Source organism: Thalassobaculum sp., from assembly GCF_040219215.1.
Taxonomy (GTDB): Bacteria; Pseudomonadota; Alphaproteobacteria; order Thalassobaculales; family Thalassobaculaceae; genus Thalassobaculum_A.
Map to the genome: position 1 here is coordinate 1 of NZ_JAVJSX010000012.1, position 217882 is coordinate 217882.

General features: G+C 66.4%; 198 protein-coding genes and 1 other RNA gene. 122 read left to right on the plus strand and 77 right to left on the minus strand.

Annotated features, from left to right (window positions below; translation table 11 throughout):
- The first annotated feature begins 225 nt into the window (after positions 1-225).
- Together RIC54_RS11000 and RIC54_RS11005 are read left to right on the plus strand one after the other, a co-directional pair.
- Entirely contained in the window at positions 226-1116 is an 891-nt protein-coding gene (locus RIC54_RS11000) for a LysR family transcriptional regulator (RefSeq protein WP_350096929.1), read from the plus strand.
- A gap of 428 nt (positions 1117-1544) precedes the next feature.
- Positions 1545-2204 (plus strand): cation efflux transmembrane domain-containing protein, encoded by a 660-nt coding sequence (locus tag RIC54_RS11005; RefSeq protein ID WP_350096931.1) that lies wholly within the window; start codon positions 1545-1547, stop codon positions 2202-2204.
- Positions 2205-2230: 26 nt separating this feature from the next.
- Here RIC54_RS11005 and RIC54_RS11010 read toward each other — a convergent pair whose 3' ends face one another.
- Positions 2231-2602 carry a hypothetical protein gene (locus tag RIC54_RS11010; protein ID WP_350151023.1) on the minus strand — a complete coding sequence of 124 codons (372 nt, stop codon included), beginning with the start codon at positions 2600-2602 and terminating at the stop codon, positions 2231-2233.
- Positions 2603-2906: 304 nt separating this feature from the next.
- On the opposite strand from RIC54_RS11010, the gene RIC54_RS11015 reads away from it, so the two are divergent.
- On the plus strand, positions 2907-3764 hold the full coding sequence (locus RIC54_RS11015; protein WP_350096935.1) for an FkbM family methyltransferase: 858 nt from the start codon (positions 2907-2909) through the stop codon (positions 3762-3764).
- Between the two features lie 31 nt (positions 3765-3795).
- Here the strand turns inward: RIC54_RS11015 and RIC54_RS11020 are convergent, their stop codons facing one another.
- A complete protein-coding gene (locus RIC54_RS11020) occupies positions 3796-4218 on the minus strand; it encodes a BLUF domain-containing protein (protein WP_350096937.1) in 423 nt (140 codons plus the stop codon).
- Positions 4219-4520: 302 nt separating this feature from the next.
- On the opposite strand from RIC54_RS11020, the gene RIC54_RS11025 reads away from it, so the two are divergent.
- Both RIC54_RS11025 and RIC54_RS11030 read left to right on the plus strand, forming a co-directional pair.
- Entirely contained in the window at positions 4521-4745 is a 225-nt protein-coding gene (locus RIC54_RS11025; RefSeq protein WP_350096939.1) for a hypothetical protein, read from the plus strand.
- 10 nt (positions 4746-4755) lie between these two features.
- Complete coding sequence (locus RIC54_RS11030; RefSeq protein ID WP_350096941.1) at positions 4756-5457, plus strand: hypothetical protein; 702 nt, start codon at positions 4756-4758, stop codon at positions 5455-5457.
- A gap of 25 nt (positions 5458-5482) precedes the next feature.
- On the opposite strand, the gene RIC54_RS11035 is transcribed toward RIC54_RS11030, so the two are convergent.
- Entirely contained in the window at positions 5483-6616 is a 1134-nt protein-coding gene (locus RIC54_RS11035) for a zinc-binding dehydrogenase (RefSeq protein ID WP_350096943.1), read from the minus strand.
- A gap of 228 nt (positions 6617-6844) precedes the next feature.
- On the opposite strand from RIC54_RS11035, the gene RIC54_RS11040 reads away from it, so the two are divergent.
- From RIC54_RS11040 to RIC54_RS11050, 3 genes are all read left to right on the plus strand, one after another.
- The gene (locus RIC54_RS11040; protein ID WP_350096945.1) at positions 6845-8839 is read left to right on the plus strand and encodes a carbamoyltransferase C-terminal domain-containing protein; all 1995 of its coding nucleotides are present in this window, start codon (positions 6845-6847) and stop codon (positions 8837-8839) included.
- 191 nt (positions 8840-9030) lie between these two features.
- Positions 9031-9639, plus strand: a complete 609-nt coding sequence (locus tag RIC54_RS11045) for a class I SAM-dependent methyltransferase (protein WP_350096947.1) — start codon at positions 9031-9033, stop codon at positions 9637-9639.
- Positions 9640-9795: 156 nt separating this feature from the next.
- On the plus strand, positions 9796-10215 hold the full coding sequence (locus RIC54_RS11050; RefSeq protein ID WP_350096949.1) for a hypothetical protein: 420 nt from the start codon (positions 9796-9798) through the stop codon (positions 10213-10215).
- A gap of 32 nt (positions 10216-10247) precedes the next feature.
- On the opposite strand, the gene RIC54_RS11055 is transcribed toward RIC54_RS11050, so the two are convergent.
- Entirely contained in the window at positions 10248-11075 is an 828-nt protein-coding gene (locus tag RIC54_RS11055) for a metallophosphoesterase family protein (RefSeq protein ID WP_350096951.1), read from the minus strand.
- A 3-nt stretch (positions 11076-11078) separates the two neighbouring features.
- Positions 11079-11825 carry an SDR family NAD(P)-dependent oxidoreductase gene (locus RIC54_RS11060; RefSeq protein ID WP_350096953.1) on the minus strand — a complete coding sequence of 249 codons (747 nt, stop codon included), beginning with the start codon at positions 11823-11825 and terminating at the stop codon, positions 11079-11081.
- A gap of 164 nt (positions 11826-11989) precedes the next feature.
- Here RIC54_RS11060 and RIC54_RS11065 point away from each other — a divergent pair, with 164 nt between their 5' ends.
- Positions 11990-12514, plus strand: a complete 525-nt coding sequence (locus RIC54_RS11065) for a PAS domain-containing protein (protein ID WP_350096955.1) — start codon at positions 11990-11992, stop codon at positions 12512-12514.
- Between the two features lie 7 nt (positions 12515-12521).
- Here RIC54_RS11065 and msrP read toward each other — a convergent pair whose 3' ends face one another.
- The 5 genes from msrP to RIC54_RS11090 all read right to left on the minus strand — a co-directional run bounded on the left by msrP (position 12522) and on the right by RIC54_RS11090 (position 19329).
- Positions 12522-13520, minus strand: a complete 999-nt coding sequence (gene msrP / locus RIC54_RS11070; protein WP_350096957.1) for a protein-methionine-sulfoxide reductase catalytic subunit MsrP — start codon at positions 13518-13520, stop codon at positions 12522-12524.
- A gap of 164 nt (positions 13521-13684) precedes the next feature.
- Entirely contained in the window at positions 13685-15721 is a 2037-nt protein-coding gene (locus tag RIC54_RS11075) for an elongation factor G (RefSeq protein ID WP_350096959.1), read from the minus strand.
- Positions 15722-15918: 197 nt separating this feature from the next.
- Complete coding sequence (locus RIC54_RS11080; RefSeq protein WP_350096961.1) at positions 15919-17229, minus strand: MFS transporter; 1311 nt, start codon at positions 17227-17229, stop codon at positions 15919-15921.
- 106 nt (positions 17230-17335) lie between these two features.
- Positions 17336-18538, minus strand: a complete 1203-nt coding sequence (locus RIC54_RS11085; protein WP_350096963.1) for a pyridoxal phosphate-dependent aminotransferase — start codon at positions 18536-18538, stop codon at positions 17336-17338.
- 206 nt (positions 18539-18744) lie between these two features.
- Entirely contained in the window at positions 18745-19329 is a 585-nt protein-coding gene (locus RIC54_RS11090; protein WP_350096965.1) for a hypothetical protein, read from the minus strand.
- 217 nt (positions 19330-19546) lie between these two features.
- On the opposite strand from RIC54_RS11090, the gene RIC54_RS11095 reads away from it, so the two are divergent.
- Entirely contained in the window at positions 19547-21922 is a 2376-nt protein-coding gene (locus RIC54_RS11095; protein ID WP_350096967.1) for a methyl-accepting chemotaxis protein, read from the plus strand.
- Between the two features lie 211 nt (positions 21923-22133).
- Positions 22134-24452 (plus strand): methyl-accepting chemotaxis protein, encoded by a 2319-nt coding sequence (locus tag RIC54_RS11100; RefSeq protein WP_350096969.1) that lies wholly within the window; start codon positions 22134-22136, stop codon positions 24450-24452.
- A gap of 43 nt (positions 24453-24495) precedes the next feature.
- Here the strand turns inward: RIC54_RS11100 and RIC54_RS11105 are convergent, their stop codons facing one another.
- The gene (locus tag RIC54_RS11105) at positions 24496-25098 is read right to left on the minus strand and encodes a GNAT family N-acetyltransferase (RefSeq protein WP_350096971.1); all 603 of its coding nucleotides are present in this window, start codon (positions 25096-25098) and stop codon (positions 24496-24498) included.
- Positions 25099-25252: 154 nt separating this feature from the next.
- On the opposite strand from RIC54_RS11105, the gene RIC54_RS11110 reads away from it, so the two are divergent.
- The 3 genes from RIC54_RS11110 (at position 25253) to uvrB (ending at position 28658) form a co-directional block, all read left to right on the plus strand.
- Complete coding sequence (locus RIC54_RS11110) at positions 25253-25900, plus strand: RraA family protein (protein ID WP_350096973.1); 648 nt, start codon at positions 25253-25255, stop codon at positions 25898-25900.
- 19 nt (positions 25901-25919) lie between these two features.
- Positions 25920-26387, plus strand: coding sequence for a PilZ domain-containing protein (locus RIC54_RS11115; RefSeq protein ID WP_350096975.1), 468 nt, complete (start codon positions 25920-25922; stop codon positions 26385-26387).
- A 63-nt stretch (positions 26388-26450) separates the two neighbouring features.
- On the plus strand, positions 26451-28658 hold the full coding sequence (uvrB, locus tag RIC54_RS11120; protein WP_350096977.1) for an excinuclease ABC subunit UvrB: 2208 nt from the start codon (positions 26451-26453) through the stop codon (positions 28656-28658).
- Positions 28659-28693: 35 nt separating this feature from the next.
- Here uvrB and RIC54_RS11125 read toward each other — a convergent pair whose 3' ends face one another.
- A complete protein-coding gene (locus RIC54_RS11125; RefSeq protein WP_350096979.1) occupies positions 28694-30733 on the minus strand; it encodes a monovalent cation:proton antiporter-2 (CPA2) family protein in 2040 nt (679 codons plus the stop codon).
- 241 nt (positions 30734-30974) lie between these two features.
- On the opposite strand from RIC54_RS11125, the gene RIC54_RS11130 reads away from it, so the two are divergent.
- The 3 genes from RIC54_RS11130 (at position 30975) to uvrC (ending at position 35141) form a co-directional block, all read left to right on the plus strand.
- Positions 30975-31958 (plus strand): calcium/sodium antiporter, encoded by a 984-nt coding sequence (locus RIC54_RS11130; protein ID WP_350096981.1) that lies wholly within the window; start codon positions 30975-30977, stop codon positions 31956-31958.
- A 52-nt stretch (positions 31959-32010) separates the two neighbouring features.
- On the plus strand, positions 32011-32790 hold the full coding sequence (locus tag RIC54_RS11135; protein WP_350096983.1) for an SDR family oxidoreductase: 780 nt from the start codon (positions 32011-32013) through the stop codon (positions 32788-32790).
- A 401-nt stretch (positions 32791-33191) separates the two neighbouring features.
- Entirely contained in the window at positions 33192-35141 is a 1950-nt protein-coding gene (gene uvrC / locus RIC54_RS11140; protein WP_350096985.1) for an excinuclease ABC subunit UvrC, read from the plus strand.
- 19 nt (positions 35142-35160) lie between these two features.
- Here the strand turns inward: uvrC and pgsA are convergent, their stop codons facing one another.
- Both pgsA and RIC54_RS11150 read right to left on the minus strand, forming a co-directional pair.
- The gene (gene pgsA, locus RIC54_RS11145) at positions 35161-35769 is read right to left on the minus strand and encodes a CDP-diacylglycerol--glycerol-3-phosphate 3-phosphatidyltransferase (RefSeq protein WP_350096987.1); all 609 of its coding nucleotides are present in this window, start codon (positions 35767-35769) and stop codon (positions 35161-35163) included.
- A gap of 155 nt (positions 35770-35924) precedes the next feature.
- Entirely contained in the window at positions 35925-36470 is a 546-nt protein-coding gene (locus RIC54_RS11150) for a DUF2062 domain-containing protein (protein ID WP_350096989.1), read from the minus strand.
- Positions 36471-36581: 111 nt separating this feature from the next.
- Between RIC54_RS11150 and mobB the strand changes: the two genes are divergently transcribed.
- From mobB to ligA, 7 genes are all read left to right on the plus strand, one after another.
- Complete coding sequence (gene mobB, locus RIC54_RS11155) at positions 36582-37094, plus strand: molybdopterin-guanine dinucleotide biosynthesis protein B (protein WP_350096991.1); 513 nt, start codon at positions 36582-36584, stop codon at positions 37092-37094.
- A gap of 4 nt (positions 37095-37098) precedes the next feature.
- On the plus strand, positions 37099-38367 hold the full coding sequence (locus tag RIC54_RS11160) for a molybdopterin molybdotransferase MoeA (RefSeq protein WP_350096993.1): 1269 nt from the start codon (positions 37099-37101) through the stop codon (positions 38365-38367).
- Positions 38364-38615: a molybdopterin converting factor subunit 1 gene (gene moaD, locus RIC54_RS11165; RefSeq protein ID WP_350096995.1), complete on the plus strand. Its 252-nt coding sequence runs from the start codon at positions 38364-38366 to the stop codon at positions 38613-38615. Before RIC54_RS11160 ends, moaD begins: the two co-directional genes overlap by 4 nt.
- A gap of 9 nt (positions 38616-38624) precedes the next feature.
- Positions 38625-39077, plus strand: coding sequence for a molybdenum cofactor biosynthesis protein MoaE (locus RIC54_RS11170; RefSeq protein ID WP_350096997.1), 453 nt, complete (start codon positions 38625-38627; stop codon positions 39075-39077).
- A 112-nt stretch (positions 39078-39189) separates the two neighbouring features.
- Positions 39190-40002 carry an outer membrane protein assembly factor BamD gene (locus RIC54_RS11175; RefSeq protein ID WP_502989706.1) on the plus strand — a complete coding sequence of 271 codons (813 nt, stop codon included), beginning with the start codon at positions 39190-39192 and terminating at the stop codon, positions 40000-40002.
- 3 nt (positions 40003-40005) lie between these two features.
- Positions 40006-41712 carry a DNA repair protein RecN gene (gene recN / locus RIC54_RS11180; protein ID WP_350097001.1) on the plus strand — a complete coding sequence of 569 codons (1707 nt, stop codon included), beginning with the start codon at positions 40006-40008 and terminating at the stop codon, positions 41710-41712.
- Positions 41712-43802 (plus strand): NAD-dependent DNA ligase LigA, encoded by a 2091-nt coding sequence (ligA, locus tag RIC54_RS11185; RefSeq protein WP_350097003.1) that lies wholly within the window; start codon positions 41712-41714, stop codon positions 43800-43802. Before recN ends, ligA begins: the two co-directional genes overlap by 1 nt.
- A gap of 37 nt (positions 43803-43839) precedes the next feature.
- Here ligA and RIC54_RS11190 read toward each other — a convergent pair whose 3' ends face one another.
- A complete protein-coding gene (locus tag RIC54_RS11190) occupies positions 43840-44976 on the minus strand; it encodes a class I SAM-dependent methyltransferase (protein ID WP_350097005.1) in 1137 nt (378 codons plus the stop codon).
- A gap of 372 nt (positions 44977-45348) precedes the next feature.
- On the opposite strand from RIC54_RS11190, the gene RIC54_RS11195 reads away from it, so the two are divergent.
- Together RIC54_RS11195 and RIC54_RS11200 are read left to right on the plus strand one after the other, a co-directional pair.
- Complete coding sequence (locus tag RIC54_RS11195; RefSeq protein WP_350097007.1) at positions 45349-45687, plus strand: hypothetical protein; 339 nt, start codon at positions 45349-45351, stop codon at positions 45685-45687.
- 278 nt (positions 45688-45965) lie between these two features.
- The gene (locus RIC54_RS11200) at positions 45966-46373 is read left to right on the plus strand and encodes a DUF1127 domain-containing protein (RefSeq protein ID WP_350097009.1); all 408 of its coding nucleotides are present in this window, start codon (positions 45966-45968) and stop codon (positions 46371-46373) included.
- A gap of 79 nt (positions 46374-46452) precedes the next feature.
- Here the strand turns inward: RIC54_RS11200 and RIC54_RS11205 are convergent, their stop codons facing one another.
- From RIC54_RS11205 to RIC54_RS11215, 3 genes are read right to left on the minus strand one after another with little or no spacing between them, the layout of a single operon-like run.
- Positions 46453-47331 carry a 50S ribosomal protein L11 methyltransferase gene (locus RIC54_RS11205; protein WP_350097011.1) on the minus strand — a complete coding sequence of 293 codons (879 nt, stop codon included), beginning with the start codon at positions 47329-47331 and terminating at the stop codon, positions 46453-46455.
- Positions 47332-47357: 26 nt separating this feature from the next.
- Entirely contained in the window at positions 47358-49754 is a 2397-nt protein-coding gene (locus tag RIC54_RS11210; RefSeq protein ID WP_350097013.1) for an ATP-dependent helicase, read from the minus strand.
- A gap of 53 nt (positions 49755-49807) precedes the next feature.
- Positions 49808-51583 carry a chloride channel protein gene (locus tag RIC54_RS11215; protein ID WP_350097015.1) on the minus strand — a complete coding sequence of 592 codons (1776 nt, stop codon included), beginning with the start codon at positions 51581-51583 and terminating at the stop codon, positions 49808-49810.
- Positions 51584-51695: 112 nt separating this feature from the next.
- Between RIC54_RS11215 and RIC54_RS11220 the strand changes: the two genes are divergently transcribed.
- Entirely contained in the window at positions 51696-52196 is a 501-nt protein-coding gene (locus RIC54_RS11220) for a GNAT family N-acetyltransferase (RefSeq protein ID WP_350097017.1), read from the plus strand.
- Here RIC54_RS11220 and RIC54_RS11225 read toward each other — a convergent pair.
- Both RIC54_RS11225 and RIC54_RS11230 read right to left on the minus strand, forming a co-directional pair.
- Positions 52173-53255 (minus strand): GGDEF domain-containing protein, encoded by a 1083-nt coding sequence (locus tag RIC54_RS11225; RefSeq protein ID WP_350151025.1) that lies wholly within the window; start codon positions 53253-53255, stop codon positions 52173-52175. The two genes, RIC54_RS11220 and RIC54_RS11225, sit on opposite strands and share 24 nt — an antisense overlap.
- Before the next feature lie 86 nt (positions 53256-53341).
- Entirely contained in the window at positions 53342-53824 is a 483-nt protein-coding gene (locus RIC54_RS11230) for a thioesterase family protein (protein WP_350097341.1), read from the minus strand.
- A 63-nt stretch (positions 53825-53887) separates the two neighbouring features.
- Here RIC54_RS11230 and RIC54_RS11235 point away from each other — a divergent pair, with 63 nt between their 5' ends.
- The 4 genes from RIC54_RS11235 (at position 53888) to RIC54_RS11250 (ending at position 58339) form a co-directional block, all read left to right on the plus strand.
- A complete protein-coding gene (locus RIC54_RS11235) occupies positions 53888-54808 on the plus strand; it encodes a hypothetical protein (RefSeq protein WP_350097021.1) in 921 nt (306 codons plus the stop codon).
- Between the two features lie 102 nt (positions 54809-54910).
- Positions 54911-56659, plus strand: coding sequence for a tetratricopeptide repeat protein (locus tag RIC54_RS11240; RefSeq protein ID WP_350097023.1), 1749 nt, complete (start codon positions 54911-54913; stop codon positions 56657-56659).
- A 112-nt stretch (positions 56660-56771) separates the two neighbouring features.
- Positions 56772-57698 carry an MlaA family lipoprotein gene (locus RIC54_RS11245; protein ID WP_350097025.1) on the plus strand — a complete coding sequence of 309 codons (927 nt, stop codon included), beginning with the start codon at positions 56772-56774 and terminating at the stop codon, positions 57696-57698.
- Between the two features lie 29 nt (positions 57699-57727).
- Entirely contained in the window at positions 57728-58339 is a 612-nt protein-coding gene (locus RIC54_RS11250; protein WP_350097027.1) for an MlaC/ttg2D family ABC transporter substrate-binding protein, read from the plus strand.
- Positions 58340-58471: 132 nt separating this feature from the next.
- Here RIC54_RS11250 and ettA read toward each other — a convergent pair whose 3' ends face one another.
- Positions 58472-60154 (minus strand): energy-dependent translational throttle protein EttA, encoded by a 1683-nt coding sequence (gene ettA / locus RIC54_RS11255; protein ID WP_350097029.1) that lies wholly within the window; start codon positions 60152-60154, stop codon positions 58472-58474.
- A 187-nt stretch (positions 60155-60341) separates the two neighbouring features.
- Between ettA and RIC54_RS11260 the strand changes: the two genes are divergently transcribed.
- From RIC54_RS11260 to RIC54_RS11275, 4 genes are all read left to right on the plus strand, one after another.
- Positions 60342-62489 carry a DUF294 nucleotidyltransferase-like domain-containing protein gene (locus tag RIC54_RS11260; protein ID WP_350097031.1) on the plus strand — a complete coding sequence of 716 codons (2148 nt, stop codon included), beginning with the start codon at positions 60342-60344 and terminating at the stop codon, positions 62487-62489.
- Positions 62490-62862: 373 nt separating this feature from the next.
- Entirely contained in the window at positions 62863-63129 is a 267-nt protein-coding gene (locus tag RIC54_RS11265; protein ID WP_350097033.1) for a DUF4212 domain-containing protein, read from the plus strand.
- Between the two features lie 14 nt (positions 63130-63143).
- On the plus strand, positions 63144-64973 hold the full coding sequence (locus RIC54_RS11270) for a sodium:solute symporter family protein (RefSeq protein ID WP_350097035.1): 1830 nt from the start codon (positions 63144-63146) through the stop codon (positions 64971-64973).
- Between the two features lie 98 nt (positions 64974-65071).
- Entirely contained in the window at positions 65072-65428 is a 357-nt protein-coding gene (locus tag RIC54_RS11275; RefSeq protein ID WP_350097037.1) for a YggT family protein, read from the plus strand.
- On the opposite strand, the gene RIC54_RS11280 is transcribed toward RIC54_RS11275, so the two are convergent.
- The 5 genes from RIC54_RS11280 to RIC54_RS11300 form a co-directional block, all read right to left on the minus strand.
- Positions 65402-66181 (minus strand): hypothetical protein, encoded by a 780-nt coding sequence (locus tag RIC54_RS11280; protein WP_350097039.1) that lies wholly within the window; start codon positions 66179-66181, stop codon positions 65402-65404. The genes RIC54_RS11275 and RIC54_RS11280 overlap by 27 nt on opposite strands.
- Positions 66182-66280: 99 nt before the next feature.
- The gene (locus RIC54_RS11285) at positions 66281-67174 is read right to left on the minus strand and encodes an HpcH/HpaI aldolase/citrate lyase family protein (protein ID WP_350097041.1); all 894 of its coding nucleotides are present in this window, start codon (positions 67172-67174) and stop codon (positions 66281-66283) included.
- Entirely contained in the window at positions 67174-68382 is a 1209-nt protein-coding gene (locus tag RIC54_RS11290) for a CaiB/BaiF CoA transferase family protein (protein WP_350097043.1), read from the minus strand. The genes RIC54_RS11285 and RIC54_RS11290 overlap by 1 nt, the downstream gene beginning before the upstream one ends.
- Positions 68382-69320 carry a hydroxyacid dehydrogenase gene (locus RIC54_RS11295; RefSeq protein WP_350097045.1) on the minus strand — a complete coding sequence of 313 codons (939 nt, stop codon included), beginning with the start codon at positions 69318-69320 and terminating at the stop codon, positions 68382-68384. Before RIC54_RS11295 ends, RIC54_RS11290 begins: the two co-directional genes overlap by 1 nt.
- A 99-nt stretch (positions 69321-69419) precedes the next feature.
- The gene (locus tag RIC54_RS11300) at positions 69420-69821 is read right to left on the minus strand and encodes a hypothetical protein (RefSeq protein WP_350097047.1); all 402 of its coding nucleotides are present in this window, start codon (positions 69819-69821) and stop codon (positions 69420-69422) included.
- On the opposite strand from RIC54_RS11300, the gene RIC54_RS11305 reads away from it, so the two are divergent.
- Both RIC54_RS11305 and rpoH read left to right on the plus strand, forming a co-directional pair.
- Positions 69820-70857, plus strand: a complete 1038-nt coding sequence (locus tag RIC54_RS11305; RefSeq protein ID WP_502989707.1) for an RluA family pseudouridine synthase — start codon at positions 69820-69822, stop codon at positions 70855-70857. The two genes, RIC54_RS11300 and RIC54_RS11305, sit on opposite strands and share 2 nt — an antisense overlap.
- Before the next feature lie 93 nt (positions 70858-70950).
- Complete coding sequence (rpoH, locus tag RIC54_RS11310; protein WP_350097051.1) at positions 70951-71847, plus strand: RNA polymerase sigma factor RpoH; 897 nt, start codon at positions 70951-70953, stop codon at positions 71845-71847.
- Between the two features lie 29 nt (positions 71848-71876).
- On the opposite strand, the gene RIC54_RS11315 is transcribed toward rpoH, so the two are convergent.
- Both RIC54_RS11315 and RIC54_RS11320 read right to left on the minus strand, forming a co-directional pair.
- Positions 71877-72365, minus strand: coding sequence for a hypothetical protein (locus tag RIC54_RS11315; protein WP_350097053.1), 489 nt, complete (start codon positions 72363-72365; stop codon positions 71877-71879).
- A gap of 52 nt (positions 72366-72417) precedes the next feature.
- Positions 72418-74421, minus strand: a complete 2004-nt coding sequence (locus RIC54_RS11320) for a protein kinase family protein (RefSeq protein WP_350097055.1) — start codon at positions 74419-74421, stop codon at positions 72418-72420.
- A 199-nt stretch (positions 74422-74620) separates the two neighbouring features.
- Between RIC54_RS11320 and RIC54_RS11325 the strand changes: the two genes are divergently transcribed.
- Positions 74621-74914 (plus strand): hypothetical protein, encoded by a 294-nt coding sequence (locus tag RIC54_RS11325; RefSeq protein WP_350097057.1) that lies wholly within the window; start codon positions 74621-74623, stop codon positions 74912-74914.
- Between the two features lie 21 nt (positions 74915-74935).
- Here RIC54_RS11325 and RIC54_RS11330 read toward each other — a convergent pair whose 3' ends face one another.
- Positions 74936-76234: an adenylosuccinate synthase gene (locus RIC54_RS11330; protein WP_350151027.1), complete on the minus strand. Its 1299-nt coding sequence runs from the start codon at positions 76232-76234 to the stop codon at positions 74936-74938.
- Positions 76231-77406, minus strand: coding sequence for an ATP phosphoribosyltransferase regulatory subunit (locus RIC54_RS11335; protein WP_350097061.1), 1176 nt, complete (start codon positions 77404-77406; stop codon positions 76231-76233). Before RIC54_RS11335 ends, RIC54_RS11330 begins: the two co-directional genes overlap by 4 nt.
- Positions 77407-77582: 176 nt before the next feature.
- Between RIC54_RS11335 and RIC54_RS11340 the strand changes: the two genes are divergently transcribed.
- The 7 genes from RIC54_RS11340 (at position 77583) to RIC54_RS11370 (ending at position 86417) form a co-directional block, all read left to right on the plus strand.
- Positions 77583-78956: a flavin monoamine oxidase family protein gene (locus tag RIC54_RS11340; protein ID WP_350097063.1), complete on the plus strand. Its 1374-nt coding sequence runs from the start codon at positions 77583-77585 to the stop codon at positions 78954-78956.
- Positions 78957-79070: 114 nt separating this feature from the next.
- Positions 79071-79811: a hypothetical protein gene (locus tag RIC54_RS11345; RefSeq protein ID WP_350097065.1), complete on the plus strand. Its 741-nt coding sequence runs from the start codon at positions 79071-79073 to the stop codon at positions 79809-79811.
- 126 nt (positions 79812-79937) lie between these two features.
- On the plus strand, positions 79938-81227 hold the full coding sequence (locus tag RIC54_RS11350) for a sarcosine oxidase subunit beta family protein (RefSeq protein WP_350097067.1): 1290 nt from the start codon (positions 79938-79940) through the stop codon (positions 81225-81227).
- A 12-nt stretch (positions 81228-81239) separates the two neighbouring features.
- The gene (locus tag RIC54_RS11355) at positions 81240-81545 is read left to right on the plus strand and encodes a sarcosine oxidase subunit delta (protein ID WP_350097069.1); all 306 of its coding nucleotides are present in this window, start codon (positions 81240-81242) and stop codon (positions 81543-81545) included.
- 1 nt (position 81546) lies between these two features.
- Complete coding sequence (locus RIC54_RS11360) at positions 81547-84558, plus strand: sarcosine oxidase subunit alpha family protein (protein ID WP_350097071.1); 3012 nt, start codon at positions 81547-81549, stop codon at positions 84556-84558.
- Positions 84551-85159, plus strand: a complete 609-nt coding sequence (locus RIC54_RS11365) for a sarcosine oxidase subunit gamma (protein ID WP_350097073.1) — start codon at positions 84551-84553, stop codon at positions 85157-85159. Before RIC54_RS11360 ends, RIC54_RS11365 begins: the two co-directional genes overlap by 8 nt.
- A 13-nt stretch (positions 85160-85172) precedes the next feature.
- The gene (locus tag RIC54_RS11370; protein WP_350097075.1) at positions 85173-86417 is read left to right on the plus strand and encodes a hypothetical protein; all 1245 of its coding nucleotides are present in this window, start codon (positions 85173-85175) and stop codon (positions 86415-86417) included.
- Positions 86418-86433: 16 nt separating this feature from the next.
- Here the strand turns inward: RIC54_RS11370 and RIC54_RS11375 are convergent, their stop codons facing one another.
- From RIC54_RS11375 to RIC54_RS11390, 4 genes are all read right to left on the minus strand, one after another.
- The gene (locus RIC54_RS11375) at positions 86434-87630 is read right to left on the minus strand and encodes an NAD(P)-dependent oxidoreductase (RefSeq protein WP_350097077.1); all 1197 of its coding nucleotides are present in this window, start codon (positions 87628-87630) and stop codon (positions 86434-86436) included.
- A complete protein-coding gene (locus RIC54_RS11380) occupies positions 87627-88796 on the minus strand; it encodes an iron-containing alcohol dehydrogenase (RefSeq protein WP_350097079.1) in 1170 nt (389 codons plus the stop codon). The genes RIC54_RS11375 and RIC54_RS11380 overlap by 4 nt, the downstream gene beginning before the upstream one ends.
- A 116-nt stretch (positions 88797-88912) precedes the next feature.
- Positions 88913-89653, minus strand: coding sequence for a DUF3750 domain-containing protein (locus RIC54_RS11385; RefSeq protein ID WP_350097081.1), 741 nt, complete (start codon positions 89651-89653; stop codon positions 88913-88915).
- Between the two features lie 102 nt (positions 89654-89755).
- Entirely contained in the window at positions 89756-91162 is a 1407-nt protein-coding gene (locus RIC54_RS11390; protein ID WP_350151029.1) for an FAD-binding oxidoreductase, read from the minus strand.
- 210 nt (positions 91163-91372) lie between these two features.
- Here RIC54_RS11390 and RIC54_RS11395 point away from each other — a divergent pair, with 210 nt between their 5' ends.
- Positions 91373-92185, plus strand: coding sequence for a hypothetical protein (locus RIC54_RS11395; protein ID WP_350097085.1), 813 nt, complete (start codon positions 91373-91375; stop codon positions 92183-92185).
- A 31-nt stretch (positions 92186-92216) separates the two neighbouring features.
- On the opposite strand, the gene RIC54_RS11400 is transcribed toward RIC54_RS11395, so the two are convergent.
- Positions 92217-94694: a glycosyltransferase gene (locus tag RIC54_RS11400; protein WP_350097087.1), complete on the minus strand. Its 2478-nt coding sequence runs from the start codon at positions 94692-94694 to the stop codon at positions 92217-92219.
- A 237-nt stretch (positions 94695-94931) separates the two neighbouring features.
- Between RIC54_RS11400 and RIC54_RS11405 the strand changes: the two genes are divergently transcribed.
- The 6 genes from RIC54_RS11405 to RIC54_RS11430 all read left to right on the plus strand — a co-directional run bounded on the left by RIC54_RS11405 (position 94932) and on the right by RIC54_RS11430 (position 101057).
- On the plus strand, positions 94932-95198 hold the full coding sequence (locus RIC54_RS11405) for a hypothetical protein (RefSeq protein WP_350151031.1): 267 nt from the start codon (positions 94932-94934) through the stop codon (positions 95196-95198).
- A 266-nt stretch (positions 95199-95464) separates the two neighbouring features.
- On the plus strand, positions 95465-96199 hold the full coding sequence (locus RIC54_RS11410; protein WP_350097091.1) for a TerB family tellurite resistance protein: 735 nt from the start codon (positions 95465-95467) through the stop codon (positions 96197-96199).
- 4 nt (positions 96200-96203) lie between these two features.
- Positions 96204-98063, plus strand: a complete 1860-nt coding sequence (locus tag RIC54_RS11415) for an ATP-binding cassette domain-containing protein (RefSeq protein ID WP_350151033.1) — start codon at positions 96204-96206, stop codon at positions 98061-98063.
- A complete protein-coding gene (locus RIC54_RS11420) occupies positions 98060-98938 on the plus strand; it encodes a DMT family transporter (protein WP_350097095.1) in 879 nt (292 codons plus the stop codon). The genes RIC54_RS11415 and RIC54_RS11420 overlap by 4 nt, the downstream gene beginning before the upstream one ends.
- Positions 98935-99651 carry an N-acetylmuramoyl-L-alanine amidase gene (locus tag RIC54_RS11425; RefSeq protein WP_350097097.1) on the plus strand — a complete coding sequence of 239 codons (717 nt, stop codon included), beginning with the start codon at positions 98935-98937 and terminating at the stop codon, positions 99649-99651. Before RIC54_RS11420 ends, RIC54_RS11425 begins: the two co-directional genes overlap by 4 nt.
- A gap of 152 nt (positions 99652-99803) precedes the next feature.
- On the plus strand, positions 99804-101057 hold the full coding sequence (locus RIC54_RS11430; RefSeq protein WP_350097099.1) for a type III PLP-dependent enzyme: 1254 nt from the start codon (positions 99804-99806) through the stop codon (positions 101055-101057).
- A 44-nt stretch (positions 101058-101101) separates the two neighbouring features.
- Here RIC54_RS11430 and RIC54_RS11435 read toward each other — a convergent pair whose 3' ends face one another.
- The gene (locus tag RIC54_RS11435; protein ID WP_350097101.1) at positions 101102-101755 is read right to left on the minus strand and encodes a glutathione S-transferase family protein; all 654 of its coding nucleotides are present in this window, start codon (positions 101753-101755) and stop codon (positions 101102-101104) included.
- A gap of 87 nt (positions 101756-101842) precedes the next feature.
- On the opposite strand from RIC54_RS11435, the gene rnpB reads away from it, so the two are divergent.
- An RNA gene (gene rnpB, locus RIC54_RS11440) (RNase P RNA component class A) lies at positions 101843-102294 on the plus strand.
- Between the two features lie 72 nt (positions 102295-102366).
- Positions 102367-104505, plus strand: coding sequence for a PBP1A family penicillin-binding protein (locus RIC54_RS11445; RefSeq protein WP_350097103.1), 2139 nt, complete (start codon positions 102367-102369; stop codon positions 104503-104505).
- 19 nt (positions 104506-104524) lie between these two features.
- Here RIC54_RS11445 and RIC54_RS11450 read toward each other — a convergent pair whose 3' ends face one another.
- The gene (locus RIC54_RS11450) at positions 104525-104734 is read right to left on the minus strand and encodes a hypothetical protein (RefSeq protein ID WP_350097105.1); all 210 of its coding nucleotides are present in this window, start codon (positions 104732-104734) and stop codon (positions 104525-104527) included.
- 412 nt (positions 104735-105146) lie between these two features.
- On the opposite strand from RIC54_RS11450, the gene mraZ reads away from it, so the two are divergent.
- From mraZ to lpxC, 17 genes are all read left to right on the plus strand, one after another.
- Positions 105147-105617 (plus strand): division/cell wall cluster transcriptional repressor MraZ, encoded by a 471-nt coding sequence (mraZ, locus tag RIC54_RS11455; protein ID WP_350097107.1) that lies wholly within the window; start codon positions 105147-105149, stop codon positions 105615-105617.
- Positions 105614-106591 (plus strand): 16S rRNA (cytosine(1402)-N(4))-methyltransferase RsmH, encoded by a 978-nt coding sequence (gene rsmH / locus RIC54_RS11460; protein ID WP_350097109.1) that lies wholly within the window; start codon positions 105614-105616, stop codon positions 106589-106591. Before mraZ ends, rsmH begins: the two co-directional genes overlap by 4 nt.
- Positions 106591-106992 (plus strand): cell division protein FtsL, encoded by a 402-nt coding sequence (ftsL, locus tag RIC54_RS11465; protein ID WP_350097111.1) that lies wholly within the window; start codon positions 106591-106593, stop codon positions 106990-106992. The genes rsmH and ftsL overlap by 1 nt, the downstream gene beginning before the upstream one ends.
- Complete coding sequence (locus tag RIC54_RS11470) at positions 106989-108686, plus strand: peptidoglycan D,D-transpeptidase FtsI family protein (RefSeq protein ID WP_350097113.1); 1698 nt, start codon at positions 106989-106991, stop codon at positions 108684-108686. The genes ftsL and RIC54_RS11470 overlap by 4 nt, the downstream gene beginning before the upstream one ends.
- A 19-nt stretch (positions 108687-108705) precedes the next feature.
- A complete protein-coding gene (locus RIC54_RS11475) occupies positions 108706-110145 on the plus strand; it encodes a UDP-N-acetylmuramoyl-L-alanyl-D-glutamate--2,6-diaminopimelate ligase (protein WP_350097115.1) in 1440 nt (479 codons plus the stop codon).
- Positions 110142-111569, plus strand: coding sequence for a UDP-N-acetylmuramoyl-tripeptide--D-alanyl-D-alanine ligase (locus RIC54_RS11480; protein WP_350097117.1), 1428 nt, complete (start codon positions 110142-110144; stop codon positions 111567-111569). The genes RIC54_RS11475 and RIC54_RS11480 overlap by 4 nt, the downstream gene beginning before the upstream one ends.
- Positions 111570-111573: 4 nt before the next feature.
- Complete coding sequence (mraY, locus tag RIC54_RS11485; protein ID WP_350097119.1) at positions 111574-112662, plus strand: phospho-N-acetylmuramoyl-pentapeptide-transferase; 1089 nt, start codon at positions 111574-111576, stop codon at positions 112660-112662.
- Positions 112663-112666: 4 nt separating this feature from the next.
- A complete protein-coding gene (gene murD, locus RIC54_RS11490) occupies positions 112667-114085 on the plus strand; it encodes a UDP-N-acetylmuramoyl-L-alanine--D-glutamate ligase (RefSeq protein ID WP_350097121.1) in 1419 nt (472 codons plus the stop codon).
- Positions 114082-115206: an FtsW/RodA/SpoVE family cell cycle protein gene (locus RIC54_RS11495; RefSeq protein WP_350097123.1), complete on the plus strand. Its 1125-nt coding sequence runs from the start codon at positions 114082-114084 to the stop codon at positions 115204-115206. The genes murD and RIC54_RS11495 overlap by 4 nt, the downstream gene beginning before the upstream one ends.
- Complete coding sequence (murG, locus tag RIC54_RS11500) at positions 115203-116366, plus strand: undecaprenyldiphospho-muramoylpentapeptide beta-N-acetylglucosaminyltransferase (protein WP_350097125.1); 1164 nt, start codon at positions 115203-115205, stop codon at positions 116364-116366. The genes RIC54_RS11495 and murG overlap by 4 nt, the downstream gene beginning before the upstream one ends.
- Positions 116363-117790: a UDP-N-acetylmuramate--L-alanine ligase gene (gene murC, locus RIC54_RS11505; RefSeq protein ID WP_350097127.1), complete on the plus strand. Its 1428-nt coding sequence runs from the start codon at positions 116363-116365 to the stop codon at positions 117788-117790. Before murG ends, murC begins: the two co-directional genes overlap by 4 nt.
- Before the next feature lie 32 nt (positions 117791-117822).
- On the plus strand, positions 117823-118743 hold the full coding sequence (gene murB / locus RIC54_RS11510; protein WP_350097129.1) for a UDP-N-acetylmuramate dehydrogenase: 921 nt from the start codon (positions 117823-117825) through the stop codon (positions 118741-118743).
- Positions 118740-119660, plus strand: coding sequence for a D-alanine--D-alanine ligase (locus RIC54_RS11515; protein ID WP_350097131.1), 921 nt, complete (start codon positions 118740-118742; stop codon positions 119658-119660). The genes murB and RIC54_RS11515 overlap by 4 nt, the downstream gene beginning before the upstream one ends.
- On the plus strand, positions 119648-120514 hold the full coding sequence (locus RIC54_RS11520) for a cell division protein FtsQ/DivIB (RefSeq protein ID WP_350097133.1): 867 nt from the start codon (positions 119648-119650) through the stop codon (positions 120512-120514). Before RIC54_RS11515 ends, RIC54_RS11520 begins: the two co-directional genes overlap by 13 nt.
- Before the next feature lie 26 nt (positions 120515-120540).
- On the plus strand, positions 120541-121833 hold the full coding sequence (ftsA, locus tag RIC54_RS11525; protein ID WP_350097135.1) for a cell division protein FtsA: 1293 nt from the start codon (positions 120541-120543) through the stop codon (positions 121831-121833).
- A 196-nt stretch (positions 121834-122029) separates the two neighbouring features.
- The gene (gene ftsZ / locus RIC54_RS11530; RefSeq protein ID WP_350097137.1) at positions 122030-123661 is read left to right on the plus strand and encodes a cell division protein FtsZ; all 1632 of its coding nucleotides are present in this window, start codon (positions 122030-122032) and stop codon (positions 123659-123661) included.
- Between the two features lie 168 nt (positions 123662-123829).
- The gene (gene lpxC / locus RIC54_RS11535; protein WP_350097139.1) at positions 123830-124777 is read left to right on the plus strand and encodes a UDP-3-O-acyl-N-acetylglucosamine deacetylase; all 948 of its coding nucleotides are present in this window, start codon (positions 123830-123832) and stop codon (positions 124775-124777) included.
- Here lpxC and RIC54_RS11540 read toward each other — a convergent pair.
- Entirely contained in the window at positions 124747-125433 is a 687-nt protein-coding gene (locus RIC54_RS11540; protein ID WP_350097141.1) for an FMN-dependent NADH-azoreductase, read from the minus strand. The two genes, lpxC and RIC54_RS11540, sit on opposite strands and share 31 nt — an antisense overlap.
- 198 nt (positions 125434-125631) lie before the next feature.
- On the opposite strand from RIC54_RS11540, the gene RIC54_RS11545 reads away from it, so the two are divergent.
- Positions 125632-126552 carry a LysR substrate-binding domain-containing protein gene (locus RIC54_RS11545; protein ID WP_350097143.1) on the plus strand — a complete coding sequence of 307 codons (921 nt, stop codon included), beginning with the start codon at positions 125632-125634 and terminating at the stop codon, positions 126550-126552.
- On the opposite strand, the gene RIC54_RS11550 is transcribed toward RIC54_RS11545, so the two are convergent.
- On the minus strand, positions 126509-126943 hold the full coding sequence (locus tag RIC54_RS11550) for a MerR family transcriptional regulator (protein ID WP_350097145.1): 435 nt from the start codon (positions 126941-126943) through the stop codon (positions 126509-126511). The two genes, RIC54_RS11545 and RIC54_RS11550, sit on opposite strands and share 44 nt — an antisense overlap.
- Positions 126944-127014: 71 nt before the next feature.
- Between RIC54_RS11550 and merF the strand changes: the two genes are divergently transcribed.
- The 3 genes from merF to merB are packed head-to-tail and all read left to right on the plus strand — an operon-like array spanning position 127015 to position 129348.
- Complete coding sequence (merF, locus tag RIC54_RS11555) at positions 127015-127230, plus strand: mercury resistance system transport protein MerF (RefSeq protein ID WP_350097147.1); 216 nt, start codon at positions 127015-127017, stop codon at positions 127228-127230.
- A 14-nt stretch (positions 127231-127244) separates the two neighbouring features.
- Positions 127245-128672, plus strand: coding sequence for a mercury(II) reductase (gene merA, locus RIC54_RS11560; protein WP_350097149.1), 1428 nt, complete (start codon positions 127245-127247; stop codon positions 128670-128672).
- A 19-nt stretch (positions 128673-128691) separates the two neighbouring features.
- Positions 128692-129348: an organomercurial lyase gene (gene merB / locus RIC54_RS11565; protein WP_350151036.1), complete on the plus strand. Its 657-nt coding sequence runs from the start codon at positions 128692-128694 to the stop codon at positions 129346-129348.
- 75 nt (positions 129349-129423) lie between these two features.
- On the opposite strand, the gene RIC54_RS11570 is transcribed toward merB, so the two are convergent.
- Positions 129424-130326: a branched-chain amino acid aminotransferase gene (locus tag RIC54_RS11570; protein WP_350097153.1), complete on the minus strand. Its 903-nt coding sequence runs from the start codon at positions 130324-130326 to the stop codon at positions 129424-129426.
- A 129-nt stretch (positions 130327-130455) separates the two neighbouring features.
- On the opposite strand from RIC54_RS11570, the gene RIC54_RS11575 reads away from it, so the two are divergent.
- From RIC54_RS11575 to RIC54_RS11590, 4 genes are all read left to right on the plus strand, one after another.
- On the plus strand, positions 130456-130989 hold the full coding sequence (locus RIC54_RS11575; RefSeq protein WP_350097155.1) for a MarR family winged helix-turn-helix transcriptional regulator: 534 nt from the start codon (positions 130456-130458) through the stop codon (positions 130987-130989).
- 62 nt (positions 130990-131051) lie between these two features.
- Positions 131052-131756 carry a response regulator gene (locus RIC54_RS11580; protein ID WP_350097157.1) on the plus strand — a complete coding sequence of 235 codons (705 nt, stop codon included), beginning with the start codon at positions 131052-131054 and terminating at the stop codon, positions 131754-131756.
- 14 nt (positions 131757-131770) lie between these two features.
- The gene (locus RIC54_RS11585) at positions 131771-133198 is read left to right on the plus strand and encodes an ATP-binding protein (RefSeq protein ID WP_350097159.1); all 1428 of its coding nucleotides are present in this window, start codon (positions 131771-131773) and stop codon (positions 133196-133198) included.
- A gap of 97 nt (positions 133199-133295) precedes the next feature.
- On the plus strand, positions 133296-134828 hold the full coding sequence (locus tag RIC54_RS11590; RefSeq protein WP_350097161.1) for an ATP-binding protein: 1533 nt from the start codon (positions 133296-133298) through the stop codon (positions 134826-134828).
- Positions 134829-134849: 21 nt separating this feature from the next.
- Here the strand turns inward: RIC54_RS11590 and RIC54_RS11595 are convergent, their stop codons facing one another.
- The 9 genes from RIC54_RS11595 to RIC54_RS11635 form a co-directional block, all read right to left on the minus strand.
- Positions 134850-135203: a tRNA-binding protein gene (locus RIC54_RS11595; RefSeq protein WP_350097163.1), complete on the minus strand. Its 354-nt coding sequence runs from the start codon at positions 135201-135203 to the stop codon at positions 134850-134852.
- A gap of 170 nt (positions 135204-135373) precedes the next feature.
- Complete coding sequence (locus tag RIC54_RS11600) at positions 135374-135805, minus strand: phasin family protein (RefSeq protein ID WP_350097165.1); 432 nt, start codon at positions 135803-135805, stop codon at positions 135374-135376.
- A gap of 163 nt (positions 135806-135968) precedes the next feature.
- On the minus strand, positions 135969-136811 hold the full coding sequence (locus RIC54_RS11605; RefSeq protein ID WP_350097167.1) for a hypothetical protein: 843 nt from the start codon (positions 136809-136811) through the stop codon (positions 135969-135971).
- 89 nt (positions 136812-136900) lie between these two features.
- Complete coding sequence (locus tag RIC54_RS11610) at positions 136901-138052, minus strand: M24 family metallopeptidase (protein WP_350097169.1); 1152 nt, start codon at positions 138050-138052, stop codon at positions 136901-136903.
- A 2-nt stretch (positions 138053-138054) separates the two neighbouring features.
- Positions 138055-138819: a peptidoglycan editing factor PgeF gene (pgeF, locus tag RIC54_RS11615; protein ID WP_350097171.1), complete on the minus strand. Its 765-nt coding sequence runs from the start codon at positions 138817-138819 to the stop codon at positions 138055-138057.
- Positions 138820-138844: 25 nt separating this feature from the next.
- A complete protein-coding gene (locus tag RIC54_RS11620; RefSeq protein WP_350097173.1) occupies positions 138845-139927 on the minus strand; it encodes a class I SAM-dependent methyltransferase in 1083 nt (360 codons plus the stop codon).
- Positions 139924-140742, minus strand: coding sequence for a prolipoprotein diacylglyceryl transferase (lgt, locus tag RIC54_RS11625; RefSeq protein WP_350097175.1), 819 nt, complete (start codon positions 140740-140742; stop codon positions 139924-139926). Before lgt ends, RIC54_RS11620 begins: the two co-directional genes overlap by 4 nt.
- A 74-nt stretch (positions 140743-140816) precedes the next feature.
- Positions 140817-141809 carry an ADP-glyceromanno-heptose 6-epimerase gene (gene rfaD / locus RIC54_RS11630; RefSeq protein WP_350097177.1) on the minus strand — a complete coding sequence of 331 codons (993 nt, stop codon included), beginning with the start codon at positions 141807-141809 and terminating at the stop codon, positions 140817-140819.
- A gap of 45 nt (positions 141810-141854) precedes the next feature.
- Positions 141855-142439, minus strand: a complete 585-nt coding sequence (locus RIC54_RS11635) for an HD domain-containing protein (RefSeq protein ID WP_350097179.1) — start codon at positions 142437-142439, stop codon at positions 141855-141857.
- 142 nt (positions 142440-142581) lie between these two features.
- On the opposite strand from RIC54_RS11635, the gene RIC54_RS11640 reads away from it, so the two are divergent.
- The 8 genes from RIC54_RS11640 (at position 142582) to ychF (ending at position 148960) form a co-directional block, all read left to right on the plus strand.
- Positions 142582-142959: an accessory factor UbiK family protein gene (locus RIC54_RS11640; RefSeq protein ID WP_350097181.1), complete on the plus strand. Its 378-nt coding sequence runs from the start codon at positions 142582-142584 to the stop codon at positions 142957-142959.
- 318 nt (positions 142960-143277) lie between these two features.
- On the plus strand, positions 143278-143781 hold the full coding sequence (locus RIC54_RS11645) for a type III secretion system chaperone family protein (RefSeq protein ID WP_007673237.1): 504 nt from the start codon (positions 143278-143280) through the stop codon (positions 143779-143781).
- A 4-nt stretch (positions 143782-143785) separates the two neighbouring features.
- The gene (gene proC, locus RIC54_RS11650; RefSeq protein ID WP_350097183.1) at positions 143786-144607 is read left to right on the plus strand and encodes a pyrroline-5-carboxylate reductase; all 822 of its coding nucleotides are present in this window, start codon (positions 143786-143788) and stop codon (positions 144605-144607) included.
- A 54-nt stretch (positions 144608-144661) separates the two neighbouring features.
- Entirely contained in the window at positions 144662-145285 is a 624-nt protein-coding gene (locus RIC54_RS11655; RefSeq protein ID WP_350097185.1) for a hypothetical protein, read from the plus strand.
- Between the two features lie 120 nt (positions 145286-145405).
- The gene (locus tag RIC54_RS11660) at positions 145406-146353 is read left to right on the plus strand and encodes a ribose-phosphate pyrophosphokinase (protein WP_350151038.1); all 948 of its coding nucleotides are present in this window, start codon (positions 145406-145408) and stop codon (positions 146351-146353) included.
- Positions 146354-146469: 116 nt separating this feature from the next.
- On the plus strand, positions 146470-147105 hold the full coding sequence (locus RIC54_RS11665; RefSeq protein ID WP_350097188.1) for a 50S ribosomal protein L25/general stress protein Ctc: 636 nt from the start codon (positions 146470-146472) through the stop codon (positions 147103-147105).
- A 99-nt stretch (positions 147106-147204) separates the two neighbouring features.
- Positions 147205-147852 carry an aminoacyl-tRNA hydrolase gene (gene pth, locus RIC54_RS11670; protein ID WP_350097190.1) on the plus strand — a complete coding sequence of 216 codons (648 nt, stop codon included), beginning with the start codon at positions 147205-147207 and terminating at the stop codon, positions 147850-147852.
- A gap of 4 nt (positions 147853-147856) precedes the next feature.
- Positions 147857-148960, plus strand: coding sequence for a redox-regulated ATPase YchF (gene ychF, locus RIC54_RS11675; RefSeq protein ID WP_350097192.1), 1104 nt, complete (start codon positions 147857-147859; stop codon positions 148958-148960).
- Positions 148961-148975: 15 nt separating this feature from the next.
- Here ychF and RIC54_RS11680 read toward each other — a convergent pair whose 3' ends face one another.
- Complete coding sequence (locus RIC54_RS11680) at positions 148976-149848, minus strand: transglutaminase family protein (protein ID WP_350097194.1); 873 nt, start codon at positions 149846-149848, stop codon at positions 148976-148978.
- Positions 149849-149993: 145 nt separating this feature from the next.
- Between RIC54_RS11680 and RIC54_RS11685 the strand changes: the two genes are divergently transcribed.
- From RIC54_RS11685 to RIC54_RS11720, 8 genes are all read left to right on the plus strand, one after another.
- Complete coding sequence (locus RIC54_RS11685; protein ID WP_350097196.1) at positions 149994-150566, plus strand: helix-turn-helix domain-containing protein; 573 nt, start codon at positions 149994-149996, stop codon at positions 150564-150566.
- A 5-nt stretch (positions 150567-150571) separates the two neighbouring features.
- Positions 150572-151108, plus strand: coding sequence for a GNAT family N-acetyltransferase (locus RIC54_RS11690; protein WP_350097198.1), 537 nt, complete (start codon positions 150572-150574; stop codon positions 151106-151108).
- Positions 151109-151110: 2 nt separating this feature from the next.
- Entirely contained in the window at positions 151111-151566 is a 456-nt protein-coding gene (locus tag RIC54_RS11695; protein WP_350097200.1) for a DMT family transporter, read from the plus strand.
- 111 nt (positions 151567-151677) lie between these two features.
- On the plus strand, positions 151678-152346 hold the full coding sequence (locus RIC54_RS11700; protein WP_350097202.1) for a dienelactone hydrolase family protein: 669 nt from the start codon (positions 151678-151680) through the stop codon (positions 152344-152346).
- A gap of 122 nt (positions 152347-152468) precedes the next feature.
- Positions 152469-153443 carry a Bug family tripartite tricarboxylate transporter substrate binding protein gene (locus RIC54_RS11705; RefSeq protein WP_350097204.1) on the plus strand — a complete coding sequence of 325 codons (975 nt, stop codon included), beginning with the start codon at positions 152469-152471 and terminating at the stop codon, positions 153441-153443.
- 44 nt (positions 153444-153487) lie between these two features.
- Positions 153488-153964 carry a tripartite tricarboxylate transporter TctB family protein gene (locus RIC54_RS11710; RefSeq protein ID WP_350097206.1) on the plus strand — a complete coding sequence of 159 codons (477 nt, stop codon included), beginning with the start codon at positions 153488-153490 and terminating at the stop codon, positions 153962-153964.
- 10 nt (positions 153965-153974) lie between these two features.
- A complete protein-coding gene (locus RIC54_RS11715) occupies positions 153975-155480 on the plus strand; it encodes a tripartite tricarboxylate transporter permease (RefSeq protein WP_350097208.1) in 1506 nt (501 codons plus the stop codon).
- A gap of 39 nt (positions 155481-155519) precedes the next feature.
- On the plus strand, positions 155520-156887 hold the full coding sequence (locus tag RIC54_RS11720; RefSeq protein WP_350097210.1) for a serine hydrolase domain-containing protein: 1368 nt from the start codon (positions 155520-155522) through the stop codon (positions 156885-156887).
- 13 nt (positions 156888-156900) lie between these two features.
- On the opposite strand, the gene RIC54_RS11725 is transcribed toward RIC54_RS11720, so the two are convergent.
- Complete coding sequence (locus tag RIC54_RS11725) at positions 156901-157026, minus strand: hypothetical protein (RefSeq protein ID WP_350097212.1); 126 nt, start codon at positions 157024-157026, stop codon at positions 156901-156903.
- A 182-nt stretch (positions 157027-157208) separates the two neighbouring features.
- Here RIC54_RS11725 and RIC54_RS11730 point away from each other — a divergent pair, with 182 nt between their 5' ends.
- Together RIC54_RS11730 and RIC54_RS11735 are read left to right on the plus strand one after the other, a co-directional pair.
- Complete coding sequence (locus RIC54_RS11730) at positions 157209-158096, plus strand: CmcJ/NvfI family oxidoreductase (protein ID WP_350097214.1); 888 nt, start codon at positions 157209-157211, stop codon at positions 158094-158096.
- Between the two features lie 207 nt (positions 158097-158303).
- Positions 158304-160382 (plus strand): PAS domain-containing sensor histidine kinase, encoded by a 2079-nt coding sequence (locus RIC54_RS11735; RefSeq protein WP_350097216.1) that lies wholly within the window; start codon positions 158304-158306, stop codon positions 160380-160382.
- 112 nt (positions 160383-160494) lie between these two features.
- On the opposite strand, the gene RIC54_RS11740 is transcribed toward RIC54_RS11735, so the two are convergent.
- Positions 160495-161253: a hypothetical protein gene (locus RIC54_RS11740; protein ID WP_007673298.1), complete on the minus strand. Its 759-nt coding sequence runs from the start codon at positions 161251-161253 to the stop codon at positions 160495-160497.
- A gap of 154 nt (positions 161254-161407) precedes the next feature.
- On the opposite strand from RIC54_RS11740, the gene RIC54_RS11745 reads away from it, so the two are divergent.
- The 3 genes from RIC54_RS11745 to RIC54_RS11755 all read left to right on the plus strand — a co-directional run bounded on the left by RIC54_RS11745 (position 161408) and on the right by RIC54_RS11755 (position 163894).
- On the plus strand, positions 161408-162289 hold the full coding sequence (locus RIC54_RS11745; RefSeq protein WP_350097219.1) for a DMT family transporter: 882 nt from the start codon (positions 161408-161410) through the stop codon (positions 162287-162289).
- A 1-nt stretch (position 162290) separates the two neighbouring features.
- Positions 162291-162941 carry a helix-turn-helix domain-containing protein gene (locus RIC54_RS11750; RefSeq protein ID WP_350097221.1) on the plus strand — a complete coding sequence of 217 codons (651 nt, stop codon included), beginning with the start codon at positions 162291-162293 and terminating at the stop codon, positions 162939-162941.
- Positions 162942-163054: 113 nt separating this feature from the next.
- Complete coding sequence (locus RIC54_RS11755; RefSeq protein ID WP_350097223.1) at positions 163055-163894, plus strand: hypothetical protein; 840 nt, start codon at positions 163055-163057, stop codon at positions 163892-163894.
- Between the two features lie 8 nt (positions 163895-163902).
- Here RIC54_RS11755 and RIC54_RS11760 read toward each other — a convergent pair whose 3' ends face one another.
- On the minus strand, positions 163903-165333 hold the full coding sequence (locus RIC54_RS11760; RefSeq protein ID WP_350097225.1) for an ABC transporter substrate-binding protein: 1431 nt from the start codon (positions 165331-165333) through the stop codon (positions 163903-163905).
- 24 nt (positions 165334-165357) lie between these two features.
- Positions 165358-166527 (minus strand): iron-containing alcohol dehydrogenase, encoded by a 1170-nt coding sequence (locus tag RIC54_RS11765; RefSeq protein ID WP_350097227.1) that lies wholly within the window; start codon positions 166525-166527, stop codon positions 165358-165360.
- Positions 166528-166734: 207 nt separating this feature from the next.
- Here RIC54_RS11765 and RIC54_RS11770 point away from each other — a divergent pair, with 207 nt between their 5' ends.
- A complete protein-coding gene (locus RIC54_RS11770; protein WP_350097229.1) occupies positions 166735-168567 on the plus strand; it encodes a monovalent cation:proton antiporter-2 (CPA2) family protein in 1833 nt (610 codons plus the stop codon).
- 100 nt (positions 168568-168667) lie between these two features.
- A complete protein-coding gene (locus RIC54_RS11775) occupies positions 168668-170191 on the plus strand; it encodes a putative bifunctional diguanylate cyclase/phosphodiesterase (protein WP_350097231.1) in 1524 nt (507 codons plus the stop codon).
- Between the two features lie 20 nt (positions 170192-170211).
- On the opposite strand, the gene RIC54_RS11780 is transcribed toward RIC54_RS11775, so the two are convergent.
- Positions 170212-171372: an alpha-D-ribose 1-methylphosphonate 5-triphosphate diphosphatase gene (locus RIC54_RS11780; protein WP_350097233.1), complete on the minus strand. Its 1161-nt coding sequence runs from the start codon at positions 171370-171372 to the stop codon at positions 170212-170214.
- Between the two features lie 120 nt (positions 171373-171492).
- Between RIC54_RS11780 and RIC54_RS11785 the strand changes: the two genes are divergently transcribed.
- Positions 171493-172233, plus strand: a complete 741-nt coding sequence (locus tag RIC54_RS11785; RefSeq protein WP_350097235.1) for a DUF1045 domain-containing protein — start codon at positions 171493-171495, stop codon at positions 172231-172233.
- Positions 172234-172258: 25 nt separating this feature from the next.
- Here RIC54_RS11785 and RIC54_RS11790 read toward each other — a convergent pair whose 3' ends face one another.
- Complete coding sequence (locus RIC54_RS11790; RefSeq protein WP_350097237.1) at positions 172259-173293, minus strand: GlxA family transcriptional regulator; 1035 nt, start codon at positions 173291-173293, stop codon at positions 172259-172261.
- A 170-nt stretch (positions 173294-173463) separates the two neighbouring features.
- Positions 173464-174687 (minus strand): imidazolonepropionase, encoded by a 1224-nt coding sequence (gene hutI, locus RIC54_RS11795; protein ID WP_350097239.1) that lies wholly within the window; start codon positions 174685-174687, stop codon positions 173464-173466.
- Between the two features lie 83 nt (positions 174688-174770).
- On the opposite strand from hutI, the gene RIC54_RS11800 reads away from it, so the two are divergent.
- From RIC54_RS11800 to RIC54_RS11825, 6 genes are all read left to right on the plus strand, one after another.
- Entirely contained in the window at positions 174771-176093 is a 1323-nt protein-coding gene (locus tag RIC54_RS11800) for a formimidoylglutamate deiminase (protein WP_350097241.1), read from the plus strand.
- A gap of 104 nt (positions 176094-176197) precedes the next feature.
- The gene (locus RIC54_RS11805; protein ID WP_350097243.1) at positions 176198-176560 is read left to right on the plus strand and encodes an ArsR/SmtB family transcription factor; all 363 of its coding nucleotides are present in this window, start codon (positions 176198-176200) and stop codon (positions 176558-176560) included.
- Positions 176561-176579: 19 nt separating this feature from the next.
- A complete protein-coding gene (locus tag RIC54_RS11810) occupies positions 176580-176918 on the plus strand; it encodes a rhodanese-like domain-containing protein (protein ID WP_350097245.1) in 339 nt (112 codons plus the stop codon).
- Between the two features lie 108 nt (positions 176919-177026).
- Positions 177027-177950, plus strand: coding sequence for a sulfite exporter TauE/SafE family protein (locus RIC54_RS11815; protein ID WP_350151041.1), 924 nt, complete (start codon positions 177027-177029; stop codon positions 177948-177950).
- A complete protein-coding gene (locus RIC54_RS11820; protein WP_350097249.1) occupies positions 177947-178711 on the plus strand; it encodes a TIGR02186 family protein in 765 nt (254 codons plus the stop codon). The genes RIC54_RS11815 and RIC54_RS11820 overlap by 4 nt, the downstream gene beginning before the upstream one ends.
- Before the next feature lie 28 nt (positions 178712-178739).
- On the plus strand, positions 178740-179237 hold the full coding sequence (locus tag RIC54_RS11825) for a universal stress protein (RefSeq protein WP_350097251.1): 498 nt from the start codon (positions 178740-178742) through the stop codon (positions 179235-179237).
- A 32-nt stretch (positions 179238-179269) separates the two neighbouring features.
- Here the strand turns inward: RIC54_RS11825 and RIC54_RS11830 are convergent, their stop codons facing one another.
- The 3 genes from RIC54_RS11830 to RIC54_RS11840 form a co-directional block, all read right to left on the minus strand.
- Positions 179270-180067 (minus strand): hypothetical protein, encoded by a 798-nt coding sequence (locus tag RIC54_RS11830; protein WP_350097253.1) that lies wholly within the window; start codon positions 180065-180067, stop codon positions 179270-179272.
- A 121-nt stretch (positions 180068-180188) separates the two neighbouring features.
- Positions 180189-181280: a TauD/TfdA family dioxygenase gene (locus RIC54_RS11835; protein ID WP_350097255.1), complete on the minus strand. Its 1092-nt coding sequence runs from the start codon at positions 181278-181280 to the stop codon at positions 180189-180191.
- Between the two features lie 157 nt (positions 181281-181437).
- A complete protein-coding gene (locus RIC54_RS11840) occupies positions 181438-181776 on the minus strand; it encodes a P-II family nitrogen regulator (protein WP_350097257.1) in 339 nt (112 codons plus the stop codon).
- 203 nt (positions 181777-181979) lie between these two features.
- On the opposite strand from RIC54_RS11840, the gene RIC54_RS11845 reads away from it, so the two are divergent.
- From RIC54_RS11845 to RIC54_RS11855, 3 genes are read left to right on the plus strand one after another with little or no spacing between them, the layout of a single operon-like run.
- Positions 181980-184871, plus strand: a complete 2892-nt coding sequence (locus tag RIC54_RS11845; RefSeq protein WP_350097259.1) for a molybdopterin oxidoreductase family protein — start codon at positions 181980-181982, stop codon at positions 184869-184871.
- Positions 184868-185683, plus strand: a complete 816-nt coding sequence (locus RIC54_RS11850; RefSeq protein WP_350097261.1) for a 4Fe-4S dicluster domain-containing protein — start codon at positions 184868-184870, stop codon at positions 185681-185683. The genes RIC54_RS11845 and RIC54_RS11850 overlap by 4 nt, the downstream gene beginning before the upstream one ends.
- Positions 185684-185697: 14 nt before the next feature.
- Positions 185698-186645 carry a dimethyl sulfoxide reductase anchor subunit family protein gene (locus RIC54_RS11855; protein ID WP_350097263.1) on the plus strand — a complete coding sequence of 316 codons (948 nt, stop codon included), beginning with the start codon at positions 185698-185700 and terminating at the stop codon, positions 186643-186645.
- Here RIC54_RS11855 and RIC54_RS11860 read toward each other — a convergent pair.
- The 3 genes from RIC54_RS11860 to RIC54_RS11870 form a co-directional block, all read right to left on the minus strand.
- Positions 186624-187190, minus strand: coding sequence for an NADPH-dependent FMN reductase (locus RIC54_RS11860; RefSeq protein ID WP_350151044.1), 567 nt, complete (start codon positions 187188-187190; stop codon positions 186624-186626). The two genes, RIC54_RS11855 and RIC54_RS11860, sit on opposite strands and share 22 nt — an antisense overlap.
- Before the next feature lie 245 nt (positions 187191-187435).
- On the minus strand, positions 187436-187882 hold the full coding sequence (locus tag RIC54_RS11865) for a GNAT family N-acetyltransferase (RefSeq protein WP_350097267.1): 447 nt from the start codon (positions 187880-187882) through the stop codon (positions 187436-187438).
- 23 nt (positions 187883-187905) lie between these two features.
- Positions 187906-189168, minus strand: a complete 1263-nt coding sequence (locus RIC54_RS11870) for an MFS transporter (protein ID WP_350097268.1) — start codon at positions 189166-189168, stop codon at positions 187906-187908.
- A 62-nt stretch (positions 189169-189230) separates the two neighbouring features.
- Here RIC54_RS11870 and RIC54_RS11875 point away from each other — a divergent pair, with 62 nt between their 5' ends.
- Both RIC54_RS11875 and RIC54_RS11880 read left to right on the plus strand, forming a co-directional pair.
- On the plus strand, positions 189231-190310 hold the full coding sequence (locus RIC54_RS11875) for an EamA family transporter (RefSeq protein WP_350097270.1): 1080 nt from the start codon (positions 189231-189233) through the stop codon (positions 190308-190310).
- A 41-nt stretch (positions 190311-190351) separates the two neighbouring features.
- Positions 190352-190549: a DUF2842 domain-containing protein gene (locus RIC54_RS11880; RefSeq protein ID WP_350097272.1), complete on the plus strand. Its 198-nt coding sequence runs from the start codon at positions 190352-190354 to the stop codon at positions 190547-190549.
- A 3-nt stretch (positions 190550-190552) separates the two neighbouring features.
- Here RIC54_RS11880 and RIC54_RS11885 read toward each other — a convergent pair whose 3' ends face one another.
- From RIC54_RS11885 to RIC54_RS11900, 4 genes are read right to left on the minus strand one after another with little or no spacing between them, the layout of a single operon-like run.
- Positions 190553-191170 carry a DNA-3-methyladenine glycosylase I gene (locus tag RIC54_RS11885; protein WP_350097274.1) on the minus strand — a complete coding sequence of 206 codons (618 nt, stop codon included), beginning with the start codon at positions 191168-191170 and terminating at the stop codon, positions 190553-190555.
- A complete protein-coding gene (locus RIC54_RS11890) occupies positions 191167-191472 on the minus strand; it encodes a YciI family protein (protein ID WP_350097276.1) in 306 nt (101 codons plus the stop codon). The genes RIC54_RS11885 and RIC54_RS11890 overlap by 4 nt, the downstream gene beginning before the upstream one ends.
- Positions 191473-191519: 47 nt before the next feature.
- Positions 191520-192095: a TetR/AcrR family transcriptional regulator gene (locus RIC54_RS11895; protein ID WP_350097278.1), complete on the minus strand. Its 576-nt coding sequence runs from the start codon at positions 192093-192095 to the stop codon at positions 191520-191522.
- Positions 192096-192124: 29 nt separating this feature from the next.
- Positions 192125-193216: an alkene reductase gene (locus RIC54_RS11900; protein ID WP_350097280.1), complete on the minus strand. Its 1092-nt coding sequence runs from the start codon at positions 193214-193216 to the stop codon at positions 192125-192127.
- Between the two features lie 277 nt (positions 193217-193493).
- On the opposite strand from RIC54_RS11900, the gene RIC54_RS11905 reads away from it, so the two are divergent.
- Together RIC54_RS11905 and RIC54_RS11910 are read left to right on the plus strand one after the other, a co-directional pair.
- Positions 193494-194702: an APC family permease gene (locus RIC54_RS11905; protein WP_350097282.1), complete on the plus strand. Its 1209-nt coding sequence runs from the start codon at positions 193494-193496 to the stop codon at positions 194700-194702.
- Between the two features lie 164 nt (positions 194703-194866).
- Positions 194867-195280, plus strand: coding sequence for a GFA family protein (locus RIC54_RS11910; protein WP_350097284.1), 414 nt, complete (start codon positions 194867-194869; stop codon positions 195278-195280).
- Positions 195281-195300: 20 nt separating this feature from the next.
- Here RIC54_RS11910 and pseB read toward each other — a convergent pair whose 3' ends face one another.
- A complete protein-coding gene (gene pseB, locus RIC54_RS11915) occupies positions 195301-196323 on the minus strand; it encodes a UDP-N-acetylglucosamine 4,6-dehydratase (inverting) (protein ID WP_350097286.1) in 1023 nt (340 codons plus the stop codon).
- Positions 196324-196522: 199 nt separating this feature from the next.
- Between pseB and RIC54_RS11920 the strand changes: the two genes are divergently transcribed.
- Both RIC54_RS11920 and RIC54_RS11925 read left to right on the plus strand, forming a co-directional pair.
- Positions 196523-198178: a YbaY family lipoprotein gene (locus tag RIC54_RS11920; RefSeq protein ID WP_350097288.1), complete on the plus strand. Its 1656-nt coding sequence runs from the start codon at positions 196523-196525 to the stop codon at positions 198176-198178.
- Positions 198179-198282: 104 nt separating this feature from the next.
- Positions 198283-199071, plus strand: coding sequence for a 2-keto-4-pentenoate hydratase (locus tag RIC54_RS11925; RefSeq protein ID WP_350097290.1), 789 nt, complete (start codon positions 198283-198285; stop codon positions 199069-199071).
- 17 nt (positions 199072-199088) lie between these two features.
- Here RIC54_RS11925 and pseC read toward each other — a convergent pair whose 3' ends face one another.
- The 4 genes from pseC to RIC54_RS11945 all read right to left on the minus strand — a co-directional run bounded on the left by pseC (position 199089) and on the right by RIC54_RS11945 (position 204151).
- The gene (gene pseC / locus RIC54_RS11930; RefSeq protein ID WP_350097292.1) at positions 199089-200315 is read right to left on the minus strand and encodes a UDP-4-amino-4,6-dideoxy-N-acetyl-beta-L-altrosamine transaminase; all 1227 of its coding nucleotides are present in this window, start codon (positions 200313-200315) and stop codon (positions 199089-199091) included.
- A gap of 4 nt (positions 200316-200319) precedes the next feature.
- Positions 200320-201672, minus strand: coding sequence for an HlyD family type I secretion periplasmic adaptor subunit (locus RIC54_RS11935; RefSeq protein WP_350097294.1), 1353 nt, complete (start codon positions 201670-201672; stop codon positions 200320-200322).
- A 16-nt stretch (positions 201673-201688) separates the two neighbouring features.
- A complete protein-coding gene (locus RIC54_RS11940) occupies positions 201689-203767 on the minus strand; it encodes a type I secretion system permease/ATPase (protein ID WP_350097296.1) in 2079 nt (692 codons plus the stop codon).
- Between the two features lie 90 nt (positions 203768-203857).
- Positions 203858-204151: a hypothetical protein gene (locus RIC54_RS11945; RefSeq protein ID WP_350097298.1), complete on the minus strand. Its 294-nt coding sequence runs from the start codon at positions 204149-204151 to the stop codon at positions 203858-203860.
- A 179-nt stretch (positions 204152-204330) separates the two neighbouring features.
- On the opposite strand from RIC54_RS11945, the gene RIC54_RS11950 reads away from it, so the two are divergent.
- Positions 204331-205137 carry an ABC transporter permease gene (locus RIC54_RS11950; protein ID WP_350097300.1) on the plus strand — a complete coding sequence of 269 codons (807 nt, stop codon included), beginning with the start codon at positions 204331-204333 and terminating at the stop codon, positions 205135-205137.
- Positions 205138-205222: 85 nt separating this feature from the next.
- The gene (locus RIC54_RS11955) at positions 205223-208780 is read left to right on the plus strand and encodes a glycosyltransferase (RefSeq protein WP_350097302.1); all 3558 of its coding nucleotides are present in this window, start codon (positions 205223-205225) and stop codon (positions 208778-208780) included.
- A 6-nt stretch (positions 208781-208786) separates the two neighbouring features.
- Here RIC54_RS11955 and RIC54_RS11960 read toward each other — a convergent pair whose 3' ends face one another.
- On the minus strand, positions 208787-212383 hold the full coding sequence (locus RIC54_RS11960) for an ABC transporter ATP-binding protein (protein ID WP_350097304.1): 3597 nt from the start codon (positions 212381-212383) through the stop codon (positions 208787-208789).
- A 134-nt stretch (positions 212384-212517) separates the two neighbouring features.
- Between RIC54_RS11960 and RIC54_RS11965 the strand changes: the two genes are divergently transcribed.
- Complete coding sequence (locus RIC54_RS11965) at positions 212518-213447, plus strand: LysR family transcriptional regulator (RefSeq protein WP_350097306.1); 930 nt, start codon at positions 212518-212520, stop codon at positions 213445-213447.
- A gap of 97 nt (positions 213448-213544) precedes the next feature.
- Positions 213545-214027 carry a GFA family protein gene (locus RIC54_RS11970; protein WP_350097308.1) on the plus strand — a complete coding sequence of 161 codons (483 nt, stop codon included), beginning with the start codon at positions 213545-213547 and terminating at the stop codon, positions 214025-214027.
- A 4-nt stretch (positions 214028-214031) separates the two neighbouring features.
- On the opposite strand, the gene RIC54_RS11975 is transcribed toward RIC54_RS11970, so the two are convergent.
- The 4 genes from RIC54_RS11975 to RIC54_RS11990 form a co-directional block, all read right to left on the minus strand.
- Entirely contained in the window at positions 214032-215282 is a 1251-nt protein-coding gene (locus RIC54_RS11975; protein ID WP_350097310.1) for an MFS transporter, read from the minus strand.
- A complete protein-coding gene (locus tag RIC54_RS11980; RefSeq protein WP_350097312.1) occupies positions 215279-216568 on the minus strand; it encodes an adenylate/guanylate cyclase domain-containing protein in 1290 nt (429 codons plus the stop codon). Before RIC54_RS11980 ends, RIC54_RS11975 begins: the two co-directional genes overlap by 4 nt.
- A complete protein-coding gene (locus RIC54_RS11985) occupies positions 216568-217641 on the minus strand; it encodes a Rieske 2Fe-2S domain-containing protein (protein ID WP_350097314.1) in 1074 nt (357 codons plus the stop codon). Before RIC54_RS11985 ends, RIC54_RS11980 begins: the two co-directional genes overlap by 1 nt.
- Positions 217642-217698: 57 nt before the next feature.
- A partial coding sequence (locus tag RIC54_RS11990) for a FliG C-terminal domain-containing protein (RefSeq protein WP_350097316.1) occupies positions 217699-217882 on the minus strand: 184 nt, incomplete at its 5' end.

Sequence of the window (217882 nt, forward strand, 5' to 3'; positions counted from 1 at the left end):
GTGAAACTGCCGGCCTCCGCGACCGCATGAAATACCCGCAGCTTGTCCCAGTCCATGACCCGCCCTCCGATCCTCGCGCGCCGAAGCGCTGCGACCGATTATCTCTACACGAGAGAGGCCGCCGAGTGAGCCGGTTGCGTGGACGCAAGGGTTAACCCGGCGGCCTCTCTCGTGTAGAGATAATCGGTCGCAGCGCTTCGGCGCGCGAGGATCGGCGGGCGGGTCATGGACTGGGACAAGCTGCGGGTATTTCATGCGGTCGCGGAGGCCGGCAGTTTCACGCACGCGGGCGATACGCTGAATCTGAGCCAGTCGGCCGTCAGCCGTCAGATCAGCCATCTGGAGGAGAGCCTGCGGGTGCCGCTGTTCCACCGGCATGCCCGCGGCCTGATCCTGACCGAACAGGGCGAGATCCTGTTCCAGACCGCGCGCGATGTGTTCGCCAAGCTCGCCACCACCGAGGCCATCCTGGCCGAGGGCAAGGATCGCCCGAAGGGACCGTTGCGCCTGACCACCACCGTGGCGCTCGGTTCGAACTGGCTGGCACCGCGGGTCGGGGCGTTCCTGGAGCTGTACCCGGAAATCAGCCTGACCCTGATCCTGAACGATTCCGAGCTCGACCTGTCGATGCGCCAGGCCGACGTGGCGCTGCGCCTGACCCCACCGCGCCAGCCCGACCTGATCCAGCGCCACCTGAAGACCATCAAGTTCCACCTGTACGCCGCGCCGTCCTACCTGAAGGCGGCGGGCGTGCCGCGCACCCCGGCCGATCTGGCGGCGCATCGGCTGATCATCTACGGCGAGACCGCGCATCCACCGTTCCCGAACGTCAACTGGCTGCTGGACGTCGCCTCCGGGCCGCGCGGCCGGCCGGCGTCGGTCCTGCGGGTCAACAACTACTTCGGCATGTACCGGGCGGTGCAGACCGGCATCGGCATCGCCGCCCTGCCCGACTACATGGCGCGCGAGGACGTGAACCTGATCCGCGTCGTTCCGGACCTTGAAGGCCCGCAGGTGCCTGCCTACTTCGTGTATCCGGAAGAACTTCGACACTCCAAGCGGATCACCGTGCTGCGCGACTTCCTGATTCAGGAGGTCGCTAAATCGCAGTTCTAGGCGGCTTGCAGGCTGCCCTTGCGATTCAGCATCGAGAGCTATGCGTCAGACGCATATCGGGGCTGCCGATTTGGGAATGGTCGTTAAGGCTTACGCAACCTATTTCTCATATTGTGTGGATGTTGCGTTGCAACATCTCCTCTGAGCCCCCCGCTCAGAGCAGGGCCCTCCGGGGTCCTACGTCTCCCAGACGTGAAGCCTCCCTGTTCAACTTGCCCGGAAGCCCAGTGCTTCCGGGCCATTTTTTTGTCCAGGGCGGGGTTTGCGGACACTTCTGGTCCACGATACGCTTCGGTGGACTGCAGGGTGGCCGGTCCGGCCCATCGCTGACCCAAACACCACCGTGTCTCGCCCCATAAGCCTCCTCGGCGGATGCCCGGGTTCCCTGCTGGATCGACCTTGCAGTCCGCTGCGAAAAGGAGTCCGATATGAGCGCCTCCTGCTGCGCGAGCATGCCTGCCAATCCAACGTCCGATCCGAAGCACCGGCGGATCCTCTGGATCGTGCTCGGCATCAACGCGGCCGGATTCATCGGCGAGATCGTCGCCGGACTCACTGCCGGATCGGCCGCGCTGCAGGCCGATGCCCTCGACTTCCTGGCCGACGCCGGCAACTACGCGGTCAGTCTTCTGGTGTTCGGCATGGCCCTGCGCTGGCGGGCCTGGGCCGCCCTCGCAAAAGGCGTGTCGATGGGCGTGTTCGGCCTTTGGGTCGTCGGCAGCACGCTCTGGTACGCATGGCAAGGCGCCGTGCCGGAAGCGGGGATCATGGGCGGGGTCGGCGCCGCTGCCCTGCTGCTGAACGTCGGGTGCCTGCTGTTGCTGACCGGTTTCAGGTCGGGTGATGCGAACATGCGGTCCGTCTGGATCTGCAGTCGCAACGACGTCATCGGCAACGTCGCGGTCATGGCGGCCGCGTTCGGCGTGTTCGGCACCGGCACGGGTTGGCCGGACATCATCGTCGCGGCGGTCATGGCCGTTCTGGCGCTGTGGGGCGCCGGTCAGGTCATCCGCCAGGCGGCCAGCGAACTCCGACACGTCTCGGACCCGCACCGGGGCCCGGTCCAGGTCGCGGTGGCAGACTCGTAGAGCCAGCGTAGCGACGCCAGCAGGTCTCAGGGTGACGGCTGTGGCCGAACCGCCCAGGGCTTGGTCACCAGCACGCCCCCGATATCGTAGTACGAGACCGTCTGCCAGGCCGGGTCGAGTGCCGCCACCAGAGCGGTAATCGGCGTGTCCGGATCGGCCACCGTGGTCAGCGCGGTTGCCAGCGACAGGCCGCTCCCGGGCGCAGTCTTGCCGGGAAAGGGCGTGAACAGGCTGACCGGCCGAAGGTAGACGGACAGGTCGTCGGCGACCTCCCCGTGCTCATGCGCGCTGGGCCCCGCATACTCGAAGATCCCGACTTCCGGATCCGCCCGAGACGCTGCCCGCGTCACTGCGATCTGGGCGCGGTACGGCTCGGCGACCATAGGGTTGAAACCCACCTTGGTGAGCGGGGGGTAGGTGGCGAACCCGGCTCCGAGCAGGCCGGCGGTAACGTTGAGTCCGTCGCTGCCCGGCAGGGGATCAAGTCGGTCGACCAGAACCGCGCCCTGCCCGGTGGCGGCGCAGATCGAGAGCTTCAGATCCCGATCGAACGAGGGATCTACCTTACTGTCGGATTGACGGACACCAAGGTAAGCTCATGCAGGCTACCCTGGGTGCTCGTTCGACGTCGACGAGCCCGACGCACTCCACCGTTGCGAACTGCCGCGACCACCCGTCAACCGTGTTCGGCCGAAGCAAGTCATGATCGAGACCATCGAACTGCCGTGGCGCTTGGGGACCATCGAGGTGCCGGTGCCGGATCGCTACATCCGGCCGGCAATCGAGATCACCGGGGAGTACAGCGGCCAAGAGTTCGACCTGTACCAGGCGCTGCTGCAGCCGGGGGATCTGGCGGTCGACGTCGGGGCGAACATCGGGGTGTTCTCGATCGCCATGGGCCAGGCGGTAGGTGAGACGGGACGGGTGCTGGCGTTCGAGCCGCAGCCACTGATCTTCGGCATCCTGACGCGCAACCTGGCCCGGCACGGCCTGGACCGAGTGGAGGCGCACCGGGCCATCGTGTCGGAGGTCGAGGGTGCCGGACAGTTTGCCGACGTTCGCACCCTGCCCGAGGGCCGCAAGGTGAACTTCGGCACGATCGGGGTAACCTCTCGAATCATGCCGGAGTACGGCGGCATGGCACCGACCCCGGTGCTGACCCTCGACGGGTTCGAACTGGCGCGTTGCGACCTGATCAAGATCGACGTCGAGGGTGCCGAGGAAGCGGTGCTGCGTGGGGCCGCGGCGACCATCGCCCGCTGCCGGCCGATCCTGAGCCTGGAATGCGACCGCCCGAATGCCGCCAGCCCGTGGGTCGACGGGTTCCTGGCTGCGGGCTACTCCTTGTGGCGGTTCCGCGGCACCAACCTGCGCGCGCCCAACCCGAAGGGCGTGCCGATCGACGGCGTCGCCAACTACACCTCGATCATGGCCCTGGCTGTGCCGCCGGAACGCAACGACGTACTTCGCCGCATCGACCATCAACGGCTGCAGCCGATCGACAGCCGGGAGACCCTCGAACGGCTGTCCCGCAACATCGTGGTGATGAACGGAAGCTAGCGCGGATCAACGAGCGCAGGCGGGCCGCCACCTATCGGTTCGTGTTCAGAAAGTTGAGCAGCAACCGTCGGACGAACCGATCGTCGGCGAGTTTGTCGGTAGCTTCCTGCTGGCTCTTCAGAAGATTGATGCAACCCCTGATTTTCTCGGGGTGCGGTTCATGGGCGTAGGCCATCCACCAGCCCGGGAAATCGCGCACGTCATCGTCGAACTCAACCAACGTGATGACGTGCTGATAGCGCTGGTCCCGCTGGATGGACGCGTAGACATCCGACACCGCCTGCTGCGGACCTTCCAGCGCCTGGATGAAATTTCCGGCGCCATAGATCAGCATCCCGGTGATTCCCAGGCGCTCGTTGCGCTCCCTTGCCTGAACCAGCAACTCTTCCAGGGCTTCAGCATCAAGAAGCTGCCTGGCGGTACTGACATACAACAAGTGGAATACTGAGTTCATTCTGCAACGCGCCTAAGATTTTCCAACCTAGATTAACGCAATGAACCGTTGTGCGCAGCATCGATTGTGTTGAATCAATCAGTTGCTGCCCGCACTTCCTCGCAAACCCACGCAAACACCAGCGTCAGATGCCGCCTGCGCGTCGATCGGAACAATCGTAGCAACCCGATTATGCGCAGATCGGTGAAAACCGATGCTGCCGTGCAACGGTCGGCAAAGAACCGTCATCGGCCATGTACCGCGACGTGAAACCCGATGACCGCCCTGCTAATGTGCATGGGTCCGATTCTAGGAGACGGGCTATGAAAATTGTCTGGATGCTGGTGACGCTGATTGGCAATCAGGTTGTCGAGAGCGGAATCACGTTCCCTACGGCGAAGCTATGTTTCGAGCAGGCCGCCGCCCTGCAGGTCGAAGCCTACAAGGCTGTCGATCTGGCCTTCATTCTGAACCATCAACAGAACCTGTCAGCCGAGCCGGCCCGGCCGATGTTTTCCTGCATCGTCACCGAATCCCTCGGCGAGTAGCCGCGGAATCGTGCGGATCCACCACCTTCCGCCATCGCTGGCCGTTGCGCTGGCGCTCGCATTCACGTCGCCGGCCGAAGCCCGCGAGGAACGGGTCGTCGCGATCGGCAGCCACGAGCTGAAGGTGGCGCTGGCCGATGGCGACTGCTTCTTCGACGCCGAACAACCCGGCGACCGCCACCTGATCGATCAGGTGGCGGCCGGGCTCGGCGGCAAGGTCGTATTGCTGGTTGCGTTCGCCGACTGCGGCACGCTTGAAGGCTGGCGAACCGGTACGCCGTCCACTGTGTCGCGCTTCGGCTATGTGATGATCGCCGATGCCCACCTGGAGCCGGTGTTCGCGTTCGACCAGGCGGCCCTGGCCGACGCCATCACCAAGGCGTTGGACGACCTCAAGACCCAGGACTACCGGGCCGACATCAACCGGCTGGCCGCCGACATCGACCGGATCTGGCCAACCCTGCCGGCCGGCGGCCAACAGGAACTCGGGATCGTGCACCGCGATCGGTTCGGACCGGTCCTGGCGACCGTGCTCAGCGTCGCCGGACCGTCCGGCCCGCCGGTCCCTCGCCTGCAGCTGCGCCAGTCCGTCCTGGTCGCCGGAAAGGTACTGGGCGTTGCCGCCACCCGCGACTACACGAACGCCGAGACCGTGTTCGACGTCTACGGCGACCTCTCAGCGGTGGTCGAGGCGACATCGGCGCGCAACTGACCCGCTGACGGTCGTACCGTCGATGTTACCCATTCGGCACCAGGATCTGGCGCACCACCTCCCCGTCGGCCAGCCGGTCGAAGCCATGGTTGATCGCGTCGAAGCCGATGTGGTCGCCGACCAGACGGTCGATCGGCAGTCGGCCCTGGCGGAAGGCCTCGATGAAACGCGGGATGTCGCGAACCGGCACGCACGACCCCATGTAGCTGCCCTTCACGGTGATCTCGCGAGTCACCAGGTCCGCGGCGTGCACCGCCAGCGTGGCCCCGGCCGGCGCCAGCCCGGCGGTCACCAGGGTCCCGCCGGTGCGCAGGATGCCGTAGCCGGTCTCCAATGCCTTGACCGAACCGGCGAGTTCGATCGCGACATCCACGCCGCCGCCGGTCAGGTCGCGAATCTGGTCGAGATGATCGGGTTCGCGGGCGTCGATCGCGTGGTCGGCACCGAGCTGGCGGGCGAGGCCGAGCTTGGCCGGATTGACGTCGACCGCGATCAGGATCGACGGCCCGGCGAGCTTCGCGCCCAGCAGGCCCGACAGACCAACCCCGCCGAGCCCGATCACTGCAACCTTCTGCCCCGGCCGGATTCCGGCGGTGTTCAGCGCGGCGCCGACCCCGGTCATCACCGCGCAGCCGAAGACCGCCGCCATGGCCAGCGGGACGTCGCCGTCGACCCGAACAACCGAGCCTCGGTCGACCACCGCGTACTCGGCGAAGCACGACACCCCGGACTGGTGGCTGATCGGCTCGCCCTTCGCGTCGCGCAACCGCTTGCCGCCGCCCATCAATTCGCCCTTGGCCCGGGCTGCACCGTGGGCGATGCAGATCTGCGGACGCCCCTCCAGGCAACGCTCGCATCGCCCGCAGCTGGCGGAGAACTGGAACACCACGGGGTCGCCCGCCTTGATGTCGCGCACCCCGACGCCGACTTCGACAACCGTGCCGGCGCCTTCGTGCCCGAGCGCAACCGGTATTGGCCGTGGACGCGAGCCGTCGATCACCGACAGGTCGGAATGGCACAACCCGGCCCCGGCGATCTGCACCAGCACTTCGCCGGCCTGCGGGCCTTCGAGTTCGACTTCCTCCACGGAGATCGGACGGGTCGTGGCATAGGGCCGGTCGGGAGCAATCGTCCTCAAAACGGCGGCGCGCATCTTCATTGGAATCCTCCTGTTTCGACCGGAGTCTAGCCTGATGCAGATGCAGTCCGACAGCGCGCGCACCGCGAATGCTGTGTCGCCCAAACCGATCGACGTCGCGGCGTCTGGCCTGTGTCAAGCCGCAGCGGTCCCTCCCGGCCCGCTCAAGATCATCGATAGTGCTTGTGCCGACAGCCCACGGGCGTGTAGGCGACAGGCGCATGTCGACATTCACGAAAGGTGCGCCGCGTGCTGATTCTGGGGGTTCACATGGGGCACGACGCCGGGGTCGTCGTCGTCGATGCTGGTCGGATCGCATCGTTTGTGGAACGCGAGCGCCACACCCGGGTCAAGCATGCAGCGATCTCGACGATCGACGATATCGAACTCGCTCTGGCCGACGCCGGGGCGACCATCGACGACGTCGACTACGTGTCGATCACCGGTACGCAGAACTGGCCGTTCGTGTTCTATGACAGCGATGAGTTTCGGTTTGATCTTGCACCCGATCTTGCCGGGCCGGTCGGTGTGTCTCCTGCCCTACGGAATGGCGTGGTTCAATTCGAACGCTACCTGAACTCGAGCAGGTCGCAGTTCTCCGAGATGATCGTCGATCGGTTTCAGCGAGACGGCGACTACAAGAATTTCTCTGCCCGCCCGGTCGACCCCGCCGCATCGGGTTTTGACTTTCATGGCACTCGCGAGTTTCCGATCTATCCCTCGTTCTGGGACGACCGGCATTCCCTGCGTGCCCTCAGAAGCATGGATGCAACGTCCGTCCGGGGCATGATCACGCCATGGCTTCGAACCGGAGCCTTTCACGTTCCGGTCCAGGTCCGGCTCCGCCACCGGATCGTGCCCGGCATCCAGATTTCCCATCACACGGCGCACGCTGCCAGCGGCTTCTATCAATCGGACTTCAACACGGCTGCTATCCTCACGACCGACGGCGGCATGACCAAGAACCGTTTCGGACACAGCGGCGGACTGTTCTGCGTCGGCGCAGGCAACAAGTTGTTTCCACTGCTGCCGAACTTCCTGACCTCCGGCAACATGTACATGCGCGTCGGCCGGTACCTGCGCCTCGACGACGGTCCGGGGGCCCCCGGCAAGCTCATGGGCCTGGCGCCTTATGGCCGCCCGCGCTTCTTCGACCCCGACCTGGTCGGCAATGCCTACGATCGGCTCGAGTTGATGTTGCCGGCCGGTGACCAAGCGGGCGGTACGGTATTCATGAACAGCGCGCAGACCCTGGTGGCCCGAGCGCTCCGCGTCGCCGGCGCCATCGGATACGATGCTGTCGAACCAGATCCAGGCGAAAAACTGACGCGGTTCAACAAGGATCTCGCTGCGTCGACCCAGAAACTGTTCGAAGAGCAGAGCCTCTTTGCGACGCTGACCTTGTTCGAGTTGTGCGGCAAGCTGAGCATGGGCACGCTGAACCTCGTCCTGTCCGGTGGCTGCGCGCTGAACTGCCCGGCAAACAGCCGGATCTGGCGCGAAGGTCCTTTCGACAACGTGTTCGTTCCGCCGTCTTGCGACGATTCCGGCCTGGCCATCGGCTCGGCACTCTATCTCAGCCATCATGTTCTCGATCTTCCCCGCCAACCACAGGGTTCCCGATCGTCCACCTCGGCGTATCTCGGGCGACGGCACGGCCCCGAGAGCTTCGAACACGCGCTGCGCGAGGCGGCCTCCGACATCGTGGTGACACCGGTCGGTGACGCCGCGGCGGATGCCGGGCTCGCGCTGTCCAACGACGCGGTAGTCGCCTGGTTCGAGGGTCGCAGCGAGATCGGGCCGCGTGCGCTCGGCCACCGGTCGATCCTGGCCGATCCAAGGAACCTGGCGAACTGGGAGCGCGTGAACCGGATCAAGAAGCGCGAGGCTTGGCGGCCATTCGCACCCGCGGTCCTCGAAGAGGAAGCTGCCAATTGGTTCGACGGCGCGCCGCTGCCGTCGCCATTCATGCTGTTCACCGCCCGCGTCCGATCGCGTGCGCTACCCGCTGTCACCCACGTCGACGGCAGCGCGCGGATTCAAACCGTCGACCCCGACGGCGGCGGATTTCGCCGTGTCCTTGAAACGTTCAACCAGCAGACCGGCATTCCCGCGGTAATGAACACCTCGTTCAACGGCCCCGGCGAACCGATCGTGGAAACCCCAGAAGACGCCGTGCGGTTCTTTCGCTCTTCTGACCTTGATCGACTGTATTTCGACGGGTTTCGCGTCGAGCATCGATAGAACCGCTAGACGGCAAGGCGATCTCCCAATGTCGCACTACGCGTCAGCACATCCACCAGCAAACCATTGACTGAAAATAATAAAAATCATAAACTCTAAGTAATTACACACCAATTACAGAACCACGACAGATGCCTCCAACCAATCCCCCGGAGTACGAGAGAACCCTCCAACAATACCGTGATTATCCGATGCCGGTCCGATCGATTGAGGATGATCGAAAGAAGCTGTTTCACCGGGTCGGCGATAATCCATCCGCAATCTGCACACTGATATTTGGCGGTCGCGACATTTTTTCTGGCGAATGCAGGATACTAGTTGCAGGCGGAGGCACAGGTGACTCAACATTATTCTTTGCGAAGTACCTGAGGGACATAGGCGGAAACGGTCGCGTTGTGCATTTGGATCAAAGCGCCGCAGCCAACGAGATCATTGCAACTCGATTGAGTCGTTTCGATCTCAATAACGTTGATATTCAAGAACGCTCACTACTTGACCTAGATCCTCAAGAGGATGGGCTTTTCGACTACATTAACTGCAATGGCGTTCTGCACCATTTACCCAGTCCTGTCGAAGGTCTCCACCGATTGTCATCTGTCACACGGCCCGATGGCGGCTTGGGCATATGGACGTATGCCAAGTATGGCCGAACAGGGATGTACCATGTACAGCGCATGATCTTGGATCTCGTGGGTAGCCGTCCGGTCGACGCTGATGCTATTGCTTTGACAAGAGATATTTTCTCGGAACTCCCATCCAGCTCTCTTGGTCGCTATGATGGCTCAGGTGTTCTATCTTGATTAAATGGCGCAGTAAGTAAGGATGTATATGGAGAGCAACTCGCAGATCGCTTTCTAAATTCAAGCGATCACCCGCTTTCGGCTCGAGAATTTTTTGAATTTATTGAAGGAACTGATTTAAACTTCGTCAGCTTGCAAAATCCACTCGAAGCGCTGTTGTACGAATCCCTCAACTTCGTAAAATCACCGCTAACGAGATCGACGCTCTCGACCCTACGCTTCCGCGATCGAGCGGAGTTTGCTGAGCGTTGGCATTGCCATATCAATATGCATCGCGCCTACCTGTCCAAAAGTGCGGTGCTCCCGATATTGTCTGGTAGTCGCGTTCTGCGTTGGACGCACGCCATGCCCCCGCATGAATTCGGTTCAAACGGCAAAGCCGCACTCAACGTTCACGGCTCCAAGATGCGGTTGCGCTTCAATGATGACACCGTCGCCTTGTTCACGGCATTGGATGGAAGAACATCAAACAGCCAAATCATCGACAAGCTGAACCTCAACAAAGAACTTATACAGCTTGAAGAGCAAAATGTACGAAATCTTATGACTCTTGAACTCGTTAAAGGCGAAATTTGATATTTCTTAAAACTCTGAACGAATATTATTTCTCAAACGACTAACCGCAAATACTCCGCCGCCCCCCGGGTGCGGTCCCACTGTCGAGGATAGCCGAGCGATACCTCCTCGAACCGGGTGCCGTCCACTACATCGGTCCGTCGGGTGTGCAAATGGCCCGAGACGACCGCGTGCGCCCGATAGCGCCGATGCCAGTCCTCGGTGGCTGTCGTCCCGCACCAGGGGGTGAACCTGGGAACCCGCGGAATCCGGATCAGGTCGCGGCGAAGCGGCCAATGGTTCACCAGGACCGTATGGGCATCCTCGGGCAGTTCGCGCGCCAGTCGATGACGGGTCTCGTCCAGCCGAGCCCGGCACCAGTCCGGACGGGTGCTGAACGGATCCGGAGCCAGATGGATCTCGTCGGCACAGACGTTGTGCGCTTCGTCCGCCCAGGTCACGACATCTGACAGCGCCACGTCCTGGGGCCGGAAGCTGTAGTCGTAGAGCAGGAACAGCGGCACGATCACCAGACGCCTCACGCCGTCCGGCAGCGCACCGGGCCAGTCCGGAAACGGATCCTCGGGGGTGATGACGCCGTGCGACCGGGCGATCTCGACCAGCCGCTCGTAACGCTCCACGCCGCGCGCGGCATCCGGCCCATCCCGACCGACGGTCCACAGGTCGTGGTTCCCCGGCACCCAGACGACCCGGCCAAAGCGTTGTGCGAGCAGCCCGAGGGCCCAGTGGTTCACCTCCAGCCGCTCTGCCACATCGCCGGCGACAATCAGCCAGTCGTCGGGATGCTCCGGCAGTTCCTGCAGAGCCTCACGGTTGTGTGCGGACGCCAGGTGCAGGTCGGAAATGGCAAGCAGCCGCATCCGCTAGAACGCGCTTGCGCCGCTTTCCGCCGGCATGATCGCACCGGTGATCCGACGCGACTCATCGGAAGCGAGGTACAACGCCATGTAGGCGATGTCGTCAGGCTCAAGCACGCCCATCAGCGACTTCTTCACCAGCGGATCGTCCGGCTTGAGCATAGCCTTGACCCGATCGGTCGCCACCACGCCCGGGCCAATCGCGTTCACCCGGATCTTGGCAACGTGCCACTGCATGGCCAGCGTCCGGGTCAGGGTCAGCACCCCGCCCTTGGCGGCCGAGTAGGCGTCGGCCCCGGCGGTCCCCGTCAGCGCGCGGATCGAAGTGGTGTTGATGATCGAACCGCCGCCGCCACGCTGCATGTGCGGGATCGCGAACCGGCAGCCCAGGAACGTACCGAACAGGTCGACCGACATGGTCCGCCAGAACTCGTCCAGCGGCATCTCGGTGACCTTGCCATCCTTCGGGGTCGCGCCACCGGCATTGTTGTACAGCACGTCGAGCCGGCCGTGGCGCTTGGCAGCACCGTCGATCAGCGACTGGACATCGGTCTCGGACGATACGTCGGTGACCACGAACTCGGCTCGTCCACCCGCCGCGACGATCTCGGCGGCAGCGGCCTCGCCAGCCTCGCGTTTGAGGTCGGCCAGGACCACCGTAGCGCCCTCGCGCGCGAACAGACTGGCCGACGCCCGGCCAATGCCCGACGCCGCGCCGGTGATGACTGCAACCTTGCCTTCGAGCCGTGCCATTCGCTGCCTCCATTGACGGACAGCCGAGACTTTAGCGAACGGAACCGGCCGGTGCACCACTCCCGGTAGGGGAAGTTACGGATTGTTAACCACAGCCGGCATAGTGTTTCTGACCTCGATCGTTCCCACGCCAAGGGAGTGCCCTGCAGTCCGGAGCTTGTTTCGTGCCACTTCCCGATCCGTCAGAGCCTTCGATCAATCAGGAGCTGAGCGCCTCGGCTGAAGAGATTCTTGCCCTAACGCTGCATCCGAAAATCCGGGCGCTGGTCGAGTACTGGCAGACGATTCACCCCGATACGGGATTGCCCGGCCGCTACCATTTCGAGCCACTCGATGTCCCCGCGCTACTGCCGAACATCTGGCTGGTCGACGTCGAACGTAAGCCCAAGCTCCGCCTGCGTTACCGTTTGGTCGGAACCAGCGTGGCCCGCGCCTTCGAGCGAGACTCCACCGGTCGCTACCTCGACGAAGTGCACTCAGAGTTCCTCGACAGCCACATCTGGCTCTACATGAAGGGCGTCGTGCAGGACGGTACCCCCGGATGGCGCTCGGGCACACCGCGCTTCTGGCATCTGCGGGAGTTCCTGAGCCTTGAGCGGATCTACCTGCCGCTGGCGAGCGACGGACGCGAGGTCGACATGATCCTCGCGCTCACCGTTTTCGTCGACCGGTTCGGCAACGAGTTCTGAGCCGCCGTCACATGAACAGCCGTTCGTTGTTCATGCCCTTGTAGATATCCGCCACATACTCCGTGTAGCCATTGTAGAGCAGTGTCGGAATGCGGTCGGACTGGCCCAGCGGCTGTTCCGTCGCCTGCGACCAGCGGGGATGTGCGACGCCCGGGTTCACGTTCGCCCAGAAGCCGTACTCGCTGGCCTGGATCGCTTCCCAGAACGACACCGGGCGCTGATCGGAGAAGGTGAAGCGCACGATCGACTTCACCGACTTGAACCCGTACTTCCATGGGGTGACCAGACGGATCGGCGAGCCGTTCTGCGGAGGCATCGGCTTGCCGTAGATTCCGGTCGCCATGAACGCCAGCTCGTTGGTCGCTTCGGCCATCGTCAGGCCCTCGACATAGGGCCACGGATACCAGTGCTGCTTCTGCCCAGAAGCGATCTCCGGATTCTGGAAGGTCTGCATGGTCACGTACTTCGCCGAGCCGAGCGGCTTGGCGTATTCGACCAGCCGCCTCATCGGGAAGCCAGCCCACGGCACCGTCATCGACCACGCCTCGACGCAGCGGTGCCGGTAGACCCGCTCCTCCAGCGGTCCCATGGCCGCCAGCAGGTCGTCGATCGCCACGCTCTTCGGCGCCTCGACCATGCCGTCGAAGGTCACGGTCCATGGCCGGATCGGCAGGACCTGCGAGGCCCGCCAGATGTTCTTATGGCTGCCAAATTCGTAGAAGTTGTTGTAGGTGGTCGCGAGTTCCTCGGTCGTCATCGGCCGCTCGCCGCGGTAGCGCATGTTGGTCTTCGGCGGATAAAGGCCTGTCGACGGATCCGCCACCGGTGCGGCGGCCTGCTGATCGGCCTCGGCCTCCTCCATGCACCCGGCCAGGCCGACACCCGCGCCGGCCAGGATCGGACCGGCCGCCAAACCCTTCAGCAGCCGACGGCGATCAAGCCAGGCGCTCTCGGGCGTGCTCCGGCCCTCGGGAATCTCCCATCCTCGGCGGCGCTTGATCAGCATGGCGGATCTCCTCGACTCTCCAATGTCCCTATCGAGCTAGGCGGTTCCGCGCCAATCACCAAATCAACTCGCGGTGAGGAAGCGTTACCTCCGGCAGATCCGTCGCCGGCCGGAGGTCCGCTATCGCTCGTCCTGCGGTAGTCGTCCTTGAGCATCCGCTCCGCTCAACGCGCCGTCACCTCGTCGCGCCGCTGGACGACCTGATCGGCCAGCCGCCCGGTCAGTTCGGACAGATGATCGAACCGCCATTCGAACGTGGCGAGCCCCTGGCTTTGGGCCCGCAGCTCCAGGATCAGGTCGTGGATCTCGGCTTCCGGCAGGTAAGCCGTGACCGCATCCCAGCCCGGCCAGCCGTCCTTGGCGTCGAAGCCAAGGATCTGGCCGCGGCGGCTCGACAGGATTCCGTGCACCCGGCTGGTCGCATCGGACGGCACCGAGATGGTCACCTGATGAATCGGCTCGAGCAGGACCGGGTCGCATTTCGGCAAGGCTTCGGACAACGCCATGCGTGCCGCGATCTTGAACGCCATGTCCGAGCTGTCTACCGAATGAAAGCCGCCGTCCGTCAGGGTTACCCGGATGTCGACCACCGGGAAGCCGAGCGGGCCTTTTTTGACGTAGTCCCGCGAACCTTCCTCCACCGCGGGGATGTACTGTTTCGGCACGGACCCGCCGACGATCGTGTCGGCAAACTCGAACCCACGCCCGCGTGGCAACGCGTCGACCTTGATCTTGATGTCGGCGTACTGGCCGTGCCCGCCCGATTGCTTCTTGTGCCGGGCATGCTGCTCGGTCGAGCGCCGGATGGTCTCCCGGTACGCCACCGCTGGACGATCGGTCTCGACAGCGAGCTTGAAGCGGTTGCGCAACCGCTCCGCGACCACCTTGAGATGGGTGTCGCCCTGCCCCCACAGCACCAGCTCGTTCAGTTCCGCATCCTGCTTGATCAGCAGTGACGGATCCTCTTCGGCCAGCTTGGCCAGCGCACCCGATACCTTGACCTCGTCGTTGCGATCGGGCACCCGCACCGCCACGGCGTACACCGGTTGCGGCGGCATCGGCCAGGTGATGCCGTGCTCCGGCACGCCACCGGTCGGCGTCAGGACGTCGCCAGTCTGAATCGGCTCCATCCGGCCAAACGCCACGACTTCGCCCTGCGACGCCGACGGCACCTTGTCCAGCTTGGCGCCTAGGATTCGATAGATGCCCGATACGCGCACCCCGTTCAGCACGTCACCGTCCTTGACGGTGCCGCGCCACATCCGAACGTACGACAGCTTGCCCATGTGCGCCGCGTGAACGGTGCGCAACACCTGGGCCAACGGCTCGCCCTCGACGGCGATGCCGCGCCGGGCGACCGTGGCGGTGTGACTCGGGCCCTCGTGCCGGATCAGCTTCAGCAACCGCTGCACACCGTGGTCACGCTCGCCCGCCCCCAGGACGACCGGGACCAGCAGGTCGGCCTGCATGGTTTCGGTCAGGTGCGCATAGACCTGCTTCTTGTCAGGGTCGATCTCTTCCAGAAGCTGCTCGAGCAGTTCGTCGTCGAAATCCGCCAAGGTTTCCAGCAACTGGTTGCGAGCCTCGATTTCCCGCTCGGCAACGGTCGCCGGCAGTTCGATCAGCGCCGACGGCTCGCCGTTGCGGTACTTGTACGCCCGCTCGCTGACCAGATCGACGTAGCCGGTAACCGCTTCGTCCTCGCGGATCGGAACCTGACGCAGAACGAGAGGTCGCGCGGAATAGCCCTGCAGGGCGGCCAGCACGTCACGGATCCGCTCGTTGTCGGTGTCCATCTTGTTGATCATCACGACATGCGGGATGTCCTGATCGTCCAGGAACTTCAGGATCGGGCCCGCTGCCGCCGCCCGACTGGCTTCCGGATCGACCACTACGATCGCCAGATCCGCCACCATGCAGGCGTAGCGCGCCTCCGGAGCGAATTCGATGTTGCCCGGCGTGTCGATGAAGGTCCAGGAGTCTCCGAGATACTGGCCATGCCCGATGTTCAGTTCGGTGCCGGCGTTGCGCGCACGCGCTTCTGGCGCCGTGTCGCCGACCGTCGTGCCGTCCTTGATCGAGCCTTTGCGCGGGATTGCCCCACAAGCGGCAAGCAGCGCTTCGAACAGGCTCGTCTTTCCGGACTGGTACGGTCCAACGATCACGGCGCATCGCGTGGCGCCGTTGGTATCCCCTGCCATGTGCTTCTCCCTCGGTACGCCCGGGTGATGCCACCCGTGTCGAGGTTCGAGCGGGGGCGTCCCGGGTCACGTGGTCCCGTGGTCGCCCCTGGTCCGAGGGCCTTTGTCGGAACGCCGGGACGACCGGCGTCGAGGCAGTCATCTTCGACCCGACCCGTCAGTGCGTGCAAGACGAATCGGGGCCGCTCCGCATTTGATTACCCGACATCCTGCATTCGCGACGCCTCGGGCATCATCCAGGATGCCCCCGCCGCGACGAACGCCAACGCCCCCAGCAGCACGATGGTCGCGGGTACGCCCACCACCTCGGCGACCAGTCCCAGCCCCGCCGCGGCCAGGGCGAGCAGGCCGACCAAGGTATTGGCAAACGCCACGTACAACGGCCGTTCGTCCTCCGGGGCCGCATTGACCAGGTAGGTCTTGCGGCCAAGCCGGACCCCGGCGACGGCAATCCCAAGCGAAAGAAACACTGCCCCGTACCCCCACGCCAGCACGGGACCTGCCGCGACCACCGGCAAGGTAATGGCCAAAGCCGCCGACGCCGCGCCGATCGCTCCGGCAGCGATCATCGCCCGGCGCGCCGAGTCATCGGCAAGAGCCCCCCAGAACGGACTGGCCACGACCCCAGCGAGACCGACCATGAGCACATAGTAGCCGAGATCCCCGATGCCACCGCCGACCAGGCCGTGGGCATGCAGGGCGTAGAACGGCACCGCCACCTCGACTCCCAGCAGCAGCGCTCGCGCCGTCAGAAACCGGCGGAAGCCGGGCCTGTCCTGCAGCAAGCGAAGTCCGCGGCGCCATTCCTCAAGAGGGCTGCGGCCGTCACCCCTCTCCCCCGCCGGCTCGGGAATTCCCGCAAACAGCAGGGCCGCGGTCGCCCAGAGCAGCGCTGCCGAGCCGACCAGGGTGAGAAGCGAGCCGACCGCCACGTCGTCGCCGAGCCCCGCACGCATCCCGGCACCCGCCAGCAGCGTGAGGGCGCCGCCGATCGCCGCCCGGTTCGCCAGCAAGCGTCCCCGGATGCCCTCCGCCACGGTCTTGCCCATCACATCCTGAAAGGCAATCGAGCCGCAGCCGCTCGCAATGCTGAAAATCAGCAGCAACCCCACCACGCTCCATCCCGCTGCGGCGGGAGAAAGCCATGCGGCCGGAATCATCGCCAGCAACGCGGCGGTCTGCACCAGGCCGGCGGCAACCCATGCCCATTTCCGATACGCCAGCCGCCGTATGGCACCCGACATCAGCAGTTGCGGGGCCAGCGACCCTGCCTGTTTGACCGGAACCAGCAATCCGGCCAGTCCGGTCGGCGCACCAAGCGCGCCGAGCAGCCACGGCAGGACCAGTTCCGGGCTTGCCACCTGCTCGGCAAGCTTCGTGCAGGCACCGTTACCGACGTTCAGCAGATACGCACGCGCCGACGGTGTGTCGGAGGACGCAATGTCGGCGCCACCGGCCAGCCATCGAACCAGTCTGGCGCCGGATCCGGTGGTCGGGTGCGCCGTCATCCCGTCAAGCTTCCATAAAAAGAAAGGGTGCCGACAAACCGGCACCCCTTCACGTCTGCTACTGCGTCAGGCCCGGCCTTGACCGAACCCTCCGGAACCAGGTCTGTCAGCGCAGCGAACCGCAGAAGCGCTGGATCCGGGTGCAGGCCTCTTCCAGCAACTCGGTGGAGGTTGCGTAGGAGATCCGGAAGTGCGGCGACAGGCCGAACGCCTCGCCCTGCACCGCGGCGACACCCTCCGCCTCCAGCAGGGCCGTCACGAAGTCGGAATCGTTGCCTATGACCTTGCCGTTCGGAGTCTTCTTGCCGATCACGCCCTTGCAGGACGGATAGACATAGAACGCGCCTTCCGGCGTCGGGCAGTTCAGGCCGTTGGCCTGGTTCAGCATCGAGACCACCAGATCGCGGCGCTGCTTGAACACTTCGTTGTGCTCGGCGATGAAGTCGTGCGAGCCGTTCAGGGCCGCCACCGACGCCGCCTGGCTGACCGACGACGGGTTCGAGGTCGATTGCGACTGGATGTCGGTCATTGCCTTGATCAGGTTGGCCGGTCCGCCGGCAAAGCCGATCCGCCAGCCGGTCATGCAGTACGCCTTCGACACGCCGTTCACGGTCAAGGTCCGGTCGTACAATGCCGGCTCGACCTCGGCCGGCGTGCAGAACTTGAAGTCGTCGTAGACCAGCTGCTCGTACATGTCGTCGGTCAGCACCCAGACATGCGGGTGCCGCAGCAATACGTCGGTCAGCTTCTTCATGTCCTCGCGGGTGTAGCCGGCCCCGGTCGGGTTCGACGGCGAGTTCATCACCAGCCACTTGGTCTTCGGCGTGATCGCCTTCTCCAGGTCGGCCGGTTGCAGCTTGAAGCCGGTCTCCTGCGGGCAGTCCACGAACACCGGCGTACCCTCCGCAAGGATCGCCATGTCCGGATAGCTGACCCAGTACGGCGCCGGGATGATGACTTCGTCGCCCGGGTTCAGCGATGCCATGAATGCGTTGTACAGGACCTGCTTGCCACCGGTGCCGACGATGATCTGGTTCGGCTTGTAGTCGAGGTTGTTGTCACGCTTGAACTTGGCGCAGATCGCCTCCTTCAGCGCCTGCGTGCCGCCGACGGCGGTATACTTCGTGTCACCCCGGTCGATCGCGGATTTCGCGGCGTCCTTGATGTGCTGGGGAGTGTCGAAGTCCGGCTCGCCGGCGCCCAGGCCGATCACGTCCTGGCCGGCGGCCTGGAGTTCCCGGGCTTTGGTGCTGACGGCAATGGTGGGCGACGGCTTCACGCGGCTGAGCCGTTCGGCAAGTATGCCCATGATCTTTCCTCGTGGACTGGCGGATTGCGGACGAAGGGCAACCTACGCCCGGCCCAAAGACCGTGCAAGTTCGCGAATGCCAATGTTTCGGCATTCCGAAAGAGAAACGGGGCTGGCCCTCCCCAGGAAGCCAGCCCCGCTCGATCGCAGCTGTAGACAGTCGCCTGAGGATCCTCTCCCCAAACTCCAGCAGTCGACCCGCGCGATCAGAGTTTCTCGACGTTCATCCCAATGGTGATGGCGCCGATCGGCTTGCCGGTGGCCGGATCAACGATCGTGGCGCTGACCTGCGACTGGAACGCCTTGCTCGACTCGTCGAACTCCACCTCGTCGATGAACATGGCATCGGGTCCGACGGGATAGGTCTTCTGCCACTTGCCTTCGTCACCCTGCATGTAGTCCGAGGTAACATCGCTCTGGCCGACGTTCAGACCCTTGGCGTCCATCACGAACAGTTCGGAGTACACGCCGTTCGCCGCCGCCTTCTTGCCTGCGAGGAACTTGGACAGTGCATTGCCCAGAAGCTCGTTGACCAGCGGACCGCCGCCGCCCTTGGCTTCGGCACGCCATTGCTTGTCGAGCTTGTCGATATCGGCGTCGCTCAACGACGCGGTCTTGGTGTTCTGCGCCTTGATGGCATCGACAACGACCGGATCGCTCAACCACGGCTTGACCTGCTCGTTGAACATCTTGGTGATCTGCGGTGCATAGTCGTTGGCGCTCGCGCCGAACGAAGTGAACCCCATAACCACTGCCGCCATCGCCGTTATCTTGACCACGCGTCCAATCATCTGATCTTCCTCCTTACTGGTGATTCTTAATGCGGATCGTTGTTGACCAACCGACCGTCAAGCAGAGGATTCCATTGAAATGCTTAAAAATTCATTATCAATTATTCCAGTTAGCGATATCCTCTGTATACAATCTTAAGTTTCTTAAAGTGTTTGTTAACTTATCCGCGCTTCTATTCGACCAACAAACGGAACGACGTTACGGAGGAACCGCGCAATGCGGATCGGGTCGAAGATCAGTGCCGGTTTTGCTGCGATGGTGGTGTTGACCGGGGTTCTCGGGCTCGCCGGATGGCTTGGCCTGGACCGCTATGCAGGGTCGGTGGACGGTGCCGACCGGATGGCGGCCATCGCGGAGCGCGTCGGTTCGGCGAACAGCGATGCCGTGACGTTCCGCGCCACCCGCGATGAAAGTGCCGTCGTCCGTGCCGGTTCGAGCCTTCACGAAGCCCGGCAGGCCGCTGAGGAAATCGGCGTGGTGAAGCTGTCGGACGCGATCGGACGGTTCGAGGGCGCGTTCTCCGAACTGGTTCGGCTGGCCAACGAGGCTGAGGGCCTTACCGCCGACATGGAGTTCAACGCCCTGAACCTGGAGCAATTCGCCAGTTCGATCCGTGAAGCGGAGCAGTCCCGCTATGGTGCCGTTGCCCAGGCCCGTGCCGAAGCGGCTACCTTGCAGAACGACCGGCTGGCCGGTGCCCAGGCCGCCGAGGCGCTGATCCGAGCCATGCTGACGGCGCGCCGCGAGGAAGCGCTGTTCCGGATGACCAATGAGAAGGAGCAGGCCGACGAGACCCGGACGGCCATCAAGGGCATGTTCCTGGCCGCCCTGAAACTGAAGAAGGCCGCCGGTGCCGGCGAGGACGGAGCCTTGGCCGGCAAGGTCGCGACCGGCGCAAGTGGCTACCGGCAGGCATTCGAGGCACTGACCGAGGCCGCCCCGAAAACCGCCGAGGCGGACAAGGCAGCCGCCGAACTGGATTCGGTTTCCGAGGATATCCGCCAGGCGGCAACCGAGGTGTCGCGCCTCCAGATCGACAGCTACAACAAGGCACGCGCCAGGGCCGATGCCGCCGCCGATTCCCTCGAGAAGGCGGCCGCCACCAGCGCCCTCGCGCTTCAGATGGTGGCAGACGTCCGCGCGTTGTCGCTGGCCGAAATCAAGGTTGTGCAGAGTCGCGGCGAAGCAGACGCACGCGCGCAGGTAAACGCAGCACTGGATGCGCTCGCTTCGGACGTCGACCAACTGGCGGCCATCGCGACCGGCGAAGAGACCCGTGACACCCTCAACCTCGCCAAGGATGAAATCACCTCCTACCGCAAATCATTCGATGCCATGATCGGAGCGATCGAGTTGGAAGCCGAGGCCGCCGCCACCGTTGCCGACGCCGCCCAGGAGGTTGGAACGGTCGTCGGCCATGGCGTGGCGACCTTCGCCGCCAGCCGCGACGCCGACGGCCGGCTCGCACGGATCGTGATCGGGACCGGCGCCGCGGCAGCCGCCCTTCTGGCCATCCTGATCGCCTTCGCGCTGGTGCGCAGCATCGTCCGGCCGATCCGCTCGATGACGGATGTCATGGAACGTCTGGCCGCCGACGACCTGGACGTCGAAGTTCCGGGGATCGACCGTTCGGATGAGATCGCCGAGATGGCCAGAACGGTTCAGGTGTTCAAGGACAACGCCCAGCGCATGCGGCGACTCGAGACCGAGAAAGAGGAAGCCGACCGTCACGCCGCCGAGGAAAAGCGCCGCGTGATGGAGGAACTGGCCGCCAGCTTCGAACAGTCCGTCGGCTCGGTCGTCCAAGGCTTGACCGGCTTCATCACTGACGTTCGCGGCCGGGCCGAGAGCATGTCGGAAGCATCGGAACTGGCTCGCCAGCAGGCGATCGGTGTCGCCAGTTCATCGGAGGAGGCAAGCACCAACGTGCAGGCGGTCTCCGCCGCCGCCGAGGAACTGGCCGCGTCGGTCAACGAGATCGGCTCCCAGGTCGGCCGCGCGGCCCAGATGGCCAAGCGGGCCAGCGAGGAAGCGCAACGCGGCGACACCCGCGTCCAGGCTCTGGCGGAAACCGCAACCCGCATCGGCGACGTGATCACGCTGATCCAGGACATTGCCGAGCAGACCAACCTGCTGGCGCTGAACGCCACCATCGAGGCTGCCCGTGCCGGCGATGCCGGCAAGGGCTTCGCAGTCGTCGCATCCGAGGTCAAATCCCTGGCCGGCCAGACCGCCAAGGCGACCGACGAGATCCGATCGCAGATCGAGGACATCCAATCGAGCAGCCGGGATGCGGTCACCGCGATCCAGGCGATCAGCGAGGCGGTCAACGAACTCGACTCCATGAACGGCGCGGTCGCCGCGGCCGTCGAGGAACAAAGCGCGACGACCAATGAGATCGCACGGAACACCCAGGAAGCCGCAGCCGGCAGCTCGCAGGTCTCCGGCGCCATCGTCGAGGTCTCCAGCGCATCGGAGCGGACCGGCGAAAGCGCGTCGGCCGTGCTCGCCATGTGCGGTGAGTTGTCGAGCGTCGCCTCGACCCTGGACAAGGAGGTTCATGACTTCCTCGCCCGGATCCGGGCGTCATGAAGCCAGGGCCAGCACCCCAATGCGATTAGTCTAAAAATAGCGCAAAATATCCTAGAAGTAGAAAAATAACTTCCCTACTCGCGTCAATTAACCAGCGATTAACCCGATCCCGGGTTCAATGCAGCCAAGCAACGGTATTTGGCGACATTGTCTGGGGGTCGGAACTATGCGGATCGGGTCTCGTATCGGAATCGGGTTCTCGGTAATTGTGGTGCTGACCGGCGTTCTCGGCGCCGCGGGCTGGGTGGGCCTGCAGCGCTACGCCCTCTCCGTCGACAACGCCGACCGCATGGCAGCGATCTCAGAGGCCGCCCGATCGACCGGCGGCGATATCGACGCCTATCAGGCGAACCAGGATCCGACCCGAATCGGGATCGTGCGCAACAAGCTTCAGTCCGCCCGTGAGACGGCCGACGCCGAGGGCCTGACGGCCGTCGCCGAGGGCATCGAGCAGGTCGAATCGGCATTCGCCGGCCTTGTCGATCTGACCGAGACCGCGGCCACTGCCCGACGCGACCTGCTTGCACGCGTCGCCGAGCTGGAATCCGTCGCCGACGCCGTTCGGGCCCACGAGGAGGAGCATTACCGCGCATTGATCACCAAGCGTGATGAGGCGGCAGCAGAGCAGAACCGCCGGATCGGCGCAGCCAACCTCGCCGAAGCGTTGGGCCATGCGACTCTTGAGTCCCAGTTCGCCACCTACCGATTGCGCAACGGGGACGAAGAGGCCAAGGCGGCCGTGACCAAGGCGATCGCCGCGATGGCGAAGGCCGCCGGCGGCCTGCACGAGTTGATCAACACCGGCCCCGAGGCCCCGATCATCGTGAAGCTGGTCGAGATCGTGGACGAATATCAGAAGGCGTTCGACGCCTGGGTCGCGTCGGGCCAGTCGGATCCCGAGGCATCGAAGGCGCTCGACAAGGTCTCCCGGCGGATCGGCCAGACCGCCTTCTTCACGACCCGCGGGCAACACGATCACCGCAAGACAACCCAGGCGACCATTGCAGCCGCATCATCCGCCCTGGCCAGTTCAGTAGGGTCGATGACCGCCGCAACCAAGGCGCTGGCGGATATCCGGCAGCTCCGGCAATCGGTCAATGCAGTGTTCGAGACCAGCGGAGCGCCGGGCGCCATGACGGACGCCCAAGGCGGCATCGACCAGATCCGCGCCGACTTCTCGACACTCGGAGCGATGGCGACCGAACCGTCGACACACGAAGCCCTGACCAATCTGACCGGGTTGCTCGAGGCCTACCGGACCGCCCTCGAAGCCGCCAACACCACCCTGGCCGACCGGCTGGCGGCATCGGAAGCCATCAAGACGGCGACGGCGGAGGTCCTGGCCTCCATTCGAACCGCGGTCGATCAGGTCTCGGCGGCCCGCAGCCGTGAAGGACAACTTGCCGAGACGGTCATACAGGCCGCGACCGGCGGTGCGGTCGTGCTGGCCCTGCTGATCGCGGTCGTCCTCGGACGCGGCCTCACCCGGCCGATCCAGGCCATGGCCGGCTCGATGCGTCGGCTCGCCGACAACGACCTGGACGTCGACATTCCGGGGCAGGCACGCAAGGACGAGATCGCCGAGATCGCCAAGGCGGTACAGGTCTTCAAGGAGAACGCCCAGCGCATGCGGCGAATGGAGAGCGAGCAGAACGAAGCCGCGCGCCGCGCGGAAGCGGAGAAGCGGCGATCGATGGACGATCTGGCTGCAAACTTCGAGCAGTCGGTCGGGGCGGTCGTTCAAAGCCTGGTCGGGTATGTCGCTGAGGTTCGAAACCGGGCCGAGGGCATGTCCAACGCGACCGACGAGGCGCGCTCCCAGGCGACCCTGGTTGCCGGCTCGTCGGAGCAGTCGAGTTCCAATGTCCAGGCGGTCTCGGCAGCGGCCGAGGAGTTGGCAGCGACCGTCAGCGAGATTGCCCAGCAAGTCGACCGGGCAGCCCAGATGTCGCGTCAGGCCTCCGAGGAGGCCGCGCGCGGCGACGGACGAGTGCAGGCGCTGGCAGCGACGGCGCAGCAGATCGGCGATGTCATCACGCTGATCCAGGATATCGCCGAGCAGACCAACCTGCTGGCGCTCAACGCCACGATCGAGGCAGCGCGCGCCGGCGATGCCGGCAAGGGCTTCGCGGTCGTCGCATCGGAAGTGAAGAGCCTGGCCAGCCAGACTGCCAAGGCCACCGAAGAGATCCGGTCCCAGATCGAGGAGATCCAGTCCGCCAGCCGCGACGCGGTCACCACCATCAAGGCGATCGCCGACGTGGTCCGGTCCCTGGAACAGATGAACACCGCGGTCGCCTCGGCGGTCGAGGAGCAGGGCGCCACCACCCAGGAGATCGCCCGCAACACCCAGCAGGCCGCCTCGGGTGCGGCTCAGGTCTCCGGCGGGATTGCCGGGGTCTCGGCCGCCTCCGAGCGCACCGGCGAAGGAGCCGCCGAGGTCCTGCAGATGTGCGGGGAACTGGCCACCTCCACGGATACGCTGGAGCGCGAAGTCGGCGAGTTCGTCCGGCGAATCCGAACCGGGTGATGTCCGGGAGGCCGCTGGGTTCCCGGCGTCAAGCCCCTCCGCCTCAGCCCGCCTCGATGACCGGGAAATGCGGTGCCGCGTCCCGGGAGAACGCGCCGGTCAGCCGCGGGTCGTCGGCGATCTCTATCTGCCTTCGAAACGGCACGAAGCCGGAGCGGACATAGAACGCCAGCGCGTCCTGATGGTCGAGCGTACAGGTGTGCACCCAGAACCGCCGGATCGGCCGCGCCCATGCGCGCTCGATCGCACGGTTCATAAGCCACCGGCCCGCGCCGGAGCCCACGGCGTCCTTGGTCAGCCCGAAGAACGCCAGTTCGCATTCCCCGGACGTCCGATAGTCAAGCTCGACCAGCCCCTGGGTGACGCCGTCATTCGCGAACGCGTAGACCTCCACATCCGGTGAATGGATGATCGCGGTCAGCGTGTCGGCCGGCATCGACGCCCGCGAGAACCACAGCCAGTCCTCGCCGATCCGCCGGTACAGGTCCCGGTACCAATCGACATCCGGGTGATCGACCTTTCGCAAGGTCCAGCCGTCGCCAGCCCGCTCCGCCCGTGGTGCGGGGCGCGAGGTCATCTGCAGGGACGTCACGATGGCGGCAAGCTTGTCAGCCGGAAGATCGCTGTAGCCGTCGGGAAGCAGCATTCTGAATTCCTTGAGATGTCGTCGTCGTAAACCTCAGCGTATAGTCGCACGGGCATCCTGGCGAAAGCTCAACGTCCGGCCGGCACGACCGCCGCGCTGGACGCCCCACCCCCGAGCCGGGCTATGCTTCGTGGAGAAGATGGAGGAGACGATCTTGGACGTTGACGCCCTGCGCCGCGGGTTCGCGGACATTGCCACCAGCACGATTGCCAACGCGCTCGACGACCTCGGCCTGCACGGGGTTATCGTCGGCCTGCGCGCCGTCGTGCCGGGCACCAAGGCGATCGGTCCCGCCGTCACCGTCCGCGAACGCACCGGCGTGCGCGGCAGCTTCCCGGTCGAGGACTTCAAGGTCGGACACATGATCGAGGCCGCTCCGGCCGGTTCAGTCATCGTGGTCGACAACGGCGGCCACCCGGTGTCCACCTGGGGCGGCATGGCCAGCCGGGCGGCGCAGGTGAAGGGCATCGCCGGGCTGCTCGTGGAAGGCGGCGTCCGCGACTGGGAGGAACAGCAGCAGTTCCGGTTCCCGCTGTTCGCCCGCCACGTGGTCCCGACCCCGGGCAAGACCCGCATCAGGGTCGAGGCTATTGGCGAGCCGATCACCATCGAGGGAGTGCTGATTCGCCCCGACGACCTGATCGTCGCGGACGGATCCGGGATCTGCGTCCTGCCGGTCGAGCATGCCGAGCGCATCCTTCAGCTCTCGGCCCAGTTCGCCGCCGACGACCGGCAGGCCGAGGACGAGATCGCCAAGGGCCTGAGCTTCCGCGAGGCGCTCTCAAAGTTCGCCAAGATCTGACATCGGGCAGGAGGCTTGCATGCATGACCGCACCGAGGCCACGCAGTCACTGTCGGACCGCCTGTCCGTCGTGCAGGAGCATCTGCGCGCGGTGCTGACGCGAACCTCGGACCAGTCGATCGTCGAGGAACTGGGCAACGCCGCCCATGAGATCGGCCTGCTCCGCCTCGCGCTGGACAGCCCGACCCCGGAGTCGCGACGCCACCACCTGCGTGTGCCGGAATCGATCGGAACGGCCTTGATGGTTGATGGCCGGGAAGTCGATGCCGTCATCGTCGACATCTCGGTCGGCGGGGTCGGCATGGTGACCGACGAGCGATTGCCCGCCGGAACCCTGCTGCGTGTCGCGGTCCCGCCGGTCGGCTGGATAGAGGCCGAAGTGGTCGCCACCGACGACGATCGGCTGCATGTCCGGTTCCGCACCGATGGCGCCTCGACCGACCAGCAGCGTGCCCTGCTCGATCTGGTCCTGCGGCACTACGACTAGCGAGTCGGGGATTCGCCGAAAGAGGGCTTCCAAGCCAGCTTCGTTCGCACTATGTTCCCGGTCATGAGCACCCAGACCGCCGAGCGCGAACGGCCGGCCCCGCTCCCCGGCGCGGTCGCCCCAGACCTCAAATCGAACGCGGCCCGCCAGGATGCCAGTGTTCCATTCCAGGTAGTGTCGGACTTCGCACCGGCTGGCGACCAGCCGCGCGCCATCGCCGACCTGATCGCCGGCGTGCAGGCGCAGGAACTGGATCAGGTCCTTCTGGGCGTCACCGGATCCGGCAAGACCTTCACGATCGCCCATGTGATCCAGGAAGTGAGGCGCCCGACCCTGATCCTGGCGCCGAACAAGACGCTGGCCGCCCAGCTTTACGGCGAGATGAAGAGTTTTTTCCCGCATAACGCAGTCGAGTACTTCGTCTCGTATTATGACTACTACCAGCCCGAAGCCTATGTTCCGCGCACCGATACCTTCGTGGAGAAGGAATCCTCGGTAAACGAGCAGATCGACCGGATGCGGCACTCCGCAACCCGCGCATTGCTGGAGCGGCACGACGTGATCATCGTGGCGTCGGTGTCCTGCATTTACGGCATCGGCGCGGTCGAGACCTACGGCAACATGATCGTGACGTTGAAGGTCGGCGACACGATCGACCGGACCAACGTCATGCGCCGGCTGGTCGAACTGCAGTACAAGCGCAACGACGCCAGCTTCCACCGCGGCACCTTCCGGGTGCGCGGCGACAGCCTGGAGATCTTCCCCGCCCACCTGGAGGATCGCGCCTGGCGGCTGTCGCTGTTCGGCGACGAGTTGGAAGCGATTCAGGAGTTCGATCCGCTGACCGGCGAGAAGACCGCTGCGCTCGAGCAGATCCGGGTGTTCGCGAACTCCCACTACGTCACTCCCAAGCCGACCCTGCAGCAGGCCAACCGCCTGATCAAGGTCGAGTTGAAGGAGCGCCTCGACGAGCTGAACCGGGCCGGCAAGCTGCTGGAGGCCCAACGCCTGGAGCAGCGCACGACCTTCGATCTGGAGATGATGGAGGCGACCGGCTCCTGCGCCGGCATTGAGAACTATTCGCGCTACCTGTCCGGCCGAAACCCCGGCGAGCCGCCGCCGACCTTGTTCGAGTACCTGCCGGAGGACGCCCTGCTGATCGTCGACGAGAGCCACGTCACGGTCCCGCAGATCGGCGGCATGTTCAAAGGCGACTATGCCCGCAAGTACACGCTATCGGAGTACGGGTTCCGGCTGCCGTCCTGCCTGGACAACCGCCCGCTCAAGTTTGAGGAGTGGGAGGACATGCGGCCGCAGACGGTGTTCGTCTCGGCGACCCCCGGACCTTGGGAGTTGGAGCGCACCGGCGGGGTGTTCGTCGAGCAATTGGTGCGCCCGACCGGCTTGATCGACCCGGTCTGCGAGATCCGACCGACCAAGAATCAGGTCGACGACGTGATCGCCGAATGCCACGACGCCGCGGCGAAAGGGCATCGCGTCCTGATCACCGTGCTGACCAAAAAGATGGCCGAGGCGCTCACCGAGTACATGAACGAGGCTGGCATCAAGGTCCGCTACATCCATTCCGACGTGGACACCCTGGAGCGCATCGAGATCATCCGCGATTTGCGCCTCGGGATCTTCGACGTGCTGATCGGCATCAATCTGCTGCGCGAGGGTCTGGACATCCCGGAATGCGCCCTTGTCTGCATCCTCGACGCCGACAAGGAAGGCTACCTGCGCTCCAAGACCTCGCTGGTGCAGACCATCGGCCGGGCGGCCCGCAACATCGACGGCCGAGTGCTGCTGTACGCCGACCGCATGACCGCCAGCCTGGAGTATGCGATCGGCGAGACCGAGCGCCGCCGTCAGAAGCAGATCGAGTACAACGCCGCCAACGGGATCACGCCGGAAAGCGTGAAGAAGAACATCGGCGACATCCTGTCCAGCGTCTACGAACGCGGCGACCACGTGACCGTCGACACCGGCACCGAGGAAGGCGAACTGGTCGACAAGCCGATCCGCCAGATCATCGAGGAACTGGAGGCGCGCATGAAGGCCGCCGCCGCCGATCTGGAGTTCGAGGACGCGGCCCGCCTGCGCGACGAGATCAAGCGCCTGGAAGCCGCCGAGTTGGGAGTCACCACCGACGGCAAGCCGTTGCCGCGCGGCGGCGTGGTTCGGCTGAAAGTTCCGATCCAGCCACCCAGCGGCCGTCCGCCGGAGAAGGGCCGCAGCAGCAGCGGCCGCAAGCGGCGACAGGGGCGGTAACACCGCCGGTCTCAACCTTGGGCGTCTGCCTCGGCCTATTCCGCCTGTCGCACAACAGCCGGCGGCTCAGCGTCATCCGGTTCGATGGGAGCCGCTGCTTCGATCGCCGGGCTGACCGCAGCGGCAGCCTCGGGCCGGTTGTCGCGGGGTGTTTCGTCAGCTTGTGGCGGCGGGCTATCTCCCGCAGACCGTGCGGAACTCGGTTCAGCCGGCGCCGGGCTTTCTTCCTCTCGCTCGGGGCGTTCTGCCGCGGCCTCCTCCTCCTCCGCCATGGCCGCAGCGGCCAGCACCCGGTCGGTTGGCGCCGACTTCTCCGTATCGCTTCCCGGTCGAATGCCGATCGGCTCGGCAATACCGTCGACGAAGCGGAGTTGGCGGATCAACTCCTCGATATCCTGCCAGTCCGTGCCGGATCGGCGCAGCACCTCGCCGCCAAGCTGCAGGCTGGCTTCCAGCGTTTCCAGCACAGTGCCTTCCGCGCCCAGTTCCTCCAGCCGCCGGGCGTGCACCGCGTCACGGGCCCGGGCGTAGATCGGCAGTTCCGGAAACCGCGCATGCAGGTAGGTCACGGTGCGGTCTACCGCCAGCCCAGACGTCGTCAGGGTCACCACCACCGCGCGGGCGCGCTCACCTCCCAGCCGCCGCAGCACTTCCTGACGGCTGGCGTCGCCGTAGAACACAGGCTGCCCGGCGCGCCGTCCATCGCGAACCCGCTGGGCGTCGGTGTCCAGAGCGACATACGGAACCAGCTTGGCATCCAACAGGCGCGCCACCGTGCGTCCGACACGGCCGAAGCCGGCGATGATCACGTGATCCTCCCACTCGGTGGAGCCACCGTCATCGCCGGCTCCCATCGACTGGTTCTGGCGATGCTCGAGCAGATCTCCGACCCGACCGGCTAGCCACACGACCACCGGGGTGGTTGCCATGCTGATCGCGACGACCAGGAACAGCTGGTCGCTCAACCCATCGGGCATCAGGGAATGGGTGTCGGCAAGGCCCAGGATCACAAAGGCGAACTCGCCGCCCTGTGCCAACAAAGCCCCGGTCCGGATCGCCGCCGCGAACGGCATCCGGATCGCCAGCCCTATGCCAACGACGATGAGCAGCTTCAGGCCCACGAAGCCGACCAGGAAGATCAGCACCCCGCCGAACTCGCGGATCGCCAGGCCCAGGTCGATGGTCATGCCGACGGTCATGAAGAACAGGCCGAGCAGGATGCCGCGAAACGGCTCGATATCGGCTTCCACCTGATGCCGGAACTCGCTCTCCGACAACAGCAGCCCGGCCAGGAACGCGCCCAGCGCCATCGACAGGCCGACCATCTGGGTCGCCCAACCGATTCCGAGAACCACCAGCAGGGTCATGGCGGTGAACACTTCCGGCGCGTTGGCCGTGGCGATCACATGATACAGCGGCCGCAGCAGTTGCCGCCCGGCGACCACGATGACCGCAAGCGCAACTGCGGCCTTCAGCAGTGTCAACGCGAGGGCGATGGCGATCGACTCGGTGTCACCGCCCCGTGCGACCAGAGGCACCACCACCAGGATCGGGACCACGGCGAGGTCCTGGAACAGCAGAACCGCGAACGCCGCCCGGCCTTGACGGGTCGCCAGTTCCCCGCGCTCTGCCATCAGCTGAAGCACGAAGGCGGTTGACGACAACGCCAGCGCAGCGCCGACCACGGCGCTGGTCGCGGCGTCGTAACCCAGCGCGATCCCGGCAATGCCGACCGCGAGCCCGGTGGCCATCACCTGCCCCGCACCGAGGCCGAACACCAGGCGACGCATGACCTTCAGTCGTTCGAGCGACAGCTCCAGCCCGATCGCGAACAGCAGGAAGACCACGCCGATGTCGGCAAGCTCCCGCGTCGCCTCGACATCGTCGACCATGCCTAGAGCGTGAGGGCCGATCACCGCACCGGCAGCCAGATAGCCGAGCACGAGGCTGAACTTCAGCCGGCGCAGCAGCGGCGCCACCAGGACTGCCGCTGCAAGGAAAACCAAGGCATCGCCGACGGTGCCGGCGTGCCCGTCACCAGACGGCCCGCCGAACGCACTCAGCAGGCTCTCCACCGATATCCTCCAGCCGTCACGGGACCCTCAAACCGTACTCCGACGGCCGGCGTCCGGCCAGACATCAGACGAATTCCATTATATGCGCATTGAAATATGGCGGAGAATCACCACACCTTGTGGAATGCTGACGTTGCGTTACGTCGCCCCCTCGACCTTGACCCGCGATGCTCATCGACAACCGACGAGACATAAAGAATTGTGCATGGCCTAGGGGCGCAGAGCGCGTGCTGCGCTCATGATGTCCGCAGCCTGGATATTCGCGGGTCTCGTCCTACTCCTGCTCGGTGCAGAAGTAATGATTCGCGGGGCAGTCGCAATGGCGCGCCGGGCCCGCATCAGTCCCCACGTCATCGGCCTGACCGTGATTGCCTTCGGCACCTCGGCCCCGGAGCTGTTTGTCAGCCTCAAGGCGGCGCTGCATGGCTCGCCGGGGATCGCGATCGGCAATGTCGTCGGGTCCAACATCGCCAACATCCTGCTGATGATCGGAACCGTGGGTGTGGTGACGCCCTTCGTGTGCCGCGGCGCACCACTGCGCCGCGACGGCTTGGTGCTGGTGCTTGCCACCGTGCTGTTCGTCGCCGCCGGCATTCACGGCGTGATCGAGCGCTGGCATGCCGTCCTGATGCTGGCCATGCTGGTCGGCTACCTGCTGTACTGCTACCGCGAGGAACGCCGGGCCGGGCCCGAGAGCCTGCACGCCAAGGAAGTGGCCGAGTTCGACCAGTTGCCGACCAGCATGTGGCGCAGCGTCGCCTACACTCTGGGTGGGTTGATCGCGGTCATCGCCGGCGCCCGGCTGCTGGTCGACGGCGCGATCATGGTGGCCCGCATCGCCGGCATCTCCGAGACCGTGATCGGCATCACCGTGGTTGCTGTCGGTACCTCGCTGCCCGAGTTGGCGACCACCGTTGTCGCGGCGATGCGTCGGCACTCCGATGTGGCCTTGGGCAACATCATCGGCTCGAACATCTTCAACACGCTGGGCATCCTGGGCGTGGTCGCGCTGGTCTCCCCGCTGCCGATACCGCCGGAGATCATGTCGGCCGACCTGTGGATCATGGCGGCGGTGACGGTCGCGTTCGTTGCGCTGGCGATTCGTCTCCCGGCGTTCAACCGGCCATGGGCGATCGTGTTCTTCATGACCTACGTGCTGTTCATCACCAACCAGTTTCTGCCGGCCGGCGCCTGGGCCGCCGCGTTCGACATTGCAGCCAATTGATCATCGCCGTCTTGCGGCTTGACGCCGCTCTCAAGCTGTCCAGGCTGTGGCCATGATCCAGCGAGTCCCCAACCCGATTCCACGTACCGCCTTCGTCACCGGCGCCGGACGGCGCGTTGGCCGGGCGATTGCCCTCCGGCTGGCGCAAGGCGGCTGGAACATTGCCATCCATTACGGGCTGTCGCGGGACGAGGCTGAGGCCACCGCGGAAGAAATCCGGCGGCTGGGCGTGAAGGCCACCACCCTCGCAGCCGACCTGTCGCAAGAGGACCAGGTACAGCCGCTGCTGGCAGCGGCAACCGACGTCCTTGGTCCGATCGGCCTGCTGGTCAACAACGCGTCGGTGTTCGAGCCTGACCGGCTGTCGACCGTGACCCGCGCCGGCTGGGACAGCCACATGGCGTCCAACCTGCGCGCACCCGTGATCCTGATGCAGAACTTCGCAGCCCTGCTTCCCGACGACTGCGACGGCGCGATCGTGAACATCCTGGACCAGCGGGTCTGGAATCCGACCGAGGACTTCCTGTCGTACACGGTGACGAAAGCCGCCCTGTGGAGCCTCACGCAGACCCTGGCCCTCGACCTGGCACCACGGATCCGGGTCTGCGGGGTCGGGCCGGGACCGACGCTCGCGAATGCCAGACAAGCAACAAGCGAGTTCGACGCCCAGGCCGCTTCGGTTCCGCTGCGTCACGCGGCCGAACCCACGGAGATTGCAGACACCGTGGCATTCCTGGCCGACGCACGTTCGATCACCGGCCAGATGATCGCCGTGGACGGCGGGCAGCATCTGTGGTGGGCGCCGCCTTCGGACAGCACGCCTCGAGACTGACTTTGGGCCGGTGACGGCTCCGCCGGCATCCGTATCATCAGTGTTTGATTCTGAGCGATGATCCGGTCGTTTCGGGGTCTATTGACCTCAAACCTGCGCTAGAGCGGTGGAGTTGTTCACATGGCGTCGAGCCCTCCGCCGCTGTAACACTACTGTCAAGGAAATACCTGATTGTAAAAGGATCTTAATATTCGATCTCGCTTGAGTTGTTTGTTTTCAATTGGTTAGAGAGACTGATTAAAAAATGTGCAATGATGTGAATCACCACGGAGTCCTAGGCCTCGGGGTTTGGCCCCACGGGTTTTCCACATGGTTTTCCACTGATGCCGTGGATTACCGGGAACCGCCGCAGACATGCCCCAACGCTTGACGCGGACCCGGAGCATGCCCATCACGGTGCCATGAGCGACAGTGGCTTCATCGATCCGCCGACCGGAACCGAACGCGCCCGGCGACGGCGTCGCACGGAACCGGATATCGAGCGCGGGGTCTCTGTAATCCGGGAGCATCTCCGCACGATGCCGGCGGCGCCGGGTGTCTACCGGATGCTCGATGAAGACGGCGATGTTCTGTATGTCGGCAAGGCCCGCAGCCTGAAGAAGCGGGTGGTCAATTACACGCACCCGGCGAAGCTTCCGAACCGGATCTTCCGGATGATCAGCGAAACCACCCGCATGGAGGTGGTGACGACCCATACCGAGGTCGAGGCGCTGCTGCTCGAGAGCAACCTGATCAAGCGCCTCAAGCCGCGCTACAACGTGCTCCTGCGCGACGACAAGTCGTTCCCGCACATCCTGATGACCGGCGACCACGTCTACCCGCAGATCGTCAAGCACCGCGGCGCGCGTTCCCGCAAGGGCGACTATTTCGGGCCGTTCGCTTCCGCCGGCGCGGTCAACCGGACGATTGCCGCCCTGCAGCGGGCATTCCTGCTGCGCAACTGCACCGATTCGGTGTTTTCGGCCCGCACCCGCCCCTGCCTGCAGTACCAGATCAAACGGTGCAGCGCGCCATGCGTCGGTTTCGTCGAGCAGGCCGAGTACGCCGAACTGGTCGACGAGGCGCGGCGCTTCCTGACCGGACGCAGCCACGACGTCCAGCAGCAGTTGGCCGTCAAGATGCAGGAGGCGGCGGAGGCGCTGGAATTCGAGACCGCCGCGATCTACCGCAACCGCATCCGGGCGCTGACGGCGATCCAGGCCCACCAGGACATCAACGTCGACGGCATCGAGGAGGCCGACGTGATCGCCCTGCACAGCGAGGGCGGGCATACCTGCATCCAGGTATTCTTCTTCCGGGCCGGCAGCAATTTCGGCAACCGGGCGTACTTTCCAAGCCATGACAAGGAAACCGAGGATGGCGACGTCCTGTCGGCGTTCCTTGGCCAGTTCTACGACGACAAGCCTCCGCCACGGCTGATCCTGGTGTCCCACCCGGTGCCCGAGGCGAGCCTGATGGCCGAGGCATTGTCGACCCGTGCCGGACGAAAGGTCGAGTTGCTGGCTCCGCAGCGCGGCTCGAAGCGGAAGCTCATGGAGCACGCCACGTTGAACGCCCGGGAAGCCCTTGGCAGGCGGATGGCGGAGAGCGCCTCGCAACGGCGGTTGCTGGAAGGTGTCGCACAGGTGTTCGGCCTGGAGGCCACACCCGATCGGGTCGAGGTCTACGACAACTCCCACACCGGCGGCACCAACTCGGTGGGCGGGATGATCGTTGCCGGCCCCGAAGGCTTCATCAAGTCCGCGTACCGCAAGTTCAACATCCGCAATGTCGACGACGGGGCACAGGACGTCCGGGTGGACCAGCTGGAGGCCGGCGACGACTACGCGATGATGCGACAGGTCCTGATCCGCCGGTTCGCCCGGGCGTTGAAGGAGGATCCGGAACGGAAGTCCGGAACCTGGCCGGATCTGGTGCTGATCGACGGCGGGGCGGCGCACCTGGCCATCGCGCATGAGGTCTTCGCCGAGTTGGGGATCGACGACCTGCCGGTTGCGTCAATCGCCAAGGGTCCGGACCGTGACGCCGGTCGCGAGCGCTTCTTCATGGCGGACCGCGAGCCGTTCATGCTGGAGCGGCGCGATCCGGTTCTCTATTTCCTGCAGCGCCTGCGCGACGAGGCCCACCGGTTCGCCATCGAGACCCACCGGGCACGCCGGACCAAGGCGCTGGGTGGCAACCCGCTGGACGAGATCTCCGGCATCGGAGCGCGCCGAAAGAAGGCCCTGCTTCACCATTTCGGCTCCGCCCGAGGTGTCGCCCGGGCTGGACTCGCCGATCTCAACGCGGTGGATGGCATCAGCACCGCCGTGGCCAAGCGGGTCTATGACTTCTTCCACGAAGACGGCTGATCCGCGGATCCGGCCAACGCTACGGCGAGATCTGTTCCGGCTTGGGTGTCGGTTGCGGCGAGTGGCCCGCTTCCACGCTGGCCAGGTGCTTCAGCCCCGAGCGCAGGTAGTCCCATCCGGTCAGTAGAGTAAATCCCGCCGCCAGCCACAACCCGACCTCACCGACCAACTGGGCCTGTGTCCACGCTGGGGCATCGGTACCGATGATCAGAAAGCCGATGGCCAGCATCTGGATCGCGGTTTTCCATTTGGCTAGCCCGCTGACCGGCATACCGACACGAATCTCGGCCAGAAACTCCCGCAGGCCCGAGACCAGGATCTCGCGCAGCAGAATCACCAGCCCCGCCAGTACCGTCCAGCCCTCGATATAGCCCAGCGCACTGAGGATCAGCAGGCAGGCCCCGACCAGCAACTTGTCCGCGATCGGGTCGAGCAGCCGGCCGAACGCCGACTGTACGTCCAGCGTTCGCGCCAGATAGCCGTCGAAATAGTCCGTGATGCTGGCGAGGGCGTACAACGCCAGGGCCGCCCAGCGGAAGGTCTCCCCGCCGATCCACAAGCAGGCGATCAGCGGCGGCAGGACGACGATCCGGGACAGCGTGAGCAGATTAGGCAGGTGGACGAGCATGACGCTCGGGTCTCCGTGGTGCCGAAAGCGAGCGCTTTGGTAAACGGTCCCAGTGTACATAGCCCTCGAGCCGACACCAGTCGAGGCAGAGTTGCACAACATTCGATGGCAGCGCCACTGGGCTACCCGACAGGGTTCGGCCGGAACAGAATGCCTCAGCCGTTCTCGGTCGCTACTTCGCGGCCGAGCCGCCGGCGCTCGCGAGCCGCCGCGACCATACGTGACTTGCGCAGCGCGACCCGGCGTTCCAGGAAGCGTTCGATCTGACGGCCAATCCAATAGCCCACCGGCCAACCCACCAGCATGAACGGGATGCTGCCGATGAAGATCGCGAACGCGCCTGAACCGAGCGTGCCGATAACCTGATGCACCTGGTCTTCCGACTGGAACTCCATCACTGCCGAGCAGGCGATGGCGCGGCAACCGATGAAATAATAGAGCGTGTATGTCGGCACCATGGTCAGCGGATTGACCACCAGCGAACCCACCACCGCCACCACCATGTCGAACAGATACCGTCCGGCGATTCGGTTGATCGGAATGATGATCAGCAGGCAGAGGACCATCTGGAGGCCGACGGTCGGGGAGAAGCCAACCACCATTCCGAGGGCCATCGACCGGGCGATCACGCCGTCGGTCAGCGCCATCTTCTTGGCCTGGCGCATAATTTTGGTAACGATCCGCTTGAACAAGGCTTTCAATCAACGCTCCGGGGTTTCGGGCACGCGCGCGAGCGTATATTTGCGCTAAGAACGGGACAACCGTAACCATGAACCCTTAAATATGGGGTAAAGATCCGGCGAGGAAATGCCATGCGCGTGTTCGGGCTGGCCGGGTGGTCCGGCAGCGGCAAGACGACGTTGCTGTGCCGGCTGATTCCGGAACTGATCGGGCGTGGCCGACGCGTGTCTACAATCAAGCACGCCCATCATGCGTTCGACGTCGACCAGCCCGGCAAGGACAGTTTTGAGCATCGCGCTGCCGGTGCCACCGAGGTGATGATCGGCTCGGCGATGCGGTTTGCCCTGATGCATGAGCTGCGGGACGCGCCCGAGCCGACGCTTGCCGAGTTGCTGGGACGGATGGCGCCAGTCGACCTCGTCCTGATCGAAGGCTTCAAGCGCGACAGCCACGCCAAGCTGGAGGTCTACCGGGCATCGGTGGGCAAGCCGCCGCTATGGCCGACCGACGCCGCGATCGTCGCGGTGGCGAGCGACACTCCCCAACCGGAGTGCTCCCGTCCGGTCCTGGGCCTGGACGATATTGCAGGCATTGCAGACCTGGTCGATACCCGTGCCGTCGACGCCACAGCCCTGCTAGTCTGACCCCATGGTTCAACTGACCGACGATTGCTTCGCCTTCGAAGGCGGCCTGATACCGGTGGAAGCCGCGCTTGAACGCGTGCGCGCCCGGCTGGCGCCGGTGACAGGTATCGAAGCGCAGCCGCTGGATGCAGCGCTTGGACGGATCTTGGCCGCCGACGTGATTTCCGGTCTGGACGTTCCGCCGCACGACAATTCCGCGGTCGACGGCTGGGCGGTCTATCACGACGACCTCAACCGCGATGGAGAGACCCGGTTGCCGATCGGCGGCCGGGTAGCCGCCGGCCGGCACCTGGACCGGGCGCAGCGTCGCGGCGAAACCATCCGGATCTTCACCGGCGCACCGATGCCGTCCGGCGACGACACCCGGCCCGACACGGTCTTCATGCAGGAAGACTGCCGGGTCGACGGGGACAGCGTGGTGTTTCCGCCCGGCATCCGGCGCGGCGCCAACCGGCGGTTCGCGGGCGAGGATGTAAAGGCCGGCGCCACCATCCTGCGTAGCGGTCGGCGGCTCGGCCCGCCGGAGATCGGACTTGCCGCCTCGATCGGCCATACCACGCTTCCGGTCCGCACGGCCTTGCGCGTCGCGGTGTTCTCCACCGGCGACGAGGTCCGTGAGCCGGGTACCGACCGTTCAGCCGGCGCAATCTATGATTCCAACCGCTACACCCTGAAAGCCTTGCTGCGCGGACTCGGCTGTTCGGTCACCGATCTTGGGATCCTGGCGGATCATGGCGAGACCATTCGAACCGCGCTGGCCGCGGCCGCCGACAGCCACGATGCAATCATCACGTCCGGCGGCGTGTCGACCGGTGAGGAAGACCATGTACGGGCGGCGGTCGAAGCCGAGGGCCAGCTGGATGCCTGGCGGCTGGCCATCAAGCCCGGTCGGCCGGTGGCGTTGGGTGTCGTCAGGGGCACCGCGTTCCTTGGGCTGCCGGGAAACCCGGTGGCCGTCGTCGTCACGTTCCTGCATCTGGCCCGGCCGATCCTGCTGGCTCTCGCCGGAGCCGACGTGCCGACCCCGCCCCGGTATCCGGTCCGGGCGGGGTTCGCCTACAAGAAGAAGGCGGGGCGGCGCGAGTACGTTCGCGTCCGGATTGACCCGGTTGCCGGCAGCCTGCCAATCGCCCGGCGCGCGGGCAGTGAGGGTGCGGGGGTCCTGTCCTCGCTGGTGGCCGCCGACGGCTTGATCGAACTGGCCGATGACGCGCTGGGACTTTCCGAAGGCGACACCGCCGCCTATCTGCCGTTCAGCGAGGTGATGCGATGAAGGTTCTGTATTTTGCCTGGGTACGGCAGCGCATCGGGATCGGGCATGAGACCGTGACCCCGCCGCCCGAGGTGTCGACGATCAGCACGCTGGTTGACTGGCTGCGGACCCGCGGACCGGGTTACGCCGAGGCGTTTGCCGACACCCGCGCAATCCGCTGTTCGGTGAATCAGGAGTATGTCGAGCCGGATCATCCGGTGGCGCCGGGAGACGAAGTGGCGTTCTTCCCGCCGGTCACCGGGGGTTGAGAGGCCAGCATGTCCGTCCGGGTGCAGGAAGAGGATTTCGACATCGGTGCCGAACTGGTCCAGATGACCGCCGGCGATCACGCAATTGGTGGCCTGGGGGTCTTCGTCGGTCTGGTCCGGGATATTGCCGGGGACGCCGCGGTCGCCGGCATGACCCTGGAGCATTACCCGGGAATGACCGAGCGGCAGCTTGAGGCGATCGAGACCGAGGCGTGCACACGCTGGCCGTTGCAGGCCACCCGGATCGTTCACCGAGTCGGTCGGCTTGAACCTGGCGACAACATCGTTCTGGTCGCCTGCGCGTCGGCCCACCGCCAGGCGGCGCTGGATGCCACCGCCTTTCTGATCGACTGGCTCAAGACCAAGGCACCGTTCTGGAAACTCGAGGAGACCCAGGACGGAGAGCAGTGGGTCGACGCTCGCGAGAGCGATGATGCTGCCGCAGCCCGCTGGGGGCGCTAGCCCGATCGACACGGAAGCCCGGGGGCTCCCGCACCGCCCCTTCCCTCCGGCCGCCGCTCGCCGTATGTTCCGGTCGATTGTGCGCCCCGACAGGACCGCCACCTGGATGCTGATGACGCCGCTTCTCCGCTCCGCGCTGCCCGCCGTGCTTCTGCTCGCCGCGTTGGGGGCCTGCAGTACCGATGACGAGACTCCCTATGTCGACCGCCCGGTCGAGCAGATCTACAACGAGGCCTACGAGGCCGCGCTGAAGGGCGAGTTCAAGAAGGCAGCCCCGCTGTTCGACGAGGTCGAACGCCAGCACCCCTATTCGGTTTGGGCGACGCAGGCCCAGTTGATGGCCGCCTACTCGCTCTACCAAGCAAACAATTACACCGAATCGGTCAACGCCCTCGACCGCTTCATCCAGCTCAATCCCTCCAATCCGAACGTCGACTACGCCTATTACCTGAAGGGTCTGTGCTACTACGAACAGATCGTCGACGTCGGCCGGGACCAGAAGCTGACCAAGGAAGCGCTGGAAAGCTTCGACGAAGTGATCAAGCGCTTCCCGACCTCGAAGTTCGCCCGCGATGCCCGCCTGAAGATCGACCTCACCCGCAACCACCTGGCGGGCAAAGAGATGGCGATTGGCCGCTGGTATCTGGAGCGCGGCCAGTATCTGGCCGCGATCAACCGGTTCCAGAAAGTCGTCGAACAGTTCGACACCACCGACCAGGTGCCGGAAGCCCTGCTTCGCCTGACCGAGGCCTACACGGCGCTCGGCCTGACCGGCGAGGCCAAGCGGACCGCGGCGGTCCTCGGCTACAACTACCCGGGAACCGAGTGGTACCAGGACGCGTACGCGCTGGCGACCAACGGGGAGCCCCGCTCCGAAGCCGAGAGCGACAAGGGTTGGCTCGGCTGGGGCATCGGTCCGTTCTGATCCATGCTCGCCGCGCTCGCGATTCGGGACGTGGTGCTGATCGACCGGCTGGATCTGGCGTTTGCGCCAGGCCTGTCAGTGCTGACCGGTGAGACCGGGGCGGGCAAATCGATCCTGCTGGACGCGCTTGGGCTGGCGCTGGGCGCCCGCGCCGACTCCGGTCTGGTCCGCCACGGTCGCGAACAAGCCAGTGTCACCGCCGCGTTCGATCCACCGCCCGGCCATCCCGTCGACGCCATCCTGGCCGAGGCCGAGTTGGAGCCGCGCGACGGCGCGCTGATCCTGCGCCGCGTGGTGACGGCCGATGGGCGGTCGCGCGCCTATGTGAACGACCAGCCGACCAGTGTCGCCCTGCTGCGACGGCTCGGCGACGCTCTGGTCGAGGTCCAGGGCCAGTTCGACCAGCGCGGACTGATGGACCCGGGCACGCATCGCGAAACCCTGGATGCCCTTGCCGGATTGTCGGCCGATGTCCTGGCGGTACACGCCGCCTGGGAGACTTGGCGCGTTGCCGCGGACCGCCATGCCAAGGCACGGGCCGCGATGGAGAAGGCGCGCGCCGACGAGGACTGGTTGCGCCATGCGGTCGACGAGTTCGATCGCATGCGTCCGACCGAGGGCGAGGAATCGCGACTGACCGAGACCCGCACGGTGCTGGCCAACGCCGAAGCCGTGCTGTCGGCCATGAACGCCGCGGCCGATGCCCTGACCGGCGACGGCACCTCGGACAGCGGCGCCGACAGCGCGGTCGCGCAGGCGCAGCGGGCCCTGGACCGGGTGGTCGACAAGGCCGGCGGCCGCCTGACCGCCGCCGTCGCGGCCCTCGACCGCGCCGCGGCGGAGATCCAGGAGGCGGTGATCGAGATCCAGTCGGCCGCCGAGGACATCGAAGGTGATTCCGGACGTTTGACCGAGGTCGACGACCGCCTGCACGAGCTGCGCGATCTGGCCCGCAAGCACGGGATCGAGCCCGACCAGCTGCCGCTGCTGCATCGTGAACTGGTCGACCGTTTGGCCGCGTTGGATGGTCAAGGTGGCGGGCTGGGCGGGCTGGCCGAGGCCGAACGCCGGGCACGCGCCGACTACATCGCCAAAGCGGAGGCATTGTCGGCGAAGCGCGGAAAGGCTGCCGGCAAACTGGATGCCGCGATCGCCAAGGAACTGCCACCGCTGAAACTGGAGAAGGCGCGGTTCGAGACCGCCGTCGAGCGCCTGGACGAGCCCCGCTGGGGGCCCGGCGGCCTGGACACGGTGGTGTTCCGGGTCACGACCAACCCCGGCACCCCGCCGGGACCGCTGTCGAAGATCGCGTCCGGCGGCGAGCTGTCGCGGTTCCTGCTGGCGCTCAAAGTGGTTCTGGCGGAATCGAGCCCGGTGCCGACCGTGGTGTTCGACGAGGTCGACTCCGGTGTCGGCGGCGCGGTCGCCGCGGCCGTCGGCGACCGATTGGCCCGGCTCGCCGAACGCCTTCAGATCCTGGTGGTCACGCACTCCCCCCAGGTCGCGGCGCAGGGCGCGCACCATTGGCACGTCGAGAAGCGCGCTTCCGGCAACGCCGTCACCACCAACGTCGAGGCCCTGGACGCCGGCGCCCGGCGCGAGGAGATCGCGCGGATGTTGTCGGGCGCCGCGATCACCACCGAAGCGCGCGCCGCCGCAGACAGCCTGCTCTTGCAGTCGATTGGATCACGAGCCGCCGGAGCCGGATGATGACGGGCGAGGCCGATACTGCCGGCAAGCCGGTTGATGCATTGACCGATGCCGAGGCGAAGGCTGAATTGCAGCGCCTCTCGGACGCGATTTCCACAGCCGATCGGCAGTATCACGTCGAGGATGCCCCGGTCCTGACCGACGCCGAGTACGATACACTGCGGCGGCGCAACCAGGCGATTGAGGAGCGCTTTCCGGATCTGAAGCTTGCGGACAGCCCGAGCGAGCGGGTGGCGCCGGGTCCGTCGGAGGGATTCTCGAAGGTCCGGCACGCCCGGCCCATGCTGTCGCTGGCCAATGCCTTCGATGACGAGGATGTCCATGAGTTCGCCCGCCGGGTGCGGCGGTTCCTGAGTCTGGCCGAGGAGGACGAACTGGCGCTGGTCGCCGAACCGAAGATCGACGGGCTCTCGGCATCGCTACGCTACGTCGACGGCCGGCTTGAAGTCGGAGCGACCCGCGGCGACGGCACCGAGGGCGAGAACATCACCCGCAACCTGGAGACCCTGGGCGACGTTCCGACGGCGCTGCCCGCCGGAGTTCCCGGGATCCTGGAAGTGCGCGGCGAGGTCTATATGACCAAGGACGACTTCGTCGCCCTGAACGAGCGCCAGGCCAACGCCGGCGGCAAGATCTTCGCGAATCCACGGAACGCGGCTGCCGGTTCGCTGCGCCAGCTTGATCCGACGATTACCGCCGCGCGCCCGCTGCGGTTCTTCGCGTACTCCTGGGGCGAGATCAGCGAGAACATCGCCGATACCCACTGGGAATTCCTGGAGAAGCTTGAAGCATGGGGCTTCACCACCAACCCGCTGTCCAAACGCTGCGAGTCGGTAGCGGCCGCGCTGGACGTCTACGCCGACATCGGCGAGCGGCGAACGACCCTGCCCTATGACATCGACGGGGTAGTCTACAAGGTCGACCGGCTGGACTGGCAGCAGCGGCTGGGGATGGTCAGCCGCGCACCGCGCTGGGCGATTGCCCACAAGTTCAAGGCGGAGCAAGCCGAGACCGTCCTGAAGGCGATTGAGATCCAGGTCGGCCGCACCGGCGCCCTGACCCCGGTGGCGCGCCTGGAGCCGGTCAAGGTGGCGGGTGTCACCGTCTCGAACGCCACCCTGCACAACGAGGGCGAGATCCGCCGCAAGGACGTCCGGGTCGGTGACACGGTGGTGATCCAACGCGCCGGCGACGTCATCCCGCAGGTTGTCCGGGTGATCCTGGAAAAGCGGCCGCCCGACAGCGTCGAGTACGACTTCCCCCGGACCTGCCCGGAATGCGGCTCCGATGCCGAGCAGCCCGAAGGCGAGGCGATCCGGCGGTGCACCGGCGGACTGATCTGCCCGGCCCAGGCAGTCGAGCGGCTGAAACATTTCGTCAGCCGGGACGCCTTCGATATCGAGGGTCTGGGCTCAAAGCAGATCGACGCGTTTTACACAGACGGCCTGATCAAGCGGCCGGGCGATATCTTCCGGCTGAAAGCGCACCGGGACGCGCTGATCGGCGAGAAAGGCACGAAGACTATCTCCACCGACAATCTGCTGACGGCGATCGAGAACCGGCGATCGATCGGGCTCGATCGGTTCATCTACGCGCTCGGCATCCGACAGGTCGGCCAGGCGACCGCCCGGCTGCTGGCAATCAACTACGGCACGCTGGAAGCGCTGCGAACCGCCATGGCGGCAACGCACGACCCCGAGAGCGAGGCGCACGCGGATCTGCTGAACATCGACCAGATCGGCTCGTCGGTCGCCAAGGATCTCACCGATTTCTTCGCCGAAGAGCATAACGCCGAGGTGCTGGACGATCTCGCCGCTGAACTGACGATCGAGGCGTTCGCCGCGCCGGCCGCGACGGATTCCCCGGTTGCCGGCAAGACCGTGGTGTTCACCGGCACCCTGACCCGGATCGGCCGCAACGAGGCCAAGGCCAAGGCAGAGAGCCTGGGTGCGAAGGTTGCCGGATCGGTGTCGAAGAAGACCGACTACGTTGTCGTCGGCGCTGACGCCGGCTCGAAGGCAGCCAAGGCCGAAGCGCTCGGCGTGCCGACGCTGAGCGAGGACGAATGGTTCGCGCTGATCGGTGAGTAATCGGCCGGCGCCGGGATCCCGTGCCGCCCAGCCACACTCAACGGTGCAGGCGGAACGCGAGCTGCTTGGTGAACGGACCGATGGCGATGGCCGTCGCCTGCCATCCAGCATCCCGCCGGAACTCGTCGAAAGCCCGCATTTCGTGGTTCTCGAATCCCGGATAGCCGAAATACTCATCGAACACCACGACGCTTCCGTCGACCAGGCGATCCCCCAGGCCCGAGAAGATGTCGACGGTACTCGAGTATAGATCGCAGTCGACGTGCAGGAAGGCGACGGGTCCAGCGTGCTGCCGGCGAAACGTTGGAATGGTCTCGGTGAACCATCCGACATGGACCTGCACGTTCTCCGGCAGATCCGGGATCATCCCTCCGGTCGAGTAACTGCCGGCAGCCTCGTGCTCCCAGGCTTCCGGCAACCCCTGAAAGCTGTCGAAGGCGTGGAGCGCGCCGTCGAGCAGCCGCGCGATCCGGCTCGCTGAGGCTCCCTCGGCGACGCCGAACTCCAGATACAGGCCGATCTGCCCGAGCCGCGTTCCCTGCATCAACGATACGCAGTGGGCGAAGAGATCGCGTCGGGTTTGAAATGCCCGGATCTCCGGGTTGATCCATTGCGCCACACAGTCCACCGAAGCCTGACGGAAGGCCGGTGTACGCTCGGCGGCAAGCGCCCGGCGATCGTCCAGTCCCGACGATTGGCCATCGACGATCAGGGCAATCATCGCGCGGTAATAGGGCGTCCAGAGCAGATCCGGACGGGATGCAGCCAAGCGGGCGGCGTGCCTTTCGAAAACCCCTCGACCGGCGCCGTGGGCCTTGTGCAGCAGGACACTTGCCCGTGGGTCGTCCTTGACGAACCAGGGCGTCAACCAGTGGAGTGCCTGCAAGCCAGATCGGCCATCGCCGTGTGGCTCCGGAGCCGCTGCCAGCTGCTGGTAGGCCTCGCACCGGTCTGGAGCGGCCAAGACGGTTCGCCTTGCTGCGGCGGCGACGCCGGCGCCACCGCGCGCCACGTGGCAACGGGTCAGGATCTCCAGCAACTCGGACGACAGACCATGTTTGGCGATCCAGTCGTCACCCGTGGCGATCGCGTGATCATGGCGCCCCTGATCGGCGAGCATCTTGACCAGCAGAAGGACGACGCGACGGTCGGACGGCGCAGCGGCCAGCGCCATCCACAACACTTCCTCCACCAGAGACAAGTGCCCGTTGGCAAACAAGAATCGCGCAAGACCCAGCATTCGGGGGAGCGGTGGCGTCATGGTCGGATGGATCCCGTTCTCACATTGTTCGGCCGGACTATACCGCTGCCGCCGCACGGATCGTCGCTCGTTCGCTGATCGGCTTGGCTGGGACGCCCCCCGGAGTGTCACAGGAGCGGTCGCGCGCGTTCGCGACCTCGGCACAAGCCATGCAAAAACGTCATGACACGGTCTGCTATTTTAGGGCTTTTCCTGCCTCCCCAAGCTTCCTATGTGCTTTCCACAGTATTCGGCGCGGCGGACATCTGCCCCCAGGGCTCGATGCTTCGGTGTGAGGAGCACGCAATGATCATCACGAACACCAGCGGCTGGCTCGATCGCTACATTGCCGCTCGGCAGGCGTCTCTGGAGTCCGTCACCGATCTTGATCGTGCCGGGCAGGGCGTTGTCGATCGCGATGTTCGGTTTGGAACCTTGACCAGCGTGCTGCGTTCCTTCTTCGCCGTTCATCGTCCGAGGCGCCGTGCGCTGGTGGATGTGGACGACCGGGTGTTCGCCGATCTCGGCTTGGCCCGCCAACAGATTGTAGCGCTTGCGGCGCGCGCGACCGAGGCACGCTGGACGGCATACGATCCGTCGTTGCCACGGGTTGCGAACGCCAACACGAGGTTCCGGGCCGCCTGAAACGGCGGTGCGGTTCAGCCGGTTCAACGCCAGCAGAACCGGTTTCATTCCCTAGACTCCCTGACTACGGGTGCGCCCCTCTCCGGAGGGGCGCATCTTTTATGACCAAGCATCCCGTCTCGAACATGCGCTTTCGACTTATCCATGCATCGAACGCAATGCTGCACTGCAAAACCACTGCTGTCCGCGGCGAGTCCTCCGTCCCAAGTATGGACGCGACAACAGCGGACCCGAGACGACTTCGCCCACGGTCCGAGACCTTTCTCGGAGATGAGACCATGACCACCAAGCACTTTGCCGCCATCGCGGCTGACACCTTCTCGATTGATCCGATGGCGCTGGCACTGGCCGCCCGTCGCAATCGGGACGCCTACGTTGCCGATGTGCTGTCGCGCGGCGTTCGGGCGCTGACCGCCCGCGTCGGCGGTTGGCTGCGCCGGCGCCGGACGTTCGCAGAACTGGAACAGCTCGACAGCCGGCTGATGGCCGACATCGGCCTCGACCGCGCCGCGTTTGCGGCAGGCATCATCCGTCGGATGAACGACGACCGGACCCAGGCCATCGTCGGCCAGGCTTTTGGGTCGGTGGCCGCCCCGACGGTTCGCCACGCCGCCGACGCCCATCTGGCATCGCCCGTCACCCCGGCCGCTGCCAACACCACGACCGACTCGCGCCGGGCCGCCTGACCTCCCCCCTCCCCCCAGGCTAATTCGGCGCGTGCAACGGCCGGCGATCTTCGGATCGCCGGCCGATTTATTTCCGGGATCAGTTCTTGGCGAACACCAGCGCGCTCCAGCCGTCGCGCCGGTAGCGCGAGAGCAGCCTTAGTCCCTGAACGCGGTGAGCGGCCAGCACTCTGGTTTCCTGGTCGTACATGAGCCCCGACAGGATCGCCCGCCCGCCGGGAGCGAGGCCATTTGCCAAGTCGGGCGCCATGGCGCAGAGCGGACCGGCCAGGATGTTGGCAAGCACGAGGTCAAAGGGCGCGGTCCGGCGCACCAGAGTTGCCCTCCAACCGCGGGAAACCGCGGTGCGTATGCGTGTTGCCGTTCCGTTCAATCGGGCGTTCTCGGCAGCGGTCGTCACCGATGGCGGATCCAGGTCGACGGCCACGACCCGGGACGACGGCACCAGCTTGGCGGTAGCCATCGCCAGGATTCCCGAACCGCAACCGAGATCGAGGACACGTCGGGGCCGGCGGCGGCGAACCAGATCCTGCAGCGCCCGCAGGCACAGTGCCGTCGTCGCGTGGCTGCCCGACCCGAACGCGCGCGCGGCGTCGACGATCAATTCAATCGAACCCGCCGGCTTCGCCTCGGTCACATGGCTGCTGCGAACCCAGACCCGGCCCTCGCGGATCGGCGGGAACGACTGTCGGTTCAGGGTCAGCCAGTCGACGTCCGGCAGCGGTTCGATCACCGTGTCCGGCGGCGGGGTTCCGACCGTTGCCGCCGCAAGCGCCAGCGCCGCGACGATGGCCGGGCGCGCCGGCTCGTCTTCGCTCAACCCTTCGATCGACCAGTTCCCCCCCGGCGACTCTTCCAGCGCGGTGAGAGCGACGACGTACGGCTCGAGCGCAGCGCTCAGCGCGTCGGCAGCGCGGGCCGGCGCCGTCATCGCGATCCGCCAAAGCGGCGTGGACATGCTTGCAGTCTCCGTCGTTCTCGGGATCAGGGAGTCGACACGAAGGTCTCGACCACGTTCTTAAGGCCGGCGTGATCGAACACGATCTCCAGCTTGTCGCCATCGACCGTCTGGACGGTTCCCATCCCGAACTTCTGATGGAATACCCGGTCGCCAACCGCAAAGCGCGACGGCTTGGATCGGTCGACGGTATAGCCCTGCCCGTCGATCATCGGCGCGCGTGTCCGGATCGTCCCGCCGCCGCGCCGCATGTATCCGGGTCCCCGCCCGGCCACGCCGCCGGCGGCGTCCCAACGGCTGGACCGGGCGGCGCCAGAACGGTCGGGTTCGTCGTTCCGATCGCCGAAGCTCAGGCCATCGCGCCGACCGCCATAGCCGGCGCTGCCGTACCCGCCGCCGTAGGCACCGGTCGAGCCATACAGCCCGGCCTCGGAGATCGTCTCGACGTGCTCGGCGGGCAGTTCGGAGACGAACCGTGATGGAATAGCGCTCTGCCACAGGCCGTGAACCCGCCGGTTGGCGGCAAACACGATCTCCACCGACTTGCGCGCCCGGGTCAGGCCGACATAGGCGAGGCGCCGCTCCTCCTCCAGGCCCGCCGCCCCGCTCTCGTCGAGGGCCCGCTGGTTCGGAAACAACCCCTCCTCCCAGCCTGGCAGGAACACCACGTCGAACTCCAGGCCCTTGGCAGCGTGCAGGGTCATCAGGCTGATCTTCGCCTCGTCCGGATCGTCGGCGTTCTCCATCACCAGGCTGATGTGCTCCAGGAAGCCTGCGAGGGTTTCGTACTCCTCAAGCGCCGTCACCAGCTCCTTGAGGTTCTCCAGCCGGCCGGGCGCGTCCGGCGAGCGGTCTTTCTGGAGGGACTCCGTATAGCCCGATTCATCCAGGACGACCCGAACCAGATCCGCCAGCCCTTCGAGCGAAGCCGCTTCACGCCATCGACCGAACGCCTCCATCAGCGTGCGCAGGTTCCGTCGCGCCGCCGACGGTAACTCGTCGGTCTGGACCAGCGCGTCCACCGCGCGGGTCAGCGACAGGCCCTGGGCCCTCGCATAGCCGTGAACCGCCCGCATCGTAGTATCGCCGATACCCCGGCGCGGCACGTTGACGATGCGCTCGAACGCCATGTCGTCATCCGGCTGATGGATGACCCGCAGATAGGCAACGGCGTCGCGGATTTCCTTGCGCTCGTAGAAACGCGCGCCGCCGACCACCCGGTACGGCACGCCCAGCGTGATCAGCCGTTCCTCGAACTCTCGGGTCTGGAAGCCGGCCCGAACCAGCACCGCCATGTTCGACAGGTCTACGCCCTTGCGCTGGAAATCCTCGATCCGCTCGCCGACAACCCGCGCTTCTTCCTCGCCGTCCCACACCCCGCGGACCACGACCTTGTCGCCGTGGTCGCCTTCGGTCCACAGCGTCTTGCCGAGTCGTCCCTCGTTGTTGGCGATCACCTGCGATGCCGCGGCCAGAATCCGCGAGGTGGAGCGGTAGTTCTGCTCGAGGCGCACGACCGTGGCGCCGGGAAAGTCGCTCTCAAATTTCAGGATGTTGCCGATCTCGGCGCCGCGCCAGCCGTAGATCGACTGGTCGTCGTCGCCGACGCAGCAGATGTTCTTGTGCGATTGGGCCAGCAGCCGCAGCCAGAGATACTGCGAAACGTTGGTGTCCTGGTACTCGTCGACCAGCAGGTAGCGGAACCGTTCCTGATAGTCCTTCAGGATCTCGGGGCGACTCTGGAACAGGGTCAGGTTGTGCATCAGCAGGTCGCCGAAATCCGCGGCGTTCTGGGTGACCAGCCGTTCCTGGTACTGGCGGTAGACTTCCTGCAGGCGCCCGCCGGCCAGGTCTCCGACCTCGGCAACGCCGATCTTGTCCGGTCCGAGACCGCGGTCCTTCCAGCGCTGGATGACCCCCATCACCACCCGGGCCGGCCAACGCTTGTCGTCGATGTTCTCGGCCTGCAGAACCTGCTTCAGCAGCCGCACCTGATCGTCGGCGTCGAGGATGGTGAAGTTCGACCGCAGTCCAACGACTTCGGCGTGCCGCCGCAGGATCCGGGCGGCCAGCGCATGGAACGTGCCGAGCCATACCTGCTCGGCGGCCGGTCCGACGATCCTCGCCACGCGCTCCTTCATCTCGCGGGACGCGCGGTTGGTGAAGGTCACGGCCAGCACGTTCCACGGCCGTGCCTTGCCCAGCGCCAGCAGATGGGCGAGCCGGGTGGTCAGCACCCGGGTCTTGCCGGTTCCGGCGCCGGCAAGCACCAGAACGGGTCCGTCCAGCGCTTCGACGGCGGCGCGTTGGGCCGGGTTCAGGCCGGACAGGTAGCTGTCCGGACGCGGTGCACGCACCGGGGGCGACAGCGGCAGCGCCGACGGTTCGCGAGGGTCGGGTCGGGTCGAGAAAAGATCGGTCATGATGCTTCGGATATAGCACGCACGACGCACCGCCCCAGGATCAAAATCGCCCGTCAGAGCGTCTCGCCGTGCTCCTCGGCGCGCAGGTTGACCAGCGCGGTGTTGTAGGCCCGCATGACGTCACGCTCGTGCAGGCACCCGAGCAGCCGGGTGCCGTCCTGATCGTCGACCACGCCCAGCAACCCTTCGTCGACCTCGCCGAATCGCCGAATCGCCTTCTGCAGGTCGTCGGAGCGGGCCAGCACCGGCGGCGATCTGCGGGCCAGATTCTCCGCGCACAGCTCCTGGTCGTGACTCTTGTCGAACGCCGCGTCGCCCAACTCCTCCAGCGTGATGGTGCCGATCAACCGGTCATCGCCATCCACCACGAACAATTCGTTGAGCGGAGCCTGGCGCAGCCGGTCGCGCAGCGTGCCGAGCATGGCTTCAGGCGGAACGGTCACATGATCCTGACGCATCAGGTCATGCACCTTCAGGCTCCGCAGTGCCGCCATGTCGTGGCCGCCCTGCAGGTCGAAACCCCGGCGCTTCAACTGGTCGGCAAAGAACGACGGGCCGTGCCAGACCCGGGTGATCAGCGAGGCGATCACCACCGCCACCATCACCCCGATGGTGAGGCGGTAGTCATTGGTCAACTCGAAGATGATCAGGATGGTCGAGATCGGCGCCCCCAGCACGGCGCCGGCCACCGCGCCCATGCCGATCATCGTGTAGGCGCCGTGCCCCGACGACAGGTGCGGGAACGGGTGACTGGCAACCAGCCCGAACGACCCGCCGACCATTGCCCCGACGAACAGGGATGGCGAGAACACCCCGCCTCCGAATCCTGCCCCAAGGCAAAGAGCGGTCATCAGAATCTTGAGGACTGCCAGGGTCGCCAGAAGCTGGAACCCATATTGTTCTTTCAGCGCGTTGTCGGTCGCCTCATACCCGACGCCGAGGATCTCCGGGTACCACAGCGCGACGATCCCGACGATCAAGCCGGCGAACGCCGGGTGCAGCCAGCGCGGCCCGGGCAGCGTCTCCGACGTCCGCTCCACCATGGCAGTCAGCCGCATGAGGGCGATGGCCGCCGCCGCACACGCAACTCCCAGCAAGGCGAAAGCCGGGAACTGCAGGAACGACACGATCTCGTAGTTTGCCAGCCGAAACGCGGGGAAGTCCCCGAACCACATGCGCGAGACGATGGTACCGCAGACCGACGCGATGACGATCGGTGCGAACGCCGACAGCGCGTAGTGGCCAATCACCACCTCCAGCGCGAAAAACACGCCGGCGATCGGCGCGTTGAACGAGGCTGCCACTGCACTCGCCACCCCGCAGCCGAGCAGGGTGCGGGACTGGGAACGTGTCAGGTGCAACGGGCGTCCGATAAAGCTTGCCAGAGCGGCACCAAGGTGAACGGCGGGTCCTTCGCGTCCCACCGACGCGCCGGAGCCGATCGACAGGGTGCTGATCACCGCAGCCCCGATCCCCTGACGGAACGACATCCGGCCAGCGCGCAGCGCGCTCGCCTCGATCACGTTGGCAACGCCCTGCGGGCGCCGGCCGGGCATCAGCCAATAGGTGATCAGGCCGACCAGCAGACCGCCGGCCGCAGGCGCCAGCATGATCCGCCACCAATCCGACTCGCGGGCGCCGCTGGCCACCAGTTCGTGGTGAAAGCCCAGGAACAGCCATTGAACCGCGTCGATCGCCTCGCGGAATCCCACCGCACCGGCGGCGGCCGCGAAACCGACCACCAGCGCGGCAACGCTGGTCAGAAGCTGGTCGTTGCGAACCAACCGCTTCAGGCCCACAAGGGGCCGCGCGACTAATGTCTTGAACATGGCCGACCGAGGTCGTTGTCTGGCGAGTTAAGCCATTGCAGCTTAACGACGCTTTGAGTCAGTTGAAAGCAACCTTGCCGATCGTGCCGGCGGATCACTACCGTGGGGACCCATGACCATCCAATTGCGGCCGGCCGTTGCCGGCGATGTCGAAACGCTTCTGGAACTGATCCGACGGCTGGCCGCCGTGCAGGATGCCGACGGGTATGTCCAATCGACCCCGCAGGATCTCCTGCGTGACGGCTTCGGCACGACGCCACGGTTTCACGTGGTGCTGGCCGAGGCGATCGCCCGGCCCGATGCCGCGCCGACGCCGGTCGGGTTCGCGTTGTACTACTTCACCTATTCGACCTGGGCGGGCCGACCGAACCTGTATGTGGAAGACCTGTACGTCGACCCCGACCAGCAGGGCGGTGGTGTCGGCAAGCGCCTGATGGCCGCGCTGGCGCGGGCAGCGCTCGATGCCGGCTGTGGGCGCCTGGAGTTGTCGGTGAAGACCGATAACCGGGCGCGAGCCTTCTACGAGCGACTCGGCCTTACCCGGAAGGGCACGTGGTTGCCCTACGCGGTCGAGGGCGACGGCCTGCAATCACTGGGCCGGTCCGCGGACTGAACGGACGCCGCCTGCGTCCCGACCGCTCGGTTCCCCGACGACGGAAACGCGGTTGCGCCCTGCCTGCTTGGCGTCGTAGAGCCCGGAATCGGCGCGCTCGATAAACTGGCCCAGGGACTCGCCGGGCTGGTAGGCGGTCACTCCGAGCGACAGGGTGACCGTGCCCAGGTCGTCGCCGCTGCGGCGGCGCACGACGTGCTTCTCGCCGATGCGCTCCCGGATCCGCTCGGCGATCCGGGTCGCTTCGTCGAGACAGCAATCCGGCAAAATCACCACGAACTCCTCACCGCCGAAACGGGCTGCCAGGTCGTTTGGGCGAATGGCCTCGATCAGTACCCGTCCGACAAGCCGCAGCACCTGGTCGTCGACCATGTGTCCATAGGTGTCGTTGAAGGTCTTGAAGTGGTCGATGTCCGCCATCAGCAGGCACAATGTGGTGCCATGCTCCATGGCCTTGGCCGCCGCCGAGCGCAGCTCGCGCTCGAACTGCATCCGGTTCGCAAGACCGGTCAAACCATCCGTCGACGCCTCGCGCCGGGTCGCGACGAGCGACTTGCGCAGGCGTGCGATCTCCTCGGCCGACTTCTCCAACCGCCCGTGCAAACGGGTGTTCCGCGCTTCCATGACACGCGTCTCGTGCACCAGGCTGCCGACGAGACGATGCATCTCGCTGTCCACGGACTCCGTGCGGGTGAGAGCGTCGGAGATGTCGGAAAGGGCGCGGCCATAGGTTCGGGTCCCGTCGCCGGCGTCGGCGACCGTCGTCGACAACTGGCCGGCGACCGCATGCAGGCCATCGGCCACGGTCTCGATCTCTTCCGACTGGTACAGCGGCATGATGAAACGCGCGTGCAGGTCGGCGTTCCGGATGCTGTCGAACTCCTGGCCGTTGTCCCTCAGGATGTCGATCGTTCTGCAAAGGTGCCGGTCGCTGCGGTTCGCGTATGCAAACCAGACGGCAAAGTTCTCCGGCGTCGGAGGGATTCCCAGCACCGACATATGGCCCAGCGCCTCGTCGGCAATCTGGCCAACCTCGTTGACTTCCGGGTCGGTCACCATTGCGGGTCTCCCTCGACGCGCTGCCCGACATACTACCGTCTTCGAGCATCACTTAAAGCGCCGTCAGCGGCGAGGCCCGAGATTGGCTAGCGGCGGCGAATACGGATCGACCGCCCGGTGCCATCGGTCGGTGCTTGCCGCTGATGCGCTTCGCCCAGCGTCCGGACCTTCGCCATGGCGGCTGTCGGAAACGGCGCCGAGCGGCGTTGGGTCAAGTCGACATGCAGGCACATCAGCTCGTTGGTCGCGGCAAGAAACCCCTGTTCGGCATGAAACATCCGATGCAGCAGGTGGAAGCGCTTGGCGTCGAAATCGACGATTCGCGATCGAAAGACCAGAGGGGCCGCCTCCAGAACTTCCCGGTCGTAGGTCACGTGGGCTTCAACGACAAACATCGACGCGTTCGCCTCGCGCCGATAGGCTTCACCAACCCCGAAATGGGCGCATACCGCCTCGGTCGCCTGATCGAACGCGACCACGTAATAGCCGACGTTCATATGCCCGTTGTAGTCGATCCAGTCTGATCGAACGATTGCCCGTCCCGAGTCGAACCATCCATCGTCATTCATGTCAGCCACGCAGCAACCTCCTGTCTTGACCGTCATCGATCCGTCCGATCCGGCGTCCCGGTCATGATGGGCATCCTGTCCTGGTTGGGCAAACGCGCGACCGGATGCCTGGCAGCCGGCGTGTTCCTGGCGCTGGCGATCCCGGACCTCTCGGCATTGGTGCGACCGTTGCTGGTGCCGGCGATCACGGCGATGCTGACGGTGTCGCTGCTGCGTTTGGACCCGGCAGCCATTCGTCGAGCTGCCGGGGCACCGCTTCATGTCTTGCCGGCGGTTGGCTTCGTGCTGCTGATTTCACCGGTAATCGGCTATCTGGCTGCCACCGCTCTGGAACTCGACGACGGCATCGCCACGGCCTTGGTGGTCTGGACAGCGTCGCCGCCCTTGATCTCGGTCCCGGCCATTGCGGCGCTGGTGGGATTGGACGGTGCGCTCGCCCTCACGGTTACGACGGCCGCCGGCCTCCTGGTGCCGCTGACCCTGCCGCCGATCGTGTTCGCCCTGATCGGCTTGGAACTGGACATCAGTCCGATGGCTCTGGCGCTGCGGCTGGCGGCCCTGCTGGTCGGCGCCGGGCTGGCGGCGGCGGCCATCCGACGCGTGGCCGGGATGGCCAGGCTGGATCGGCATGCCGATGCGATCGACGGGGTATTCGTACTGATCATGCTGTTATTCGCCGTTGCGGTACTGGACGGCGTCACCCAAGCCGCGTTTGCCGACCCGTGGCGCATCGCCGGCCTGCTGGTCCTGGTGTTCGCGGCCGCCTTGGGAATGCAGGCTCTCGGCTGGCTGGTGTTTCGGCCGACCGGCCCGCGAACTGCGGGAACGCTCGCGCTGGTAGCCGGAAACCGCAACATGGCGCTGGTTCTGGGCGCGGCGCCGGCGGCGTTCGAGCCGGACACGTTCTTGTTTCTGGCGTTACTGCAGTTTCCGATCTATCTGCTGCCTGTACTGCTCCGGCCGGTATACCGGCGCGCGCGCTGACAGGGTTGGAGTAGCTCGGCAAATCGACGATAATTCCGATGCTTGGCGCGGCTCGGCCGAGATGAGCCGTCGGCGCATACGATCCAGGATGGGACCGGGTCCGTGAAGGCGATCCAAAGTGCTCGACGGCGTGGCCGGCTCGGAACCTGGCGGCGTCGGATCACGATCCTGGTGCTTGCCACGGTCGCCACCGTGGCCAGCTACGTCTTCACCGCTGACAAGCCGCAGAACTATCAGAACCTGTTCGCGGCGGTTGTCGGCTTTGTCGGACTGTGCGCGCTGGTTCTCGACTGGTGGGTCAGCCGGAGCATCAAGCGCAGCGGCGGGGTCCAGGCCATGCGGTCGGGCGGCGTGCTGTCGACCGGCACCGCTGCAATGGCCGGCCGTTTGTGGGCGCAGGGCGAAGGGTTTCGGATCTGCGGCCTGCCGGACGATGCCCGCAAGACCTTCTCCGAAGCGGCATCTCTGGCACGCGAGGCCAAACAGGATGCCCTGGAAGCCACCGTCAAGCTCAGCCAGGGCGAACTCGCCGGCGAAAGGGCGGAGTTCGACGACGCCGCGCGGTATTTCGATGAGGCCTCGGCCAAATTCGAGGCCGCCAAGGACAACCGGGGGGTCGCCCGAACCATTACCGCAAAAGGCTTTCTGGCCCTGTCCCGACGTGCCTACGACGCGGCGCGCCAGAACTTCGAGGAAGCGCGCTCACTGTTTGCCCAGGAAAACGATCGATTCGGACAAGGCAACGCGTATCTCGGTCTCGGCGAGGCCGGAATCCGATTGAACAAGATGGATGAAGCCGCAGGCAACCTCGATCAGGCGCGGTTCATGCTCACCCAGGTCGGCGACCGTATCGGCGAAGCCCATGCCCTGTACTGCCGAGGCGAATTGTTTCGATTGGAGCGCAACGCCGCCGAGGCCCAGAACCACTTCGAACGGGCCCTCACTCTCTACCGACGAACCGGTGACTACGTCGGTGAGGGTCTGGTCCGTCTGGTGATCTCCGACGGATATCGCAAGATGCAGCGTCCGACCGAGGCGCGCGAGACCGCCCTGGAAGCCGCCCAGCGGTTCAAGCAGGCCGGGCGACGGGTCGGGTCCAGCGGATTGATCGCCGGTCGAGGCGATGTCCGGCGGTGCCGGGTCCGGTTTGATTGGGGACGCACCAATGGCAACACCGCCCGCAATCTGTTCGTCGAATCCGGAGACAAGGACAACGAATCGCGGCTGATGATCGGGCTCGGCGAGATGGAGCGCCTTGTCGGGAACGTCGAGGAGGCGCGAAACCTGTTCGAGCGTGTTCTGTCGCAATCCAAGAGTTCGGAAGACCTGTTGATCATCGCCGATGCCCAGAAGGGGCGTGGGCACGTGGACATTGCCCGGGGCCAGAAGCGCTCCGCCCGCGAGGTCCTGAAGGAAGCCTACGGCCACTACCAGACCATCGGCGGCGCCCGCGATGCCGCTCAGGCCCTGATGGACCTCGCACAGGTCAGCGTGCTCATGGAGAACCCCGACCGGGCCAGGGTGGACTACGCTCAGGTGCGCACAATGTACCAGAGCCTACGGGACGCCCATGGCGAGGCGTCATCCCTGCGCGCAGCGGGCGACCTCGAATCCTCGATCGGCAAGCTGCCCGAAGCCCAGTTCGCCTATGCCGAGGCACGCATCCTGTTTCAGAGCGTTGGTGATCGCCTGTCGGAGGCCGACTCCGCCTTGCTGATCGGCTTGCTGGCCGTCAACATCGACAACGCCACGGCGGCGGCACTTCTTGTCCAGGCTGGGCGCCTGTACCGCGCTGTCGGGGCCGTGGAATGGCAGCGCAAGGCGCACGCCATGGCCCAGAGGGTGCGCTAGCCGGCCCAATCGGAAGCGATGAACGATCGCGGTATTTTTGCAACACGCGCCGTCAAGCACCAGCCACCGACTTGCGTCTGTCTGGCGCCGTGAACGGCTCTGTGGTAACTCCTTGGAACGCTGGAAGTCGCCCGCGACAACGGGATTGGTGCGCCCGGCCGCGGTAATCTCCCGGCATCGATGCATGGTAATCTGGTTGGCACAGGCAGAAACAGGATTTTGTCGAATGCGTCGCATGTTGATGACCACTGTGGTTGCGACAGGGCTCCTTGGTGGCTGTGCCGGCCAGGGTGAGCTTGAGCAGGGCGAAGTCTACGATCCGATCGAGCCCGCCAACCGGATGGTTTTTGCGGTCAACGAAACGCTCGACACGTTCGTCCTGCAGCCGACCGCATTCATGTACAAGGAGACGGTTCCGGATCCCGTCCGGGACATGGTTTTCAGCTTCCTGAACTGGCTGAAGAGCCCGGTGATCCTGGCGAACAACGTGTTTCAGGGCGACTGGCAGGGAGCTGAGGTCACGGCATCCCGCTTCGTCGCGAATGCACCGTTCTTCGGCTTTGTCGACAACGCCACCGGACTTGGCGTCGTTCATCGCGATGAGGATTTCGGCCAGACGCTGGCGGTTTACGGCGCCGACGACGGCCCGTACATCGTGCTGCCGTTGCTCGGGCCGTCCAACGTGCGCGACACCGCCGGACTGGTGGTCGACCACTTCCTCGACCCGATCAACTATATCGGCAACGGTGACCCCTTCGACGGCAACGATGACCGTGCCGCATTCCAGATCGGCCGGCGCGTTGTTGGCGCCGTTGATTTCCGGGCCCGCAATTACGACACGATCAATGACCTGAAGCGGACATCGGTTGACTATTACGCGCGGGTTCGAACCATTTACAAGCAGCGTCGTGACATCCTCATCTCCAATGGCACGCCGAAGAACGGCAACGGCTCGACCGGCTCAACCGGCGAGTTCGAGGAGTATGTGCCGGGCGGGCAACCCGCGGAGCGTGCGGGAACGTCGGCGCCTAAGAGCTGAGCATCCAGAAACGGCGAGGAATCGGTTACATGAAACTCGCACGGGTTTTTGCGATTGTTTTGTTCGTAGCGACCACGGCCGGCCTTGCCCGCGCTGACGTGTCGTCACCGGATGCGTTCATCGGAAAGCTGGCTGATCGGGCTTTGGCGCTGGTCACCGATCGCACCACCGACATGCCGGCGAAGCGAGAGAGCTTCGACCGACTGCTGTCGGAGACCTTCGACATGGAGGGAATCGGCCGGTTCCTGCTCGGACGCTATTGGCGCCTGGCCACTCCGGAGGAGCGCGAGGCCTACCTGAAGGCCTTCAACGAGAGCATTGTCTACACCTACACCGCGCGGTTCGACGAGTATTCCGGCCAGAAGCTGGTTGTCGACAACAGCCGCGAGGATGGCCAGTTCACCATGGTCGCCAGCCGGATCGTGGACCCGAAGGGCACCCCCGATGTGCGTGTCGACTGGCGCATCATCCGCCAGGGCGACAGCTTCAAAGTGGTCGACGTGGTGATCGAGGGCGTGAGCATGAGCGTCACCCAGCGTCAGGAATACGCGTCGGTAATCCAAAGCAACGGCGGCCAGGTCCAGGCCTTGATCAAGGCGCTGAACGACCGGATGGCAAAGCTGAAGTCGTCAGGCTCCTGACGACCCAGGATCTCGGCAGGGGCAACGACCGACCGACACCCGCCCAATCGCCCGACTTGTCGCCGCGTGCGAGTCCATACGCGTGCAGGGAAAGCGCAGCGCCGACGACCCGGCGCTGCGACTGCAGAACGATCAGCTGCGGCGGATCGGCTTGTATTTGATCCGGTGCGGCTGCGCCGCCTCTTCACCCAGCCGGCGCTTGCGATCGGCCTCGTAGGCTTCGTAGTTACCCTCGAACCACTCGACGTGGCTGTCACCCTCGAACGCCAGGATGTGGGTTGCGATCCGGTCGAGGAACCAGCGATCGTGGCTGATCACCACCGCACAGCCGGCAAACTCCAGGAGCCCCTCTTCGAGCGCCCGCAACGTGTCGATGTCCAGATCGTTGGTCGGCTCGTCAAGCATCAGCAGGTTTGCGCCGGACTTCAGCATCTTGGCGAGATGAACCCGGTTGCGCTCACCGCCTGACAACTGACCGACCTTCTTCTGCTGGTCGCCGCCCTTGAAGTTGAACAGCCCGACATACGCCCGGCTGGCCATCTTGCGCCGGCCAAGGTCGATCTCGTCGTGACCGTCGGAAATCTCCTCGAACACTGTCTTGTTGGCACGCAGCGTGTCGCGGCTTTGATCGACATAGCCAAGCTTGACGGTCTCGCCGATGCGAATGGCGCCGCCGTCCGGCTTTTCCTGCTCGGTGATCATCCGGAACAGCGTGGTCTTGCCGGCACCGTTCGGCCCGATCACTCCGACGATCCCGCCGGGCGGCAGTTTGAAGGACAGCTCGTCGATCAGCAGTCGGTCGCCGAATGCCTTCGACAGGCGGTCCGCCTCGATCACCACGTCACCCAGCCGCGGTCCGGCCGGGATGACGATCTGCGCGGTGTCCGGCGCCTTCTCCTGGTTCAGGGCGAGCAGATCCTCATACGCCGTGACGCGGGCCTTTGACTTGGCCTGCCGTGCGCGCGGGCTCTGCTGAATCCACTCCAACTCGTGGTTCAGGGTTCGCATGCGCGCGGCCTCGGTGCGTCCCTCCTGCTCCAGGCGCTTCTGCTTCTGCACCAGCCAGCCGGAATAGTTGCCCTCGTAGGGAATGCCGCGGCCACGGTCGATCTCCAGGATCCAGCCTGCAACCTCGTCGAGGAAGTAGCGGTCGTGAGTGACGGTGACGACGGTGCCCGCGTAGTCGGCGAGCGTGCGCTGCAGCCACGCGACCGAGTCGGCATCCAGGTGGTTGGTCGGCTCGTCGAGCAGCAGCAGGTCGGGCTGCGACAGCAGCAGCTTGGCCAGGGCCACGCGGCGGCGCTCGCCACCGGACAGCTTGGTCACGTCCGCGTCGCCCGGCGGGCAGCGCAGCGCGTCCATGGCGATCTCGACCTTGCGATCGATGTCCCAGCCGTCGGCGGCGTCGATCTTCTCCTGGAGTTCGCCCTGCTCGGCGAGAAGGTCGTTCATCTCGTCGTCGGTCAGGTCTTCGCCGAACCGGGCGCTGACCTCGTTGAACCGGTCCATAAGGGCCTTCAACGGCCCCAGCCCCTCGATCACATTGCCCTGAACGTCCTTGGTCGGGTCGAGGTCGGGCTCCTGCTTCAGGTAACCGACCGTCGCGCCCTCCGCGGCCCAAGCCTCTCCGGTGTAGTCCTTGTCCTCGCCGGCCATGATCCGCAGGACCGTCGACTTACCTGCACCGTTGACGCCGAGCACGCCGATCTTGGCTCCCGGCAGGAAGGACAAGCGAATGTCCTTAAGCACCTCGCGGCCGCCTGGATAGGTCTTGGAGAGACCGTTCATCACGTAGATGTACTGGTAGGAGGCCATCGGGTCGGCTCGCCGTCGGTTGCGGGTGACGGCGGGTTCTAGCGCACGCGGCCCACCCACCGCAACGTTCGGCTGCCCTCCGATTGATCTGCAGCATTGCGGTCGGCACCGGGGCCCTGCAGATTCACGCTGTTGACGGCGAACCCGATGGCCGGCGATCGGTTGAGGAGGGCCGGATCAGATGCCCATGAACGGCGCTACACCGTTGTTTGCGCTCGATGCGGTAGCGATCGATATCGAGACCACCGGGCTCGATGCATCACGGGCGAACGCCGTGCAGATCGGGACGATGCCGATCGTCAAAGGTGTCCTGAGAACGGATCGCGCCTGTGAGCAGTTGCTCAATCCCGGTATCCCGATCCCACCGTCATCGACCACCATACACGGCGTCACCGATGAGATGGTGCGTGACGCGCCGCCGCTGGCCGATGTCTGGACCCGGTTCACCACGCAGTGGGAGAATCAGGTCGTCATCGGACATTCGATTGGATTCGACCTGACCGTCCTGGCTGGCGAAGCGAAGCGCAACAAGCTGGAATGGCGAAAGCCCCGGGCATTGTGCGTTCGCATGCTCGCGACCATCGCGGCACCGACGCTCGCCAGCCATTCGCTCGATGCCCTCGCCAACTGGCTCGGTCTTGAAATCAGCAACCGTCACCGGGCCCTGGGCGACGCCGAGGCCGCCGGCCGGATATTCATCGCCCTCGCCCCTCGCCTCCAGGCCAAGGGCATCCGCACGCTGGCGGAGGCCGAGCGCGCCTGCAACGGCCTGACCGCTGAACTCGCCCGGCACAGCGAAGCCGGATGGGTGCCCCCGGTCTCCGAGCCCGATGACGCAGAACAGGGACGCGTCGACACATTCGTCTACCGCCACCGGGTCGCCGACATCATGGCCAGCCCGGTGATCGCCGTATCGACCGGTACCACCCTGAACCGCGCCATGGAGATCATGGCCTCCCACGCCGTCTCGTCCGTGTTCGTTACTTCTACCGGAGAGGCCGGACTTCCGGTCGACCAGTACGCGATCGTCACCGAGCGTGACGCGGTCCGACACATCGTCCGGCGCGGCGCCGCTGCCCTGGACGATCCGGTAGGGTCGATCGGTTCACGCCCGATACGCACGATCCGCGAACATGCCTTCCTCTATCGGGCCGTCGGCCGCATGAGCCGGCTTGGCTTCCGTCACCTCGGCGTTCATTCCGAGACCGATACGCTGGTCGGTGTGATCTCTGCGCGCGATCTGCTGAAGCTGCGCGACGGCCCGGCGGTCGAACTCACGGACGCCATCGACGAAGCGAGCTCCTCGACGGAACTGGCGCTTGCCTGGGCGACCTTGCCGCGCGTTGTCCAGTCGCTCTCGGCCGAGCAGGTCGACGCCCGCTTGATCGCCCAGATCATCAGTGAGGAGATCCGCTCGATGACCCGGCGGGCGGCGGTGCTAGCCTCCCATGCGATGAAGGACGAGGGCTTAGGCGATCCACCCTGCCGGTTCTCGGTGCTGGTCCTGGGGTCCGGCGGGCGCGGCGAGAGCCTGCTGGTTCCAGATCAGGACAACGCGATCGTCTTCGAGAGGGGAGAGCCGGGCGGGCCGGAAGATGCTTGGTTCGCCGATCTTGGTGCGCGTACCGCCGACATCCTCGACGGTGCCGGAATTCCCTACTGCACCGGCGGCGTGATGGCGAAGAACCCAGATTGGCGGGGATCCGTGAACACCTGGAACGAGCGGGTCGATCGCTGGGTCCGGCAGTCGAGGCGGCAGGACCTTCTCAATGTCGACATCTTCTTCGATGCCGTACCCGTCCACGGCACTTGGTCACTGGGGAACGACCTTCTGGACTACGCCTGTGCAAAGGGCAGCCGGGACACCACGTTCGCCAAGCTTCTCGGCGAACGGCTGGCCTCAGTTCACACTCCCCTGTCGATGTTCGGCCGTCTGAAAACCCGTGACGGACGATTCGACATCAAAATGCACATCCTGTTTCCAGTGGCTTCCGCCGCCCGCACCTTGGCCATCCGTCACGGCGTCACGCAGCGGTCGACACGCCAGCGGCTGGATGGCCTGATGGCGCTCGGCCTCGGCAACGACAGCGACATCGCCGCGCTGCAGCAAGCTCATATCCTTGGGCTTACCTTATTGCTGGCGCAGCAGAGCCAGGACATCGGGCATGGCCTCAAGCCGACAACGTCCATTGATGTCGCGGCACTGAACCGGCGGCAGAAAGCCGACCTCAAGAAGACATTGGCCGACCTGCAGAACATACCGATGCTGCTGCGCAGCATCATGTTCGAGTCCGGCTCGCCAGGACCAGCATCCTCAACCAGCGACCGTGACTAGCCCCGGCGGGTACTTGCCGAAGCGGCCCGATCGTCGCCCCGACGGACTGTAGGCCGGCGCCTTCCGCCAACCGATTGGAATTCAGTATCCAGACGACACCGTCTGGTAAAGTTTTACGAAAACCCGACAAGAAATCGCAACCCCGATCGACACTAGACGAGTCCGTCATCTCATCGAGCCGTGGAGAGACGGGAAGTTGGGTCTTCACTAGACCGAAGCACTGGGCATTCGCTCTGCTTTTCAAGGTCGAGGAAACGAGTTAATCTACGTAGTAGTGTGGGTGGTCGAGCCATCCATCCTAGGGGAATGAGCAAAAAGTAGGGCGCCTCACGCATAAAGTATAAAAGCCCAAACTCAAGGGGAGGTAAAGACGTTGACCGACCATGCCTCACAAGATCGAGTAGAGCATTGGAGTAGAACTCGAAACCTGATGATCCTCCACCTGATTATCTGGTTCTTCTTTGCCTATCTGCTTCAATGGTTCGCGTACGACCTCAACCAGTTCCGGTTCCTTGACTTCCCGGTTGGCTTCTACATGTCCGCCCAGGGATCGCTGTTCGCGTTCGTTATCCAGTTGTTTATTTTTGTAAAGCAACAGGATCGAATTGATCGCGAGTGCGGCGTAGCAGAAGCAGACTAGGGGGGTATCGTGTCATGAGTTTGTTTAAACTTGAGGGAAGGTTCATTGACAACCTTCCCAAGATCTACGCGCTGTACACCGGAGGGTTCCTGGCGTTTGTTGCGTTGATGGCGGTCCTGGAACAGGCCGGTCTCAGCGCCGATTCAATCGGGATCCTGTTCGTCGCGTTCACTATCGTGATCTACGCCTTGATCGGCTGGTTGTCGCGCACCATGCAGGTCGACGCCTATTACGTCGCCGGGCGAGAAGTCCCGCCGGTGTTCAACGGCATGGCGACGGCGGCGGACTGGATGTCCGGTGCCTCGTTCGTCGCGATGGCGGGTGGCATCTATGCGGCCGGTCACCCATACCTCGCCTTCGTGGTGGGCTGGACCGGCGGTTATGTGCTGGTGGCGGTGCTGATGGCGCCCTACCTGCGGAAGTTCGGCTGCTACACGGTTCCCGACTTCATCGGCACCCGCTACGGCGGCAACCTCACCCGGTTCCTGGCCGTTGTCGTTCTGGTGGTCGCCTCCTTCACCTATGTGACGGCCCAGATCAACGCGACCGGCACCATCGCGGCCCGCGCGTTGCAGATTCCGTTCGAAGTCGGCGTCTGGTTCGGTCTTCTCGGCATTCTGCTGTGCTCGATGCTGGGCGGCATGCGGGCCGTCACCTGGACCCAGGTGGCGCAGTACATCGTGCTGATCATCGCCTACCTGGTGCCGGTGTTCTGGATGTCGATCAAACAGGACTTCGGCTGGTTCCCGCAGTTCGCCTACGGCGACGCCGTGGCGCGAATCCAGGAACTGGAGCCTCTCGTCGGCGTCGGGAAGCTGCTTCCCACCGAGAAGGTCGCGGGGATGAGCGCCCTCACGGTCCTCCACGCGTCACCGGCCGACACGACAATCGCCGCCTGGCGCTTCGTCACCCTCGTCGCATGCATGATGCTCGGCACCGCCTCGTTGCCGCACATCCTGATGCGCTACTTCACCACGCCGTCGGTTCGCGCGGCGCGGAGTTCTGTGGCCTGGTCGTTGTTCTTCATCACGCTGCTGTACTTCACGGCACCGGCGCTGGCGACCCTGACCAAGCTGCAGGTCCTCGATCCGAACCTCGCAACCAGCATCATCGGCAAAGCGGTTGCCGACGTGAACGCGCTCGAGTGGATCCAGAAGTGGAGCGCGGTCGACATGCTCAGGGTCATCGACTCAAACGGTGACGGCATCCTGCAGATCAACGAGTTCTTCATGCGCGCCGACATCGTCGTGCTGGCGACTCCGGAAATCGCGGGATTGCCCTATGTCGTTTCCGGCCTGGTGGCCGCGGGCGGCATGGCGGCGGCGATGTCGACGGCCGACGGCCTGCTCCTGGCGATCGCCAACGCGCTGTCGCATGATCTTTACTACAAGATCATCGACCCGAAGGCGGAGACCCGGAAGCGGCTGCTGGTCGCACGCATCCTGCTGATCGGCATCGGTGCCTTGGCGGCGTTGGTGGCCAGCATGAAGCTGACCGGCATTCTCGGGGCGGTGGCCTGGGCCTTCTGCTTCGCGATGTCCGGGCTGTTCTTCCCGCTGGTGCTTGGCGTCTGGTGGAAACGGGCCAACCGGGCCGGTGCGGTTGCCGGCATGGCAGTCGGCCTTGGTGTCGGTTCCTGGTACCTCTACATGGTCAAGTTCGCCGGCATGGCACCGTGGATCGGCCTCGATGATCTGCGGTTCGGCATCGTCGGTGCGGGCGCCAGCCTGATTGCCATGGTGGTGGTGACCTTGCTGACCGAAGCTCCCGACGCGGAGACCCAGGCCATGGTCGACGAGGTCCGGGTGCCATCGGGCGAGACGATCCTGGGCTCGACCCACTAACACCTGCTACGACGAAAGCCGGGGAGAGCCTCGCTCTCCCCGGCTTTTTCGTTTCCCGACGACGATGCTTCCGCGACAAATAGGCCTGGAGAATCCTGATGATCGAAGGCGTGCCGCTCTGGGCAGTCGTGATCGACTACATCCTCGGCGTGGTGATGTGGACCCTCGTCGGGCGCTTCGGAATGAGCCTGTTTCTTCCGGAGAACAGCAACTTCTTCTTCATGCGGTTCTTCGTGCAGTCGACCGACCCGCTGATCCGATTGTTCAAGCCGATCACACCGGGGTTTCTGATCGCCCCGATCGTGCCGCTCTACGTCGCGTGGTTCTTCTACATGACCCGGTTCTACCTGATGCCCTGGCTGCTCGGGTACTCGGTGATGGGCATGCTGTCGTTCCCGCTCGAAGGCGAGATCGCCCAGGGCATCGCGTCACTCGCCCGCCTGCTCGGGAACTGAGCGGATCGCGACCGGCGACGGCGCGAAAGCCGACCCGTCCGACGGCTTCGCCTCGTCCGCCAGCAGCGCGCGCGCGTCAAGCGACCGGCGAAGCTCGCGGCGCACCTCCTGCCAGCGGAACCGCACCGAGTTCAGCACGATCGGCTCGTCAAGCGCTTTCATCTCGTCGACGATCGGTGCCCAGCGCACCAGCGCCGGGGGACTCTCAGTGAACGCCGCCGCATCGTCGGTCACCGCATGCCAGTCGCACGATGCCAGTCGCTCCAGGACAGCCTCGGCCGACGACGCGAAGGCAGGGCCGGCGTCGGTTGGAGTACCGGTCACCGCAAGGATTTGCGAGACCGCCGTGCGGACGATCCGGCCCACCTCGGAAGCCGCATCCGGCTGCGCCCCTGCCATCAGCCCGCCGGCGTACACCGACAGGTCCGACAGGCACGCCAGCCAGACCTGCCACTTGGCAATGTTCATCGAGGCGACGAAGCCGTCATTGTCGAACAACTCGGGGTACCGCATGCCGGATCGGGTACGCACGTAGCCATACAGCGACGTCTGGGCCACGAAGCTGGCACGGGTGTCCAGGAAGCGTTGCAGGCTTGCGATGTCGACGACGGGTTCAGCCCTTCGGCGGCGACCCACGCCCACGTAGTCGCGCAACGTGGCCAGCAGTTCCCGAGGCCTGGCGAGCACGCCAAGCGCGGCGGCAATCGTGTCCGACAGCGATTCGGGATGTTCAACCCGCTTGAGACGCCGCATCCCTGCCCCCATCCGCAAACCGCCGGAACCGACAGTCTGGCATCAGCCTAGGGCAGGACACGCTGCAGCAGCAACCGGGATGGACAGTGCCCGGGGGGATCAGGCTCGGCGTGCGGCAATCCGGTCGCGGGTGGCCAGTACGCGCTGGGCGCGCTCGACGATCGGCTTGTCGATCATCTTGCCCTGATACGCGACAGCCCCGAGCCCGTCGGACAGCGCCTTTTCGAAGGCCGCCAGCAGACCTTCCGCGTGCGCAATCTCCTCGGCACTCGGCGCGAACGCGGCGTTCAGAACCGGCACCTGGGCCGGATGGATCGCCATGCCGCCCTCGGAGCCGGCACGGCGTCCGGCCTCGGCGGCCCGCCGGAACAGGTCGAGATCGCTGAACTCCGCAATCGACCCCGGATAGCCCAGGGGCATCACCCCCGCTTCACGTGCCGCGAGCCGGACGGCTGCCTCGTAGGGTGCCAGCACGTCAGGATCCGGCTCCGGCAGCCCAAGATCCGACGCCAGATCTTCGCCGCCGGCGGTAATCCCGGCGACCCGCGGACCGGCCGCGATCGACCGCACATCGGCGATTCCCTGAGCGGTCTCGACCAACACGCAGAATCGGATCCGTCCGACCGGCAGGCCGCGCTCGGCCTCCAACTCTCCGACCACCTGGTCGATTTCCACCAGATGATGATGCGAATCGACCTTCGGAAGGCACAGCGCGGTCACTCCGGCGATCACCGATGCCTCCAGATCCGGCAGGGCCAGCCGCCAGGGCCGGTTGATCCGGACGAGCACCTCGCCCCCGCGTGCACCGACAGCCGGGACCGCCGCCGCCAACGCTGCCCGGGCCGCGGACTTCGAAGCCGGCGGGATCGAGTCCTCCAGGTCCAGCACGATGCCGTCGGCACCACGCTCGGCCGCCTTGGCCACGAACCGCTCGGCCGTCGCGGGCACGTACAACAGGGAACGCCACAACGGCAGTGGAATGGTGTCCGGCATCACAGCGCTCCCGCTTCGTTCAGGGCGGACGGGTCATGCCCCAGCGACCGCCAGATTTCGTTGTTGTGCTCACCAAGCTCCGGCGCCGGCCGGCGCAGCTTACCGGGCGTCGCCGACAGGCGCGGAATGACGTTGTGCATGGCGAGGCGTCCGGTATCGGCATCTGGCAGCGACACCACCACCTCACGGTCCATAGGATAGGGGTGCTCCGCCAGTTGCGCCACGTCGGCCACCGCGCCGACGGTGACACCCGCCTTCTCGAACAGATCCAGACACTCTTCCTGGGTACGCTCCGCCATGAAGGCCGCGACGATCGGGTCGAGCTCGTGGTTGTTCTTGACCCTGTCGGTGTTGGTGCGGAACCGCGGATCGGTGATCAGTTCGGGCCGGCCCATGGTGCGGAACAACCGCTCCGCCATCGCCTGCATCGAACCGCTGAGGGCGACATACTTGCCGTCGCTGCACTGGTACACATTGCGTGGCGCCGTCTGGTTGGACAGCGAGCCGGTGCGCTCGGGAACCTGGCCCGCCAGATCGTAGTTGGCGACAACCGGGCCCAGGACGGAGTGGATCGGGTCGAATAAGGGCAGGTCGATGACCTGACCGGGCCCGCCCTTCAATTCGATCTCGCGGATCGCCACCATCACCGAGAACGCGCCGTACAGCCCCGCGATCATGTCGGCGAGCGCCAATGGTGGCAGCACCGGCGCCCGATCGGCAAAGCCATTCATCGCCGCGAAGCCGCTCATCGCCTCGACCAGGCTGCCGAAGCCGGGCTTGTGCGCCCACATGCCGTCCTGGCCCCATCCGGAAATCCGCACGATGATCAGGTTGGGATTGCGAGCGTGCAGCACATCGGGACCGATGCCCATCGCCTCGAGCGTGCCGGGTTTGAAGTTCTCAACCAGCACGCGCGAGGTCGCGGCCAGATCGAGCATGAGCTCCACTGCCCTTGGGTGCCGGAAGTCGAGGGTCACGCTCTTCTTGTTGCGGCAATAGACCTTCCAGTGGGTCGAAACGCCCTCGGTCTTCCAGTTCCGCAGATCGTCCCCGACGCCAGGCTTCTCGACCTTGATGACCTCGGCGCCGTGGTCGGCCAGGACGTGCGTGACCGCGTTGCCGGCCACCAGACGCGAAAGATCCAGCACCCGGATTCCGTCGAGGGCCGCCGGCGCATCCGGCTCCCAAGGTTTTTCGACGCCGCTCATCAGTTCTTCTCCTGCAAGGCTTCCAGGACGGCATCGGCGATCACGACACCGACCCGGGAATTGCTCTCGTCCGTCACTCCGGCGATGTGCGGGGTAAGCACCAGATTGGGGCACCCGTCGAACACCGCGCCGGCTTCGGCGGTCAACGGCTCTACCTCGAACACGTCAAGGGCCGCTCCCGCCAGCCGGCGCTCCTTAAGGGCAGCAGCAAGCGCCGGTTCGTCGACCACGCCACCGCGTGCCGCGTTGATCACAACGGCTTCCGGACGCATGGCGGCCAGTGCCGCCGCGTCGATCAGGTGATGCGTACCGTCGGTCAGCGGAACGTGCAGGCTGACCACGTCGGCCGCGCCCAGGAGCCCATCCAGTGCCGCGTGCCGAACGACCCCGCTCTGCCAGATCGGATCATCCGCCGGAACGTAGGGATCAAACGCGGCGACGGTCATACCAAGTGATCGCGCCAGGATCGCAGTTTTGCGGGCAATGGACCCGAAGCCGACCAGCCCGAGGGTCTTCCCCGACACCTCGCGTCCGATCAGCCGGGTCCGTGGCCACCGCCCGGCCTGGACATCCGCGCTGGACGCGTAGGCCCCGCGCAGAAGGTGCAGGGTCATGGCGATCACGTACTCTGCAACCGAGTCGTCGTTCGCGCCGGTCGCCGGAACCACCGGCACGCCGCGGTTCCGGGCAGCCGCGACGTCGATGTTGTCGAGACCGACACCCAGTCGCCCGACGATCCGGAGCCCCGGCCCCGCCGCAAGTACCGCGTCGGTCACCTGGGTGCGGTTCCGGACCACCAGCGCCCGTGCCTCTGAGAGCAAGACCGGGATCGCTTCAGGCCGATCGACGAGGCCGGGGTCGTAGAGCGTGTCAAACCGCGAGGTCAGGCGCTCCACGCTGGGCGCATCCATGAACTCGGTGATGACGATGTCGGGCATGGGGAATCCGGGGCGGGTGACGGTCGCCGGACGATAACGGCACCGCCGGTTCAGGAGAAGGCCGCGCTCCGCCGCGACAGTGTTTCCCGCTGCGCGACGTCAGGGCTCCAGGGGATCCGGTTTCAGCCGGATCATGCCCAACGACCGGCCGCTTTCCAGATCAACGATCATCAGCGCCTTCTCGCGGCCGGCAAGCTGCAGGTGCAGCACCAGGCGCCGCTGGTCCATCGCCATGTCCAGGATCCGCGCCCGCGGCGGCAACTGCAGCGAGACCTCACCGAAAGCGGTTGGCGGCGCGATCGCAACCGGCGCGGCGACAGCCACGGCGCCGGCTGCCTCGGACTTGCCGCCGCCGGCCCGCTTCATGACGGTCACACCAAGAATGCCTATGCCGGCGACGATCATGACCGCCATGACCACTGCCGCGACCTTCACGGCGCCGAGATACGGCACAACCGGCCGCTTCTCCGGTGTTTCGCCTTGCCCTATGGTGCCGGCCATGATTCCCGAACCCTCACATACCAGTCCGCGCGGCGCGCATGATTCCATCAGTATTGTAGCATCGGCGGACGCTCTTGCCGCCCATCCCAGCGACCGGATCGACCGTTGGCTGGCCCGCTGTCTGGAGGATCGCGCAAATGATCCGCCGCTGTCGCGCAACCGACTGAAAACGTTGATCTTGGAAGGCTGTCTCTTCGTCGACGGCGCGACGATATCCGACCCCTCCAGCCCGGTCAAACCGGGTGCGACCTACCGTCTCGACGTTCCCGAGGCGACACCGGCGATCCCCGAAGCCCAGGACCTGCCCCTGACGGTCGTCTATGAAGACGCCGCGCTGATCGTGATCGACAAGCCCGCCGGCATGACCGTTCATCCGGCCCCGGGCGCACCGAAGGATACGCTGGTCAACGCGCTGATCGCCCACTGCGGTGACAGCCTGTCCGGGATCGGCGGGGTGAAACGCCCCGGCATCGTCCACAGGATCGACAAGGACACCAGCGGATTGCTGGTGGTCGCCAAGACCGACGCCGCCCATCACGCGCTTGCGGCCCGCTTTGCCGATCACAGCATCGACCGGGCCTACCGGGCGCTGTGCTGGGGCCGGCCGATCCCTCCGGCCGGCCGGATCGAAGGAGCGATCGGCCGGCACCCCCGCGACCGGATTCGCATGGCGGTCCGTCCGGAAGGCTCCGGCAAGGCCGCGGTCACCCACTACCGCACCGTTCGGGCGTTCAACGAGGCCGCAACGCTGCTGGAATGCCGGCTGGAGACCGGTCGAACCCACCAGATCCGTGTGCACCTGACCCACATCGGACATCCGCTGGTTGGCGATCCGGTCTACGGGAGAGGACGTTCCGCGAAGCTCGGTGGAGTGCCCGAAGCGACGCGAATCCGCCTCCGCGGCTTCTCCCGTCAGGCGCTGCATGCCGCGGTTCTCGGCTTCAACCATCCGATCTCCGGCGAGCCTCTGCGCTTTGAAAGCCCGCTGCCACCGGACCTTGCCACCCTGATCGACGATCTCGATCGCGTGATCTGACAGGCCCCCTCTTCAAATCAGACCACGGCGGTCCTATTTTAGGCATAATGCTGGGGCATAAGGCTTCCGAGACAAACAGGGACTAGGGGTCACATGGCGGCGCCACGTGCGAATCTTCCGTCGATCAGCGTTGAGGGCAACCTCTCTCGCTACCTGCAGGAAATACGCAAGTTTCCAATGCTGGAACCGGGCGAGGAATACGTGCTGGCCAAGTCCTGGCGCGAGCACGATGACGTTGAATCGGCTCATAAACTGGTCACCAGCCACCTTCGGCTCGTCGCGAAGATCGCGATGGGCTACCGCGGCTATGGGCTGCCGCTCGCCGAACTGATCTCGGAGGGCAATGTCGGCATGATGCAGGCGGTAAAGCGCTTCGACCCGGAACGCGGGTTCCGTCTGGCAACCTACGCCATGTGGTGGATCCGCGCGTCAATCCAGGAGTACATCCTGCACTCGTGGTCGCTGGTGAAGATGGGCACCACGGCCGCACAGAAGAAGCTGTTCTTCAACCTGCGACGGCTCAAGGGCCAGATGCAGGCGATCGAGGACGGCGACCTGTCGCCGGAGCGCGTGACGGCAATCGCCGAGAAGCTGGACGTATCCGAGGCCGACGTGGTCTCGATGAACCGCCGTCTGGCCAGCCCCGATCATTCGCTGAACGCGCCGCTTCGGCAGGACGGAGAGGGCGAGTGGCAGGATTGGCTGGTCGACGAGGGCCAGAACCAGGAAGTGAGCTTCGCCGAGGACGAGGAACTGTCCAAGCGGCGTCGCCTCCTGAACTCGGCGATGGAGACGCTCAACGACCGTGAGCGCCACATTCTGACCGAACGCCGTCTGCGTGATAACCCGACCACCCTGGAGGACCTGAGCCAGGAGTACGACATCAGCCGCGAGCGCGTGCGGCAGATCGAGGTACGGGCGTTCGAGAAGCTGCAGAAGGCGATCAAGAACGCCGCCATCGAAGAGAAGCTCCTGCAGGCCAACCACTAGGCGAAGCCGATGGCGCAAGCCGGCGAGGGTTACTGAGACCTCTCCGGCTTCTCCCCCTTCTCGTCGGCGTCGCGCCGTCCGCCGGCCACCCCGGGGCCCCATTCCTCGACCAGGTCGCGCTGGCGCCGACGGAGCCGCTGGACGCGCTGCTCGGTGCGCATGCCGATGAACATCCCGACTATTCCAGGGGCAACGAAGTAGATTGCCCAGCCCAGAGCCGCTGCACCGAACATCACCAGCCAGGTGAACGGATCGCCGATCACCTTGAACGCGTTGTCGTAGGAGTGATCCTCGGTCCACAGCTTGATCATGAACGGCAGCACGCCCACGAAGTTCATGCAGCCGACGCACAGCGTGGCGTATTTCTCCTTGCGCCGGTCGGAGATCATCGCGGCCACCGTCGGCAACATGCCGATGCCGAGGATCAGCACCGTCGGCAGCGTGAAAACCGCCACCCCGCCGATGATGAAGATGAAGATCACGCGGGTTGCGGCGCTGTTGGCTGAACTGGCGGTCATGTTGGTCGGTGATTGCGTGTGCGTTGGCGCGGACGATGCGCGGAAGCTCTCATCATAACATGTACATGATGATGATGGAGGTGGCACCGATGCTGCCGATCACCCCCGAGGCGACTGCGGCCACCTGCTCGCCAAGTTCGGTTGCCATGTGCTCGCGGTTCTGGATCTCGATCGACAACTGCTGGATCTGAGCGCCGCAGTACTGGTGTTCCTGCATCGCCCGGGCATAGCCCTGCTGGTCGCGCTGAACCGACTTCGTATCACCGTAGATGTTCTGCAGTTCGATCAGCAATCCCGTCTCGGCAGCGCGTGAAATGCTGAGTTCCATCGCCTTGCGCTGCTTGAGATTGTGGAAGTCATTGACCGCCGACTTCATCAGGTCGACGAACCACGCCGCCAATGACGGCGCAGGGCCGTTCTTTGACATGGCCTGAACCCGGGCGAGCAGCGTGAGAGCGGCCAGGACGTGGCTGGTTCCGTTCTGCTCGGCGCCCGCCAACGGCCGCACGAACCGTTCGTCGACATCCGGCGAACGCGCCACCGAGAACGCGGCGATGTGCCGGTCCATCGGCCGGCCAGCGCGATCCTTGCCCGCGGCGACCCGCTCCAGTGCCGGAACCAGTTCCTCGATCCGGGTGACGTACAGATGATCGATCAGCGGGCTGCGGCAGTGAATGTTCGGGTTAAGTGCGTAGAGAACCCGCTCGATGCCGAAGCCGGGGCCGGTCTGGCTCAGGGCCAGCGGGAGTTTGTCGTAGATCGCGTAGAGATCGTTCAGATCTGAGCGCGTTCGCGCCTGCAACGACATCCAGACGCCGATGAATCGCCCGTTGATGAAGTCGGCTACCTTCTGACGAACGTCGTCGCGCTCGAAGTCCATGGCCAACGCGGCCCCGACGCCATCAACATGCGCCGAAAAGCCTTTGTGCCGGATGGGTGCCGCCGGGTCGAGCGCCATCCCGACCCGGGTGATCAGCTTGGCCGATTCCGCTTCGGGCGCGCTCTGCAGGTTGGTTTGGCTGCCGAAAACCTTGGTGACGGCCTCCAGCACCTTTTCGTCGTTCAGGCTTCGACGCAGCCAGTTGTCGAAGTCGGGGCTGCGAATCACCTCGCCGGACGTCAACCAGTTGCGCGCCAGCGCTTCGGCAGCCGCGCGCACGTTCTCATAGTCCCTGCCGGCAACGTTGAGCGGCCGGGCCGCCTTCGAAGGCAGCTTCGCCTGCTTCGGAGTCAGTCGCCGGCCGCCGATCCACAACTCGGTCTCCCGGATCGACCACCGCTCGCGCGGGTCGTCCGACAGCAACCCCCGCAGCAGCTCCATCATGTTCATCTGGATGCGCGCGCCGCTGGTGAGCACGGAGTACGAGCCCTGGTTGATCTTGCGCTCGACGATCTCTGCCGCGGTGAGTTCGTGGACTGGATTTCGCCCGAGCAGCAGGAAGATCACGCACACGCCGAGCGCGTAGAGATCGTCGGCCACGCCGCCACGCCCGCGCGCCGAGGGCTCGGCCATGGCCTGTTCGATGGTCTCGGCGAATGCGGGGTTGGTCATGCCGGGGGGAGCCGTCAGGCAGTCGCCAAGCATGATCTGCTTGCGGGCGGGATCCGCGTAGAACAGGTTGTCAGGCCGTACCGCGCGATGCGGGACGCCTCGGGTCGACAAATCCCTCAGGATTGCAACTGCAGGGGTCAGAAACCCGCGCACCAGCCGCTCGTCCGACATCGGTTCCAGGACATCGGCATTTGACTTGGCAACCCGGCCGCCCGCCGGTTTTTCATAGACCAGGATCGGCAGCCGCCGACGGGCCGGTGCCCAGGCGGCAATCCCCCACTCGACGAAGCGCATCAGCGCGCTTCCGGCGGTCAGGCCGCGAATCGAATCGATGTCGTCATAACGATAGGGAACACGCGAATCGCACACGTAAGCGATCAGTTCGCCATGCTCTTCGCGCCGCGCCGTCGCCGCGAACGCCTTGGCGCCCGGCAAATCGAACTCCGGGAGAGGATGGCCAGGGTCGACATCGACCCGTTCCTTGATGACGACGCTATCAGCCATGACGATCTCCGGCGCACGGACCGCGGCAGTCTATCATGCCAATCGGCGATTCGGCATGCAGAGACCGTACGGTCGCCCTTCCCTTCCCGTCGATCCTGGCGCGTGTTCCTGGGCACGCTACCGCCGCTTGCCGCCATCGTCGCGGACTGTTACGGCAAGGGGATCGCTGTTCCCGCGCCCTTCACCAAGGAACGTTGCCATGCGCTCCCTATCGATCACGTTCGCCGCCGCCGCTATCGCCCTCGCCACCTTCGTATTGACGCCCGTCGCGGACGCCGCGACCGACGCCAAGTGCGACCCCGATACGCTTTCGGCCAAACTGCACGAGCGGATGAAGAGCGACGGCAAGACCGACGCCGAGATCCGGGACATCCTCAGCAGCAGCATGAAGCGGCGCATCATGACCGGCCGGATCGCCGATGGCAGCGGGTGCACCGCCGAGCAGACCGAAAAGGCGCTAGAGAAGCTTGAGACCACCATCAAGCACGGATAGCAGCCGCCTCTGCCCCGCCGGTCAGAGCCCGTCGGCGAACGGATCGCGGACCAGGATCGTATCGTCGCGTTCCGGGCTGGTCGACAGCAGCGCCACCGGCGCTTCGATCAGTTCCTCGATGCGCCGGATGTACTTGATGGCGTTGGCCGGCAGTTGGGCCCAGGACCGTGCGCCCCGGGTGCTGTCCTTCCAGCCCTCCAGTGTCTCGTAGATCGGCTCCACCCGGGCCTGGGCCGCCTGGCCGGCCGGCAGATAGTCGAGCTGCTGTCCGTCGAGCCGGTAGCCGGTGCACACGTTGAGTGTCTCGAAGCCGTCGAGCACGTCGAGCTTGGTGAGTGCGATGCCGTTGACGCCGCCGGTCTTGATGGCCTGGCGAACCATCACCGCATCGAACCAGCCGCACCGCCGCCGCCGGCCGGTGACCGTTCCGAACTCATGACCGCGTTCGCCGAGCGAGCTGCCGACTTCGTCATTCAGTTCGGTCGGGAACGGGCCGGACCCGACCCGCGTCGTGTAGGCCTTGGTGATCCCGAGCACGTAGCCGATGTTGGTCGGCCCCATACCGGAGCCGGTCGCCGCCTGTCCTGCAACGGTGTTCGACGAGGTGACGTATGGATAGGTACCGTAGTCGACGTCCAGCATGACCGCCTGGGCGCCCTCGAACAGGATGCGCTTGTTGGCGACCCGTGCGGCCTCCAGCCGTTCCCACACCCGGCCGGCAAACGGCAGGATCCTCGGCGCGATCTCGGTCAACGCCGCCAGCAGTTCCACCGGATCGATCTCCGCCTCGCCCAGGCCGCGCAGGTACGCGTTGTGGTGCTCGGCCAGGTACTCGACCTTGGCTTTCATGGTCTCCGGTTCGCCCAGATCGCAGACCCGGACGGCCCGGCGGCCGACCTTGTCCTCGTAGGCCGGGCCGATGCCGCGTCCGGTGGTGCCGATCTTGCCGTCGCCGCGGGCGGCCTCACGGGCCTGGTCGAGGCGGCGGTGCACCGGCAGGATCAGCGCCGCGGTATCGGCGACCAGCAGGCTGCCCGGCTTCAGGTCCAGGCCCTGGCCGCGCACCCGCTCAAGCTCGTCCAGAAAGGCCCAGGGATCGACGACCACGCCGCTGCCGATCACCGACAGCTTGCCCGGCCGCACAACGCCCGAGGGCAACAGGCTGAGCTTGTAGACCTGGTTGCCGATCACCAGCGTGTGGCCGGCATTGTGACCGCCCTGGAAGCGCACTACCACGTCCGCGCGCTCCGACAGCCAGTCGACGATCTTGCCCTTGCCCTCGTCGCCCCACTGGGCGCCGATCACGGCCACATTGCTCATCTCTTGTCCTCCGACGCCCCGAGGGCGATCACTTTTCCATCCCGCCACACCCCGGTGCAGCGCTGGCGCCGTGCCTCGGCGTCGATGTCGTCCACCGGTTCCAGTCCCTGCACGGTGACGCGCCCGGCAGCGCGCAGTGCCGCAGTCGCCTCGCGCGGCGTGCCGTAGGGCGCGTAGACCGCCTCTCGCTTTGCCGGTGCCGGCAAGGCCTGCAGCACCATCTCCATGTACAGCGTGAAGCCGGTCGCAGTCTCGGTCGGGTCGCCGTTCGGCCGATACCGCCCGCCGCGCCCCATCTCGCCGCGCACCCCGCGGGCGAACAGGCTGAACGCGATGCCGGTGTGGTACTCGAAACCGCGATTCTCGACCGGATCCAGGGTGATGGCCAGGTCCGGCTCCGCCGCCGCCACCAGGTCGACGACATGGGTCAACCGGTCCAGGGCGGCGCGTGCGTCGTCCGGCAGGTCGATGCCCGCCAACGCCGCCAGAGCGGCGTCCTTCGGCCCGGTCGCCGCCAGCAGGCGCGTCAGCACCGTTGCCACACCTCCGCCAAGCGCCTCGACGGCGGCAATGTCCTTGCGGTCGATCGCTGCGCGCAGACGCGCCAGATCGGACGACGGCAGATCGACCCCGGCCAGCACCGCCGGCACCAGCGGTGGCACCATCAGGTCGACCGACAGCCCCTTCACGCCAGCGGATCGCAACGTCTCGATGCCGACCAGGATGATCTCGGCGTCCGCCTCGGCGGTTGCACTGCCGATCAGCTCGGCGCCGACCTGCACCATCTCGCGTTCGGGATTCAACTGGTCGGCGACGGTGCGCAGCACTTCACCCGAGTAGCACAGCCGCAGCGGCCGAGGCGCGTTCTTCAGCCGGGTCGAGGCAATGCGGGCGACCTGCACCGTCATATCGGCGCGCACGCCCATCATGCGCTGCGACATCGGATCCATCAGCCGGAACACCCGGTCGGACGTTGCGGCCCCGGGCCCTTCCAGCAGGCTGGTCTCAAATTCGATCAGCGGCGGTTTCACCCGCTCGTAGCCATGCGCCACGGTGCGCGCCACCAGCAGCTCGATCAGCCGGGCTTCGTTGCCGGCGTTCGGCGGAAGAATGTCGCGCAGCCCCGCGGGCAGCAGGGCGCGGCGGCCGAGTTCGGTCAGCGTGTCGGACACGGGCGGCGCAAGCCTCTCGTCAGGGTATCGAACGGGCGCCCTGTCCTAGAGGAAACCATCGAACGGGGCAACGGTGGCATCAGGCCGCCACCGCGTCGGATCGCAGAATTACTCTGCCCCGGGACAGAACGGGTACTATAGTACCAGTACGCTGCGCTGCGCGGCCGGAGGCTCCGTTGAAGCCCGCAGGGATCCACCGACGTCAACTCCTGAAGGTCGCGCTGTTCGCCAGCGGCGCTTGGGCCGTGGTTCCGACACGCACTCCTCGGGCACAGACCCTGCGCGACACCAGGGTGGTCGTCGTCGGAGCGGGAATCGCCGGACTGGCCGCCGCACGAACCCTTGCCGACCAAGGCGTATCGGTTGTTGTCGTGGAAGCCAACGCCCACATCGGCGGCCGGCTGCGCACTGACTGGACGCTGGGCGTTCCATTCGAGGCGGGCGCCGGATGGATCCACGGGCCAAGCCGCGACAACCCGATCAGGCGCTTGGCCGATGCCGTGGGCGCCAAGACCAAGGTCACCGACGACGACAGCCTGAGCGTGTTCGATGCCGCCGGCAGGAAACTGCCCGATCCCGAACTGTCGAAGATCAACGCGGACTGGGAACGACTGATCAAACGGCTCGACGATGCGCTGGAGAGCGACGACCCACGCAGCCTGCGCGACGCCATCGCCGCCCTGGCGCCCGGGGCCCTGAAGGATCCCGGCGTCTTGTGGGCGCTGTCGGCGTATACCGAGTTCTCGAAGGGCGGCCCGATCGAGGATCTCTCGGCGCCTCTGCACGATGACGACGGGGCGTTTACAGGTGCCGACGTGGTGTTGGTCAGCGGATACGACAAGATCCTAGGCCCGTTGGCGGCCGGGCTCGACATCCGGCTGTCGCACCCGGTCAGCGCGATTACCACGGCCAACGACGGCGTGGTGGTGCGTGCCGGCGGCGGCGAGATCGAAGCGGACTACGCTGTCTGCAGCGTGCCGCTGGGCGTGCTGAAGGCCGGCACGATCGCCTTCAAGCCCGCACTGCCGCCCGGACATCGCAAGAACATCGCTGCCCTCGGTTTCGGCAGCGTGACCAAGATCGCCTTCGAGTTCGCCGCTCCGTTCTGGGACCTGAAGACCCAGTACTTCGGGATCGTCACCGCAGCGAAAGGTCGCTGGAACTACTGGATGAACTACCGCACCTTCTCGAACAGCAACGTGCTCCTCGGGCTCAGCGTCGGCGCCTACGCGCCGGTCGCCGACCGGATGACCGACGCGGAGATGGCGGCCGATGCACTGGCCGTGCTGCGCGGCGTGTGGGGCACGAAGGTCACCACGCCGCTGCGCGTCCTGACCACCCATTGGTCAACCGATCCGTACGCCCTGGGCGCCTACAGCTATCCCCGGCCGGGCAATCGGGCGGCGCAGTTCGACGACCTGGGCGAACCGGTTGCCGACCGGCTGTTCTTCTGTGGCGAGCACACGACCTTCGACCACGCCGGCACCACCCACGGCGCCTATCTGTCAGGTTTGCGGGCGGCGGCGCAGGTCGCCGAGGAAGCCCGCTGAGACGACGTCACACCTGGCACACCGGATTGAACGGCCGGATGGACCGGACAGACACTGGATTCGGCATCGCCGATCGGTTAACGCTCGACCGGCGACCGACGGGGATGACATCCAATGATGCGATTGCCGATCTGCGGCCTGGCTTGCCTGCTGCTTGCCGGATGCACCACGTCGGAACCCGTTCGGCAGCAACCGCAGGCCGCCGCACCGGTGGCGGCCACCGGCCCGGCCGTCATCGCGTCAACCATGGAAATCCGGATCGACGCCTCGGCGGTTGGCAACCCGCCGCTGGACAGCGCCAACCTCCATGATGCGCTCGCCAACGTCACGATCACCGAGTTCCAGTCGGGATACGGCGTGGCGGTGTCGCCGGTTCTGGGGTCGCACGTCGAGGGCTCACGGATCATCACCCACTACGCGCCGAACGCCTATCGCCAGACCGTCCGCGTTGACGACCACGGCACGGTGCATCTCGCTCACGCCACGGTCAGTCCGGGATGGTACACCCTGTACAGCTACGGCTCGACGGCGGGGTTCGATATCGCCCAGCCGCGCAAGGGACAGCGCTCCTGTCTGGTGTCCGGTCTCAAGCCTGCGCCCGGCGTCAGGCCGGTCGACCTGAAACCGGGCGATGTCGGGTATTTCGGACACTTCGTGATCGTGATCGCGGTCCTGCCCGGCAAGAACGGCGCCCCGGCCTTCGACCTTGAGGTCGCCGATTCCTTCATCGAACCGGCCCCGGCCAATCTCAACGAACTTTTGAGCGCCAACGGCCTGGATGCCACCCGCGCGCGGCGCATCCCGGCTAACCGATTCCCCTGCCCATGGTCGGTGCCACGACCTGCCACCGGCTGACCGATCGGCGCCGATTCACCACCTGAAACCGACGCCGATCCGTCGTCCGCGGCAAAACGTCTGAGCTATGCGACGCTAGGGTGCGCGGCATAGTGTTGTCGCAGTGTTTCTGGGGGAGTTGGCCGCATGGCCGAGGCAGGACGGCGGCGCGGCCCGACAGGCAAGCCGCGCTACTCGATCTTGGCGCTGGCGCGCAATGCGCTCAGCTACCACGAGAACTGGCAGGCTGCCTGGCGCAGCCCGGAGCCGAAGCCGTCCTATGACGCCATCGTCGTCGGCGGCGGCGGACATGGCCTGGCCACCGCCTACTACCTCGCCTCGGTCCACGGCATCCGCAACGTGGCAGTCCTGGAGAAGGGCTGGATCGGCGGGGGCAACACCGGGCGGAACACCACGATCATCCGCTCCAACTACCTGTGGGACGAGTCGGCGGCGATCTACGAGCACGCACTGAAGCTGTGGGAAGGCCTGAGCCAGGAGCTGAACTTCAACCTGATGTTCAGCCAGCGCGGCGTGATCACCCTCGCCCACTCCGAGCACGAGTTGAAGGAGATGCGTCGCCGGGTCGAGGCGATCCGTCTGAACGGCATCGACACCGAGGTCCTGTCGACCGCCGACGTCAAGAAACTGGTGCCGATCATCAACACCGACCAGGGCATCCGCCACCCGGTGATGGGCGGTTTCATCCAGCGGCGCGGCGGCACCGCCCGGCACGATGCGGTCGCCTGGGGCTACGCTCGTGCCGCCGACGACCTGGGCGTCGACATCATCCAGAACTGCGAGGTCACCGGCTTCCTGAAGGACGGCAACGGCGCGATCGAGGGGGTTGAGACCAGCCGCGGCATCATCCGCTCCAAGAAGATCGGCTGCGTCGCCGCCGGCCATTCCGCCGTGCTGGCCGATCTCGCCGGGTTCAAGCTGCCGATCCAGGCCCGGCCGCTGCAGGCGCTGGTGTCGGAGCCGATCAAGCCGGTCATCGACACGGTGGTGATGTCGAACGCCGTGCACATGTACATCAGCCAGTCCGACAAGGGCGAACTGGTGCTGGGCGCCGGCACCGACAGCTACAACTCCTACGCCCAACGCGGCTCGCTGAACATCGTCGAGCACCAGTTGGCCGCCGCGTGCGAGCTGTACCCGATCGTGTCGCGCCTGCGGGTGCTGCGAACCTGGGGCGGCATCGTCGACACCTGTCCGGATGCCTCGCCGATCGTCTCCACCACCCCGGTCGACGGGCTGTACTTCAACTGCGGCTGGGGCACCGGCGGGTTCAAGGCGACACCAGGCTCCGGCCATGTGTTCGCCGACCTGATGGCGCACAACCGGCCGAACCCGATCGCCGCTCCGTTCACGCTGCAGCGGTTCAAGGGCGGCTACCTGATCGACGAGCACGGCGCCGCCGGCGTGGCGCACTAGGAGGGCGACGAGATGATGCTGATTCCCTGCCCCTGGTGCGGCCCGCGCGACGATTCTGAGTTCGCCTACGGCAACCAGGCCCACATCGCCCGACCGAACGACCCGTTGGCGACCAGCGACCAGCAATGGGCGGAATACCTGTACTTTCGCGACAACCCCAAGGGCCCGTTCGCCGAGCGCTGGATGCATGCCGCCGGCTGCCGGCGCTGGTTCCACGTGGTCCGCGACACCTACAGTCACGTGATCCTGCAGGTCTACAAGGTCGGCGAGTGGCCCGACCCGGCGCTGGGCGTTGGCCCGGCGAGCAAGGAGTCCTGAGGTGGCCAGTCAGTCCAACCGCCTCGCCGCCGGTGGCCGCGTCGACCGTCGTAGGCCCCTGGTGTTCCGCTTCGACGGCCGCCGCCTGCAGGGATACGCCGGCGACACCCTGGCCTCGGCCCTGCTGGCCAACGACGTCCACCTGGTCGGGCGCAGCTTCAAGTACCACCGTCCGCGCGGCATCCTCGGCCTCGGCTCGGAGGAGCCGAACGCGCTGATCCAGCTCGGCCGCGGCAACCGTACCGAGCCGAACCTGCGGGCCACCCAGATTGAACTGTTCGACGGGCTCGACGCCCACAGCCAGAATCGATGGCCGTGCCTGCGCTTCGATGTCGGTGCCGTCAACTCGGCGTTCCACCGGCTGTTTCCGGCCGGGTTCTACTACAAGACCTTCATGTGGCCGGCGTCGCTGTGGAGCACCTATGAGGAGGTGATCCGTCACGCCGCCGGGCTCGGTCGGGCCCCGGAAGGACCCGACCCCGACCGCTACGAGCGGATGCACGCCCACTGCGACGTGCTGATTGCCGGTGGCGGCCCGGCCGGTCTGGCAGCGGCCCTGGCGGCCGGACGCAGCGGCGCGCGGGTGATCCTGGCCGACGAGCAGGCGGAATTCGGCGGTTCGCTGCTGGGAGACGACGATGTGACGATCGGCGGCACACCGGCGGTCGACTGGGTCGCCGAGGTCGTGGCCGAGTTGGAGTCGATGCCGGAGGTCACTTTGCTGCGACGCTCCACCGTCAACGGCTATTACGATCACAACTACCTGACGATCGCCGAGCGGGTCACCGATCACCTGGGCGTCGGCCTGCCGACCGTGCCGCGCCAGCGGCTCTGGAAGGTGCGCGCGGCGCGGGTGGTTTTGGCGACCGGCGCGATCGAACGCCCGCTGGTGTTCCGTGACAACGACCGGCCCGGCGTCATGCTGTCCACTGCCGTGCGCGGCTACGCGATCCGCTACGGCGTTCTGGCCGGGCGCCATCCGCTGATCGTGACCGGCAACGATGACGGTTATCGAACCGCCTTTGCGCTGGCCGACCGGCAAGCCCGGGTCGCCGCGATCGTCGACCTGCGCGCCGATCCGACCGGCTCCGTCGTCGCCGAAGCCAGACATCGCGGGATCGAGGTGCTGGCCGGCCACAGCGTCACCGCCACCCATGGTGGGCGACGGATCGAGGCTGCCGAGATTGCACCGATGACCGCCGACGGTTCCGGCCTTGCCGGTTCGACCCGCACCCTGGAATGCGACGTGATCGCCATGGCCGGCGGCTTCAATCCGACGGTCCACCTGTTTTCGCAGTCGCGCGGCAAGTTGCGCTGGGATTCAGAACGCTCCGCCTTCCTGCCGGGGACCAGCCATGAGGCAGAGGTGTCGGTGGGCGGCTGCGCGGGAACCGACAGCGTGGCCCAGGCGATCAAGGACGGCATCAGGGCCGGATTGGAGCAGGTCCGCGCGCTGGGCCACACCGCCCGCCAGCCGGCGGCACCGGCGGTGGAGGAGCATGGCCAGGGCGAGACCCGCACGCTGTGGCTGCTGCCGTCGACCCAGCCGGTCGGCCGCAAGGGCAAGCACTTCGTCGACTTCCAGAACGACGTCACCGCCGCCGACCTGATGCTGGCGACCAGAGAAGGCTACCGTTCGATCGAACACGTCAAGCGCTACACCACCACCGGCATGGGCACCGACCAGGGCAAGACCTCCAACGTCAACGCCCTGGCGATCGTTGGCCAGTCGCTCGGCGTCGACGTGCCGGCGGTCGGCACCACCACGTTCCGGGCGCCGTACACTCCGACGACCATCGGTGCGTACGGCGGCCGCGACGTCGGCCACCTGTTCGCCCCGACCCGCACCACCGCCATGGATCCCTGGCACCGCGCCAACGGGGCGAAGTTCGAGCATGTCGGTGACTGGATGCGCGCCTGGTACTACCCGAAGGCAGGCGAGACATTCCGCCAAGCCGTCGACCGCGAGGTCACGGTCGCGCGCAACGGCGTCGCCCTGCTCGACGCCTCGACGCTGGGCAAGATCGACATCCGAGGAACCGACGCGGCGGAATTCCTGAACCGGGTCTACACCAACGCCTGGGCCAAGCTGGGCGTGGGACGCTGCCGCTACGGCTTCATGCTGAAGGAAGACGGCATGGTCATGGATGACGGAGTGACCACCCGGCTCGCCGACGACCATTTCCACATGACCACGACCACCGGTGGTGCGGGCCGGGTAATGAACTGGTTGGAGGAATACCTGCAGACCGAGTGGCCGGAGATGGATGTGCGCCTGACCTCGGTCACCGAACAATGGGCGGTCGCCTCGATCTGCGGGCCGAAATGCCGGGAACTGCTCGGCCGGCTGTGCCCCGACATCGACCTCGGCAACGACGCCTTCCCGTTCATGGCCATGCGCGACGGCACGGTGGCGGGCATCCCGGCACGAGTGTTCCGGATCTCGTTCACCGGTGAACTCAGCTTCGAGATCAACGTGCCGACCCGATACGGTCTCGCGTTGTGGGAAGCGCTGATGACGGCCGGCGCCGACCTCGGAATCACGCCCTACGGCACCGAGGCGATGCACGTGCTGCGCGCCGAGAAGGGCTTCATCATCGTCGGCCAGGACACTGACGGCTCGGTGACGCCGCTCGACCTGGGAATGGACTGGATCGTCTCCAAGACCAAGCCGGACTTCATCGGCAAGCGCGGCCTCGCCCGCCCGGATCTGCACAAGCCCGACCGCAAGCAACTGGTCGGCCTGCTGACCGAGGATCCGATATTCGTGCTGCCGGAGGGCGGGCATGTGGTCGAGGCCGTCAAGCCGAAGCCGCCGATGGCGATGCTTGGCCACGTCACCTCGTCCTACTTTAGCCCAAGCGCCGGCCGTTCGATCGCCATGGCGCTGGTCAAGGGGGGCCACGCTCGCAAGGGCCAGACGCTTTACGTCCCGCTGGAGGGCAGGACCATTCCGGTGACGGTCGCCGACACCGTTTTCTTCGATCCGGAAGGGAGCCGCCGCGATGGCTGAGCCTCAGACCCCTACCGCGCGCACGCCGCTCGACGGCTACACCGGACCGATCGGCGGACCGTCCGATGCCGGCGTGGTGCTCGGCGAGGTGCGCTTCCAGGGCAAGCTGAACCTGCGCGGCAATCCCGGCGATGCAGCCTTCCGCAAGGCCGTCGCCGGCGCGATCGGCGTCGAGCCGCCGACGGCGCCGGGTGCGGTCGCCACCGCCGGCGACCGGTCGATCCTGTGGCTCGGACCGGACGAATGGCTGATCGTGACCCCCACCGGCGACGAGACCGCCCTGAAGCCCGCACTCGATGCAGCACTCATCGGCCTGCGCGCGTCGGCCGTGGACGTCTCGGACAACTACACGACGGTCCGGATCGGCGGTCCCAAGGCGCGGTGGGTACTGGCCAAGGGCTGGCCAGTCGACCTGCACCCCCAGGCGTTCGGCCCGGGCCGGGTCACCCAGAGCAACCTGGCCCTCACCAACGCCATCCTGCGCCAGACCGACGATGCCCCGACCTACGAGATCCTGGTGCGGCCGTCCTTCGCGAAGTATCTCTGGGACTGGCTGACCGATGCCTCCCTGGAGGTGGGTTGCCGCATCGACGCTGCGTGAGCCGATCGAACGGATGAACCGACGCACGCTGCTGACCCTCTTCCTGCTGGCAGGCGCCGCAGCGGCGCTCGTTCTCCGCGTGCCGGAGATCGTTCTGGAGCCGCGGTTCTGGGCCGAAGAGGCCCGGGTGTATTTCGTCTATGCCCTGGACAATCCCGCCGGCAGCGCCCTTCTCGCCCCGCATCAGGGCTACTACTCGCTGGTACCGAACCTGGCGACCTGGCTCGCGACCCTGGTACCGCTCGAGGCGGCGCCGGCCGTTACGACCACAACCGCCCTGCTAGTCCAGTTCCTGCCCGTGCTGGTCGTCGCGACCAGCACGGCGGCGTGGACCCGCGACCCGCGGCGATTGATCGTCGCCGTGCTGGTGGTGCTCCTGGTCGGTGCCGCGGGCGAACTGCACGCGACGACTACCAACAGCCAGTTCCACCTGGCGCTCGCCGCCGCCGTCATCTACGTCGAGTTCGCCTTCGAACAGCGGCCGGTGCGCCGCACCCTGCTGCTCCTGGCGCTACTGCTGGGCGGCCTTACCGGGGTGCAGGCAACCCTGCTGGCTCCGGTCTTTGCCTGGCGCTGGTGGCGGGACCGGCAGGGCCACGACGCCGCCGCTGTCGTCGTGCTCGGCATCTGCCTCATCCTCCAGTTTGCCGTGGTGATGGTTGTGTCGGGCGAGGCCGACCGATTCGAAGCGCCGGGCGAAACCACCGGGGCGCTGATTGGCGCGCTGGGCGATCTCGCAAAGGGGCTGCTGATCTACCCGATCGCCGGAGGCCTCGGGCCGAAGGACCTCAAGCTGCCGTTTGGTGCCGGGTTTCTGATCCTGGGGGTGGTCGGCGTGGCCGCGGCGGCGGTTGCCCAGGTCGCCATCCTGCGGCGCGGTCCCGGGCGAGACCTGATCGCCGCCGCCTGGGTCGTCGCGCTCATCTCGTTCATCGGCTCGCGCCGCATGGCCGGAGGTGACCGGTACCTGGAAGCGTCATCGGTCCTGGTGGTGCTGGCGATTGCCGGGGTGGCGTTCGACGCTGGCCGGCACCGTCTGGTGCGGGCCGCTGCCGCCACCGCCGTGCTGATCGCCGTCGCGATGAACGCCTGGCTGTATGGCGCGCGCACCAGCGATGTACACGACCCGGGCTGGCCGGTCTGGCGGCAGGAGGTCTCGGCATGGCGCGCCGGGACACGGGCTGAGCCGCGCATTCATCCGCAATGGGCCGATGGCGTGTGGACGGTTCCTCTGCCGGAGCGCCTGCGGACGCCGTGACCCCATCGCAGCGAACCTACAGCCCCGCATAACTCGCGAGGTAGGCGTAGGGCGCGGTCAACATTCCGTCGACGGCAATGGTCGCACCTGCGATGCGTCCATCGTCTTCGGCCTCACCCAGCAGGGCCGGGAACACCTCCTCGACCAGGGCGGCACCGAACTCGGCGGTTGCGTCGCGGGGCACCGCTGTCGGCAGGTTATCGGCCGCCATCATGGTGATCCCGTCGGAACTGAACGGCGGCCTTTCCTCGAACCGCAGCGGATCGACGTCATAGCTGGGGTTTGCAATGTCAGCGGCGCGCAGCGTCGTCGGCACCGATCCGCCGATGTCGCATGTGATGTCGGCGATGGTTCGGATGCGGAACCCAGGATCGACGACCTCGCTTCGTTCGAACAGCCGCGGCCCTCTCGGATTCCAGACATGGCCGGTGATCAGCAGGTCGGCCGCCTGCGTGAACGGCGCGAATGCGCTCTCGAACTCCTCCGGATGCCGCACAAACTGGTGGAAATCGAACGGGCCGCCATCGCGGCGCCGGGCGTAATGTTCAGGCGGCAGGCGGGCAAACCGGGCGGCCCCGGGCATCGGAGTCCGCAGGGCATCGGCCGAAACCTCGTCGGCCCCGGCAGCCTGCACGACCAGGGCGGCGCCCGTGGCGACCCGCCCGCTGCCGGTAATGGCGATCACCGGCGTGCCGAGGTCAATCGTCGACAGCGCGGCGAGCAAGCCTTCGATGCGGCCGACGTCGAGCGCCGACGGCAGTTCGAAGCGGTCGACCTTGCGGCCATAGGCCCGCAACCCTTCATAGGCGCCGACAATCCCGGCCCAGCGTCCGAAGCCGAGGACGCTCAATCCGTCAGGGCGCACGATCCGGGAGTAGTCGATCAGACGTGTATCCAGTCGGATTGCCGCCTGCATCAGGGCACGGTTCTCCGCCTGCTCGCGAACCACGTGGGCAAAGCAAAGATAGGTGCGGCCGCGGATCAATTGTTCCGGAGCCACCTCCTTGACACCCAGCAGGATATCGGCGTCCGGCAGGCCGCTCACCACCTCGACACCGGCCCGCCGGTACTCGGCGTCGGTGAACGCCCGCTGATCGCTGGACTCGACGAGCACCTGCACGCCGAAACGGTCCATCAGTTGCCGCGCCGATGCCGGATCCATCGCCGCACGGCGCTCGTCCTTGGCCTCGGCAAGGAGACCGACAACCGTCACGGCAGGCGGCCATCCAGCGCGTTGAGGAACATCGTCTTCATGTCGGCCGCGTTGACCGGCATCGGGTTGGACTCGGTCGACGGATCGGCCTCGGCCGCGGCCGCAATCTCATCGACCCTCGCCCCGTCGACGCCCAGGCCGACGAGGGTGTGCGGGATCGCGAACCGCTCGCGCAGCTCCAGAACCCAGTCCATCACCCCGTTCACCCCGCCTTTCGGCAAGGCCAGGTAGGCCGCCACCCGGTCGCACTTTTCCAGGATGGCAGAGCGGTTGTGGGCAATCACATAGGGAAAGAACACCGCGTTGGTCAGGCCGTGATGGGTGTCGTAGCGCGCGCCGACCGGATGGCTCAGCGAGTGGATGGCGCCCAATCCCTTCTGGAACGCCGTCGACCCCATGGAGGCCGCCGCCAGCATCATGCCCCGCGCCTCCAGGTCCCGGCCGTCGGCTACCGCCCGAGGCAGGAACTCCTTGATCAGCCGCAGTCCTTCGACAGCCACCCCGTCGGAGAACGGATGAAGCTCGGGCGCGCACAGCCCCTCGAAGCAATGCGCCAACGCGTCCATGCCAGTCCAAGCGGTCAGGTTCGCCGGCAACCCGACGGTGAGTTCCGGATCTTCGATCACCACCTTCGGCATCATGGTAGCGTGCAGGAAGATCCGCTTCTCATGTACGCTCTCGTCGGTGACAACAGCGGCGCGCCCGGTCTCGGAGCCGGTGCCGGCGGTGGTCGGTATGGCGATCATCGGCGCGACCTTGCTGCCGTCGATGGCGGCCGGGCCGCCGGACGAGACGTGCAGGTCGAACAGCGGACGCGGCTGATGCGCCGCCATCGCGATGGTCTTGCCGGCGTCCAGGGCCGATCCGCCGCCGATCGCGACCACACCATCATGCCCACCGTCGCGGAATGCCTTCATGCCGGCTTCGATATCGGATCCGACCGGATTGCCGCGCACCTGGGAGAACAACTCGTTCGGCAGGCCGGCACCATCCAGCCGGGCACGGGCGTCGACGATCATCGGATTGCCGGCCAGCCCGTGGTCGGTCACGACCAGCGGTCGCTTGATCCCTGATGCCTTCACCGCCGATGGCAGTTCCGCAATCGCCCCGACTCCAAACCGAATCTCGGTCGGATACCGCCAAATGCCGCTGGGAAATCCGCTCACCTTACCCTCGCCCCGTTTGATCCATTCCGATTGGCCAGACGGTACCGTCACCGCCGCCTTCGAACAAGCAAACCGTGCCGCGGAGTGCAGCGCTGCGACTTGGATTCAGATGGCGACTACTGGTCGACCCCGACCCTGCCGAATGCCGGCAAGCGCAGGGCGGGATTGACGAAATCGAGTCCGACCGACAGTCCCAGCAGATTGATCTCCACGCCTTCCTCCGGCGCCAGGATCAGGCCCGCCAGTCCGAACAGCGAAAGCTGAACTCCGCCACCGCTGGGGGCCCGGCCGATGGCGTCGGACAGCGCCCGATAATCCTTGCCGATCGCCGTTGGCGGCAGGTCGAGGCCCAGTTCCGGAACCGAGCGGGCAACGTGGGCGGTGAAGGTGTTGCTGTTCGGGCCGGGATAGCTGCGATAGCGCTCCGGAAACGGATAGGACTTCACCGCGGCCTCGATCTTCGGAATCAGGGCTCCCGCCGCCTCGCCCCGACGATCCAGCAGCAGCCGTGGTGTTTGGCCGTACCACATGGCGTCCGCGGCAGCGTAGTTGTGCCGGACCACCCGCCCGCCACCCCAGCCGACCACGTCCCATCGCGTGTAGGCATCTCCGTCGGCCGGCTTGGTCACGACCCAGGTGTGGACCGCGACAATGCCTCGCCAGCCGTAGGTCGGTGCCGCATACACCTGGACCACCGCCCGGCGCTCGACCTCGGGGTCAGGCGCCAGCCCGGTTGGCGCGCGCGATGCCTCGTACCAAGGCACACCGGCCCAGGAATGCCCAGCGCTCTTGATCAGCACCGGCCCGACCAGGGCCAGCGTCGCAATCCCAAGGCTCAACTTCGCCAACAGGCTCATTCGGTCACTCGTCCGGTCACAGGCCCACCCATCCCCGCACCGGCGGATCCGAGATCGATGGCAGATGGCCGCTCCTCAAGCCCAGGACAAGTGCGGCCGCCGTCAATTCATCCGGAACAGCTTGCCGGGGTTCATGATGTTGTCGGGATCGAGCGCTTGTTTGACCGCGCGCATCACCGGAACCGCCTCCGGGAGTTCCGCCGCCAGGAACTCGATCTTGCCGTACCCGACTCCGTGCTCGCCGGTGCAGGTTCCCTCCATCGCCAGGGCGCGCAGCACCATCCGGTCGGAGTGTTCCTTGGCCCGCCGCATCTCGTCCTCGCTGCTCGGATCGATGACGTAGACCAAGTGGAAGTTGCCATCGCCGACATGTCCGACCAGCGGCGCGTACAGGCCGGTCTCCTTCAGATCCTTCTTGGTCTCGACAATGCATTCCGCCAGCCGCGAGATCGGCACGCACACATCGGTCGGCCAGCCCTTGGAGCCCGGCCGCTGGGCCAGGGCCGCGTAGTACGCGTTGTGCCGTGCCTCCCACAGCTTGCTGCGATCCTCCGGCTTGGTCGCCCACTGGAAGTCGGTGCCGCCCAGTTCCTGGGCGATGCCCTGCACGGTCTCGGCCTGCTCGACCACGCCGGCGCTGGTGCCGTGGAATTCGAAGAACAGGGTCGGCATCGCCTCCAGTCCCTCGAGCTTGGAATGCGCGATGCACGCCGCCATCTGGGCGTCATCCAGCAACTCGACCCGGGCTACCGGCACGCCGGTCTGGATCGTCAGGATGCAGGTGTTGACCGCGCTCTCCAGGTCCGCGAACTGGCAGACCGCCGCCGAGATCGCCTCGGGGATGCCGTAGACCTTCAACTGGATCTCGGTGATGACGCACAGCGTGCCTTCGGAGCCGACGAACAGGCGCGTCAGGTCGTAGCCGGCCGCCGACTTCTTGGCCCGCCGCGCCGTGCGCACCACGCGTCCGTCGGCCATCACCACCGTCAGGCTCAATACCTTGTCGCGCATGGTGCCGTCCCGTACGGCGTTGGTGCCCGACGCACGGGTGGCACACATGCCACCGATCGAGGCGTCGGCGCCCGGGTCGATCGGGAAGAACAGTCCGGTGTCGCGCAGATGCTCGTTGAGCTGCTTGCGGGTGACGCCGGCCTGCACCCGGACATCCAGGTCCTCGGCGTTGACCTCCAGCACCGCGTTCATGCCGGACAGGTCGATCGACAGCCCACCGTGCAGGGCCGCCACGCCACCTTCCAGGGAAGTCCCGACACCGAACGGAATGACCGGCCATTTGTGCGCCGCGCAGATGGTCACCGCCTGCGACACCTCCTCGGTGCTCTGGGCGAAGAATACCGCATCGGGTGCCACCGTCGGATGATAGCTCTCGTCGGTGCCGTGCTGGCGCCGGATCGCCTCGCCGGTCGAGATCCGGTCACCGAACCGAGCCTGGAGGGCGGCAAGCGCCGCGGCGCGGGCAGTGGCATCGGATGCGACAGGGTTCACCTGCATGACGGACATACTCCCAGGAACCGGTTCCGGCGAAACACTGGCCAGAATGCCCCGCCGACGGAATTCGGTCGAGAGGCGAACGTCACAACCCAAGGACTGTCCATTTGCGGTCGACGCCGCCACCGTATACTGTGTCCGGGATCGCAGAACGCATCGCGTAAGCCTTGGGCCAAGACCCAAGCGTCCGACGGCAGGCCGAAGGTGGGGACCATGGCCCTGGACTCAATCGGATCCGCCAGCGGTGCGATCAACACCCTGCGGAATCTCGACTCGATCAATCGAACCGATCAGACGCGCGGCACTCCGCCGCCAGCGTCTACCGACGGCGACATCCGGGCTTCCGATGCGGCGGTCACCGACGTGCGGCAGACCGAGCAGCAGACCCTCGACACCCTCCGCCAGGGATTGAGCGAGGCGTCGGCGGTCGGCAATGTCGCGTTGGCCGGCGCCCGATCGGTTTCCGACAATCTGGACCAGATCGGCGAGCGTCTTCAGCAGCTCACCGACCCGCGGCTCGCCGCCGATCAGCGGGCAACGCTGACCACCGAGATCGAAGGCCTGGTGCGTCAGGGTCTCGACACCGTCGACCGCGCCAGCTTCAACGACGTCAACCTGCTGGACGCGTCGCGCAACCAGGATGTCGAGGTGACCGCCGGCCGCGACGGTGGCACCGCCACGGTTCGCGACCAGGATCTGCGCACCGGGCTTGAGAGCCTTCAGGGCCTCGACCTGTCGACCGCCGAATCGGCACAATCCGCGCTGAACAGCGTGTTCGCCGAAGTCCGCACGACCACGAACACCGCGGTGGACAACCTGACGGAAGACACCCGCCGGGTCGACGAACGCAACCAGGATGTCCAGCGGCTCCAGGCACAGGTTCCGACACCCGACGACAACGTCGACGCCACGCTTGACGCAAACGGCGCCCTGCAGATCGCCAACCAGCTTCAGCAGGCGCTCGGCGGCCAGTCGCTCGGGATCGTCAACCAGCGGCCCGAAACCCTGGTCGGGCTGTTCCGGTAACCCTGCCAAGCCCGATCGTTTGGACGCCCGGTCAACTGCCGGTTCGGGGCGGGAACGCCAGATCGTAGGTGCGCTGCTCCGGCAGGATTGCCAAGTTCGGGCTGTACCACGGGTCATAGTCAAGCCGTTCGCCCCAGCGTGCCCGCATGGTGGCGGCCTCGGCCTGCCAGCGTTCCCGTTTGGCTTCGGTGAGATACGGGCCGCGACTGGCTGATTCGTGGTGCAGCAAACGCGCATACGGCGTCCACAACGTAGCGTAGCCGGCGGCCTGAGCCTTCAGGCACAAGTCGATGTCGGAGAAGTCGACCGCCAGACCTTCGGCGTCGAACCCGCCCGCGCAATCGAAGACTTGGCGCCGGATCGCCAGACACGCACCGGTCACAGCCGACTGGGCCTGCACGCAGGTCATCCGGCCCCCGTGACCGGCCGAACCATCCGCCAGGCCGACGCCGACATGACGGGCGACATAGTCGCCGGCCACCGCAACCCCGGCGTGCTGCACCTTACGGTCCGGATACAGCAGCTTGGCGCCCACCGCGCCGATTGCCGGGCGCCAGGCCTGCCGCACCAGTTCGTCCAGCCAGCCGGCATCCAGCGGTTCGACGTCGTTGTTCAGGAACACCAGCACGTCGCCCCGTGCCGCCGTCGCCCCATCGTTCATCAGCGCCGAGAAGTTGAACGGCCCCGGCCGCGCCAGCACGCGCACGCCGGAGGCTCCGACTATCCGTTGCAACCACGCCCGGGTGTCCGGCCGCTCGCTGCCGTTGTCGAGCAGGATCACCTCGCGCCTCGGATACCCGGTCTTGTGCAGGATCGCATCGACGCAGCGGCTCACCAGTTCCAGCCGGTCGCGGGTCGCAATGATCACGCTGGCCAGCGGCGCCGGGTCCGGCAGCGGCCATTGAACGCGATAGCGCTGATCGACATCGACCAGCCGGGCGTCCGGCTGGGTCCTCGCCAGATGCTCGGCCACCGCCCGACGGGTCGCGGCAGCGGCGTAGGGCTTGGCCTCAACGCCGCGCGCGGTCGAGCCGGCGACCGTCCGCCAATGATACAGCACGCGCGGCAGGTGCCGGATCCGCGCCGGCGTGGTCCGCTCGGCGACGCGGAGAACAAGGTCGTGGTCCTGGCTGCCCTCCAGCCCTTGCCGCAGCCCCCCGACGGCATCGACGAGAGTCCGCCGATAGACGGCGAGGTGGCAGACGTAGTTCTGGGCCAGCAACCGGTCGGGATCCCAGTCCGGCTTGAAGTGCGGCTCGAAATGCGAGCCCGCCTCGTCGATCTTGTCTTCGTCGGAGTAGATCAGATCGAGGCTCGGGTCGGCGACAATCGCCGCCGCCATGTGGTGCAGCGCGTGCTCATGCAGGCGATCGTCATGGTCGAGGAAGGTCACCCACTCGCCGGTGGCGCCGGCCAGGGCGCTGTTGGTCGCCGCCGAGATGTGTCCGCGTTGCGGACGCCAGACCACGCCGATGCGAGGGTCGCGCGCTTCGGCCGCGGCCAGGACCTCTCGTACAGCCGGGTCGCGCGACGCATCGTCGGCGATGCACAGTTGCCAGTGCGGATAGGACTGCCGCTCGACCGACGCGATCGCCTCCTCCAGGATCGGCGAAGGCGGATCGCAGACCGGCAGCATGACGGAGATGGTCGGGTGCGCTGGCCATCGGCTGGCGGAATCGGCAAGCACTGCGGCATCATCGCCGTCATACGCCGCGCGCCACTGCTCGTACCGGCTTTGACGGGTTCGCGCCCACCCGAGCCCCGCACGCCGACCGACGCGCAACGCCAGATCGGGTATGTCGTCTCGTTCGGTGAAACCGGCCAGCGCCCGGGCGGCACCGTCATGATCGCCCGCCTCGGCCAGGATCTCCGCCAGCCCGGTTGCGGCCTCGTCATCCGCCGGGTCGATCCAGGTCCATCGTCGGTACGCCATTGCAGCGCCTGTCAACCGCGCTTGGTCACCCGCGGCTTCGGGATCGTCGGGCGCCAACAACAGGGCCCGACGCAGTTGGATGCCGGCCCGTCCGGGTTCGCCGAGCCGCGCAGTCGCCCGTGCCAGCCGGCCCCAAACGCCCGGACGCCTCGGATCCAGCACCGCCGCACGTGCCAGCCACCGCCGACCATCTGCCCGGGTGCCGAGCAGCGGCAGCATGACTCCCAGATTGTACGCCGCTTCCGGATCCATCGGCCGCAGCACGCCCAGCCGGCGCAGCGACCGGGCCGCTTCCTCCATGCGTCCTGCGGTATGGCAAGTCCCGGCCAGTGCCGCGTGCCGGTCCGGATCCGCCGGGTTGAGGCGGGCCGCCGCTCGGAACGCTACGATCGCATCCTCGATCCGATCGGCGCGGCGCAGCAGAACCCCCAGGTTGGCGTGCGCAACCGCAACCTTCGGCCAGCGCGTGACCACTCCCTCGAACGCGACGATCGCCGCTCCGATGGCGCCATCAGTCGCCAGGGCAGCGGCGGCGGCGAACGCGGTCGGAAGGTCGGCGCTCGGTTCATTGGTCATTCGTGCCCGTCCGGTCGGCCTTCGGAAGTGCCAGCCCTGTAGCACGCCGGGTCACCGGATTTCAGCGATTTTCGCGCGTTAACGGTTCGTTCACAGTGAATCGATTAACGTCGCGTCGGGGCAGAGGGGGAGTACGAGACATCAACGGGCGGTAGTGTTATGTGGTCGGCAATCAAAACAGCATTGAGTGGCAACGCGGATCGGCGGATTGCGCCGCGGATCAGCGCAATAGGCCAGGTGCATGTGGACAGCCGGACCTATGCGCTCGAGAACTGGAGTTCCTCGGGTGTGCTGTTCAGCGGGCACAACGGCCATGTTGCCAAAGGACAGCGCTTCAAGCTGCGGGTCGAGGTACAGGGCGACCGCGGGCTGATCGAGTTCAGCGCCGAGGCCGTGGTGGCGCGGACCGCCGGTGACAAGGTCGCTGCCCAGTTCTTCATGATCGACAAGATCAAGAAGCGGGCCATCGTCGAGTACTTCGCCCGCGTTCAAGCGAAACGCTGACGGTACCGCTCGTTCGATTCGATCCGGCAGCAACACGGCAACACAAGCCGTTCGGGTTGCGTTCGGACTGGACGTCCGACCTGACACCCCCATATCCGGGCGATGCTCAACGGTTCGCAGCCCGCGAAAGCCCACGCACTTCAAACGTCAGCCACCGACGGTGGTGATCCGGTCCCGGAATGGTTAACGCCAGACGTTGACCACTGCCGGTCCGGGCGCCAGACTCGGACCGATCGTCGGGATCGCGGAGCTGGCCGGGTCTAAGCGTGAGCATCTGGGGAAAAATCATTGGCGGCGCCGCCGGCTTTGCGCTGGGCGGGCCTATCGGTGCGTTGATGGGGGTGATCGGCGGTCACGCCATTGACCGCTATGCCCTGCCCGACGAGGCGATCGACGAAGAGGCCGCGACCCGCAAGATCGCGTTCACCATCGGGGTCATCGCGCTTGGCGCGAAGATGGCCAAGGTCGATGGAAAGGTCACGCGTGACGAGATCGCGGCGTTCCGCGAGGTTTTCCACATTCCCTCAGAAGAGACCCGCAACGTCGGTCGGGTCTGGGACATGGCGCGGAAAACCAGCGACGGTTATGAGGCTTACGCGGAGCAGATCGCGCGGCTGTTCAACCCGGGATCGCCGGTTCTGGAGCAGCTTCTCGGCTCGCTGTTTCACATCGCCCGGGCCGACGGCGTTGTTCACGAGAAGGAAGTGGAGTATCTGCAGCGCGTCGCGGCCATCTTCGGGTTTGACGACATCGCCTTCGAGCGGATGCGCGCCACCTTCGTCGGCGGCGCGTCCAACGATCCCTATGCGGTGCTGGGTGTGACGCCCGATACCGACGATACGACGATCCGGAACGCGTACCGCCAACTGGTTCGCGAGCATCACCCCGATCGCCTGATCGCCCAGGGACTTCCGGAAGAGGCGGTGGCGGCGGCGACGGACAAGCTGGCGCGGATAAACGGCGCCTGGGATCGCATCAAAGAACACCGGAAGCTGGTTTAAACGCATGGCATCTCCCGGCGACAGGGCGGCCCCTCCGGCCGTCGCACTTCGTGGCGCGCAATTGGGCTTCGGCGGCCGCCCGCTGTTCAGCGGCGTCGACCTGCCGGTGGCCAAGGGCGAACGGCTGTGCCTCGTCGGGCGCAACGGCTCCGGCAAATCGACGCTGCTCAAGGCGCTGTCCGGCGAGATCGACCTGGATGGCGGCGAGCGGTTCCTGCAACCCGGCGCTCGCGTCGCGTACCTGCCGCAGGATCCTCGCGCACCGGGCGACCAACTGGTGTTCGAGAACGTCGCAGCGGGCCTGCCGCCGGCACCGGAAGGTATTCCGCGCGACCATCTGGTGGAGGCCGCCCTGGCCGGCCTGGGTCTGGACGGGGAGCGCCGGATGGGCACCCTGTCCGGCGGCGAAACCCGGCGTGCCGCCCTGGCCCGCGCCCTGGTGTCCGATCCCGACGTGCTGCTGCTGGACGAGCCGACCAACCATCTCGACCTGCCGACCATCGAGTGGCTGGAACAGGAACTGGTGCGCAGCGAAGCCGGCCTGCTGATCATCAGCCACGACCGGGCGTTCCTGCGCCGACTGGCCAACCGCACCCTATGGCTCGAGCGCGGCGCCCTGCACCGCCTGAACGACGGCATCGACGCGTTTCCGGACTGGGCCGACCGGATGCTGGCCGACGAAGATGCGCAGGCCCACAAGCTGAACCGGAAGATCGCCGAGGAAACCCGCTGGCTGCGCGAGGGCCTGACCGCCCGGCGCAAGCGCAACATGGGCCGGGTCCGGTCCCTGCTCGGACTGCGCCGCGACCGGGCCGACCGCATCAAGCGACCGGAAGGCCTGAAGCTCGACACCGGCGAGGCAACGCGCAGCGGCACTTTGGTGCTGGAGGCGATCAACCTCACCAAGTCGTTCACCGACGAGCGTGGGGTCGAGACCAAGGTTGCCGACAACGTGTCGTTCATGGTCCGCCGGACCGACCGGATCGGCGTGATCGGCCGCAACGGCACCGGCAAGACCACCCTGCTGCGCATGCTGCTCGGTCACGAAGCGCCGGACTCCGGCCGGGTGAAGACCGGCTTCGGGGTCGAGGCAGTATACTTCGACCAGAAGCGCGCCCAGCTCAACCCGGAGGACACGCTGTGGTCGACGCTGTGCCCCGGCGGCGGCGACACCGTGACCATACGCGGCAAGCCCAAGCACGTGGTCTCGTATCTCCGGGACTTCCTGTTCGAGGACCGTCAGGCGACCGCCAAGGTCGCGACCCTGTCCGGCGGCGAGCGCAACCGGCTGCTGCTGGCCAAGCTGTTCGCACAGCCGCACAACCTGCTGGTGTTGGACGAACCGACCAACGACCTGGACGTGGAGACCCTCGACCTGCTGCAGGAGGAACTGGCCGACTACGACGGCACGATCGTACTGGTCAGCCACGACCGCGACTTTCTGGACCGCACCGTGACCTCGATCCTGGCGATCGAGGGCGACGGCAAGCCCCGCGAGTATGTCGGCGGGTACAGTGACTATGCGGCCGAGCGCAAACGCACCGGCGCCGATACGGCGGACATCGACGCGCGTTCCTCCCGGTCGGTCAAACCGGCGGCCGAGCGTCCCAGATCGAAGCCGAGCAAGCTGAGCTACAAGGATTCCCGCGAGCTCGATCAATTGCCGAAGCGGATCGCCGCCCTGGAAGCCGATATCGCCAAGCTGGAGACGGTGATCGCGGATCCGGACCTGTATCGGCGAGACCCCAAGCGGTTCGAAGCCGAGACCGCAAAGCTTGCCGCCGCCAAGGACACGCTGGCGGCGGCCGAAGATCGTTGGCTGGAACTGGAGGCCATGCGGGAGGAGCTGGAGAGCGTCTCTTGAAGCCAATCGACCTGCTGGCGGCGGTCGCAGTCAACCTCGCCTGGGGTCTCAACTTCGCGGTCGCCAAGCTCGGGGTCGGCGAACTGCCGCCAATGCTGCTGATCGGGCTGCGCTACGCGCTGACGGCCGTCCTGCTGATCCCCTGGCTGCGCTGGCCGCACGGACAGTTTCGCAAGATCCTCGGCATTTCCTTCACCCTGGGCTTCCTGCACTTCTCGCTGATGATCACCGGGCTCGCCGGGGTGGAGTCCTCGGTGGCGGCCGTCGCCGTGCAGGCCCAGGTGCCGTTCGCCGCCATTCTTGCCTTCTTCTTCTTTCGCGACGCCATCGGCTGGCGGCGCGCCGGCGGCATCGCGCTGGCCCTGGTGGGGATCGCCGTGCTGGTCGGACAGCCGCACGGCACCTCCGACCCATTGTCGCTGGCCATGGTGATCGCGGCATCCCTGGTCTGGGCGATCTCATCGATCCAGGTGAAGAAGCTCGGCTCGATCGACACGCTGGTGCTGAACGCCTGGATCGCCGTCCTGGCCTTCCCGCAACTTCTCGTCGGGTCGTACTTTATCGAAGGGGACCGCTGGGCCGACGTTCCCCAAGCCGGGTTCTGGGGATGGGCCGCAGTGGTCTACATGGCGGTGGCCGTTACCGTGTTCGGCTACGGCATCTGGTACCGCCTGCTGCTGCGCTACCCGGTCACCACCGTGATGCCGCTGTCGCTGCTTGCCCCGACGTTCGGCGTGCTATGCGGTATTGTCCTGCTGGGCGAGCCGGCGAGCATTGAGAAGCTGGTGGGCGCCGCCATCACACTGTCGGGTGTGGCGATCGTTCTGCTGGCGCCGCGCCCCGTTCCACCCGTCGAACCGGAGAAGCCTGCGTGACCGTCCAGCCGAACGTGATCGAGCACCCCTCGCCCAATCACGGGCCACGGCCGACCGGAGCGACCATCGACATCCTGCTGCTTCACTACACCGACATGGCCCGGGCCGACGATGCGCTCGACCGGATGTGCGATCCGGCGGCCCAGGTCAGCGCGCATTATCTGGTCGGCGAAGACGGTCGGATCTGGCGCATGGTTTCCGAAGACCGACGCGCCTGGCATGCCGGGGTGTCGTGGTGGGACGGCGAAAGCGACATCAATTCCCGCTCGATCGGCATCGAGCTCAGCAACCCCGGTCATTCGCACGGCTACCGTCCGTTCCCGGACGCCCAGATGAGTGCGCTCGAATCGCTGTGCCAAGGCATCCTCGCCCGTCACCCGATTCCGCCGAGTCGGGTGCTCGGTCACTCCGATGTGTCGCCCGGCCGCAAGATCGACCCCGGTCATCTGTTCGACTGGCGGCGCCTGGCCTCGCGCGGCATCGGCTTGTGGCCGACGGATGCGGCCCCCGCCGATCTGTCGCCGGAAGACATCACCGCGGCATTGGCCACTATCGGATACCGCACGGAAACCGCGGAACTGGCCGATCCGACCATGCGATCGGCGCTCTGGGCCTTCCGCCGACACTGGTGTTCGCGGCCCCTGAACCAGCCCTTCGACCGGCACGTTGGCGGCATGCTGAAAGCGGTATCCGAGGCCGTCAAAAAAACCTGAAAAAACCGTTGCACCCTGGGGGGATAGAGCATACGTATTGGGCTCTTGACGCGTGCGCACGTGCCGCTGGCCCCATAGTGGTTACGCAACGACGAGGCGTCTCTTTTCACAACCCCGGCCTTTGATGGCCGGTTGCGAAGGGGGAACCCACGATGCTGCGACCCGAAGCGGGCCTGGAGGCCCGCCGTCGTCAGATTCTCGACACCAATCCGTCTGCTTCGGCCGTCCGGCCGCCGCTCAGTCTCGTTCCCACCGTGGTTACTCCACGTGGCGAGCCGACCGATGCGATCCGCCGGTTCTTTGCCGAGACGCCCCACGATCATCCGCTGCTGGCGGTTGATCTGTCGGTCGTCGAATGGAACTACCGCTCGCTGGCCTTCGCGCTGCCGGAGACCGCGATCTACTACGCGGTGAAAGCCAATCCGGAGCCGGAGCTGGTCGATTTGCTGGCCGCCCTCGGCAGCCGGTTCGACGTTGCCAGCCGCGGTGAGATCGAGCTGTGCCTGTCGCGCGGGATCTCCGCCGACCGGCTGTCGTTCGGCAACACCATCAAGAAAGAGCGCGACATCGCGTTCGCCCATGCCCAGGGCGTCCGGATGTTCGCGGTCGACTGCGAGGCGGAAGTCGAGAAGGTCGCCCGGGCTGCCCCCGGCGCCGACGTGTTCTGCCGCATCCTGACCTCGGGCACCGGTGCGGAATGGCCGCTGTCCCGCAAGTTCGGCTGCACCCTGGCGAAAGCCGAGACCGTGCTGCGTCACGCCGCCGACCTTGGCCTGACCCCGCGCGGCGTCTCGTTCCACGTCGGCTCGCAGCAGATCGATCTGTCGCAATGGGACATCGCACTGGCGGAGACCGCTCAGCTGTTCGCGCGGATGGACGACCAGGGCATCACCCTCGACCTGATCAACCTCGGCGGCGGGTTTCCAGCCCGATACCGCGAGGACGTGGCGGGTGCCGAGGCTTACGGCCGGGCGATCTACGCGGCACTCAACCGCCATTTCGCCGGCCGGGCGATCAGCACGATCGCCGAGCCGGGCCGCGGCCTGGTCGGTGACGCCGGCGTGATCCGGGCTGAGGTCGTTCTGGTGTCCCGCAAGGACGACAGCGAGGACACCCGCTGGGTCTACCTGGACATCGGCAAGTTCTCCGGACTGGCCGAGACCATGGACGAGGCGATCAAGTACCGTGTGACCACCGACCACGATGGCGGGCCCGACGGCCCGGTGATCCTGGCCGGCCCGTCCTGCGACAGCGCCGACATCCTGTATGAGAAGGCCGGCTATCGGCTGCCGCTCGACCTTGCAGTCGGTGACACGGTGCTGATCCTGGCGACTGGTGCCTACACCTCGACCTACTCGTCGATCGGCTTCAACGGCTTCCCGCCGCTTGAGACCGTCTGCATTTGATCCCCTGACCCGCCCCGAGGCTCTTTGCCTCGGGGCGTTTTTTCCTAACCCCCTTCCCACTCTTCCAGCGGTGAGCGCGTAGCGATCGTCGACCGTCGTCGACGCATGCGTGTCAGCCAGCCGTTCAGGCGCGGCACGTCGGCCAGCATTGCCCGGCCAGGCTCGGTCTCGGCGAAGTAGATCAGCATCGGTAGCGCATGGGTATCGGCCAGGGTCAACGTGTTCCCCACCAGGAATTCGCTCCCCCGCGGCATCAGCCGATCCAGCACCTCCAGCACCGTGCGGGACTGTGCCAGTCCGTCGTCCAACGGCAAGCGCCCCTCCTCCCGCTCGCGGGCCAGCATGACGAATACCGTCCAGATCATCGCCGGGTAGGCATAGCCGTCCATGACCCGCATGACCTGGGTCATCCGGGCAATGCCGGGCGGATCTGCAGGGGTCAGCGGATGCTCGGGATACGCTGCATCCAGGTAGCGCAGGATCGCGTCGCTCTCGAACAGTTCGACCCCGCCATCGCGGAACGCCGGGATCTTGCCGAACGGATGCAGCGCCCGGTACCACGCCGGCGGCCCGCCCGGTTGGAACGGATCGACTTCGTTCAGGGTATAGGGCAGGCCCTTCTCCTCCAGCGCCAGCCGAACCGAGCGCACATAGACGCTGGCCGCAAACCCGTAGAGGTCGAACGGTTGTGCCGGCATGACCGTCTCCTGCGAGGTGTAGGGCGCGATCCTAGAGCAGCGTGCCGCTTGACGGACACCCCCCGCGTGCTAAGTCCTGGCCACGGATCAGACGGTCGGACGGCCGCCGGTCCCGGCCCTTCGGGGATCGGGATGGGAGGAAAGTCCGGGCTCCACGGGAATACGGTGCCGGGTAACACCCGGCGGGGGCGACCCCAGGGATAGTGCCACAGAAAGCAAACCGCCCGTTCCAGCCGGATTTCGGTCCGGACCAGACGGGTAAGGGTGAAAGGGTGCGGTAAGAGCGCACCGCGTCTCCGGTAACGGCGACGGCAAGGTAAACCCCACCGGGAGCAAGACCGACTAGGGACGACCGGTCGCGGCTTCAGCGATGAAGCTGGCGGCGGATGCATTCCCGCATCGTTGTCCGGGTAGGTCGCGCGAGGCGGTCGGTAACGATCGTCCCAGATGAATGGTCGTCACCCGCCGACCGGTCTCGTCCTTCGGGATCGGGAAACCACGGCGGGATACAGAACCCGGCTTACAGACCGTCTGATCCGTGATTGCCCTCGCAACCGATGCCCAGCCGGCGGCGTTCCTCTCGCGCCCTATCGCGAACGAGGTCCAGCCGAATGCGTCCGATGCAGTATCTCTCCGCCCGGCCGAAACTGGTGCGGGGGCTGAAGGTTGGCGCCTTCGTCGCAGGCGCACTCGCGGTTGCCGGCCTGCTCACCGTGGTCGGGCTGCTCTGGCATCTGCCGCTGACCGCCGACTTTCGCGAACCAAGTCGATTGGCCCTGGTCATCCAGGACAGGGACGGTCAGCCGATGGCCTACCGCGGTGTCAGTCCCGGTGGATCGCTGGCGCTGTCGGCCATGCCGGAGCATCTGCCACAGGCGTTCATCGCGTTCGAGGACCGGCGCTTTCGGGAACATCCGGGCGTCGACATCTTCGGCATAGCGCGTGCCGCCGTGGTGAACGCGTCCGACGGTTCCTGGCGGCAAGGCGCCAGCACCATCACCCAGCAGCTCGTCAAGAACACCTACCTGACCCCCGAGAAAACCCTCAGCCGAAAGGTCCAGGAGGCCGCGCTCGCCATCTGGCTGGAGCGACGCCTGACCAAGGATGCGATCATCGAACGCTACCTGAACACGGTCTATCTCGGCGCCGGTGCCTACGGGGTGGACGCCGCCTCGCGACGCTATTTCGGCAAATCAGCGGGCGAGGCGACGTTGTCGGAGGCTGCCATGCTCGCCGGCCTCGCTCAGGCTCCGTCCCGCACCGCGCCGACCGTCGCGCTGAAGACCGCCCAGGAACGCGCCTCCCTCGTGCTGGACACAATGGTGGAAGTCGGCTCGATCACGCCGGAACAGGCGGCGGCGGCAAAAGCTCAACCCGCAACACTCTCAGCCCAGCCTGTATCCTCGATCGCTTCGGCCTATCCCGCTGACTGGGCGGCTGCGAGCGTCCGAAGCGACATAGGCGACCTGTCCGGCTCGCTGACAGTGCGCACGACCATCGATCCCGGGCTGCAGGAGTTGGCGACCAGAACCCTGCAGGACTTCCTCCACAAGGAGGGCCCCGACGCCGGCGCCACCCAGGGGGCCCTGGTCGCGATGCAGCCGGACGGGCGGATCCTTGCTGTTGTCGGCGGGGTGGACTACGCGGCATCCGAATACAACCGCGCCGTCCAGGCGCGGCGGCAGCCCGGCTCGCTGTTCAAGCTGTTCGTCTATCTGGCAGCCCTGCGGGCAGGGGTGATGCCGGACGACCGCGTCGAGGACCAGCCGGTCACGATCGATGGCTGGAGTCCTGGCAACTACACCAACAGGTTCCACGGGACGGTCACGGTCCGCGAAGCCTTCTCACGCTCCTACAACGCCGCCTCGGTCCGCCTGCAGGAACGGGTCGGCCGCGACAAGGTCATCGAACTCGCCAAGTCCATGGGCATCAGCGGGTCGCTGCCTGCGCATCCGAGCCTGGTACTCGGCACCACGGAGGTCTCGCTGGTCGAGATCACCGCGGCGTTCGCCGCTGTCCAGGCCGGCAAGGTGCGGGTGCGGCCCCGCGTTGTCGAAAGCATGACCACCCCGGCGAACCTGCCGCTGGCCGCGCGGGTCGACGACTTTCCCGACTCGCGGTGGCCGCGCGCGGCGATGCTCGACCTGCTGAGGGCCGTGGTCGACGGCGGCACCGGAGGAGCGGCGCGGCTGCCGGTCCCGGCCTACGGTAAGACCGGAACCACCCAGGACAATCGCGATGCCTGGTTCGTCGGCTTCGCGGGCGATCTGGTTGTCGGCGTGTGGGTCGGGAACGACGACGACCGACCGATGAACAAGGTCACCGGCGGCGGCCTGCCGGCCCGGGTGTGGCAGGCGTTCATGACCGACGCGCTGAAGGGCGCTCCTGCGTACTCGACCACTCCGGTGGCGGCATCGCAACCTGGAACGGCCGCACCGATCGAAGGCCAGGCCGCGGTGGTCGACACCGGCACCCTCCGGGTCGACGGCCAGCAGGTCCGCCTGCTGGGGGTGATCGGCAAATCCGGCGCACCGGCGCAGGCCATGGCTGAGTATATCGGCCACCGCGACGTGCAGTGCCGGGCTTCAGCGAATGGCCAGCACCGATGCGAGGTCGACGGCTGGGATCTCTCGGAAGTCGTGCTGTTCAACGGCGGCGGCCGGGCCTCCCCGGACGCACCCGCCGGCTACGTTCGCGCCGAGCGCAAGGCACGGCTGGAACGCAAGGGCATCTGGGCGGAAGGCGGCTAAGCGCCTTCTGCAGAGACGGTCACTGTGGGTTCGTCCACCCGCCCTTTGCGTTCGACGAGGTCGGGTTCTGTCCGGTCTTCGGGCTGCCGCCGGACGTACCGAAGACCTTCTGGCTGTCCTTCTCGGCCCCCTTGATGGTGTTCGTACAGCCTCCGAGGGCCAAGCCCATTGCCGCAATCACCACCAGGGCGGCGCGGCGGGCATTCCCGTAGTCAAATCCATTTGCCATCACAGTGCTCCGTTCGAACTCAAACGACCGGACTGGCCGTTCCCGCAACCGGAACCCATGGCGACCGGCCCCGGTTCCGAGGCCCAAACAAGAACATTTCAAGAACAATAAAACCCGCACGCTGTACCACGCTGCTCCTTTGGATCGCATTGCGTGTTCTTTCGAGCACTTCTCGATTGGAGGCAAAACCGCAGTTTGACCGGGTACAGCCCAAGGAATGACGCCGCGCTCCCGTTGACGCCCACCGTGTCCCATGATATCCCAGATCATCCCATGAACGAGGCGGGCCTATCCCATGCCGCACCGTTCGCCGGGCCGGGTCGATCGCCCGGACGCGGTTCGGGGACGAGGAGGGCGATCGGGCCGAGAGGTCGACGAATAGGGATCGAAATCCCGACACGCGAGGGCCGCAGTGGCAGTTTTTCTGTCCACATTCGCGAACAAGATCGACAAGAAGGGGCGGGTATCCGTCCCGGCGACCTTTCGTGCGGCCCTGGAGCAGGAAAAATCGACCGGCCTGATCCTGTACCCCTCGTTCAAGCACCCCTGCATCGAGGGTTGCGGCGACGAGCGGATCGAGCAGATCGCGGAATCGATCGATGCGCTGGACGCGTTCTCCGAGGAAGCCGAAAACCTGCAGACCATCCTGGCCGACTCCATTCGCCTAACCGTCGACGGCGACGGTCGGGTCATGATGCCGAAAGAACTGATCGAGTTCGCGGAAATTGACGACACCGTCGTTTTTGTCGGCCAGGGCAAGGGTTTCCAGATCTGGAAACCCGCCACCTACGAGACCTATCGCGCTGAAAAGCGCGCCCGGGCACGGCAATCCGGCGCCACCCTGCGCATCGTCAAGAACGACGACAGCGGGGGTGGGCGATGACCGACGCCGCCCTGCACGTCCCGGTGATGCTTGAACCGGTGGTCGAAGCGCTGGCGCCGCGTGATGGCGGCCGGTACGTCGACGGCACTTTCGGTGTCGGCGGCTACACCCGGGCGCTGCTGACAGCCGCCAATTGCACGGTCTACGCCATCGACCGCGATCCCGAGGCGATCAAGCGCGCCGGCATCCTGGCGCAGGAGTTCGGCGGCCGGTTGATCGCGATCGAAGGCCGGTTCGGCGCCATGGACCAGCTGGTGGCCCATGCCGGTGCCGCACAGGTCGACGGTGTTGCCCTGGATCTCGGCGTGTCGTCCCCGCAGATCGACGATGCCGAGCGCGGCTTCTCGTTCCGCTTCGACGGTCCGCTCGACATGCGCATGGAGAAGGCCGGGCCGAGTGCGGCCGACGTCGTCAACGGCGCCACCGAGGCCGAACTGGCCGACATCGTGTTCTATCTGGGCGAGGAACGTTACGCGCGCCGGGTCGCCCGGGCCCTGGTTGCCGCACGCCTGAACGGCCCCATCACCCGCACCGGCGAGCTCGCCACAATCGTCCGCCGCGTCGTGCCGTCCTCCAAGTCGGGCGGGATTGACCCGGCCACCCGGACGTTCCAGGCCCTGCGCATTCATGTGAACCGCGAACTTGACGAACTCGACCACGGCCTTCAGGCCGCCGAACGGCTGCTCTCCCCGGGAGGCAGGCTGGCCGTGGTCTCCTTTCATTCGCTTGAGGACCGGCGGGTCAAGACCTTCCTGCGCCGCCGGTCCGGCCGGACGTCCGGCCCGTCGCGCCACGCGATGGCGGCCATCGCCGGCCCGGTCGACGGCCCGCGTCCGACCTTCGAGGTGATCACCGGCCGGCCGATCGCGCCGAGCGACGACGAAGCGGCGCGCAACGCCCGTGCACGCTCGGCCCGACTGCGGGTCGGCCAGCGCACCGATGCTCCGGCCTGGCCGGTGGACGAGGTGGCGTAATGCGTCGCTCAACCATCCTGTGGTTCCTGATCGCGACCTGCCTGGGCGTCGCGCTGTTCCTGGTCAAGCACGAGGTGCAGCGACGCGAGGAACAACTCGCCCAACTGCACCGCCAGATCCTGTCCAGCCAAGAGGCCATCCACGTGCTGGAGGCCGAATGGAGCTACCTGAACCGCCCCGACCGCCTGGAAGCCCTGGTAAGGCGGCACCTCGACCTGGTGCCACTCGACAACCAGCGCATCGGCTCCATCGAACTGCTGCCGATGCGCCTGCCGCTGCCGGACCCCAACGGTCCTGACGGCATGTCCGTGACGCAGGCTTCAATCGGGCCGGACGCCACAAACCTGCCCCCGCTCCCGGTGGGCCGGCCGGTTGCCTTCACCCGGGAGGCCCGCCGATGAGGACGCGCTCTGAAACGGTTCGCCTGGAAGGTCACGCCAAACAGGCGATCGAGACCGGGCGCAACCGGCTGATCCTCGCCGGCTGCCTGATCGGTCTCGCTTTCGTCGCCGTCAGCGCGCGCGTCGTCGAGTTGTCGGCACTGCGCAATCACGGCGAGCCAGCGTTGAGCGCGTCGTCCGTCGACACGACGCTGACCGTCGGCCGTGCTGACATCGTCGATCGCAACGGACTGCTGGTCGCAACGTCGCTGCGCACCCCGTCGCTGTACGCCGATCCGAAGGAAGTGCTCGACGCCGAGGACGCGGCCTTCCGCTTGGCAACGGCGCTGCCCGACATCAACCCGGCGGAAACCGCTGCGAAACTGGCATCCGACCGGCGCTTCGTCTGGCTGAAGCGCAACCTGACACCGCGCGAGCAGCAGCAGATCAACAGCCTGGGGATTCCGGGGCTGCACTTCTTCGACGAGTGGAAGCGAGTCTATCCCCAGGGATCGCTGACTGCGCATGTGGTGGGCTTCACCGACGTCGATGACCGCGGCATCTCCGGCGTGGAACGCAGCTTCGACGATGTTCTGCGCGGCGGCCGCGAACCGTTGCGGCTGGCGCTCGACCTGCGGGTCCAGCACATCGTGCGTCAGGAACTGGCCCAGCAGATCGCCACGTTCGACGCCATTGGCGGCGCGGGCGTCGTCGTGGATGTCGACACCGGCGAGACCATCGCCATGGTGTCGTTGCCTGATTTCGACTCCAACGTCGCCGGCCAGATGGACGCCGACGCTCTGTTCAACCGGGCGACGCTCGGCGTGTACGAAATGGGCTCCACCTTCAAGATCTTCAACACGGCCATGGCGCTCGAAGCGGGCACCGCCACCATGCGCAGCGGCTACGACGCCACCAACCCGATCAAGATCTCCCGCTTCACGATCAGCGACTACCACGCAAAGCGGCGCTGGCTGTCGGTGCCGGAGATCTTCAAGTATTCGTCGAACATCGGCTCGGTGAAGATGGCGGTCGACGTCGGCACCGAGGGGCAGCGCGCGTTCATGGCCAAGCTTGGCATGCTGCGCGAGACCGCCCTTGAGCTGCCAGAACTCGGCCGGCCGATGGTCCCCAGCCCGTGGCGGCCGATCAACACCATGACCATCGCCTTCGGCCACGGCCTGTCGGTCAGCCCGATGCATCTGGTCGCCGGGGTCGCCGCCATGGTGAATGGTGGCATCCGTCGGCCGCTGACGATTCTTGAAACCGACATCCCCTCGCCCGGCGAGCGGATCATCTCTGACCGCACATCGCACGACATGCGCCGCCTGATGCGTCTGGTCGTCGGCGACGGAACCGGCCGCAAGGCCGACGCCGATGGCTACATTGTCGGCGGCAAGACCGGCACGGCCGAGAAGGTCGGCGGGCGCGGCGGATACAAGCGCAAGGCCCTGATCTCTTCGTTTGTCGCCGCCTTCCCGATGCAAAAGCCGCGCTACGTCGTGCTGGTCATGGTCGACGAACCCAAGGGAACCAAGGAATCCCACGGCTACGCGACCGGCGGCTGGGTGGCAGCCCCGGCCATCAGCCGGATCATCGCACGGTCAGCTCCCCTCCTCGGTGTGGCACCGGTGGACCCGGAATCGCCCGAGATTCGCCGCGATCTGATGATCGAAGTGCCGGTCGAGGGAGGTAAGCGCCTTGCGTCTTTCTGAGCTAATCGACGGCCGAAGCATGAACCCGGCGATCATCGGCGGGGCCGATCCGGATGTCGCCGGCCTGACCGCTGACAGCCGCGAGGTCCGGCCCGGCTGGCTGTTCGCGGCTCTGCCCGGCCACAAGCTGGACGGTCGCCGCTACATCGATGACGCGCTGGGCCGCGGCGCGTGCGCGGTGCTGACCACGCCGGACGCCGAAGCCCGCATCGGCGGCCGCGTTCCCCTGGTGATGGATGCCGATCCGCGCCGGCGTCTGGCCCGGATGGCAGCCCGATTCTACGCCACCCAACCGGACACCGTGGTGGCGGTCACCGGGACCAATGGCAAGACCTCGGTGGCCGAGTTCACCCGGCAGATCTGGGCGCTAACCGGCCAGCGCTCGGCCAGCCTCGGCACCCTGGGACTGATGGTCGACGGCAAGCCCGAGGGGCCGAGCCTGACCACGCCGGATCCGATCCGGCTGCACGCGGTCCTGAAGGATCTCGCCGAGCGCGGCGTCACCCACGCCGCCATGGAAGCGTCGAGCCACGGCCTGCACCAGTCCCGGCTGGATGGCGTGCGGATCAAGGCGGCGGCGTTCACCAACCTGACCCGCGATCACCTCGACTACCACGGTTCGATGGACGCCTACCGGGTTGCCAAGCTCGCGCTGTTCGAGCGGGTTATGGACACTGCCGGAACCGCCGTCCTGAACATCGATTCAGCGGAGTATCAGGGCTTCGCAGCAGCCGCCGCCCGGCGCGGCCACCGCATCCTCAGCTACGGCCGGCGGCCGGGTGCCGAGTTGCGATTGGCGAGCCGGGTTGCCCGGCCCGACGGCCAACTGCTCGACCTGATCGTGCTGGGACGGGCCCGCACGGTCGAGTTGCCGCTGGTCGGCGACTTCCAGGCATGGAACGCACTCGCCGCACTCGGCCTCGCGATCGCCAGCGGCACGCCCGAGGCCGAGGCGATCGCCGCGCTTGGCCAGCTTGCCGGCGTGCGCGGGCGCATGGAGCGGGTCGCCGTCCTGGCGAACGGTGCCGCGATCTATGTCGACTACGCCCACACCCCCGACGCGCTGGAGACGGTGCTGAACGCCATCCGTCCGCACACTCACGGAAAGCTGTGGTGCGTGTTCGGCTGCGGCGGCGACCGCGACCCAGGCAAGCGCCCGATGATGGGTTGCACTGTCGGCAAGCTCGCAGACAAGCCGATCGTCACCGACGACAACCCGCGTTCGGAAGATCCGGCAACGATCCGCGCCGCGGCGCTGGCCGCCTGTCCCGGCGGCGAGGAGATCGGCGACCGCGCCGAGGCGATCCTGTCCGCCGTGTCGCGGCTCGGGCCGGGCGACGTCCTGATGATTGCCGGCAAGGGTCACGAGCAGGGCCAGGAGATCAAAGGCGAGATCCGTCCGTTCGACGATGCCACGGTCGCCCGCGAGGCTGCCTCTCGCCAGGGAGCAGCGTCATGAGCGCGAAGCTGTGGACCCGTGACGAAGCCGTAGCGGCGACCGGAGGCACGGCACTCGGCCGCGGCTGGCAGGCGTCCGGCGTGGCCATCGACACCCGCACGGTGCAGCCGGGCGACCTGTTCGTGGCGTTGCCGGGCGAACGGGTCGACGGCCACGACTACGTCGAGCAGGCATTGCAGGCCGGGGCATCCGCAGCGCTGGTGTCCCACCGGCCGGCCGGTCTCGCGGATTCGGCGCCGCTGTTGATGGTGGCCGACCCGCTTGCCGGTCTTGCCGCCCTCGGACGTGCGGCACGGAACCGGTCGTCGGCACGGATCGCAGCCGTCACCGGCAGCGTCGGCAAGACCGGTTCCAAGGAGATGCTGGCCGCGGCCCTGGCCGCCTACGGCTCGACCCACGCCAGCAAGGGCAACCTGAACAATCACATCGGAGCGCCGCTGTCGCTGGCACGGTTCAGCCGCGACGCCGCGTTTGCCGTGTTCGAACTCGGCATGAACCATCCCGACGAAATCCGCCCGCTGTCCCGCATGGTCCGGCCGCACGCCGCGCTGATCACCAACGTGGAGATGGTGCACGCCGGCTTCTTCACCGGGATCGAGCAGATCGCCGACGCCAAGGCCGAGATCTTCGACGGCCTGGAGCCAGGCGGCACCGTCGTGCTGAACCGTGACAACGGCCAGTTCGACCGCCTCGCCGGCCACGCCGGGCGATTGGCCATCAAGCGGATCATCGGCTTCGGTGCCGGAAGCAACGCCGAGGTTCGGCTGTTGGACACGGCTTCCGATCATGCCGGAACCCGCGTCGACGCGGACATCGCCGGACGGCGGCTGTCGTGGACCGTCGGCGGTATCGGGCGGCACTGGGCGATGAACAGCCTGGGCGTGGCGGCCATGCTGCTGGCGCTCGGACTCGATCCGGCGATCGGCATGGCTGCCCTCGGCCGCGTGACCGCCATGCGTGGACGCGGTGGCCAGGTCCAGCTCGGCCTGCCCGACGGCGACCTGACCCTCATCGACGAGAGCTACAACGCCAGCCCGCCTGCGGTGCGCGCCGCCTTGGCGGTGTTTGCCGACACCCGGCCAGCCGCGGGTGCCCGGCGGATCGTCGTGCTGGGCGACATGCTCGAACTCGGCGCCGCCGCCCCGGAAGCCCACCGCGGCCTCGCCGAGGCCGTGGTCGCGGCCAAGCCGGACGCCGTGTTCCTGGTCGGGCCGGAGATGGCCGCGCTTGCCGCTGCCTTGCCCACTGCCCTGGTCGCCGGCCATGCCGATACCTCCGACGCCCTCGCCGCAACAGTCGCCGCTGCGGTCGCGCCCGGCGACGTGGTGCTGGTGAAGGGATCGCTCGGCATGCGGATGAAATCGATCGTGTCAGCGCTGGAGGCCCTGGCGGCCCCGCCCCGTCGCGTCGTGAACGGGAGCTGAGGCCATGCTGTACAACCTGCTTGTCCCGCTCGCCGACCAGCACCAGGCGTTCAACCTGTTTCGCTACCTGACGTTCCGCACCGGCGGAGCCACGATCACCGCGCTGCTGATCGCCTTCGTGCTTGGTCCGTGGCTGATCCGCTGGCTGAAGAGCCGGCAGCGCGGCGGCCAGCCGATCCGCGAGGACGGCCCGGAAGGCCATCTGCTGACCAAAAAGGGCACGCCGACCATGGGCGGCCTGCTGATCCTGATCGGACTCAGCGTGTCGACCCTGTTGTGGGCCAACCTGGCCAACTCCTACGTCTGGGCGGTCCTGCTGGTCACCATCGGCTTCGGGGCGATCGGGTTCGGCGACGACTGGCTGAAGCTGACCCGGCGCAACTCCAAGGGCCTGCCGGGCAAGCTGAAGCTGGCGTTCCAGATCGCCATCGGCACGGCAGCCACCCTGGCGATCTCATCGACGATGTCGGAGCCGCTGACCTTCGGGCTGGCGGTGCCGTTCTTCAAGGACGTGCTGATCCAGCTGTCGTGGTTCTTCGTGCCGTTTGCCGTATTCGTCATGGTCGGCGCCTCCAATTCGGTGAACCTGACCGACGGCCTCGACGGGCTGGCGATCGTGCCGGTGATGATCGCCGGCAGCTGCTTCGCGCTGATCGCCTACCTGTCCGGCAACGCGGTGTTCGCCAACTACCTGCAGATCCACCACGTTCCGGGCGCCGGCGAACTGGCGGTGTTCTGCGGTGCGCTGGTCGGCGCCGGCCTGGGCTTCCTGTGGTTCAACGCCCCGCCGGCCATGGTGTTCATGGGCGACACCGGCTCGCTGTCCCTGGGCGGTGCCCTCGGCACCATCAGCGTGATCACCAAGCACGAACTGGTCCTGGCGATCATCGGCGGGTTGTTCGTGCTGGAGACGGTGTCGGTGATCGTCCAGGTCGCGTCGTTCAAGCTGACCGGCAAGCGGGTGTTCCGCATGGCACCGCTGCACCATCACTTCGAGAAGAAGGGCTGGCAGGAGCCCACCATCGTCATCCGGTTCTGGATCATCGCCATCATCCTGGCGCTGATCGGCCTTTCAACCCTGAAGCTGAGGTGAGCCGATGCTGAACCTCGGCTTCGCGCGCGACCACACCTACGCGGTCATGGGCCTCGGCAAGTCCGGGGCCGTGGCCGCGCGTGCGCTCGCCGCAGCCGGGGCCACTGTGTTCGCCTGGGACGATTCCGCCGATCGTCGCGCTGCACTGCAGGACGTCGACGGCGCGACCGTTGTCGATCTCGCCGAGCGCGGTCTGGGCGGCGTCGATGCGCTGGTCCTGTCGCCCGGAATCCCGCATACCCACCCCGAACCGCACCCGGTGGCCGCCGCCGCCAAGGCGGCCGGCGTGCCGATCATCGGCGACGTCGAGTTGCTGCTGCGCGCCCTGCCGGACCGCCGGTTGGTGGCGATCACCGGGACCAACGGCAAATCGACCACCACGGCCCTGATCGGCCACATCCTGGCTTCGGCCAACGTGCCGGTCGAAGTCGGCGGGAACCTCGGCCGGCCGGCCCTCGAGTTCGCCGACCCCGGCCCGAACGGCGTCGTCGTGCTGGAGTTGAGCTCGTACCAGCTCGAACTGACACCGTCGCTCGCTCCGACCGTAGCGGTCTGGCTGAACATCACCCCGGACCACATCGACCGGCACGGCTCGCTCGCCGGCTACATCGCCGCCAAGCGCCGGATCTTCGCGCATCAGACCCCGAGCGGCCTCGCGGTGATCGGCAACGACGACGTCCACTCGCGCGATGTCGCCGACCGGCTGCGCCGCGACGGCCGCCGGATCGTCGATCTGTCGGGTTTGGGACCGGTCGTCGGCGGCGTCTACGCCGAGGACTCCGAACTGATCGACGCCCGATCGGGCCGGCCTGAAACCGTGCTGTCCATGACCGAAGCGCCTGCCCTGCCCGGCGAGCACAACGCCCAGAATGCGGCCGCCGCGTTCGCCGCCTGCGCAGCACTCGGGATCGCGCGCCCGGCAATCGCCGACGGCATCCGAAGCTTCCCCGGCCTGGCCCACCGCCAGGAACGGATCGCTGAAGCCGGTGGCGTGCTTTATGTCAACGATTCCAAGGCCACCAACGCCGACGCAGCGGCCCGCGCGCTGGCCTGCTACAGCGCGATATACTGGATCGCTGGCGGCCGCGGGAAGGAAGGCGGCGTCTCCTCCCTCGCTCCTTTCTTCCCGCGGATCCGCAAGGCCTACCTGATCGGCGAGTCGGCCGGCACGTTCGCCCGGGAGATCGGCGACGGGTGTCCGACGGCACTGTGCCGCACTCTCGAGATGGCGGTCCGTCAGGCGCACCTGGACGCCCAGGCCGACCAGCGCCCCGGCGCGGTCGTGCTGCTGTCGCCCGCCGCGGCATCCTTCGACCAGTTCCCGAACTTCGAGGTTCGCGGCGAACGCTTCCGCGCCCTGGTGCACGACCTGCTGGACGGCAACGGCGCCGGCGACCACGCCGGCGAAAGGCGGGCGTCATGAGCGCGATCGCCCGCACCGATACCAGCATCTTCGGCAAGTGGTGGTGGACCATCGACCGCTGGACGCTCGGCGCCCTGTTCCTGCTGGTCCTGATCGGCGCCCTGCTGATCCTGGCCGCCAGCCCGCCGGTCGCCGAACGCATCGGCCTCAACGCCTACCACTTCGTGCAGCGCCAGTTCGTGATCATGCCGGTGGCGGTCGCGCTGATGATCGGCGTGTCCCTGCTGTCGCCCCTGCAGATCCGCCGGATGTCGGTCCTCGGTTTCGCTGCCACCCTGGTCCTGCTGGTGATCGTGCCGCTGGTCGGCAACGAGATCAAAGGCGCCACCCGCTGGGTGTCGATCGCCGGCTTCACCATGCAGCCGAGCGAATTCGCCAAGCCGTTCTTCGCGGTGGTCTCTGCCTGGATGTTCGCCGAATGGCGCCGCAATGACGGATTCCCAGGTCACATCATCGCCATCGGGCTGTACCTGATGACGATCGCCCTGCTGCTGTCGCAGCCCGACCTCGGCATGACGGTGGTGGTCTCGGCAATCTGGTTCGGCCAGTTCTTCCTAGCCGGATTGCCGATGATCCTGGTCGGCGCGTTCATCGTTGCCGGCGTCTTCGGCCTGATCGGTTCCTACTTCCTGTTCCCGCATGTCGCCAGCCGGATCGACCGATTCCTCGATCCTTCCGCCGGCGACAGCTATCAGGTCAACCGGTCGCTCGAGGCGTTCATGAACGGCGGCATGATCGGGACCGGGCCCGGCGAAGGCACCGTGAAGGCCTACCTGCCCGACGCCCACGCCGACTTCATCTTCGCGGTCGCCGGTGAGGAATTCGGCGGAATCGCCTGTTTGGTGATCATCGCGCTGTATGCCTTCGTGGTGCTGCGCGGCTACGCCCGGCTGCTGAGCGAGCAGAGCCTGTTCGTGCTGCTGGCCGGGACCGGCCTGCTTACCCAGTTCGCCCTGCAGGCGCTGGTTCACATGGCCTCGTCGGTGCACCTGATGCCGGCCAAGGGCATGACCCTGCCGTTCATCAGCTATGGCGGCTCTTCCCTACTGGCGCTCGGGCTTGGCATGGGCATGGCGCTGGCCCTCACCCGCAAGCGCTTCGGCGGGGAGGAGTTGCCATGACACGGCCGATCCTGCTCGCCGCCGGCGGCACCGGCGGTCACGTTTTCCCCGCCAAGGCCCTTGCCGACGCTCTGCTGGCACGCGGCCACCGTGTCGGGCTCGTTACCGACCGCCGTGGCACGGCCTTCGAGACCGCAAGCGGCCAACTGGAAGTGCATCGGATCCGCGCCGCCGGAATCGCCGGGCGTGGCCTGATGGCCAAGGCCAAGGCGGCGGGCGAGCTGTTCATTGGCTATTTCGAGGCCCGCCGGCTGATCAGGAAGCTCGACCCTGCCGTGGTCGTTGGGTTCGGTGGGTATGCCAGCGTGCCGACCGTACTGGCGGCTGCGGCGCGCAAGGTTCCCGTCGTGCTGCACGAGCAGAATGCCGTTCTCGGTCGTGCCAACCGGCTGCTGGCCACGCGCGCCGACGCGATCGCCGTCTCGTTCGCCGACGTCGACAAGGTGAGCCCGTCCGATCGCCGCAAGCTGGTGCTGACCGGCAACCCGGTCCGCGAGGCGATCCGACAAGTCCGTGATGCTGCCGTGCCCTCGCTTGCCGACGACGCGTCGATCGCCGTGCTGGTCACCGGTGGCAGCCAGGGCGCCAGCGTGTTCGCCGAACTGGTGCCGGCCGCCATCGCCCTGCTGCCGGAGCCTCTGCGCAACCGCCTGCGCCTGTCGCAGCAGGCGCGCGACGCCGAGTTCGATCGGGTTGTCGAAGCTTACCGTGCAATCGGCATCGACGCCGACGTGCGGCGGTTCTTCGACGACATGCCGGCCCGGTTGACCGACGCCCGGCTGCTGATCTGCCGATCCGGCGCATCCACCGTCGCCGAGAACACGGTCGCCGGCCGGCCGGCCCTGCTGGTGCCGTACCCGCACGCCATCGACGACCACCAGACAGCCAATGCCCGTGCCGTGGCCGCGGCCGGCGGCGCCCGTGTCCTGCCGCAGGCAACGACCGACGCCACCGTGCTCGCCCGGATCCTCTCGGAGATCCTCGGTGACCCGGCGACGCTGTCCACCATGGCCGAGGCCGCCCGCAGCGTCGGCGTGCCGGACGCCGTCGACCGACTGGCCGACCTGGTCGAACGCCAGGCCAACCTCGTACCGACGGGTCAGGCGCATCAAGGCGCCGCCGCCACCACCGCATCGAGCGCCCGGAGGGCCACCGCGTGAGACAGCTTCCGCTCTCGATCGGAACCATCCATTTCGTCGGCATCGGCGGGATTGGCATGAGCGGGATTGCCGAGATCCTGCACAACCTGGGCTATACGGTCCAGGGCAGCGACATCGCCGAGAATCCGAGCGTCAAGCGCCTGAAATCACTGGGCATCCCGGTGTTCGTCGGTCACGCCGCCAGCAACGTCGACGACGCGTCGATCCTGGTCGTGTCGACCGCCATCAAGGGTGACAACCCCGAACTGGCCGCCGCCCGCAGCCGGATGCTGCCGATCGTCCATCGCGCCGAGATGCTGGGCGAACTGATGCGGCTGAAGTGGTCGATCGCGGTCGCCGGCACCCACGGCAAGACCACCACCACCTCGCTGATTTCCACCGTGCTCGACGGCGCGGGCCTCGATCCGACGATCATCAACGGCGGCATCATCAACGCCATCGGCACCAACGCCCGCCTGGGCGCCGGCGACTGGATGGTGGTCGAGTCCGACGAGTCCGACGGCAGTTTCGTAAAGCTGCCGGCCACCATCGCGGTGGTCACCAACATCGACCCCGAGCATCTGGATTTCCACGGCACGTTCGAGAACCTGCAGAAAGCGTTCGAATCGTTCGTCCAGAACATCCCGTTCTACGGCTTCGCCGCGATGTGCCTGGATCACCCGACGGTCCAGACCCTGATCCCGAAGGTGTCCGATCGCCGCATCGTGACCTACGGCTTCAGCCCGCAGGCCGATGTCCGCGGCATCGACGTGGAGATCACGTCCGCCGGCTCGCGGTTCACGGCGATCATCACCGACCGGGTGCACGGAGCCGAGCGGCGGCTGGAGAACGTGCTGCTGCCGATGTACGGCCAGCACAACGTGCAGAACGCCCTGGCCGCGCTGGCGGTGGCCAGCGAGATGGGGCTGCCGGACGACCGTGTGGTCGCGTCGCTTCAGGGCTTCGCCGGCGTCAAGCGCCGGTTCACCAAGACCGGCGAGGCCGGCGGCATCACGGTCATCGACGACTACGGCCACCATCCGGTCGAGATCTCTGCCGTGCTGTCGGCCGCCCGGTCGGCGTCCGGCGCCGGTCGCGTGGTCGCGGTCGTCCAGCCGCACCGCTACACCCGACTGCGCGACCTGTTCGAGGATTTCTGCACCTGCTTCAACGACGCCGACGCCGTCATCGTGGCCGACGTCTACCCGGCCGGCGAATCGCCGATCCCCGGCATCGATCGCGACGCCCTGGTCGAAGGGCTGCGGGCTCGTGGCCATCGCCGGGTCCAGCCGCTCGGCGACCCGGTCGAACTGGCCGCCCGGGTCCTGGACTTCGCCAAGGACGGCGACATGGTCGTGTGCCTGGGCGCCGGCAACATCACGACCTGGGCCCAGGCACTGCCCGACCAGATCCGCCACGCCTTGGGCGAAGGAGGTGGCGCGTGATCACCCTTGCTCCCCCAAGGCATCGCAAACCCATGACCCATCTCATCGAACGGCTGCCGCCGGTGCGCGGCGAGTACCGCGCCGACGCCTCGATCGCGCAACTCACCTGGTTCCGCGTCGGCGGCCCCGCCGAGGTGTTGTTCCGCCCGGCCGACGAAGCCGACCTGATCGACTTTCTTGCCGGCCGGCCAGGAGACATCCCGGTGACCGTCCTCGGCGTCGGATCCAACACCCTGATCCGCGACGGCGGCGTTCCAGGCGTGGTCATCCGCCTGGGCAAGGGCTTTGCATCCGCCGTTGTCGATGGCGAACGGGTAACCGCCGGTGCCGGTGCGCTCGACGTCACGGTCGCGGCAACCGCACAGCGCGCCGGGTTGACCGGGCTGGAGTTTCTGTCGGGCATCCCCGGCACCATCGGCGGCGGGTTGCGGATGAACGCCGGCGCCTATGGCTCGGAGATCAAGGACGTCCTGGTCTCGGCCCGCGCGGTCGATCCGCTGGGTCATGCCCACACCCTGGCGCCCGTCGACATGGGGCTCAGCTACCGTCACTGCGGCGTGCCGGAGGACTGGATCTTCACCAGCGCTGTGTTCCAGGCGCGCACCGGCGACCCCGCGACCATCGCCCAGGCCATGATCGACATCCGCGACGCCCGCGAGGATACCCAGCCGCGCCGGGTTCGCACCGGCGGCTCGACCTTCGCCAATCCGGAAGGCGGCAAGGCCTGGCAGTTGATCGACGCCGCCGGGTGCAGGGGCCTGCGCATCGGCGACGCCCAGGTGTCGGAGAAGCACTGCAACTTCCTGCTGAACACCGGCGACGCCACTGCCCAGGACATCGAGAGCCTCGGCGAAGAAGTCCGTCGGCGGGTGCTGGAGAGCAGCGGAATCACGTTGCGCTGGGAAATCAGGCGGATCGGCCGGAGCACGCCGGGCGCGGGGGGTGCGGCATGAGCCGGGCCGAGACACACGTCGCCGTCCTGATGGGCGGCTGGTCGGCGGAACGCGCCGTCTCGCTGTCGTCCGGCCGGGAGTGCGCCAAGGCGCTGCGTCAGGCGGGATGGCGGGTCAGCGAGATCGACGTCGATCGCGGGATCGCGCGCAAGCTTGAGTCGGTGAAGCCCGACGTGGTGTTCAACGCGCTGCATGGCCCGGTCGGCGAGGACGGCAACATCCAGGGCGTGCTGAACATCCTGGGTATTCCCTACACGCACTCCGGCGTCCGCGCATCGGCAGTCGCCATGGACAAGCCAACCGCCAAGGACGTGTTCGCCCGCCATGGCCTTCGCTGTCCCGAGGGTCGCGTCGTGACCCTGAGCGACTTCGACGACGGCGAGCCGATGACACCGCCCTATGTGATCAAGCCGATCGACCAGGGCTCCAGCGTCGGCGTCCACATCGTTCGCGAGGGCGACAACTACCGCCCCACCGCCGAAGACTGGCCGTTCGGCGACGCGGTGCTGGTCGAACGCTACGTCCCGGGCCGTGAACTGACGGTCGCGGTGTGGGACGGCGAGGCCATGGAGGTGACCGAGATCACCTCGTCCCATGGCTTCTACGACTACGATGCGAAGTACGCCGAGGGCGGCTCGATCCACATGCTGCCAGCCCCGGTACCGGACGAGATCCGCCGTCAGGCCATGGACATCGCGGCCCGCGCCCACCGCGCCATCGGTTGCAGGGGCGTGAGCCGGGCCGACTTCCGCTACGACGACACCGCCGGTGAGCCCGGCCAACTCTACCTGCTGGAGATCAACACCCAGCCCGGCATGACCCCGACCTCGCTGGTCCCCGAACAGGCGGCCCATCTCGGCATCTCGTTCCCCGAGCTGGTGTCCCGGATGGTGGAGGACGCACGATGCGACGACTGATCGGGAACAACCGGAAGACCAGTCCGGGCGGCCGGCTGCGCCGTCGCGCCCGTCCGACGTGGCTGGCGCCGGTGGCGCGCTGGGGTGCGGTTGCCGTCCTGCTGACCGGCATCGGCGGAACGGTGGGCTGGGCGATCGAGACCGGCCAGGTCGGCGCGGTCTGGTCGACCACGGTCGATGGCGCGAACCGCATCGCGGCGGACGCCGGGTTGGCCGTCGACGATGTGCTGGTGACCGGCCGCCAGGAGACTGATCCGATGATGCTGCTCGACGTGGTCGGCGTCGAGCGAGGCACGTCGATCCTCAGTCTGGACCTGGACGCCATTCGCGAGCGGGTCAGCGCCCTGCCCTGGGTGAAGAGCGCCCGGGTCGAGCGGCATCTGCCGGATACCCTGTTCATCGCACTGACCGAACGCCGGCCGATGGCGCTGTGGCAGCGGCATGGAAAGCTTGCCCTGGTCGACGAGGACGGCGTGGTGATCTCGGACCGCAAGCTCGGGCGCTTCGGAGCCTTGCCGATCATCATCGGTGAGGGCGCGCCGGAGCGGGCCCGCGACACCATCGCCATGCTGGCCAGCGAGCCCGACCTGCTGGCGCGGGTAAGGGCGCTGACCTGGATCGGCGAACGCCGCTGGACGGTTCGGCTGGACGATCTCCAGGGCGGAGGCATCGACGTGCAGTTGCCGGAAAACGGCGCAGCCGCGGCCTGGACCCAACTCGGCACCATGGAGCGCGACCACGGCGTCCTGAAGCGGGACGTCATGATCGTCGACCTTCGGATACCGAACCAACTGATCGTGCGGGTCACACCGGCAGCGGCGGAACGCGCTACCGCGCCCGGCAAGAACACCTAAGGCAACAGGCGAGCAAGGATCACCCCGTGAAGAAACCCCTCGGCAAACCTCGCAGTGGACTGGTCGCCGCACTCGACATCGGGTCGAGCAAGGTGTGCTGCTTCGTTGCCAGGATCGGCGAGCCTTCGGCAAACCCGCTGCTGGCGCGCGCCAGCGGCGTGCCGGCGGGCTCGATCCGGGTTGCCGGCATCGGACATCAGATCTCGCGCGGCGTGAAGAACGGCCAGATCGTCGACATCGACGCCCTGGAAGCCTCGATCCTGAACGCGGTGCACGCCGCCGAGAAGATGGCCGGCGAAACCCTGCGCGGCGTGATCGTCAACCTGTCCGGCGGCTGGCCCGACTCACAGACGGTCGGCGTCGAGGTCTCGATTGCCGGGCATGAGGTCGGCGAGACCGATCTGCGCCGGGTGCTGGACCAGTGGCGCAGCCTGAACGGCCTGGAGGACCGCGACCTGATCCACTCGATCCCGGTCGGGTTCACCATCGACGGCGCCAACGGCATCCGCGATCCGCGCGGCATGTACGGCCAGACCCTGGGCGCGCACATGCACGTCGTGACCGCCGGGACCGGCGCGGTGCGGACGCTCTCCACGGTCATCGAGCGCTGCCATCTGGACGTCGAGGCGCTGGTCGTGTCGCCCTACGCCTCCGGCCTGTCGACCCTGGTCGACGACGAGATGGATCTGGGCGTCACCGTGATCGACATGGGTGGCGGCACCACAAGCTTCGCGGTGTTCTACGACGGCAACGTGCTCCATACCGACGCGATCCCGGTCGGCGGTCACCACGTGACCAATGACATCGCCCGCGGCCTGTCGACGCCGATCCTTGCGGCCGAGCGGATCAAGACCCTGTATGGCAGCGCCCTGCCCTCGCCGCTGGACGATCAGGAGACCATCGACGTTCCGACGATCGGCGAGGAGGACCACTCCCAACCCAATCATGTCGCCAAGTCCCTGCTGGTCGGAATCGTGCGGCCACGGATCGAGGAGACCTTCGAGTTGGTCCGGTCGCGGCTGGAGGCCAGCGGCTACGACAAGGTCGCCGGCCGCCGGGTCGTCCTGACGGGAGGCGCCAGCCAGCTGCCGGGCGTTCGCGAGTTGGCGCAGCTGGTCCTGGACAAGCAGATCCGCCTCGGTCGGCCGACCCGGGTGCAGGGCTTGGCCGAAGCCGCCGGCGGTCCGGCGTTCTCGACCTGCGCCGGGCTGCTGGCCTACGCCGCCAACCCGCATATCGACGCCACCCGCATGGCGCCGCCGCCGCAGCCGACCGGCGTCGCCGGCCGGGTCGGTTCCTGGTTCCGGGAGCACTTCTGATGCGCCCCGCGATCACAACACCCCGAGTTCTCCAACCTGCCGGCGCCGGCCTGCGCCGGCGCATGGCCAGGGTCGACCGAACCCCCGTCGGAGACCCCCTGGCCAGCACACCCGGGCGCCGCCCGCCCGGCCGAAGACCCAGCGGCGTGAGCCGCCGTTTCCCCCGACCCCAGAGCTGTCATCCCCGGAGGCCCCAATGACCATCAACATCACCGTCCCGCACGACGACAACGAAATGAAGCCCCGCATCGTCGTGATCGGCGTGGGCGGCGCCGGATGCAATGCCGTCAACAACATGATTCGCTCGAACCTCGAGGGTGTTGATTTCGTTGCCACCAACACCGACGCCCAGGCCCTGAAGCAGTCGCTGGCCGACCGGCGCATGCAGCTCGGCTCCGAAGTCACCCGCGGTCTCGGCGCCGGCTCGCGTCCGGACGTCGGCAAGGCCGCAGCCGAGGAGTCGATCGACCAGATCCTCGAGCACCTCGGCGACAGCAACATGTGCTTCATCACCGCCGGCATGGGCGGCGGCACCGGCACCGGTGCGGCGCCGGTCATCGCCCAGACGGCGCGCGAGCGCGGCATCCTGACCGTCGGCGTGGTCACCAAGCCGTTCCACTTCGAGGGTCAGCACCGCATGCGGATCGCCGAAGCCGGCATCGAGGAACTGACCCAGTACGTCGACACCCTGATCATCATTCCGAACCAGAACCTGTTCCGGGTGGCGAACGAGAAGACCACTTTCGCGGACGCCTTCAACATGGCCGACGACGTGCTGCACTCCGGTGTGCGCGGCGTCACCGACCTGATGATCATGCCCGGCCTGATCAACCTCGACTTCGCCGACATCCGCACGGTGATGAGCGAGATGGGCAAGGCGATGATGGGCACCGGCGAGGCGTCCGGGGAGAAGCGGGCGATCGACGCCGCCGAGTCGGCGATCAACAACCCGCTGCTCGAAGACACCACGATGAAGGGTGCCAAGGGCGTCCTCATCAACATCACCGGTGGCTTCGACATGACCCTGTTCGAGGTCGACGAGGCGGCGAACCGGATCCGCGAAGAAGTCGATGCCGACGCCAACATCATCTTCGGCTCGACCTTCGACGAGAAGCTGGACGGCATGATGCGGGTCTCGGTGGTCGCAACCGGCATCGCGGCCGAGGGCCAGGCGATCAAGCCACGCCCGCAGTTGTCGCTGGTCCGCGCCCAGGCGGCCCGCACCGCCGAGAAGGCGGCCCAGGTCGAAGCCTCGGCCGCGGCGCCGATCACCGCACAGACGGCTCCGCAGATCATTCCGCAGCCGGCCGCCGCGGTATCGGCGATGTCGACCCTGGACATCAGCCGGCAGGCCGCCGGCGGTATCGGCGAGTTGAGCATGCCGCAGATGCCGGCCGCGACGGCCGGTGCCCTGGCGCTCGACACCCAGGAGGACCATGACGCGGCTCCCCAGCCCCAGCCGAACGTCGATGAGCAGCCGTTCATCGCACCGGCGGCGCAGGTCCCGCAGCGCCGGCCGGACGCAACCGCCCGTACCGCGGATGTGTTCCACGCCAGCGACCTGATCAACGCGGCACCGAAGGCCGAGCCGGCCCGCGGTCGCGGCCCGAGCCTGTTCCGGCAGATCACCGGCCTCGGGCTGAAGGCCGACAAGCCGGAGCCGGCGCCGGTTCGCACCGAGGCCCCGCGGTCGGCCGCCCAGCCGCCGGCGGCACCGGCGGCCCAGCCACGGCTTGGCGCCCTCAACCCGGGCGACCGGGTCCGGCCGAGTCAATCGGAAGACGAAATGCTGGACATTCCGGCGTTCCTGCGTCGCCAAGCCAACTGAGACCGGTTACGGTGAAAGCCTGGAACCCAACGGATTCCTCAGCATTTCACCGTAACACTCGGTAACAAAGAGTGATTTGGGTGCCCCGGTAGGTGTTGATACATCTACCGGGGTTTCTTTTTCCGTTGAGACCTTCAACGCCAAATCCGGCATCTGGAAGGTGAGTGCATGGCAACCAGGACACAATCACCCGGCATTGGGTACCGATCAGGCCTTCGGCAGAAGACGCTGAAGCAGCCGATCCCATGCCGTGGGGTTGGCCTGCATTCCGGCGCCGTGGTCTCGATGGTACTGCGTCCGGCCGGAGCCGACAGTGGCATCCGGTTCCTGCGCACCGACATTACCGATCGCGATCCCTGGATCACCGCCCGCTATGACCAGGTGGTGGACACCCAATTGTGCACGGTGATCGGCAACAGCGACGGCGTCCGCGTCGGCACGATCGAGCACCTGATGGCGGCCCTGGCCGGCTGCGAGATCGACAACGCGATCATCGAGATCGACGCCGCCGAGGTCCCGGTGATGGACGGCTCGTCCGAGCCGTTCGTATTCCTCATCGACTGCGTCGGCACGGTGGAGCTGGACGCCCCGCGCCGGGCCATCGAGGTGCGCAAGCCGATCACCGTCGGCAACGCCGCGCGCGGCCTGACGCTGGCGCCGGCGGACGCGTTCTCGGTGGATTTCGAGATCGATTTCGCCAGCCCGGTGGTGTCGCACTCGACCCTGGACGTCCGGCTGGTCAACGGCACCTTCAGGCGCGAGATCGCCAAGGCCCGCACCTTCGGTTTCCTGGAGGATGCCGAGCGGTTGCGCGCCATGGGACTTGCGCTGGGCGGCTCGCTCGACAACACCGTGGTCGTCGACGGCGACCGGGTGCTGAACGAGGAAGGCCTGCGCTTCGACGACGAGTTCGTGCGCCACAAGGTGCTGGATTGCGTCGGTGACCTGTATCTGGCCGGCGCCCCGATCCTGGGCCGCGTCACCGCCACCCGCTCGGGGCACCATACCAACAACGAGGTCCTGCGCGCGCTGTTCGCTGATCCGACCGCCTACGCCGTGGTCGAGATGCCGGAGAGTGCGTATGCCTATGCCGAGGCCCTGCCGGCGACGGCTTGAGGCAACGCCTCCGCGGCAAGCATACCGGCCATCCTGACCGTCTCCGCTTCGGCTCGTTCAACCGAAAGCGCGTGGCGGTCGTCGCCAAACTCCTGATACTCGACCGCAACCGTATGGATCGCATCGGCGGCGACTCCCAGATAGCGGGCGCACGTCGCAATATGCGGGTCCAACTGGTTGAAGCGCGCCCTCGGGCCGCCCGGCTCGAAGCCGAATTCGCCGCGCGAACTGAGGACCAGCAGCCGTTTGCCGGACATCATCGGTTCCAGCGGCCAGTCGCCACGGCCGAGGTCGAAAGAGAACGTGCGTCCGATCCTGATCACCTGATCGAACCAGGCCTTCAGCGCGCTCGGCATCCCGTAGTTGTACATCGGTGTGGCCAGCACGATCAGGTCCGCCGCTTCCAGTTCGTCGATCGCCGCATCGGACCAGGACAGCACCCGGCGCATCGCCGCATCGCGCCGATCCTCGGGCGTGAAGCACGCGGCAATCCAGGCCTGCGTGACGTGCGACGGTGGATCAATGGCAAGGTCGCGGCGAATGACCCGGTCGGCCGGACGGTGGGTGAGCCATTTGTCAACGAACCGCCGCGACAGCCGCCGACTGATCGACCGGTCGGTTCGGGGACTGGCGTCAAGGTGCAGAATCGTTGTCATGTGCCTGCTCGTCAAAGGGGTTGAGCCGGGGCCGAACGCAAGCGCCGCCCGGCGGTCAGTCGTCACCCAGGGCCGCAGCCCCAGATGACTGCTGCTTATTTCGTGGATCTATGACCTGTGACAAATCGGGAGTTTTCATCCGATAGATGATCTGAGATCATCTATCAGTTTCTCGATGCTCCATCGGACTCGCCACGAATGCGACGCCTGCCGTCACTCGGAGCCCTGCGCGCCTTTGAAGCAGCGGCCCGCCACCAGAGCTTCAAGCAGGCCGCCGCCGAACTTGGGGTGACGCCGACGGCGATCAGCCATCAGGTCCGCCAGCTTGAGGAATACCTTCGTGTCGCGTTGTTCAGGCGACAGGTCCGCAGGGTGGTCCTGACGCCGGAAGGCGATGCGCTTTATCCGGTCCTGCAAAGGGTATTCGACACGATCGCCGAGTCGGTTGACGCATTGCGGCGGCGGCCGGTTCGGCGGGTGGCGACGCTGTCCGCCACGGTCGCGTTCACTGCCAGGCTTCTGGTGCCGCATGTCGCCGCGTTCCGGGTGCTTCATCCGGACTGGGATCTACGGCTTCACGCGTCCGACGATCCGGTCGACCTGCATGCCGGTGAGGCTGATGCCGCGATACGCTATGGCCCTGGACGATACCCGGGCCTCACCGCCATGCCGGTCATCACGGACCGTTTCCTGCCCACCTGCAGTCCGCATCTCGGCCTTACGCGGCCACAGGATCTCGCCGGGAGCGTGTTGATCCACTTCGAGTGGCGCGCCGCCGGGCCCGAGTCCACGCGACCAAACTGGCGCGCCTGGGCACGACGGGCCGGTGTCGAGGGCTTCGATGCCGCTTCCGGGATCACGTTCAGCGACGAAAGCAGCGCCATCCAGGCGACCATCGCAGGCCAAGGTGTCGCCCTGCTGAGTTCCGCCCTGGTGGCCGGCGAACTCGCCTCCGGGGCACTTGTTCAGCCGTTCGGCCCGGCCCTGGACGGGTCGCACTACGACCTCGTGTTCCCGATCGATGCCGAGGACCGGCCCCCCGTCGCTGCGCTGCGCCGCTGGGTGGCGTCCGTGCTCATCCCCCGTCTCGCGTCGGCTCCCCAAGCATCTCCTCGATGATTGCGCAGTCCGGCACCTGATCGCCGGAACAGCGCTCAGCCATGACTGACAGGGTGCGCTCCAGTCGCTGCAGGTCACGAATACGGTCTCGCACACTGGTAAGGTGAGTCATGGTCATGGCCTGGATCTCACCGCAGGTGTAGGCGTGCTCGTCGACCATCGACAGCAGGCTTCGCAGTTCCTCGATCGGAAACCCAAGTTCCCGAGCCCGCAGAATGAAGCGCAGTCGCCGCTGGTCCGCCTCGCGATACTGGCGATGCCCACCGACGCTGCGGGCGGGCGGTGCAAGCAGGCCGATCTTCTCGTAGTAGCGCACCGTTTCAATGTGGCACCCGGCCCGTTTCGCCAGTGTACCGCGGGTCAGAACATCTCGCGAAGTCGTGAACGTCATGCCGGAGATCCCTCTTGAACCTGTAGCTGCGACAGAGTCGATCGTAGCGTCCGGTACTGACGGAGACCACCATGACGTCTGGCGGAAACCTGCTGCGAACCGGTGTGATCGGCACCGTGATAGTCGCGCTTTGCTGCTTCACCCCGGTCCTGGTGATCTTGCTGGGCGCAGTCGGCCTGTCGGCGCTGACCGGATACCTCGACCTCGTGCTGATCCCGGCTCTGGGATTTTTCATCCTGCTAACGGCGTACGCGCTGTACCGCCGCAGCGGGCAACCGCAGTCCTGAGAGCAGGAACAGTCATGTCTCAATGTTGCGACGAACCTTCCGGCAGCGGCCATTTCGACCTCGCCGTTCTCGGCGCTGGATCGGCCGGGTTCTCTGCCGCCATCACTGCCGCCGATCTTGGAGCCCGCGTCGCGCTGATCGGCTACGGAACCATCGGAGGTACCTGCGTAAACGTTGGCTGCGTGCCATCCAAGACGCTGATCCGTGCGATGGAGTCGGTGCACGGCGCCCAGACAGCTGCGAGATTCGGCGGCATCGCCGGCGATGCCCGGATAACCGAATGGCAGGCAGTGGTTGCCGGCAAGGACGAGTTGGTTTCCTCGCTGCGCCGCCGCAAGTACCTCGACCTGCTGCCCGAGTACCCCGGTATTGCGTACCGCGAAGGTTCGGGTCGACTGGTCACTGATGGCGTCGAAGTCGCGGGCACTCTTATCCGGACCGACCGGGTAATCATCGCGACCGGCGCATCGCCGAGTATCCCCGCCATTCCTGGTATCGAGACCGTTGAGTGCCTGACCAGCACCACGGCGCTTGAGTTGACGGTACTGCCCGCGACGTTGCTGGTGCTGGGTGGGGGTTACATCGGCTGCGAGCTGGCGCAGATGTTCCAGCGGGCCGGGGTTTCGGTAACGCTGGTCACCCGCTCACGACTGATGCCCGGCGCAGAACCGGAGATCTCCGACGCGCTGACCGACTTTCTGCGCGACGCCGGCATTGTGGTGGTCACCGGCCTTGCCTACCGACGGGTTCGCAAGGAGGAAGACGGCATCGTGCTCACAGCGGTAAAGGACGGCAAAACCTTTGATCTGCAGGCCGACCGGCTGCTGGCGGCGACCGGTCGCACGCCGAACTCGGCAGGCATGGGGCTGGCCGCGGCCGGCGTGACCACTCGATCGGGTGGCAGCGTGATTGTCGACGGACACCTGCGCTCGAGCCAACCAGGCGTCTATGCGGCGGGGGATGTCACCGGGCGCGATCCATTCGTGTATATGGCGGCTTACGGTGGCAAGATCGCCGCGCTCAACGCTCTGGGAAGCGATCCACGGCAGTACGACCACGCGACGATGCCGTGGGTGGTGTTCACCGACCCGCAGGTCGCCGGCGTCGGATTGACCGAAGCGGCGGCCGGGGATGCGGGACATCGGGTCAAGACATCCATCCTGCCGCTTGACCAGTTGCCTCGAGCCCTGGCCGCTCGCGACACGCGCGGCCTGATCAAGCTGGTCGCCGATGCCGATACCGACCGCCTGCTCGGCGCCCAGATCCTGGCGCCGGAGGGCGCAGATGCCATTCAGACGGCCGTGCTGGCGATCAAGCACGGCATGACGACGATGGCACTCGGCGAAACCATCTTCCCGTACCTGACGACTGTCGAAGGTCTGAAGCTGGCGGCCCAGGGATTCGGACGGGACGTCTCCAAGCTGTCCTGCTGTGCCGGATAGCGATCAGCGGAGGAATGCGATGAGCGACGCAATCGCGGAATATCTGCGCCGGGGATGGTTCGCCAGTGGCGATGCCGTATCGCAGACCGTGCTGCTCTGCCTCTACCGTCAGCTGGCCAAAGGACATCCGGTTGCACCGGCTGATCTGGCCGCCGCCGCATCGGTCGATCCCATCAACGTGGAAGGCATCATCCGGGCGATAGAGCCGACCCGGATCCAGTTTGACGAAACCGGGCGCAAGATCGTTGCGTATGGCGGGCTAAGCCTTGAACCGACCAAGCACCTCTTCGTCTTCTCCGGACAGGTGCTGTACACGTGGTGTGTGTTCGACGCGTTGTTCCTGGCAGAGATTTTGGATGGGAGCGCGGACGTTTCGTCCCGCTGCCCTGCTACCGGCATTCGTGTGTCCCTGACCGTCACCCCGACGGGGGTGTCCGATATCGAGCCCGCGGGAACCGTCATGTCGTTCGTCATGCCGACCGCCGAGGCGCGCTGTAGCGATCTCCGCGGTGCGTTCTGCAATCACGTCAGTTTCTTTGCCTCGCCAACCGCGGGAGAGGCGTGGCTCGCCAGCCAACCGAACGGCCGCATCGTCACCCCGGCCGAAGCGTTCCGATTGGCTGGTATCCGCAACCGGGCCACGTTCAACGCGATTTCAATAGGCCGAATTCCCTGAAGACGAACCCGATCAAAGAAAAAGCCCCGGCAGACGCCGGGGCTTTCTCTGTTCGATCAATGCGCAGTTGGCGTCTTACTCCGCCGCCTGCGCGCTGGCCGGGGCCGAACGGACCAGGGCGTCGTAGTCCTCCACCAGGGCACGGGTGATGTCGCCGGGAGTAAAGGTGTAGTCGGCGATCGAGCCGACCGGCGTCACCTCCGCGGCGGTGCCGGTCAGGAAGCATTCGGCGGCGTTCGCCATCTCCTCCGGCCGGATCTGCCGCTCGACCACCTCGAAGCCGCGGGCCCGGGCCAGATCGATGACCGTGCGCCGGGTAATGCCGTCAAGGAAGCAGTCCGGGGTCGGGGTGTGGATCTTGCCGTCCTTCATGACGAAGAACACGTTGGCGCCGGTCGCCTCGGCCACCAACCCGCGGTAGTCGAGCATAAGGGCGTCGTGGAAGCCGTCGCGCTCCGCCTTGTGCTTGGACAGCGTGCAGATCATGTACAGGCCAGCCGCCTTGGCATGCACCGGAGCGGTGTCCGGTGCCGGGCGGCGCCAGCTCGACAGGGCCAGACGGATGCCCTTCATCTTGGCGGCGGGGTCGAAGTAGGACGGCCATTCCCAGGCGGCGATCGCCAGGTGGATGCGGTTGTTCTGGGCGGAAACGCCCATCATCTCGCTGCCGCGCCAGGCGACCGGACGGACATAGCCGTCGACAATCCCCATGGAGTCGATCACCGCCCGCTTGGCCGTCTCGATCTCGGCGGCGCTGTACGGGATCTCGAAGTCGAGGGTCGCCGCCGAGCGCTGCAGACGCTGGGTGTGCTCCAGCGACTTGAACACCCGGCCGCTATAAACGCGTTCGCCCTCGAACACGGAACTGGCATAATGCAAAGCGTGAGTAAGCACGTGCAACTTGGCGTCCCGCCACGGGATCAGAGCGCCGTCGAACCAGATCGCACCGTCACGGTCGTCGAAGGGAATCAAGGACATGGTGTCGCTTCCTGCCTGGCTGTCGTCCGGCGTTGCGCCGGTCAGAAACGATCCGTGGACCGCTTCATGAAGTTCTTTTGTGTCTCAGTTTACACCGACCGCATAACATTCGGAAGAAAGTAAGTCAACATGGTTGACGTAAAGGGCATCGCGAATCCGCTGTTCCTGCGCGAGGAGGAACTGCGCCAGGCGATCGAGATGCTGTTCTTCGCGTACCGCGACTTCACCGGCGAGCCGGACACCATTCTGGCCGGCCTCGGGCTCGGGCGGGCGCATCACCGGGTGATCTACTTCGTCGGCCGGAACCCCGGCATCACCGTGTCGGAACTGTTGCGCATCCTGCGGATCACCAAGCAGAGCCTGTCCCGGGTCCTCAGCCATCTGGTCGAGGAGCAGTACATCGTGCAGCGGCCGGGCGAGCGCGACCGGCGGCAGCGGCTGCTGTCCCTCACCCAGCGCGGCATCGAACTCGAACGGCGGCTGACGGCCAACCAGCGCGAACGCATTGCCACCGCGTTCCGCAACGCCGGCGCCGAGGCGGTCCAGGGTTTCAACCTTGTTCTGCACGGCATCATCGACCCGGAAGACCGTCCGCGGTTCGATGTTCCCGGCGTCGGTGGGCCAACTGCCGCCGCGCGTCTCAAGGCCGGTGGAAAGCGCTGAACCGCAAGGCCATGGCCGAAAGCCCTCAAACCCTTCCAAACCAGGCGATGCCGGACGAAACAATGGTCCCCGAGGATCTGCCGCACATCCTGGTCGTCGACGACGACCACCGGCTGCGCGAGCTGCTGCGCCGCTTCCTGTCGGACAACGGGTTCCGGGTATCGGCCGCCGGCGACGCGGCCGAGGCGCGCGCGCGGATGGCCGGCGTGGCCTACGACCTCATGGTCCTCGACGTCATGATGCCGGGGGAGAGCGGCATCGAACTGACCCGGGACCTGCGCCGCAGTGAGCGGATACCCATCCTGATGCTGACCGCCATGGGCGAAGCCGAGCACCGGATCGCCGGGCTGGAAAGCGGTGTCGACGACTATCTCGCCAAGCCGTTCGAACCGCGCGAACTGCTGCTGCGGATCCGCACGATCCTGCGCCGGGTCGGCGAGCCGGCGGTTGCGCCCGCCGCAGCGGCGGACACCGAGGTGAGGTTCGGACCGTTCCGCTTCGACCTTGGTCAGAACATCCTCTGGCGCGGCGATACCCCGGTGCGGTTGACCGAGGCCGAAGCCGCCTTGCTGCGGGCCTTTGCGCTGGCTCCCGGCGTCACCTTCAGCCGCGAGGATCTGGTCGACAGCAGCGCCGTCAACGGTGGAATCCGGACTGTCGACGTGCAGATCACCCGCCTGCGTCGCAAGATCGAGCCGGACTCTAAATTCCCTCGGTTCTTGCAGACTGTCCGCGGAAAGGGTTACGTGCTGCGACTGGAAAGCTGAGGTCCGCAGCAGAGATGGCCGACGCGACCCGAACCGACCGACCCGCGCTCTCCGGCGCCACCCGGTCTCGCCGCAAACCGGATGACGGTTCGGCGGCCAAGGGACAGGACGGCTTCAAACTCGACCGCTGGGTGAAACAGTTCTTGCCGAAGACGCTGTTCGGCCGCGCTCTGTTGATCATCGTCACCCCCCTGGTCCTGATGCAGGCCATCTCGGCCTACGTGTTCTATGACCGGCACTGGGAGATCATGACCCGGCGGCTGGTCCACAGCCTCGCCGGCGACATTGCGTTCCTGGTCGAGGAACTGCGTCCGCCGATCACCGAGGAGGCGGTAACCCGGCTGTCGGAACGGACGATACGGCATTTCGACTTCGAGCTGGCTTGGCGGCCGGGCGACATCCTGCCTAACCGGCAGCCGATCACCCTGTTCGACGACACCCGAGACGCCATGCAGGAAGCGATGCGCTCGAAGGTGCGGCGGCCGTACGTGATGGACACCGACTCGATCGACCGGCGGATCGAGGTGCTGGTCCAACTTCCCGACGGGGTGCTGCAGGTGCTGGCGCACAAGAAGCGGCTGTTCAGCTCGACCACCTACATCTTCCTGATCTGGATGGTCGGCTCCTCGCTGGTGCTGTTCGCCATCGCCATCATCTTCATGCGCAACCAGATCCGTCCGATCCGCCGGCTTGCCGTAGCCGCCCGTGCGTTCGGCCTCGGCCGGGACGTCACCGGCTTCAAGCCGGAGGGTGCGACCGAGGTGCGGCAGGCCGCCAACTCGTTCCTGCAGATGAAGGACCGGATCAATCGGCAGCTTACCCAGCGCACCGAGATGCTGGCCGGGGTCAGTCACGACCTGCGCACGCCGCTGACCCGCATGAAACTGCAGCTGGCGATGCTGGAGCATGCCCAGGAGATCGACGACCTTCAGGCCGACGTCAGCGAGATGGAGAAGATGGTCGAGGGCTACCTCGCCTTTGTGCGGGGCGAGGGCACGGAGACGCCGGTTCCCAGCGATGTGGCGGAACTGGTCGCCGACATCGTTCAGTCGGAACGCCGGGACGGGCCACCGATCAGCTATGAGCGTCCGGACCCCGGCGAAGCCGCCCTGCCGGTGCGCCCGAACGCCCTGAAACGCGCGCTCGCCAACCTGATCCAGAACGCCAAGCGGTACGGCAAGCACATCACGGTGACGGTGGTCCGGACCGGCGAGCAGGTCGAGGTCCTGATCGACGACGACGGCCCGGGTATCCCCGACGACAAGCGGGCCCACGTCTTCCAGCCGTTCGTGCGCCTGGAGCCGTCGCGCAACCCGGCGACCGGCGGCACCGGCCTCGGCCTGACCATTGCGCGCGACATCGTGCGCGGCCACGGCGGCGACCTGACCCTTGAAGAGTCGCCTGCGGGCGGCCTACGGGCAGTCGTCCGGCTGCCGATCTGATCCCCGACAACTCCTGCGCGCAGAACCGGGCCGCACGGGCGTTAACGGTTTGTTGGCGAACAATCGCCTACACCGGCGCGACCAGAACGAGGCTAGCATGCGCATCTCCATCCAACCGGCGCGCGAACGCGTATCCGGGATCCTTTCCGCCACCGCATTCAGCATCGTCGTGGCGTTCTCGATCGGCATCGGGCTAGCCAGCTACAAGTTGAGCGTCTACTGGTTCGAGACCAACAAGTTCGAGGAGCAGGTTACCGCGCTCAGGCTGGTCGACGCGTTTGTAGCCAACTACAGCGATCTGCGTGGTTCTCAACTGGACAGCGACGCGCCGGTTCCGGCGACCTTCAGGGCGCATTCCATCGAACGCTTCAACCGCTCCCGCCTCGGTGATTGGGCGTTGCGCCTCGACTGGCTGGGAATCCCCGGCCGAGAGATCCGGACGGCTCCACGGGATGCCGCGACCGCCGCAGCCATCCTGGAGGCAGTCCGTACCGGAAATCACCAGCCGAGCAGCCAGTGGTGGATCACCGAGGGGAAACGAACGTTCCGCACGATCGCGCCGTCGGTAGCCAGTCAGCAGGCCTGTGTCGACTGTCACAACCAACAGCTCGACGGTCGCCAGCCCTGGCGCCTGAACGACATCATGGGAGCGTTCGTGATCGACGTCCCGGCGGAAGACTTCCTGACCAAGACCCGCGACCAGTCGATCCTGATCGGCATCCTGTTCTTTGTCATCGCCGGTTCGGTCGGTGCCGCGATCCTGCGCCTGCAACTGCTCAGACAGGAAACCGCTATCGCAGCGTTGACCGAGCGGGAACGCATGGCTGTCGAAGGCCAGAAAGCCGCCGAAGCCGCGAATCAGGCGAAATCGGAGTTCCTGGCGATGATGAGTCATGAACTTCGCACCCCCCTGAACGCCATCATCGGGTTCTCCGAGCTGATGGCGAGCGGTCTCCACGGTCCGCTCCCGCCGCGCCAGCACGGCTACGCCACGGACATTCAGCAGAGCGGCCGGCACCTCTTGAACGTGATCGGCAACATCCTCGACCTCGCCGAAGCGGAATCGAAGCAGGTCAACCTGTTCGACGTGGACGTCGAGTTGGAGGCCGTCCTCGAGCCGTGCTTGCGGCTGATCGCGCGCCAGGCATCGAAAGCACAGGTTCACGTGACGGCGATCCTGCCAAGCGGGGTGCGATTGCAGTGCGACGTCACCAAGCTGCGCCAGGCCGTGCTCAACCTGCTGTCGAACGCCGTCAAGTTCACCGATCCCGATGGCGATGTCCGGGTCAGCGCCTCGGTGCGGGGCGATGGGTGCCTGGACATCACGGTGGCCGACACCGGCATCGGCATCCGCCCCGAGGACCTGCCCCGGATACTGAAGCGGTTCGAGCAGGTCGAATCGCAGATGCAGCGCAGCCGCGAAGGGGCCGGCCTCGGGCTGCCGCTCGCCAAAGCGCTCACCGAGGCCCATGGCGGCGTACTGGAGATTGCCAGCGACTTCGGTCGCGGAACCACCGCCCGTATTGTGTTACCGGCCAAACGCGTGCTTGTGCGACCGGATCAACAACCTGACGAAGTGGCCCGTCCGGCCACGTTGCGCTGGGATCCAAACGCGGAATGTCTAGCCTGATGACGTGGGAACGGCCGACGCCTAGTGCAGGCGGCCGCCGTTCGGTACGGGATGGGTCGGCTGGATCAGAACGACATTGCCATCCGCGTCGGGAAACCCGAGGACAAGGATCTCGCTCATGAAAGGGCCGATCTGACGAGGCGGGAAATTCACCACCGCCGCCACCTGCCGCCCGATCAAGACCTCCGGCGTGTAGAGCTGGGTGATCTGGGCCGAGGACTTGCGGATCCCGATCACAGGTCCGAAATCCACCCAGAGCTTGAAGGCCGGTTTGCGCGCCTCCGGAAACGGCTGGACGTCCGTCACAGTGCCAACCCGGATGTCGACCTTGAGAAAGTCGCCAAATCCGATGGTTTCAGTCGCGTCGCCTGCCATTGTCCGTCTCCTGACTCGCCCGCCTGCCCAACTCGCGTGGCCGGGTAGCATGCTGTCTTCGTCAATGGCAAGGCACGGAACCACGTGGCCCGAAATGCCGAGAGGCCGTCCCGGTTGTCCGGCACGGCCTCTCAACACACACGCCTCGGGAGGGGCGTTGGATCGCGGTCTTACTTCTTGGCCTTCTCGGTCAACGCGCGGATCTCGTCGAGGGACTCGGCGACCCGCTTGTTGATCACGTCGAAGGCTTCGCCGTTCGACTTCGCGACCATCTCGGACAGTTCCTTCATGTTCGCGATCGCCTTCTCGAAGGCGGTCTTCGTCAGCTCGGTGCCCTTGGCGGCCTTCGCCTCCGGGGCGCCGTTGCTCATGAACGACTGCATGTTCTTCTGAAGCTCTTCCACCGTCTGGCGCATGATGTCCGCCTGGCGCTTGGCGATCGCCTGCATGCCTTCGACGGCCAGCTGGTTGGCGCTGGTCAGAGCTTCGATGTTCTTCTTCTGGGCGGCGACGACGGCGTCGACGTCCACATTCGGAATCTTGAACTCACCCATCATCTTCTGGACGTCCATGTCCATGAAGGGGTTCTTGAACTCGGTCATGATGATCTCCTGTTGCCCGGCTTGAACGCTTCGTCCCGCAGTGGCGGCGCGATGCTGCACCGCACAATTACGAAGCATAGATGCTGTCGGACCGGACTGGTGTCAATGGATTTTTGTGCAGTGCAGCAAAATTTTTCACAGCACCCATACCGCCAGGATTAGGTCAGTTCGCCAGGGTCGCCCGTCCGGCACCCACCGCGGCGCGCGCCGCCTCCGACTCCTTCAGCAGACCGACAATCCCGCCAAGCGCGGCATCGGCGATCGGGGCCGCAACGGCACCCCAGCTGTGGTCCAGAGATCCGCCGGGCACCACGTTGGCCTGATCCACCACGCCGATCTGCTTGCCGTGCGCATCGAGCACGATCCATGAGATCACCACCCGGTCGTTGCCGGTGTTGAGCCGGGTGATCGAGACATCGCCCTGCACCACGTGGCCGTTCTCGGCAACATCGGTGGTCAGTTGCACTGGCGCTCGGCCCAGGGCCAACTCCAGTGCGCGCCGCAGCAGGTCGTTGCCGTCACCAGGGGCGCCGTCGACCGGATAGACCGCGACCTTCGGAACGCTGGCCACCACGACCGGCTGCTCCGGCCGCAACCATGCGGCAATTCCGGCGGTCGACTGCGCCAACTGCTCATCGGACGCGACGATGTCTGTGCGCTCGCCAATCACCGTTCCGTCCGAGCGCGCCAACGTCCAGGCGATCTCCATGCGGCCGTCCGGCAGTCGACGGCCGGCGCCCGACAGAAACAGGCTCGCACGGTTGCTGATCCTCACATTGGCGGCCACATCCTGCTTCTGCAGCGCCTCGGCCGCCAGATCGGCGATCAACTCCCCGGTCTCCGGCGGTACGCCTTCCACCGGCAGCACCACCACCCCCTCGGTGGTCGGCGCGATCAGGAATGGCGCCTTTGCGAGATTCGCCTCGTCCTTGGAGAAGGGCTGCGGGACCTGCCCGCAGGCTGCCATCAGCAGCAAGCTGCCCAGGCCGACGACAGATCCGATCACATGACCCAGCATCCGACCATCAACCCGAGAAACAGCATGGCGAGAAAGATCAGCAGGTGCGGCATGACCGGGATATGCCCGTAGCCGCGCTACTTTGCAACGAGCTCCAACGGCATCGACGAAAGCCGCTCCGGCGCACCATTCGTAACGATGACGGTTTCACCCAGGCTCATGGCCAGATTTGCGTCGCTGTCCATCAGGATCATGTGCAGGAAGAACACCATGCCCGGTGCCGCCGGTTCCGGATTGCCGTGGTAGAACATCGGGTAGTCCATCCACATCGGCGCGAACACGGCGCCCAGCGAATAGCCGCAGGCGTTCAGCCGGGCATCGCGGAATCCGTGCGCGTCCATCACCCGGGCGTGGGCGTCGAACACCTCGCCGATCGGTCTCCCCGGACGCAGCGCCGCCTTGCACGCCTCCAGCGCTTCCGCGCAGGCGTCGAACATGCGCCGCTGGCGATCCGGCACCGGCCCGATCGGGATCGTGCGCATCAGGCAGGCGTGGTAGTGCCGGTATGCCCCGGCAAACTCCAATGTCAGTTGATCCGCACTATCCAGGACACGCCGGCCGGAGAAATACCGGCACAGCAGGGCGTCCGGACCGGAACCGATAATGAACTCGTTGCCGGGGTAGTCGCCGCCGCCGGCAAACACCGCTCCCTGCATGGCCGCCAGGATCGCCCCCTCATCGGCGCCCGGCCCGGTCAGCCGGTGCGCCTCGCGCAGCGCGTCGTCGGCCAGTTCCGCCGCGCGCCGCACATAGACCAGCTCGGCCGGCGATTTCACCATCCGCAGCCGGGACACCAGCTCGGAGGCGTCGACCAGCGTGGCGAACCCATCCATCGCAGCATCCAGCCGTTTGCCGTTGCGGGCGTTCAGGCCGTAGCTGTCGTACTCCACGCCGAAGCGTCTGCCGCCCGCCGCCTTCTCGTCCAGCAGGGCGCGCAAGTCATCGGCCGGCGACGCGCCGTCGCGGTCGACCCAGATCCGGATGTCCTCGATCAGGCTGGTATTACGGGCCTGCCGCAGGTCCGGCGCCCGGGTCAGCAGCGCCAGCGTGCCGTCGGCGCCGAGATACAGGCACTGGAAGTAGCAGAACCCAAATGTGTCATAGCCGGTGAGCCAGAACATGCTCTCCTGCTTGAACATCAGCAGCCCGTCGAACCCGGCCTCCGCCATGGCCGCCAGGGTCTGCGCACGCCGCCGGTCAAACTCGGTGCGTTCGAAATGCAGGGCCATGCTCAGGCTCCCAGGGTTATCGCCGCGAGTTGCCGACCGTAGTCCGGATGGCCGCGGTGGCACGAACGGCGATAGCTGAAGAAGTTGGCCTCGTCCTGGCAGGTGTCGCTGTCGAGCCGATAGACCTCGGCAAGGCCGAGAGCCGTCAGGCGCAGTGCCAGATACCCGGACAGGTCGAACAGAAAATGCCCCTCGCGTTCGGCCTGCTCGAAGAACCGGGCGTTCTCGCGGTCCTGCTCCAGGAACGGTTCGGGGAACTCCGGCCCGACTTCATAGGATCGCAGCGCGATGCACGGGCCGATCGCCGCCCGGATGCCGTCCGGCCGCGCGCCCAGTTCGATCATTGCGTCAACCGTCGCCTCGCACACCCCGGTGACGGCACCGCGCCAGCCGGCGTGGCAGGCGCCGATCACCCCGTCGTCGGGCGCGGAGAACAGCACCGGCGCACAATCCGCCGCCAGCACGCCGAGCGCGACGTTGGGGGTCATGGTCACGAGCCCGTCGGCCTCGCGCCGGTCTTCGGGATCGCTGGTCTCGTCGACCACGACGACTTTGGCCGAATGGACCTGATGGTTGGTGAAAAGCGCCGACGCCGGCAGGTCGAGCGCAGCCATCGCACGAGCCCGGTTGGCGTTCACGTCGGCCAGCGAATCCCCGCTTCCACGGCCGCAGTTCAGCGAGGTGTAGATGCCGCCGCTGACCCCGCCACGCCGCGTGAAGAACGCGTGGCGGACCCTGCCTTCGTCGAAGCCGTCGATCTGGATCACCGCCTTGGTGCCCTCTCGTTGCTGATCACTCGAATCCCGGGGGTGGAGGCGCGTCGGCGCGGGTCCAGGCCACCGCTTTGAACAAGGTGCCCATTTCGTCCGGGTGGATCAAGCGAGCGCACGCACCTCGGACGGCCGCGCCCTGTTCCGTCGTCGCGGCCCGGCACAGCGCTTCGGCCCGCGCCTCGATGCCGAGCCGCTGCAGGAAATCACCCTGTCCGACCGGCCCGTGCTGGACAGCACCCGCTTCGGTGACCGCTCGGCCCAACGCGCCGAAGTCCACATGCGCGGTCAGGTCTGCGTCCCCCAGCGTGGCCAGGATGTCGGCCGGCCGGTGCCGCCGCACCGCCTGCAGGGTGTCGCCGACTGCGCTTACCCCGTGACCGTAGTCGATCGCCAGCACCGCGCCACCGAACCGGTTCAGCCGATCGGCCAAGGTCCGGGCGATCGACAGGCCGGCCGGGCAGACCTCCGCCAGCGCACCATCCGGCGCGCGCTCCCGCAGCCGGGGGTCGAGCAGGCCGGCATGCGGGGACGCGCCAGGCGCCAGTGTCCAGACGAACTCCTCGGCATCGGCTGCGACCGCCATCCGCCGTTCCCGCCAGTTGCGGCCATCGCGGACCAGTTGCACGATCGGCAGCGCGTCGAAGAACTCGTTGGCGATCACGATCGCCGGCTGATCCGGCAAGGAGTCGAGCCCGTCATGCCAGCGTGGCCGGGCTCCCTGCAGCCGCGTGGCCTGATGCCGACGCAGCGCCGGACTCGCCTCGACCAGATGTACCGAAGTTGCCGCCCGGAAGGCCGGCACCCCCGCTGATGCGCGCAGGGCGTCGGCCATCAACGTGCCGCGTCCGGGTCCGAGTTCGACCAGCGCCACCGGGTCCGGCGCCCCCATGCCCTGCCAGACCACCGCAGCCCACAGCCCGATCAGCTCGCCGAACATCTGGCTGATCTCTGGCGCGGTCACGAAATCCCCGGCGGCTCCGAACGGGTCGCGGGTGGTGTAGTAACCAAGCTCTGGGTGGACCAGCGCCGCCGCCATCACGTCGGCCACCGACAGCGGGCCCTCGGCGTGGATCCGCCGCCGCAGGTGGTCCGCAACGCTCATCGCGGCGCGGGTACCACCGGCGGTCGGCTGCGGGCATAGAGAATCAGCGCGAGCCCGACCACAATCATCGGCAGGGACAGCAACTGCCCCATGGTGGCGCCAAAGCTCAGGAAGCCGATGTGGGCATCCGGTTCCCGAAACAGCTCGGCAAGCGAGCGGAAGACCCCATAGCCGACCAGAAAGGCGCCTCCGACCTGCCCCGGGCGCTCGCGGATCTCCGGCCGACGCGCGATGACGAGCAGGATGACGAACAGCAACGCGCCCTCCATCGCCGCTTCGTACAGCTGCGACGGGTGGCGGGGCACCGGACCGCCACGCGGGAACACCATGGCCCAGGGCACGTCCGGAGCCGGTCGTCCAAACAACTCGGCGTTCACGAAGTTAGCGAGGCGGCCGAAGAACAGGCCGATCGGCGTGGCCGCCGCCACGATGTCGCCAACCACCACGAACGGCACCCCGACACGGCGGGCAAACAGCCAAATGGCCGCCAGCACACCCAGCAGGCCGCCGTGGAAGGCCATCCCGCCCTGCCAGACCATGAAGATCTCCAGCGGGTTCTGCAGGTAGTAGGGCAGATTGTAGAACAGCACGAAGCCAAGCCGGCCGCCGAGCACGATGCCAAGCGTGGCGTACAGCACGAAGTCGTCAATCGCCGACGGCTCGAAATAGACCGGCCGTCGCCTAGCCAGCCACAGGCAGTAGCGCCAACCGAGCAGGATCCCGGCGATGTAGGCAAGCGCATACCAGCGCACGGCGAAAGGTCCGATGGCGATCGCGACAGGATCGATGATCGGGAAGGCAATGGCAGGCAGCATGGCGTCTGACCGTTGGTGGATCGTGGGCGTCGAGGTTTAGGCGCTGCCGCCGGGGACGGCAATTCCGAACAAAGCTATCGGTACGGATCGTCGGCCGTCAGGAACTCCTGCACGTAGCGCCGCACCCCTTCCTCCAGGGTCGTGAACTGGCCTGGAAAGCCGGCCTCGCGCAGCCGCTCCATGCGAGCCTGGGTGAAGTACTGGTAACGGTCACGAATCGCTTCCGGCATGTCGGCGTAGTGGATGTGCGGGTCGCGGCCAAGGGCGGCGAACACCGCGTTGGCCAGGTCGGCGAAACTGCGGGCCGTGCCGGTCCCCAGGTTGAAGAGGCCGTTCACCGACGGCGTGTCGTACAGCCACAGCATCACGTCGACGCAATCCTGGACATAGACGAAGTCGCGCTTCTGGCCGCCGTGGTCGATGCCCGGCCGATGCGACTTGAACAGGGTCGCCGATCCCTCGGCGCGGATCTTGGGGGTGATATGGGCCACCACGCTCTGCATCGAACCCTTGTGGTACTCGTTGGGGCCGTAGACGTTGAAGAACTTCAGGCCGGCCCATTGCGGCGGGTGAATGCCCCGGCCGACCAGCTTGGTCGCCTGCCGGTCGAACAGGTGCTTCGACCAGCCATAGGCGTTCATCGGCCGCAGCCTGGCCAACCCGGCCGGGCTGGCGTCGTCGTCGAACCCGCTGTCGCCGTCGCCGTAGGTCGCCGCCGAGGATGCATAGATCAGCCGCGTGCCGTGCTTGGTGCACCAGTGCCACAGATCCAGCGGCAAGGTCACGTTCTGGCGAACGATCAGATCGGCGTCGCGCTCGGTGGTCGACGAGATCGCGCCGAGGTGGAAGATTGCCTCGATTCCACCGGCGTGGGTTTCCAGGAAGGCGAAGAAGTCCTCCGGCTGGATGATTGCGGCCAGGTCACGCTTGGCGATGTTCTTCCACTTGTCGTCCTGGCCAAGCCGGTCGACCACCACCAGGTTCGGTCCATCCGCACCGAACCGCTGCTCCAGCCCGGCAACAAGGTTGGAGCCGATGAATCCGGCACCGCCGGTGACCACGATCATGTATGCGCGTCCTTGTGGGTTGAACGAGTTGGTCCGACGGGCCGATTAGCCCCTGGGCGGCCGGAAGGTCGCCGGCTGCGCAAAGATCCGCCGCACCATCGGCTCGAACGCCTCCATCGGCATGGTGTCGTAGGCCGGATCGAAAGCCGGCGCATCGTAGCGCTCGCAGAACCTGACGGTGTGCTCGAACGCCGGGTGCCCCCGATGCATTTCACGCAACGTGTTGTCGCGGCCGAGGTGCTGCCAGTAGTAGTAGCCCTGGAACACGCCGTGCATCAGCACCATCCAGGTGTTCTCCTCCGAGACATAGGGCCGCACGATCGAGGCCGCGAACGACGGATGGTCGACCGGCGCCATCAGTTCGCCGATGTCATGCAGCAGCGCGCACACGATCAGTTCCTCGTCGGCCGGATCGTCCCGGTACGCGCGGGTGGCGGTCTGCAGGGAATGCTGCAGGCGATCGACCTGGAAACCGGAGTTGGCCCCGTCCATCAGCCGCATGTGACCGAGGACGAAATCTGCCATCTCGGTGCGCTGGATCTCCGACTCGTTACGGGCCAGCATCCGGATATCCTCCGGTGATGCTTCCTTGAGGTCGGTGAACCGGACGTGGTCGCGGATGGTGACCATGGCGTCCTCCCTGCCGTCGCTGAAATCGGCAGCGAGAGTACACCCGACGCCCTCCCCACCCAAGCACGCAGGACCGGATGATCCTGGCCGTCCCGTTGCGAAGGCCGGGTTCACGTGCCATATCCGCTACAGGAGGTGCGTCATGCAAACCCAAAGCCGATTCTTCGACGACATTGCCCGCGTCGCCAACGGCGCGCTGAGCGCTGCGGCCGGCGTGCGTGCCGAGATCGAGCAACTCGTGCGTCAGCAGTTCGACCGGTTCCTGGCCGACCGCGACCTGGTGACCCGTGAGGAGTTCGAGGCGGTCGAGGCGGTGGCGGTGAGGGCCCGCGAGGAGCAGGAGAAGCTGGCCGCACGCGTGGCCGAGCTCGAGGCGGCCCTGGCAGGCAAGAAGGCGGCCCCCAAAGCGCCTGGAAAGCCGACGCCCAAGCCGACCGCATCGCGCCGCCGGGCCGCGGCGCGACGCCCGGCCCCACGCCGGCAACCGTCCGACGACAGCCCGTCGGGAGAGGGGTCCTGACGGTCCGAACTGGCGGGTGATTCGCCCCCTGAGGCGCCCCTGCGCCGGAATATATTGAATATCAATGACATTTGAGATGCCGATATCGGGATCGGCATTTACTTAATATCAACACCTTCGCGCGTAGAACTATATCTGCGTGTTAAACTTTTTAGATCCGCGAAATCTAGTGTTGAACTGGGATTCCGAGTTTGAAATCCTAGTGGTCGTGGTAACTCGGCGGCCTGCGCCACAATATGTGGCCGACAAGCACACCTGTCGGCCACCCCAGGGCCGCCCCGACGCGCCGGCTCGCGCGCCAGAAGGGAGCCTTTCGACATGTCGCTATCGTATGTCGACTCCAGCACCACCCAACAGAACCCGCTTGACCTGCTCGAGGAGATCGTCGGAGCCAACGACTGGGCGTTCGATCGCGCCAGCATTGACGAACTCGCGGTCGAGATATCCGGACGCTGGTGTGACTACCGCCTCTATTTCCTCTGGCAGGAGGATCTCGGTGCGCTGCATTTCTCCTGCCTCCTGGAAAGCCGGGTCCCGGTGGAGAAACGCCGCGAGGTCAGCATGCTGCTCGCCCTGCTGAACGAGAAGATGTGGCTCGGCCATTTCGACCTGTCGTCGGACGACGGCACACCGATGTTCCGCCACACCCTGCTGGTTCGCGGCGCCGGCGGCGTGTCGGTCGAACAGATGGAAGATCTGGTGGAAGTCGCGATGGGCGAGTCCGAGCGGTTCTTCCCGGCCTTCCAGTTCGTGATCTGGGGCGGCAAGTCCGCTGAGGAAGCCATTGCCTCGTCCCTGCTCGACGTCGAAGGCGAGGCCTGATCCCATGAGTGCATCCCCCCTGCTGCTGGTCGGCTGCGGAAAGATGGGCGGGGCCATGCTGTCCGGTTGGCTCGCCGGTCCCGAAGCTGCCGGAGGCGTACACGTCGTCGAGCCGCATGCCGCCTCGATGGGCGACCTCGCCGGCCGCAAGGGTGTGACGGTCCACGCCAGTGCCGACACTGTGCCGGACGGGCTTGCCCCCGGCACGGTGGTCCTGGCGGTCAAGCCGCAGTCGATGGACCAGGCGCTGGTTCCGCTGAAGCGGTTCGTCGCACCGGGCACCTGTTTCCTCTCGATCGCGGCCGGCAAGACCATCGGCTATTTCGAAAAGCACCTGGGATCGTCGGCCGCAGTGGTCAGGGCAATGCCGAACACCCCGGCGGCGGTCGGCCGCGGCATCACCGCCTACGTGGCCAATGCCAATGTCGACGGCGGGCAGAAGGCCCAGGCGCATCGGCTGCTGCAAGCCGTCGGCGACGCCATGGAGGCCGACTCGGAGGACTGGATCGACGCGGTGACGGCGCTGTCCGGCGGCGGTCCGGCCTATGTCTTCCTGCTGATCGAGGCGCTGGCGGCGGCTGGGGTGAAGGCCGGCCTGCCGGAGGAGTTCGCCATGCGGCTGGCCCGCGCGACCGTCTCCGGTTCCGGCGAACTGGCGCGCCAGTCGAACGAACCGGCCTCGCAGTTGCGCATCAACGTCACCAGCCCCGGCGGAACCACCGCAGAAGCCTTGAAGGTACTGATGGATCCGGCTGCCGGCATTCAGCCGATCTTCGACCGGGCGATCGCCGCGGCAACGGCACGCTCAAAGGAACTGGCAGGCTAGATCATCTCGCCTCCGCCCCTGGACGTTCGCTCTCGCGCACGCAATATGTCTGACATGACCGACGCCCCCGATCATGCGGCGCGCGACGCGCTACTAGACGCCGCCCTCGACTTGGCCGCCGAACACGGCTGGCGGTCCGTTTCCGCGGCGGATGTCGTATCGCGAGCCGGTAGCGACCTGAAGGCCCTGGGCGGGTGCGGTCCGTTCCGGGCACGGCTTCTCGGCGCGCTGGCCGAGCGGACCGACCGCAAGATGCGCGACGGGCTCGATGACGACGCCCGCGACACCTCCCTTCCCGTGCGGGACCGGCTGTTCGAGGCGCTGATGGCCCGCCTTGATGCATTGTCGGAGCACCGGGCCGGGACTCTGGCCATGCTACGCGGTGTGCCGTTCGATCCGCCCAGCGCGGTTGCCGCCATCCCGCTGCTCGGCCGCTCGATGGCCCGCACGCTGCAAGCAGTCGGCGAATCGCCGCTGCCGCCGTTCGGTCCGCTGAAGGTGAAAGGCCTGTCGTGGGTCTGGCTCGCAACCCTGCGGGCATGGACCAAGGACGACAGCTCGGACATGTCCGTCACCATGAAGGCGCTGGACACCGCACTGGCCCGCGCCGAGGAGGCTGCCAACTCGTTCCTGCCGGGTGGACGGCGCCGGGCCTCTCCCTCCGCACCGGAGGGTTGAACAGGTCATTTTTGTTACTTCCGGCTTGCGGGCCGGGTTGCCGGCCGGTTAAGTTCCGGCGCGCTTTTGACGGAACGCTGTTCCGCCACCGGGCGTGACGCCCACCAATCTGGTTCGCGCATGTCCCTTCGTGATCCCAAAATTCTGGCCTGCAACAGCAACCGCCCGCTGGCAGAGGCCATTGCCGCCTACCTGAACCTGCCAATGACCAAGGCCGACATCCGCCGGTTCTCGGACATGGAGGTTTTCGTCGAGATCCAGGAGAACATCCGCGGCGAGGATGTGTTCGTCGTGCAGTCGACGAGCCACCCGGCGAACGACAACCTGATGGAGCTCTTGGTCACCCTTGACGCGCTGCGGCGCAGCTCGGCCCGACGGGTGACGGCGGTCATTCCGTACTACGGCTACGCCCGCCAGGATCGCAAATCCGGCCCGCGCACGCCGATCTCGGCCAAGCTGGTCGCCAACCTGATCACCAAGGCCGGTGCCGACCGGGTGCTGACCATCGACCTGCACGCCGGCCAGATCCAAGGCTTCTTCGACATCCCGACCGACAACCTGTTCGCCGCGCCGGTGTTCATCGACGACATCAAGGCACGTTACGGCGACGAGCCGCTGGTCATCGTATCGCCCGATGTCGGCGGCGTGGTGCGCGCCCGCGCCATCGCCAGGCGGATCGACGCCGATCTGGCGATCATCGACAAGCGGCGCGAGCGGGCCGGTGTATCGGAAGTGATGAACATCATCGGCGACGTGGACGGCCGGCGCTGCGTGCTGGTCGACGATATCGTCGATTCCGGCGGCACGCTGTGCAATGCCGCCGAAGCGCTGATCGAAGCCGGCGCCACCTCGGCCGACGCCTACATCACCCACGGCGTGCTGTCGGGCGGCGCCGTGGCACGGGTCAGCTCCTCGCCGCTGTCGTCGCTGGTGACCACGGATTCGATCCAGGCGACCGCCGCCGTGCGGGTCGCCCGCAACATCCGGCAGCTCACAATCGCGCCGCTGCTCGGCGAAGCAATCCGCCGGATCAGCGAAGAGCGGTCGGTCTCCAGCCTGTTCAATTAAGCGGGTGCGCCAAGGCTGGCGGCACATAAGGCTGGCCATGGCGGTGGATTCAGTCTAGAAACCGCGCCCGTCGCCCGGCACCCCTGGAGGCCGGGCCTTACACAGGAGAGACGCCAATGTCGGAAGTTTCGACACTGGGCGCCAGCGTACGCGACCGGGCCGGTAAGGGGTCCGCCCGGGCCGCGCGACGCGAGGGGCTCGTTCCCGCCGTAATCTACGGCGACAAGCAAGATCCGGTTTCCATCAACCTGACTCTGCGGGAGCTGGAAAAGCTCCTGACGAAGCCGGGTTTCTTCTCGCACCTGCTCGACATCGATGTCGCCGGCACCAAGCACCGTGTGCTGCCGCGCGACCTGCAGCAGCATCCGGTTTCGGACAAGCCGCTGCACGTCGACTTCCTGCGGGTGTCGGCGTCGAGCGAACTGACGGTCGACGTGCCGGTCGAGTTCGAGAACGACGAGGCGAGTCCGGGCCTGCGTCGCGGCGGCGTGCTGAACGTCGTGCGCCACTCGGTCGAGGTCTACTGCCGCGCCGACAGCATCCCGGAGAAGATCACCATCGATCTCACCGGCCTGCAGATCGGTGATTCGGTTCACATCTCGGCGGTTACTCTCCCGGAAGGCGTGCGGCCGACCATCGAGGACCGCGACTTCACGATCGCCACGATCGCGGCACCGACGCTCAAGGCCGACGATGCCGACGAGGACGACGGCGGCGAGGACGGCGGCGAGGACGAGGACGAGGAGGAGTAATCCTCCATCGATCGTACCTGATCCTGGATACTGCCCGGGGGGATCGTCGTTGCGATCCCCCCGGTGCCGTTCCGGCATCCGCTACCGTGGGAGAGTGCGATGCTGCTGTTCGTGGGTCTCGGCAATCCGGGACCGTCCTACGAAGGCAACCGCCACAACATCGGCTTCATGGCGATCGAGGAGATCGCCCGGGTCTATGGCTTCGGCCCGTGGCGGGCTCGATTCCAGGGGTTGGCCGCGGAAGGCCACATCGCCGGCGGCAAGGTCCTGGCGTTGAAGCCGCTCACCTACATGAACGAGTCCGGTCGGTCGGTCGGCGAGGCTGCGCGCTTCTTCAAGCTCGAGCCCAAGTCGGTGTGCGTGTTCTACGACGAACTCGACCTGGTGCCCGGAAAAGTGCGGGTCAAGACCGGCGGCGGTGCCGGCGGCCATAACGGCATCCGCAGCATCGACCGGCACCTCGGCAATGATTTCCAGCGGATCCGCCTCGGCATCGGCCATCCCGGCGACAAGGCAAAGGTCCATGGTTATGTGCTGTCGGATTTCTCCAAGGCCGAGCGCACCTCCTGGCTGCCGACCCTGCTGGACGCGGTGGCACGAGAGGCGCCGGCCCTGCTGGCCCGCGATGAAGGCCGGTTCATGAGCCGGGTCACGCACGCGGTGTTCCCCCCGCCGCCCAAACCCGTTAAACCCAGCCCGCCGGCCGCAGCCACGGCCGAGCCCCCACTTTCCGAAGACGGAGCGTAAGCCGATGGGCTTCAACTGCGGCATCGTCGGTCTGCCGAACGTCGGCAAGTCGACCCTGTTCAACGCCCTGACGGCGACCGCCGCGGCCGAGGCCGCGAACTACCCGTTCTGCACGATCGAGCCGAACACCGGCCGGGTGGCGGTGCCCGATCCGCGGCTCGACACCCTGGCGCGGATCGCCAAGTCGGCGAAGATCCTGCCGACCCAGATCGAGTTCGTGGACATCGCCGGCCTGGTGCGCGGCGCCAGCAAGGGTGAGGGCCTGGGCAACCAGTTCCTGGCCAACATCCGCGAGGTCGACGCCGTCATCCACGTGCTGCGCTGCTTCGAGGGCGAGGTCACCCACGTCGAGGGTTCGGTCGACCCAATCCGCGACGCCGAGACCGTCGACACCGAGCTGATGCTGGCCGACCTCGACAGCCTGGAAAAGCGCATCCCGGCGCTGGAGAAGCGCATCCGCGGCCAGGACAAGGAAGCCAAGGAGCTGCTGCCGATTGCCACCCGGGTGGTCGAGTTGCTCCGCGACGGCAAGCCGGCCCGCACGCTGCTGCCGAAACTGGACGCCGACGAACGCCGCCTGCTGCGGCTGCTGCAGCTGCTGACCGCCAAGCCGGTGCTGTACGTCTGCAACGTCGAGGAGGAAAACGCGGCCGTCGGCAACGCGCTGTCCGAGAAGGTCGCGGCCCTGGCCGCCGAACAGGGCACCGAGGCGGTGGTGATCTCGGCAGCCATCGAATCCGAGATCGCCCAGTTGTCCGACCCGGCGGACAAGGCCGAGTTCCTGGAGACGCTTGGGCTTGAGGAACCGGGCCTCGCCCGCCTGATCCGCGCCGGCTACCGGCTGCTCGACCTGCTGACCTTCTTCACGGTCGGCCCCAAGGAAGCGCGGGCCTGGACGGTGCGCCGCGGTGCCAAGGCCCCAGAGGCGGCAGGCGAGATCCACACCGACTTCCAGCGCGGCTTCATCCGGGCGGAGACCATCGCCTACGCCGATTTCGAGGCCTGCAACGGCGAGAATGGGGCCAAGGAAGCCGGCAAGATGCGGGTGGAAGGCGCCGAGTACCCGGTGAAGGATGGCGACGTCTTCCACTTCCGCTTCAACGTCTGAAGGCGGCCTCCGCGCTCAACCGTCGGCAACGGTAACGTCGACCTCGACCACCATCTCCTGGAACGCGTCGGTCATGCCGACGAAGCTGCCCGACACCGGCATCGCATGGCGGATGTCACGGGCGACGGCGACCGGGATCAGGTTGAAGCCGCCGACGCTGCGATTGGTCGGATCGAAGGTGATCCAGCCCGCCCCCGGGACATAGACCTCGGCCCAGGCATGGGTCGACCCGCGGTCGGTTGAGCCGGTCAGGTGTCGGTCCGGGTTGTAGAGGTAGCCCGAGACGATGCGGGCGCCGAAGCCCAGGCTGCGCGCCGCTTCCACGAACAGCACCGCGAAGTCCCGGCACGAGCCCCAGCCGCGATCCAGGGTCTGGAGCGGTGCCTGGGTGCCCTCGTCCTCCCGGCTCTGGTAGCTGATCCAGCCTGTGATCCCGGTGCTGAGATCCTTGAGCAGGGCCAGCGTGTCGGTGGAGTCGCCGCGCACGAACGCTTGCGCCCAGGCCTGCAGTCGGTTGTCCGGGTCACTTTCCTGCTGCACCGCCAGCGCGCCCAGGTCGGTCCATTCGTCGTCGGAGTACCGGAACGGGTAGCGGATCGCCGAGGCGGCGATGCCGAAGACCGGCCATGCGGTGGCGTTCAGCTCGAGTTCGGTCACGCTGACGATCCGAAGGTGATCGGTCATCACCGGGAAGCCCGCAGTCGCGACGGCGTTGCCGAAGACGTCGTTTGCCCATGTCACCGTCCCCTCGGGCGTCACCACGACCTCACTGGAGATCAGGCGCAGGTCCCGGCTTTCCCGAGGCCGCAGCATCAGTCGATGCGGGCCGAGGCTGACCAACTCGCGGTACCGGTAGGTCGTACGGTGCTCGATCCTGATCCTGGTCAACAGGCCACCTTGCGTCTCGTCGCCAAGCCCTCGGGCAACAGTGCGCCCTGGGCGGCGGCTGGTGAGTGAGCGGAAGCCGAGATTAGCACGATGCACCGTCATAACCGACTTGACGAACTTCCGAAAACGGGATTATTTCTCATATATGGGAAACACTCTCTTCGACGATACGTCGGTCGACCAGCGGATCGCCCAGCGCCTCAAGGGCCTGCGCGCCGAACGCGGATGGTCTCTCGACCAGCTCGCCGCCCGAAGCGCCATCAGCCGGGCCACCCTGTCCCGACTGGAGAACGCCGAGGTCAGCCCGACCGCCAACGTGCTCGGCAAGCTGTGCGCGGTCTATGGCCTGACCATGTCGCGGCTGATGCACCTGGTGGAGGGCGAGTTTCCCGCGCTCGTTCGCGGCGAAGCGCAGGCGGTGTGGAGCGACCCGGAAATCGGGTTCCGGCGCCGGTCGGTGTCGCCACCGGCCCAGACCCTGGCTGCCGAGGCGCTGGAGTGTGAGATCGATCCAAGCACGCGCATCACCTACGACGAACCGCCGCGACCCGGGCTGGAGCACCACCTGCTGATGGTCGATGGAAAACTGGCCGTCACGGTCGGTGGCCAGACCCATGACCTGCGCCCCGGCGACTGCCTGCGCTACCAGCTGTTCGGTCCCAGCGCCTTCGCCACTCCCGACGACAGCGGCGCCCGCTACTTCCTGTTCATGGTGTAAGGCACATGACCGACGACACGCGAACCGCCGTCGCGATCTTCTCCGACCACGAGATTGCCGACCACCTCGGCGAGTTGGGGGAACTCCTCCACGCCTGCGTCCACAACGGCGCCAGCATCGGCTATGTCCTGCCGTTCTCCACCGAGGACGGCGAGGCATTCTGGCGCGACAAGGTGCTGCCCGCGGTGCGGAGCGGATCCCGCCTGCTGCTGGTCGCGCGCAAGGGCGGACGGATCGCCGGGTCGGTACAGCTGGACTACGACACGCCGCCGAACCAGCCGCACCGCGCGGAGGTCCGCAAGCTGCTGGTCCATCCGGACTTCCGCCGCCAGGGCCTGTCGCGGTTGCTGATGGCCGAGTTGGAGCGGCATGCCGGCGGGCTGAAGCGCCACCTGCTCACCCTGGACACCCGCACCGGCGATGCCGCCGAGCCGCTGTACGTCTCACTGGGCTACCAGACCGTCGGGATCATTCCGGGGTACTGCCGGGACCCGTTCGCCGACCAGCTCGACCCGACGACAATCATGTACAAGGCGTTGTGACCATGCCCACCTTCGCCCTGGTCCTGCTGGCGCTGCTCGCCGGTGGCCTGCTCTCGGCGCAGGGCCCTATCCTCGCCCGGTTGGCGCAGTACGCCGGCGGCCCGGTCCAGGCGGCGATCGTGGCGTTCAGCATCGGCCTCGTAGCCCTCCTTGCGGTTTGCATCCTGTCCGGCGGTGCGCTGCCACGACCGGTCGGAATCGTCCGCATGCCGATCTGGGTCTGGGCCGGCGGGCTGATCGGGACCAGCCTGCTGGTACTGACCCTGTACGCGGTGCCGCGCATCGGCGTGACCGCCTTTGCCGCCGCCGTGGTCTGCGGCCAGTTGATTGCCGCGCTGGCCTACGATCATTTCGGGGCGTTCGGCCTGGAACTGCGGCGCGTCGGTCCGCGCGACGTGGCGGGCGTGGTGTTCCTGCTTGCGGGGCTGGCGCTGATCACCGGTCACCAGCGAAGCTGAGTGCCGGCCAACAAACGCCGCACGGCCCGTGCGGCCTCTTCATCCGACCGACCATCTGTGCCACTTTCCCGTCCGATCGATCTCAACCGCGACACATCGGGAGAAGCCGCCATGGCCGATACGCTGAAGCTGACCGCCGAGGACGGGCATGAGTTCGCAGCCTATCTGGCCCAGCCGGAGGGCCGGCCGAAGGGCGGCGTGGTGGTCATCCAGGAAATCTTCGGCGTGAACTCGCACATGCGCTCGGTCGCCGACGACTACGCGGCCCAAGGCTACCTCGCGATCGCGCCGGCACTGTTCGACCGGGTCCGCCCGGGCATCGAGCTTGGCTACACGGAAGACGACGTCACCGAAGGACGCGAGATCCGTGGCCGGGTGCGCAACGAGGACGCGCTCCTCGACATCGCTGCCGCGTCGAACGCCGTGAAGTCGGCAGGGCGGATCGCCGCCGTCGGCTACTGCTGGGGCGGCACCCTGGCGTGGCTCACCGCGACGCGACTGTCCGGCTTTACAGCGATCGCCTCGTACTACGGTGGCGGAATCGGCGGGTTCGCGACCGAAACCCCGCACTGCCCGGTCATCCTGCACTTTGGCGAGAAAGACCACGCCATCCCGCTGACCGAGGTCGATGCGGTCCGCAAGGCCCATCCGGAACTGCCGGTTCACGTCTATCCAGCCGGACACGGCTTCAACTGCGACCAGCGCGGCAGCTTCGAGCCGAAGAGTGCCGAGATCGCCCGCGAGCGCACCCTGGCATTCTTCGCCAAGCAGCTCGGCTGACCTCGATACGATCGATTGATGACACTTCGTCGTGTCACCATGTCATCATATCTATGGGTCATCTGAAAATTAGTGGTCTAGCCTCCTATCTAATTCAGAACACTTTGGGAGGAAGTTCCACAATGAAACGTCTACTATCCAGTGCGCTCGCCGGCGTCGCGCTCGCGAGCGTCGCGCTGTTTGGAACAGTGGCAAAAGCCGAGTACCCGGAACGGCCGATTACCGTGATCGTGCCGTGGGGCGCCGGCGGCGGCACCGATGCCACGGGTCGTATGATCGCCAAGATCATGCAGGACGAACTCGGCGTGCCGGTCAACGTCGTCAACCGCACCGGCGGCAGCGGCGTGGTCGGCCACCAGGCGATCGCCACCGCCAAGCCGGACGGCTACACAATCGGCATCGTCACCGTCGAGATCGCGATGATGCACTGGGTCGGCCTGACCGACCTCGACTACACCGCATACACCCCGATCGCGCTGTACAACGCCGACCCGGCCGGCGTGTCGGTCACGGCGGACTCCAAGTTCACCAACGTCAAGGAGATCCTTGACGCGGCCAAGGCTAATCCCGGCAAGATGAAGGGCTCCGGCACCGGCCAGGGCGGCATCTGGCATTTGGCGCTGGCCGGGATGCTGGTGGATGCCGGCCTCGATCCGAACTCGGTTCCGTGGGTGCCGTCGCAGGGCGCCGCTCCGGCGCTTGCCGACCTGGCAGCCGGCGGCGTCGACGTGGTGACCGCTTCGGTGGTCGAGACCCGGGCGCTGAAGGAAGCCGGCAAGGTCAAGGTGCTGGCCGTGATGGCGGATGAGCGCCTGCCGGCGTTCCCGGACGTCCCGACCCTGAAGGAAGCCGGCGGCCCTGACTGGAAGACGGCCGCCTGGCGCACCGTCGCCGCTCCGAAGGGCCTGCCGAAGCCGATCCAGGACAAGCTCGGTGCGACCATCGAGAAGGTCTACAAGAGCCAGGAGTTCCAGGACTTCATGGCGAGCCGAGGCTTTGGCTTGACCTGGGCGGACGCCGCCGGCCTGGCGAAGCATTACGAAGAGGCCGACGCCAGCTTCGGCAAGGTCCTGAAGGCCGTCGGTCTGGCCAAGTAGGCCGCGAGCGACATACGTACGACTGACACACCCCGGGTGACGTAATGCGGTTCAACGACGCGATCATCGGCCTTGTGCTCATCATTTTCGCGTTGGTCGCCGGCTACGCCACCCGGGATTTCCCGCAGATCCCCGGCCAGTCCTATGGGGCGGCGCTGTTTCCCCGCCTGCTGTGTGTCGGGTTCATAGTCTGCGGGCTGCTGCTGATCGCCTCCGGCACGCGGCAACGCGCCGCCGCCGGCTTGTGGGTCGACCTTGACGACTGGGCGACGACGTTCTCCGGCCCGCTGACCCTGGTCCTCACCATCGGTGGCATCGTCTTCTACATCCTGGTGTCGGAATGGCTGGGGTTCATCCCGACCGCCTTCCTGATGACCGCTTCCCTGCTGCTGCGCCTGCGTGGTCGCTGGATCAGTTCGCTCGCTATCGCCGCCGTGGTCACGATGGTGATCCACCAAATCTTCTACCGGCTGTTGCTCGTACCGCTCCCCTGGGGCGTGCTTGAGCCGCTGGTGTTCTGAGGCCCGGTTCATGGACGCTTTCCTGCTGGCGCTGCCGCTGGTGTTTCAGCCCCACGTTCTCGCCGTCATGGCGATGGCGGCTGTTTTCGGCCTGTTCGTAGGCTCGGTGCCCGGCCTGACCGCGACGATGGCGACCGCGCTGCTGGTGCCACTGACCTTCTTCATGGATCCGGTGCCGGCAATCGCCGCCATGGTCACGGCGACCGCCATGGCAATCTTCGCCGGTGACATCCCCGGCGCCCTGCTGCGGGTTCCCGGAACGCCTGCGTCGGCCGCCTACGCCGCCGAAGCCTTCGCCATGACCCAGAAGGGCCTGGCTGAACGCGCGCTCGGCACCAGCCTGGTCGGCTCGGCGATCGGCGGCATGTTCGGCACCGTCGTCCTGGTACTATCAGCGCCGCAGCTTGCCGAGGTCGCGCTGCAGTTCACCCAGTTCGAATACTTCTGGCTCGCCTGCCTGGGCTTGAGCTGCGCGGTGTTCGTGTCCACCGCCTCGCCAGTCAAAGGCACCGTGTCGCTGCTGATCGGTCTGATGCTGGCCACCGTCGGGATCGACATCACCGCCGGCCATCCGCGCTATACCTTCGGCATTCCGGACCTTCTGGGCGGGGTGGCCTTCATCCCGGCCATGATCGGCATGTTCGCGGTCGCCGAGATCCTGCGCAACGTGGTGTCGACCAGGGTGATCGAGCCGCCGAAGCTGGAGCATCTGTTCCGCGTGTTCCACGGTCTCGGCGGCGTGTTCAAGCGCTACTGGCGGGGCCTGGTCCGCGGCAGCGTTCTCGGCACCGCAGTCGGCATCCTGCCCGGCGCCGGCGGCGACATCGCCGCCTGGGTCGCCTATGCCCTCAGCAAGAAACTGTCGAAGGAACCGGAGAAGTTCGGCACCGGGCACGTCGAGGGCATCGTCGACGCCGGTGCGGCGAACAACGGCGCCCTCAGCGGCGCCTGGGTTCCCGCCCTGGTGTTCGGCATTCCCGGTGACTCGATCACTGCCATCGTGATCGGCGTGCTGTACGTGAAGGGCATGAATCCCGGACCGACCGTGTTTCTCCAGAACCCGGAGCTGATCTACGGGGTGTTCATCACGTTCTTCCTGGCCAACATCGTACTGGTCCCGTTCGGCTTTGCCGCAATCGGGCTTGCCCGGCACATCCTGCGGATCCCCCGCACCATCGTGTGGCCGATCGTCCTGCTGTTCTCGATGGTCGGCGCCTACGCCATCGACAACAGCCTGTTCGGCATCGTGGTCATGCTGACCGTCGGGGTGCTGGCGTTCCTGATGGAGGAGAACGGCTTCCCGGTGGCGCCGGCGATCCTCGGCCTCGTGCTCGGCCCGATGCTGGAAGGCAACTTCATGACCGCCATGATCAAGGCCGACGGCAACCTGCTCGGCTTCTTCGAACGACCGATCGCCGCCGCCCTCGGGGCCATCACGCTCCTGCTGTGGTCGACCCCGCTGATCATGATGGCGCTGCGCCGTGCCCGGATGCGTTCAGCAAGCGAACGTGGTTAGACTGCCGCCGCAACTTGATCCGCGGCGGAAGGAACGGCGATGGACGGCTGGCTTAAGGCGGCACTCGGCTACATTCCCGACTGGCTTGAACACCAGCTAAGGGTAACCGAGCAGCCGGGCTGCGCCATCGCCATCGCCCATCGTGGCGAGATCGTCCTGGAACGGGCGTTCGGCCATGCCAACCTGTCGTCCGGCGAGGCCCTGACACCGCGGCACCGGCTGCGCGTCGCCTCGCACTCCAAGAGCTTCACCTCGGCGGGCATCCTGAAGCTGCGGGAAGCCGGCCGGCTGCGGCTCGACGATCCGGTCGGGCGCTACGTCGACGGGCTGCACCCCGATGTCGCGGCCGCGACCATCGCCCAGGTTCTGTCGCACAGCGCCGGGCTGATCCGCGACGGTCTCGATGCCGGTCAGTGGCAGGATCGACGCCCGTACCTGAACGAAAGCGAGCTGCGGGCCGCCCTTGCCGAGGCCCCGATCCTGCCAGCGAGCACCCGGTTCAAGTACTCCAATCATGGCTTCGGCCTGCTGGGCCTTGTCATTCAGGCAGTCGCCGGCGAGCCGTACCGCCAGTGGATCCAGCGCGAGATCGTCACCGCATCGGGCCTGGAGGAAACCGTGCCGGACATGCCGGTACCGGACGGCACATCGTTCGCGCGTGGGCACAGCGGCAAGCTGCCGCTTGGCCGCCGGGTGGTGGTACCCGGCGACAACGACACGATGGCGCTGAGTTCGGCGACCGGCTTCGTCTCGACCGCCGGGGACCTCGCCCGGTTCTTTGCCAGCCTGGACCCCGAAACGGAGCGCAGCGTGCTGTCGCCAGAGAGCCGTCGCGAGATGGTCCGAAAGCACTGGCACGAGCCTCATTCAAGTCTTGGCCGGCACTACGGCCTGGGCCTGACCCTCGGGCAGGTCGGCGACTGGGAATGGTTCGGGCACGGCGGCGGCTTCCAAAGTTGCATCAGCCGGACTGCCGCCCTGCCCGGCCGGGAACTTGTCGTCTCGATCCTGACCAACGCGGTCGACGGCTTGGCGCATCCCTGGTCGGACGGCGCCATTCGGCTGCTTCGCGAGTTCGAGAAGCGCGGCGCCCCCAGCGATAGCGCTCTCGACTGGACCGGCCGCTGGTGGACGTTGTGGGCCGCGATCGACCTGGTACCCGCCGGCGATCATGTCGTCGTCGCCACGCCGGGAACCGCCAGCCCGTTCCTTGACGCCAGCGAGATCGCGGTCACCGGACCGGATCAGGGGACCATCCGGCTGGCCGGCGGATTCGCCAATCACGGCGAAGGCGCCCGGCTGGTTCGCGGCGGCGATGGCAAGGTCAGCGAGCTGTGGCTCGGCGGCACCAAGTTCCTGCCGGAGGCCGTGCTGTCGGATGAGTTGCGACAACGCTACGGCAGCTGAAACGTCGACGGGCCTAACCCACCGCCGGCTCCTTGGCCGGCGGGCGAGCCAACAGGCTCGAGGCCGCCGGAGTGGTGGCGTAGTCGACCATCCCGAACACCGCCGCGAACAGGAACAGCAGGTTGGCGTCGTTGCCCACCTGCATCACCAGTACGACGCTGAATAAGCTCGCCGAGGCCGCCACCGGTTGTAGCCTGCAACATGAATTTCATTCATGTCGACCTGAACCGAACTCGTTGGAATCCCACCACCGCTATCGCCAATTCTTCGTCATCGATCATTGCCGGTCACCGGCCGGCTGCGACAACGAGGAAGTGAGCCATGAGCGTACAGACAGCGAACCGGGCCACCCCTGCCCCGGCCTCCGGGCTTTCGAGCCGCTCTGCATTCGCCGGCGTCGAGGCCGCGCTGACCTTCATCACGCCGTCGGACACCAAGCCGGTGTTCCAGAGCTCGGCGTTCACCGGTGGAGCGCCGCGGGTGTTCTTCGAGACCGAACACCACACTGTGCCGATCCGCGACATGCGTCCGATCGCCGGATCGCTGTCCCTGGACCGCGAAGGCTTCGAGCTGCTCCGCCACGAGACCACGGTCCAGGATCTGTACGACGATGCGGCTATCGAGGGGCCGTACTACCGCGAGATCGAGGCGATGCTGCGCAACGCCCTGGGCGCCAGCAAGGTCGTGATCTTCGACGCGACCCGGCGGTCCGACAACGGCCCCGGCGCCGCCAATCCCGACGGCGCGCGCGGCCCGGCCGCCCGGGTGCATGTCGACTACACCGAGAAGAGTGGCCCCCAGCGGGTCAAGGACCTGCTGGGCGAGGACGAGGCCGAGCGTCTGGCGCAGAACGGCGCCCGTATCATCCAGATCAATGTCTGGCGTCCGATCCGCGGCCCGGTCGAACGCTCACCCCTGGCGCTGGCCGATGCGTCCAGCGTCCCGTCGGAAGATCTGGTCGCCACCGACCAGGTGTTTCCGAACCGGGTCGGCGAGATCTACCATCTGGCCCACAACCCGGAGCACCGCTGGTACTACGCGCCGTGGATGACCGCTGACGAAGTGCTGCTGATAAAGGGGTGGGACAGCCTGAACGACGGTCGTGCCCGGTTTACCCCGCACGGCGCCTTCAACCAGCCGGACACGCCGGCCACCGCGGCTCCGCGGGAAAGCATCGAGGTCCGGACACTGGTGATCATCGAGAACTGATCGCTACGCCCTGATGCCCCGCCTCGGTCAGCCGACGACCGGGGCGGGGTGCTGTATGGATGGCCCGTCGAGAGGCCCAGGATCAAAGCATCGGCCCGTTAACCATATGCGCTAACGAATTCTCTAAGAATACGCGGTACCTCAGTGCTGACGGTATGATGCCGAGGCGCCGCAACGAGAGAGTTCACGCCTGTGTCTATTTCGGCCATGCGCTCGAAGAAGAACGGCGAATCACGCAGCGTTTCTCGGCGACGTCTTTCTTTTCCAGTGTTCGGCATCGCGTCCCTGGCGCTAAGCGTCATCGGCTTCGTTCTGGTTCTTGTCTACGTCAATTCAGGAGTATCGGAGCGCGCGGCCGCGACCTGCCAAGCCAGCATCCGGCTGGCGTCGGAGCACTTGCTTCGGGTGACCGAGAACACCGACCGCATGCTTCGGGGGGTCTCGACATGGCTGCGGTTGAACCCCGAGGCGGATTTTCGCACCGATAAGACGCTGCTGGCGTTGGCCACAGTGATGAATGTCGACCCCAACGAGACATTCGCCTTCGCCGTCATCGACTCAAGCGGCGATGCCTGGCTGCTCGACGAGACGCTCGCCGGACGCCCGTTCGACATCACCAGCCGTCCCTACTTCCCGTCCATCGCATCCGCCGAGATCGGGCGGATCGCCTATGGCCCAAGGACCACCAACGCGAACACCGGCAGCGATACCCTCCCGGTGTTTCTCAAGACCCGGCACGGTGGCCAGAGCATTACGGTCTCGACCGCGATCTCCGCCACTCGGATCGATACGGTTCTCAGGGATCTCACGCGATCCGATCAGTTCTCGACATCGATCGTCAGGAATGACGAAGCCGTGTTCTCGTCAGGACACGCTACTCACCGGCCCCCCGTCGGCCCCCGCTATGAAAAATGGCTGGCTGGCCGGACCGAAAGCGATGTCCGGGACGTGTTCGTTCAAGACAAACTCGACTCAGTCGACTGCGCGCAGACGATACCGCACCTGCCATTTGTCACCATCGCCCGGGTCGACAAGATCAGCGTGCTCGACCATTGGTTTCTCTACCTTATCGGTGTGGCGACACTGACGGTAATTACCGGTGGACTTGCGGTTTGGTCCACTCGGACGATCGGAAAGCTGCTCAGCGAGCTCGAGCACGAACATAGCGCGTTGCAGAAGAACGAACGTCTCCTGAGCGCAACATTTCATCATGCCGGAGTCGGGATCGCGAATATTGGACTGGATGGAAAGTTCTTGATGGTCAACGAGCGGTTCTCAAAGATCGTCGACCATGAACCATCTTCACTTCTGTCGATGTCGTTCGACGACATCACGCACCCCGAAGATCGCGCCGCCAGCCATAAAGGCGTGCGGGATTTGCTGAATGGAGTGCGACGCACCTACGTCGCGGAAAAACGGTACATTGGATCTCATGGCGACATTGTCTGGACCCAACTGACGGGTGCATTGCTCACCAAAGAGGACGGCAGCCCGGACTACTTCATTTCGGTGATCGAAGATATTTCCGATCGCCGCCGAGCTCAGGAGAGCCTTCGGCTGGCGTTGGTCGATGCTGAACGCGCCAACCAAGCGAAGTCGGAGTTTCTGGCCACCATCAGCCACGAGTTCCGGACACCGCTCAATGCGATTTCCGGATTCTCCGAGATGCTCGCCTGCCGTTACTTCGGGGACCTCGGTTCGCCGAAGTATGAAGAATATGCCCACAACATCTGGTCCAGCAGCCAACATCTCCTGCAACTCGTCAACGCCACTCTCGACCTGTCGAGTGCCGAAGCCGGCAATCCGGCGCTGACCATCGAGCCGGTGGATATCGCCGAGATCGTCGACGACTGCGTTCGCAGCCTCACCGTCGAGTTCGAGCGAGTCGGAATCACGACGTCGGTCAGCGTTCAACCTGACCGCCCACCCCTGCACGCCGATGCCGGTGCTATCCGTCAGATCTTGCTGAATTTGCTGTCCAACGCCGTCAAGGCGACACCGTCGGGCGGATCGATCTCCGTCCGGGTCGAAGCGAACTCTGACAAACACGTCCTGGTCGTCAGCGATACCGGGATGGGGGTGCCCGAGCATCTTGTGGACCGTATGACCGACCCGTTTACCGTCATCGGCGGCAACGCCTACCATTCCCGCGACGGCAAGGGCCTCGGCCTGGCAATCGTCAAGTCGCTGGTCCAACGTCACCGCGGCGACCTGAGGATCGAGAGCCGCATGGGCGAAGGCCTTACGGTCACCTTTGAGCTCCCGTCATCGTCGCTAGCACCGTAGCCGCACGGCATCGGTCCTGGTCGCGATCGAACCTGATTTCGGCGCCCTGGCACCCCGCCCCGATCTATCGATGCCCGAGGCGGGGTGGCAGAGATGGACGGCGTCCGATGATCTAGGCCGCCACGGTCCGGGACGCATTGTCGCCGGACGCGTCAAACAAGGTCAGACCCTTGTCCATGAACGCCAGAGCATCGTGGACGATCATTAAGGGCGGGTGGTAGCCGAACCACATCGGGACGTCGGCGCCACGGTGATGCCAGACGATGCCCGGCTCCAGGATCGACAACCGATAACGCTGGCCGACGCCTTTGCGCATCACCGCCTCGGGCATCATCGCGAACACATGATCGACGCCCCAGCACTCGACGGCGATCGCCCGGCCGAGCAGCGGCAGAAGCGGAACCAGCGTGCGGCTCAGCGGCGTGCCGCGATGATGCTTGGACACCCAGATCCCGCCCGAGAATCCGACCATCCCCCGCATCGCGTCAAACCACTGGTGCGCACCGGGGCTTTCAATGCGCAAATGATCGTCGGACCCGTCAAAGTATAGTCCCGGCCCTTCCATCACATCGGCCATGGTCGGGTGCGCATCGAACAACCCACACGCATAGGTGCCGATCTTCTGACCCTGGTACTTGACGATGATGCATGTGCCCCGCGAGGCACGAGTAAAGCGATTGTCGTAAGCACCGAACGTGTAGCCGCCATCCCGATCCACCTGACCGAAGGCCTGGAAATCTCCGTGGACCGACAGCGTCACGGCATAGGTGTCGGCGAGGCTGACCCGCGCTTGCCGCAACAGCTTACGCAGCAGGTATGACCCTTCGCGCTCGATGTCGGTCTTGCGGATGACAGGTGTCTGGTGTTTCATCGAATTTCCTCCGTTAGTTGTCACCTCCATTGGTGATCCCTCACTTTACGGGGGAGTGATCCGAAACGACGATTCGTCGATTGGTGGTTGCGGGAACGACCGTCGCGTTTTCGGACCACAACGTCCTTGGACCCGCCGCAGAAGGCCGCCGCATATGAAGGACTGGTGGAGCGTTCAATCCGATGTGTTCAAAGGCTCGGTTTGCCTGGCTGCGGCGGGTGCCGCGTTCGTCGGCATCAACGCCATCGTCCACAGCGTCGGTCGCACGATCCCGCCGTTCCAATTGGCGTTTCTGCAGCAGGTAGTCGTGCTCCTGCTGGTCGCCCCTGGAATCCTCGCCAAGGGCCTCGGCGTCATGCGGACCAAGACCCCGGCCCTGCATATCTGCCGGTGCCTAGCGACCGGCGTCGCGATCTTCAGCGGGTTCGTGGCCATGGCCAATCTGCCGGTCTCCGAGACCACCGCCCTGCTGTTCTCGCGCATGGTGTTCACGGCGGCCCTCGCGACTTGGTTCCTGAAGGAGGCGATCGGGGCCGCATCCTGGTTGCGGATCACCATCGCGGGTGTCGGTGTGATTCTGGTGCTGTCGCCCGATGCGTCTTCGCTCAATGTTTACGGATTCGCCGCGATTGTCTCCGCGCTGGCGATCTCGATCACCATGCTGCTGATCCGGGCGATGAAGGAGGAGACCGCAGAGGCCATCGTCGGCTGGCAGGCTGCCGGGCTGGTTCTGTTGTTTGGCGGCCCTGCCATCATCTTCTGGGTCCCACTCGATGGCCGTGGAGCGATCGCCTGCGTATCGGTCGGTGTCCTGTTATGGCTGGCGCAACACCTCAACGTCCTGGCATACCGCTACGCTGCCGCTGGGGCCATCCAGCCGGCGGAGGCAAGCCGGTTGGTCATCGCGTTAGCGATTGACGGGCTGTTATTCGGTACTATCCCCTCGATGACGGTGATCGGGGGCGTGGCCCTCATCCTGATGGCAGCCGGGTTCGGACGGATCGTTTGGCGCCGGAGACGCATGGAGAACGCCTGAGATGACGCGGGAGTTGACTGGGCGAGATCTCCACGAAGCCGCGCGAAAGCTGAAACTGTCCCAGAAGGACATCGCCAAGGCGACCGGCTTGTCGATCCGCACGGTCAACCGCGTGTTCAACACCCTGGGTCCGGTCGACGTGCGGCAGTCCACGCTGGACACCATCGCCAAGGTCGTCGGGATCGGCGCCAGCCCGGAGGGACACATACCCGACCCGCTGGTGGTGATCGACCTGCCTCCGAGCAAACTGCTGACCGCCCGCAACGACCTTCCCGACCTGTTCGCCATGCTGGAGATTGCCAGCTACACGCGCCAGAAGGCCGCCATGCTTGAACAGATGGCCAAGGTCAACGTGCACCGCACGACGTCCGTCTCGGTGCGCGACAACGATCTTTATTTCGACTGGATCGGCGACGGGATCCGCTGGGCCGGAAACCACGTCAAGGGATCGCGGGTCTTCGACCTCGCGGACGCCGCGGTCGCACGGGCTGCCGCCGAACGGTACTGGAAGGCGCTGATCACCAACGATCCGGTGTTTCAGTACGTGCGTACCCCGCTCGGGCTGGAGTTCATGGCCCTCACCATCGCCACCGATACCCGGACGCTTCCCGGTCTCGTGACGATCACCGCGCTCGGCCGCCCGCAGTTTTAGATTCCAACCACCAGAAGAAAAACACGCCAATTGGCGTTTCTTGTATTCTCGTACGTCGTCTTGATGGTGTAATACTTCGCGCGTGAGGTGTGGATCATCCGGGACGGAAACGAATGCAGACCCAACAGACGGACTCGATCTGGGTTGACGGGAGCGGACGCGCCGTCGCGATAGGCGCCGCCGATCGTCCTGACACCGCCGAGGACCGCATTCACGCCATGGACCGGCTCGGATGGGTCCAGGTGCGCGAGGCCGCGGATGGTATCGAGTTCTGGGTCAACCCGCTGTCGGCCCAACAGCCGACCCTTCGCATGGCGATGAATGTGACGGCCAGCCTGCAGGACGCAGACCGCCGGCGCCCGGTGATCATCAAGGTGCACGACCGAGGCTCACGTGGGTCGCTGGTTGCCGATACGATCGACCAGATGCCGTCGTTGCTGCAGGATTCGGTTGAACTCACGTCGCGTCCTGGATTTCCGTTGATGCAGGACCGGCTGACCGGTTGTCTGCCGACCGAGATCAACGACGACCACGTCCAGGACATGTGGAAGTTCCTGGTTTCAACTCAGTTCCGGCCGTCCGAGGAACTGCGGGAACGCGTGGAATCGTCCGACCGGCGGGCCAAGATCGTGACGGTCTGTTCCCGACGCGGCACCGTCCAGTATCTGGCCCATGATCGCCAGACTGCCCCGTTCTGGCAGCAGTCCATCGATTTCACCGGCCGGTACCTGGACGATCTGCCGCTGCCCGTTCCCCTGAAGCGGTCGCTGCGGTCCGACCTGATGACCATGCTGCTCGAACGGCAGATCGTCGTGTCCTTCGTCCGCGGCCTGCGGCGCATCACCTCGGACGCGGCACCGATCGACAGTTTCTTCCGGGTCAGCATACCGCTCCGCTGGTTCGGCGACGCGGAGGTTCGCCCAGCGCTCGTGCTGCTGGCCCCGTACGGCTGATCCGTCCTTCAGAACCGCGGCAGCGTCGCCACGTCCAGGACGCCGTCCGCACGCATTCGCCAGTCCCGGTGGACGCCCGAGAGCCCAACGAAGCGTCGGTGGTTGTAGAGGTACAGCCACGGCGGATCGTTCTGCAGCACGCCATAGCATCGCCGGTACAGCGCTTCGCGCTCGCCATCGTCCACCGTCGTCCGTGCCCGGTCGAGCAGCGTTTCGGCCTCGGAGCTATGGTAGCCCTGCCACCATGAGCCGGCGACCCGCGCGTCGATCTTCTCGTACAGCACCCGGAACGTGCTCATCGGGCTGGAATCGAAGACACACAGGTCGTGGATCTGCTTGAGCCGGACCTGGTTGGCGTAGGCGGTCCGGTCCTCGACCCGGTGCACGTTCAGCGAAACGCCGACCTCCGCCAGTTGCGACGCAACCGCCCCGGTCAGCGCCTCCGCCTCGTCCGGCAAGCGGGTCGGGCAGTCGACGTCGAGCGCCAACCCGTCACTCCAGCCGGCCTCACCCAGCAGCCGGCGCGCGGTATCGAGGTCCCGGCCGAGGGCCGACGTGTCGCCAATCGCTCCGAAATGCATCGGACTGACGAAACCGCACAACGGTTCGCCGGCACCACCGAGCACCGACTCCACCAACGCCGCCCGGTCGAGCGCGAGGTTCAAAGCCCGTCGCACCCGGGAATCCTGGAGCGGGCCACGGGCGGCGTTGAGCAGATAGATGATTGCGGTCGGCGACAAATGATCGACACAGGTGATCGTGGTCTCGCCGGCCAATCGCCCTCGCCCGGCGCCGCCGAGATCACTCGCGACCTGCGCCTTACCGGACAGCAGGGCCTCCAGGCGTTCCGTGCGATCGGCCACACACCACCACCGCAGGATCGGATTGGCCGGTTCTCCTGAAAAATGACCGGACTCTGTCCGCACCGTTAATTGGTTTCCGGGCGCGTAGTCGTCCACTCGATACGCGCCGCAACCAACCGGCTGCCGGTCGTCGGATGCCGGCGACAGCACGTAGCCGGATCCCAGGATGTCGAGGAGATCGGCCAACGGGCGTTCCAGCGTGATCCGAACCCGGGAACGATCAAGCGCTTCGACCCCCGCGCCGGACAGGTACTGGGCGTATACCGCCGGCGCGCCGAGCGTGGCGCCCATGTCCGGCCGGGCCATCCGGGCGATCGAATAGGCAACCGCTTCGGCATCGACCGGAGCACCGTCGTGAAAGTGCACGCCCGGCCGAACCTGGAAAGTCCAGGTCCGCGCATCGTCCGACACCGACCAACGCTCCGCCAACGCCGGCCGCCAGCGGGCATCCGGTCCGCGGCGGACCAGGGCCGAGTGCACTGCCTCAAGAATTGCGAGTGCGTCCGGATCGTCGGAACAGTCGTGCGGGTCGATCAGGTCGACCCTTCCCTGAACGATCGTCGTCGCCTGCTGCATTACGATCTCCGGACCTGTCCGGGACTAGCGGTTGGCGCCCCAGACCTGCTTGTACAACTCGACGATGTCCGCCTCATTGGGAACCTTCGGGTTGTTGGCGTGCGAGCCCGAGGCGACGCACTGGGCGGCCATGGTTTCCATCAGCCCGAACCACTTCGCCTCGTCGATCCCGTAGGCCGGCGGGCTCGGCACCTCCAGGTCCTGATTGATCTGGAACAGCCAGTCCAGCAGCTTGTTGGCTGCCGCCTCGTCGCCGTCGCCGCGTTCAGCAGCACCGATCAGGCGCCCGGCCTCGGCGTATCGGTCAAGGGCGGCGTCCAGCGACCACCGGGTGACGGTCGGCAGCAGCATGGCGTTCGACAGCCCGTGCGGTACGTGGAAATGCGCACCGATCGGCCGGCTCATGCCGTGCACCAGCGCGACCGAGGCGTTGGAGAACGCCAGGCCGGCCTGGGTGGCGCCCAGCATCATCTGCTCGCGCGCCTCCCGGTTGGTCGGCTCGAAGCAGGCGGTGCGCAGGTATGCGCCGATGCGCTGCATTGCCGCCACCGCCATGGAATCCGAGTACGGGTTGCGTTTCCGGCTGACGAACGCCTCAAGGGCGTGCGTGAAGCTGTCGATGCCGGTGTCGGCGGTCAGCCGGAATGGCTTTTTCATGGTCAGTTCGAAGTCGACGATCGCGCCCTGGGCCTGACCGCCCAGGCACATCACCAGCATCTTCTCGTCGGTCTCGACATCGGTGATCACGGTACCTCGGGTCACTTCCGAGCCGGTCCCGGCGGTTGTCGGGATGCAGACCAGCGGGGCGGCGGCAGTATCGACGCCGTTCGGCACCTTGTAGTCCCGCATCCTCCCACCGTGGGCCGCGAGGATGTTCATCGCCTTGGCAGTATCCATCGGCGAACCGCCGCCGAACCCGATCAACCCGTCATAGCCCCCGTCCTTGAACACCTTCACGCCGGCTTCGACCACCGTCGTGGTCGGATCGGGCACGGTATCGGAGAACACGCCGTAGCTGACGCCGGCCTCGTCGAGCGGCCCGGTCAATGCCGCGACCAGCCCTGACGAAACCATGAACGGGTCGGACACGATCAGCGGGCGGGTGACGCCGAGCTTGCCGAGCATTTCCGGCGCGCGGCCGATCGAGCCTCCGCCGATCAGCATGATCCGGGGGCCGAAGATCGTGGCGGACATGGCGTGCTCTCCCTGAAGGCTCTGTCGATTGATTTCCGGGACGATACGCGGCGGTGGGAAACCGGGGCAAGCATCCCTTCCGGAAGTCAGATTCCTGAAGGGCTCGGAGACCGCCTGTAACGCGATAACAACAGCGTGGACAAATACGTAAGAGGGACAACACAGATTCCGGATGAACGCACATCGGTGTGCTAGAATCGGATTGCCATGGCGCTCGTACAAGACACCGTCCTGTTTCTCGGTTCCGCGGTGATCGCGGTTCCCATACTGAAGCGTCTCGGCTTCGGTTCACTGCTCGGCTATCTCGCGGCCGGCGTGGCGATCGGGCCGTCGCTCCTCGGACTGGTGTCGGATGTCGACGCAATCCTGCATTTCGGCGAGTTCGGCGTCGTCCTGCTGCTGTTCATCATTGGGCTCGAGTTGCATCTGTCGCGGCTCTGGGCTCTTCGCAGGCCCATCCTCGGGCTGGGATCCAGCCAGATGCTCTTGAGCGCTGCCGCCATCGCGGCGGGAGCCTATCTGGTCGGCATGCGGCCGCAGACCGCCGTGGTGATCGGCCTGGTTCTGGCGCTGTCGTCGACCGCTTTCGCGCTGCAGACCTTGTCCGAGCGCAAGGAACTCCGCACCCAGCACGGCCGGGCCGCCTTCTCGATCCTGCTGTTCCAGGATCTTGCAGTCATCCCCCTGCTGGCGGTGCTGCCATGGATCGCCACCGCGTCGATCGCCAAGGTCGCCGATGGCGCATCCCAGATCACGGAGACCGACTGGCTGTCGATCGCCTTCTCGGTGTTCGTCGTCGTCGTGGCGGTGGTCGGCGGGCGCTATGTCGTCCGGCCGATGCTGCGTCTGGTGGCAGCCGCCGGCGTACCGGAGCTGTTTACCGCCGCGGCCCTGCTGGTCGTGCTCGGCATGGCGCTGTTGATGGAAGAGATCGGTCTGTCTATGGCGCTCGGAGCCTTTCTGGCAGGCGTGCTGCTGGCGGACACGCAGTACCGACACCAGCTCGAGGGCGACATCGAACCGTTCAAGGGCCTGCTGCTGGGGCTGTTCTTCATCGCCGTCGGCATGTCGATGGATCTCGGGCTGCTGGTCGAATCGCCGTTCGCCGTGCTTGGCGCGGCCCTCGGGTTGATGGCCATCAAGACCGCGGTTCTGATGGCTCTCGGCCTTGGTTCCGGAATGCGCTGGCAAGCCGCGCTGGCGCTGGCGGCCGTCTTGCCGCAGGGCGGCGAGTTCGCCTTCGTGCTGTTCGGCCAGGCGACCAGCGTCGGCGCCGTCAACCGGCCGACCGCCGATTTCCTGATCCTGGCAGTCGCCATTTCAATGGCGCTGACGCCGCTGTCCGTGCTGCTGGCGGACCGGTTGCGCCAAGCGTTTGAACGTGACGACTCCGCGGACGCTCCGCCCCCGGAGGTCGACGAGGACGAGCCTCGGGTGGTGATTGCCGGATTCGGACGGTTCGGACAGATCGTCGGCCGCCTGCTCAACATGCGGCGCATCAAGTTCGTAGCGCTCGATTCCGACAACTCTCGGATCGAGGTGGCACGGCGGTTCGGCAACCTGGCGTATTTCGGCGACGCCAACAGGCTTCAGGTCCTGGAAGCCGCCGGCACCGGTTCTGCGGAGATCTTCGTGATTGCGGTCGACGATCCGGATCGAGCGGTCGAGATCGCCCGCATGGTCCGAATGCATTTTCCTGCAATTCGCGTGTTCGCCCGTGCAACCGACCGCTTTCACGCCTACCGGCTGATGGAGGTCGGGGTCGATGCGGTGTTTCGCGAGATGTTCGGCTCCAGCATCGATCTCACCAAGGCCGTGTTCGTCGGGCTCGGGATGCCTGGCCGGGAGGCCGATGAGATCACCAGCACCTTCAAGGACTATGACGAGGCACTGGTTCGCGAGCAGTACCGTTTGCGCGGCGACGAGACCGCCATGATCCTTTCGGCCCGCGAAGCCGCGGTCCATCTGGCAAGCCTGTTCGAACACGACAAGGAAATCTTCGACGACACCGACCCGTCTGGCCGTGAAGCTGCAGAGTAGCGCACCGTTGTGATCGTAAACGTCTGTTAACCATCTCTCTTTACGGTGATGAAACGCAGGGTCACTAGGGTGCCGATACGCGAGAAAGAGGCGCGCGCATATGGTTGAACCGACTATTCAAGGCGTTCTGGACACGATCCTGCATGCCTTGCCCTGGCTGCTGACCGGCACGGCAGTCGGTGCGCTGTGCGCGCGTCCGTTATGGGCAGGGGTTGCGAGGAGCGGCCGGACGGCGAACAAGCCGTCGGCCAGCGACACTGCCCAGACGGTCGATGTTTCGGCGCGCGAGACATTGCACCACCGGCTGGAAACCGCCCTGGAGGGGATGCGCGACGACGACGGCGCGCCGGCTCTGGTGGTCCTCAACTTCGACAACTTCCGCTTCGTCAACGACGGGTTCGGCCACACCACCGGCGATGCGGTGCTGGCCGAGGCGGCCAAACGCATCCGCGGTGCGCTGCGCCACTCCGACACGTCGGCACGCATCGGCGGCGACGAGTTTCTGGTACTGCTTCAGAGCACCGGAGGCGCCGCACCGGCCCTTGTCGTCGCCGAACGTCTGCGCGCGACCGTGTCTCAGCCCTACGACATCGATGGCAAACGCTTCCAGCTCTCGGCCAGCGTGGGCATCGCCCTGGCGCCAAGGCATGGCCGGACCGCCGCGGAGTTGACCCGCAGCGCCACGGCCGCCATGTCGGCCATCAAGCGTCGCGGCGGCGACAGCGTTGAACTTCCGACCGTGATCACGACGAGCGATGCGTCGGAACGTCTGCGCCTGGAGGCCGAACTCCGCCAGGCGCTCGAACGCGGCGAGTTCGAGCTTCACTACCAGCCCAAGTTCACCCTGGCGAACGGCACGCCGACCCTGATCGGCGCCGAAGCGTTGCTGCGCTGGGACCATCCCGAGCGGGGCCTGATGCCGCCAGCCGCCTTCATGCAGATTGCCGAGGAAACCGGGCTGATCGTGCCGATCGGCGACTGGGTGCTGCAGGAGTCGCTGAAGGCGGTCAAACGCTGGAACTCCGATGCCAGTTCGCCCGGCACGCCGTTGACGGTCGCCGTCAACCTGTCGTTCAAGCAGTTCGATCGGGTCGGGTTCTTCGAGTTTGTCCGAGACTCCCTGCACGACGCCGGCGTTCAGCCGAGCCTGCTTGAGTTGGAACTGACCGAGAGCATGGTCATGCACAACCCGGACAACACGGTCGGCGTGATGCGCCGCCTGCGGTCACTGGGCGTTCGCTTCTCGATCGACGACTTCGGAACGGGCCATTCATCGCTCGGGCTGTTGAAGCGGTTGCCGGTGCAGTCGGTCAAGATCGATCGGTCGTTCATGCAGGACGTTCCGGTCAGCGACGACGACACAGCCATCGCCCTCGCCATCCTTGGCCTCGCCCATACCCTCGGAATGGAGGTCGTGGCCGAAGGCGTGGAGACCGAGTCCCAGCTTGCCTTCCTGCGGGTCCGGGGATGCGACGCGGTCCAGGGATTCCTTCTGGGCCGGCCGATGCCGGAAGCCGAGTTCCGTTCGACCCTGGAACGCACGGCACGTCCAACCGAATCCAGTTCAGATTTAGCCGCGGGAATGCCGCTCATGGCAGCCGCCGTGACCGTCGACGGCGACTGAGTCACCGTCGGGTCCGGCCGTCAGATCGTCCGGGCGATCTCGGTGCGATGAACGGCCCGCCCGTTGACCAGCGTCCCGACCACCCGGACGGGGCCGGTGCCGCCCTCCTGCACGATCGCCAGATCCGCCCGTCGTCCCTCGGTGATCAGGCCGCGATCGTCGAGGCCGGCAGCAGCGGCCGGATTGGCCGACACCAGCGCCCAGGCATCCGCGAAACGCGCGTCACCCGACCTTGCCAGCACGAACGGCGCCTGCACCAGCGACGGGTAGTAGTAGTCCGACACCAGGATCGTGCAGCGGCCCTCGCGCACTTCCCGAGCCGCCAGAATGCCGTCGGCGCCGAGATGGCTGCCACCGCGGACCACATTCGGCGCGCCGCAGATCACAGGATCGCCCAGCGCGACCGCCGTCTCGGCGGTCGGCGTGTTCATCGGGAACTCCGCGATCCGGCAGCCGACCGAATGATACCGCCGGCGCATGTCCGGCGTGTGGTCATCATGGCTCGCCAAGGCCACTCCTTTGGCTACTGCCGCCGCCGCCAGCCGGTCGATCGACGCCGGCACCTCAGCCTTCCGTTCGGCAACGCGGTGCAGCAGATCGACGAAAGCATCGTGGCTCAACCCGGTGCGCGCCGTGTAGGTGGCCGTCGACTTCCCCTTGACCAGGATGCGGTCGAGGATGATGTCCGAGTGATCGTTGAACGCCAGGAGATCGACGGAACCTTCGTCGAGCCACCCCATGATCTCGGCCTCGGCGTCGAGATTGTAGGTCTCGTGACGGAGGTGGAACCGGGTGTCGCACGCCAGTTGCGGCTTCACGGCCTCCAGCGCCGCCTTCAGCCCCACGGTCGACTCCCTCCCGCGCAGCCCGGGCTCCCACGAGTAGGTAACGCCGTGATAGGCGGTGGTGATTCCGTTCGAGACCAGCTGCGCGTCGGTGTCGAGCAGCGCCAGGTCCATCGGGAAGTGCACGCCCGGCCGCGGCATCATCTGGCGCTCGAACGCGTCGCCGTGCAGGTCGATGACCCCCGGCAGCACCCAGGCATCGCCAACATCCCACTCCTCGCCCCGGCAGGCGTTCCCGACGGCGGCAATCCGCCCGCCCTCGATCGTGACCGTGGTGTCCTCGACTGAACCGTCGGCCAGCAGCACACGCCGGCTTGCTATCGTGCGGATGGTCACCGGCCTTCTCCTGTTCCGGGGGGCGTGGCATAACCCCGGCCGGGGTCGACGCCAGTCCTGATTACCTTTGGTTCGATCGGAAGGCCAGACCGTCCGACAGCATTTCACGGGAGTGTCACAGTGGTGCAGTTTCCCGATTTTCCTGCCAACGATGCCCAGCCGGAGCCGGCATGGCCGCGTTACGCCATCTACTTCGCTCCGGAACCCGGGTCGCCGCTGGCGGAGTTCGGCGCCGACTGGCTGGGACGTGATTGCGCGACCGGCACGGAGCGCGTGCAGGCGGGCGTACCGGGCCTGTCACCGGAACGGCTGTCCGCCATCACCGCAAGTGCCCGAAACTACGGTTTTCACGCGACCCTCAAGGCTCCATTTCACCTGAAGCACGACCGGCCGCTCGAAGCGCTGGGCGATGCCGCAGCGGCGTTTGCGGCCGCGCGCGCGCCGATCATCGTCCAACTCGGACTGCGCTCGCTCGGAGGCTTCTTGGCCCTGATGATGACGCCTCCGGATCACCGCGTAATGGCGCTGGCTGCCGACGTCGTCCAGCAACTCGACGGATATCGGGCATTGCCGAGCGACGCCGAGTTGGCACGACGCCGCGAGGCTGATTTGTCGTCCCAGCAGGAGGCGCTGCTGCAACGCTGGGGATATCCCTATGTGATGGGGGAATTCCGCTTCCACATGACATTGTCGTCGCGCCTGCACGATGGTCCGGAGCGGGATTCGATCGTCGCTGCCCTGGAACCACGGGTCGCCGCAGTGACTGCCACGCCGAGTGCGATCGATGCGGTCGCCCTGTTCCGGCAGGATCAACCGGGGTCGCCGTTCGTAATGGAACGCCGGTTCCCGTTCGGCGGCTGACCCGCTTCGCCTCTGAAAGAATCGGTCAGATCTGCCCGATTGCCGCCGGCGGCAGATCGAGTATCGGGGGTACCGAACTCGCTGCGGTCCCGGTGACCCCGCCGGTGGCGCGTTCGGCCCGCGGCGTGCGCCCGAAACACTCCCGGTAGCATTTCGAGAAATGGCTGGCCGACACGAATCCGCAGGCCAACGCCACCGACAGGATCGACATCGACGTCTGGACCAGGAGCTGGCGCGCCCGCTGCAGCCGCAGGGTCAGGTAGTAGCGGGTCGGAGTCGCGCCGAGATACTTGCGGAACAGCCGCTCAAGCTGGCGCGTCGACAACCCGGCCCGTTCCGCCAGATCGGTCTGGCTCAGCGGTTCTTCAAGGTTCAGTTCCATCTCGCTGATCACCGAGATCAGCTTGGGATGGCTGACGCCGAGACGGGCGCGCAGCTCCATGCGCTGGTGATCATGGGGCTCGCGGATACGGTCGTGAATGAACTGCTCTGACACCTGGTTGGCCAAGGTCTGCCCATGCTGCCGGCCGATCAGATGCAGCATCATGTCGAGCGCTGCCGTTCCACCGGAACAGGTGAAGCGGTCCCGGTCGATCTCGTAGAGATCCGACGACACCTCGATCTCGGGAAAATCCTCGGTGAAACCGCCCAGGTTTTCCCAATGGATGGTGCAGCGACGGCCGTCGAGCAGACCGGCACGGGCCAGCAGATGGCTGCCGGTGCACAGCGCGCCCATGATCGCCCCCTGGCGGGCGATACGGCGCATGAATCCGAGAATTCGTTCGTCTTCGTACCGCTGGACGTCGATGCCGGTCACCACCACCAGAATCTTCTCGCGGTCGACTTCCGCCATGGCGTGGTGCGGCACGACCTCGATGCCGTTGCTGGCAGACACGGGTTTGCCGTCCGGACTGATAATCCGCCATTCGTACAGCGTGCGGCCGGACATCCGATTGGCTGACCGCAACGGCTCCACCGCCGATGTGAAGGCCATCATCGAGAAGTTCCGGATCAGCAGGAACCCGATTTTCGTCGGGACCGCGTTCGGGTCGTCGAACATGGAACGGGCGTGCTCCGGAACCGCCTTTTCACGATCGCCGGACAGCCCGGCGTCGGAACGAGACTACTGCCAACAACGCACATAAAGCATTCGGAAAATATCAGAAAAGCGATATTCGCACGAACCGCTGCAGCGCGACGCTGTCGAGGAATCGACGCTCGGCCATCCGCCTACCCAAGCAACGTGGGCACACCGTTGCGAATCACCGTCTGGCATGGGTTGAAGCCGATGCGATAGGCCAGTTCGGCAGGCTCGTCGATCGACCAGTGCACAAAATCGGCGACCTTCCCGACCTCCAGCGTGCCACGATCGGCCAGTCGCCCCAGGGCTTTGGCAGCGTTCCGTGTCACCCCTGCCAGCGCCTCCGCCGGGGTCAGCCCAAACAGCACGCAGGCCATGTTCATGGTGGTCAGAAGCGACGTCACGGGAGACGAGCCCGGGTTGCTGTCGGTGGCGACCGCAATCGGCACGCCCGCATTGCGCAAGCGCGCAACCGGCGGTTTCCGCGTCTCGTTCAGCATGTAGAACGCGCCCGGCAGGAGCACCGCGACGGTCCCCGACTCGGCCATCGCCTCAATTCCATCGGCGCCGAGATACTCCAGATGATCGGCGGACAGCGCGCCGAACTCCGACGCCATGACGGCGCCGCCCAGGTCGCTCAGCTGCTCGGCGTGAATCTTCACCGGCAACTGGAACAGCGCCGCTGCGTCGAACAGGCGTCCAACCTGCGCCGGGGAGAACGCTATGGTCTCGCAGAACGCATCGACCTGATCGACGAGCCCCTGCTCGACCGCCGCCGGCAGCACCTCGTCGCACACGAAGTCGATGTACCCGTCGGCATCCCGCGCCCACTCAGGCGGTAAGGCATGGGCGCCCAGGAACGTCGTAGTCACTTCGATCGGCAGACGGTCCTGCAACGCGCGTGCGACCCGCAGCATCTTCAGCTCGGCGTCCAGATCAAGGCCGTAGCCGGACTTGATCTCGACGACCGTAACCCCTTCGGCCAGAAGCGGACGCATCCGGCGCATGGCACTTTCGAGCAATTGGGCTTCGGTTGCGGCACGGGTCGCCGCGACGGTGGACAGTATACCGCCGCCGGCGCGCGCTATATCCGCGTAGCTGACACCCATCAACCGCTTCTCGAACTCGCCAGCACGTTGACCGCCATGAACGATGTGGGTGTGGCAGTCGATCAAGGCCGGGGTGATCCAGCCACCCTCCAGTTCGTGGACGATCGCGGCCACGCTGTCGGCGGGACCAGGAAGGTCCTCGCGGGCGCCCACCCAGGCGATCCGGCCGTCCTTGACCGCAATGGCGCCGTCCTCGATCCTGCCGTACGGGTCGGGTCCCGCAAGCGTGGCGAGCCCGATATCAACCCAGAGAGAATCCCACATGCCGCACCCCACCCGTTCGGCAAGCCGCTGGATCAACGGCGAGGCCGCCGCGGCGAACCAACCGTAATCGGATGGCAACGATCATGCAAAACCCTCGATCATCGCGTTGGTTCGCGCCTTGGGCGCTGCTGCCGTCGGGTTGGTGCCGCGATGTCCTGATGGAAGGCGACGCGGCGGGCAATTTGGTCCGGGTCGTCCCCGACACCGATCCCGGCGATGCCACCCGGCTCAACGGGGTCGTGATCCCAGGCGTTCCGAACGTTCACAGCCATGCGTTCCAGTTCGCGCTCGCCGGCAAGGCCGAGCGCGCCGGTCCCAGCCGGGCCGACAGCTTCTGGACCTGGCGGGAGCTGATGTACGGATTCCTGAGCGACCTTGATCCAGACGGCATCGAGGCCATCGCGACACGGCTTTACCGCGCCATGCTGGCGCGCGGCTACACCTCCGTCGGGGAGTTCCACTACGTCCACCACGACGTCGATGGACGTCCCTATGCCGACCCGGCCGAGACCTCGCGCCGTCTCCTGCGGGCTGCCGAGACCGCCGGAATCGGTATTACCCTGCTCCCGGTCTATTACGAGGATGGCGGTTTCGGCGGCGCTCCCGCCGGTCCGCGCCAAAGCCGCTTCCTGCACAATCCGGATGGCTTCGGCCGGCTGCTTCAGGCACTGGCCCCGGATTTCGGTTCGCGGCCCGACCGCCGCCTCGGCATCGCCCCGCATTCCCTGCGTGCGGTTCGCCCGGACCGCCTGACCGAGGTCCTCGCCGCGCTGAACGACCTCGATCCGAACGCGCCCATCCACCTGCACATCGCTGAACAGCCGCGCGAGGTCGCGGATTGTCTGGATTGGTGCGGAAAGCGGCCGGTAGAGCTTCTGTTCGACACCACAGCCGTCGATTCGCGCTGGTGCCTGGTGCACGCCACTCACCTCTCCGATGAGGAACGGCGGGCAATCGCCACCTGCGGCGCCGTCGCCGGATTGTGCCTGACGACGGAAGCCAACCTCGGCGATGGCCTGTTTCCCGCTGAATCCTACCTGGCGGAGGGCGGGTCGATCGGCATCGGTTCGGACAGCCATGTCTGCGTCGACCCGGCCGAAGAACTGCGCTGGCTGGAGAACGGACAGAGGCTGATCACCGGCCGGCGCACCGTGCTGGCCGACGAACCAGGCTCGTCGGTTGGAACCGGATTGCTGCAACGGGTCTGCCGTGGCGGCGCGGCAGCGCTGGGCCGTGAGATCGGAGCAATCGCCGCCGGATTCCGCGCCGATTTCGTTGTGCTCTCCGACGAGTTCGAGAGCACCGCCGAAGCACCGGCGACCCTCGTAGACCGCTGGATCTTTGCACCCGCCGGCATCCGAGTCGTCGATACAGTCGTTGGAGGCCGGTCGCGCCTTGTGAACTGACTGGCTGTTCACGTTCGCGTTTTCCTATAGTGTTGTCAGGACGGTTGCACCTTGCGTGTGTGTTGACTTAGGAATCACTACCTGATGATCGAATAGCAGCTCCGATGACGACGACACGCAATGCCAGCGCCAACGCGTTCTCAGACCAAGCCGCAAACGCTGCGGCGTTGCTGAAGATCATGGCGAACCACCGCCGGCTGGTCGTGTTGTCCGAACTGGCGTACTTCGGCGAACGGTCGGTCAGTGAACTCGAGGCGATCAGCGGCCTCAGCCAGTCTGCGTTGTCTCAGCACTTGGCGAAAATGCGCCAGCATGGGATCGTGGCCACACGCAGATCGGCCCAGACGATCTACTATTCGCTGGCTTCCCATGAAGCCCGGATCCTGCTTGATGTACTATGCCGGCTCTACGAGCCACGTGCAGAAACCATTGTCGTCTCGGAGGCTGGCACAGCCGTAACCGGGTGACGCGAAACCGGACCGAGCGATGACCGACCCGACAACCCAGTTCATCGACGCAGCGACGCTGGCAGACTGGCTGAACGACGGCAAGGTCGCGCTGTTCGACGTCCGCGAAGAGGATGAATTCGCGGTTGCGCGAATTGCAGGATCTACGCTGATTCCGCTGTCGCGCTTCGATCCTTCGGCCATTTCCGCGCCCGACGGTCATCGCATCGTGCTGCATTGCCGCAGCGCACGGCGGTGCGGCCTGGCCGCCGAGCAACTGCGCCTGAACGGCGATCGGCGCGATCTGTACCGGCTGGAAGGCGGGATCATTGCGTGGGTCCAGTCCGGCCTGCCGGTTGAGCCTGGCGACAACAGCTAAGCCTTTACCAAACAAACACCTTTTACAGCGCCTTGGATGGGTGTACCACTAATGGTGCGCTCTTGATCTTGTTCGGGGCGTGCCCCTATTTCCGCCGCCGGGCGCCCAATGCACGTCTACCTTCCCATCGCCGAGATCTCGGTGAACATCTTCCTCATCCTGGGGATGGGTGGGATGATCGGAGTGCTCTCGGGATTGTTCGGGGTGGGCGGCGGCTTTCTCATGACGCCGCTGCTGATCTTCATGGGAGTGCCGCCGGCCGTCTCGGTCGCAACCAGCGCCAATCAGATCGTCGCGTCCTCGGTGTCGGGCGTGATTGCGCACTGGCGGCGCGGCAACGTCGATTTCAAGATGGGGCTGGTGCTGCTCGTCGGTGGCGTCTTCGGATCGTCCGCCGGCGTGGCTTTGTTCACGCTGCTGCGCACGTTCGGTCAGATCGACCTGGTGATCAACCTGAGCTACGTCGTCTTTCTCGGCACCATCGGCCTGCTGATGCTGAACGAGAGCCTGCGGGCGATCGTGCGATCGCGCAGACCGACGGTTCGGCGCTCCAAACTGCACCAGCATACCTGGCTGCATGGCTTGCCGCTGAAGATGCGGTTCCGGCGCTCCAAGCTGTACATCAGCGCCCTGCTGCCGCTCGGCATCGGATTCTTCGTCGGCCTCCTGACCGCCCTGATGGGCGTGGGCGGCGGGTTCGTCATGGTACCGGCGATGATCTATCTGCTCGGCATGCCGACCGGCGTCGTGGTTGGAACCTCGCTGTTCCAGATCATCTTCGTGACCGCCAATGTCACGTTTCTGCAGGCGATCAACACCCAGACGGTTGACGTCGTCCTGGCTGTCACCCTGCTGGTCGGAGCGGTCATCGGCGCGCAGTTCGGGACCCGGCTCGGGGCAAAACTGAAAGGCGAACACCTGCGCAGCCTGCTGGCCCTCATGGTGCTCGGCGTCTGCGCCAAGATCGCGGTCGACCTGGTGGTCACGCCGGCCGATCTGTACTCGGTCGACTTCCTGACGGGGCGTGGATGACCGGGCGGGCGCGGCGTTTCATGATTACGGCCGGCTTGGTGCTAAGCGCCTTTGCGGCCATCCCTGCGGTCTACGGCAAGCAGGATCTCGTCGCCAATCTATCGGATCATGAGATCGCCATCACCACCGGATTTACCGGGGCGAAGCTGTTGCTGTTCGGCGCAATCGAGGGCGAGGGACAGATCGTCGTTGTCGTTACCGGCCCGCGGCAGTCCGTGAAGGTCCGCCGCAAGGAGCGGGTCGCCGGCATCTGGATCAACACCGATTCAATGACCTTCGACAACGTGCCGTCTTTCTACGCCGTGGCAACCACCGAATCGCTCGACCAGGTCGACCCCGATATCCGCAACCGCCAGGAGATGGGGCTCAATCACCTCAATCTCAGGCCGGCCGACATCGACGACGACGTCTCGACCGACGACATCAAGGCCTTTCGCGAAGGCTTGGTCCGCAACCAGGTGCGCCATGGGCTGTATTCAGCCACCAGCGGGCGCATCACGTTGGTGTCCGACCGACTGTTCGACACCTGGGTGTCGTTTCCGGCCAACGTGGTCACCGGGATCTACACCGTTTCCGTCTACTACATCCAGGACGGCAGCCCGGTGCATGCCCAGACGACGCCGCTGCGGGTGTCGAAGATCGGGCTTGGAGCCTATGCCTTCCGCTTCGCCCACACCAATGCAGCCGCCTACGGCGTCTTCGCGATCGTGATCGCGGTTCTGGCAGGCTGGCTTGCAGCCGTGATCTTCCGTAAAGTCTGAGTGGCCCTGGGGCGTTTCGGAATTGGGAATGAGTGGTTCTGCCAACAGCAGCGCATCTGAGGAGCACCCGCGCGTCTTCCTGGTCGTTATCGACGACAGCGAAGAAATGCGCGTTGCCCTGAGGTTCGCTGGACAGCGCGCGCGGCATACCGGAGGGCGGGTGGCGCTGTTCCGGTCGATCGAGCCCGTGGAGTTTCAGCACTGGATGGGCGTCGGCGAAATCATGCGCGAAGAGGCCCGCCAGGAGGCGGAGGCCCTTATGGAGCGCATGAGCGAGCAGGTCGTCGAGATGACCGGCGCCATTCCGATCATCTACCTGCGCGAAGGGACGACCCGAGAAGAACTGCTGAGCCTGATCGATGAGGAAAAGTCGATCTCGATCCTGGTGCTGGGAGCGGCCGCCAAATCGGATGACCCGGGGCCGTTGATCAGCTTTTTGGCCAGCAAGGCGGCCGCCCGCTTGCGGATTCCGATCACCATCGTCCCGGGCTCGCTCAGCGATGAAGAGATCGACGCCCTGACGTAGGCGCAGGCGCGCGACCTTGGCCCTGATCGGAACTAACCAACTGCCTTTGGTACGACCGCTACCTGGAACTGCCGGCTCAGGCCGGTCCGTTTAGCAATATCAGCCGGCATCACACGGAACTCGAACGAGTCGCGGGCACCCATGCCCGGCTGAAACACCTGTGTGCCATGAAGATACTGGTGGTCGAAGGCAATCACCCCGCCAGTTTTGATCTGTGGCGTGATGAACCGGACATCCGGGTCCGCAGCCATCGCAGCAGATACATCAGCGTCAGGAAACAGCGTGCCTCGACGGCTCACATGATCGAACCGGCCGTTGGAGTCCGCAGTTTCAATCATACGCGACCAAAGGGATGCAGGTCGCCGGGCGGCATCGACCAGTGTTATGCCCGGGGCATCGACGCCCACATCGACCAGCGGGATCCACAGATTCACGATTGGTGTGTGGAGGCCGAAGATGTTGGCGTCAAAATGCCATTGTGCGGGGACCGGGTTTCGGCTCGGGTCAAATCGCCGAAAGATGCAATAGGTCAGCACCGCGACCAGATCGTCCCCCATCTGCGCCCTGCACCAGGCCATCATCGGAGACGCTGCCAGTAGGTGAAGCACATGGCCCACCGGGCGCTCGCCATGCGACTTCAGCAGATCCGCCAGATTGACCCACCACCGTTGATCGCGCTGTCCTTCATCAAGCGGTCCGCGGAGGCCGAGCGTCTTGGAAACGACTTCCTTCAGATCGGCAACAGTCACGGGGTCCAGGCCGGCCTCAAAGATCCGATGGCGATCCGGCACCATCGTCCCCGGCACCGCTTGCTCTTTGGCGGCGGACATCAATGCAACTCCACACAAGTTCTACCGGCTAACCCGACCGCCCGCACCAGTCACTCGATCATTGTCTCACAAGACGCATAACCGACGTCAATTGCACACACCTCCCGGCCATGCACAGCGATCAGGCCGCCGCGGACGCTCCGGCGACCATCATTCCACCTCGATAGGCACCGGGATCGATCGAGCCCCACGTCTCGCGATAGGATTCCGGCAACGGACGGGTGTTCTTTGGCGCGAACCACAGCCGGTACAACAGCCGGTCGGCGCGGCTTGCCGCATTGTCGGTGAACGGTGTGCGGCCGTGATAGACGAGGTGGTTATTGTAGAACACCATCTCGCCCGGCTGAAGCCGGAAGACATGGCACTTCTCCTCGGCGACCTCGGCCAGGAGATCCAGCGCCGCATTCATTTCCGGCGTCATCTTCGGCACCCCGTCGATGCGCTGAGCTTCTTCCACGAAGGTGCGGGAATACTGGCTGCTGAAATGGCCGTCGCGGAAGTTGAACACCGGCATAGCAAACACCTTGGTGCCACCGCCGACATCCTGGGTTTCCCGGGTGCGCCAGTACGGCTGGCACAGCAGATCGTGCAGGTCGGGTCGGCGAGCCAGGATCTCGTTTCGCACGGCCAGCGAGCTCGCGACCTTGCTCTCCCCTCCGGCGCCGGCCTGGCGCACACAGAGAAGACCAAGGACATCAGCCCGGTCGGTATGGAAACGCAGCGGCCCGTTCGACTGTGCCTTCTGAGTCGACGTCAGCGAATTCTCGGTCACCGACGGTGCATGGGCCTGAAATTTGCCGCTGGCTTCGTCGCGGACATCGCGCATCAGCTTGCCGTCCACCGACTGAGGCAGCAGGGGACCGAGATGGGCGCCGATCCCGGCCCACAACAGCCGCAACTCCTCATCCTCGTAGTTCTCGACCGGCAGGCCGGTCAGCAACGCCACGCCGCGGCCGCTCTCAAGCTGTTCGAGCAGCGCCGACAGCTTGGGGGCGAGGATCGGCAACGGGAAATCCGCTTTGGTCACCGACTTGAAGTCCAGGCCGCGCGCCTTGACGCCGCGGAACGCCGAGTCGATCTCGGAAACCTCAGCCGTGCTCAACAACTGTTTCCAGCCGCCATCACCGGCTAGTTCCGCACCGCTCCACGCGGCCGGACCGTTCATCGGCTCCCGGACAATCTCGGCGGAACGCTCTGACAAAGACGCGGACATTGCATTTCTCCCTTTCGGCGGCGTCGGGCGTTGCACCCGATACCGCTTGCTGATGCTGCCGAGCGTTGCACCCGGCGAGCCGGAGGCTGTTTCAGGTCAGGCTCCTTCTGCGCGAGTAAGCCTACGCCGCTGTCGATGGAGCGCCAAGATCCTGATGTCAGATTGCGGCGCTGCCGGTCTCTCCGGTCCGGATCCGCACGGCTTCAAGCACATCGAGCACGAAGATCTTGCCGTCGCCGATGCGGCCGGTCTGGGCCGCATCGGCGATGGTCTCGACCACCTTGTCCGCCATGTCGTCGTCGACCACGACCTCAAGCCGGACCTTGGGGACGAACTCGATATTGTACTCGGCTCCACGGTAGATCTCGGTGTGGCCGCGCTGCCTCCCGTACCCTTTGATCTCGGAGACCGTCAGCCCCTCCACCCCGGCCTCGGATAACGCGGCCCGCACGTCGTCCAGTCGGAACGGCTTGATGATCGCCATGACCAGTTTCATCGTTTGCTCCTTGTTGCGCCGAGGGCGGCCGATGGTGCCGCAGCCCGCAATCTTGTGGTTAAACAGCGACAAGATAACCTGAAATCGCGATGACCACGCACTCCATGGATCCGCGATGCCCAATGTCGGAATTCGCAAGCATCTCTTGACCCGCTGTTGACCAGCTTGCACCTTCCAGTCTTGCCAGACTGGAGTCCGTCCGAATGATCCCCAATCCCTTCGAGACCGTGCGCGAGGTCGTCGACCCGTCGCCGCCGGTCTCCGACGCGGTCAAGTACACGACCTGCTACATGTGCGCCTGCCGATGCGGGATCAAAGTCCACCTCAAGGACGGCCGGATCCGCTACATTGAGGGCAACCGGAACCATCCCGTGAACAAGGGCGTGCTGTGCGCCAAGGGTTCCGCCGGGATCATGACCCACTATTCGCCGGCCCGCCTGACCAAGCCGCTGCGCCGGGTCGGTCCGCGCGGTTCCGGGGAGTTCGAGGAAATCGAGTGGGAGGAAGCGCTGGCCACCGCCGCCGGATGGCTCGGCGAGATCCGCGGTCGCGATCCCCGCAAGCTGGCGTTCTTCACCGGACGCGACCAGTCGCAGTCGCTGACCGGATGGTGGGCCAGCCAGTTCGGCACTCCCAACCACGCCGCCCATGGCGGCTTCTGTTCGGTGAACATGGCGGCGGCCGGCCTTTACACCATCGGCGGTTCGTTCTGGGAATTCGGTGAGCCGGACTGGGATCACACCCGCTACTTCATGATGTTCGGCGTCGCCGAGGATCACGACTCCAACCCGATCAAGATGGGCCTCGGCAAGATCAAGGGCCGGGGCGCCAAGTTCGTCTCGGTGAATCCTGTTCGCACAGGCTACTCGGCGATCGCCGATGAGTGGGTCGGTATCCGGCCCGGCACCGACGGCCTGCTGGTGCTGGCGATCGTGCATGAACTGCTGAAGGCCCGGCGCGTCGATCTCGACTATCTGGTGCGCTATACCAACGCCCACTGGCTGGTGATCCAGGATCCGGGCGCCGCCGAGGACGGGCTGTTCGCCCGTGACGAGGCCGGCAACCCGCTGTGCTTTGACAAAAACTCGGGAGCGCTTGCCAGCGCCCTGCTGGCCGACGTGGCACCGGCGCTGGTCGGCGAACACGCCCTGCCCGATGGCCGCACCGCGGTGCCGTCGTTCCAGCTTCTGCACGACCGGTACGTCGCCGACGAGTATGCGCCAGACGCTGTCGCCGAGCGTTGCGGTGTCCCCGCCGACACCATCCGCAGGCTGGCCGCCGAGATCGCACACGCCGCCTTCGAGCAGGAGGTGGTGATCGAGCAGCCCTGGACCGACTGGGCCGGGCGCAAGCACGACCGCATGATCGGCCGACCGGTCGCCATGCACGCCATGCGCGGCATCTCCGCCCACTCCAACGGCTTCCACACCTGCCGCGCCCTGCACCTGCTGCAGGTGCTGATCGGCTCGATCGATGCGCCCGGCGGCTTTCGCTACAAGCCGCCGTTCCCGCGCCCGGTGCCACCGCCGGTCAAGCCGGCCGGCAAGACCGGGCAGGTCAGCCCGAACACACCGCTGGCCGGCCCGCCGCTCGGGTTCCCGATGGGGCCGGAGGATCTGCTGGTAGAGGCCGACGGCACGCCGCGCCGCATCGACAAGGCGTATTCCTGGGAGGCGCCGATCGCCGCCCACGGTATGATGCATATGGTGATCCGCAACGCCTGGGCCGGCGATCCATACCCGGTCGACCTGCTGTTCATGTACATGGCCAACATGGGCTGGAACTCGTCGATGAACACCGCCGGTACCATGGCGATGCTGACCGACAAGGATCCGGCCACCGGCGAGTACCGGATCCCCAAGATCATCTACGCCGACGCCTACGCGTCCGAGACCATCGCCTATGCCGACCTGGTGCTGCCGGACACTACCTATCTGGAGCGCTGGGACTGCATTTCCCTGCTCGATCGGCCGATCTGCGACGCCGATGGCGCCGCCGACTCGATCCGCCAACCGGTGGTGCCCCCGGACCGCGACGTACGGCCGTTCCAGGACGTGCTGATCGACCTCGGCGTGCGGATCGGCCTGCCGGGGCTGACCCACCCCGACGGCACGCCGAAGTACCCCGGCGGCTACCCGGACTATCTGGCCAACCACGAACGCTCGCCCGGCATCGGCCCGCTTGCCGGTTGGCGCGGCACCGATGGCAGCAAGGGCGGCAAGGGCGAACCGAACCCCGACCAACTCGCGCGCTACGTCGACAACCAGTGTTTCTGGCGCCACGAGTTCAAGCCGGAGGAACGCTACTTCAAGCACGCCAACAAGACCTATCTGGAGACCGCGGTGTCGCTGGGCCTGATCGGCAAGGCCGAGCCGATCATCCTGCAGCTCTACGCCGAGCCGCTCCAGAAGTTCCGGCTCGCCGCCCAGGGCCACGGCGCCGTGGTACCGCCGGAGGGCCACCGGGCGCGGGTTGAGCGCTATTTCGACCCGTTGCCGTTCTGGTACCCGCCGTTCGAGGGCGATGCCGTGGCCGAGGAAGGCTACCCCATGCACGCGATCACCCAGCGCCCGGCGGCGATGTACCACTCCTGGGGGTCGATGAACGCCTGGCTGCGGCAGATCCACGGTCTCAACAAGCTGTACATGAGCCGGGAGCGCGCCGAATCCCTGGGCATCGCCGACGATGACTGGGTGGCCGTCACCTCGCACCACGGCCGGATCAAGGCCCAGGCCAAGCTGATGGAGGGCGTGAATCCCGACACGGTGTGGACCTGGAACGCCATCGGCAAGCGCCGCGGTGCCTGGAACCTTTCGGCCGACGCACCGGAGGCGAACAAGGGCTTCCTGCTGAACCACCTGATCGCCGAGTTGCTACCGGAGCGTGGCGGCGGCTACCGCTACTCGAACTCCGACCCGGTCACCGGACAGGCCGCCTGGTACGATCTGCGTATCCGCATCGAGAAGGTCGCGGCCGATGCGCCCGGCACCGTCGCCGAACCGACGTTCGAGCCGGTAGCCACGCCGCCGAACCCGCCCCGAGCCACGGCCATGCTGCGTTTCGGCGCCCCCTCTGGCCGGGAGGCTGCCGAATGACCATGCTTCCCGCCACGGCCGGGGCCAAGAAGCTCGGCCTCGTCATCGATCTCGACATCTGCGTCGGCTGCCATGCCTGCGCGGTGAACTGCAAGGAATGGAACTCCGGCGGCCATTCGGCCCCGATGACCGACTGGAACGCCTACTCCGGCACCGAGAGCACCGACGGAGACGATGCCGGCGCCTGGGGCGTGTGGTTCAACCGGGTCCACACCTATGAGGTCGGTGACGGCGCCGAAGGCCGCACCGTGCACTTTCCCCGCTCCTGCCTGCACTGCGAAACGCCGGCCTGCGTCACCGTCTGCCCGACCGGCGCCAGCTACAAGCGCGAAGAGGACGGCATCGTCCTGGTCAACGAGGACCTGTGCATCGGCTGCAAGCTGTGCTCGTGGGCCTGTGCGTATGGCGCCCGGGAGTATGACCACGAAGACGGCGTGATGAAGAAGTGCACGCTGTGTATCGACCGGATCTACAACGAGAACCTGGAGGAAGTGGACCGGGTCCCGGCCTGCGTCTCGACCTGCCCGGCCAGCGCCCGGCATTTCGGCGATCTGGGCGATGCTGACAGTGCGGTCTCCAGGCTGGTGGCCGAGCGCGGCGGCTATGACCTGATGCCGGAGATGGGCTTCAAGCCGACCAACAAATACCTGCCGCCACGCCCCGGCAAGACGGCCTGCGGGTCGACCGGAGCGCCGAGCCGGCTTGAACAGCTGGTCGCCGAGGCGGCCGACGCCGTGCCCACGGGCGCGGCGATCCCGGCGACAACCGGCGGCAAGCTGCTCGCCTGGGTCGACGCCGTGCTGTCGCGCTGACGGAGATCAGATCCATGCATCCCGCCGCCTCCGTCATCTTCTTCACCACCGCCTCCGGCGCCGGCTACGGCCTGCTGTTCCTGATGGGGATCGCCGGCGCCGCCGGCCTGGTACCGCCGACCCTGGCATTCGGGCTGGTCGGCTTCACCCTGGCTTTCGGCCTGATCACCACCGGCCTGCTGGCCTCGACCTTCCATCTGGGACGACCCGAACGGGCATGGCGGGCGTTGTCGCAGTGGCGCTCGTCCTGGCTGTCGCGCGAGGGCGTGGCCGCACTGGTCACCTACGCGCCCGCCGGGCTGTTCGCGCTCGGCTGGGTGGTGTTCGGCGAGGCGCGCGGGGTGTGGGGCGTGTTCGGCCTGCTCGGCAGCCTCGGCGCGGTCGCCACCGTGATCTGCACCGGCATGATCTACGCGTCGCTGCCGACCATCCGGCAATGGCGCCAGCCGCTGACGATTCCCGGCTACCTGGCGATCGGCCTTTACACCGGCGCGCTGTGGATGGCGCTGCTGACCGCCGCGTTCGGTGGCACCGCGAGCGTGTTCCTGTGGCTCGCCGTGCTGGCCGGCCTCGCCACCGCCGCGGTCAAGTCGCTGTACTGGCGCACTATCGACACCGAGGCTCCTGTCACCACCTCGGGCACGGCGACCGGCCTGGGGTCGCTCGGCCGGGTTCGCCTGCTTGACGCGCCGACCACCTCGCAGAACTACGTGATGCGCGAGATGGGCTACCGGGTTGCCCGCAAGCATGCCATGAAGCTGCGGGCCATCGCCGCGGTCGCTGGCGTCGCCGTTCCGGTGCTGCTGTTGCTGATCGCCGCCGTGGTCGGTGGAAGCGGCGCGGTGGTGCCGGTGTTCCTGGCCGCCCTGTCCGGTTCAGCCGGCGCGGTCGTCGAGCGCTGGCTGTTCTTCGCCGAGGCGACCCATGTGGTGACGACGTATTACGGGGCCGAGGCCGCCTGAGCAGCGGCCTTCGCAAAGCCCGCCACGAAGGTCCGCAACTGCTCCTCCACAGTACCACCAACCTCAAAATTGCCGTCGCCGTCGAACACCTTGCCGGCCTGCGCCACCGTCAGGCGGCCGCCGAACCAGGGTGCGGTGCCGAGCGTTCGCAGCACCGGCAGCCAGGATCCCTGCGCCAACACCGTGCCGAAGCCTCCGGGCGTCGCCCCGATCACCGCGACCGGCTTGCCGCCGAACACGCGCCGGCTGTCGGCCGGCGGCCGGGACAGCCAGTCGAGGGCGTTCTTGAACACACCGGGCATGGCGTTGTTGTACTCGGGCGTCGCCAGGATCAGCCCGCCTGCCCCGGCGATCAGGTCCTTCAACTCGGTCACGCGCGGCGGAATCCCCTCGGACTCTTCAACATCGGCATCGTAGAGCGGGATGCCCCTGACGGTCTCAACCACCAGTTCGACGCCCTCCGGCGCCACGCGCGCGGCCGCCCGCAACAGGGCGGTGTTGAATGAAGCCTCGCGGAGGCTGCCTGAAAGTCCGACCAGTTTCACGATCCGTCTCCGTACAAGGATGAGTTGGACGCGCGAGCGCGCGGGTGACATGGCTGCATCCTGTCACGCTGTCCAGAGTTGGCCCACACTGTCAAAGTAACAAGCCGCCCGCTTGACGTATGCTGGCACGAGCCGTTCGCGCAACGCCTGGGACTTAAGGCGGGAATCGAGCAGCAGATCCATCAGTCACGTCCCACGGCGCCGTGCTGGACGTCAAAGGGCGATCGCGGCCGATCTTGAGTTGATCAAGCCTCGGGGACCCGCACAAAGTAGTCGTCGAACGGTTCGTCATGGGTCCACACGAAACCATGACGCCGGTAAAATCGGGCAGCCGGGCTGCCCTTCAGCACGCCGAGGCGGATCGGCAGGGCTGCCGCATCGGCCTCGGCGATCAGCATCCGCAGCACCGTACCGCCTACGCCGCGGCCCTGCACAGCGTCGTCCAAGTAGAAATGCTCCAGCACCAGCCCGCCGTCGGCCGGTTTGAGCGCGACGCAGCCGGCGAACCGGCCGTCGACCAGGACCAGCCGCAGATGGGTCGGGTCGTAACTGTCGCGAAAGTACCGGCGGGCACGCTCCGGATCGAAGCGTCCGACCCGCTCCAGATGCGGACGCAACACCCGGATACGCAATTCCAGCAACCGCTCGAAATCGGCTTCGGATGCCGGCTGGACGACGACGGCGTCAGACATGGCGGCTCCCGCGAAGATCTGGATCAGGGCGCCACCGGCGGCGCCCCGTCATCTTCCGACGGCTCGCTGCGCGGGTCGAGATCGGAGACCACCGGGCTGGTGCGCGGCACCGCAACGAACGGTCCCTGGTCGTCCATCGACGGGGCCGGGCGACGGGTCATCCGCCACAGCGCGAACAGCCCGACCAGCGCCGCCACGACCATGCCGAAGCCGTAGAAACCCCAGGTGCCGACCAACGTCATCGCGTTGGTCGCCGCGATCGGCCCGGTTACCGCGCCCAGGCTGTAGGCCAACAGCAGGCCAGCGCTGGCCGCCACCAGGTCCGCGGAATCGATGTGGTCGTTGGCGTGCGCCACCGCGATCGAGTACAGCGTCACCGCAACCCCGCCATAGGCGCCGGCCAATACCACGAACGGCCAGAAGCCGATGTCGGGCAGGAACGCCAGCGCCGCCCCCAGGACCGCCGTCGCAAAGAACGAGGCAGTGAGCACGGTGCGGCGATCCAGAAGATCGGACAGCCGACCCAGCGGCCACTGCATCACCAACCCGCCGAGGATGCCGGACGACACGAAGATCGCGATGTCGGACACCGGCATGCCGACGGTGGTGGCGTACACCGAGGCCGTGGCGAAGATCGCACCGGACAGCACGCCGCTGCCGAAGCAGCCGACGATGCCCAGCGGCGAGATCCGGTACAGGGCGACGAAGCTCAACGCCGAGCGCGCCACCTCGCTGGAGCCGGCCGAGCGCGCCAACGTCAGCGGCACCAGCGCCAACGAGAACAGGATCGACGCGAAGCCATACAGGATGAAGCTGGCCGGATCGGCGACGTTCAGCAGGAACTGTCCGCCTCCGAGCGCGCCGTACTGCACCACCATGTAGACCGACAGCAGCGCCCCACGCGTCGCATTGCTGGCCGCCCCGTTCATCCAGCTTTCCGCCACCATGTAGACGCCGGCCATGCAGAAGCCGAAGGCGACCCGCAGCGTGAACCAGTACACCGCATCGACCGCGAAGGAGTGGGCGACCGCCGTCGCCGAAACGATCGAGACCAGGGCGGCGAACGCCCGGACGTGGCCGACCCGCTCGATGATCCGCCCGCAGGTCAGGCAGCCCAGCACCAGTCCGACGAAGTAGCCTGATAGAATCAGGCCGGCAGTGCTGGCGGAGAACGAAGGATCGACGCCGAGGCGCACGCCGAGCAGCGAGCCGAACAGGCCGTTCGCACTCTGCAGCAGCGCGATGCTGAGCAGCAGCGACGCGACCGAGGCATATTGGCTGGGCATCGCGTTTCTCCGCGTCTCTGTTCACTCCCGCTATCACGGAGCCGACGCCGCCGATACCCCGTATGCGACACCGCACGTTCCCACTGGATAACGCCGATCAGCGGGCGCACAGTCCGAACGCATCACGGTCGGCGGCGGGCAACCCGGACATGAAGAAGGGCTTGGTTCTGTGCGGTGTCACCGTGCTGTTCTGGGCGCTGTATGCGGTCTATGTCCGATACGCCGCAGCGGTGTGGTCGATCGAGCCGATGGTGTTCGGCAGCGTCGCCACCCTGACCGCCGGCCTGACCATGCTGGTGATCGCCGGGCCCGGCGACCTCGGCCGCTCGACCCTCAGGGATCCGCACACCTGGGCCTACGGCCTGCTCGACGTCGTCAGCATCACCCTGGCGGTCGGTGCCTGCTTCTTCGCTACCGCCACCGAATTGGTGCTGCTGCTGCGTGTGGATGTGGTCTTCGGCCTGACCCTGGCCTGGCTGGTGTTCGGCCGACGGATCCGCAACACCGACCTGATCGGCAGCGTGGCGATCCTGGCCGGCTGCGCGCTGGCCGCCGCGCAGATGCCGCCGGACAATGTGGGCTACGCAGTGTTGCTGATCGCTTTGGCGTCTCTGTCGCGGGTGGCGGTGACCGTGATCTCCGAGCGCCACCCGACCTCGAACGCCGCCGACACCGTGCGCAAGCGCTGCCGGATCACCGGCATGATCATGCTGGTCAGCGCGCTGGTGTTCCTGGCCGCCGTCATGATCGGAGCGCTGGTCAAGGCGGCCCTTCCATCGGACGCCGTGGCCCTGCACCCGGCGCTGGCAGCCCTGCCGGATGCCGCCGGGTTCATCGACCCGGTCACCCTGGCCGCCGCACTCGGGCTCGGCGTGCTGGTCTACGCGCCCGCCACCTATTTCTACCTCTACGCCGTCCGGACCGCCGGCACCGAGACCTTCTTCATGATGCTGGTGTACCAGCCGATCCTGACGATCGGCCTGGAACGGGCGCTGCGCGACGTAACGCCGCTGCCGGCGTTCGAGGCGACGCCGGTGCTGATCGCCGCGATCCTGTGCGTGATCGGCGGGTCGACCTTCATGCTGGGCGCGCGCTATCTCAAGCGTCCGCCGACGCCCGGGCTGCCGGTTCCAATCGACTGACCGGTCTTGCCGCCGGAGCCCGGGCGGTCTATGTCCGCCCGATGCGCTGGCGCACCCCCATTGGCGGAATCGCCATTCTGATCGGCCTCGCGGCCTATGCCGCCGCCGCCGCCACCCTCGGCGGCGCGCTGCCGGATCATTGGCTGCTGCTGGCGGTCTACTACCTGATCGCCGGGCTGCTGTGGATCCCGCCGGCGGTCTGGATCATGGGTTGGGCCAAGCGCGACGACGCGGCATAGCGACTACGCCGCTCGCACCGGCCGCCGGAAACCTGCGCGCGCTTGTTCGACCTTTGCCCTGATCACGCAATCCGCGACGTGGTCGTTGATCAGCCCCATCGCCTGCATGAAGGCGTACACGGTGGTCGGCCCGACGAATTTCCAGCCGAGCTTCTTCAGGTCCTTCGACAAGGCAATCGACTGCGCCGAGGTTGATGCCGTCTGAGGCGCCGCCGCTTGCCGCGGGTCCGGCTCGTAGCGCCAGATGAAGGTGGCGAGCGAGCCCTCCCGGCTGACCAACTCGCATGCTCGCGCTGCATTGTTGACGACCGCCTCGATCTTGCCGCGGTGGCGCACGATGCCGTCGTCCTTCAGCAGCCGGTCGACGTCATGCGGGGTGAAGCGCGCGACCCGATCGAAATCGAAGCCCAGGAACGCGGCGCGGAAATTGTCGCGCTTGGCCAGGATGGTCCGCCAACTCAAACCGGACTGGAAACTCTCCAGGCACAGTTTCTCGAACAGGCGACGATCGTCGTCGACCGGGAAGCCCCATTCGGTGTCGTGGTAGCCGAGGAACTCCGGTGCCGCCCCGCACCAGCGGCAGCGCGGCTCACCATCCGGCCCGGGGATCGTGGCATTCATGGGCCCGCCGTCCCGGCGTCGAGCAGGAACTGCACCCGCGGGTCGGTACGGGCCGGCGTGATCTCCAGGATCTCGGCGTCGACGACCTTCTCCGCGACGAACGGATCGTCGTCCACCCGGCGCTGCAGGTCCGGCAGCGAGGTGTTGTGGGCCACGATCCCGCCGCCCCGGTTGGGCTGCAGGCTGCCGACGACCAGGAACACACCGTCGTCAAGGCCACGCTGGATCCACTGCTTGTGGCCGTCCATGAACTGCCCGGCCTGGGCTTTGTTGCTGGCGAACGTCAGCAGCACGACAAACATCGGGTTGGTTCTCCTGCTGGTTGGTTGGCGGAGCGTTCAGCGACGGCTCAGGGCGTCGCGTCGATGCACGCGTCCAGCCAGTCGCACATCTGTTGCACTTCGTGCTGCACGAACGCCTCGTCGCGGAACGCGCTGGACAGGGTGGCCACACCCTGGCTGCGGGCCAGCAGGTGCATCGCCAGCGCATCGGCGTCCTCGGCGCGGCCAAGCTCGGCGAACTGCCGGCCCAGCCACGTCCGGAACAGCGTGAACAGGCTGTTGGCCTCGGCGTGCGAGGCGTGGTTCAGCTTGGCCAGCTCGGTGCTCAGCGTTCCGACCGGGCAGCCGTAGCGCTGGATGTCCGGCCCATTCACGATCAGGATCCGGATGAAGCTGCGGATTCGGTCCGCCGGCCCCGCCCCCTCGCTCTCCCACTGCTCTAGCATCCGGCGGGTGTTGGACAGCCGCGCGCCGATCACCGCGTCCAGGATCTCGTCCTTGGACTTGAAGTGATAATAGAAGTTGCCCCGCGAGATCCGCACCGCACCGGCGATGTCGGCGAACGAGGTGTGTTCGTAGCCCTGCCGATAGAACAGCGCGTCGGCCGCCTCGACGATGTGGTCGCGGGTTGTTCCCTCGCTCATGACAAGCCTCTCTCTGCCGTGCAGCACGGTCACGCTACCTGCGATTCCGCACCCCGGTAAAACGGATAGTCGGTGTAGCCGGCCACGCCACCACCGTAGAATCGCGATGGGTCGGCGACGTTCAGGGGCAGGCCGTCGCGGTAGCGGCGCACCAGGTCCGGGTTGGCCAGGAACGGCACCCCGAACGCCACGAGATCCGCCGTCCCTTCGCGCAGCGCCGACTGAGCGCGCGCCAGGTCGTAGCCATTGTTGGCAACGTACGGCCCGCTGAATCGCGCGCGCAGGACCCGGTAGTCGACCGCGCTAGCCTTGGTCAGCATGTCGCCTTCCAGCACGTGGAGGTAGGCGAGCCCACGCGGGCTCAGTTGCCCGGCGAAGTACTCGAAATGCCCCTGCGGGTCGGAATCCGCCATCGAGTTGAAGCTGTTCTCCGGGGTCAGGCGCAGGCCGACCCGGCCCGCCGGCCACACCGTACACACCGCGTCGAGGATCTCGTTCAGCAGGCGCATGCGGTTCGGCGCGCTGCCGCCATAGGCGTCGGTGCGGTGGTTGCTGCCGTCGCGCAGGAACTGATCGATGATGTAGCCGTTGGCGCCGTGCACCTCCACGCCGTCGAAGCCGGCGCGCCGGGCCATTTCAGCCGCGTGCTGGAACTGCTCCACGATGCCTGCAACCTCACCGCTGTCCAGCGCCCGGGGCGTGACGAAGTCCTGCATGCCAGCATAGGTGACCGCCTGCCCGGCCGGACGCAGCGCCGATGGCGCCACCGGCAACGCCCCGTCGGGCTGCAGGCTCGGGTGCGAGATCCGGCCGCAATGCTGCAACTGGACGAACACCAGGCCGCCGACCGCGTGCACCGCATCGACCACCCGGCGCCAGCCCATCGCGTGGGCGTCGGTGTGCATTCCCGGTGTGAAGGGATAGCCGACTGCCTGAGGCGAGACCGGTGACGACTCGGTCACGATCAACCCGGCGCTGGCACGCTGCTGGTAGTGGGCCGCCATCATCGGCGACGCGGTCCCGTCGGCGCCGGCACGGTTGCGGGTCATGGGCGCCATGACCATCCGGTTTGCGAGGGCGAGGTCGCCGAGCTGAAACGGCGCGAACAGATCTGCGGGCATGGAGGTCTCCGGCAATCGGGTGAAATGCTATAGGACGTTCGTCCTAATTGAATGATTAGGTCAATTGTCCTAGACCGTCAAGTGGATCGGACTTGGATCGGCGGCGCAGGCGTCAGAAGGACCTTACGGGGCGATGTGACGTCTGGCTCCGAGGCCTGCCGGTTGGTTGAGGTAGCGCAAGGCAGTCTGCGTAGGCGTTCCCTATTCCTGATGGCGAGGGACGGGTCATTCTCCGGCAGGGGAACCGGTCCACCCAACTGACATCAGGAACCGGCGCATGACCGAACTCCGACGCACGCTGTCGCTGCCGCTGGTGATCCTCTACGGCATCGGCGTGACGATTGGTGCAGGGATCTATGCCCTGCTGGGAGTGACCGCCGGAAAGGCGGGACTCCACGCCCCGATGTCCTTCGTGCTGGCATCAGTCGTCATGGTGTTCAGTGCGGCGTCGTTTGCCGAACTGTCCTCGCGCTTCCCGGTCAGCGCGGGGGAGGCGGAGTACGTCCGCTCCGGTTTCCGCTCAAAACCTCTCGGCCTGCTGGTCGGCTGCCTGGTCATCGCCTCCGGGACGGTGTCGTCAGCCGCCATTGCCGTCGGCAGCACCGGCTATATCCGCGAGTTCATCGGGCTAGACGCCTTGATCATCCTGCCGGTCGTGGTGGTGCTCGTTGGAGCGCTCGCGGCATGGGGAATCAGGGAATCCGTGATGTTCGCAAGTGTGTTCACGCTGGTGGAGGTCGGCGCGCTGGCCGCCATCATCGCCTTCGGGTTCTGGCAGCGCCCCGGAATGATCGCTGAAATCCCGGGCATCTTTCCGTCGCCAGCCGAGCTTGATGCCTGGGTGGCGATCTCAAGCGCCAGCCTGCTCGCCTTCTTCGCCTTCATCGGTTTCGAGGACATCGTCAACCTGGCCGAGGAGGTCGAGGAGCCGAACCGCGTTCTGCCCCGTGCGATCCTTGCGACCCTGGTGATCAGCACCGTGCTGTACTTCCTGGTGACGACCGTGGCGGTGCTGTCCGTCCCGCTTGGCGACCTCGCGGCGTCGGATGCGCCGTTGAGCCTGGTGTTCGGCTCGATCACCGGGGCGTCACCGGTGGTCATCACCTCCATCGCGATCGTCGCGACCCTGAACGGCGTGGTGATCCAGATGATCATGGCTTCGCGCGTGCTGTACGGGTTGGGCCGGCAAGGCGCGGTTCCAGCCGCCTTCGCCAGCGTTCATCCCCGAACGCAAACGCCGTTGATCGCGACATCGACGATCATCGCTGTCGTTCTGGTACTGGCGCTGATGTTCCCGATCGAAGCCCTGGCGGAGTGGACGGCGCGGATCGTGCTGTTCGTCTTCACGCTTGCCAATGCGGCCCTCGTCCGGATGAAACTCCGAGGCGAAGCCGCCCCCGACGGCGTGTTCACGGTCGGGATCTGGGTTCCGATCGCCGGTGTCCTGAGTTGTCTGGCACTGCTTGCCGGCGACCTGTTCATCTAGGCGACTCGACGGCATCACGGCGTGTGGGTTTGACTTGTCGGGAATGCGGCATGCTCAATTCGGCTGGATGCTGGGGACGCCCGATTACCGTTTTCCCGATCCCAGCGGAAACGTCCAGCCTCCGCGACCGTTGTCCGGTCGGGAACCGACCAGAGGAGCCGACCATGCCCGACCCCGTCCCTAGCGCCGCTTCCTACACCGGCGGGTGCCTGTGCGGGGCCGTGCGCCTGGAGTGCCGAACCGAGCCGTACCGGGTCGGCGTCTGCCACTGCCTCGACTGTCGGAAGCATTCGGGCTCGGTGTTCAGTATCCTCGCCATCTTCCCGGCGACGTCGGTGACGGTCACCGGCACCACCGCCCAGTACAACGACCGGCACTTCTGTCCGGCATGCGGATCCTCGCTGTTCGGAACCATCGGCGACGAGATCGATGTCCCGGTCGGGTGCTTCGACGAGCCGAACCGGGTCCGGCCCACCTACGAACTCTGGACGCGGCGGCGCGAAGACTGGCTGCCGGAGTTCGACGTGGCACGGCGCCACGAGAGCGACCGGCCCGGAACCGGCCGGACCGAGCCGTAGTTCCGGCCAAAGCTCCCGAACTACAGTTCCCCGACCATCCCGGCCAGTTCCTTGGTCGACAGCCACTCGTCGTTGCTGTCGCTGGCGTAGCGGAACTCCGGGGCGACCGGGCGGGCGCCGCGGGCGACCCAGTCCTTGAACGGGCCGTCTGTGAATGCCGGCAGCACGATGTAGCGGTCGTCGATCTCCACCGTGGTGCGGGAGTCGTCCTCCGGCACCATCACCTCATGCAGCTTCTCGCCCGGGCGGATTCCGACCACCTCGTGCGGCAGGCCGGGGCCCATGCATTCGGCAACGTCGACGATCTTCATGCTGGGGATCTTCGGCACGAAGATCTCGCCGCCGCGCATCAACTCCATCGAGGTCAGCACGAAGTTCACGCCCTGCTGCAGGGTGATCCAGAACCGGGTCATGCGCGGGTCGGTGATCGGCAGCCGGTCCTTCTTCTCGTCCACCAGCCGCTTGAAGAACGGCATCACGCTGCCGCGCGAACCGATGACGTTGCCGTAGCGCACCACCGAGAACCGGCAGCCGCCGGCGCCGGACAGGTTGTTGGCGGCGACGAAGATCTTGTCGGACGCCAGCTTGGTGGCGCCGTACAGGTTGATCGGGTTGGCCGCCTTGTCGGTCGACAGGGCGATCACCTTGCGCACACCTGTGCGGATCGCCGCCTTCACCACGTTCTCGGCGCCGTCGATGTTGGTGCGCACGCATTCGAACGGGTTGTACTCGGCGGTCGGCACGTGCTTCAGGGCGGCGGCGTGCACCACGTAGTCGACGCCACGCATCGCCATCTCCAGCCGGTCGACGTCGCGCACGTCACCGATGAAATAACGGATCTCGCGGTGCTGGGTGTCGGGGAACTCCTGCCCCATGTCGTACTGCTTCTGCTCGTCGCGCGAGAACACGATGCAGCGCTTGGTCTTGAACCGGCCCAGCACGGTGCGGATGAACTGCTTGCCGAACGAGCCGGTGCCGCCGGTGACCAGCACCGTCTTGCCGTCGAGATCCAGGAAACCGGTGTCGAACTGTCGGATGGCCATGTGGTCCCCGCGGCGCCCCTGTCGATGGGTGGCGAATCGTCGATGCGTGGCGAATCACCATGCATTCTCCCGCGACGGCGACCGCTTGTGAAGCACGACGGTAGCCACGCACCGGAACCGCCGGTTCGGCCCGCGGTTGATCGGTCGTGCCCTGTCGCCCGCGGCACCGCGGACCGACGGAGAGCGGAGGGAAAAGACGATGCGACTGTTCAATGGATCCGATCGGCTGCGCGCCGCCGCCACGGCCGCGCTGGCTGCTGCCGTACTTCTGGCCGGCCCGATACCAGGCGCGATGGCGCAGGCCCCGGTGCTGTATGGCACCGCCACCTACCATGAGCGCATGGCGTTGCCGCAGAACGCGGTGTTCGAGGCAACGGTCGAGGACGTGACCCCGACCGGCCGACCGGCCGAGCTTGTCGCGCGCACCCGGATCGACCCGGTCCAGCAACTGCCGATCCGCTTCGCCATCCCCTACGACCCCAAGCTGATCAAGTACGGCAACCGCTACAGCATCCAGGCGCGGATCATTGCCGACGGCCGCCTGCTGTTCGCCACCACCGACCCGGTGCCGGTGTTCGTCGACGGCCAGCCGGTCCAGGTCGATCTGGTGCTGCCGCGCGCCTCCGGCCTGGCAACCAGCACCCTTCCCGCCCCGCCTCCGGCGTACACGCCGCCACCCGCGGTGAAGACCGTGCCGGCACCGCCGCCGGTCGCCGGCCTGCCCTCCGGCGCGCTCGGCGCGCTGCCGGCGACCTTCACGGGCCTGTTTCCGTGCGCCGATTGCAGCGGCATCCAGCACGAACTCGACCTGTCGCCCGACGGTAGCTTCGCCATGCGCACCGAGTATCTCGGCCGTCGCGGCGACCCGGGCTTCACGCTGCGGGGGCGCTGGCTGCTCGACCCGGCCGGCACCCTGACCCTGAGCGGCGACCGCGACCGCCCGCTGGCCTTCGCGGTGAAGAGCCCGTCGACCCTGCGGCTGCTCGACGCCTCCGGGCAGGAGATCGTGTCCAACCTCAACTACGACCTGACCCGCGTCGGCGGAACGTCGACAGCGACAACGGCACCGCCGCTCGGCGGCACCCCGCTTGGCGCACCGCCGCCGAGTGCTCCGTCTGTGACCACGTACCCGTCGACCGCCGAGCCGGCATACCGGCGGCGCGGCCTGTACCGCTCGGCCGGTGGCCCGCCGCAGTTCTTCGAGTGCGCCGGCAACCAGCCGATCCTGGTGGCACCGGGCGGCGACGCCGCCGCGCTGGAAGCCGCCTATCGGCGCGAGCAGGGGCGGCCTGGCCAGGAGATCCTGGCGGAGGTCGAGGGCCGCATCACCATCCAGCCACGCACCGACGGCAGCGGCCTCGGCCGGGTCCTGACGGTCGACCGCTTCGTCGCGCTGCGGCCCGGCGAGTCCTGCGCCCCGCCGCCGTCCGCCGCCTGGACCCCGCCGACCCAGCTCGGCCCGGCCGCGTCATCGGTCGCACCCGCAGCCCCGGCAACAAGCACCGACGCCCCGCTGCGCAACACCTACTGGAAACTGGTCCGCCTCGGCTCGCAGCCGGTGACCGCGATCGCCGGCCAGAAGGAGCCGCACCTGATCCTGAACCCCGACATCAGCCAGTTCAGCGGCAGCGGCGGTTGCAACGGCATCGGCGGGCAGTTCGCGCAGTCGGATGAATTGATTACCCTGTCGCTCGGCCCCAGCACCCAGATGGCCTGTGCCAGCGGCATGGAGCAGGAACAGGCGTTCCTCCGCGACCTTGACCGCACCCGGACGTGGAAGATCGATGGCAACCGCCTGATCTTTGCAGACGCCTACGACACCGAACTGCTGACCTTCGAGGCGAAGTACCGGTAAGGCGACCGCACGCCCCCTTCTCGGTCAGCGTCGCGTCACGGATACTCTTCGACGCCGCGCGCGATCCTGCTACGACATGCTGGCGCGCCGCGACGGAGGGTCCCGTGAACACATCTCAAGCCGAACAAGCCGCCGGGCTGATCTGGCGGCACTGGCAGGCCGGAACCGTGCTGGACGCCCTGCCCGACGGGCTGCGTCCGGCGACCCGCGCCGAGGGCTATGCGATCCAGGCACATCTGGAGAACCGGTCCGCGTCCGCGCTGTATGGCTGGAAGATCGCCGCGACCAGCAGCGCCGGCCAGGGCCATATCGGGGTCGACGGGCCGCTGGCCGGGCGCATCCTGGCGGAGCGGGTGCACGCGCCGGGTGCCACCCTGTCGCTGGCCGGCAACCGGATGCGGGTCGCCGAGCTGGAGTTCGCCTTCCGCTTCGCCCGCGACCTGCCGCCGCGCGCCGAGCCGTACAGCCAGGCCGAGGTGCTGGACGCGGTCGCCACCCTGCACCCGGCGATCGAGGTGCCGGATTCCCGGTTTGCCGATTTCGCCTCCGCCGGCGGGGCCCAGTTGATCGCCGACAACGCCTGCGCTCATGACTTCATTCTCGGAGCGGAGGTCACCGCCGACTGGCGGTCGCTCGATCTGGCCGCCCACCGGGTGACCGCAACACTGGCCGACAACACGACCCGCGACGGCATCGGCGCGAATGTGCTGGGCGACCCGCGCGCCGCGTTGGCTTGGCTGGTCAACGAGCTGTCGGCCCACGGCGTCACCCTGCGCACCGGGCAGGTGGTCACCACCGGCACCTGCGTGGTGCCGATCGCCATAGTGCCGGGCGAGCGGGTGTCCGGCGACTTCGGAGCGCTGGGCAGCGTAGCGGCCGGATTCGCCGCATAGGGTCGGGCCGAGCGGCCTCAGACGACCCCGGTGACGCGGGCCAGGGCGTCGACCACCCGGTCGACGTCGGCGTCGGTCATGGCCGGGAACAACGGCAGCGACAGGCAACGCGCGTAGTACGCGGCCGCCCCCGGCAGTTCCGGCGTCGGGTGCTTGGCCCGGTAGTAGGGCTGCAGGTGTACCGGGGCGTAGTGAACCTGGGTCCCGATGCCCTCGGCGCGCAGGGCGTTCATCACCGCCGCCCGCTCGATCCCCAGCGCTGCGAAGTCGACCAGCGCCACCGACAGGTGCCAGGACGGCTCGCAGCCCGGCGCGACCGGCAGCGCGTGGATGTGCGGGCCGAGCCGGTCCAGGCGCTCGGCGTAGCGCGCCCGCAGCGCCCGCCGGGCCGCCACGAACCGCGGCAGCTTGGCCAGCTGCCGGATGCCCAAGGCGGCGTGGATGTCGGACAGGCGGTAGTTAAAGCCCGGCTCCGGCATCTCGTAGTACCAGGGGTTCGCGGCACCGCCGGCGTCGAAGGCGCGGTCGCGCTCGGTGAAGCGCGCCGGGTCGCGCACCAGGCCGTGATTGCGCATCCGCCGCATCCGCTCGTCCAACACCGGGTCGCGGGTGGTCATCACCCCGCCTTCTCCGGTGGCGATGGTCTTGACCGGATGGGTGGAGAACATGGCTATCGCGCTGTCCGGACAGGCGCCGACGGTGTGCCAGGCCTGATCGCCACCGCGCATCCGCCCACCCAGCGCATGGCAGGCGTCCTCGATGATCGGCACGCCGGGGAACGCCGACGCCAGGGCTGCCACGTCGACGCAGTGGCCGTTCAGATGGACCGCGACGATCGCCTTGACCCGGTCGCGACCGGCCCGTGCGGCGGCGGCCTCGGCATGCGGCAACTCCATCAACCCGGTATCGGGGTTCACGTCGGCGAAGGCCACGTCGGCACCGACATAGGCGGCGCAATTGGCGCTGGCCAGGAATGTTACACTCGGCACCACCACCGCGTCGCCGGGCCCGAGGCCGAGCGCAAGCGTCGCCAGATGCAGTCCGGCCGTCCCGCTGGAGCAGGTCACGGCGTACGGCACGTCGAGCGCCTTCGCGCACGCCGCCTCGAACGCGTCGACCGTCGGTCCGGTGGTCAGGAAGTCCCCCTTCAACACCTCGACCACGGCGGCGATGTCGTCGTCGTCGATGACCTGGCGGCCGTAGGGCAGGAACGATGGTGTCAGGCCGGGCGGGGGCACGCTCACCGGATCACTTCTCCCGAAGCGCGGTCTCGAGCGACCGGGTAATCGGCGAGATCAGGTAGTCGAGCATGGTCTGCTCGCCGGTCGCGATGATCGCCATCGCCGGCATGCCCGGCACGATCTCGACGTTGAGGCGCTTCATCATGTCGGCATCGAGCCGGATGCGCGCCTCGTAGAACGGCGGTCCCTTGTCGGGCTGGACCACGTCCGGCGAGATCTGGGTGACCGTGCCGTCGATCGGCTTGAAGGTCCGCTGGTTGAACGAGGTCAGCCGGACCGTCGCGGCGGCACCCTCCTGCACGGTGTCGATGTCGTTCGGGTCGAGCTGGACCTTGACGATCAGTTCCTCGTCGTCCGGCACCAGATTGAGGATGGCGTCACCGGGCGCCACCACCCCGCCGTGGGTGTGGAAGCGCAGGCCGTAGACCTTGCCGCTCTCCGGTGCATCGATAGTGGTCCGGGTCAATGCGTCCTGCGCGGCGGTCATCTGCTGGCGCAGGTCTTCCAGCTCGATCTGGGCGGCCCGCAGGTCGGTCTCGATCTCGGCGATGGTGCTTTCGATCAGGCCCGATTTCTGGAACTCGGTCTCCGACACCGCCTGGGCGGCGCGCGCCTTGAGCGCCTGGCGGTTGTCGATTGACCCTTCCAGCTCGGCCTCGGTGCGTTGCAGGGCAAGCAGCCGCGGCTTGCGCTCCAGTCCTTTCTCGTACAACTCGCGGACCCCGACGATCTCCTCGTTGATGATCGCCAACTGACGGCGGTCGGAGCGCTGCTGGGCATTCAGCGCCGTGATCTCCTCGCGGGCCTTGTCGATCCGCCGGTCGAGCAGGCTCAGCTGGCTGCTCACCGCGGCGCGGCGTCCGTCGAACAGCCGCTGCTCGCCGTCGAGGATGTCAGCCACGCCGGGCTGGCCGGTGGCACGGATCAACTCTTCGGGAAAGTTGATCGTCGTCGCCCCTGTCCGCTCCGCCAGCAGCCGCGCCTCGCGGCCCAGCGCCGCCAGATACTGCTGGTGAACCCGGTCGAACTGGGTCTGGGCACGGGTGCCGTCGAGAACCACCAGATGCTGGCCTTTGGTGACCCGCTGTCCCTCCTTCACCAGGATCTGCTTGATCAGCCCGCCTTCCAGATGCTGGACCACCCGCTGGTTGCCGACCACCTGGACCTGACCCTGGGCGACCGCCCCGGATTCCAGCGGCGCCAGCGCCGCCCAGACACCGAACAATCCGAAGAACAGGAACACGATGCCGTAGCCGAGCCACAGCACGCCGCGCCACCCGATCGGGTTGGCCTCGTCGTCGCCGAGCGGATCGCTCCAGCGCGACAGGTCACGGCTTCCTTCGCTGCGCACCAGAGCCATTGACGGACCGGCCTCCCTATCCCTGCTTGTTGGGTCGGGCGGAAATCGCCTGCACGTTCTGCACCTTCAACGAGGTCGACTGTGCCTTGATAGCGCCGGGCGGGCGCACCACGACACCAAGACCACCCACCGGGCGCGGTACCGGTGGCGGCACGACGCGGCGCGGCGCCTCGTCGGGCGCTTCCTCATCGCTGGTGATCCCCCGGTCGTCCGGGTCGTCGCGGAGATCGCGCACCATCTCCGATCCGTCATCCGGCGGAACTGCCACGGCAGGGTGGCGGGCGACCACGGGGTCCGATGTGCGTGCTGCAGGCGGCGCGGCCGGCGCCCGCGGCGCTTCGGGCGGGGTCTGCCGGTTGGCAGGCGCATCCAGACGCGGCGGGGGTGCTCCGACCTGCGGCGGGCGCGGGGCACTCGGCGGCAGCGACGGCAGCACCTCCTCGCGCGGACCGAACCGTTGCATCGTGCCGTTCTGCAGCACCAGGACCTTGTCCATCAGCGACATCGTCTGCGGGCGGTGGGTGATCAGGACCACCGTGACCCCCGCGGCCTTCATTTCATGGACCGCATGGATCAACGCGTCGTCGCCCTGGGTATCCAGATTGGCGTTCGGCTCGTCCAGCACCACCACCCGCGGGTCGCCATACAGCGCGCGAGCCAGAGCGACGCGCTGGCGCTGACCGCCCGACAGGATCTGTCCGGCCCAGCCGATCTCGGTGTCGTAGCCGTCCGGCAGGCGCAGTATCATCTCGTGCAGCCCGGCCAGCTTGGCCGCCTTGACCACCAATTCCGGATTGGGGCTTTCCTCCAAACGGGCGATGTTGTCGGCCACCGTCCCCGGAAACAGCTCGATGTCCTGGGGCATGAAACCAACATGCCGGCCGAGTTCCTCGCCGTCCCAGGTGAACACGTCGGCGCCGTCCAGGCGAACGTTGCCGATGGTCGGCTTGGCGACGCCGACCAGCAGTCGGGCCAGGGTCGACTTGCCGGCCGCGGACGGGCCGATCACTCCGAGGGATTCGCCGGCTGCGAGCTCGAAACTGATGCGCTGCAGGATCGGCTTCGTCAGGCCCGGAGGCTGGAAGTACAGGTTCTCCACCGAAAGATTGCCTTCCGGCGGCGGCAGTTCCATTTTCTCCAGGCGGTCCTGCGCGGCCTCCAGCACCTCTTCCACTGCCCGGTAGGCCTGATAGGCCTCGATCGTGGAGCGGGCCTGGCCGACCCCGGCCTCGATAGGCTGCAGGGCGCGGCCCAGGATCAGCACGGCCGCAATCATCAGCCCCGGCGTCATCGGGGTCGAAGGATCGATGATCTGGGTCACCGACACCGTCATGATGATCATCTGGACCAGCATGCGCGCCGACTTCGAGATCGCCAGGAAGATCGCCGCGCGGTCGCTGGCCTTGCCTTGCAGGTCGAGGACCTTCTCGTTGGCGTCGTGATAGCGGCGCAGGATCGACTGACGCATCCCCATGCTCTCGACCACGGCGGCGTTGCGCACCGCCGAATCGGCCGATTGGAAGGCGGTCGCGGAATGCTGCTGGGCTTCCGCCAGGGCCGGACGGGTCAGCCGGTCGTTCACGATGCCGAGGATCAGCATGACCAGGGCACCGCCCAGCGCGGCCAGTCCCATGGGCGCGTTGACGTAGAAGATGATGATCAGGAACACCGGCACCCAGGGCAGGTCCAGCATGGTCAGCATGCCCGGGCCGGTCAGGAAGGTGCGCAGCACCGCCAGTTGCCGCAGCACCTGGATCGATCCGGTCTTGGAACGGTCCAGGGCATCGACCACGATTGCGGCCAGCAGCAGCGGGCCGATGCGCCGGTCGATCCAGCGCGACACCCGAACGAACGCGAACGCCCGAATGCTGTCCAGCGCCGCCTGTACGCCCAGCGCGACGGTTGCCATCAGCAGCAGCAGGAACAGGGTGGCGGAACTGCGGCTGGCCAGCACCCGGTCAAACACCTGGTACATGAACAGCGGCATCGTCAGCATCAGCAGATTGACGAAGAAGCTGAACGCCCCGCATGCAGCGAAGGCTGTGTAACAAGCCTTCAGAAGGCCATGTACGGTGACGGGACCGCGCGGCTGCATATTCGCCTTCGCTAGACCGGGCTGACAGCGCGTCGTCGCGCTCCGGTCACCGTATCATAACGTCCGGTCGACGGCGACCGAACGCTCATCTCAGTCCTCGGTGAATTTAGCCAGATCGATTTCGCCATGGCGGAACGGGATCCAATACTTGGTCTCGGTATTGTACTGGATTCCATAGATGTTTGTGCAAAACACCTTCTGCGGCGGCAAAGCACCCGCCGCTTCCTTCTCGGTGCGCGACGAATCGACCAGCTCAGACGCCTTGAACTTCGCCCAAGCCGAGGCAACGTCACCGCGCTCCGCTTCCGGAAGATCGTTGATCTCCATAGCGAGATCCCACGTCTTCTCCAGGTCGTTCCAAAGATCGTCCAGATAGGTTCCCATGACCCTCGTCCGTCCCGCGTCTTGTTCGATCGCTCAGCTACGCCGGCTTATACCAAACGCCGCCGCGAGTTAAACCTGAAACTTCAGCCTTTGCCAGCCGGCGCGAGTGTCTTATGAAACGCCGGCCTTTGTAAACCGCCTGTCACTTTTCCCTGCCGGCGGGAACCTGCCGAGATGTGATGATACCTGGTCCGATTCGCAGCTTCCTGAACAACCGGCACCTGATCTGGCAGCTGGCCAGGCGCGATGTCGTCGGACGCTACCGCGGGTCGGCCCTCGGATTGGTCTGGTCGCTGATCCAGCCGCTGCTGATGCTGTGCGTCTACACCTATGTCTTCGGGGTCGTGCTGCAGGTCCGGTGGAGCGACCGGCTCCAAGACCAGGGCGAGGTCGCGTTTGCCGTCATCCTGTTCTCGGGGCTGATCGTACACGGGCTGTTCACCGAATGCTTCACGCGCGCGCCGACCCTTGTGATCGAGAACGCCAACTTCGTTAAGAAGGTGATCTTCCCGCTGGAGATCCTGCCCTACACGGTGCTGCTGTCCGCCCTGTTCCACACCGCGGTCAGCATGGTGGTGCTGCTGGCGGCCCATGTGATCCTGGACCGCGATCTGGCGTGGACCGTTGTACTCCTGCCGGTGACGGTCGCGCCCCTGCTGATCCTGATGGTCGGGATCACCTGGCTGCTGGCATCGCTCGGCGTGTTCCTGCGGGATATCGGACAGGTCACGTCGGTCATCAGCACCGTCCTGCTGTTCGTCAGCCCGATCTTCTTTCCGGTCGAACGCCTGCCCGAGACCATGCGCGGCATCGTCTACCTCAACCCGCTCAGTCTGATCGTTGATCAGGTTCGCGCAGTGGTACTGTACGGTCGAATGCCGGACTGGCAGGCCCTCGGCCTGTACACTGCGATCGCGTTGGTCGTCGCTCAACTTGGCTACATGTGGTTCCAGCGCACCCGGCGCGGCTTTGCCGATGCGTTGTAGCGGCCGCCGGCAGTCGCGTTGACCGGCCTGTAACGAACCGGTATCCGACACCGGCGATACTGAGGACACGGGGAATACGGCGACCATGGCCACGACAACCACGCCCAAGGCCCGCGGGACATCCGATCCGGCCGTGCCGGAACGTGCGACCGCGGTCCTCATCCTCGGCATGCACCGAAGCGGCACGTCGGCCCTGACCCGTGCCTTGAACCTGCTCGGCGTCGCACTCGGCGACAATCTTCTGCCGCCGGCAGCCGGCAACAATGAGACCGGGTTCTGGGAACACCAGAGCGTCGTCGAACTGCACGAAGAACTGCTCGCCGAACTGGGCATGACCTGGGACGACCCTCGCGCCGTGGCGAGCGACTGGCTGGATCGACCGGAGACGGCGGAGATCAGGGCGCGCATCGCCACCCGCATGCACGACGACTTCGGCAGCACGGCACTGTGGGGTGTCAAGGACCCGCGCATGTGCCGGTTCGTGCCGCTGTGGGAGCAGGTGGCCCACGAAACGGATGCCACGCCGGCCTGGGTCATCATGCTGCGGCACCCGTTGGAAATCGTTCGCTCCCTGCAGCAGCGCGATGGCCTGTCGAGCGGACGAGGGTATCTGCTGTGGCTCCGCCACGCGCTCGAATCCGAGCGACATACCCGGGGCACACCCCGGGTCTTCGTCGACTACGCCTCTCTGATGTCGGACTGGCGCGCGACACTGCAGCGGATCGCCGATGAACTCGGCCTGCCGCTCGCGCTGGACGACAGCGGGGCGTCGGATGCAATCGATGCATTCCTGAAACCGCAGCTCCGCCACTTCTCGTTCCACGACGAACTGCTGAAGGAAGATGCCTGCCTGGCACGCTGGGTTGGCGCGGCCCACGATGCTTTCGGCCGACTGCTCACCGGACCGGACGCCGAGGCCGAGGCCGCCCTTGATCTCCTGGCGGCGGAGCTCGACCTCGCGGGCTGGTACTACGACGACGTGGTGGGCGACGCCGCGCCGCGCGAACAGCGGCTGGCCGACGAGATCAACGCATTGCATCAGCGCCTGCATGAACGGCAGATCTGGGCTTCCGAGCAGGAAAGTCGGGTCGGGGAGCGCGAGGCCCGGATCGCCGAACGCGACACCAGGATCGCCGAGCGCGATGCCATCATCGCCAATCTGCGATCAACGCACGACGAACTCGCGCGCTCGCAAGCGCGCGCCATAGACGACTTGCAGCAGATCATAAGCGGCAAGGACGCCGAACAGCACGAACTGCGCAGCGAGATCGCCCGCCTGCACCAGAACTTCCGATACGTCGCGTCGACGTTTTCCTGGAAGGTGACGCGACCGCTGCGCCTAGTGACCCGGGTTGTATCGGGAATTCTCGGTGCGCTGCGCCTGCGCACGCTTGAACTGATGCCAATCAGTTTCGTCAATCTGCGTCCACTCGGTCACGGTCACTTCGAGGCCGAGTCGCTGCATCCCTACATGATTCTGGACACTCGGCGCGGACGCTTGCCGACGGGCTGGGTGGAGGTCGAGTACCGGATCGAGGCCAAGCGCGTCGCGTCGCCGTTCTTGTTCATCGACCAGGGCGCCGGCATCAAGGAATCGGATCGCATCCGCCTTCCCCCGACGCGGAACGGCCATGGCAAGGTCATCGTCCGGTTGCCCGATCGGGTGACGGCAATCCGCTTCGATCCGGTGACATTCATCGGCGAGTTCAAGCTGGAACCGATTCGCGTCCGTGAATTGAACAGCGTCATGCTTGGAATCCTCCTGGTCTGGCAGCGGATCAGGCCAGCGCTGACCAACCGCGATTCCCGGATCCGCATCTGGAACGGCCTTCGAACCGCCTTGAAGCGGGGTGGCATCCGCGAGGTCAAACAGGGCCTGCTTCGTCAAGCCACGACACCGCTTCCCGCCTATCACCAGTGGTGCGACGCGTACGCAACGCTGACTGAGGCCGACGTCCAGGCAATCGGCGACCACATCAAGAAGATGAAGGCCAAGCCGGTTCTGTCGGTGATCATGCCGACCTACAACACCGACCCGGAAGTCCTGGACCGCGCGATCCAGTCCGTTCGCAACCAGATCTATCCGCGCTGGGAGCTGTGCATCGCGGACGACGCTTCGACGCACGGCGAAACACAGGAAGTGATCCGCCGCCACGCCGGCGAGGACGACCGGATCAAGACGGTGTTCCGGGAGGTCAACGGTCACATCTCAGCGGCGTCAAACTCGGCGCTTGACCTTGCGACGGGCGATTTCGTGGTCCTGCTGGACCACGACGACGAATTGACGAGCCACGCGCTCTACATGATCGCCAGCGAGTTGAACGACCACCCCAACGCCGACGTCATCTACAGCGACGAAGACAAGCTGGACGACAACGGCGAAGCCTATCAGCCCTACTTCAAGCCGGACTGGTCGCCGGACATGTTCCTGGCGCAGAACTACCTGAACCACGTGAGCGCCCACCGCCGGAGCCTCGTCGAAGCCGTCGGCCGGTTCCGGAAAGGCTTTGAAGGCAGCCAGGACTACGATCTGGCCTTACGCGTGATCGAGCGGACGACTGCGGAGCGGATCCGACACATCCCGCATGTCCTGTATCACTGGCGCGCGGTGGCCGGATCGGTGGCCGGTGCCGATGAAGCCAAGGACTACGCATTGGAGGCCGCCCGGCGGGCGATCACCGAGCATCTCGAGCGGACCGGGGTTGATGGCGAGGTCGTGCCGGGTGCCGATCGGTTCAGCCACCGGGTCATCTACGCGCTGCCGCAGACGCTCCCGCTCGTCAGCCTGATCGTGCCGACACGCAACAAGGCCGAGGTGCTGAAGCTGTGCATCGACGGCATCCGGGAGCACAACGACTACCCCAACTGGGAACTGATCCTGGTCGACAACGGCAGCGACGAGGATGAGTCGCTTGAGTATCTCGAAGCGCTTGGGAAGGACCCAAGGATCACTGTCCTTCGCGACGACGGGCCGTTCAACTACTCGCGCCTCAACAATCGCGCCGCGCGAATGGCCAAGGGCGAGATCCTCGGGCTTCTGAACAACGACATCGAGCCCATCAACCGGGACTGGCTGACCGAGATGGTCCGTCAGGTCGTACAGCCGGGAGTCGGGGCGGTCGGCGCCAAATTGTACTATCCGAACGACACCCTGCAGCATGGCGGCGTGATCGTTGGCCTGGGCGGCGTGGCAGGGCATTTCGACAAGCGGTTGCCGCGGAGCGAACGGGGCTATTTCGGGCGGGCCGGGATCGTCCAGAACTTCACGGCGGTCACCGCAGCCTGCATGCTGATGCCGAAGACGGTGTGGGACGAAGTCGAAGGGCTGGACGAGCACCACCTCTCGGTGGCGTTCAACGACGTCGATCTTTGCCTGAAGGTTCGCAAGGCTGGCTACCGCATCGTCTGGAGCCCATACGCCGAGCTTTATCATCATGAGTCCGTGAGCCGCGGCCAGGACACGGAGCCCGAGAAGCTGGAGCGCTTCGCGTCGGAAGTCCGCACCATGCAGACCCGCTGGAACACGACGTTCGACGCCGACCCCTACTACAATCCCAATCTCACCCTGGACTACGAGACGCCCCATCTGGCAGACCCGCCAAGGGTCATCCGGCCTTGGGAAAAGTACTTCGCGGAGGATTGACGCTCCCTACTCCGCCGCAGCGGCCCTGCCCGATCCCGACTGCCGGCTGACCAACCGGGCGTACAGCCCTCCCTTGGCCAGCAACTCGTCGTGCCGCCCGATCTCGATCACCCGGCCGTGCTCCAGCACCACGATCCGGTCGGCCTCACGCACCGTCGACAGCCGGTGGGCGATAACCACCGTCGTCCGACCCTGCTGCAGCCGTTCCAGCGCGCCGCGCACCAGCCGCTCGTTCACCGCGTCGAGATGCGAGGTCGCCTCGTCGAGGATCAGCAGCGGCGCATCCTTCAGGAAGGCCCGGGCGATTGCCACCCGTTGCCGCTGACCGCCGGACAGGCTGGCTCCGCGCTCGCCGACCCGGGTCGCCAGGCCATCCGGCAGACTGTCGACCAGATCGCCGAGCGCCGCATGATCGACGGCGGCCCGCAACTCGGCATCGCTGGCATGCGGCTTGGCCATCCGGACGTTGGCCTCCAGCGTGTCGTTGAACAGGTAGGTGTCCTGGGCCACCAGGGCGACCCGGTCCAGCACCTGCTCCAGCCGGTGGGCCCGCAGGTCGAGGCCGTCGAGCAGGACGCGCCCGGACTCGGGATCCCAGAATCGCATCAGCATCTGCGCGGTGGTGGTCTTGCCGGCGCCGGATGGGCCGACCAGCGCCACGGTCTGGCCTGGCTCGACCGCAAACGTCACACCGTCGAGCGCCGGCCGGTCGGTGCCGGGGTAGCGGAAGCGGACATCCTCCACCGACAGCGCGACACCGCCGGCCGGCCGCGCGGTCGCGACACCAGGGCCGTCCTGGACCACCGGCACCTCGACTTCGACCGCGTGAATGCGGCGCGTCGCTCCCAGCGTGTCGGCAAGCTGCCGGCCGATCTGCGCGATCTCCGATACCGGCAGGAATGCAGCCAGCGCCAGAAGGGTCAGCAGCGGCAGCAGGCCGGGATCGATGGCACCGGCCGCCGCGCGCGACGCTCCGGTCACCACGATGGCCAGGCCGCCGAGGCCGGTCAGGACTTCCAGCAGGCTCTGCTGGGCGGTCAGTTCCCGGAAGAACGGCATGCGATGCCCGACATGAGCGTCGGTCAGCCGGTCGAGGTCGTCGCCGCGCGCCGCTTCCTGCCGGTTCGCGACGATCTCGCCCAGGCCCTGGACGGAATCCACCGCGTGCGCCGCCAGTTCGCCGGAAGCTTCCCGCGCCTTGGAACCGAGGCTGTCGACCCGACCGCGCATCAGCCACGGGCACAGGCCGACCGCCAGCAGGAACGGGGTCAATGCGACCGCCAGCCAGACGTCGGCCCAGGCCAGAGTCGCCAGCACTGCCGCCGGCACCAGCACCGCCACGAACGCCGGCGCCACGGTGTGGGCGAAGAAATACTCGACCAGTTCGACATCCTGGGTGGCGATTCCCATCAGATCACCGGTGCGCCGTCGCACCAGATAGGCCGGCGCCAGTTTGTCCAGCTTGTCGAACAGCGCGATCCGCATCTCCGCCAGCAGCCGGAACGCCACGTCGTGGGCCAGCCAGGACTCCGCCCAGTGCAGGATGCCGGCCAGCGGTGCCGTCACGAACAGCCACGGCAGCAGCGGCTCGAACGGCCGCCCTTCCTTCAGCGCCAGCACGATCAGCGCGCTGATCACCCCGACGCCGATGAACGCGATCACCCGGGTCACCCCGAACAGGAAGGTCAGGGTCATCCGCCCCTTCCAGGGAACGATCATCGCCATCAGCATGCCGACCAGCCGCATCCAGCCAAGGCCCTCGGCCGCGACGATCCCCTCGGTCGGCCCGCCCAGCACGTCGTAGCGCCGGGTAGACGCTGCCGCCTCGGTGGCGGCCGCTGCAGGCGCCTCGTCCAGATCGCCATCGTTCGCCGCGCGCTCGGAGTCGCGGACCTGCGCCGCCATCAGCGAGGCATAGACCCCGCCCTTGGCGAGCAGCTCGCGATGCGGCCCCTCTTCGACCACCCGGCCGTCGTCGAGCACCAGGATGCGGTCGCAGTCGATCACGCTGGACAGCCGGTGCGCCAGGATCAGCGTGGTGCGCCCCTGCATAAGCCGATCGAGGGCTGCCTGAATGGTCGCCTCGTTCTCGGCATCGACGGCCGACAGTGCCTCGTCCAGCACCAGGATCGGCGCGTCCCGCAGGATCGCCCGGGCAATCGCCACCCGCTGGCGCTGCCCGCCCGACAGCTTGATGCCCTTCTCGCCGACCGCGGTGTCGTAGCCCTGCGGCAGACCATCGATGAAGCCGTGAATGTTGGCGGCCCGCGCCGCCTCGATCACCTGGGCTTCGCTCGCGTCCGGGCGCCCCAGGCGGATGTTCTCGCCGATCGTACCGTGGAACAGGAAGGCGTCCTGCTGGACGACCGCGATGCGCGAGCGGATCGCCTCGAACGGCAGGCCGCGCAAATCTTCGCCGCCGATCCGCACGGTTCCGGCATCAGGGTCGTAGAACCGCAGCAGCAGCCGCACGATCGACGACTTGCCGACGCCGGACGGGCCGACCACGCCGATCCGCTCGCCCGGCCGCACCGCGAAGCTCAGTTCCTCGTGGGTGACCCGCCGGCTGCCCGGATAGGCGAAGCGGACCCCTTCGAACGCAATGCTCGGCTCCAGGTCCGGCACGGCGCGCGCCGGGGCGTCGACCACCGGTACCCGAGCGTCGAGCAAACGGTACAGCCCCTGGGCAGCCGACAGGCCGACCATGCCCTGGTGCAGCACGGTGCGCAGGTCGCGCATCGGCCGGAAGATCTCCACGCCCATCATCAGGATGACCAGCAGCGCCGACAGCTCCATGGCCCCGGCCTCGACCCGCCACGCACCGAGTGCCAGGGCGGCAGCGGCGCCGATGGCAATCGAGGCGTCGGTGATGCCGCGTGCAGCGGTATTGGTGCCGAGCACCCACATGGTCGTGCGGAACAGCTCGCGCGCCTTGTCGGCCAGCATGCTCGCGCGGTCGCCGGACTGCCCGAACGCCTTCAGGGTGGCGAGCCCCTGGATCGAATCCAGCAGCTCGGCGGCGAACGCGGCGTAGGCGCGCTGCCGGGCCTTGGAGTTCGCGGTGTCACGCTTGTGCCACATCGCCGGAGCCAGCAGGGCGATCAGCGCAAAGCCCAACAGCACCGCCGCCACCGGCAGGTCGAGCCAGGCGACGAACGCGAAGATGAGGACCGGGGTCAGGACCGCCACGAGCAGCTGCGGCAGGTACTGGCCGAAATAGGTCTCCAACTGTTCCACGCCGTCGATCAGCGCCAGGGTCAGGTCGCCGGACCGCTCGCTGCCGACATAGGCCGGGCCCAGGGCGGTCAGGCGCTCGAACAGCGCACGCCGCAGGTGCTTCTGGACGATCGCCGCGGTCTCGTGGGCGATCATGTTACGCCACTGCTCGAACACCCCGCGCAGCACCATCACAACGGCCACGCCGACCGCCGCCGGCAGGAGATCCGTCAGGCTGTCACCGGCGAACACCCGGGCGATCAACCAGCCGAGCAGCGCCAGCCGTGCTACGCCCAGGCCAACCGCGATCAACCCGACCAGTACCGCCCAGACGATCCGTCCGCGAACACCTTTGGTGAAGGCCCAAAGACGAGGTTCGAAATGCATGCTCGCCACTCCAGCGTTCCAATGACCGGAAGCACCCTACGTCGAACGCTTTCGTTCGTCCGTGGACAAAAGCGAAGATCAACCGTACAAAAACGTACAGAATATCCATCAGCTGCAACAACTACCGTAGTGCCATGATCGGTGACTGGGACAACCTGCGGACCTTCCTGGCGCTGGCCGAGGAAGGCAGCCTGACAGCAGCGGCCAAGCGGCTGCGTGTCAGCCACCCGACGATCGCCCGCCGGATCAAGACGCTTGAGGAGGAGTTGGGGACCCGGCTGTTCGACCGGCTGCCCGACCGCTTCCAGCCGACCGAACCGGCATTGGAATTATTGCATGATGTCAAGGAGATGGAGCGCGCCTCCCAGTCGATCGACCGACGCAGCGCCGGCCTGTCCGGCTCGCACCTCGGCACGGTGCGGATCTCGGTCGACGAGACCACCGCCGATTTTCTCGGCCGCCATCTCGCAGCGATGCGTGCCAATCATCAGTGCATCGAGTTCGAGATCGTCGTCGCCCACATCTCCGCCAACCTGTCGCGCCGCGAAGCCGACCTGCTGGTGCGCTCGCGGGTCCCCGACCTCGCCAGCCTGGTCGGTCGCAAGCTCGGCGCCTTTGCCTATGCCGTCTATGGTACGCCCGAGTTTGCCGCCGACTGCGACGGCTCGACCGCTGCGCTGAAGGAGCTGCCCTGGGTCGGTTTCGACGACGAGCACCAGTACATGCCGGGCCAAGTCTGGCAGACCGCGTTGCTCGGCAACCGACGCCCGGCTGTGCGCACCAACAACGGCATCGTGCTGGCCAACGCCGTTCGCGGCGGCAACGGCGTCGGGGTCCTGCCCTGCTTTCTGGGTGACGCCGACCCGCAGTTGAGCCGGATCACGCCGATCCTGGACGACGCCCGCGCCGAGCAGTGGCTGCTGGTACATTCCGACCTGCGCCATGTGCCGCGCGTGCGAATCGTCATCGACGTGCTGGTCGAGCTGTTCCGCAGCCGTCGCGCGGAGATCGAGGGCGAGACTGCGGTCCCGCCGCTCCGCGAGGTGCCCCGCCTCACCGCCTAGGCCGTCACGACATCATTCGCGGACGGCACCTTGTGCGGCAGCGGACGGCCGTGCCTATGATCCCCGCCGTGCGACCATGCGCCCGGGAGACTGCGTGATGACCGATGAAACCGAGTTCACCGCCGAGGGTGGCTGCACCTGCCGGGCGGTACGGTACCGCCTGACCAGCCGGCCGATGTTCGTGCACTGCTGCCACTGCAGCTGGTGCCAGCGCGAGACCGGAACGGCGTTCGCCCTGAACGCCATGATCGAGGCCGATCGGGTCGAGCTGCTGAGCGGCGCGCCAGAGGCGGTGAATACGCCCTCGAACAGCGGCAAGGGCCAGAAGATCAGCCGCTGCCCGACCTGTCGGGTTGCAGTGTGGAGCAACTATGCCGGCGCCGGCGACGCGGTAAGGTTCGTGCGGGTCGGAACGCTCGATCAACCGAGCCGGCTGCCGCCCGACGTGCACATCTTCACCTCGACCAAGCAGCCCTGGGTGGCGCTGCCGGCCGGTACGCCGGCGTTCGAGGAGTTCTACCGGCGCAGCGAAGTATGGCCCGCGGACAGTCTGGCGCGCCGCCAGGCCCTGCTCGGCTGACGGGTCAGGGTTCGACCACTGGCGCGATCGGCGGGCTGCCGCCGGAGAACTGCCGTACCAGGATCGCCACGCCCACCGCCACGTAGACGGCGCATCCCAGCGGCAAAGCCTCGATCGGGACCCCCAGGTTGAGCAGGACGCCGAGCGACGCCGGCGACAGCGCGCTCGCCACCACGGAACAGGCAGTGACCAGGGCACGGACCGCGCCGAGGTGGCGTACGCCGTACAACTCGGCCCACAGGGTTCCGAGCAGGGTGGAGCTGACCCCCGCCGTCGCCCCGGCCGACATCAGGAACAGGTAGCCCGACCAGATCGGATCGAATACCGCCAGCACCAGGAGGCCGACACCCAGCGGCACCAGGTAGAACCGGGCGGTCCACCGGGCGCCGAAGCGGTCGATCACCGGTCCCGCGACCAGCGCGGTTCCGACCTGGCAAATCGCGTAGCCGACATAGCCGAGAGCGAACGCCGCAAGGTCCCAGCCCTTGGTCTCGGCCAGATGAACCTGATGGAACAGGATGCCCGTGACGATGAAAGACGGCGCCATCACCGCGATCAGGACGCGGCGGAACAACGGGTCGCGGGCGACCTCGCCACGGGTCCATTGCCGGGTTTCGTCGGCCGAGCCGGTGGCCGAGGTACGCTCCAGGAGGGCCGCGTGCCGTCGACCGTGCGACGCCAACAGCAGCAGCGCGAGCGGCATGATCAGCACGACCACGAGTACCGCGGCGCCGCCGTAGGTCTGGCGCCAGCCGAACGCCACAACCGCCGCGATCGCCATGACGGGCCACAGCGCCTCGCCGGCGGGAAACCCGAGGGTGGCGAGGCTGACGGCCTTGCCACGGACCGCCGGATCGGCGTACCGCGCCGTCGCGGTTACCGAAATATGCGAGGCCAGCCCCTGTCCGAAAAACCGCAACAGGAAGATCGCGATTCCCAAGGTCAGCGGACCCACAGCCGACGACGCCGCGGTCGCGGCAAGGCCGAGTCCGAACAGCACCACCGCCGCGAACAGCCGCAGGTCGATCCGGTCGATCAATCCGCCGGCCCAGATCAACAGGAACCCGCTGACCAGGGTGGCGACCGAATAGAGCATGCCGAAGCTGGCGTGGCTCAGTCCGAATTCGTCGCGGAAGTGCTGGGAGAACAGCGAGATGAAGTAGGTCTGTCCGGGGCTCGACGCGAACGCCATCAGGAACCCGAACACCAGCAACCGCCAGTCCGCGCGCAAAGCCGCGAGGCCGGGATAGGTCATCGCTCGCCCTCGTCCACGATCGCAAGAAGCTCGGGCGGGTTCTCCACCCCCGGCAGCGGCAGCGATCCGCGCTCAAGGGTTGCCACGCTCGTGCCGGCCGCATCCACCACCGCGCGGCTGGCCAGTACGGCATCGCCGGTGATCTTGCAGGCCTGCTCGATACGCGACGCCAGATTGACCACGTTGCCGATCACCGTGAACTCCAGGCGCTCGGCACTGCCGACATTGCCGACCAGGGCAGGACCGATGTCCAGGCCGATCCGTTGTTCCAACGCCGGCTGGCGGCGGGCCGCGCGCTCGGCGTTCAGCTCGGCCAGCGCGCGAACCATTCGGATCGCCGCCCGGATCGCGCGCGACGGTGCGTCCGGGCGAATCCCGGTGGTGCCGAAGGTCGCCAGAATGCCGTCGCCCAGGAATTTGTCGACCGAGCCGCCCTCGGCAAAGATGACGGCCGTCATCCGCGCCTGGTACTCGGCCAGCAGCTTCAGGGTCGCGTCCGGGCCGAGCGCCCGCGACATCGGGGTGAAGCCGGCGAGATCCGACACCAGGACCACGATGTTACGCACCCGCCCTCCGGGCCGCATGAAGTCCACGTCCGCCTCGGCGATGCGATCCGCGACCTCGGGCGAGAAGTAGCGTCGCAGCTGGCTGTTGGCCTGCTCCAGCGCTACCGCCCGGCGCACTGTCTGGCGGGCGACCCATGCGACCAGCACGATGCTCAGCCCGGTCGCCGCCGTCAGCCCGAGGGAATGGGCGACCTTGCCGAGGTGCACGTCCTGATCCATCACGTGCTCCTGCCAGGTGGCTTCGGAGGCAAGGACGGTGCGCGGGTCGTCGAACGCGACCGCCAGCAGGAACAGCTGATAGGCCAGCGTCAGACCTGTGACCATCAGCGGATACCGCGGCCGCAGGGTCAGGGCGCTAAGCGCGCACACCACCAGGGCCGCCGGCACGCCTGTCTTGATCACGTACGCCGCCGGGATCCGGTCAATGCCGGCTGCCTGCCATTCCAGCAGCGGAGACGGGGCGATCGTGACGAAGGCCACCACCACGGTGGCAAAGCCGATCAACTCCATCGCCCGACGCCGGGCCAGCAGCACCAGAAGTCCGGCATTGATGGCCGCGGCGAACACGCCGGTAGCCAGCAAGAAAGCCTTGCCGGCCTCACCGCTGATGAAGATCAGCCCGCCGATCCCCCAGGTCAGGGTGGCCCCGACCATCGCGAACAGGAACCAGCGCAGCCCTTGCAACTCGCGTTCACGCAGCAGGGCGGCCGGGCCGTCCATCAGCTTCGCCAGCGCAGCGTCGTCTCGCGAACCGGATTCTCGAACGGCACGCCATCGGCGCGCCAGGCGGCATAGGCTTTCTTGAGGCGGAAGTACCACTTGGCCTGGACGTCGGCGTCGTTGATCAGCATCAGCGTGGGGTTGTGCGCCAGGCCCCGCTGCTGGCGGACTACGACGTCGCGGTCCTGGGCCAGGAAGCGCCGCACGAACGGCGCCAGCACCGGCCTCAGCACACTCAGCCAGGGGATCGACCAGAACATCAGCTGGTGAATCTCGGTGGTGGTCGCGTCGACCGGCGTGACCGCGGTCAGGCCGCACACCCGGTGCCGGCCGATCTCGATGTCCTCGACCCGGATGCCCGGCAGGTGAAACCGGATCTCGGTGGTCGGCGCTCCGCCCAGCAACCGGTACGCGGCGGAATTGGACGACGGCTGGTGCCGCAGCATGGCGAACCCCAGGTCGACCGGCCCGAACCGCTTGGCCTTCTCATGGATCGACTTGCGCGACCGCCACCACCAGCTGGTGTGCACGAACGGGCCATGGGCCGGGTCCATCAGGCCGATCACGGCGTGGTCGATATGACAGGGAAAGCTCATGCGCTGCACCAGTCCCGGCGCGCGGCTGGTAACGTCAGGCAGCACCGGAGGCGGCACCGCGGGTTCGGCGATCGAACGAGGGTCAGCCGGCATGTAGATCCAGATTGCGCCGTGGCGATCCACCACCGGGTAGGTACGCACCCGGATCTTGTCGACGTCCATCGCCTGGTCGGTGGTCAGCGACGGGATGGCGGTGCAACGCCCATCGGTGCCGAAGCGCCAGCCGTGATAGCAGCATTCGACCTCGCCCTGGTCGAACCGGCCGTCGGACAGCGGGATGCCGCGATGCGGGCAGATGTCGCGCATCGCGAACACCGCGCCACTGTCGTCGCGTCCGAACAGCACCGGCTCGCCCAGCAGCGTCTTCGACCGCAGTGCACCGCGGCCCAACTCGGCCGACGGCAGCGCGAAATACCAGATGTCGCGCAGGAACGTATCGTCGGCACGCTGGGTGTCGGAACGGAGGGATGCTGACATGGCGCGGACAGTGCCATCGCCTCCGAACGGAGGCAACAAGCCGCTGCGGGACCGACGCTAGAACACCAGCTGGTCGTCGCCGCCGGAGCCGCCGATGACAATCTCGCCGCGGTCGGACAGGTCCTTGGCCGACTGCACCATCGCCTGCTGCGCCTCCTCCACGTCCTTCAGGCGGATCGGCCCGAGCGACTGCATGTCCTCGCGCATCAGCTTGGCCGCGCGTTCCGACATGTTGGAGAAG

Coding starts and splice junctions, on each gene's coding strand:
- RIC54_RS11000 (WP_350096929.1), top strand. CDS start 226: ATGGACTGGGACAAGCTGCGGGTATTTCATGCGGTCGCGGAGGCCGGC.
- RIC54_RS11005 (WP_350096931.1), top strand. CDS start 1,545: ATGAGCGCCTCCTGCTGCGCGAGCATGCCTGCCAATCCAACGTCCGAT.
- RIC54_RS11015 (WP_350096935.1), top strand. CDS start 2,907: ATGATCGAGACCATCGAACTGCCGTGGCGCTTGGGGACCATCGAGGTG.
- RIC54_RS11020 (WP_350096937.1), bottom strand. CDS start 4,218: ATGAACTCAGTATTCCACTTGTTGTATGTCAGTACCGCCAGGCAGCTT.
- RIC54_RS11025 (WP_350096939.1), top strand. CDS start 4,521: ATGAAAATTGTCTGGATGCTGGTGACGCTGATTGGCAATCAGGTTGTC.
- RIC54_RS11035 (WP_350096943.1), bottom strand. CDS start 6,616: ATGAAGATGCGCGCCGCCGTTTTGAGGACGATTGCTCCCGACCGGCCC.
- RIC54_RS11045 (WP_350096947.1), top strand. CDS start 9,031: ATGCCGGTCCGATCGATTGAGGATGATCGAAAGAAGCTGTTTCACCGG.
- RIC54_RS11055 (WP_350096951.1), bottom strand. CDS start 11,075: ATGCGGCTGCTTGCCATTTCCGACCTGCACCTGGCGTCCGCACACAAC.
- RIC54_RS11060 (WP_350096953.1), bottom strand. CDS start 11,825: ATGGCACGGCTCGAAGGCAAGGTTGCAGTCATCACCGGCGCGGCGTCG.
- msrP (WP_350096957.1), bottom strand. CDS start 13,520: ATGCTGATCAAGCGCCGCCGAGGATGGGAGATTCCCGAGGGCCGGAGC.
- RIC54_RS11075 (WP_350096959.1), bottom strand. CDS start 15,721: ATGGCAGGGGATACCAACGGCGCCACGCGATGCGCCGTGATCGTTGGA.
- RIC54_RS11080 (WP_350096961.1), bottom strand. CDS start 17,229: ATGACGGCGCACCCGACCACCGGATCCGGCGCCAGACTGGTTCGATGG.
- RIC54_RS11085 (WP_350096963.1), bottom strand. CDS start 18,538: ATGGGCATACTTGCCGAACGGCTCAGCCGCGTGAAGCCGTCGCCCACC.
- RIC54_RS11090 (WP_350096965.1), bottom strand. CDS start 19,329: ATGATTGGACGCGTGGTCAAGATAACGGCGATGGCGGCAGTGGTTATG.
- RIC54_RS11095 (WP_350096967.1), top strand. CDS start 19,547: ATGCGGATCGGGTCGAAGATCAGTGCCGGTTTTGCTGCGATGGTGGTG.
- RIC54_RS11105 (WP_350096971.1), bottom strand. CDS start 25,098: ATGCTGCTTCCCGACGGCTACAGCGATCTTCCGGCTGACAAGCTTGCC.
- RIC54_RS11115 (WP_350096975.1), top strand. CDS start 25,920: ATGCATGACCGCACCGAGGCCACGCAGTCACTGTCGGACCGCCTGTCC.
- uvrB (WP_350096977.1), top strand. CDS start 26,451: ATGAGCACCCAGACCGCCGAGCGCGAACGGCCGGCCCCGCTCCCCGGC.
- RIC54_RS11130 (WP_350096981.1), top strand. CDS start 30,975: ATGTCCGCAGCCTGGATATTCGCGGGTCTCGTCCTACTCCTGCTCGGT.
- RIC54_RS11135 (WP_350096983.1), top strand. CDS start 32,011: ATGATCCAGCGAGTCCCCAACCCGATTCCACGTACCGCCTTCGTCACC.
- uvrC (WP_350096985.1), top strand. CDS start 33,192: ATGAGCGACAGTGGCTTCATCGATCCGCCGACCGGAACCGAACGCGCC.
- pgsA (WP_350096987.1), bottom strand. CDS start 35,769: ATGCTCGTCCACCTGCCTAATCTGCTCACGCTGTCCCGGATCGTCGTC.
- mobB (WP_350096991.1), top strand. CDS start 36,582: ATGCGCGTGTTCGGGCTGGCCGGGTGGTCCGGCAGCGGCAAGACGACG.
- RIC54_RS11160 (WP_350096993.1), top strand. CDS start 37,099: ATGGTTCAACTGACCGACGATTGCTTCGCCTTCGAAGGCGGCCTGATA.
- moaD (WP_350096995.1), top strand. CDS start 38,364: ATGAAGGTTCTGTATTTTGCCTGGGTACGGCAGCGCATCGGGATCGGG.
- RIC54_RS11170 (WP_350096997.1), top strand. CDS start 38,625: ATGTCCGTCCGGGTGCAGGAAGAGGATTTCGACATCGGTGCCGAACTG.
- RIC54_RS11175 (WP_502989706.1), top strand. CDS start 39,190: ATGACGCCGCTTCTCCGCTCCGCGCTGCCCGCCGTGCTTCTGCTCGCC.
- recN (WP_350097001.1), top strand. CDS start 40,006: ATGCTCGCCGCGCTCGCGATTCGGGACGTGGTGCTGATCGACCGGCTG.
- ligA (WP_350097003.1), top strand. CDS start 41,712: ATGACGGGCGAGGCCGATACTGCCGGCAAGCCGGTTGATGCATTGACC.
- RIC54_RS11190 (WP_350097005.1), bottom strand. CDS start 44,976: ATGGCGCTGGCCGCTGCGCCGTCCGACCGTCGCGTCGTCCTTCTGCTG.
- RIC54_RS11195 (WP_350097007.1), top strand. CDS start 45,349: ATGATCATCACGAACACCAGCGGCTGGCTCGATCGCTACATTGCCGCT.
- RIC54_RS11200 (WP_350097009.1), top strand. CDS start 45,966: ATGACCACCAAGCACTTTGCCGCCATCGCGGCTGACACCTTCTCGATT.
- RIC54_RS11205 (WP_350097011.1), bottom strand. CDS start 47,331: ATGTCCACGCCGCTTTGGCGGATCGCGATGACGGCGCCGGCCCGCGCT.
- RIC54_RS11210 (WP_350097013.1), bottom strand. CDS start 49,754: ATGACCGATCTTTTCTCGACCCGACCCGACCCTCGCGAACCGTCGGCG.
- RIC54_RS11215 (WP_350097015.1), bottom strand. CDS start 51,583: ATGTTCAAGACATTAGTCGCGCGGCCCCTTGTGGGCCTGAAGCGGTTG.
- RIC54_RS11220 (WP_350097017.1), top strand. CDS start 51,696: ATGACCATCCAATTGCGGCCGGCCGTTGCCGGCGATGTCGAAACGCTT.
- RIC54_RS11225 (WP_350151025.1), bottom strand. CDS start 53,255: ATGGTGACCGACCCGGAAGTCAACGAGGTTGGCCAGATTGCCGACGAG.
- RIC54_RS11230 (WP_350097341.1), bottom strand. CDS start 53,824: ATGAATGACGATGGATGGTTCGACTCGGGACGGGCAATCGTTCGATCA.
- RIC54_RS11235 (WP_350097021.1), top strand. CDS start 53,888: ATGATGGGCATCCTGTCCTGGTTGGGCAAACGCGCGACCGGATGCCTG.
- RIC54_RS11250 (WP_350097027.1), top strand. CDS start 57,728: ATGAAACTCGCACGGGTTTTTGCGATTGTTTTGTTCGTAGCGACCACG.
- ettA (WP_350097029.1), bottom strand. CDS start 60,154: ATGGCCTCCTACCAGTACATCTACGTGATGAACGGTCTCTCCAAGACC.
- RIC54_RS11260 (WP_350097031.1), top strand. CDS start 60,342: ATGAACGGCGCTACACCGTTGTTTGCGCTCGATGCGGTAGCGATCGAT.
- RIC54_RS11270 (WP_350097035.1), top strand. CDS start 63,144: ATGAGTTTGTTTAAACTTGAGGGAAGGTTCATTGACAACCTTCCCAAG.
- RIC54_RS11275 (WP_350097037.1), top strand. CDS start 65,072: ATGATCGAAGGCGTGCCGCTCTGGGCAGTCGTGATCGACTACATCCTC.
- RIC54_RS11280 (WP_350097039.1), bottom strand. CDS start 66,181: ATGCGGCGTCTCAAGCGGGTTGAACATCCCGAATCGCTGTCGGACACG.
- RIC54_RS11285 (WP_350097041.1), bottom strand. CDS start 67,174: ATGCCGGACACCATTCCACTGCCGTTGTGGCGTTCCCTGTTGTACGTG.
- RIC54_RS11290 (WP_350097043.1), bottom strand. CDS start 68,382: ATGAGCGGCGTCGAAAAACCTTGGGAGCCGGATGCGCCGGCGGCCCTC.
- RIC54_RS11295 (WP_350097045.1), bottom strand. CDS start 69,320: ATGCCCGACATCGTCATCACCGAGTTCATGGATGCGCCCAGCGTGGAG.
- RIC54_RS11305 (WP_502989707.1), top strand. CDS start 69,820: ATGATTCCCGAACCCTCACATACCAGTCCGCGCGGCGCGCATGATTCC.
- RIC54_RS11300 (WP_350097047.1), bottom strand. CDS start 69,821: ATGGCCGGCACCATAGGGCAAGGCGAAACACCGGAGAAGCGGCCGGTT.
- rpoH (WP_350097051.1), top strand. CDS start 70,951: ATGGCGGCGCCACGTGCGAATCTTCCGTCGATCAGCGTTGAGGGCAAC.
- RIC54_RS11315 (WP_350097053.1), bottom strand. CDS start 72,365: ATGACCGCCAGTTCAGCCAACAGCGCCGCAACCCGCGTGATCTTCATC.
- RIC54_RS11320 (WP_350097055.1), bottom strand. CDS start 74,421: ATGGCTGATAGCGTCGTCATCAAGGAACGGGTCGATGTCGACCCTGGC.
- RIC54_RS11325 (WP_350097057.1), top strand. CDS start 74,621: ATGCGCTCCCTATCGATCACGTTCGCCGCCGCCGCTATCGCCCTCGCC.
- RIC54_RS11330 (WP_350151027.1), bottom strand. CDS start 76,234: ATGAGCAATGTGGCCGTGATCGGCGCCCAGTGGGGCGACGAGGGCAAG.
- RIC54_RS11345 (WP_350097065.1), top strand. CDS start 79,071: ATGATGCGATTGCCGATCTGCGGCCTGGCTTGCCTGCTGCTTGCCGGA.
- RIC54_RS11350 (WP_350097067.1), top strand. CDS start 79,938: ATGGCCGAGGCAGGACGGCGGCGCGGCCCGACAGGCAAGCCGCGCTAC.
- RIC54_RS11355 (WP_350097069.1), top strand. CDS start 81,240: ATGATGCTGATTCCCTGCCCCTGGTGCGGCCCGCGCGACGATTCTGAG.
- RIC54_RS11365 (WP_350097073.1), top strand. CDS start 84,551: ATGGCTGAGCCTCAGACCCCTACCGCGCGCACGCCGCTCGACGGCTAC.
- RIC54_RS11370 (WP_350097075.1), top strand. CDS start 85,173: ATGAACCGACGCACGCTGCTGACCCTCTTCCTGCTGGCAGGCGCCGCA.
- RIC54_RS11385 (WP_350097081.1), bottom strand. CDS start 89,653: ATGAGCCTGTTGGCGAAGTTGAGCCTTGGGATTGCGACGCTGGCCCTG.
- RIC54_RS11390 (WP_350151029.1), bottom strand. CDS start 91,162: ATGCAGGTGAACCCTGTCGCATCCGATGCCACTGCCCGCGCCGCGGCG.
- RIC54_RS11395 (WP_350097085.1), top strand. CDS start 91,373: ATGGCCCTGGACTCAATCGGATCCGCCAGCGGTGCGATCAACACCCTG.
- RIC54_RS11400 (WP_350097087.1), bottom strand. CDS start 94,694: ATGACCAATGAACCGAGCGCCGACCTTCCGACCGCGTTCGCCGCCGCC.
- RIC54_RS11415 (WP_350151033.1), top strand. CDS start 96,204: ATGGCATCTCCCGGCGACAGGGCGGCCCCTCCGGCCGTCGCACTTCGT.
- RIC54_RS11430 (WP_350097099.1), top strand. CDS start 99,804: ATGCTGCGACCCGAAGCGGGCCTGGAGGCCCGCCGTCGTCAGATTCTC.
- RIC54_RS11435 (WP_350097101.1), bottom strand. CDS start 101,755: ATGCCGGCACAACCGTTCGACCTCTACGGGTTTGCGGCCAGCGTCTAT.
- RIC54_RS11445 (WP_350097103.1), top strand. CDS start 102,367: ATGCGTCCGATGCAGTATCTCTCCGCCCGGCCGAAACTGGTGCGGGGG.
- RIC54_RS11450 (WP_350097105.1), bottom strand. CDS start 104,734: ATGGCAAATGGATTTGACTACGGGAATGCCCGCCGCGCCGCCCTGGTG.
- rsmH (WP_350097109.1), top strand. CDS start 105,614: ATGACCGACGCCGCCCTGCACGTCCCGGTGATGCTTGAACCGGTGGTC.
- ftsL (WP_350097111.1), top strand. CDS start 106,591: ATGCGTCGCTCAACCATCCTGTGGTTCCTGATCGCGACCTGCCTGGGC.
- RIC54_RS11470 (WP_350097113.1), top strand. CDS start 106,989: ATGAGGACGCGCTCTGAAACGGTTCGCCTGGAAGGTCACGCCAAACAG.
- RIC54_RS11475 (WP_350097115.1), top strand. CDS start 108,706: ATGAACCCGGCGATCATCGGCGGGGCCGATCCGGATGTCGCCGGCCTG.
- RIC54_RS11480 (WP_350097117.1), top strand. CDS start 110,142: ATGAGCGCGAAGCTGTGGACCCGTGACGAAGCCGTAGCGGCGACCGGA.
- mraY (WP_350097119.1), top strand. CDS start 111,574: ATGCTGTACAACCTGCTTGTCCCGCTCGCCGACCAGCACCAGGCGTTC.
- murD (WP_350097121.1), top strand. CDS start 112,667: ATGCTGAACCTCGGCTTCGCGCGCGACCACACCTACGCGGTCATGGGC.
- RIC54_RS11495 (WP_350097123.1), top strand. CDS start 114,082: ATGAGCGCGATCGCCCGCACCGATACCAGCATCTTCGGCAAGTGGTGG.
- murG (WP_350097125.1), top strand. CDS start 115,203: ATGACACGGCCGATCCTGCTCGCCGCCGGCGGCACCGGCGGTCACGTT.
- murB (WP_350097129.1), top strand. CDS start 117,823: ATGACCCATCTCATCGAACGGCTGCCGCCGGTGCGCGGCGAGTACCGC.
- RIC54_RS11515 (WP_350097131.1), top strand. CDS start 118,740: ATGAGCCGGGCCGAGACACACGTCGCCGTCCTGATGGGCGGCTGGTCG.
- RIC54_RS11520 (WP_350097133.1), top strand. CDS start 119,648: ATGCGACGACTGATCGGGAACAACCGGAAGACCAGTCCGGGCGGCCGG.
- ftsZ (WP_350097137.1), top strand. CDS start 122,030: ATGACCATCAACATCACCGTCCCGCACGACGACAACGAAATGAAGCCC.
- lpxC (WP_350097139.1), top strand. CDS start 123,830: ATGGCAACCAGGACACAATCACCCGGCATTGGGTACCGATCAGGCCTT.
- RIC54_RS11540 (WP_350097141.1), bottom strand. CDS start 125,433: ATGACAACGATTCTGCACCTTGACGCCAGTCCCCGAACCGACCGGTCG.
- RIC54_RS11545 (WP_350097143.1), top strand. CDS start 125,632: ATGCGACGCCTGCCGTCACTCGGAGCCCTGCGCGCCTTTGAAGCAGCG.
- RIC54_RS11550 (WP_350097145.1), bottom strand. CDS start 126,943: ATGACGTTCACGACTTCGCGAGATGTTCTGACCCGCGGTACACTGGCG.
- merF (WP_350097147.1), top strand. CDS start 127,015: ATGACGTCTGGCGGAAACCTGCTGCGAACCGGTGTGATCGGCACCGTG.
- merA (WP_350097149.1), top strand. CDS start 127,245: ATGTCTCAATGTTGCGACGAACCTTCCGGCAGCGGCCATTTCGACCTC.
- merB (WP_350151036.1), top strand. CDS start 128,692: ATGAGCGACGCAATCGCGGAATATCTGCGCCGGGGATGGTTCGCCAGT.
- RIC54_RS11570 (WP_350097153.1), bottom strand. CDS start 130,326: ATGTCCTTGATTCCCTTCGACGACCGTGACGGTGCGATCTGGTTCGAC.
- RIC54_RS11575 (WP_350097155.1), top strand. CDS start 130,456: ATGGTTGACGTAAAGGGCATCGCGAATCCGCTGTTCCTGCGCGAGGAG.
- RIC54_RS11580 (WP_350097157.1), top strand. CDS start 131,052: ATGGTCCCCGAGGATCTGCCGCACATCCTGGTCGTCGACGACGACCAC.
- RIC54_RS11585 (WP_350097159.1), top strand. CDS start 131,771: ATGGCCGACGCGACCCGAACCGACCGACCCGCGCTCTCCGGCGCCACC.
- RIC54_RS11590 (WP_350097161.1), top strand. CDS start 133,296: ATGCGCATCTCCATCCAACCGGCGCGCGAACGCGTATCCGGGATCCTT.
- RIC54_RS11595 (WP_350097163.1), bottom strand. CDS start 135,203: ATGGCAGGCGACGCGACTGAAACCATCGGATTTGGCGACTTTCTCAAG.
- RIC54_RS11600 (WP_350097165.1), bottom strand. CDS start 135,805: ATGACCGAGTTCAAGAACCCCTTCATGGACATGGACGTCCAGAAGATG.
- RIC54_RS11610 (WP_350097169.1), bottom strand. CDS start 138,052: ATGGCCCTGCATTTCGAACGCACCGAGTTTGACCGGCGGCGTGCGCAG.
- RIC54_RS11620 (WP_350097173.1), bottom strand. CDS start 139,927: ATGAGCGTTGCGGACCACCTGCGGCGGCGGATCCACGCCGAGGGCCCG.
- lgt (WP_350097175.1), bottom strand. CDS start 140,742: ATGCTGCCTGCCATTGCCTTCCCGATCATCGATCCTGTCGCGATCGCC.
- rfaD (WP_350097177.1), bottom strand. CDS start 141,809: ATGATCGTGGTCACCGGCGGTGCCGGATTCATCGGCTCCAACCTTGTT.
- RIC54_RS11635 (WP_350097179.1), bottom strand. CDS start 142,439: ATGGTCACCATCCGCGACCACGTCCGGTTCACCGACCTCAAGGAAGCA.
- RIC54_RS11640 (WP_350097181.1), top strand. CDS start 142,582: ATGCAAACCCAAAGCCGATTCTTCGACGACATTGCCCGCGTCGCCAAC.
- RIC54_RS11645 (WP_007673237.1), top strand. CDS start 143,278: ATGTCGCTATCGTATGTCGACTCCAGCACCACCCAACAGAACCCGCTT.
- proC (WP_350097183.1), top strand. CDS start 143,786: ATGAGTGCATCCCCCCTGCTGCTGGTCGGCTGCGGAAAGATGGGCGGG.
- RIC54_RS11655 (WP_350097185.1), top strand. CDS start 144,662: ATGACCGACGCCCCCGATCATGCGGCGCGCGACGCGCTACTAGACGCC.
- RIC54_RS11660 (WP_350151038.1), top strand. CDS start 145,406: ATGTCCCTTCGTGATCCCAAAATTCTGGCCTGCAACAGCAACCGCCCG.
- RIC54_RS11665 (WP_350097188.1), top strand. CDS start 146,470: ATGTCGGAAGTTTCGACACTGGGCGCCAGCGTACGCGACCGGGCCGGT.
- pth (WP_350097190.1), top strand. CDS start 147,205: ATGCTGCTGTTCGTGGGTCTCGGCAATCCGGGACCGTCCTACGAAGGC.
- ychF (WP_350097192.1), top strand. CDS start 147,857: ATGGGCTTCAACTGCGGCATCGTCGGTCTGCCGAACGTCGGCAAGTCG.
- RIC54_RS11685 (WP_350097196.1), top strand. CDS start 149,994: ATGGGAAACACTCTCTTCGACGATACGTCGGTCGACCAGCGGATCGCC.
- RIC54_RS11690 (WP_350097198.1), top strand. CDS start 150,572: ATGACCGACGACACGCGAACCGCCGTCGCGATCTTCTCCGACCACGAG.
- RIC54_RS11695 (WP_350097200.1), top strand. CDS start 151,111: ATGCCCACCTTCGCCCTGGTCCTGCTGGCGCTGCTCGCCGGTGGCCTG.
- RIC54_RS11700 (WP_350097202.1), top strand. CDS start 151,678: ATGGCCGATACGCTGAAGCTGACCGCCGAGGACGGGCATGAGTTCGCA.
- RIC54_RS11705 (WP_350097204.1), top strand. CDS start 152,469: ATGAAACGTCTACTATCCAGTGCGCTCGCCGGCGTCGCGCTCGCGAGC.
- RIC54_RS11710 (WP_350097206.1), top strand. CDS start 153,488: ATGCGGTTCAACGACGCGATCATCGGCCTTGTGCTCATCATTTTCGCG.
- RIC54_RS11715 (WP_350097208.1), top strand. CDS start 153,975: ATGGACGCTTTCCTGCTGGCGCTGCCGCTGGTGTTTCAGCCCCACGTT.
- RIC54_RS11720 (WP_350097210.1), top strand. CDS start 155,520: ATGGACGGCTGGCTTAAGGCGGCACTCGGCTACATTCCCGACTGGCTT.
- RIC54_RS11730 (WP_350097214.1), top strand. CDS start 157,209: ATGAGCGTACAGACAGCGAACCGGGCCACCCCTGCCCCGGCCTCCGGG.
- RIC54_RS11735 (WP_350097216.1), top strand. CDS start 158,304: ATGCGCTCGAAGAAGAACGGCGAATCACGCAGCGTTTCTCGGCGACGT.
- RIC54_RS11740 (WP_007673298.1), bottom strand. CDS start 161,253: ATGAAACACCAGACACCTGTCATCCGCAAGACCGACATCGAGCGCGAA.
- RIC54_RS11745 (WP_350097219.1), top strand. CDS start 161,408: ATGAAGGACTGGTGGAGCGTTCAATCCGATGTGTTCAAAGGCTCGGTT.
- RIC54_RS11750 (WP_350097221.1), top strand. CDS start 162,291: ATGACGCGGGAGTTGACTGGGCGAGATCTCCACGAAGCCGCGCGAAAG.
- RIC54_RS11755 (WP_350097223.1), top strand. CDS start 163,055: ATGCAGACCCAACAGACGGACTCGATCTGGGTTGACGGGAGCGGACGC.
- RIC54_RS11760 (WP_350097225.1), bottom strand. CDS start 165,333: ATGCAGCAGGCGACGACGATCGTTCAGGGAAGGGTCGACCTGATCGAC.
- RIC54_RS11765 (WP_350097227.1), bottom strand. CDS start 166,527: ATGTCCGCCACGATCTTCGGCCCCCGGATCATGCTGATCGGCGGAGGC.
- RIC54_RS11770 (WP_350097229.1), top strand. CDS start 166,735: ATGGCGCTCGTACAAGACACCGTCCTGTTTCTCGGTTCCGCGGTGATC.
- RIC54_RS11775 (WP_350097231.1), top strand. CDS start 168,668: ATGGTTGAACCGACTATTCAAGGCGTTCTGGACACGATCCTGCATGCC.
- RIC54_RS11790 (WP_350097237.1), bottom strand. CDS start 173,293: ATGTTCGACGACCCGAACGCGGTCCCGACGAAAATCGGGTTCCTGCTG.
- hutI (WP_350097239.1), bottom strand. CDS start 174,687: ATGTGGGATTCTCTCTGGGTTGATATCGGGCTCGCCACGCTTGCGGGA.
- RIC54_RS11800 (WP_350097241.1), top strand. CDS start 174,771: ATGCAAAACCCTCGATCATCGCGTTGGTTCGCGCCTTGGGCGCTGCTG.
- RIC54_RS11805 (WP_350097243.1), top strand. CDS start 176,198: ATGACGACGACACGCAATGCCAGCGCCAACGCGTTCTCAGACCAAGCC.
- RIC54_RS11810 (WP_350097245.1), top strand. CDS start 176,580: ATGACCGACCCGACAACCCAGTTCATCGACGCAGCGACGCTGGCAGAC.
- RIC54_RS11815 (WP_350151041.1), top strand. CDS start 177,027: ATGCACGTCTACCTTCCCATCGCCGAGATCTCGGTGAACATCTTCCTC.
- RIC54_RS11820 (WP_350097249.1), top strand. CDS start 177,947: ATGACCGGGCGGGCGCGGCGTTTCATGATTACGGCCGGCTTGGTGCTA.
- RIC54_RS11825 (WP_350097251.1), top strand. CDS start 178,740: ATGAGTGGTTCTGCCAACAGCAGCGCATCTGAGGAGCACCCGCGCGTC.
- RIC54_RS11830 (WP_350097253.1), bottom strand. CDS start 180,067: ATGTCCGCCGCCAAAGAGCAAGCGGTGCCGGGGACGATGGTGCCGGAT.
- RIC54_RS11835 (WP_350097255.1), bottom strand. CDS start 181,280: ATGTCCGCGTCTTTGTCAGAGCGTTCCGCCGAGATTGTCCGGGAGCCG.
- RIC54_RS11840 (WP_350097257.1), bottom strand. CDS start 181,776: ATGAAACTGGTCATGGCGATCATCAAGCCGTTCCGACTGGACGACGTG.
- RIC54_RS11845 (WP_350097259.1), top strand. CDS start 181,980: ATGATCCCCAATCCCTTCGAGACCGTGCGCGAGGTCGTCGACCCGTCG.
- RIC54_RS11850 (WP_350097261.1), top strand. CDS start 184,868: ATGACCATGCTTCCCGCCACGGCCGGGGCCAAGAAGCTCGGCCTCGTC.
- RIC54_RS11855 (WP_350097263.1), top strand. CDS start 185,698: ATGCATCCCGCCGCCTCCGTCATCTTCTTCACCACCGCCTCCGGCGCC.
- RIC54_RS11865 (WP_350097267.1), bottom strand. CDS start 187,882: ATGTCTGACGCCGTCGTCGTCCAGCCGGCATCCGAAGCCGATTTCGAG.
- RIC54_RS11870 (WP_350097268.1), bottom strand. CDS start 189,168: ATGCCCAGCCAATATGCCTCGGTCGCGTCGCTGCTGCTCAGCATCGCG.
- RIC54_RS11875 (WP_350097270.1), top strand. CDS start 189,231: ATGCGACACCGCACGTTCCCACTGGATAACGCCGATCAGCGGGCGCAC.
- RIC54_RS11880 (WP_350097272.1), top strand. CDS start 190,352: ATGCGCTGGCGCACCCCCATTGGCGGAATCGCCATTCTGATCGGCCTC.
- RIC54_RS11885 (WP_350097274.1), bottom strand. CDS start 191,170: ATGAATGCCACGATCCCCGGGCCGGATGGTGAGCCGCGCTGCCGCTGG.
- RIC54_RS11890 (WP_350097276.1), bottom strand. CDS start 191,472: ATGTTTGTCGTGCTGCTGACGTTCGCCAGCAACAAAGCCCAGGCCGGG.
- RIC54_RS11895 (WP_350097278.1), bottom strand. CDS start 192,095: ATGAGCGAGGGAACAACCCGCGACCACATCGTCGAGGCGGCCGACGCG.
- RIC54_RS11900 (WP_350097280.1), bottom strand. CDS start 193,216: ATGCCCGCAGATCTGTTCGCGCCGTTTCAGCTCGGCGACCTCGCCCTC.
- RIC54_RS11905 (WP_350097282.1), top strand. CDS start 193,494: ATGACCGAACTCCGACGCACGCTGTCGCTGCCGCTGGTGATCCTCTAC.
- RIC54_RS11910 (WP_350097284.1), top strand. CDS start 194,867: ATGCCCGACCCCGTCCCTAGCGCCGCTTCCTACACCGGCGGGTGCCTG.
- pseB (WP_350097286.1), bottom strand. CDS start 196,323: ATGGCCATCCGACAGTTCGACACCGGTTTCCTGGATCTCGACGGCAAG.
- RIC54_RS11920 (WP_350097288.1), top strand. CDS start 196,523: ATGCGACTGTTCAATGGATCCGATCGGCTGCGCGCCGCCGCCACGGCC.
- RIC54_RS11935 (WP_350097294.1), bottom strand. CDS start 201,672: ATGGCTCTGGTGCGCAGCGAAGGAAGCCGTGACCTGTCGCGCTGGAGC.
- RIC54_RS11940 (WP_350097296.1), bottom strand. CDS start 203,767: ATGCAGCCGCGCGGTCCCGTCACCGTACATGGCCTTCTGAAGGCTTGT.
- RIC54_RS11945 (WP_350097298.1), bottom strand. CDS start 204,151: ATGGGAACCTATCTGGACGATCTTTGGAACGACCTGGAGAAGACGTGG.
- RIC54_RS11950 (WP_350097300.1), top strand. CDS start 204,331: ATGATACCTGGTCCGATTCGCAGCTTCCTGAACAACCGGCACCTGATC.
- RIC54_RS11955 (WP_350097302.1), top strand. CDS start 205,223: ATGGCCACGACAACCACGCCCAAGGCCCGCGGGACATCCGATCCGGCC.
- RIC54_RS11960 (WP_350097304.1), bottom strand. CDS start 212,383: ATGCATTTCGAACCTCGTCTTTGGGCCTTCACCAAAGGTGTTCGCGGA.
- RIC54_RS11965 (WP_350097306.1), top strand. CDS start 212,518: ATGATCGGTGACTGGGACAACCTGCGGACCTTCCTGGCGCTGGCCGAG.
- RIC54_RS11970 (WP_350097308.1), top strand. CDS start 213,545: ATGACCGATGAAACCGAGTTCACCGCCGAGGGTGGCTGCACCTGCCGG.
- RIC54_RS11975 (WP_350097310.1), bottom strand. CDS start 215,282: ATGACCTATCCCGGCCTCGCGGCTTTGCGCGCGGACTGGCGGTTGCTG.
- RIC54_RS11980 (WP_350097312.1), bottom strand. CDS start 216,568: ATGGACGGCCCGGCCGCCCTGCTGCGTGAACGCGAGTTGCAAGGGCTG.
- RIC54_RS11985 (WP_350097314.1), bottom strand. CDS start 217,641: ATGTCAGCATCCCTCCGTTCCGACACCCAGCGTGCCGACGATACGTTC.